We start from the raw sequence: 171,602 nt of genomic DNA on the forward strand, positions 1-171,602 counted from the left end.
TTCAGCAATCAGAAAATGCATGTAGTCTACGTCAGTGGTCTTGGCAGGAGTCATGATAGTTGTACTGTGGTTTCATAAAGTACAACCTGAGAGTACGTGAGCTTTTCGGTTGAGAGCACACCGCGTAAGTCCTATTAAAAATTAGATTCACTTCCCTCTCTTTATGACTCAAGCATAGAGATTAGATTTTTCTTCAATTATTAGATACATATGTTTTCTAATGTAAAAATTGATATTAATAATAAATAGAATAGTAATTTATAGTATTACTAATTTAAATTTATGTATGAATTTGCTATTTTCCCTCCCTCTCTACACAATAACTGGAGAGCCATTATTTAGCTTGTTGATGTCCCGTTACGGAGAGGCTCTGTGAATCTACCAAAAAAAGAATTCAAATTAAAAACGCTACTGATCATACTTACCCCGATTGTTTTGGTCAGCATGTTGCTTGCTGTCGGTCTTGGACCGGTAAGCGTTAGTCCTGCCACAACGATCAATGTTATATTCAGTCAGTTTCCGATTCTCCAAAATCTTGTCAGCGGCAACTACACCCAACTCGATTACAACATTGTTTGGGGGCTTCGTCTCCCGCGAGTGCTTCTTGGTTTTATCGTTGGGGCTTCACTTGCTGTTTGCGGAGTTGCTATGCAGGCCCTTGTTCGCAATAAATTAGCAGATCCTTTCGTTCTCGGGGTATCTTCTGGAGCCTCCGCCTCGGCCACTTTTTTTATGGTAACTGGGACATTTGCCTTCCTTGGTACATATGCACTTTCATTCAACGCATTTTTAGGAGCCGCAGCATCTATCATTCTTGTTTATTGGCTTTCTCGAGTGAAAGGGCGCATCAACATTCCAACTCTCCTTCTTTCTGGGGTTGCTATAGCCATGATTTTGGATGCCGTAACAAAAACCATCGCTCTCAGTGCGCCAAATGCACTTGCCGTACACAATCTCGATTTTTGGATGACAGGGTCTCTGGCTGGTGCAAAATGGGGGTATCTCACCATGCCCCTTGTAGTAATGCTTCTCTGTTTGTTCTACCTCACGATCCACTACCGGACCCTGAACCTTCTTCTCCTCGGAGACAATACTGCAGGCACGCTCGGTGTTACTGTGGGACGAACACAAAAAATGCTGGTCCTCATCTCCTCTCTTCTTGCCGGCGTTACAATCGCCGTTAGCGGCTCAATTGGCTTTGTTGGATTAATGATCCCTCATATCAGCCGGATGCTTGTGGGAAGCGATCACAAAAAAGTCCTGCCGTTATGTGTACTCCTTGGCGGGTTCCTTGTTGTTTGGACAGATGTAGCTGCTCGCCTCATCATTGCCCCTGAAGAACTGCCCGTAGGGATACTCACGGCAATCATCGGAGGTCCCTGTTTTATCGCTCTACTCAAAAGCAAAGCAGGAAAGGCGATATGATGACCAACAAATTAGACGTACAACATCTGTCATATGCCTATTATGATCAGGATGTTATCTCCGACATTGACTTATATGTTGCAGAAAACGAGTTCGTCGGGGTTGTTGGTCCGAATGGATGCGGAAAATCGACCATTCTTAAAAACATTTACGGTGCACTACATACGAATCGCGGCAGGATCCTGCTGGACAATGAACCCATCTCCCGCATGAATTCAAAACAAATCGCCCGAAAAATGGCAGTTGTAGGTCAGGAAAATGAATTTGACTTCGACTTCAGTGTGAATGAAATGGTGGCGATGGGCCGATCCCCGCACAAAAAACTGTTCGATCCTGATACAAAAGAGGACGAAGACATCATCATGGGAGCACTGAAACGGGTAGGCATGTTGTCTATGATTGACAGAAAATACTCCACTCTCTCTGGTGGAGAGAAGCAGCGTGTTCTCATTGCCCGAGCCATTGCTCAACAGACGGATTTCTTCATTTTGGATGAACCGACCAATCATTTGGATATCAGTTTTCAGCTGCAGGTTTGTGAAATAGTCCGGGGTCTTGGCGTTACGGTTCTGACAGCCATGCATGATCTGAATCTTGCGGCTCTCTTCTGTGACCGGATTTATGTTATCAAAGAGCATGAGGTGTATCGTTTTGGCACAGTGGAGGAAATCCTGACTCCGGAACTTATCAAAGAGGTATTTGGTGTAACAGCCGATGTCAAAATCCACCCAGTTACAAAAAAACCAAATATTATTTTTATTCCGAATCTGCCGTGAATGAGGTAGTATTCCCAGGCATTGTCACACAAATTTATAAATTAATATTACTGGGTAAATATTTAAATGTAATTAATAATCATATATTATGTTGTAAATTAATTTTTGGTATGATAAAATGATGAGAAAATTAAGTTTATTTACTGTCGCCCTCCTCTTATTGGTAGTTATATTTGGCGCGGGTTGTGTTGGAAGTAATAATCAGGATGCTGATGAAAGTGATTATACACCAGTTACTGTGGAAAACTTTGGCAGAACTATTACAATTACCGAAAAACCGACCGCAGTCGCGGTTGCGGGTCCCAACTGCGCAGAGGTGTTTGTTGCGTTGGGTCTGACCGATATTGTTATAGGTAAATCCTGTGATAATCACTGTCTTGGTCCGCTGCCGGAATATGCTGATGGATACAACAGTATTCCTGAACTGACCCATGGATATCCAACCCTCGAAGCTGTTGTAACGAGCGGGTGTGATTTCCTGTATGCGATTGACTGGGTGTTTGAAGGAGACTTCACTGTAGAAGCTCTGGAGCAGTACGGTATCACCGTGTATGTTTGTGAAGCAACGGATTATGAAGGTGTTTGGAAGGAAATCAGAGAACTTGGTGAAATCTTCGAGGTTGAAGATGCAGCAGATTCCTTTATTGCTTCAGAAAAGGCAAGAATTGCTGCTGTAGAAAAAACTGTTGCGGGTCAAGACACACTGAAAGTATTCATTTATGATTCAGATACCGGAAGCGGTGTTTACACTGCCGGTGCTCCAAATATTGAAACTACGTTTATAGAAACCGCAGGTGGTGTGAACATCTTTGATGATTTGAACAAAGCATGGGTTGGGGTTTCGTATGAAGAAATACTTGCAAGGGACCCAGATGTTATCATTATCCACGATTATGAAGAGGCAACCTACGAAGAAAACGTTGAGGCTCTGATTCATGATCCGATCTTATCTCAACTTGATGCTGTGAAGAACAAACGCTTTGTACGGCTATCTCTTGAATCGGCTCTACCGGGTTCAAGAACCGCATATTCTATTGAAGTAATTGCAAAAGGAATGTTCCCGGAATTATTCTAAGATTTGGGTGATACCCTTATCTTCTTTTTTTTGTATTGGCATTCTTGTGATTTATGTATAACGGACGTTTTCTCTTCTCGTGAACGTTAGGTAAAGTCTGTGGAAATGATGCTTAGAGAAAGTCATTTCCGTAATGCTGGTTTTGATCAAAAACCGTTTTCATCATTTTTCTGCAATCACAACATCATCATACAGACATCTGGTCATTTCTTAAGACATAGTATTGGTGTAGTTATTCGGATCCTCCCCAATACTCCCTACAAAACAAATCTCAAGATGGAGGTTCATTTCAAGGTTGTATTCACACTCTTCTATCTATATGAGATATATCTATACTTTACATTAATATCGTTACAAAACTCATGCATGTAGGATGTGAAAGTCTGAGACTTTCTTGCCGCCGCACGGCCCGGATACGCGCAAATTAGTTATAATGGATGAATCAGTTTATGAAAATTCTCTTAATTCATTCAGATAACACCGAGTTTGAGGCCCTCGCCAAAACGAAGGTGGCGGAGGAATCCTGAAAGTACTTGGTCAACGTCAGAGCAAGATCCGAGCTGAATAGGTTGTTTAAGATAACTATGTCTCTCGATGAATTTGTTGCCGAGGTCAGGGTAGAAGTAGAGTCCATGCCGAACCGTCCGATCTACCCAACAAAACGCATGGACATACGCGCATAATATTATTGATTATCCCTTGCATTCAAGGTGGGCTTCACTTCGCTTCTTCACCGTTTTCAGATATATGATCCTAACCAGTATTCTCCGGCAGTATCTTCTGATGATCCTCGCGAGCATAGCTGTTTTTCTGGATTACCTGGATACGAGTATCGTCTCAATTGCTTTGCCCACAATATCTTTTGAGCTTGGGGTGGGATCCTTTACGGCTTCCTGGGTGATGACATCGTATCTTCTTGCCCTCGGGAGCACACTTCTTCTCTTTGGGAAACTTGCTGACAGAACCGGACGCGAGCGTGAGATTTTCACCGCTGGATTTGTTTTGTTTACGTGTGCCTCCCTTCTCTGTGGTATCTCAGATAATATTGGCATGCTGATTGGTTTCCGTGTTTTCCAGGGAGTTGCCGCCGCAATGATGGTTTCTACGGCGACCATGCTGATCACAACGCGCCTGCCGGAAGGTATTCGGGGTATTGGTATGGGGATCATTGCGACATCAGGGGGTGTTGCTCTGGCCTTGGGTCCCGGAATCGGCGGTGTCGTGACCGAGTTCATCAGCTGGCACTGGATCTTCTTCATCAATATCCCTGTTGGAATTGTAGGGGTCTTTCTCGCTCTTTTCCTGATCCCAAAGTCGGAGGTACGATCGTGTGCAAAGGACCCATTCGATATTTCCGGCGCTATCCTTTTGGCAGTTACTCTTGTTTCGCTTCTCACAGGTCTTGAACTTGGCGTTTCCAGCGGGTGGACACTCCCTGCGATTCTGCTTCTGATGATAACACCTGTTGCCGGTTTTCTCTTTATTCGGCGGGAACTCTCGCATCCCGATCCTGTTCTTTCAGCGAAGCTTCTCTTAAACAGAACTGTCATGTGGGCGTCTCTCTCGACACTGCTGGTAACGCTCGTCTATCTGGGTGTTGTTTATCTGATGCCCTTTTATCTGACTGGGTCATACCAGATGTCCGTAGCATCGGCAGGGTTCGTGATGCTTCTTGCGCCGGTTTCGATGGCGTTCATTGGAATTCCTGCGGGTTCTCTCACGGGAAAATTTGGATGCATGCATCTCTGCAATACTGCTGCCGTAATTATGGCAGCCGGTCTTCTGATTCTTGTGTTCAGTGTCATCCTTACCAGTCTGCCGTTGCTGTTTGCCGGACTTCTTTTGCTTGGGCTTGGCATGGGACTGAATGAAGGGCCAAGCATGCAGAGAATCACTATTCACAGTCCCCGGGAGATGCAGGGGTCTTCGGGTGGTCTGATATTTACGGTAATGAATATCGGATGCATTCTTGGAGTGGCAGTGTTTTCGGTCGCGGCATCACTGGGGTCCGGGAGCGGTGAAGTGTATACTGATCAGGGTGTGGCTATTGCCTGTATTGTGGGTTTGACGGCAACGGTTTTTGCATATGCTGCCTCCCGTCTTGCACGTGACCAAATTCGCTGTTGATCTGTTTTTTTTTAATAAAAAACCCCGTATGTGGGCAATTTCAACGCATAAACTCCCATTATACATACCTTTATTACCTCAGGGGGAAATCAATAAATTAAACCCTTTGGAGGAAAAAAACATGTCAGAACTCTACAAAAAGATGATTACTGAGGCAATGGCTGCACAGCATGCCGATGTCGAAGTGCTTAAAGAAAGACGTGGAAAGCATTTCACGCTCAAAGACGCCCGCCCCTATGTTGAGGCGGTTGCAAAGATGACCGTCGGTCCAAAACAGAGCGCTTCTGTCATCAATCTGCACAAAGACTCAGTGAAGACGCATTTTGACGTTCTCTCTGGTCTGACCAGACATGTCAGGCCCGAAGACGATCCTTTTGTTGAACATTATCAGACGCCTGTCGTTCTTGAGATCCTTCGGGACCAGGATGCAAAGTTTGCAAAAAGTCTGGAGATCTTTGCTGACTCGATCAAAACCCATGAGGCGATCATCGGTAAAGAGGCCGCACGCTGTTATGCAGGTTTCTACGGTCCCACCTGTGTTGTTGACTTTGCTCTGATGCCGGGCTCAACAAGCAATGTCGTCAATCAGATCCTCACAAAAACCGAGATGCCGATCGCTCACAAGCAGGCGATCCTTGCCGCAAAATCATGGGGAATGAACACCTCATATGGTATTGGCGATCTCTTTGCAAAACGTATTGAAGCCGGCGACTCTCTTGCCGAAGCCTCGAGAAAAGAGGTCCGTCAGCTTCAGGATCTCTACCGGAATCCGGTAGATGCTCAGGCGAAACTCATGCAAAAAGCAGGTATGAAATCCTTCTCCGCAAGGAGATATATGGAGAACTACCGTAAAGGCATGGAAAAAACCGTGAAAGCGGCCATCGATGACGGGGTCCATTATGGAAATATCGCCACGATCCCTGCATACTGTGTAGGTGATGTGTCCCACCACATTTCCCAGTCAACATTCAACATGTGCAAGGATGATGTGATCATGGCAACTATCGAGGCGGTCACAAATGTCATCGAAAAGACACTTCTTGCCGCGATTCCAAGCATCAAAACACCCTACCAGCTTCTGAATGTGGCAACCGGTGCTTCTGCTGCGGCAACTGAGTATATTCTGGAGCTTGATGCATTCAATGCTCCAATGATCGTGGATCTTCTGACGAAGAGATATCACAACCTTGTAATGATCAATCCGACCAGGGGGGCAGCTGCCGAACTGCACAACTGTGATTTCATGGATATGATCTACCGCGGATGGAAGATCCTTGATAAAGCCCAGAGAGTTAAGAATGGATCAGGTAAACCGCTCGTACCCAAAATTGATGGAATCCCCATCGATCTCTCACCAATCCATGAGAACGAAGTGCTCATGAACCCCCAGCGCTATGCATATCCGGCATGCGCCATCACCGTTCGTGCCTCTGCTCTTATGCGGCTTGCTGACTATCCGTGTCTTCTGACGAGTGAACCGATTACAGCAACAATGATGACCAACATCATTGCGCTCGACAAAAAGACCGTGGCAGCCCCGGTGCGTTCCTGTAAGAGTTGTGCAACAGCATGTCTTGTCGGAGCTCGGCACCAGTACTGCCAGTACCGAGAGGCTGTCTAGATGAAATGTTACGTGTGTGAGCATGAGGGGGTCGACCGGGATGCAACCGGCGTCTGTATCGTATGCGGCATGGGTCTTTGCACGAAACATATGGTTCGTTCCGATGTTGAGACCTGGGAGGGGGGGTACCCCTTCCCGGCAAAGAAACTGAAGCATCCGATCCCCCGGATACTTTGTCCTGAGTGCAGCAAAGCTTGGAATGGAGAAAAGTAATGGATCTCATTAAGCGTTCTCTCGCAGAACTCGTCGGCACGATGATCCTTGTGTTCATTGGCTGTGGGTCCGTCGTGATGATGCTGATGCTTGCTGCAGGTACGACTACGTCGACCTCATTCGACATAGGAATCGGAGCTCTTGGCGGAATGGGTGACTGGTTAGGTATCAGTGCTGCATTCGGTCTGGCTGTCGCAACAGTAATCTATGCACTTGGAACCGTGTCGGGTGCTCATATCAACCCTGCGGTGAGCATAGCTCTCTGCGCGATCCGGAAGTTCCCGGTGAAGGACACGATCGTATATGTCATTGCCCAATGTATCGGCGCAGCTATTGGCGCAGCGTTGTTGTTCCTTATTATCGGACCAGAATCGCTCAGTGTTGGCGGACTCGGAGCAACTGCCCCGTTCCCCGGGATCTCTCTCTGGCAAGCTCTCCTGGCAGAAATAGTTGGGACGTTTATCCTCATGCTCGTGATCATGGGTGTTGCCGTTAACAAGAAAGCACCTGCAGGGTTTGCCGGTCTTGCAATCGGTGCGGCCGTCACTGCCGTCATCGTCGCAACCGGGAACATTTCAGGCGGCTCGATCAACCCGGCAAGATCCTTTGGTCCTGATTTTATGAGACTGATCTTATCCGGATCTGATGCCCTCTGGACGACATACCCGATCTATATAGCCGGTCCTATTATCGGCGCCGTACTCGCAGCGTTCTTCTATGAGTTCGTTGCGGGAAAACCTGAGTAATCAGGAATACAATCCTATTTTTTAATATGTTCTGTGAAAGCTGCAGTCGCTGGCTAAAAAAAGGGTTATGACCGTTCGCCGTAGATCCTTTTGATCTCGTGCGCCTCGGCGGTTTTGTCTTTTCTGGTAATGATATTTCCTTTCCGAAGTTTGATTCTTGTCACGCGGAACTGTCTGCCGCCAACGGATGTGATGTGATCAACTGTATAGACTTTGTTCCCTTCGACATTCTCGTAAAGCGGGATCGTTATGGCGCCTTTGTTCAGTGAAGCACGAATGATGACCTGATCGACAAGTCTGGCCCAGAGTACTTCTATTTTTTCCGCAGGCAGTTTTTGTCTGCGTGCATTATTTTCCTCGATTGAGGTGACCTCAACACTGAAAGAATCTTCACCCACCTCCGCAACCAGATAATCACCGACCGTGATGGTGTCTCCTTCAATCAGATCGATCGTTCCGGTGTGTGAATCATTTCCATAGCTTACTACGGCCTTTACGGTCAAAACCCGTGGTTCTTTCAAAGTGACCCGCATTACATGTCCGCAGACGGTACATTTTACAACTGCTTCCGGGGGCTCTTTCAGAATCTCAAAGTCTGTTTCCTCGCCGCAGACCGGACAGTCGAGTAGTATGATATCGTTATCCATACCTCATATGTTGTATTTTCAAGGAGATAAGCACACCCTCAAATTGAAAAGACATAACCCGTTTTTCTCTTACACATGTTATATCTGAGTTCACAGACAACACGTATTCAAGCGCATGTCAGTAACCGAAATCATCCACTGTCGCGGACATAAAAATGTATTGGGGCTTCACAAGAGCACGTTTGAGATCACCAAAGAGACTGAACTCTCGCCAAACGGTGATTGTATAATTGCCGTTGGAGCTGACAAGGGAGCAGTCGATTTATCTCCCGAATTCCGTAAGGCAGTCGCGGATGACACGGCGGTCCTTCGCACAACGCTCACCTGCGGGGAACTTTCCGTAACGATTCTCTCCCAGGGCGCATCCGGCATAACGCTGACTCATCCTACGGATATAGTATGGAGGAGAAGCACCTTCGTCTGTCCGAGGACCATTGCCGTCTACAGTGATCACACCGCGTCGCTTCTCCCCCGCGAGCTTGTGGCTGCGTTACAGCGCGGGGCCGAACTTACTGTGACTCTGACGATTGAGGAACTTCAGTGATCGTCAGCTCTGCTTTTTGTAAAAATGTTTCGCATTTCTGGATGAGTGTCATTCCTCTCTGGTGAAGTTTCACTGCCTCCTCGATCGGGGTGTTTGGATCATCAAGCTGTTTTGCGATTTCACGCAGTTCGGCGATCATCTCTTCGTACGTTGGTTCGGTTTCTTTTTTGGTCATTTGATACTCTCCACGACCGATGTAATTTCTCCATCGGCAAGTTTCAGGTTGAGCCGGTCATCTTTGGCGATCTTTTTCACGGAACGGACAACTGCGCCGTCTTTCCACACGAGAGCATATCCTCGTTCAAGCGGTTTGTAAGGATCACGTCCGAGGATGATCTCCTTCTGCGCAAGAAACGCGAGACGTGCATTCGTGATCCTGTTTTGTGCACCTTTCTGCATCATCACTGACCATGCTCTGCATGCCTCCCGTTCAACATCGATTCTTCTGAGAGCTGCTCTTCTGATTCGCTCTTCGAGTTCAGCTGTCTGCTGGTGCATGAGATCCAGTTTTCGGGTCAGGCGGGTAGGATCTACTCTGATCTTCATCTCGGCAACGTTTTTCTGTTCTGCTGAAAGAAGCCAGACCATTCTGTCATGGATGGATCTTCGGTCCTTTTCAAGTTTTTCGAGAAGCACTGAATGGTCAGGGACTACGGTCTCGGCTGCCGCTGAAGGGGTCGGAACTCGTCGGTCTGCGGCAAAATCTGAGAGGGTCGTGTCGGTTTCATGCCCGACCGCGCTGATGATCGGAACAGTTGAGCTCCGGATCGCGGTGACTACATCCGGATGGTTGAAGACGAACAGATCTTCAAAACTCCCGCCGCCTCTAGCGATGATGATCACATCTGCTTTATCCTGCAGAGACTGGATCGCAGACACGATGCCCTTCTCTGCTCCGTCACCTTGAACAGATGTACCTGCGAGCAGGATCGGCAGAGGAAACCGTCTGCCGATAACATTTATGATGTCCTGCAGGACCGATCCGGTTTTTGAGGTAACGATCCCGATGTTTCTTGGAAAAAGCGGCGGGTCACGAATTTCTGCCTGCGGCCTCGGGATGATCCCTTTTGCCTCCAGCTCTTTTCTCCACTGTTCTTTCAGAAGGTAAAGTCCTGCTTTTCCAAAAAGCGCTGGTTCCATTTTCTTGATGATGAACTGGAGTCTTCCCCCTGCCGGATAAAAATCAACCAGACCTGTTGCTTGGATAAGCATGCCGTCTTTCACAGAAAATGGGAGATTTTTGACCGAATATTTCCACATCACGCAGGATATGGATGCTGGATTATCCCCTTGTTCAGTTAGTGAGAAGTATAGATGCCCGGACGCATTCGGACGATATCCGGTGATCTCTCCTCTGACAACGATATCGGTGAGAAGCGGGCAGTCAACAACTTCACGTATCCGCTTTGCAAGTTCAGATACGCTAAGGGTGGTGTCTGAAGCTCCTAGCGTTGAGTTTTCCGTAATCGGAGTAAGAAGCGAGGACTCTGACTCCTCGTTACCAAACGCAAGCGTCTTTTGCTGAGCTATCCGCTTCTTTCCTGCCATATACGATACATTTAGTTGCTGACATGAGAAATATAACGGTCAATGATCCGACTCGCCGCGTCTTCTATGTTCTTTCATGAATATGAACCTCAGGAAATTTTTGCCGCAGTAGAGATAGCCGGAGCCGATACAATTGAGTTCTGGATGGAAACTCCGACTTTCTGGATGCGAGGGGCGAACGTCTCAGAACTTATCGAGTTGTTGGATCTCTACCCTGCCTTTGCGAAGATCGCGATGCATGCCCCGGTATTCGAACTGAATCCCTGCTCATTTAATGCAAAGGTTGCGGACCTGACAGCAGAATACACGCTAGCCTGTATGGATATTCTGGAGCAGCTTGGCGGAGGTGTTCTCACCATCCATCCCGGAAAGCGGACATCCAAACGTCCCATCAGCCCGATCGACAAAGAACGGTTTGTTCATTATATTGATAGAGTGGGTAATGCCGCTGTCGGCAGCTCAGTCACCGTTGCTCTTGAAAATATGCCGCCCGCGGTGAATGCCCACATGGTCACGGCAAAGGAGATCCGTACTGTTCTGGATGAGTATGCCTGGCTCTCATTCACGTGGGATTATGCTCATGCATGCCTGACAGGTGATCCGTTTTCCTTCCCCCGGGAATGCGGCGAGCGAATCGTGAATATTCATACAAGTAAGGGTGACCGGAAGTCAATGCACTCGCCGCTTGCCGGAACACCAGAAGCGACCGAACTCAGAAACGTTCTTTCAGAGATAGGATATGGAGGTCTGATGACTTTCGAACTTGAAGACCTGAGCCTTGAACCGCATGATAATAATCTCTGTCCTTGTCCCTTGTCCTATGAGAAAAAGACCGCGATCCTCGCTCGTGAAGTTGAAGAGTTTTCCCGATGCCGATGTATTTAAGAAAACATACGTATAAATTAATATAGAGATTTTAACCAATGGCTGTTCCCAGACATAAAAATAGATCTGCCGCATATGCGGCGTGGACGTTATGGTAGTTTATACGAATATCATCATTTTTATCATCTTGCTGATCTGTTCGGCCTTTTTTTCGGCCTCTGAGGTTGCCCTTGTGGGTATTAGCCGTGCAAAGGTTCGTGCACTTTCCGACACCGGTAAACGGGGAAAACGGCTTGAAAAATTAAAAAATAAGCCGGATCATTTCCTAATTACGATCCTGATCGGTAATAATATCGCAAACGTCGGGGCTGCTGCTCTTGCGACTGCCGTTGCCTTGGAGTTTTTCCAGAACAACGGGGTTGCGATCGCGACTGGAGTTGTAACTCTCCTGCTGCTGGTATTTGGTGAGATCGGTCCAAAGACCTATGCCAACCGTCAGCTGGAACGTGTTGCACTGTTTGTTGCAACACCAATCTATTTCCTAACGAAGCTCCTATCACCGTTCTTCTATATTTATGACCGGTTCCGGAAGAAGAACACTTCTCCGTCAGTGACTGAAGAGGAGATCCGTGAATGGATCGATGTTGGAGAGATGGAAGGAGCAATCGAAGAGGAAGAGAAGGAGATGATCTACTCTGTTCTCCGGTTCAATGATACAACGGCAAAAGAGATCATGACGCCGAGACCTGATGTTGCGGTGATCGAGGATACTGTGACCCTTGAAGAAGCTGTTTCACATTTCAGGGAAACCGGTTTTTCACGTGTACCGGTGTATCATGACAAGACTGACAACATCGTCGGAACCCTCAACTTCAAGGATCTCTTTAATGCCTACTCGACAGATAACCGCAAAGCCTCTGTCAAGACCCTGATGCTTGATGTCTACTGCGTGCCTGAATCAAAGAAGATCGATGTTCTTCTTCGCGAACTTCAGGTGCGGCGTGTCCATATGGCGATCATCCTGGATGAGTTTGGGGGATTTTCTGGTGTTGTGACGTTCGAAGACATTCTTGAGGAGCTCGTTGGCGATATCATGGATGAATCCGACGGCGATGAAGTCTCAGATATTATTCCGATCGGTGAAGGTCTGTATATGATCGACGCGCAGGTCCGTGTTGCCCAGTTAAATGACCGGTTTGATATTTCCCTCCCAGAGGATCCGGGAAATTATGAAACGATCGGCGGTCTGGTCTTCTCTCAACTGGGTCATATCCCCCGTCTCGGAGAGTCGATCCCGCTTCCCCGGAAAAACATCACGCTTGTTGTAACCAAGATGCGGGGAAGGCAGATCCTGAAGGTCAAAATGATCCTTCCTCCTCCGGAATATGATGATCAGGATATAAGCGGGGAGTAACCCCGTTACTTTTTTAGATCCCTGCGTAGAGTTTTTTCCACTTTTCAACGATCCGGTAGCTGGGATTTGCTTTCAGGATAAGGTCCCGAATCACCTGCGGATCATCTGGCAGATGATACGTGCACACAGAGATCTTTGGTCCCTGTTTTGCAAGAGTCTCTTGTGCTCCGACGAGCATCCGGCGTTCAGATCCTTCTATGTCTGCTTTAATGAAATCCACGGTCAGGGAGTTTTCTGCACAAAAAGCATCTATGGTGGTGACAGGTACCGTTTCCTGTCTGCCTTTCTGATCGAAGATCATGGATGAGCCGACCAGTGTATCTGTGAGGACTGTAAATGTGGCGTTACCAGCCGTATCACCGACTGCGTAAGGAATGATTTTCACCTGATTAGCGAGATCCTGATTGAGTTCAAGTGTTTTCTGGAGAATGCCTCTCGCTTCACGGATCGGCTCGAATGCATAGACCTCGGCCCCTTTGGATGCTGCAAGGATGGAAAACACTCCAAGATTTGCCCCGCAGTCAAATACCACATCCCCAGTATCGATCCTGACGTCTCCCCATTCGTAGGGTCCTTCATCGGTGTAATGATATCTCCCAAGCAGAGCAGGATAGAGAATATCTCCGATCTCCATCGCGTAATATGCCTCTTCGCGGGTCGGATGTGTCTCGTGGGAAAGGACAGGCAGCCGGATCCCGCCGATTTCAAGACAGTCTTTCGATTTTATATAATATCTATCGAAGATTTTCCGATATTGATTTCGGTAAAAATCTTCTGTTCTGCTGTTTTTCGTCAGTTGATAGCGTAGACGGTCAAAAAACGGAACCTCATGCATCGTCGGGTATCACTTTCTTGTTTGCTGCTTCACGTTTGACGATCCGGAAACTGGCAATAGAGCCGATCATGATATTTGAGTAATACAGGATCATTCGCAGGAGGACAACAAAGAGTCCAACAACTGAACTTGGGATGATGAGGGAGTAAAATCCTGCGTAGGCGAGTTCCGCAATACCAGCTGCTCCCGGGGTTAACGGGACCATCATTATGACTGCGATGATCAGCTGGAACACGATCGACAAAAGCACATTCGGCGGATATCCAAGTCCCATGAGAATGATCGATGCAACCGAATACTCGCAGGCCCACAGACAAAATGTCAGTATAAATCCAATAAACAGTCCCCACTTAGCTTTTCCGGCAAAGAGCTTGAACGTGTTATAGAATTGATCGACTCCGTCATTGATCTGTTCGGTTATTTTCTCGATCTTTTCGGGGTTCATTTTCTTCATAAACAGCCCCCCGATCTTCAGCGAGAGCTTTTTGATGAGGGCCGGTTTTCGCATTACTGCGACCAGAATTATCAGAAGTCCGGTAAAAAATGCCGTCCCGCACCAGGCTGCGATGATCAGACCTTCCGGGATCTCTCCGTTATTGTATACAAAGGAGAAGAGTCCCATGGCCAAGATCACTCCGAGGACCATGAGGACAGCTTCCATGAGTCTTTCGATCAAGACCACTGCCGTTGCGTCCGCCACCGGCATATTTGCCTTGTAAAGCTCGTGGATCCTGACCGGCTCTCCACCAATTTGTGAGGGAGTGATGGCCGCAACCAGTTGTCCTGCACATACCATATTGAGGGAGTGACCAAACGGTACTTTGTATCCCAGAGATCGGCACATAACCACGATCCTGGCGGCCCAAAAACACATGGCAAGCATGTGTATCATGAATGCAAGAAGCAGATATAATGGATTTAACTGCTGAATAGCAATGATAGTATCTTCGTTGAATGTCAGAAGTACGACTATCAGAAGAACCGCGAGCGACAACCCGATTGAGATCCAGAGAAATTTTTTCTGCTTTGCATCCATGCTATTCAATAAACGTTGATTGCTGAGAATTTATATTTAGAGGTTTACCGGCTCATCTTTCTGAGTTTTTGACTCGCGGCGGACGATTATCATGCTTGCGATGAATCCAATGACGATATTGAAGTAATACATGATAAGCCGCCACAAGAGAACAAACACACCTATTAGAGAAGTTGGGATAATCAGGGCGTAGAATCCTGCCATGGATACTTCAGCAATTCCTACTCCGCCGGGTGTGAGAGGGATCATCATGATCACGGTAATGAGGATCATGAAGATGAACGAGAGAATGTAGTTTGGCGGCAGACCGAGCCCGACCATCAGAACGGAGGCGATCACAAATTCGTTGATCCAGTAGAGGGCACTGAACACGAGCCCGTAGAACATTCCTGTTTTTGATTTACCAGTGAAGTGTCGAAGTGTCGCATAGAATTTTTCCATGTGCATGTCGATTTTTCTCTGATATTCTTGAATGACATCCGGTGATTTTTTCCGGCCAAGCAGGTGAAGCAGTTTGTTTACAACTCTGTTTGACCATGCATGGTTTTTGGCAATGATCAGGAATAGGATGAGAAGGCCTGCGAAGACTCCGGCTCCAATGTACGCAACGATCATGTATGCTTCCGGGAAGTTGAGGTCGGCAAAAAACATTCCAAGAAGAAACACGCCAATTACCGTCCCCCCTGCAAGCACGATTGCATCGAATACTCGCTCCATGATTACTACTGCAGTAGCTTCTCCACCGGGAACATGTACTTTGGTGAGTTCATAGACTCTGACCGGTTCACCGCCGATCTGGGAGGGGGTAACTGACGCAAGGAACATATTGGAACAGACGAGATTGAATGAATGGATAAACGGCACTTTATAGCCGAGCGATCTGCACATGAGTTTGATGCGTAGCGCCCAGAAGCCAAGGGAGATTATATGCATGCCAAATGCAAGGAGAATGATCCACGGATTGCATTTCTCTAGTTCAATAAGTGTGGTGGTGTCAATGGTGAGGATCAACATCACAAAAAGAACGACAAAACTGATACCCAGAGAAATAAACAGCCATCTCTTTTGTGATTTATCCATAGTTACCCCAGAATGATGACTACTAGTTGAACCGAATCTGATATATGTTTTGTAGTTGATAGAGGGTCGGAGACCCGAGATCATGAGCAAGGCAGAATGCCTTGCGAAAGGGAGAGGTGCAAAGCCCCGAATCCTTGAGCAAGGTAGAATAACTTGCGACTTGATGAGGGCCGAAGTCTCACTTCCGATTCAACGATATTAGTGTAGCTGAGAATCAGGTTTCGATCCCGTACTCTTTCAAAGCAATCAAAGATCTCAGGGTTACCCACTTGGAGGGCTCTCCCTTTTTCTCAATTGAGATAAGAGTTCTGCCGTTGAAAGTATTTTCCAGTTTCCAAGTTCCATTATCCAGACGCTTCTTTTTTAGTATATCAACGGCATCCTGCAGCCTTGAATCACGAATTCCTAGTTCATGAAAAATAACGAGCAGTTCCAGAATGTCGGTCTGATACATGAGAGGGAATCCGAATTTCAGCCACCCGGGTTTGGCAACTTCCTGAAGATTGTGACTCTTTTTATAGAGATGGTGTATCAGGAAATACTCCGTCAACTTTTCAATAGTCTCATTGATTTCAATGGTTCGCTGGTCATTTGGGATAGCAGTTAACCCCTTCAGTGTTTTGGCAACCCCCATATGGCACGAATGAGCTCCGAAGCACATTTTCCGTCGGTCATACAGCTCTCCTTTCGGCGGCTGAAGGATGCCGTCATCTGCCCGCTGATACGTCGTGATCCATTGGATGGCCTGCGTGACTCTCGGGTCGTTTTGATAACCCAGCTTCACGAGGCTGAACATCATATTTCCGGTAAGGCACGGGATCACGCCGCCGGGCAGTCCAGTCCCGGTCTTTTCACTCGTATCATAGGAAAATCCGCCGTGCACCGGCTCCTGGGAATGACGGAGTATGAACTCGCACGCCCGTCTGATTCCCGGATCATCGGGATTCGCACCCAGTTCCGCCAGAATCAGCAGGGTCCAGGATGTCCCTTGGTATTTGTCCCGGTAAAATCGCAGAGGATCCCCCCATGAACCGTCTCCATTCTGCCTTGCCATGATTTTTGGGACGACCCCCTCCGTCATGATGGACAGCCGAGCTTCTTTCACTTCTGGGTCATCCTGGTCTCTTCCCATGAGGGATGTGAGCGTAAAATAACGAATAGATGGATCTTCCTTTTCAAGAAGCCAGTTCAGAACATCCGGGTCAATACTCTCTTTCATAATGATCTCACGTCCAAAGCATTTTTTTATCCAATCCCAAAAAAGACAACATTGCGGTTTGACCTCTTATTATCTGAACAGTCTCCTACCTCATGAAACTTTTCCTCAGATATGGTCTTGTCGTACCTTAAGGCGATATTTATTCAGACATGCAGATATAATACATATATACTCTATGCGTATTCTGTTACTTGATCCCCGTTTTGGTGCTGCCGGCGATATGATCCTCGGAGCACTTCTCAGCATCGGGGCAGACAAAGATTTTGTCCTTCGCTCGGTTGCGACAGTGTCGACACCTGACATAACCGAAGTAAATCGTGCGGGAATCCCGGCAACATATATCAGAACCAACACCGGGAAATCCGCTCGGAACCTTCAGGAGATTCTTGCAATTATTTCTGAATCAGATGCCCCTGAAAAGGCTAAACATGTTGCAAAGATGGTATTTTCCCGAATACAGGTCGCGGAGTCAAAGGTACACCGGACAGAACATGTCCATTTTCATGAAGTAGGGGCCGACGACGCAATATCAGATATCCTCGGCTCGGTCACCGCGCTTTTATCCTTACAGGTGGACGGCGTACATATTCTCCCGGTATCTGTCGGATCTGGGACACTGAAATGTTCGCACGGGATCATGCCGGTTCCGGCGCCGGCCACGGCCGAGATCCTCAAAGCATCTGATCTGTCAATATCACTCGGTTCGTTTGAAGGCGAACTTTGCACGCCAACCGGTGCAGCGCTGCTTGCAACCTTTCAGGAAATTTTTGGGACGAAAATTCATACCGGCAAACTGATTTCTTCAGGGTCCGGTGCAGGGACGCGCGACCCTTCAGATCATCCGAATGTTCTTTTGGCCTATATTATTGAGACCGAAGACGAAGGATCCTATGTTGATGTGCTGGAAACAAATGTTGACGACATCTCAGGAGAGCTTATTGCTTCGGTTCTTTCGACCATGATGAATGAAGGGGCACGCGATGCTTCAGTTATTCCGATCATCATGAAAAAGGGCAGACCCGGCCATCTTATCAGAGTCATCTCTCTCCCAGCTGACTCAGCGCGTCTTGCAAAGATCCTTGCACGCGAGACAGGCAGTCTTGGAATCCGGTGTATTCCTATGATCCACCGGTTTATTGCTGACCGGACGATATCAACTGAACATATTGTGATCAACGATGCAGTATACTCTGTTGATGTCAAGCATGCTTCGATGGACGGTATCATTTACTCTCGGAAAGCTGAGTTTGAAGATCTACAGCGTATCGCTGTTTCGGCCGGGATCCCTGTCAAAGACGTCAAACGTGTCGTTGAGGAGGATGCATGGAAGACGCCGTAAAAAAAATATCGACCGGAGCCGCCGGACTTGACACTCTTCTCGGCGGCGGCATAGAATCTCGTATGATCACCCAGTTCTATGGAGAGGCCGGTTCGGGAAAGAGTACTCTTTGTCTGATGGCAGCGGTTGAGGTCCTTCGAAAAGGTGCAGGGGTCGTATATATTGATTCAGAAGGATTTTCGATCGAACGATTCTCACAGATCGCCGGTGACTCGACTGATGAGTTTGCGAAACATCTGTATGTGTTTGAGCCTTCGACCTTTGCTGAACAGGGTCTGATGATTTCTGAGTGCGAACGGCTGATCAAATCCGGTACAGCGGGAATGATCATACTTGATTCAGCAACTGCTCTCTACCGTGTGGAGCAGATGAATACCAAGGACGCTCTTTCGATGCTTTCACGCCAGATGATGGTCCTTCTCGGCATTGCAAAAAGGTATGATATTCCGGTCGTTATAACGAATCAGGTATTCATGGATATCGATCATCATCGACTGAGCGGGCTTGGGGGTACAGCGTTATCACACATCTCAAAGGCGATAATACGGGTGGAAAAACACGAGGGTTTCAGGCGTGCGGTCGTTTTCAAGCACAGATCCCAGGCTGAAGGAAAATCGTGGGAGTTTGTTCTCACCGGGACAGGAGTAAGGGATCGCTAATCCCTTACCGAAAATTGTGTAAAAATGAATTAAACTTTTTTTTATTTTAGGATTCTGAGTCGAGTATAGCACAGACGTTTTCGGTCGTTTCTCTGATGAGTTTTACTGATTTCGCAAACATCCGCTCCTCTTCTTCTGAAAACTTTACGCCAATCGGAAATACACCGCCCCGGGTGATCCGTGCCGGCACGCTTACGCATACGCCTTCATGACCAAACACCTCGCGGCGGATCTGGGTCGCGATGGTGAGCATCCTGTTCTCATCCTCGACGATTGTTCTGACCAGTGTTGCGATCGCATCGCCTGGTCCGTAAACCGTTGCTCCCTTTGCCTCAATAATGTATGAGCCACTTGACTTCACCCTCTCAATGATCTCTTCCCGTGGAAGTTTTGCGACCCCTAGGAGATTATCGATCTGGATACCGCCGATCGTCGTTGCAGACCACATGGGGACCATAGTATCTCCGTGTTCACCAATTATTCTCGTATGTACTTCGCTGACGTGTACATTGAAAAATTCTGCGAGACATGCCTTGAGCCGCATCGAGTCAAGATGTGTTCCAAGACCAAATACCCTGTGCGGCATCATTCCGGAGTATTTCAGGGCGACCGTGGTCATGATATCTACGGGGTTTGTCACCACCAGCAAAATCGCCTCCGGTGCCATACGACCTACCTGTTCGGCATACAGTTTCACAATCCGTGCATTCTCAAGAGCCAGATCCAGACGGGTCTGTGTAGCTTTTCTTGGAACGCCGGACGTAAGAACGATTATATCCGATCCACGAAGCTCTTTTGGGGTCGTGCCAAACGTCACACGGGTATTCGTCCCCCGTGCTGCAAAAGAGTCCATCATGTCATGAGCGAGGCCGTCAAGATAGGTCTCGTTACCTGGCCTGCCATACAGGCACATCTCCTGTACATGCGGAAACTGCGATACTGCGTGTGCTACATATGAGCCAACCTGACCTGTTGCACCGATAATCGTCACTTTTGCCATAAGAACCCTTAAAAGATAATTGGGACACGTTCTCGGTAGGAAGCACATATCCAACTTCTGTTACACATCCCTTCTCCGCCCCGCAACCCTGCGGGCGCCATGCGTTTACGGTGAGGTCTGCTCCCTTCCGGGCCTGAACCGGTGCCCACAACAATGAGAAAATACATCCCTCCGGATGTATCCATCACATCCGCTGACCTCGCAGGACAAGGTATCAACGTTGGAACATGTAACATTGGAAGGACTGACACAGCCGTCCTCAAACTTCGTCCCCTGCGTATTGGCAGTTTCAGGTTACAGGTGACGCCAAGCCACCCGGACTAGTCCCAATATATATGGGATGCCCGGAGAATAAAATGATGTAGGGTATGGAACGGGGAATTTCGGTCCTGTGACAACTACTTTGTCGGGATGATGAATTATTGGGTGAATGGACGCATTTTCAATATATTCCGAATACGTCATTTAATGAATTGGTCTACCCGCGATGGAAATCAATTCGTGATATTCTGCGCGAATCCGGAATAATGTAAGATTGTGTGAGACATACGGACTGATCCGCCCTGCCGCTCAAAAAAATAGCTCTACAATTTTGCCTAAAATGCAAACACATGGGCCCGGAGGGGTTCGAACCCACGACCACCCGGTTATGAGCCGGGCGCTCCACCACTAAGCTACAGGCCCGCAGAGAGAAGTACGTAAAACGGGTGTATGGATTTCTCCATGCGCCCTCAAAATTTGTTCCCTTGCAGAAGAACATATCATATTTGGTATGCTGATAGATAAAGGTGTTTGTTGATATCGGGAAAAGTACGGAATATCTATTTCAATAAAAAAATATAGAAAAAACAAAAAGAAACGCCGCCAACAGGACTCGAACCTGTGACATGCTGGTTAACAGCCAGCCACTCTACCAACTGAGTTATGGCGGCACATTTGTGTTGCCTAATTACATGGGCGGGTCATTGTATTAAAGATTATGATTTTAGCGTCTTTTTTTCCTGGTGCAAAGACGCGAGATGTTTTATAAGGATTTCCAGTTCCTGATCAAAGTTTGTCAGCATCTCAAAGGCTTTGGGCGTGGCAACAGCCCCGGAAGGCGTCGCTTTGACATACTGCATTTGTTCTAAAACCCGCAGAGAATACCGTATTCTGTGCTGCGGCTGGCTGAGTTCTTCGGTGAGTTTCATAATGCCGATCGGACCCTGACGTGCAACAACACGCATAACGGACAGGTGGCGTTCGAGTAGTTCTACTTCTCCATTGATTTTGCTGAGCATTATTACTCCACTTTTTTGTTGGTTTCTTCCTCTTCGCGCATCTCTGCTTCGAGTTCTGCGCGAATTTGAGCACGATATTCATCCTGTTCTTTCTGCATCTGGGCAATACGTTCTTCTTTGGTAGTTCCGTGAATCTCAAGCCAAGCTTTGGTGGCGCGGTATTTAGGAATAAATACTGCAAGACTGATTATGGAAATTACGATGCAGATGATTACAATCGGTATTCTGACCCAGAGGGAGGTCGGGACGATAAAGAATACTACAATTGCCGCAGCTATTGCAAATATCAGAATGTTTAAGATGATTACGAGGACCGTAAATTTTCCCTTAAACTGAGTCTGTTCAGTGTCATCCATTGTAAGTACATCAGCGTCACAAAGATAAAAACTACATCTCTTTGGAGCGCTAATAATGAGACAATATGAAGCAGATTTTGGATGAATTGGAAAAACATTCATGCGATGCATATGTTGCATATGACTCTTCGGAAAATGCGGATATGCGATATGCTTCGGGATTTCTCGCATCTGATCCATATATATACGTATTTTCGAGAGATGGGGTCGCGACATTAATCGTCTCTTCGATGGAGGAAACCCGTGCGCGCTACGAGTCAACATGTAGCATAGTGACACGCATCTCTGCAGGCCTCCCGGAACTCCTGAAAAAATATCATGATCCAAATCTTGCTACGGCTCATATGATCCGGAATTTTGCCGGTCCGCGCCTTCTTATCCCTCCTTCGATGCCGGTAGGATTTGCTCAAAAACTGACCGAGGTTGCTGAAGTGGTCATTGATTCCGGGACTATCGCAGAAATACGGAGTGTGAAGTCTGAGGACGAGATCGCGAAGATCCGCTATGTTCAGAAAAAAAATGAGATAGCTACTCGTGCAGCTGTCGATGCAATCAGAAAATCGGAACCGGATGAAAGAGGCATTCTGATGCTTGAAGACGCGCCGCTCACTTCGGAAAGGATTCGGGATATCATTCACTTTGCCCTCCGTCCGTTCAACTGTGAGGACATTGATACGATCGTCTCCTGTGGTGAAGCATCATCTATGCCGCATGCGCGGGGGACTGGTCCGCTGTATGCAAACCAGCCTATCGTGATGGATGTGTTCCCCAAGAGTGAGCTAACTGGATATTTTGCTGATATGACAAGGACCGTATCCAAAGGTGCCCCCTCTGATGAGATAATCAGGATGTATGATGCGGTCCAAAAAGCCAAAGAACTGGCCGCATCCATGATCCGTCCCGGCATCACCGGGGCCGCAGTTTATACTGCTGTCGTGGAGTTTTTCAAGGCACAGGGTTACGAAACGGCAGGATCCTCGGGATTCACACATAGTCTTGGTCACGGTGTGGGGCTCGAGATCCACGAAGCGCCGTCCCTTTCCCCGTCGGGGGGAGAACTCAAAGAGGGGCATGTTATCACGCTTGAACCCGGCCTCTATTATCAGGGAATCGGCGGGGTCAGACTTGAGGATATGGGTGTCGTGACAAGTGATGGATTTGACAGCTTTACGTGCTTTGAAGAAAAATTAGTATTATAGAATTATGATCGATAACGAATTGGATACCTACATAGAAGCGGGCCGGGTGGCAAAAACCGTTCTGCACAAATGCGCTGCTGAAATAAAACCGGGTGTTGGTCTTGCGGAAATTTTTGATATGGTCCTTGACGAGATCTTATCGGCCGGTGTGTCTCACTCATTTCCGCCGAATATCTCATTAAATAACTGTGCGGCTCACGACACTGCCTCTCCGGACGAAGAACGGATATTTGCAGAAGGGGATCTGATAAAACTGGATATCGGAACACATATTGATGGATACATCGCGGACACTGCCGTTACGGTAGATCTTGGTGATCATGCTTCATTATGCGAGGCATCACGCGCAGCTCTTGATGCTGCGATCAATGTTGTCGCGCCGGAGGTCGTCGTCAGCGATATCGGCGCAGTCGTCGAAGAAACGATCACATCATTCGGCTACAAGCCGATCATCAACCTGACGGGCCACGCGCTTGCGCGCTATAGCCTTCATCACGGCCTCTCCATCCCCAACACGGGGAGATTCGGCAGCGCTGTTCTGAGGGAAGATATGGTTATTGCCATCGAACCTTTCGCGTCTACCGGCTCAGGTCTGGTCCATGAAGCAGGAAGGGCTGAGATTTATCAGGTCGTCGGCGATACGCCGGTCAGATCACCCGCCGGCAGAAAAATCATGAAAAAGGCGGAAGAGATGCATGGTTTGCCGTTTGCCCGCCGCTGGCTGAATGTTCCCAAAGCGGAACTGGCTCTGCCGACCCTGCTTCGCCAGGGGAACCTCTTCGTATATCACAGTTTATCGGATGTGCCTGAATCATTTGTCTCTCAGTTCGAGCACACGATCATCGTGACCGCAGATGGTGCTCTGGTCACTACCAGATAAAAAAAGGAAAAATATTATTTTGTGAGAGGCAGGTTCCATGAACGTTCGTTCTCAAGAACGAACTCCCACTCTTTTTTGCAAGGACAGGGAATCTCCCATACATCATCTAAGACACTCTTATCGGCCGTAAGAGAATACTCATTGATCGCAGCAACGATTTCTTTATCACATGTTCCGCAGTTGTGCGGTCCGCGTTTGAATCCTCCGCCGACCGGATCGCATGCTACGGGGACATCCGCTTCCCTAAGCACTTTCAGAGCAGACCAGAGATACGGCGGCCTGAATCCTCCTTTCTGCCAGTAGTGTTCCAGTTCCGTTCTACCCTGGATCGTGCAGAGGTTCATCGAAATCATGTCTGCGTAGGGTGCGACCTCGCGAATGGATTTCTCCATGTCCTCTAATGCCTCTTTTTCGGTTAAAAAGAGTGGTTTCATCATCAGATATGCCTTGATGCCGACACCGGCATTATGTGCCGTCTCGGAAGCTTTGATGAAATCGGCAAAGGTGTTTCCTTTGTCGATCGACTTTTCCCGAATGGCATCGTTCGTCGTTTCCAGACCGATCGCGACCGTGAGCGGGTGTGCCTGGCCTTTATCCAGACTCTTCAGGAGACGGGAGAGGGCATCTTCAGTTACATATTCGGATCTTGACTCAGCGATAAGCGGTTTTCCTGCAAAGAATTCGCCGAATCCGTCAAGAACTTCAAGAGGAACCTCATTTTTGTCAAAGACACTGCCTGACGTGAAGATCTTTCCAAGCTGGTATTCTTCGGGAGAGTAACTCTCGTCCATCCAGAGGATCTGTCCTTTCATATGGTCGATGAGTTCATCCTTTGAGCAGGTGTCGCGGTCGTTTTTATATCCGCACATCCTGCACCGGTTCCAGGAGCAGCCTCCGGAAAGGAAGATCCCTGTCAGTGATGAGAGGACCTCACCAAAATATCTGTCCTGTCCTTTCCAGGAAGCAATAGGTTTTCGTGGTTCTGTCATTATTTATCTATCCTGTGTGGTATCTTTGTAGTTCTCAATGAGGCGGAAGTAAATCTCCTCACACTTTTTCAGCTGGTCGATCATTACGCGTTCATTCAGGCCGTGCATGGTGCTGAGATCGCCTGGTCCATACTCGAGAGCACGGAATCCGGCGAGGCGCAGTGCCCTCGCATCGGACGCTGCCCACTGGACCATCGGACGGGAGGCGATCCCGTATACGCCGCTGATGGCTTCGCATGTTTTCTGAACAAGGAACGAATCGGTCGCAGTAATTGATGCGTTTGCCTTGGTCCTCGGGGTAACAACTGCAGATTTCGGGACATGGCTGCAGATCTCGTTCAAGACCTCATCACAGTCACACCCCCACGGGAGCCGCATGTCCATCATGAGGGAACATTTCTGAGCGACGATGTTTACCCGTTCCCCTCCTGAAATGATGCCGGGGTTATACATGATCTGCCGGAAGACCGGGCTGAAATCCGTAGTTGTTCCCTCTCCGGCGATTTGGACCGAGTGCTCAATCAGTTTATCCATCTCTTCGCTCTGCGGATAAACACGTTTGTGCAGTTCTCTCATCCAGGCAAGAAACTCCATTGCCTGGATCACTGCACTGTCGCCGAGAACCGGATACAGAGATGAGTGACCCGGCGTTCCGATAAACTCCACATCGAATCTGCAGACGCCTTTCTGTCCAATCGTCGGAGCATGGGCAGGTGTAGGTTCGGCGATTAAAACATCGCAGGGGTGAATGAGGTTCTTCTCCAAGAGATATCTCGTACCGTATTTCCCCCCGCCCTCTTCATCACAGACGAATGCGAGAGAGATCGGATGTTCTTCTCCGGCATCCTGTTTTCTTGCCATGGCCGAAAGAATAGCGGCGCATCCGCCTTTCATATCGGTAGCCCCCCGTCCGTGCACGTAGGTGTCATCGATCATCCCGGAATAGGGCGCATACTCCCATCCTTCATTCAGAGCAGGTACTACATCTATGTGCCCGCTGAGGAGGAGTCCCCCGGTCTGATCTTTTGATATGACATTATCGTGACCATCCGGTCCGGTCGTTATCGTCCCGGGTATTCCGATCCCTTCCATGATGGAAAGGATATATTCGGCGATCTCGCTTGTGTCGCCGGGTGGATTTTCGCTACGTATCTGTATCAGGTCAGAGCAGAGCTTTGCAACATTCATAGTTATTTCCTTTTGAATTCGGCGAAGAGTTTTCCCAGTGTTCCCTCGGGGTAGATGCTCCTGAGGAATTTGAGTCTAAAGAGATCATCGGCCATGTCATGGAAGAACTGGGGCGGGAGAGGTATCTTTGAGTTTGGATCAAGAACTATTCTGAACCCAAGGTATCCTGAGACTTCTTCCGGATCATAGATAAGTTGCCAGAGAATGGGGGTCTCTTCAAACTGTTCTTTGTGATCGTCCCGGAGCCAGATCATGAATGCGGGGAAGAGAGCATAATCTCCGGTTTTCGTGACATCCACACGATTACGCAGATATTCTGCTGTCATGGTGCATTTTATCGAGTCGGAACTGTATGCAAGTGATGAGAGGGTATAATCCAGGTGGGCGATTGTGTCAATTAAGTAAAAGTACAATACCTGATCCATGTCAGACGGTGTTTCCAGGATCAGGGATTTACGATACAGATACTCGATCTGTTGAGAATAGTCGTTCTTCTCTGGTAACATAGCATTCTTGTTTGGTGTGTAAGACAAAAAGAGTTGGGCTTTGGGAAGTGCCCTCACATAAAGATACGTGTCCGGGACTTGGTATCAGCGTGAAATTTTTCTGATCTGCTCGTCGGAAAGTTTCACCAGGTCGTTTTGCCCGGCAAGATCTGCCACACTTCTGATGGCCTCAAGAAGGTGGACGGATTCTTCAAGAAAACTCAGGATATCGGCCGGGAAAAGGTCGATCCCGTACTCATCGATCAGGTGCCGGTGGATCTCTTTGTGGGTAAGACCCATCTCCCTGAGTTCCAGGATACTGATGACAAACTTTCGTTCCGGACAACCGCAAAGGGGTGAGTCCCGGCATTTACATTCGAGAAAATCCTTAAAAAAACGGAGGACCTGGTCCCGCGCTCCCGGGTCCAGACTATCGATATTCATTGAACCGGTGATCGCTTCCAGATTTGCCGGATGAAAAGCACTTTCGGGTAGACGGTGGCCTGCCGCACGCTGTAATTTTTTTATGTATCGAAACCGTGCCCTACCCGCGATCACGAACTTTCTCCGGCTTCCTCATCAAAGTCTTTGAGAGATTTCAATGCATCGGCGATCCGTTCGACTTCAACGAGCCACTCGTCAAAGAGTGTCGGCTCGTCGGTGTCTTTCACGTATTTTCCGCAGCATGAAGCTCCGTTGATGACGGCAGATCCGATGGAAGAGGCTATGTCGAGTGCCTTCTCCGGATCTTTTGTGACAACTTTCCGCCCTTCTTTGACGAGGTTTTTGATCTCTTCTGCAGGCGGATAGATCGCTTCGAGGTACTTCTGCCCTGCGGCAAAGAGGACTACGAGTGAGACCTGCATCGATCCAACGATTTCTGCGAGTTCTTCCCCTGGGACTCCGGCCATGACGATCTCTTCAACACTGCGGAGTTTTGTTCTTGCATCTTCAAGGGTTATTCTTCCATTCTGACAGAGTCGGATGATCTTCATTACGGCGATGGTAATATCATCAGAGAATCCGTCCAGGATACGGAATCCTTCCGGCATCTCTTCCGACTCCTCGTCACCTGCCCAGTCGGCAGTTTCGAGGGTCTTGAGCCAGTTGTCCCATCTCTCCTGATTGTAGAAGATATAGAAGAGCTTGGGAGCAGATTCCGGCTCACCTGTTTTCTTACTTTTTTTGGCAGCCATGCTTTATTACAAATAGTTCGGTCGAGTGTGGTAATAGAACTTGTGTTTGATTATGGTATTTGGAATGTCTGTATTTCTGTTCCGGAGCTGCCTCTCGCTCGTTCCGTCAGAATAGAGCTGATAAAAAAAGGTTAAAGTTTTTTTCCTGCATCCGGTCCGGGCATGCAGGTGAAAATCTCTTTCACGGTGATCTTGACCAGTTCTTTTCCCGGCAGTCCGGGTTTTTTTGCGTCAAGAAGCTCCTTCATTTTTTTGTGGTCAGGAGTTCCCGATTCCACTGCGGCGGTACCTTTCAGCTGGAAACAGTTGCCGATATCACGGCTCCATACAAGGAGAGAGACCTGGGGATTCTCTTTGATGTTTGCAATGGTTTTGTTCATAAAATTATTTGCAATCCAGACCGTGTCATTTTCCATGACCCAGACCGCGCCCATCGGGGCTGCATTCGGGACACCGGCTTTCGATGCGGTGACCAGATGACATACTCCGACTTTGGCAATCTGTTCTTTAAGTTCTGCAGTAAGTAATGCCATGATGATAAGATGCGTTGTTCTGGTATGTCAATTTTTCCCGAAATTGGTGTGCTGTACCGGGTCCGGGACCCTGATTCGAACTTGACATTTATTATCCATCACCACTCATATATGAGCATGGTTTCTGACGAGCGTAAAAGTCCTTTTGGCTCTCTTGCCGCTTCACACGGCGGCGACCGTGCGGAGTTAATTGGTGCAGTTCTCACTCAGCTTGAGAATGACAATGTACGGTCGGTTCTTCTCCAGTTCTCAGATATGGAGGGAAAACCGAAAAATGTCGCGATTCCGACGAAACAAATGAAGAAAGCCTTAACTGAAGGTATTAGTTTTGACGGTTCTTCTATTCAGGGGTTTGCGCGACTGGAAGAGTCGGATATGGTGCTTCGGCCTGAACCGGAGACATATCAGATCATCCCCTGGTCGGATGAAAAATATCGTGTCGCGAGATTCATCTGCAATGTCTACACGACCCGCGGTGAACCGTTCGCCGGGGATCCGCGTTTTATTCTGCGTCAGCAGCTGGAGAAAGCGGAAAAGCTTGGATATACCTTCAATGTCGGTCCGGAGATGGAGTTTTTCCTCTTTAGAATGGTGAATGGTCATCCGTCGGTGGAACTCCAGGATCGTGGGGGCTACTTCGATCAGACGCCGACCGATCCCGGAGAGGATGTCCGCCGCGATCTTGTTACCTCACTTTCAGAAATGGGATTCAATATTGAGGCAGCTCATCACGAGGTGGCTCCTTCCCAGCACGAGATCGATTTCACCTACGGGAATGCTCTTTCCATGGCCGATAAGGTAGTTACCTTCAAATTCGTCGCAAAAACCCTGGCTCTACAACGCGGTCTTCACGCAACCTTCATGCCGAAACCGATCTACGGTATCAACGGTTCAGGTATGCACGTGAACTGTTCTCTGATGAAGGACGGGGAAAATGCATTTTACGATCCCGAGGGAGAACACCAGCTCTCCGATACTGCCCGTCATTTCATTGCAGGAATTCTCAAACACATCGATGCGATCACTCGTGTCGCAAACCCTACGGTAAACTCATACAAGCGGCTTATCCCCGGATATGAGGCTCCGGTGTATGTTGGTTGGTCCGCAATGAACCGTTCTGCTCTTATCAGAGTTCCTTCGTCCCGAGGAAAAAGTACCCGCGCCGAACTGCGCAGTCCTGATCCGACCTGTAACCCGTATCTGACATTTGCCGTGATGCTTGCAGCAGGTTTAGAGGGTATTACCCAGAAGATCGAACCTCCGGAGAGCGTTGACAAAAATATTTTCAGAATGAGCGCCGCGGAACGTACGGCAGAAGGTATCCGCTGTCTTCCCTGGAGCCTTCATGAGGCAAACACCGCTCTGATGAACGATCCGCTCCTCTGCAGTGTTCTTGGTGAACACGTAGTGGCCCAGATAAACCGCATTGGCGAGATGGAGTGGGCGGATTTCTCCAAGTCTATCACAGACTGGGAGATCAAACGCTACCTTGCGACATACTGATTAATACTCAACACTTTTTTTTACATTTTATCTGCTCACTCAGAATAGTGGTATGACCGCGGTCAAAGTAATGTTACGGTCGGAAAATAAACTGATAATGTATATATTGTTAGCGACCTAACTAATTTGTACATGGATGACAGACTTCCGATAGCGATCTTGATCAAGATCCTTTCAAACTATATTAAACGAAATCTGGACAGTGCTGCTGCTCAGGGGCCTCTGAAAAATATCACCGGCACTCAGATCCAGATAATCGGCTATATTTATCATGAAGCGAAGAGCGATGTTTTTCAAAAGGATATCGAGACAAAATATTCCATCAGACGCTCCACGGCCACAGGGATCCTCCAGCTCATGGAAAAGAACGGGCTCATCACCAGAGAGCCGGTCGACTATGATGCGCGACTCAAAAAAATCGTGCTCACAGAAAAAGCACACACTATCAGTAAGCAGGCAAAACTTAATGTATTCGAACTGGAAAAACGTCTTACCAAAGGGATCTCTACAGAGGAACTGGCCGTTTTCCGTTCCATAATTTGGAAAATGAAAGTCAATCTGGAGGAACAGGTATGAATCATATCATAGAGCGCCTTGTGGGTTCGATCCGCGAGTTTAAAAAAGACAGTCTGCTTACACCTGCGTTTGTCGGACTTGAGGTGGTAATGGAGGTCATCATCCCGTTGATTCTTGCGAGCCTCATCGACGACGGAATCACCGGAGGCAATATGGGTATCATCCTCCGGCTTGGTCTTGCGTTATTCATATCAGCGATACTCTCGCTCATATTCGGGGTTCTCGCCGGAAAGTTTGCAGCATCCGCATCAGCCGGATTTGCACACAATCTTCGGCATGATATTTTCTATAATGTTCAGAGCTTCTCGTTTGCGAACATCGACAAATTTTCGACGTCAAGTATCGTGACGAGGCTCACCACCGACGTTACCAATGTACAGAATGCTTACCAGATGATCATCCGGGTCGCGGTACGCTGTCCTCTGATGCTGATCCTTTCCTACCTCATGGTGATGTGGATCAATCCCCAACTATCTGTCATCTTCCTTGTGCTGATACCGATCCTCACCGTTGGTATGTATCTTATTATCATCAAGGTCCAGCCCATATTTGAGAAAGTATTCAAAACATTTGACCGGCTGAACAAAGTCGTTCAGGAAAATCTCAGAGGTATCCGGGTCGTAAAATCCTACGTCCGTGATGAATATGAGGTGGAAAAGTTCAAAGGCGTTTCAAAAGATATCTACGGATACTTTTCACATGCTGAAAAACTTCTTGCGTTTGTCAGCCCTCTTATGCAGTTCATAGTGTATGCGGCGATCCTTCTTGTCTCGTGGTTTGGGGCCCAGTTTATCGTTGCTGGGACTTTGACCACGGGTGAACTGGTCAGTCTGTTTGCCTACACCATGCAGATCCTGATGAGTCTGATGATGCTTGCCATGGTTTTCGTCATGATCACCATGTCCCGTGCATCTGCAAGAAGAATCGTTGAGGTCCTTGACGAACAGAGTGATCTGAAAAATCCGGAAGATCCGGTGTTCCTCGTTAAAAACGGAGATATAAGCTTCCGTGATGTCGACTTCAGTTACTCCACCGATGCTGAACGGACATGTCTTCAGAAGATCAATCTGGAGATAAAATCGGGCGAGACCATCGGAATCCTCGGCGGGACGGGCAGTTCCAAGACGACTCTGGTCCAGTTGATCCCGCGGCTCTATGATGTGACCGGCGGTTCTGTTCTTGTGGGGGGGGTTGATGTCAGAGATTATGATATAACTACTCTTCGTGATCAGGTCGCTGTAGTTCTGCAGAAGAACGTGCTCTTCTCAGGAACCATCAAAGATAATCTCAGATGGGGTAATCCGGATGCATCGGATGAGGAGCTGGTTCGTGTCAGTAAACTTGCCTGTGCGGATGAATTTATTCAGAAGCTTCCCGAAAAATATGATACCCGAATTGAACAGGGCGGTTCAAATGTATCCGGCGGGCAGAAGCAGAGGTTATGTATCGCCCGTGCTCTGTTGAAGAAACCGAAGATCCTTATTCTGGATGATTCTACGAGCGCTGTCGATACAAAGACGGATGCACATATCCGTCAGGCGCTTATGACAGAGATCCCCGGCACCACGAAAATCATCATCACGCAGAGATTTTCCTCGGTCGTGGATGCAGATAAGATCATCGTGATGGATGGGGGTCATATCAATGCGGTAGGAACACATGCAGAACTTCTGTTAACCAATCCGATCTATCAGGAGGTCTATTCGACACAGCAGAAGGGAGGTGAGACATAATGCCTCCTATGGGTCCGAGTTCGAAAGGTCCGCAGCGTCCCGGGATACCGGTAGTGGGACGCAAACCCAATGATGTGAAAAAGACCTTAAAACGTCTTCTTTCATATCTTCCAGGGACTTATAAGGCCACTCTCGTTGTCGTTGTCATCTGTATCATTTTAAGCACACTTGCAGGAGTCATAGGTTCGCTCTTCCTCGAAGTGCTTATCGATGATTACATCACGCCGCTTATCGGGATGGAAAATCCTGTCTTCACTGCCTTACTGCAGGCGATCCTCTTCATGGGGCTTATCTACCTCTGTGGTGTTCTTTCGACACTTATCTACAGCAGACTCATGGTCATCATTTCCCAGGGTGCCATGAAGCGGATTCGTGATGAGATGTTTGCTCATATGGAGAAGTTACCGATCAAATACTTCGACACTCATCAGTTCGGTGACACGATGAGTCATTACACGAACGATACGGAAACCCTCCATCAGATGCTTTCACAGAGCGTTCCCCAGGTGTTTTCTTCGATAGTGACTATCATTTTAGTGTTCTGCGCAATGGTTTATACGAGCGGTCCCCTGACGATCCTCGTTGTATTTATGGTGATCGTGCTCTTCTTTGTTATGAAAAACATTGGGGGAAGGAGTGCGACCCACTTTGTTCGTCAGCAGAAATCGCTCGGTGAAGTGAACGGGTTTATTGAGGAGATGATCAACGGGCAGAAGGTCATCAAGGTTTTCTGTCATGAAGAGAAGGTCAAAGCAGAGTTTGATGTTATGAACGATCAGCTCTGCGGGCATGCGACGTCTGCCAACAAGTTTGCGAATATTTTCATGCCGGTCGTAGTAAATATCGGAAATATCCAGTATGTTCTTGTGGCGATCGTAGGTGGGGCTTTGGCGATAAGCGGAGTCGGCGGTTTGACGCTTGGCGGGATCGCTGCCTTTTTACAACTGAGTAAGAGTTTTATGATGCCGATCAGTCAGGTGTCCCAGCAGTTGAGTTCGGTCGTTATGGCCTTGGCCGGAGCCGAGCGGATCTTCAAGCTGATGGATGAGCCGGTGGAGGAGGATGCCGGAGATGTTACGCTCGTCAATGCACGGTATGAGGGAACTGTCCTTACCGAGGCGCCGGCATATACGGGCATCTGGGCTTGGAAGGAAATCAAAGATGGAGCTCCGGTGTATACAAAACTTGAGGGGGATGTTCAACTTCGCGATGTGAGTTTCGGCTATACGCCGGACAAGAATGTCCTGCATGATGTGTCCGTGTATGCACGGCCGGGTCAGAAGGTGGCGTTTGTCGGGGCTACGGGCGCCGGGAAAACGACGATCACCAATCTGATCAACCGGTTTTATGATGTGCAGGAAGGCGAGATCTTCTATGACGGCATCAATGTGAAGAAGATCAAAAAAGCTGATCTGAGACGTTCGCTTGGTATCGTATTACAGGATACGAATCTGTTTACGGGGACAGTCCGGGAAAACATCAGGTACGGGAAGCTGGATGCGACGGATGAAGAGGTGTATGCGGCGGCACGTCTTTCGAACGCACATGATTTTATCTCCCGGCTGCCGGAAGGGTATGATACGGTCCTTGAAGGAGATGGGGGCAGCCTGTCCCAGGGTCAACGGCAGCTTTTATCTATTGCGCGGGCTGCGGTGGCAAATCCCCCGGTGATGATCATGGATGAGGCAACATCGAGTATCGATACGCGAACCGAGGCAATTGTCCAGGCAGGTATGGATTCCCTTATGAAAGGAAGAACCGTCTTTGTTATTGCGCACCGTCTTTCGACGGTGCATAATGCAGATGTTATAATGGTCCTTGAGTCAGGAAAGATCATCGAACGCGGCAGTCATGAGGAGCTGATCTCCGAAAAGGGAAAGTATTATCAGTTGTATACTGGTGCGTTCGAACTGGAATAAGTATTTTTTTATTTTTTGAAAAACGAAGATCTCCTGAAAAAAAAGATGCCCCTTCCCTCCTCATAATAGGGAAGGGGCGGCACGGTCCGAGTAAAAGTTGAAACTACACGACATTATTTTCGATCTGAACGGGAAAACGCTAAAACCGCTGCAGATCGATCGGACAGGGGGCCAACCATCCCCTTCTGCCCTCACTATCCTGATTTGATTCTGAATGATATTAACCCCTAACCGCGCGGTGCGATAATGCCCCGGTTTTTTGCGGATACGGGGTGCTCAGTGAGTGATGAGGGGGTGCAAATGTGAAGCTTGATTATCCGTCGGGAGGTATGACCGGGTGCGGATGGATGAGGAAAAAGCACCGAGAACCATTAAGCTGCGCTTTTCCCTTTGACTCGGGCTTTTTTCCCGCGGGTATCATATTGATGACGTCAACAAAATGATGAGATACGGCTCATTTTGCTGATTCACACGAAATCTTGGCTTTTTCAATAACCTGCTCAAAATTTCTCCATTCAGCATACCCAAGAAGATCCTTCAGATCACGCCCATACCAGAACTCGACTCCATCCATCTCATGCACAAAATCCTCAAAATTCCTATGCAGTCGGGCAATCACCTCAGTCTTCATACACACATACCCCCGCTTCGAACTCTTCGGAAAATCCGAAGAGTTGAAACTCCGCATAAAATATTATCGGTACGCATCTAGGCCTCCATTCGCATTTGAATCATGATTCTTGCATTTTAACAGCGTATTTAGCACCTCTTCCAACTCATCCTCATCCTGCGCAGTTTCCCTCTCCAGCTCCCGTACCTCGACATCCACCCCCAGCTCTGACAGAAACCCTGCCGAGCTCTTCTCCGTTTTTGCGAGATCTCCCTCAAGAACCCTGACCAACGCTTTCAGATAGGTCACTTCATCGAGCAGGCTCCTGGAGCGCAGGGACCTTTCTTCTAATATCTCACCTTCCTTCATCAGATCAAGCTGGATTTTCCGGATCTCTTTCCCGTTTGCATAGAGCCAGCCTGAATATACATTTTTTTTGAAAAAGAGCGGCTTTGGTTGTTTCAGAAGTGTTGGGGGAATATCATTCATCATATCTGACTTCCTGTCCGGGCATCTCCGAACGTGTAATCAATCTATGATTTAACGCAATATAAACCCCCACCCGCGCGATGGCGGGTTGGCGACGAAGTCGACGACCTCAGCCGAGCAAATCTCTGATTTGCGAAGCGATAATGCCTCGACTTTTGGTGGAAATGGGGTGCTCATTGAGTGAGAAGGTCATTTTCTGCATAAGATTTTTGCCGTGTTTTTTTCTTCATGTGCGAGAAAAAAGCAGCGGATATTCTGGCGTTATCTGAAGAACGGATGTTTTTGTCAGTGCGTTTTTACGGGTTGCAAGAAATAAAAGAGATATTTTGGAATAAGCCCATTCAAACTCTGAGTAAAGGCAATTTCCCGATTCATTAATAGGTGCCTTTTCTTCCCATTATCGAGCAGACATCCATTTTGAGTTGCATATTGAACAACGATAATGATTGATTATAAAGGCAACAGGGATGAGTTTATGATCCTTGTTCCAACATGCAGCACAGTATTTAATATGCTGAGGGTCGTTTTTCAGGGTGATATATGGATCTTGATGGAATTCAATATCCTCTTTCAGGATATTAATCTCTTCCAATTCATAAATTCGTGTTTTATAAGATCTATTTTCATCCTTTAATCTGTCAATTTCATCCTGCATTTCAGACATCATGCTGCGAAGCTCCATCATTTTATCATAGAGTTCAGCATTATTCGCCGTCTGAGCCAGTTTTAATGTATCTTTGAATATTCCATACCATGCCATTTCAGTTCACCTTAGATTATTCCTTATCAGGGCATATGGGTTTCCCATTGATGGTCACCGTGATGGGTTCTCCAGGTTCTTCAACAACCGTAGAGGTAAACAGATCATCATAGGTCTCAAAGTATTTGTCTGTTTCAATGCTATAGTCCCTAAGAATATCCAAGCTCCGGCAAAGTGATTCCGCAGAACATCTCATCTGCCTACATCGAATATCTTCTGGAAAATCTGCTTCTCTTATGGAAATAATTGCATAGTGTTCATCAATCTCCCTGAGGATTTCAGTACTAGGACCAACTTTTTCCCAAGACCCGTATCTTTGATCCAATTCAGACTTATAATCTGCAATAATCTTTTCAACTGCAGCAAGACTTTCATCCGAGACAGAACATGATTCATCCAGGGGTTCGCTGAGTAACTTTTCTCTGACATATCCATACTGTGCAAAAATATCGATCATTTTTCTCTCCCGATGAGCGTCAATATATTCTTTAAATTTTACATCCAATGCCTCTGAAATATTATTCAGCCCTTTTATTACCTCTTCGTGTTGTTTATCCAGATTCATCATAACATCAACCTCAGTGATTTCCCCACGTATCTCATTGTTCCATGTCACATACTTAAACGAAGACTTCGACAAACCGTCACGTGCTAGTTGAAAATACGTGTAATCATCGGGTTTTTTCTTACCCTGATCTCTTTTAGTAGGATGTCCCACCACATCATTTCTCATCTCGCGAATTGAGTGCAAACCTGGAAAATCGGTAGAGAGATTTATATTTGGCAATTCCAATGCGGCGTTGGCATTCAATAAAGCATCCTTCTGAACAAATAATGCTTGTAATAGCCCATAAATAGCGAGAAACTTTCCTCTCACATCCTCCGGAAACTCGCTTTCTCGGAAATACTGTATCATCTCCTCAGTATCCTGGAAAGTACCCAGAGAAACACAGAGCATGTTCCAGTTGTATTTTTTTTGATAAATGAGATTATAGGTTTCAGTCCTCGTAATATGATCTCTAATTCGCCGGATAGTTGTAACAAAATCTGAAATCATTATTTGCTCATCTCCGCACATTCATCAGCACTCCCTAACTTGTTATACAAACTCTCATCTGAATGCTTTTTCACATCATTTTTAAAGTCATCTAGGGTTACATCCTTAATAATATACGGAGCACATGTCCAAGGTACATGAGAAACTATTTCGCATCTTTCCATTCCATTTTCGGTTATTATCTTGCATTTTGATATGCCGTCTTTATCAATAATCTCAGTAAACCCGTATATTTCTTTCAGAACTGAGGCTTTAAACCACTGTCCTGCAAGATTCCGATAATAGGTTGTAATTACAATCTTTGGATGCGGTGTGTTACAACGTATTTCTGCTTTTATAATATTCCCCGATTCATCAAATACTATTCCAAGTCTCTTACATAGGGGTGAAGATCGTTTTACAGTAAAATCGAGACGCAAATCAAGTTTACCGTCTTTCATAAGATAGAGAGCTGAATCGCGATATGAACTTGATTTCATTATCACGGTATCCTCACCATCTGTTTTTGGGATTTCAATATAACCAAATAAAAATACAAATAGTGCCGGTTCGTTCGATATATTGACCCAGTTACAAAGAACCTGCAAGTGTCCAATCAATAACTTTGAGAGATCAAGATTCCTTACTATATTTATTGAAGTAATTGAAGGAATAACTAAGGGTTGTTTATCCAGTTGAATCTGTTTTGATAATAACTTCGTTTGTTCTTTAGCCTGTTCCAATGATTTCTCCGAAGCCTTTGCCATAGAGTGGGTAAATATTACATAGCTAATTGTCACACCAACTAAAATCACCGAAGCAAAAAACGAAAGAACGCCGGAATACGTATTTGCCCACTCCCAAAACCCTCCGGCATTGACCATCCCACTTGCTCCAAGCCCAAAGATAAATCCAACTGCGGCGAACACAAGGATCAGCACGCCGATCATCCAATTGGACTTAATTCTCTTACCAGCATTCCCGCTCTCTTCACTCATTCCCATTTCACACCCCGGAATATTCCGAGCTCGTCTCCAAACGAACCATAACAACGACCTCCTCACGCTCTGACGACATGCTCAAACATTCAGCATACGCCGGACTCTCCTCCAAAACCACATCCTCCGGTGACTTCTCCGAATACTTCTCCAGATATGCACTGCAGTCATACCGTTTCTTCAAAATAGTAGAATCAAGCAGATCAAAAATATGGCATGCCTTCTCATGGGAAATAATACCCTCCTTCATCATCATACCGACAACATCCGGAATCGGAACACGCTGCCAGCCCTCTCGCTCCATCTCAGAAATCATCTTCTTATCCTCCGTGATGAGGGGAAGGCCCGTATCCCTGCAGAGGATCAGCAGACCCGCATCACAGATACCCAGACCCTTTCGTTTTGTCATCAGGGAAATCGCATCCGACATCTGCGTGTCAGATAAAACCATCGTCTCCAGACCGTGACCTGCCACCTCATCCCATGACGGTCGCTTCATTTCAATCTCCTTGATCAAATCAAGAGTAAAGGACTTACCCACATTCCCGAAAAACTCCTCTTGGAGTGAAAGATCCAAAAAGTACGTGAGTCCGTTCATATCAACTAAAACCTGATCGAACAGACTCATGCAGCCTCCCCGGACAGACTCGTAAAGGAGATCTGTTCCCCAAGAAGCTCACGCCCCTTACTTGTCGAAATAATCCCCTCGGAAACTGCCCGGCGAACCAGAAGCTCCATTCTTTTCGGCTCCTCCGTATGTAAATACGCCTCGCCGTTCGAACGGACACTCCATCTCTTCTCCCTGTCAGCCTTCATGAGCTTCTTCTTCGTCTTCTCATCAATGATATTGAGCGACTCCATCCTAACCAGAAGAGCGAAAACACTCATCCCATACTTCTCCCGAAGCAAAAGCAGCTCCTCCTTCGTGAAATCCGTTCGATGAACGCCCGTATCCTTCATAAGCATCTGCTTTGGCGCCAGCAATGCAGCAGCAAACCTGTTTGCCGCCGCCTCGGCATTACACCATCCGCGATTCACAAAATAATGCCCGAGTTCATGTGCCAGAGAAAACCGCTGACGTTCCTTTGGGGCATTCTTTCTCAATACGATCACCGGACCTATACTCTCATTTGGAAATGTCACAGCTTCGAAATTATCCGGTCCATCCACGAGCATGATCTTAAACCCGTTATCCTCAGCAGTAGACATCAGATTATCAATTGGATCCAGACCAAGTTCCCACTCTTTACGGACCTCAAATGTGAGGGCTTCAATATCCTCATGAAAGAAGTTAACATCCCATTTGAGATGAGCATAATCCACCTCGACAGAGGGAATATCCATGATTGCCATGATTTCCAGATACTTTTCCAGAAGTTCCTGAGTCCGTGCTATGATCTGTTTTTCTTCCTTCTTCGGCAGTTTTTCCTTAGGATCCGCAAGCCTGAACTGGGGCGTCGATGCCAAAACGACCGAAGTCTCACGGAAGAAATAATCGATATCGACATCCAGAACACGGCTCAGTGAAATCAGCGTACTGGACGAAGGACTGATTTTCCCAGCCTCATATTTGGAAATGGTCATTTTTTCTACCGAAACACGTTCGCCGAGCTGCTCCTGGGTCAGCCTGGCAAGTTTTCTTGCTTGTTTCAACCTTTCACCAAACATACTATCTTACCAAATTGTGGTTTACTAAAATCTATTTTTTAATAAATTTGTAACCTAATATATTCATACGCAGCTCCACTATATAAAGATATTTGAGATGGATAAAAATCATAAATTATGTCTGGAAATCAGTATTAACTGGACAAAAAATGATCAAAAAATGCAAATATTCATTCCATCAAAATACCGCCGATACTTCAAACTAAATATCTTATGAAGCATCACAGCAATCTGAGGATGGGATTTTGTGCGGAGTTCTCCAAAAAAATCTATGAGGGTAATGATTGCTTAGGACACGGACAAAAAATCACAAAAGCCGTCTACACAGCTCCTTCTGGATCTCTGGATCCTGCAGCATCAAAAGCATCTTTGCCTTCTCCGCATCGATCCCCATGTCTCTCCGTGCAAGATCCGCAAAGCGGATCTTCACCGCAGAGTTTACGAACGCCGCCGCGTATGATGCGATCATCGCAGAAATTACCGGCGTGGAAAACCCCCTCAGCCTTGCCGAAGTCGAGCTCGGAAAGCAGACCTACAAGACCTATGTCGGCTACTTCGATCCCTCCACCAACGAGATGAACGGCAAGGTCCAGGTCACGGCCTACAGCAGAGCTGAATACGCAGCCGCGATCACCGCCCTCACCGGCAGTGCGGATCTCAAGACCGCATTCGGGAACGGCGGTACGGCAGAGACCTCCGAGATCGGTACCGAAGCAACGTGGAACGTCCGCATTTCCGCAAAGCTCGGGACCGATACTTTCCAGATCAGTCTCAACCGGGAGTCGATGACCGTCTCCGGCTATGCCGACGACGCCACCCTTGCAGCGGTCGATGCCTGGGCAGACACCAAGCCTGCCCTGAACTAACGGGAGGCTGAGATGCAGATCTCCAGCCGGCTTAGGAAGCTGATCCTTGTGTTCCTCGGGTTTCTCATTATGCTTTTTGGGAAACTCGTCGAGGAGGTGGGGACCTTTAGGTCCCTCAGCCGAGCAAACCAAAGGTTTGCGAGGTTCCTCGCAGGGCAGAGATGACCTCCCTTGTGGATATCATGTTATTTCCGTCTTAGGGCTGGAGGTTTTTCCTCTCCATCCCTGAGAGGAATTTTTCTTCTTTTTTCTGCACGTATTCCATACAAGAAATCAGTTTACACCCACACATAAGAGAGTATAGTTATCACTGCATCCTAAATTAGAGGATTTCCCACCGCGTCGGGCTCCGCGCCGAAGTTGCCCTTCCGCACCCCAAAAATAACCAAAAAAATCTTTTTATCTTTACGGGAACTGGCTGGAGGCAAAGTAGACAAAACTCGCTTGAATCAGTTTGAATTTGCAAGCTATTCTGGGGTGCGGGGGCGCAACTTCGGCGCGGAGCGGCCCGCGGTGGAGATATCCTATTTTTGGATTCAGGAAAAAGAATTTTTTTGTACGGATGAATACACACACCAGTAGATTTCCGCCTCCTGATTTCAGAAAATATATGTTTCCGTGGCATTTTGGGTAATGATAATCATGAAGAAGGGACTATTCATTCTATTATGGATGAGAAACCTGAAGGGTGGAATCAGGAGCTGTATGAAAAGCTGAGTTCTGATTTTCTGATTGAGTGTGTAGAGTATAACAGGATAGGCGAATGGAATGATCTGTACCTGGAATATCTGGAATCGGAATGGAACAGGTTGTATCCTGAGAAGAGGGGGGATCCGATAGATATTTTGGAGTTGGTGGATACATTTTCTGGATTAATAAGACCTGATTTTGTAAAGAAAGATTTTCGAGAGGCAATATCCCGCGGCGTTCGTTTCACTAAAGAACGTTTGGATTTGACAGAGGTCCCGGAGTTACATCTGGAGGGAGCAGACTTCAGTGTAGCACATATGGAGGGGGCATACTTTAGTGAGGTACGACTGGAGGGGGCAATCTTTTTTGAGGCACATCTGGAGGGAGCAGTCTTCGGTTTAGGACATCTGGAGGGAGCAGTCTTCATGAGGGCACATTTGGAGAGGGCAGTCTTCACTGGGATACTGATGGAGAGGGCAAAGTTTATGTGGGCACATATGGAGGGGGCAGATTTCTTTGGGGTACATATGGATGGAGCAGCGATGAAGGAGGCACAGATGGAAGGGGCAAACTTCCAGGAGGCACATCTGGAGGGGGCAGACTTCCAGATGGCACAGATGGAAAGAGCCAGGTTGGATAATGCACACTTAAATGGAGCAGATTTTAAGAGTTCATATCTTCAAGGAGCAAATCTATCATGGGCTATTGTCAATGAGAATACTTCATTTCAGAACATACGAATTGATGATGCAACCGGATCTCTGCTTTCGAGAATCGTAAATTGCAAAAATGAAAATGGGGATTCAATATTGTGTAAATTGAAGAAAATCTGGAGAGAGAAAAAAGGAACGGATTTTAGTAATGTCGCATTAGGTACATGCCGAATAGATACGCTTACAAAAACTAGGATTGAAAAAAATATTCGAGTTTATAGATGGAATGATTGGTATAAAAATCATGTATTTTTACAAATCATAATGCGCCCATTCTGGTTCCTGACAGACTATGGGTCATCTACCAAAAGGCCAATTTTTGCATTTATTTTGTGGAATACAATTTTCTCAATAATATATTTTTTATGGCTTGGGAGTGATTTTCAGGAATTAATGACCTTGCATCTAAGTCCAATTTGGGAAAATATTGGAGGTAATATTGTTATATTTCTTACTGATTGGATGAAATCTAATCTTATGATTATTAGTCTGACTGATATGGCCACCACAAAGATTGAACCATTGACACTATTCTTTGTCTTCCTTCATGTTTTCGTAGGGTATTTCATCCTTGCTGCATTAATCGCTAGATTCAGCATCATGTTTCAGAATCTTAGTCCTAATGAAAAATAAAAAAATACTCCAGAATTTCCATTAACCCCTCACATTTTTGGATTTTCTTCTCTATTATTCTTGATCAGTGTAATTTCACGTGAAATCATTTTTTGGAATTTCCAGTCGGTTTTTTCTCAGGTATCTGCATTTATCCTATCTCTGTAATCAGCCATGTACTCCTGCAAAAAAGAGAATATTATTCTAAATTCAAAAACAAGATTCCCCACCGCGGGCCTTCCCTTGCCGGATCGCAAACCTTCGGGTTGCTCCGCTAAGGTCGGCCGCTTTCAGCGTCCACCTCGCAATCACCAATCTTCGACTTGCTCAAGGATTACGTTGCTTCGCTCCCCTCGCAAGTCACCTTCCCGCACCCCTATCCAAAAAATAGATAGAATACAAAACTTCGCATTCATACTAACATACTAAAGAACTGTAAAAAACAAGTGCGAAGGAAGGGATTCGAACCCCAGAACTCCTACGAGACCAGCCCCTGAAGCTGGCGCCTTTAACCTGGCTTGGCTACCTTCGCAAGTAATCTGACTCCTTTGCATTCACAAAGGGATCATTGCACAAACGTGCTTTTACATATTTGATGTTCTGCTAAATATACATGCGGTTTTATTCGCGTGAGACCGGTCAGCCACCCGCAAAAAAATGTATTCAGCCAGACCACGCGCTGGCGGCATCTGGATATTATTGTTCGCCGTTTCCTTCATTTTCAAAGCGCTTCATCTCACGCTCACGCAGCTCGCCCCGTCTGATTTTTCCGGAGAATGACTTCGGCAGCTCAGGAATGAACTCGATAAGTCGCGGATATTTATACGGAGCGGTCGTCCGCTTCACATACTCCTGGATCTCTTTTGCGAGTTTATCAGTAGGCTGGAACCCATCGTGCAGCACGATGAACGCCTTGATAACCATGCCGCGGATCTCATCCGGTGAGCCGACAACGGCGCTTTCTTTGACTGCAGGGTGCTCAAGGAGGGTCGATTCCACCTCGAACGGCGAGATACGATAGCCGGAACTCTTGATCACATCATCGTTTCTGCCGACGAACCAGAAGTATCCGTCCTCATCCAGACGTGCCTTATCTCCGGTGTAGTACCAGCCGTTCACGAACATTGCGGCGTTTTCTTCTGGATTATTCAGATACTCCTTGATCAGTCCAACAGGTCTTGGATCCAGTGAGACCGCGATCTTTCCGATATCTCCCTGCACTACTTCATGTCCGTCATCGTCCTGAAGCTGGATATGCCAGCCAGGAACTGGTTTCCCCATCGATCCCTGCTTCACTTCCATTCCGGGCAGTGTTGCGATACAGCAGCAGGTCTCGGTCTGTCCGTATCCTTCACGGATCGTGAGGCCCGTTCCTTCGCGCCAGATCCGGATGACCTCCGGGTTCAGCGGTTCGCCTGCACTTGTACATGTTCTGAGTTCGGAGAACGAGAACTTCTTCAGATCGGCGATGATCAGCATTCGGTAGATCGTCGGCGGAGCACAGAATGAAGTGATACCATATCGTTCGATGAGCGGAAGAAGTTCGGTCGCGTGGAATTTCGTGCGGTAATCGTACACGAAAATACATGCACCGCAGATCCACTGGCCGTAAATCTTACCCCAGCCGCATTTTGCCCAGCCGGTATCCGAGACCGTGAAGTGGACATCATGCTCCGTCAGATCGTGCCAGAACTTTGCCGTCACCGTCTGTCCAAGCGGGTGAGCGTAGTCATGCAGCACCATCTTCGGGTCTTTTGTAGTCCCTGACGTGAAGTAGATGAGCATCGGGTCGGTCGAAAGGACCTTGCGGCCGGTCGAACTGACCAGTTTTGTTGAGACCCGTGCCGGATATTTGAGCTCGTTCTGGTAGCCTATCCAAGGATTGGGGATCTTTTCTCCGGGTTTATCATCAACGATCATGCGAAGCTGAAGGTGGGGACATTGGGTCGCGACCTCATCCACCTTTGCCATATTTTCGCTGTCGGTGATGACCATTTTAAAGCCGCCTACCTTCATGCGGTAGGCGATATCCTTGACAGTAAGCATGTGGGGTGACGGGCTGAAAACAGCGCCGAGTTTCATGATACCAAGGACCAATATCCACCACTCCGGAACACGCGGGAGCATGAGAAGAACACGGTCACCTTTCTGGATGCCGAACTTCATCAGGATATTTGCCGCCTCGTTTGAGTGGATCATCATGTCCCAGAAGGTGAACTTTTTCTCCTCACCGTCCTGGTTCGTCCATATCATTGCAAGATGGTTGCGGTCACGTTTTGCCCAGGCGTCAATGACGTCGAACGCAAAATTGTAATGTTTCGGGACGTCGATGGAGAAGGTCTTGTAGGTTTCCTCGTAGTCTCCGATGTTGCCGTTAGCTTCTGTCATAAAGAATTCTGCTTACGTATAAGCGCTATTCAATAATTAATTATCTGTGATAATCGGTTATTACGCAGTAAAATACGGACTTCGTTTTTTCACTGCAGCTCCGATCGCCGCTTTGAGTTCATCCCCGTGGAGTCCCCTGATGGAAACTTCATTTCCTGTTTTTAAGAGGCAGGGTTTCAAAAGCCCGTCGGATGTTACGCGAAGCCGGTTGCAGTTTGCACAAAATTCCGGATTGTGCATAGGTCGAACGACCTCGACCAAAGCCCCGTCCACCAGATATTTTCTCCGGTGGTGCATGTGCCTGGTCGTTACCTGGGATGAGTGCTTGGCGAACTCTTTCTCAAGATTCGCAACCTGTTCGGCATTTCCGTGCGTCACCGGATCCATGTCGTCAGTCCATCCGTTAATGTCCATCAGCTCGATGATCTGTAAAATAAGATTTTTCCCGCGTGCACGAACATATGCCAGGAAGTCGTCGATCTCATGATCGTTCATGCCTTTCAGGACGACCATATTCAGTTTTACCGGTGTGAGGCCTGCCGCGAGTGCCGCATCGATCCCGTCAAGAACATTTTTCAGACGATCTTTTCCGGTGATTTTCTTGTAGGTCTCACGATTCATGGAATCCAGACTCACATTCACGCGTGAGAGACCTGCTGCTTTCAGCTGTGGGGCAAGTTCTGCCAGATGTGTGCCGTTTGTAGTTAGAGACGACTCGATATTGGGGGGAATAGATCGGATGATGTCCAGAAGATCAGGACGGAGAAGAGGTTCTCCTCCGGTGAGTTTTATCGTCCTTACCCCGAGCTCGACAAAAACGTTGATCAATTCTGAGATCTCCTCTTTGGTCATCTGGGAAGTATGTTCATCTCTCGTACATCCATTATCCCCCTCCCCCTCCCGATGGCAGTAAATACACCGCAGATCGCAGGCACTGGTCAGTGCTATCCTTACGTTCGATATTTTTCTATTGTAGGTGTCGGTGAGAATATCACTCGCGGTTCTTTCTGTCGTCATTGGCTTCCCCTATGAAGTTCTTTGCAATGATGTAGCATTCGGTACTTCCCCTGCGAGAGGCTGTCGAAAGGATCACTTTGACAGAGTAGAACTTCTCCTTAACGAGGAGAAGAAGATCGTTGAACTCGGAGCCCTGGAAGGATTTCATGACCAGATTTCCACCCTGCTTCAGGAGAGTGCTGGCTAAGTTGAGGGCTTCCTCATTCAGAGCCATGACCCGTGCCTGATCATAGGCTTTTGCTCCTGAAAGGTTGGGGGATGCATCACATACCACCACATTCACGAGCGGCATTGCCTCTCTGACTTTTGCCTGGATAGCCGGATCGGTAAAATCTCCGGTGATGGTTATGACATTTTCCAGTGAAACGATGGGGTTTAAATCGACACCGCAGAGCTGTCCTTCGGTCATCGTTTTCAAAACCTGAAGCCAGCTTCCTGGTGCCGCGCCAAGATCCACCACATTATCCGTTGTCCGAATTACATTGAATCGTTCATTGATATCTATCAGTTTATATGCAGAGCGGGCCCTGTATCCATCCCGCATGGCTTTTCTATATACATTATCTTTTGTCCATTGTGATCCCATGTGTTTTCCTCCCAACTTAACGTATATCTTATATGAGCGCGGATATAATTATACTATTAAAGTTTGTCACGCTGGTATAAGAGAGTGTGTCAAGGGGTTATACTAATGTTAAAAGCAACCATCGAAGCAGATATTTTCCGGGAGACCATCGATGCAGTCTCAGCACTGGTAAACGAATGCCGTCTTCACGTTGACGAGAAGGGAATCAGAACGATCACGGTGGATACCTCCAACGTGGCAATGGTTTCTTTAGAGCTCTCTGCATCGGCGTTTATAACATTCGCGGCAGAACCATGTGAAATTGGTCTTGATATAGAAAAAATCAGATCGATGATGTCCATGATAGGAAAGACGGACATCGTCTCTCTTGAACTTGATGACTCAGGCAAAAAACTCAAAATCAGTTTCGGCGGATATGAATATTCAATAACCCTGCTCGATACAAAGACTATCAGAAAAGATCCAAACGCGCCGAATCTGAACCTTCCTGCAACCTTCGAGGTTCCGGGTGTCATGTTTTATGATGCGATCAAGGCATCCGCGATGGTTTCCGATAAGATCTCCCTCTCGGTTTCCGCCGAATCGTGTATATTTACGCTGAATGCAGACGGTGATTCCGACAGGATCAAACGTGAGCTCGTGGGCGATGATATTCATTATATTACCTGTGCCGATGCAAAATCCCTCTTCTCCCTGGACTATCTGAAGGATATGGGTAAATCCATCAGTCATGCCGACAAGGTCCAGATCCGTCTCGGAAATGATCATCCGGTCCAGTTCTCCTTCGTCTATGCCGGCGGCAAAGGAAGTGTCGGCTATCTGCTTGCTCCGAGGATCGAGGCAGAATAACCGTTATGCGCACGTCCGTTGAAAAGCGCGATCTGGCTCACTATCCTTTTTTACCTGAAGCTCAGGGATTGCTTGCATCCCGCGGAATCAAAGTCGCCGGACTTTCCGACTCAAAGCTCGGCTGTTCATACCTGGATCGTGCAGCGGAACGGATAATTATCGCACTCGACGGAAAAATCGTATATCCTGAATCAGAAGATGATGTGGTTTCTGATATCATAACATATGTTCTCGCCCGGGTGCTCGTTTCCTGTGCGAAAGATAAACGAACGATCGAACGGCTCTGTAAGATGGAGGCTGCCCGGGTCTACGCATATTTTCATATCGAGGAAAATGAACTTCTGAAAAAACGGGTGTGTGAAGAGCTGAGTCTCGAGACCGGTGACGGTTTTCTCCCGGTGATCCGGTATGTGGAACTTGCATCCCGTGTGCGTGATGCGAAGTGGCGGCTGATAAACCGCGAGGTGGAAAAGGGTCGGGTGTCTGTTTCTTCCGAGGAGATGGATGTTTTGATCGCCGAAAGAATACGAACGATCCTCTCATCCGGTCTGCCGCTCGACATTCCTGAATCGATCGCGAAGGAGTATCTCCCGTGGAGCGATAAGATCCTCGCGGCCGTCCAGGAAAGGACCCTCGTCGAGTTCGGGGCGATCGATGAGTCGGCATATCCTCCCTGCATCCAGGCTTTGATCTCTGCTGCATCTGCCGGCGTCAACCTTACGCATTCGGGCCGTTTTTCTATGACGGCGTTTCTGCATAATGTGGGGATGAATGGTGAGCAGGTTGCGGGGATCTTTGCGCGAAGTCCGGATTATAATCCGGATATGACGAATTATCAGGTCGATCATATTCTCACAAATGAATACACGACACCTTCCTGCGCGACAATGCTGACGCACGGGATATGTGTGAATAAGGATCGGCTCTGCGAGTCGGTTTCCCACCCGCTGAATTATTACCGCTCCAAAAAGAAGATGATGGAAAAAATGCGGATGAGAGATGAGGCGATGGCGAAAAAAACAGAGGGTGCTGCGGCCGGAAACGCGGCTCCCGATCCTGCTGAACCATGAAGACACTTGGTATTTATAGCTACACAAAGCATATCTTTTCCATATGAAATTCGGGACTCTCGCAGATATTGAGACACGCGGAAAAACTGTTCTTGTCCGCGTGGATTTCAACTCCCCAATAGATCCTTCCTCCAATACCATCCTGGACGACAAACGATTCCGTGAACACATTCCTACGCTGCAGGCACTTGAAGATGCCCGTGTTGTGGTCCTCGCACATCAGAGCAGGCCCGGCAAAAAGGATTTTACCACGCTTGCCGCTCATGCGGATAAACTGGAGCGGCTTCTCGGGATGCCGGTCACCTATGTGGATGATATCTTTGGAACCTGTGCGAAGCGTGCGGTTCGTGATGCTCACCCTGGGGATGTTGTTCTGCTGGAAAATGTCCGATTCTCTGCAGAGGAAAATCTAAATCTGAAACCCGAAGATGGAGCAAAGACCCATCTTGTGAAAAAACTTGCCTCGATGGCGGATCTCTTTGTGTACGATGCGTTTGGAACGGCACATCGGTCCCAGCCGACAACCACCGGCCTTTCATATGCTATGAAGACAGTCGCCGGTCTCCTGATGGAGAAAGAGGTCTCGATGCTTTCAAAAGTGTTCACCTCGGCACCAAAACCGGTGACGTTTGTTCTGGGCGGAACGAAGGTGGATGATTCCATCGCGGTTGCCGGAAATGTTCTCGCGAATAAGACCGCAGACAGAGTTGCTATTATTGGGGTGGTGGCAAATGTGTTTTATCTCGCGAAGGGTATCGATATCGGTGAGCCGTCAAGGAATCTGATCCATACTCTCGGATATGACGGGGAAGTTGCCAAGGCGAAAAGCATTCTGGAATCCTATCCCGACAAGATCCTTCTGCCGGAATATGTGGCGGTGAAAGAGAATGATGAGCGTAAGGAGTATCCTATTCGCATGATCCCAAAGGACTGTCCTATTCTCGATATGGGTAATGATTCGATCGTGCAGTTCTCAAAGGAGTTAAAAAATTCCGGGTCGATCGTGTTCAACGGTCCGGCTGGTGTGTTTGAAGAGGCAAAGTTTGCTTCAGGTACTTTTGAACTTCTGCGTGCTGCGGCAAATGTGAATTTCTCTGTATGCGGCGGCGGACACACGGCAGCGGTTATCGAGCAGCTGGGTCTCGCTTCTCAGTATTCTCATTTATCTACGGGCGGGGGTGCCTGTATCGAGTTTTTGACAGGAAAGAAACTTCCCGCGATCGCGGCACTGGAAGAGTCCTGGAAGAAGTTTGGGAACTGATCCTCTCTCTTTTTTTTGGAATTATGTATGCATGCAGAAATTTCTCTGCAGGATCATCTTCTGATGTGATCATTCCCTGATGGTGATCACGGTCGTCTGTTCGGCTAATTTGGTATTATTTACATCGAATATTTTCAGGGTGACATTGATCGCGGTTTTGTTTGCCGTATTAGGATAGAACGTTGAGAAATTTCCCTCATACGTCTCCCCGCTTGCAAAATATGCGGTACTACCCACACGGAACTCGGTATCACAGGTGATCGCAACTGAACTGGCTCCTTCTTTTGGATCGTTCAGATTAACCTGCAGGGCGGGGCGGTATTGCCCGTCGACGATAATATATCTCCCCTCGATATCCTCTCTCCAGATAGTGGTGGACAGTATCCCAATCAGGGGTATGTGATGCGTTGAATCTCCGGTTCCCTGCAGAGATTCACCTCCTATCTTGTAATTTCTCACATATTCCCCAAGTTGGCCCGGTTGTTCGCTGACGTAGAGCTGGACGGCTTTCTGCACGGTCGTCTTGGATTTTCCGTCGATGTAATATGCAGTATAGGTGATCACGAATGTCTGTGATGTTCCGTTGAATGCCTCGGGCGGGTAGGTATAACTGTAATCATCCGCCGGGTTGGACAATACTTGTATGTCCACGCCCGAATAGCCAAGATCAAGCGTCCAGTACGAGATGTTCAAGATATTTTTGTAGGGAGTCGTGTCCGTCAGATAAAGCTTGTTTGGTTTCCAGTACGCATAATCTGCCATAAGGAACAGCTTTTCAGTAGCAACTTCCCGAATCTTTTGCCCGTCAGCCCAAAGATCCATGATTTTGGTAAAAAGCACCTGTTTTGCTCCATCGGCAAATTCGCCGGTTACCGTGACAAGGTAACTCCCTTTTGGAAAGCTGTCGTCGAATTCGATAGGGATGGTCTCTCCCACATAAAATGCATTCGAAATCTTCGTTGGTGTTCCGATGCTGACTCCATCCGGCGTGTTGACCGAAACGATCAGATCTTTCAACACCGTCCCGTCCCCGACATGCCACACGTGCAGGACAAGGGGATTTGTGGCATTGTCCGTCGCTTCTGCTGTGATATATGCATGTTTAGGCTCGGTCAGGTCGTCGGCAAATCCGAAAAAAATCAGGGCAGTTCCTCCTATCAGAACTACTGTGAGAAAGATGAGCAGTATCACACCGATTATCGGGGATATTCCGGCTTCTGGTTTTGATATCATGCAGAATATTCCTGGAGATAATAATTATCTAATTAGATTCTTCTTTTTCAAACATAAAAAGGGTTTCTGCGTGCAGAACAGCTTTTTCGGGTCTGTTGTGTCTCTGCTTCACTTTTGTCGGACAGACTCCGATCAGATTCTCATCCGGTGCATCAGACCTATATGTTCTCACGACCAACGTCTATGTATTATGGTGCAGTCATACGAAGATATGTTAAAGACCGCGTATTCCGGGATGGGCGAGCCGACGGAGACGGGTGAACGGTTTGTTATGCCGAAGCCTAAGATCTATATTGAGGGTAAAACAACCGTTCTTGAGAATTTTGCTGAGATCTTGAGTTCACTGAATCGTGATAAGGATCACTTCATGAAGTTCATTTTAGGTGAACTTGGTACGGCCGGTAAGATCGATGGAAACCGCGCGGTGTTCAATGGAAAGTTCGAGCAGGCACAGTTTGATGCGATCGTTGATACCTATGTCGGCGATTATGTCATCTGTTCTGAATGCGGCAGACCTGATACGAAACTCGTCAAAGACGACCGTGTTCAGATGCTCCTCTGTGAGGCATGCGGGTCGAAGAGACCTATCCGTAAGCGGAAAGCAAAGACAGAGGTACAGGGTCCCGCCATTGAGGAAGGAAAGGAACTTGAGGTCCATATCGAGTCCATCAGTAAGAAAGGCGATGGTGTTGCAAGGATCGGCAAATATATTCTATATGTGGCCGGAACAAAGGCAGGGCAGAATGTCAAGGTCCGGATCACCCGTATCTCCGGTCAGGTTGCCTTCACTCAGAAAATCCTCTAATCTTTTTTTTTAATTGATCTACCCCACAATTATATAGTGTTGCCGAGCGAATCTATAAGGGAATGAAGCTGAAGATTATCGAGCTTGAGAAGGATAAAATACGGATCACTTTGGAAGGTGAGGGGCACACCATGGTCAACGCATTGGTTGATGAGATCCTTGCAGATCCTGAAGTGGACGTTGCGACCTATGTGATCAAATACCAGTTCTCTGATCCGGAACTACTTGTTACGATGAAGCCCGGATCTGCGAAGGAACCACTCGCCGTCATCCGTGATGCTGCTCAGCATATGATCGATCGTTGCGACGCCCTCCTTGGCTGTCTGAAAAACTAATACTTTTTCTCTCTTCTCCTCAGAGTGATAGGCGAAGTATTATAATGATCTAAACCCTACTTAATAGAGCACTCAGTTTAGTGGAGCAGTATCTAGCATATTGCGAGTGTCGATCTGCATAGTATCTGTAATGGATTTTGTGCAGCCTTCTGAAAAGTCGGAAGGAAAGATGCGGAGTTCTCTGTAGACGTAGCCAAGCCTGGTATGGCGCAGGTTTGCTAAACCTGTGTCCCCCTGGGACTCGAGGGTTCAAATCCCTCCGTCTGCGCTTAACATACGCAACACACACACCTATTGTGTGTTCCAAATTTAGACTAAACTCTCTAAAAGAGAGGCGAAACAATGGTTGAAGAGTCAGAATTAAAATATTTTGTGCGGATCATTAACACTGATCTGGACGGTACCCAGCCTGTTCAGCTTGCGCTGACTGGCATTAAGGGCATCGGCCTCCATGCCGCACTTGTCATTGCCCGCCGAGCCGGCGTTGATATCCATGCTACCATGGGTCTCTTAGGCAATGATGATGTGGCCGCGATTGAAGAGCAGGTGAAAGCATATCCTGCCTCAGTGCCAAAATGGATGGTCAACCGCCCGGTAGATGTGTATTCGGGAGAACCGAAGCACCTCTACGGCAGCGACCTTACCCTTTCGAAGGAAGATGATATCAACCTCATGAAGAAGATGCGGTGCTACCGCGGTATTCGTCATGAGAGTGGTCTCAAAGTCCACGGACAGCGTACGAAAGCCACCGGCAGATTTGGAAAGATCGTTGGTGTCACCAAGAGGCGGAACTAATTCGGTGATTTAAATGGGATACCCAGGAAAGAACACCAAACAATACTCTTCCCCGAAGCGTCGCTTCGAGAAGTCGCGTATTGAATCAGAACGCACCCTTGCGATCACCTACGGTCTGCGTAACAAACGTGAGATCTGGAGAGCCACTGAAGTCCTCAGAAAGCACAGAGGCGGCGCTCGTGAAGTTCTTGCAATGACTTCCTCTATCGGTAGCGAAGCACCAAAGACTATTGCCCGCCGTGACGAACTCGTTGCCACGCTCCAGCGTTATGGAATTATTGGTCCAGACGCAGCAATGGATAACATTCTGTCTTTAAAAGTTGAAGATGTCCTTGAGCGCCGTCTTCAGACGATCGTCTACCGCAAAGGTCTTGCACGCAGCCCGAAACAGGCACGTCAGCTTATCACTCACGGACACATTGCTATCAATGGTCAGCGTGTAAGCGTTCCAAGCTACATGGTTACAATCGCAGAAGAAGCAGGAATTATGTATTACGCAACCTCCAGTCTTGAAGACGAAGCCAACGGCGAACGTCAGCGTATCATGAATCAGAGGGCATAATCATGGCAGAAGCAACTGAAAAATGGGGTATTGCCCACATCTTTGCCTCGTTTAACAACACTATTATCACCGTAACCGATCTTTCTGGTGCAGAAACCATCAGCAAGTCCAGCGGTGGAATGGTTGTTAAGCAGGCCCGCAATGAGTCCTCGCCCTATGCAGCAATGCAGATGGCAATCAACATTGCTCAGGCAGCCAAAGATAAAGGTATCACCGGACTCCACATCCGCGTTCGCGCTCCCGGAAACGGAAGACAGCGGTCGCCAGGACCCGGTGCCCAGGCTGCAATCCGTGCACTTTCACGTGCAGGTATGCGCATCGGCAGAATCGAAGACGTAACTCCGGTACCACACGACAGCATTCGTGCCAAAGGTGGAAGAAGAGGCAGGAGAGTCTGAATGGATCTGGTATTCAGCAGGCTCGATGACTCTGTCGCACGTTTTACTATTCACGGAGCGACCCCTGCATTCGCTAACGCACTTCGTCGCTCGATGATCGGTGAGGTGCCAACCCTCGCCATCGAAGATATCCGCATCTATGACAATACCAGTGTTCTCTTTGATGAGATGCTGGCACACAGACTTGGTCTCATCCCCATTAAGACCGATCTTTCGCAGTATGTTCCAAAAAGTGAATGTTCCTGCGGCGGCGCGGGATGTCCACACTGCACAGTAATGTTTACTCTGAGTGTTGAAGGTCCGAAGATGGTCACCTCCGGCGACTTAATCTCCATGGACGAAAACACCATTCCGGTCCATAACAACATCCCGATCATCAAACTTTGGGAAAATCAGAAAGTCGTACTGGAAGCAGTTGCGGAAGTAAACTACGGAAAAGAGCATGCCAAATGGCAGCCGACTCTTGCCTGCGGTTACTCCGAGTACCCGGTCATCACCATCAAAGATACCTGTGACGGTTGTGGAAAATGTGTTTCTGAATGTCCCCGTGACGTTCTGGAACTCACGAAAGATACCGTCAGCATCCGTGTTGTAAACGGCGAAAGCAAGGAAAAAGACTGTTCGTTATGCCGTCTCTGTGAGACTGCATGTATGGACAGCGGCATTGGTGAAGACCCGGCTATTATAATTAGTGCAGACAGCACGAAGTTCATCTTCGTTGTTGAAAGCGACGGGTCATTGCCGGTGAAAGAGATCATTGAAAGAGCACTGCTGCATATCAAATCACGATCTTCAGATCTGATTGAAGCATTACAGGAGGGACTGTAAATGAATAAAACTAACCCACGTCTCGAATCCTTAATCATGATGCTTAAACGTGCATCCCGGGAGAACGAGGCAAACATCTGGCGTGAGATTGCCGGTCGTCTTAATACGTCCAGCAAGAATCAGGCAGAAGTGAACGTCGGTAAAATCAACCGCTATGCAAACGAGAATGAGATCATCCTGGTCCCGGGCAAAGTGCTCGCAGCAGGCGTGATTGGTACGTCAGTATCAGTTGCAGCTCTCAACTTCTCCGATGCAGCCCGCGAGAAAATAACTGAAGCAAAAGGCACCTGCATGACAATCGAAGAGCTTGTTGCAGCAAATCCGAAAGGAAGCCGTGTAAGGATTCTGAGGTGAGATGAGTATGGTAACAGTTATTGATGGAGAAAATCTCCTTCTTGGAAGACTTTCCAGTATTGTTGCAACCCGCATCCTTGCCGGTGAAGAGATTGCAATCATCAATGCCGAGAAGGTCATCGTATCCGGTGCCCGTGCAATGATCTTAAACGAATACCAGGTAACTCGTGTTCGCGGATCCGTTGAAGGAGGTCCATTCTTCCCAAGACGCCCGGATCACCTTGTAAAACGCACTATCCGTGGAATGATCCCCTACAAGACCCGGCCGGGAGCAGCAGCTTTCCGCCGTGTCAAAACCTACGTCGGTGTTCCGTATGAATTCAAAGGCGTAGAGGCAGAAGTTCTGGAAGACGCACACCGGAAACGGTTAAGCGGCGCCAGATACATATCTGTTGGTGAGATCAGCAAAAACCTTGGAGCAAAATTCTAAACAGGTGATCTAAGATGAAAATTATTAACACCAGTGGAAAAAGAAAGACTGCAATTGCCCGCGCCACCCTTCGTGAGGGAAAAGGCAGAGTTAGAATCAACTCTGTTCCTCTTGAAGTTTACGGCAACGAGATCATCCGTATGAAGATCTTCGAGGCACTTGCTCTTGCACCAGGATCCATCGACAACGTCGATGTTGATATTGATGTCTCCGGCGGAGGCGTCATGGGACAGGCAGAGGCAATCCGCACGGCACTTGGCCGCGGTATCCTTTCCTGGACCAATGACCCGAAGATCAAGGAAGTGTACCTCTCTTACGACAGAACACTCCTGGTCAACGACTCCCGTCAGAAGGAAGCGAAAAAGCCTCATGGACGCGGTGCTCGTGCACGGTTCCAGAAGTCTTATCGTTAAGGCACAGCATACAGAATATATGCGGGGATATCCCCACATATCAACAATTTAATAAGGACGTAAAGATAACTTATGATACCAGTTCGATGTTTCACCTGTGGAAAAGTAATTTCTACTGTATGGGAAGAATATCAACAGAGAAAAGCTGCAGGCGAGGATCCGAAAGAGATTCTTGATTCACTCGGGTTAGACCGTTACTGCTGCAGAAGAATGCTTATCTCTCACAAAGAGACTGTTGATGAGTTGTATCCGTACACGTGAGACATGAATGAATTGCGGGGTCGTAGGGTAGCCTGGACCATCCTATTACGTTCGGGACGTAGTGACCTGAGTTCGAATCTCAGCGACCCCATTTTTCCATTCTTTCTTATTTATGGATGTGATTTTCTATGAAATATACTCGTTATGAACGTGCCCGTATCGTCGGGGCGCGTGCTTTACAGATTTCTATGGGAGCTCCGGTTCTTGTAAAAACTGCAAAGATTGATCCTCTTGACATTGCGTTAGAGGAATTCGACGCTGATCGGGTCCCAATAACGGTGAAACGCCAGTTCGGTGACCGATCAGAGGTGCTGTAAGTATGACCGAAATTGCTGAGATCTTTCTTCGCACTATTCTCGACTCTCGCGGTAATCCAACCGTCGAAGCCGAGATATCCACTATTTCCGGCGGCTTTGGCCGCGCCTGTGCTCCGAGCGGAGCTTCAACAGGTATTTATGAAGCAAAAGTCCGTCCATGTGATGAGGCTGTTTTTGAAGCCAGGGAACACCTGATCCCTAAGCTTATCGAACTTGACTCGGCAGACCAGCGCGGATTTGATGAGACCCTTCACGAGATCGACGGAACGTCTGATCTTTCCGGGATCGGCGCCAACATCGCCGTTGCTCTTTCACTTGCCAATGCAAAAGCCGCTGCAAGTTCCCTCAACATGGAACTTTATCAGTATCTTGGCGGTGCGTTCGTATCTCAGACCCCGCTCCCGTTAGGCAATGTTATCGGCGGAGGCGCTCACGCAGTTGACGCAACCGATATCCAGGAGTTTCTGATCATACCGACCGGCGCATCTTCTGCAGCCGAGGCCGTATTTACGAATGCACTCGTTCACAAACGTATCAAAGAGATCCTTATTGCGCGCGGTAAGGGATGCGGCAAGGGTGATGAAGGGGCATGGGCTCCGCACATCACTGACCTTGAAGCCTTTGAAATCGTGAACGAAGCTACCACCAAAGTCTTTGACGAGACCAACATTGAAGTCCGCATGGGTCTTGATGTTGCCGCCTCAGAGATGTGGGATGCTGCAAGCGGGAGATATGTCTATAAGAATGCAAAGCTAACTACTGAGGAGCAGATTGCATACATTGCAGACCTGACCGAAAAATACGACCTGCTTTATGTCGAAGACCCGATCCAGGAAGAAGATTTCGAAGGGTTTGCACGTATCACCGAGGAAGTTTCCGGCCGTGATACCCTTATCTGCGGCGACGATCTGTTCGTGACGAATGTTCTCCGTCTGGAAGAAGGTATCAGAAATGATGCCTGTAACTGTGTTCTGATCAAACCAAATCAGATCGGTACCCTTTCCGACACATTTGAAACGATCAGTCTCGCCCGTGATTACGGGTATGAAACGGTCATGAGCCACCGATCCGGTGAAACGACCGACAATACCATCGCACATCTCGCAACAGCATTCGGCTGCTGCTTTATGAAGAGCGGTGTTGTCGGCGGAGAGCGCATTGCTAAATTAAATGAACTTATAAGAATTGAGGAGCATTTCTAAAATGACCGACAATGAACTTGGAATTGAATTAAACGAACCATTAGTATCTGTAGAAGAATATCTTGCCGCCGGTGTCCACATTGGAACCCAGCAGAAAGACAACGACATGAAAGACTTCATCTACCGTGTCAGAGCTGACGGTCTCTATATTATCGATATCAGAAAGACCGATGAGCGCATCAAACAGGTAGCAAAGTTCCTTGCACGCTACGAGCCTGCAAAAATCTTCGTCGTTACTTCCCGTCAGTACGGTCAGTACCCGGCACAGAAGTTCGCAGATACGATCGGTGCACTCTCCCACGTTGGCAGATTCATCCCCGGAACCTTAACCAACCCGAAACTCCCGAAATATGTTGAACCCTCAGTCGTCATCGTTACCGATCCGATCGGAGATGCTCAGGTTATCACCGAGGCAGTCCAGTCAGGTATGCCGGTCATTGCACTTTGTGATATCAACAACCGCACCAACAATGTTGATCTCGTTATCCCGACCAACAACAAAGGACGCAAAGCACTCTCTATGGTTTACTTCCTGTTGACCAAAGAGTTCCTCAGACAGAAAGGCATTGTCTCAGCCATGACGGTTGAAGACTTTGAGTCTGAGTTCTAACGCTGACAAAAGCCGAAGGCGACACTCAGCAAACAATAGAAAATCCCCCCCCTTTTTTTAGTGAACACATATTCGGATATGACATGATCTGTCACTGAGTGATAAGAAGACATTTAAAGAAATATCCCCTTACATAATGTAATCTCGATAATAATGTTTGACCAAGATAATATATCTCATTTATTGGACATCCTTGGAAACCGGAACCGCCGGCGGATCCTTGATCTTCTCCGGCAGAAACCCTGTTTCGTCACGGAAATATCCGATCGCCTGGTCATCAACCCGAAAGCCGTCATAGAACACCTTGCCATCATGCAGAAGGAGGCGGTCATCTCCAGTTATCAGGATGACAAACGGCGAAAATACTACTATCTCGTGAATGATTTCACTCTCTCGGTCCAGGTCACGAAATCCGAGCAGCCTCCTCAGACCGTCTCTCCCGAAAAAGGCGAGGTCCTCCCCCTTTCCGATAAGATCTGTATGATCCGCCGACTCCTTGACTCCAGGGAAAAACTCATTGAACACCTTGAAGCTGTCGAGAAGGATATCGATGAGATGATGAGTGATGTGATCGTGAACGGGAGAACAGTATTTCAGAACAACATCGAGGCCGAGCTTCTTCTCGCTTTGGTGTATGCCCCTCTAACGCCGATCGAACTCTCCGATACCAGCGGCCGAAGCATTCCTGAAGTGACTGCTGCCTTGCGCTCTCTTGCATCCAAAGGATATGTTCACTCGGAAGCGGGGAGATATACGCTGTGCGGGATCACGCATCATGCGCTTGAGACCACCGAACTCACCTCCTAATAAGAAATCTCTATAACCCTGCAAACAAAATACTACTGAGATGCGGTAATGGTCTAATGGCATGACAGGGGCTTCCCAAGCCTCTAATCCGGGTTCGATCCCCGGTTATCGCATTCGATTTTTATGATGCCTCATCACGCAATCAGCCTCATCGCCGAAAATCAAAAAGGTATTCTCAGAGATATCGGTTCGGTCTGTGCTGAACACAATGCGAACATCACTTCCATCCAGCAGGAAATACTTACCCGGGGGCCTGACAAAGGATGTGCATGGGCCGATATCGAGATCGAAGGGGGCGATGAAATCAATGCTGTTCTTTCAGAGCTTCGACTCGTTTCCGGGATTCGTGAGGTCGTTCTTCACGACACGTTTGGGGAAATATTTGGAAAGCGTGTCATCATCATCGGCGGAGGCGCCCAGGTCGCCCAGGTCGCAATGGGTGCCGTGAACGAGGCTGATCGGCATAATATTCGCGGAGAACGCATTTCTGTCGACACGATCCCGCTTGTCGGGGAGGAGAATCTGGCACGTGCCGTTGAAGCAGTCGGCCGCCTCCCCCGCGCCTCGATCCTTGTTCTTGCCGGCTCATTGATGGGCGGCGAGATAACCACGGCAATTAAATCCATCCAAGCAGACGGCATCCCGGTGATTTGCCTGAAAATGGCAGGGAGTGCCTCGGATGCTGCTGATCTGGTCGTTACCGATCCGATCCAGGCCGGGGTCATGGCCGTTATGCATATCAGCACTATCGGGGTATTTGATATTGAAAAAGTAAAGGGGAAAGAGTTCTGATGATAACACCAACAGAAGAAACCAGAATAGAAAAAGCCGTCCGTGTTTTATTCCGCGACGGACTTGTCGTATATCCTACAGAAACGGTCTATGGACTCGGTGCAGATGCTTTATCGGAGACTGCGGTCCTCAAAGTATATGAAGCGAAACAACGGCTTCTTGGAAAACCGATCTCGGTCGCCGTTTCCGATATCGATATGATTTATGGCATTGCCGATGTCAGTCCGTTTGCGGAACGGTTCATCAGCAAATTTCTCCCGGGTCCGATCACGATCGTTCTGCCGGTGAAAAACTGTATGCCGGGCGACTTGTCCGGGGGGACAGGCACGATCGGTATCCGGTATCCTGATCACACCCTCGCTCTTGAACTGATATCCATGTTCGACTGTCCGATTACCGCGACCTCGGCAAACATCTCCGGTGAAGTCTCGCCGATCACGGTAGATCAGGTCAACGTTCCCCATGATTATCTGCTTGACGGCGGTCTCCTCCGCGGCATTCCAAGTACGGTCGTTAACCTTGACACAAGGAAAATCGAACGTCCCGGCGCAATGCTGGATGAGATCGCTCATTTCTTTATAGAAAACGCGAAATGAAAAAAACATACTCAGTATCCGGCATGACCTGTTCGGCCTGCTCTCTTCATGTTGAGAAGGCCGCAAAAAGTGTGGAAGGCGTGAGATCCGCCTCAGTGAACCTTCTGGAAAATCGTCTGGTCGTCGAGTCGGACGATATTTCAGATGATCAGATCAGACAGGCCGTACGCGCAGCCGGATATGATCTGGTTATGGGCGATCCCCCCCGGGAAGGATCTCTTCTTCGCCCGATGAAGATCCGGCTCATCATCTCTTTTGCTTTTCTTATTCCGCTTATGTATCTCTCTATGGGGCATATGTGGGGTTTCCCTCTCCTTCAATGGACCCATGATCCGGCAAACGCCGGGATATTTGCCCTTCTCCAGCTTGCACTGACCATTCCGATTGTCATCGCGAACAACAAATACTACACATCCGGCATCCCGGCACTCTTCCGCCGTGCGCCGAACATGGACTCTCTGGTTGCTATCGGCTCGCTTGCGGCGCTTACGTATGGGGTCTATGCTATCTATGCTATTTTCTCAGCTCTTTCGATAGGTGATCTCTCCGCAGCCAGTATGTGGTCTATGGATCTCTACTTTGAATCAGCTGCGATGATTTTGTCACTCGTTACGATCGGTAAGTTTCTTGAGGCGAGATCAAAAGGAAAAACCACTGAGGCGGTCAGAAAACTTATCGACCTTGCTCCAAAAACTGCAACGGTTCTTCGTGACGGGGTTGAGGTCATCATCCCTGCCGAACAGGTGGCAGTCGGCGACGTAATCGTGGTCAGACCGGGAGCAGGCATCCCGGTCGATGGTACGATAACGGAAGGTTCTGCGCCGATCGATATGTCGGCATTGACCGGCGAAAGTATCCCTGTCATAAAAAATCCGGGAGATATGGTCTCCGCAGGAACGATCTCTCTTGGCAGTTTTACGTTCCGGGCGGAAAAGGTCGGCGAGGACACGACACTCGCCGCGATCGTTGAACTCGTCCAGAATGCCAATTCATCAAAAGCCCCCATCGGAAAAATCGCCGACAAAGTGAGCGGGATATTTGTCCCACTGGTCATGACCATCGCCGTTCTTTCGGGAGCGGTCTGGTTGCTTCTCGGCGAGCCGTTTACCTTTGCTCTTTCCATTGCGATATCGGTCCTTGTCATCTCCTGTCCATGCGCTCTCGGCCTTGCCACACCGGTAGCGATCATGGTTGCGACCGGGAAAGCGGCTTCTCTTGGCATTCTGATAAAATCTGCAGAATCTCTCGAGACGGCAGGTCGTGCCGACACGATCCTTCTGGATAAGACGGGAACGGTCACGATAGGAAAACCCGAGGTCACCGAGGTCATCACGCTTTCCGGGACCAGAGATGATCTTCTCTCGGTCGCCGCTTCGGTCGAATCCGCATCAGAACACCCTCTCTCGAAAGCGGTCATCACTTATGCTGAGGAGAATGGAATCACCTTTGTCAAAACTCAGGAGTTCACCGCGGTCCCGGGTCGGGGCGTCTCTGCTTCGATAAATGGGAAGATCTGTTATGCCGGAAATGCCGCTTTCATGGAAGAGAACGGGATCCCGCTCACTCCTGTCAGCGTCACCGGCACCCCGCTCTACTTCGCGAGCGGAAATGAACTGCTCGGCGTCATCTCCGTTGCCGACAAGATCCGTCCAACCTCCAAAGCTGCCGTTGCCGGACTGCAGGCTCTTGGTCTGGATGTCGTCTTACTGACCGGAGATACCCATACGGTAGCTGATTCTATTGCCCGGCAGCTGTCGATCGAGAACGTGATCGCTGAAGTTATGCCGGCGGAAAAAGAAGGTCAGGTCAGAACTCTGCAGGAGGCGGGTCATCATGTCATCATGGTCGGGGACGGAATCAATGACTCACCCTCTCTTGCGAGGGCCGATGTCGGTATCGCGATCGGAGCGGGTTCCGACATCGCTTTAGAATCCGCCGATTTCGTTTTAATGAAAAGTGATCCCTGGGACATCGTCTCGGCGATCCGTCTGAGCCGCGCCACGCTTCGAAACATTAAGGAGAATCTCTTCTGGGCATTCATCTACAACACGATCGGCATCCCTCTCGCAGCCGGTGTTTTCTTTGTGCCGTTCGGCTGGAAACTCTCTCCCGGGTTTGCCGCTCTTGCGATGAGTCTGTCTTCCGTATGTGTGGTATTAAATGCTCTAAGGCTCAGATTTTTTACATCCGAGATCCCACCTACTTCTAAAGAGGAAACCATGAAAAAAGTACTTACTATTGACGGTATGATGTGTAACCACTGCAAAATGAATGTTGAAAAAGCTCTCTCCGGAATCCCGGGAGTTGTTTCCGCGGTGGTGGATCTCAATGCCAAAACCGCTACGGTGGAACTTTCCGGGAATGTTTCCGATGAAGAGTTTACTCGGGTGATTTCCGAGTCAGGTTATACGATTCTGTCTATTAACTGATAAAATCCCCAAAAATATTTACGTTTCTATTATATGTTCCAGAGCAAATAATACTATTAGATTTTTTTACCGCTTGATCGGAGGATAATTTTTTGACATTAGACTACTCTGAAGAAAATAAACGTTCGCTGTATGAAGGACTTCTTTATGGTTTCAACCGGGCGGGTGAGAGTTCACCTGCAGTTGCATATTATGGAAGACACATTTCATTCAAACAGTTCATGGATGAAGTCCATGCGATTTCAGCGGCCCTGGTAAAACACGGTGTAAAAAAAGGAGATCATGTCACCATTTTCCTCCCGAACATTCCTCAGGGAGTTCTCGCTATCTATGCTGTCAACCGGATCGGCGCAATATGCAATATGGTCCATCCCTTATCCCCTCAGGAAGATATCGACTCCGCCCTCAAACTCACAGAGAGCAAAGTAGTTCTCGCCTGTGAGATCAACGAGGGTCTCCTTTCCGGGAAAAATATCGAGGTCATCCGCTGCAGAACCTCAGGATACTTCCCGTCAAATCTGAAAGGATTTGTTCTGGACAAAGGATTCCGGTTTGTCATGCGCAAATATCCGAAAGTGCAGAACGTCGCGAAGATCACTCTTTGGAACGATCTCCTTGCTGAAGGAAAGAAGCTGATCAAATCAGGTTTCACGCTCCCCGCAGATGATGTGAAGCCGGATGATACCGCGGTGATAATGTACACCGGCGGAACGACGGGTGATTCAAAGGGTGTCATGCTCTCGAATTATGCGGTAAATTTCATCTCTATCCAGCTTCTGATCGACATAGGTGACGGCAAAACCGATGTGGGTGACGGATTTCTTGCGATCCTCCCGATATTCCACGCCTTTGGTCTGGCCGTATCCGTTCATGCGCCGCTTATCTCCGGAATGAAAACCGTTCTTGTACCCAGATTCGATCCGAAAGGATGTGCCCAGCAGATATTTTCCGAGGATGTTCTTTTCCTTCCGGGCGTGCCGGCACTTTTCGAACGCATGTATCCCTACTTTGAAGATAAAGATCTCTCGAGGATGAAACTCATGGTCAGCGGAGGTGACCGCGTCTCCGAAGAACTGGCAAATAAGTATAATGTTCTTTTGAAGAAGTCCCATGCTGATATCCTTTTCAGGACCGGTTATGGTCTGACAGAGGCCTGCGGTGCCTGTTCCCTTGTTGGAAACGAGTATGATAAACTTCCGACGGGCTGCGTCGGGACCCCGGTCACCGGAACAAGAGTATGTGTGGTAAAACCCGGTACGACCGAGGTCGTACCTGACGGCGAGGAAGGCGAACTTTGTTTCATTGGTCCCTCGGTTATGAAGGGATATTACAAGAACGAAGAAGCCACAAAGGACATGCTTCGTCTCCACGATGATGGAATCGTCTGGCTCCACACCGGCGATCTCGTTGTGATCAGAAAGGATGGGAACATCTGTTTCCGTTCCCGGTTTAAGAGGCTCGTGAAGGTGAATGGGTATAATGTCTATCCGACACTCATCGAGGAAGCGATGCAGGGCCACCCTGATATCAAACAGGTCTGCGCCGTTGCAACTCCCTGGAAGCTGGACCGGAAGATCAAACTGTATGTTGTTCCGGAAAAGCCGCTCGGCTCCTTTGATGCGGCAGAAGAGGAGAAGATCTTGATCGATTATGCCAAAGAGCAGATGAACCGCTGGAGTGTCCCGGTCAAAGTGGAATTCGTTTCTGAACTTCCCATGACGAAGTTTAACAAGGTGGATTACCGTCTTTTGGAAAAACAGGAACTTTCACGGGCAAACGAAAAAAAGCAGGCTGAGTAATATCATGTCACGTCCTGTATATAGAAACGATGCAAAAACGGAACTGGAGTATTCGGATGAGACAAAACAGTCCCTGTATTCCATGTTCAACTATGGTGTGGAACATGCCGGCCGTGAGGCTGTGGCCATTCAATATTTCGATAACAGGGTCTCATACGGGGAACTGTATGACCTTGTCCAAACCTGTGCCGCAGGCTTTCTTGAGCACGGCGTAAAAAAAGGAGACTTTGTCACCCTTTTTCTCCCGAATATCCCGCAGTGCGTAATTGCAGTTTACGCTCTTAACAGAATTGGTGCAATATGCAATATGGTCCACCCTCTCTCACCCTTATCTGAGCTGGAGAACGCGATCAACCTCACGGACAGTAAACTCATCCTCACCTTTGAGCTGAACGAAGGTCTTGCAGCCGGCATGGATGTCGATATCATCCGGTGCAGGACACCCGGCTACTTCCCCGCGGGTCTCAAAGGATTTGTGATGAAGACCGTGTACACCCACTCTGTCCGGAAATCAGCGAAGGCATCGGCACGGGTCACCGAGTGGACGGATCTTCTCGCAGAAGGTGAAAAGAGGCTTCTCTCAAAGCCGCTCCCTCCCTCTGATGTGAAAGCAGACGACACGGCAGTCATCATGTACACCGGGGGAACGACCGGACCCGCGAAAGGCGTCATGATCTCGAACTGGTCGGTGAATTATGTCACGACGCGTCTTCTTCTGGAGAACGTCACGCACACCGCCCATATAGGGGACGGATTTCTCGCGATCCTTCCGCTGTTCCATGCATTTGGTCTTGCTGTCTGTATCCAGGCCCCGCTTTCGTCAGGGATGCGGGTCATGCTTTCTCCCCGTTTCAATGATAAAGAGTGCAGTAAACTTCTCCTGAAGGAGAAGGTCGCCTATGTGATCGGCGTGCCCGCCATGTATGAGCGGATGTATCCCCATCTGAAAGGACACGACCTTTCCTTCATGAAACATGTGGTCTGCGGAGGCGACTGGGTGAGTCATGATCTCGCATACCGGTATAATGATATTTTAGGTAAGGACAAGGGCGGTGCGGAGTTCCGTCCAGGCTACGGTCTTACCGAAGCCTGCGGAACGTGTTCTCTTACCCGAAATCAGTATCATGCTTTTCCCGAAGGGTGTGTGGGGATCCCAGTCGAAGGAACGGACATATGCCTTGTGAAACCTGGGACCTGTGAGCCTGTTCCTGAGGGTGAAGAAGGAGAGCTGTGCATCCTGAGTCCTTCGCTGATGAAAGGGTATTATAAAAATTCGGAGGCGACGAGTGACGTTCTCAAACTCCATCCGGACGGAAACATTTGGCTCCATACCGGCGATATATTCGCCATCGGCGAAGAGGGCAATCTCTGTTTCAGATCACGTATCAAGCGTCTGGTTAAAGTGAACGGATATAATGTCTATCCTCCTCTGATCGAGGCGGCGTTCGAGGGCTGTCCGATCGTGGCAAAAGCTTGTGCAGTCGGATTTAAGTGGCGGGATGACCGGCGGATCAAACTCTTTGTGACGCTTAAGCGGAAGATGGATCATGCTGAAGCAGAAAAGCAGATCCTTGCCTATGCAAACGAGCACCTGAATCACTGGAGTGTTCCAAAGGCGGTCGTCATTCTTGACGAGATGCCGATGACAAAAATGAATAAACTCGACTATATGGCTCTGCAGGACAGAGAATAATTTCCCCCTTTTTTTTACGTAACTGGTCTGTCAGCGTTTCACAGGGAAATCCATTACCCTCTCTATGGAGGTACTCCTGCCGATAAAAAATCACTCTCGTTTGTGAGCGTATTTTTATATGACCGCCAGCTATAATATGCTACCATCCATATAATAATGGTTCATGTCAACCCGCATATATAGAAATGATTCCATCACCAAACTCGAGTATACGGATGAGACGAAGAGATCTCTCTATACCATGCTCACCTACGGTGGAACCCATGCAGGACCCGAAGCGACCGCTATTCAATATTATAATAATCATATAAGCTATCCAAGTCTGATGGACCAGGTACATGCCTGTGCTGCAGGATTTATCCTTCACGGAGTGAAGAAAGGCGATTTTGTCACGATCTTTCTCCCCAATATCCCCCAGAGTGTGATCGCAGCTTATGCAATAAACAGAATAGGTGCGATCTGCAACCTTGTTCATCCGTTGTCAACCGGGGATGAACTGCGTTATGCGGTGGAGCTTACCGAATCAAAGGTCGTTTTGACCTTCGAACTCAACGAAGAGCACTGTTCCGATCTCAATGTAGAGGTCATCCGCTGTAAAACTCCGGCATACTTCCCTTCAGGCATAAAAGGGCGGATCATGAAAACGGTTTACAACCACACGGTTCGTCATGCCAAAAAAACCACTGGAAAAGCAAGTGAATGGGATGCGCTTCTTGCTGAAGGCCGCGAGTCCCTGAAAACCACGCCTCTCCCGCCGCACGATGTACGGGCCGAGGACACTGCCGTTATCATGTACACCGGAGGAACGACCGGTCCCTCGAAAGGTGTGATGCTTTCCAATTCCGCCGAAAATTATCTGGCAACCGAGCTCATCTCTGACTATGTTCAAGGCAATCCTCACATCGGCGACGGGTTCCTTGCCGTCCTTCCGATCTTCCATGCGTTTGGTTTGACCGTCTGTATCCATACGCCGCTTGCATCAGGAATGCGGGTCCTTCTTTGTCCAAAATTCGATGCAAAAGAGTGCGCGGGTCTCATCGTCAAAGAAAAGATGGCATTTCTCTGCGGTGTTCCTGCGATGTATGAACGGATGTATCCGTATCTCAAAGGTAAGGATCTCTCCTGCGTCAAGCATCTGGTCTGCGGGGGAGACCGGGTCACCCTCGATCTCGCCTACCGGTATAACGATATTCTTGGCAGAGAACACGGCGGTGCAGAGTTCCGTCCCGGCTATGGTCTGACCGAAGCCGGAGGGGCCTGCGTCATTACTGATGTTCATTATGCCTCATTATATGAGGGCGGCGTCGGTGTTCCGTTCAAAGGAACCGAGATCTGCGTTGTCGTGCCCGGCACTACTGATGTCCTGCCAAACACCGAAGAAGGAGAGCTGTGTATGATCGGACCGGCCGTCATGACCGGATACTACAAAAATCCGGAAGAGACAGCTGCCGTTCTCCGTAAGCATGCAGACGGCCGTGTCTGGCTCCACACCGGGGACATCGTCTCTATCGGTGAAGGGGACAACATCAATTTCCGGTGCAGGTATAAGCGGCTGGTCAAAGTTAACGGCTACAATGTCTATCCGCTCATGATCGAGGCTGTCATGGAAAAATGCCCCGTCATCTCCCAGTCGTGCGCCATGGGGATCCCATGGAAGGCCGACACACGAATCAAACTCTATGTCACTCTTTCGAAAAAGATGGATCCTGAGGCTGCAATAAAAGACATCATCGCCTTTGCGAAAGCGAATCTGAATCACTGGAGTGTTCCTGTCTCGATTTCGATCCTGGATAAAATGCCTCTTACCAAAATGAATAAAACAGATTATAAAGCACTCGAAAAACACGAGTAACTTTTTTTTTCAAAATTTTATAAAAAAAATTATTTTATAATTGAAGCTTTAATAGCAGTCAGTCCTGCCGCAGTCAGGTATGCAACAAAAATCAGGAACGCCGCTACATAGCCGTATGCCGCCGGAAGGACATGCGGAAGAGCGAGAAGCAGTATGGCAAATAAAATAATTGCCGAGATGCCGATAATCACATCGAGTATCCAATCTTTCATATAAGTACATTGTGCGTCGTGACTCTTATCCCTTTTCATATCTAATATATAGGCATGGAAAAAACCGAGGCACTCATACTCCTCAAACAACACATCACCTCCCCCTCACTTTTGGGTCACTGTCTCTCGACTGCGGCCGTAATGAAAGGTTTGGCAACTGAGTTGGGAGAAGACGCTGTCCTTTGGGAAACAATAGGCATCCTTCACGATATCGACTTTGAAGAAATACACGAAGATATGGAAAAGCACGGGATCATCGGATATGAGATCCTCTGGCTCGCAGGCGTCGGGGACGAGATTGCTCTCCCGATAAAGCGTCATAATCACATGATATTCGGTTCAGACTACACAACGCCTGTCGAGATATGTCTTCAGGTCGCTGACAGCGTGTCCGGTCTGATCGTCGCCTGCGCACATGTCAAAGGGGGAAATATCACTGACGTGTCGGTGAAGACGGTCACGAAGAAATACAAGACCCCTTCGTTCGCTGCAGGATGCGACAGAAAGAGGATCGCGCTTGGCGATGCCCTCATACCGAGGGAACGGATGTATGAGATCGCCATCAATGAGATCACCGCAATAAAAGACGAACTGGGGCTGAACTAATGTCTGCTCAAGCTCAGTCATCTGTTCTTCGCGAGCTCCAGAAAGCCCACGGAAAAATCCTCGATGTCTCGCGCTATATCATTCCGAGAGATGACCTTGCGATCGCCTATGCGACGGTCAATTCTACCGACCAGAAAGGTGTGGCGATCGCCCGGGGAACGAGTGTCGGTTTCGGTGTTGATGAGCCGATCGTTCGGACCCTTCTTACGGTCCGGCGCTTTGACCCAAGCATTCGTTCCGCTGCATGCATCCGGTATGAAGATGATATCCTTCAAACCACGATCGAAACACTGCGGGACGTTGAAGTGTATGACCCGGAAAAGTATCCGGTAGGCATTTCGACTATGGACTGGGGTATTGCTTCTATCTGCAGAAAAGGTGTCCCGCTTGCTATCGCCTGTGCTGAATCCTCCCGCGGACCCGGCAGGATATACCTTCTTGGGACCACTCCGGATGAAGTCGCAAACAGAATACTTATCATATCTCAACGTCTTACATATATAGACATCTGAGGAATACTCATGGGAATCAAGCCAAGTTATATCAAATCAATGGGCATCGCCCTTCTCGAACAGCACGGAAAAAGCTTCAATGGCAACTTTGATGACAACAAGAGAGTTGTTTCTGAAATTACCACTATTGAGAGCAAAATGATCCGTAACCGGGTCGCAGGTTACGTTACCCGCAAGGTTAACACCACTCCCGTACGCCGGTAACTTTTCCGGCTCAATATCTTTTTCCAACGTCTTTTCGTTATTTTATGTACTTATTGGTCTAGAGATCCGCAGGATCCCTGCACTGAAAAACAGATACGCTTTCGTCTAAAAAAAAGTTGAGAGAAATGGATCGTTCAGGGTCCGGGCAACTATAGTATATTCCTGAATTTTCAGAGCTGGAAAACATCTCCGTGCCCCGGGCAGATCGTCCACCGTCTTCCCTGCATCATTTCATATGCCGCATAACGCTCTGCTGCCGCTTTTTTCGAATCTTCGTTCACACTGCCGCCGGCAAGAATAGCAGGGTATCGATTGCTTCTCAGCTGTTCGGGCGTGAAGCCATCCGGATTTATCAGAATATCGCCGGTGAAGATGAGACCAAGATCATTTTCGAGAAAGATCATCGAACCTTCCACGTGACCGCCATAACCTTCGTAGATCGAAAAGGTGAGGCCTGCTGCTTTCAGGTCGCCGATATGTGAGAGAGGGAGCGAGTGATCGGGTTTGACCGAGTCCAGGAGGCTGATGTTTGCTAAAGATGGTGTTGTATATTTGGTCAGCATCACCACCATCTCGTAAAACGGAGCACGAGTCGGATTCTTGACCCGGTAGTTTGGAACGCCGGTCTTTTCCCGCGTGAAGTTCTCCAGACTGGTTGCATTCAGATACACGCAGTCAAAAAGATCCATCGCTCCCATATGGTCCATATCGATGTGGGTGATAAGAAGTTCGGTTTTCTTCTCGGGAAATTTGGGGTAGAGCGAGAGGACCGTCTGCTTCAGCTCTTCAGCATAACAGGGAAAACCGCTGTCGATCACCAGAAATCCTGCAGGTGTTTCCAGGATGTAGGTGTTGCTTCCGCAGGGCGGTTCGATCCTTGTGACCTGAACATCCCCGATCGCCTGTTTTGAGATTTTGGGAGTGTAGCCTGTTCCTTTGCTTTTTGCTATGAGATCTGCATACCCGCTGATAGCAGAGATTATTTTTTCCGGCTCCTCTTTACTGTGAGACTGGAGAATACCATCGGCACAATTGAGAAAATGGTCTCTCTCTTCGTCTGTAAAGGAAAACATTTTGGCTATTTTATCAGCTTTGTCGGGGGGGAACAGATTATTCATTGTTTACAGTAAAGGGACGGGAGATAATATGAATATTATTATCGGAAAAAAAGGGTTGTTCGAAGGTCAAATACAGGTGTATCCGCCATCAACAAGAGTGATCGTCCCGGCGGTATAACCTGCCTCATCGCCTTTGGGAACTCGCGTCCGACCATAAAGCATAAAGACGGCTGGAAAATACCATCTTTCCTCGCAAAAATGATCATCCTATCTCGGATGAACAGAAGTATATCATCAGATAAAAAACAGTCAAAAAAGAATAAAGAGATTCGGGTTAGAGAATTCCGGATATCTCCGGTGATCCCTGAGGTTCTCCCGTTTCTCCAGACATAAGCCGGATTATGTTTCAGCTGCCTTTAAGGCGGCTGCAATCGCGGCTCTTGCTGCAGACTTTCCCTTTGATCTTTTCATACGGAACAGTTCTTCACGTTCCATTTCGTCGAGCCGCATCTTGATAAAGTTGCGGGCATCGATCAACTCCGGAATCACCTTGTATTCCAGGGCATTCACACGGCGCTTTGTACTTTCGATCTCGTCTAAGAGGCGCTTCATAGTCGTCTCAAGTTCGGCGGAGAGAATGATACACTCCACTAACTCCTCGAATGCGTCAGCAGCCTCATCGATCGCGGCGGACGTTCCAAGAACGCCGTAACCGCGGTTTGTGAGAGACTTCTTAACACTCTGGGCCTCGATCTTGGGTACAACAACTCCCATAATGTTCTTGCTTTTGAGGTTGATCACCGGGTTTTCAGATGCTGAAAACGCCGCTGATTTCACTCCGATACTTCCATCCACAGTTTCTGCGATTGCAATCATTTTCTGTGCACGTTCGTATTTTTCGGCAAGTTGATTTTTGAGATCTTTAGCTTCCGCTAATACCTTGAAGAATTCAAGGATAAGTCCGTCGCGCTTCATTTTCAGAAGCTTATGTCCCCGCTCCGAGAGTTTGATACGCTTTTTAAGGGCGATCAGCTCGGATCTGGTAGGCTTCACGTTCAGCGCCATGACTTAATCACTTCCTGTAGTTCGAGTGGTACTTCTTGATCAGGTCACGGTCGATACGCTTCTCAAGTTCGCTCTCCGGGAGCTGGGTGAACATACCCCATCCGACATCGAGTGTCTGGGCAATGGTTCTGTCCTCGTCAGATCCCTGACGAACGAACTTATTCTCGAATGCATCGGCGAACTCTAAGAATTTCTGGTCGCGCTCTGAGAGTGCGTCTTTTCCGACAATGGCCACTAGGCCGCGGAGATCGACACCTTCTGCGTAACCGGAATACATCATATCAGAGACCTTCTTGTGATCGTCACGGGTCATGCCTTTACCGATACCGAGGTTCATCAGACGTGACAGAGACGGCAGAACGTTAATTGGCGGGTAGATACCTTTACGGTGTAACTCCGGGGAAATAACGATCTGTCCTTCCGTAATATATCCGGTAAGATCGGGGATCGGGTGGGTGATATCATCACCGGGCATCGTCAGGATCGGAATCTGGGTAACAGATCCTTTCAGACCTTTGATGATACCTGCACGCTCGTAGAGAGATGCAAGATCGGTATACATGTAACCTGGATATCCACGGCGACCCGGAACTTCTTCGCGGGCTGCTCCGATCTGACGAAGTGCTTCACAGTAGTTCGTCATATCGGTCAGGATAACCAGCACGTGGTAACCAAGCTCGTATGCAAGGTACTCTGCGGTGGTGAGTGCAAGACGCGGGGTGACCGTACGCTCGACAGCGGGGTCATCTGCAAGGTTCAGGAAAACGACTGCACGCTCAAGTGCACCGGTCCTCTCGAAGTCTGCCATGAAGTAGTTTGCTTCTTCACGGGTGATACCCATTGCAGCAAATACTACAGCGAACTCGTCGGTGGATCCGGGAACTTTTGCCTGACGGGCGATCTGCAGAGCGATCTCGTTGTGCGGTAAACCGGCAGACGAGAAGATCGGCAGTTTCTGACCACGAACAAGGGTGTTCGTTCCGTCGATGGTGGAGATACCGGTCTGAATGAAATCTCTCGGTGTTCCACGTGCATACGGATTGATTGCTGCTCCGTTGATGTCAAGACGTTTGTCGGGGATGATAGCTGGTCCGCCGTCGATGGGTTTTCCACCGCCGGAAAGGATACGTCCGAGCATGGTCTTTGAGACCGGCATCTTGAACGTTTCACCAAGGAAACGGACACCGGTATCACGACCAAGACCGGTCGTGCTCTCATAACACTGAACAACGACTAAATCGTCGGAGGTATCAAGAACCTGACCACGTTTCATCGTGCCGTCGGCAAGAACAAGGCTGACCTGCTCTTCGTAGCTGACTGGTTCTGTCTTCTGAACAAAGAGCAGAGGTCCGGCAACTTTAGAGACTGTCTTATATTCTTTCATGTTTATGCCCTCAGTGCCTTGAATTCAGCTTCCATGCCTGCGTAGATCTTGTCGAGGACCGGTTTGTAGTCCTTAGTGAACTTGACCTGCGGCATTTCGTTCTTTGATTTGATCGTAAGGATCTGTGACGGCGGGACGCCGGCAGCCTGTGCGGCATATGCAAGGTCCGCATAGGTTCTGATCATCTTGAACATATCAAGCTGTTTCGGCAGATCGCAGTAGGTGTCGACCGGGTCGAAACCGTTCTGCTGAAGGAACAGTTCACGAATCATTCTGGCGACTTCGATAGTGATCTGCTCGGTTTCCGGTAATGCATCGGATCCGACCAGCTGCACAATCTCGAGCAGTTCGGCTTCCTTCTGGAGAACTTCCATGAACCAGCCACGGAGTTTGTTCCATTCGGGTGAGACCTTCTCGTCGTAGTAATCATTCAGCTGAGCCATGTACAAGGAGTACGACTGCAGCCAGTTGATTGCCGGGAAGTGCCGGCGGCGGGAGAGGTTTGCATCAAGTGCCCAGAAGACTTTGACGATACGAAGTGTGTTCTGCGTAACCGGTTCGGAGAAATCTCCACCGGCAGGGGACACTGCACCGATAACGGAAACAGAGCCTGATCCTCCTGCGAGGGGCTGGACAAGTCCTGCACGCTCGTAGAATTCGGAGAGTCTGGACGACAGGTATGCCGGGTATCCTTCTTCTCCGGGCATCTCTTCAAGACGGGAACAGATTTCACGCATTGCTTCTGCCCACCGGGAGGTGGAATCTGCCATTAATGCAACGTCGTAGCCCATATCACGGAAGTACTCTGCAAGAGTAATACCGGTGTATACGGATGCTTCACGGGCTGCCACAGGCATGTTGGAAGTGTTTGCGATGAGAATCGTTCTCTCCATAAGGGAGTTTCCGGTTTTCGGGTCCTGGAGTTCAGGGAACTCAGTCAGAACTTCGGTCATTTCGTTACCGCGTTCACCGCAGCCGATGTAGACCACGATCTCAGCGTCGGACCATTTTGCCAGCTGCTGCTGGGTAACGGTTTTTCCGGATCCGAATGGTCCGGGGATTGCTGCAGTTCCGCCTTTTGCGATCGGGAAGAGTCCGTCAAGGATTCTCTGTCCGGTCAGGAGAGGGATGCTCGGGCTGTGTTTTTCCACGTAAGGACGCGGGACACGGACCGGCCATTTCTGCATCATGGGGAAGGATTCGCCGGAGTCGAGTTCAATGACGATCTCATCAACGGTGAAATCTCCTGCATTGATCTTGGTGACCTTGCCGCCCTTTGCGAGTGGCGGTGCCATGACCTTGTGCACGATACTGCGGGTTTCCTGAACTTCACCGATGATCTGACCGGGAGCTACTGTGTCCCCGACATGGACGACCGGTTTGAAGGTCCATTTCTTCTCGTGATCCAGTCCTGGTGCGGTAACACCGCGTGCAATGAAGTTACCCATCTTCTGGATGAGCACTTCGAGCGGACGCTGGATACCGTCGTAGATACTGGTCAAGAGACCCGGGCCAAGCTCGACTGCGAGCGAAAGACCGGTGTTTGTGACGGGTTCACCCGGGCGAATGCCCGTGGTAGATTCATAGACCTGAATAACGGTGTCTGCACCGTCGATCTTGATGACCTCTCCCATCAGTTCCTCGTTTCCGACCTTGACGACATCATACATATGTGCATCAAGATTAACTGCAGTGACGACTGGTCCTGCAATTCTTTTGAGTATTCCTGGCTTGCTATTTACTTCCACAAATCAACACCCACCGAACGTTTTATACGCTCCCTCAGGGAGAGACCTGCCTCCTGCCCACCGATCGTCACGATGGTCGGTTTGACAGAATTTTCAATGATTACCTGCAGGCGACGCGGGATCTGGTCAAGGTCCGTGCTTTGCAGCACAAGTATTCCGACATTTGCATCATCAAGTACCTTTGTAATGGTCTCGGCAAGTTTTTCGGGATTTTCGGCAGAGTAGGTCTTTTTGATACCAGCGAGCTGGAACCCTAAGACGAACTCCTTCTTTCCAATTACTGCGATTTCCATTTACATCACCAGGTACTTTTCGAGAATCTCTGCACTAAGGCCTGCTTCTTTTCCACGGGCAATGGCACGGAGATTGGATACTTCGTACTTCTTTCTTTCGAGATACACCAGAAGCGGCGAGATTGAGAACGGATTCCGTTTCGAAACTTTATCCATCTGATTGAGCTGTGCTGCAATCAGGGCGCTTTCGATCGAATAAATCGGTTTCTTTTCACGCATTGATTCAAGTGCATCAAGGAGCACGGTGACTTTGATCTTCTTTTTCAGCGAATCGACGACTTCATCGGTGCTTTCAACACTGCTGAGTCTTTCGAGCTCTTCAGGTTTGAAGGAACCGCCGGGGATCCAGATGTTCTGCTGGGCTGCGTTGTCGCCGCCCTGTGCACGCATTCTGAAAACACTGGTGATGTTTTTGATGTCGATTTCGAACATGACATATTTCAGGAACGGACGTCCGCCCTTCATTCCGCCACGTGCTGCTTTGATCAGCGTTGCATAATAGTACTTGTACAACTCGTTTTCGAGTTTCCCAAATGAATGGGTCTCGAGTGCTTCGCTGAGTCCTTCGCTGAGGATCGCGGAAAGCTGCTTTATCGGCAGCTGTTCGACGATACGGTCAACTGACGACTCGGCGACAAGCCGGTCCAGTGTTGGTGCATCGAGTGCACCGGCCGGGACAAGTACTGCACGGATCTTCCCATCGGAAAATCCGAGTTCTTTACCTCGCAGGATACTCAGAATGTTCTGTATATCCCACTTGTGCAGGTAATCACGGGTAAATCCTTTCATCTCTCCGGGAGCCAGAGCGATAACGCGCTGATACTCCTTTGCAAGGTTCCAGGACATGGCGTTTTCAATGAGATCCACACCTTTAAAGGATGCAGAGAGTTCATCGATTTCGCGTTTATACTCCAATTCCTCGATGAGTCTTGTGAACTCAGGGAGACCCATGTTCAGCATGCGAAGATATTCTTCCCGGGGGATGAGCTTCGCTTTGCGGACCCGCATGCGGGTTGAGACATAGATATAGGGAGCAATTCCGCTCATTACCTCAGTCATTGTTTACCTCATCCGAACAATATCTCCGATGCATTTTTCAGACTTGATTCCCAGACTTCACCCATAAAGGTCTGGTATGAGAAGTCAAGTGTGAGCTGACCATCGGTACTTTGTACAACGACACCGCCTGCGATGTCGGTGATTCCTCCAAACGTAAATCCGCTCAGGGTTTTTAAACTGCTTAATGCCTCTTTTGCAGATTTTTCGTCGCGTGCGTTTGTGAAAACGACACCGACTTTGATCTGCTTGGCAGACTCTTTTAAGAGTTCGCGTACAGCTTTTGCATGTACGTCTGCCGGAAGATTAGCGATTTCCTCGGCGGCACTGCTGTAGACCTTGTCAAGAAGTTCCTTTTGTGCGTTTAAGAAATCACGTTTCACGACCAAATTGGCGCTGGCGACTTCACGGATCATCATCCGTTCGGTCTGGATATCAGCGTCTTTTTCGGCGGCGAGACGGATCTCGTTTGCACGGAGGTTTGCTTCGTTGACGATCTCTTTAGCTTGTGCCTCAGCTGCGGCTTTTAAGCCGGCAGCTTCGCGGTCACCCTTTGCTTTGATTTCGTCTACTACTACCTCAAGTCCCATATCAGACTGCTCCGCTTAGACGAAGATCAAGAGCAGTGCGATAACGAGACCGAAGATAACGACGGTTTCCGGAAGAACGGTGAAGAGTAATGCAAGACCGAACATTCCACGGTCTTCTGCGGTTGCGCCGACTGCGGCTGCTCCGATACCCATTTCACCGATACCGGTACCGACACCGGCGAGACCTACTGCGAGACCTGCACCGATTGCGGTGTATCCAGATGCCAATGCTGTTGCTGCTTCTACTGTCATAGATTCGATTGCCATTTTTTTATTCCTCAGAGAATTTTCGTTTAAGTCCAAAGGGCTTGTATATGATTCCTCCGCCCTGGTAGAATTTGGTAAAGAATTCGACATAGTGTAAACGAATCGGGTGTATAGCCCCACCAAGAATACCAAGAGCGACGTTGAGTGCGTGACCTAATATGAGAATTATGACACCCACGATAATCAATAGTACACCAACAACATCGAGGTTCATCGTGGCCGGAGTGATGAATAAATCAAAGGCCATGAAGTTAACCACCATTGCGATCGCCACGGATGAAAGACCAACTGCAGCAAGACGGCAGAAGGACAGCATGTGGGAAAGCGTGTTTGTTGGGAGTTCCATCAGGTCAAGTGGGTTCTCTAATGCGACGAACACACAACCAACGATGATCATAATTGCACCTATTATTCCAGCAATGGTCGGGATTCCGACGAAAGTGGGAAGGGCAAAGGGGAACTGGCAGTATTCGTTTAAGTCAACCACACTGAAGATAAGTACCAGGATGCCCCACAGGATTAAGTTCCAGCCAAACTGGGCCAGGATTGCTTTTGTCCGGTGGCTTCCTGGGTGATCCATTCTGTAGTGGTTGATCATTCCGAAGAAACGGCCAACACTGATGTAAATTACACCAAGAATAACTGATATTATCAGCAGTTCGATGACTTGGGGCATCGCATGTTCCATGCCGGCACCTATTGGAAGGTGGCGGGAGAAAATGATCGAGTGCCAGGGGAGACTCATTCCAAAGACTTCACTATAGAGAAGTCCGAAGATGCTCGTTGAAATAGCTGCTCCAAGAATAATGATGAAGGCTTTCATACCCATTTCGCCCATCTTCAGTAAAGTCTTACGAAGGACGAGGGCAAGAACCAGGTATAAAAGACCGTATCCCAGATCTCCGACAATGAATCCAAAGAGTAAGGGGAACATGATCGCAAGGATGATGGTCGGGTCCAGCTCTTTGTATTTTGGACGGGAGTACAGGTCCATAAATAATTCTGCGGGCTTTGCAAATGATGGATTGTTATATTCCACCGGGATCGCTGTATCCTCAACTTCTGAGGAGTCAACGACTACATAAACGCGTTCACCAGTTGCCTGGTTAAGTGCCGCGGTGACTTTCTCCACTGTGTCGGCCGGGATCCAGCCGTCAATGACGAATGCTTCGTCAGTGGTTGCAAATCGAAGCGGTGCTTCGGCACGTTCCACATCGCATGACAGTACTTCGTCGCAAGCGGCGAGTAAGTCTGCGTATTTTGCTTTGAGTTCAACGATCTTCGCGGTACAGTCTTCACGGACCTGTGTCTCTTTGTTCAGTTCGACAGTGTATTTCTCCACTGCAGCCTGAACGGTGCCGGATTCATCCGGCAGGGAAACACTCTGGAAACCTGTATCGGCCAGTTGTTTTTCAACGTCTGCGGCATTTTTGCTCTCAACAAAGACGACTATGAAGTTTCCGTCTTTTCCTGCCTGATAATGTTTTTCATGCGGGACAGAGATGTCAAGGTCATGTTCTATGGACCCTGCAAAAACCGTCAGATTCTCGTAACCCCGGTAGAGATCTAGCTCAAGGGGCACGAGGGAAAATGGTTTAAGTTCGTTGATACGCAGTTCACATTCCCTGATACGGGACTCTGCATTCGATCGCTTTACCGTGAGACTGCTCACTTCTTCATCGATTTTCGGAAGTTCGCTATCTATTGCTGCTCGAATCGTTTCTGCAGGACGTTTCTGGACTGTGCTTTGCGTAGCTGGGGCAGTCTGGAATACGCTCTCAATTGAACGTATTTTCAGCAGGTCATTCGAGAGATCGCCGGCGTTTCCAAAAGGAACGCCGATCTTAACTCCTTCAAAACCTTCTTTACCCTGTTCTACAAAATCGGTGATGTGGAAAATCTGGTGACGATATAATTCGGTCACAACTGACGCCATTTGCTCTTTGCTCGCGGCAATTAACAAATGGGTCATCGGTCTAGGCTGAAACATGCAGTTTCTCCTTGAACCGCTCTACGAATAGCGAAGTTGCCTGCGGGAGCTTTTTGCTTCCTGCGTTGATCAGGTTATCGGCGTCTGCCTTCCCCTGAGTAACGATAGCGGCATGCTTTGCTGTTGATACATTCCGTGCATCTAAAAGTCTCTGCTTTTTGTAATCCTCGGCAATGGTAACTGCCTTGGCAATCAGGTTGTCAGCTTCGAGTTTTGCGTTTGCAAGTGTCTGCTCGGCGGCACTCTCTGCTGCAGTGATTGTGGATTTACTTTTTGCTTCGGTTTCTTTAATGCTTTTCAGAACCTCAGTTTTCATCCAACCCTCCTCTCACGGCATATATTATTTGGTAACGTATATGTTTATACTTACGTTATTTACCTCGCGCTTCCCTCTGTTTCCCCTCTCATATACGGAGAGCAGACACGTACATCAGAAAAAAAGGACGACCGGTTTCATGAAAGGGTTTTGGGTTTTCCTTTGTGGAAACAATATCTACAAATAGATTGCCCTCCGAAAGTTTACTATGAATACACCGGGGAGAAAAACCGTTTCAGTTTTGATTTTAGCTCTTTTAGTTGTTGCATCCATTCTGACGGCCGGGTGTGTGGGTCTGGTGAATCCGACCCCGAATGAGATAATGATCCGCGGGAATGTCATCTCGGTCGACCCGACGTATGTCGACGGGGCGTTTATCTGGAAGCTTCTGCTGGATCCAAACGGCTATGAGCCGGAGATGATCGCTGCAGTGGACGGATATCTGATTCCGGCAAATCCGGTTATCGAGCTTGGGGCGGGTATCGGAGCACTTACGGCATACATGAACGATAAGCTGACGATGTCGGTGAATCAGGTGTCGGTCGAGCCGAATCCCTATCTGATTCCGTCGTTAGAGAATACAAAACAGGCAAACAGTCTTGGCGTGACGTTTGTGCAGAAGGCGATCGGGTATGGGTCGGATACGGTCGCGATCTCGGTGACTTCTGATATCACGAACAACCGTATCGTACGGTCGGACGGCGTGCTCGTAAAATCCGTGGATGTGGAGACGACCACTGTTAAGAAGCTTGCTGAAAATGCGGGTTTTTCATCGAATATAACGCTCGTGATGAATATTGTCGGGTATGAGCATTCCGTTGTTCAGTATGAGGCTTTGTTCCTGAATCAGAATGTGAGCACAGTGATCGCGGCTGTGTATACCGACGGGAAGAACACGCCGGATTCGTTTTCGGAAAAGATGAAGCTGATCGGGTTTACGGAAAAGAGCCGGCAGGCTACGGTCGATAACGGATATATGGTGATGGTGTTCACGAAATAAAAAAAGGGTGGGGGTTACCCCACGACCATATTATTTTCTTCGGCAATTTCGATAAACGAATCTGCCAGATATTCTGCCTGTGCAGTTGTCAGTCCATAGGTGTTGAACTTCCACTGTTTGGTGACACCCGGCATTATGCCGGTGATCCCCCGTTTGTTTAAGGCACTCGAGAGGAAGAAGCCGCGTTTTTTATGGGTTTGTGCGACTATGTCGAATGATCCCGCTGTGTCCATTCGGGTAAGGGTGTGTTTTCTCGGATATTCCGAGGCAACTTTTGTTCCTTCGATGGAAAGCAAGGCGTCGGTAACGATCTTGTGGTTTTTCAGTTCCTCGTCGAAGTGGTTGACCCGCTCTTTCACCCGCGGGAATGAGGCGATCAGACTGACTGCCGGGTCGCCCATGAGCGAACAACCGAGGATCCCGACCTGTTTGATGCCGAATTTTCTTCCGGTCAGATTACCCTGGATCTTGGTTGTGCGAAGCACGATCTCTGCATACTCATCGGTGGTCGCAAGGACGCCGGACGGGGCGGGTGCCGCCATACTTTTGTGCCCGGATCCGACGACGAAATCGACGCCGAGTTTTTTGCCGTTTACCGGCAGGACCCCGACGGTGTAAACTCCATTGTAGAGGATCGGGATATCATACTGGTGAGCTACTTTTGCAATGTTTTCGACTTCATGCATGTTTCCATACATAAAATCGACCGCATCGACAAATACCAGTTTAGGGGCATATCCGAATTCGCGTATGGCGTTTTCGATCGATTCCGCAGCTGCGTCGGCGGTGATGTGGTGATCGGGGGTCGGTTTGATTTCCCGGACGACGCCGTTCACGACCTCGACGGATAAATACGCAGTGTAATGCCCCATCCCGGTCATGATGACCGGCTCGCCTTTTCCGACGAGTGCTCCGGTCACCTCCTGGAATGCCCGCCGTGCTCCCGGAACGAGTTGGATCTGGTCCATGCCGAGCCATGCGGCTGCTTCGGTGTGGAAGTCCGCGATCGGCGGTTTAGTTACATAGTCCAGGCGGAAGGGTTTATGACAGTTGTCACAGACGGAGTAGCCGTCTCCCCATGCGATGACGGCTTTCATCGCCTCCGGGGTGAGTCTGCCGGCTGCCTGGATCGGATCAAGGTTGATCGAGGATTCTTCAACAGCACGTGTCTCTATCTGCCCGGCGCATTTCATAGAAGTTCACCTTCGAGGATCTCAAGTTGTTTTCTGATGTTTTCGACGGTTTTTTTCGTGCGTTCCTTCTGTTCATCGTTGAGATGATGCAAAGGTGAGGTCTCCCGCAGGGTGACCCGTATGTCGGTCAAATTAAAGAGACCGGTGAATACTGCATCTATCGCTTTTTGTGACATTTTTCATGGAGTATCTGCATTTTTCCCCGCACAGATACGATGCGGTTTTTTCAGAAGGGATAAGCCAGGTGCCTGAATTGAACAGGCGTAGAACTGCTCTGCAGGCAGTCGCGTTACCACTCCGCCAACCTGGCATTTCTACAATTCACAGTGTGATGTTCACAGTGTGAATAATACATATGCGGTTTTTGTATTTAAAATTATCGGGAATTCTGCCGGGCAAAAAGTGTTTTTCGGAGCATCGCGACCGATTTCCGGGCCGCACGCGTAGGGGTCCCCTTGTCGGTCTTTATGATAATTTACATATTCTAAAAAAAAAGAAACGACGCACCGGTCGGGATTTGAACCCGAGTCATAGGCTCCGGAGGCCCATAGGATATCCTGACTACCCTATCGATGCAACTGCGATAGATTGAACGCCTTAGTATATTGCACTTGAGAGTATTTATACCTGGGGTGAAAGGATCGTTTTCAGATCATCAACACTCGTAGCAATGATATCCGCCCCCGCGTTTTCCAGCTCCTCTTTTGTGCCGTAGCCGAACAATACGCCGATCGAATCGATGCTAGCGTATTTCGCGCCGAGCATGTCGTGCATCCTGTCCCCGATCATGACAGTGTGTTCGAGATCGGTTATGCTGCAGCGGCCCAGAACCGAGAGGATGATCTCGCCTTTGTACGTTATCGTGTTGGCCAGATCGCTGCCGGCAATGCAGGTAAAATATTTCGCGATCCCGAAGTGTTCGAGCACGGTCTCTGCAAACTGCTCGACCTTTGCTGTTGCGACCATCAGGGTTTTGCCGTTCTCTTTAAGGGACTTCAGCAGGTCTTCGATCCCCGGAAAGACGCTGTTTTCGATGATGCCTTTTTCCCGGTAGTATTCGCGGTAATAGTCGACGGCGATCTTCGCTTCATCGCGGGAAAGACCGTAGAACTCCTGAAATGATTCGATGAGGGGCGGCCCGATGAACTTGAGCAGCTCGCTCCTGTCCGGTACCGGGATGCCGTATTTTTCGAGCGCATAGATGACGGAGTTGGTTATGCCGAGGGCGGGGTCGGTGAGTGTTCCGTCCAGATCAAAAATAATATTGGTGTAGGTTTTCATACCCGGGATCGTTATTTTTTCTGTTGATACTGATGCCAGATCCTGCATGCTCCTTCGTGGGAGACCATGCACGGACCGACGGGGACCCGCGGGGTGCAGGCTTTGCCGAAGAGTTTGCAGTCCGAGGGGTCGGCGAGACCTCGAAGGACCCGATCACAGATGCAGCCGTCCTTTTTGGTGATCTTTTCATAGACCAGGTCGAACTTTTTCTGGGCATCGAATGCTTCGAACTCGGGCTTCAAAACAAGACCCGAATCAGGAATGACCGGGAACCCGCGCCACTCGACGTCGGAGGGAGTGAACACGTCTTTCATCAGTTTCTGCGCTTTGACGTTTCCTTCGTAGGTCACGACGCGGGGGTAGGCGTTTTCGACTTTTGCCTCGCCGTTTTTGATCTGCTCGGCAAGCATCAGAAGGCTGAGGAGGATGTCTTCGGGTTCGAATCCGGCGACGACCTGCGGGGCTTTGAACTGTTCATATTCATGGTATCCCATGACGGCGCAGACATGGCCCGGGAGAATGAATCCGTGGAGGTCTGCTTCGCCCTGTTCCATGAGCCATTTCATTGCGGGAGGGACGAGCCTGTGAGAGACGAGGATGCTGATGTTCTCGGGCGGATTCGTGATGAGGGTCGCGGCGACGGTCGGGACGGTGGTTTCGAATCCAACAGAGATGAAGACGACTTCCTTTTCCGGGTTCTGGCGTGCGATCTCGACAGCTTTCGTTATCCCCTGGACGATGCGGACGTCGCCTTTGACGTGTTCGAGGGAGGTCTTGGATCCGGGGACCCGAAGGAGGTCTCCGTAGGTGCAGACGATGCAGCCCCGCTCGGCAAGTTCGCATGCAGCATCTATCTCTCCCTGAGGGGTGATGCAGACCGGGCAGCCGGGTCCCATCACGATCTTCATTTGGGGAGGAAGGACGGATCGTACGCCGTATTTTGCGATGGCGGCTTCATGGGTGCCGCAGACGTGCATGATCCTGATGTCTGTATCCACTACCTCGGAGAGTTTTTTTGCAATATCCGTGCCGAGCGTCATATGTATGTATATTGCACGTCACTCCACATAATCACACCTCTTTTTACTGAGAGAGGCGGGATGTCCGCTGGGGCGGCCTCAGCTGAGGCGGATCGACGGCTCAGCCGGCGATCTTAGCCGAGCAAGGCTTTGCCTTGCGACCAAGTCGCTAGACTTGCGAGTGGGGGGAGGAGCCCGACGCGGTGAGGAATCCTGTTCTTTAATCAATAGATGGGGGAGCTATTTTCCATTCGCCTGTAACTCTTTTATTTTCTGGATGAGTTGTTGTTTGAGATCGTTATCATCATCCCACCGGATGGTATTTCTCTGGGCAATATCAAAATGGAGAGGATCTATTTCTTTATCGTACCATGATCTTTTGCATGTCTGGATAACAGGGATTTCAAGCCCGTCTGCGTATCCGGTTTCGTAATATACGCCGTGATTTCTGTATGTTAAGTCTGAGATGACAAAACGTGCATTTAGAATTCCCTCTCTAATCGTCTGCGGGATCCAGCCGTCACCGGCTTTTTCATTGACCGTGAATGCTTTCAGTTTACCGCATTTCCGACAGGCGGGTTTGATTGCATTTTCTAATGCCGAGTCGAGATCAGGACTGTTAAATTTCATTGCAACAAAGACGTTTTTATTAGTGATGTTGAGTTTCCGTATGTTTCGTTCCAGGTGTTTTCTGAGATTTGGATGAATGAGAATTTCAGCAAGGTATGTTCCGGTGAAATCCGTTTTATCATCTATGATGACCTCTATAAACTGAGTTCCGCGGACCATCGTATATCTGAAATCAGCTCCTTCAATATAGGAATGATTGAATCTGGCACCATCCAAACGTGCCAAATAGAAAACTGCGTCTTCAAGTTTTGAGGAAAGGAAATCAGCTCCATCCAGACGTGCCAAATTAAAATTCGCTCTTTCAAGATTAGAATTATTGAATATAGCACCTTTCAGTTGTGCGTTATAAAACTCTGTATCCTGAAGATATGCATCGGATAAATTAGCGTCCGTAAGATCTGCATTATTAAATTCGGTGTTCTCGAGATGTGCATGAGAGAAATGGGTGCCCTTGAGATGTGCTTCCAGAAATTTGGAGCCCTGAAGATGTGCATTACGGAAAAAGGCTCCCTCAAGATTTGAATACATGAAATTAGCTTTCTCAATAAGTGCCTCGCTAAAATCAGTTCCGATGAGAGTTGCGTTAGAAAGATTAGCTCCTGAAAGATCTGCCTTAAAGAACGTAGCTCTCTCAATATGGACCTGATAAAAATGGGCGCCCTTGAGATGTGCAAATAAGAATTTTGCTTCGTCAAGACATCCATTGATGAAACAGGTTCCTTCAAGATGTGCACCCCTAAAATCAGCGTCCTCAAGATGTGCACCCGTAAAATCAGTACCCTCAAGATGTGCACCAATAAAATTGGCTCCATCTTGAATTACATTGGTAAAATCTCGATATGTAAAATCTGGTCGTATAATATCAGAATCACGATCAAACAATTTCCCAATTTTTTCTGGATCATATTCCTTATCTGGAAAAATCCTCACCCATTCAGATCTCAGATATTCCTCATACCCCTGATTCCACTCATCTATCCTTTTATTTTTAGCACACTCGATCAAAAAATCAAAACTCAGCTTATCATACAGTTCTTTCTTCGACCCATCCGGTCTTTCATCCACATCCACCATAATATCATAGAATAGTCCTTCCCTCATGATTATTATACCTCAGAACCTGCTCAAGATGAGAATGGAATATCGGCAGAGTGAGACTTTAAATGAGACCATAAATGAGACTATAAATGAATGTCGCGATTATTCGTGGTGGGATTTCTCATGCATCCACACCCGGAAAACATCCTTTTCTGTATGGATTCCCCGTGAAAAAAGAAGAGTCTATGGACTCAGATTCTGGAACATGATCGCCATTCTGGTGACTAAAGCTGCGAGAATCGTATATCCAAAAATTACCTGAATAAAGATAATGAATACGGGAAAAAGCGAAAGGGTCGTTAGATCGATGCCCAATATGCCAAAGGGAACCAGGGTCGTCTGCATGTACGCTAAGAGGAGGTCATTTCCAGAGGAAAGGATCGTTCCGTGCAGGAGATCTGCATCACGAAGTGCGAGATAGAACATCGTGAAGATAAAATTCGAAAACAAAAAGGTAAACACAATATCACGGGTACTACTGCCATAATCGGAAATTTTCCAGAATACTTTCGCCGGTATCACGAGCATTTTATTATCTTTATACCATTCTTCCCAGCGAATCTCACGGATGTTTCGTTCGAGCTGTGTTCTAAGTCCCGGAACAATGCGGGCTGATGAGAGAGACGTTCCGGTGAAATCGGTTTTTTTATCTATGGTGTTGTTGGTAAACAGAGTATCCCCGTTCACTGTGGCCATAATGAATTTTCCTCCCTGAAGATATGCACCTGAGAAATCGGCGCCATCAAGATGCGCAGTTGTGAAATAAGTTCCATTTAGATGGGCATTCCAGAAATAAGCTCCTTCAAGATGGGTATTTATGAAACTAGCTCTATCCAAATTTGAAAATAAAAAACAGGTACCATCAAGATGCGCAGTTTTGAAATCGATTTCCTCAAGATTTGAATGTAATAAACGGGCTCTTTCTAGATGCGCATATGAGAAATTAGCTCCTTTAAAATTTGCACAGGATAAATTGGCTCCTTCAAGATGTATCCCTGAGAAATTGGCTCTCTCCAGAATTGCATTTTTCAAATTTTTATTTGGAAAATCAAGTCTTACAAAATCAGAACCATTATCAAACAATTTTCCCTTATTTTTCGGATCATATTCCTCATTCGGAAATAACCTCTGCCATTCTGATTTCAGATATTTCTCATACTCCTGATTCCATTCTCCAATCTTGTTATTCTGAGCACACTCAACAAGATATTCAAAACTCAGCTTATCATACAGTTCTTTATTCCACCCATCCGGTCTTTCATCCACATCCACCATAATATCATAGATTAGTCCCTCCCTCATGATTATTATACCTCAGAACCTGCTCAAGATGAAAACAGGAATCGGGAGAGTGTGGACACATGAGATATCCCACCGCGAATAATCGCGAATCTCCGCGAATCGCATTTTTCCTGTTCCGCCCTCTTGACCTTCGGTCGCGTCACTACGCTCCGCCTAATCGGCTCCGCGTGGTCGTGACGGCGGAACGAAAAATGCTGGAAAACCCGCGTCGCGGGTTTTCTCTTCATCAGAGATATCTTTTTATTACCTGAAAATAGAAGAGGAATTCATGGATACTGGTGTGGATAATCTTGATATTCTCTATCCGGAAGAGGTTCGAAAAATTATCGGCTGTGCGATGACCGTGTACAATACGCTCGGGATCGGCTTTCTGGAGGGCGTGTATCATGACGCTTTGGAGGTGGAACTCGGTTTGCAGGGCATTCCTTTTGAACACAAGAAACACCTGGATGTATTCTACAAAGGAGTGAAACTCCCCGGTTTCTTTGAGGCAGATATTGTCTGCTATGGAAAAATCATCCTTGAATTAAAAGCGATATCCCGATTGACTGAAATTGATGACGCACAACTGATCAACTATCTGAAAGCTACCGGAATCCAGGTGGGTATTCTGATGAACTTTGGGAAGAAAGGCAAACTCGACTGGAAACGGTTTGTCTACACGAACGATCTTTACTTCAAAAAGGAGAATGTACCATAATAAACAGAAGAAAACCCGCGACGCGGGTTTTCCAGCATTTTCCACGCTGGCGTTCCGGCCACGCGGAGCCGATTAGGCGCAGCGTAGGAACGCGGCCGAGGAGTGAAACGACGAGGTCAAGAAGACAGCGTAAGGAAAATGCGATTCGCGGAGATTCGCGATTATTCGCGGTGGGAATTCTCATGTTTCCACACTTATCCCGTACACGAAAACGAAGTACACCCAAAAAAACGAAACCCAACTTACCCGCAGTTGATGACCTCATCCTCGGTCACTACATAATCCATCCGGGCATCGTACTCCTCCGTCGGAATACATTCCGCCTCCTGACAGGCATACGCCATCCCGATCCGGGGGATAGCCGGATTCGCTTCAAAAAAGCGGTCATAGTATCCCGCACCGTAGCCGAGCCGGTGCCCTTTTCGGTCGAAACCGACCATCGGCACGAGGACCGCGTCGATCGAGGATGCCGGGGCGGGTCGTTCTTTCGTCAGGGGTTCCGGGACCTTGAATGTGCCCGGTTCCAGCTGATCCATCGACGTGAGATACGAGAGCCGGAGCGTATGGGTCTCCTTCTCGATGATCGGGACGAGCACGGTCTTTCCTTCTTCCAGAAGGCAGTTGATGATCACCATCGACTCGACCTCCGGATCCTTCGCCACGTAGGCAAGGATCGTCTGATAGGGTTTCAGGAGTTCCTGCAGCCGGCAGGTGATATAGTATCCCTTCTCCCGCCGGTCGCCTAAAGACAGAGCTTCGCGTCGTTCCTTAAGTATAGTGCGAAGCTCTGCTTTTGTGGTCATTTCCTGTTCGTTTTCCGCACGCGGACGGCAACGCCGCGGTTCGAGCGTTTCATCTCGTCCGCGCCCATCGTGGTTTTGCCGGTCGCCTGATAGCCTTCGCCGCCGACGAACACCTCGTCGCCTTCACGGATATTCGGGTCGCAGTCGGCGATTCCCGGCGCAAGGATATCTCCCTGCGGGACGAAGCCGTCCGAGATCCAGACCCGGTATCCGTTGATGTGCTTCCAGCCTTCGTGGGTCGGGCGGAGCAGACCCGTCTCCGGGTCGATCGAGAAGAGCTGGGTCTTCTTATCGTAGATCTTCTGGTTCGGGTACCGGCCTTTCGGGAGCCAGCCTTTCGTGTCGACGAGTTCGCCGAACTGCCAGAGAAGCGTGCCGCGGATCGGATCCGTCCGGCGTTTTCTGCTTGCGCGAAGCGTGTCGTTCAGGGCACGGAGCGAGTCCTGGGAGAGCGGTTTATCGTCATTACAGGTGAACTCGAGTTCCACGCCGGCAGCCTGTGCGGCGGTCTTCGCGACCTCTTTTGCCCCGCCTTCCAGATGGCAGATGACTCTGTCATACCGGTGCTTCGTGAGGTAGGCGGTAAGGTATTCGACCAGGATCGCGGACTCTTCCTTGTCCCAGTATCCGGTCACCGGCACATCATAGTGGCCTGCCGGATAGATGAGTTCGAGTTCGCGGGGGACGACGCCTAAGGGCGAGGTCACGATCACTTCATGGGCACGGCCGTCAACCACGCGGGAGAACAGCTGATGGGATCTCGAGAGCGAGTAGGGTTTTCGTGCGGCGCACGGAAGAAGGACGCAGACATCGGTTCTTGATGGAACGAACCGGTTGATGACCCTGTCTTCGAAGAAAGCGATCTCGGCACGGGTCATCGACTCGGAGGAGTTTGCGAGGAACCGGGAGGAGCGGACGACCGGAAGGTTTGTGGCAAAGCCCGGTCTCCTGTCGACGTGTCTGAGAAGAGAGACCTGCTCGGCGTGGAGTCTGCAGCGCATCTCCATGAATTCGCGGAGCTGACCCTGTTCGATCCAGACCCTCGCAAGAGCGATCTCCTTTTCGAGAGCAAGACGGTTGTGGAGTTTCAGGTCGCCGGCTTTGCAGCCCGGGCAGTCGCAGATGCCTTTTTCCATATAGGAGGCATCGAACTCGCCTTCGGGCGTGCAGAACTTTTTCTGCACGGTCGCAAGATCGACCGCGGTGTAGTCGAAGAGGTCGAAGCCGAGATAGATCAGCGAAGCTGCGTTCGAGGGAAGACCGCATGCGGGGGCATAGCGTGCGGCGTCCGGGGGACAGACCGCGAGCAGTTTTTCCATGTAGTCCGCATGGCGGCGTGCGTCGGAGATGACCGTGTTCCAGTTGCTGAACAGGAGCACGCTTCCCTCGACTGACTCGCTCTGCGGGTGAACGGCGGTCGGCTCTTCGCCTGCGACGAAGTATTTTTCAAACTCGGATTTGCCCGCGGACGGCGGGAGGTTTGAAAACCCGCGTTCTTTGAGCGAGGGGAAGATCGATTCGGTATCGAGCACCGCGGGCGTGCTGATGTTTTCCTCGTCGGAGAGTTTCAGGTTCCCGATCCGGGCGTTTCCGTCGCGTTTTCGTGCATCGAACAGACTCATGTGATGACCTCGGCAGCGGGGAACTCGGTTCTGAAAAGTTCCGCCCATTTCTCGGTCGTAGAGATGGTGACTTTGGTGTCGGGGTTTGTGGCGAGCAGTCCTTTGAGGCCCTTGATCCCGTACTTCATCATCTCTTCGTCCCATGCGGGAACTTCGGCGGGTCCTGCGGGGAAGGTCTCGGCAAGTTCGTAGGGCAGGGGGCCGAACGGGGGCTTGAACTCGATGACCTCTTCATAGATCCGCGGTACTGGTCCGCCGGCTGCAATGAGGGAGACGTCCGCGAGTTTCACGCGGGGGATCATCTCATGGTAGTTTGCGACCTCGGTCCGGCGGCAGGATTCGCTGCCCCGGTAGAAGAACCGGCGTTTGCTGGCTCTGTCGAGGTGTTCGATCTCGTCGACCCGTTCGAGGAGTCTCCGGTAACCGTCGAGCAGTTTCGGGTGTCCTCTGCAGCGTTCGTCGACGAGTTCCCAGAGTGTTCCGTCCTGGATGGCGGCACGGATCCTCGAGATCTCGGCCATGGTGACGGCGAGGTTGTGGTAGGCGAGGAGCTTTTGTTTGTCTGGGGATTTTTTCAGCTCTTCGACGGTATGACTGCGGCAGACGGGGCAGGCGCACGGCAGTTCGCTCATCTCGTCGAGTTTGAGCGTTCCGTAGGTGGTGATATAGCGTCCTTCTTTTGCGTAAAGCGCGTAGGCGGCTGAGTCGAAGACATCGCATCCGAGCGCTGCGGCGAGGGCGAACATGGAGGGGTGGCCGGCACCGAAGAGGTGGACACATGCCCCGGGGTTGAGTCCCTTTTTCGCGGCGATGATGACGTCGACGAGTTCGCGGTATCGGTAGCTTTCCATGAGGGGGACGACGGCGCCGATCGGGCAGTAGGCAAAGCCCATGTCCGAGACGGTTTTCCCGGCATATTCACGGAGGTCTTCAAAGACGGCTCCCTGGACAGGACCTGAAAGGGGGGCGTCGGGACCGAAGATCTCTTTTGCCTCTTTCATTCTGGCGTTCGTGATCTCCATCTGGGCGATGACCTCTTCCCTGTCGGTGTCGGGGTGGGTGGGGATATCGAGCGGGACCCAGATGTCGCTGCCGATGTCTCTTTGGAAGGAGAGGGTCTGTTCATTCGTGATATCAACACTGCCGTAGACGGACATCTGGAAGGATCCGGAGTCGGTCATGATCAGGCCGTCGAAGTCGAGGACTTCGTGGAGACCTTTTTTGAGGGCGGGCGCTCTGAAATCTTCGCTTTTGGAGAAGATGTAGGCGTTTGTGATGATGCCTTCGACGCCCATCTTTTTCATTTCGGAGGGCGGGATTATCTGAAGGTGAGGGTTGACGACCGGGAGGAGTGCGGGGGTTTTTATGACTTTGTCGCCGGCTTTGAGTTTGCCGACGCGGCCTGCTATGTCTTTATGGATGACTTCGAATGTTATTGCCATGGGTTATTCCTTGAATATCTGTCCTTCAAAGGTAAGAATATTGCATGATGCGCTTGTCCATGCGTCAGGGTGGAGACCGGCTTTGTTGCAGGTCTCGCGGAGGAACTCTACGGGCCCCCATCTGTATTCGACGGCGACCTGGGGAAGGAGGAGACCGGTGTGTCCGTTCATTTCTGCGATGAGCCCGTGGCGGCCGACGATGACGGCGGCGGGGCGGCGTTCGGGGGCGCATTCGAGAAGGGTGGGCTGCGTGAGGATCGTGACTTCGACGCTGATCTCGCTGAGTTCTCCTTCGTTTACGGGGTAGAATCGGGGATCGTCGACTGCGGCATGTACTGCTGCTTCTTTAATCGCTTCGCCTAATGCCATGACAGGAAAAGGAAAGCCGATGCATCCTCTGAGGTCGCCGAATTTGGTGAGGGTGACGAAGATGCCTCGTTTTTCTGTGAAGATTTCGGTGAGCTCCGGTTCTCCATGGGGGGTTTTTCCGGTTACTGCGGACTCAGCGTAGAGTCGTGCGAGTTGAAGGGCAAGCTGGCCTTCGGTCTGACTGAGAAGATGCATAATCATGTAGGTATTGGGTGTCAAAGGTGATGAACTAAGTGGCGAGCCGTCCCGTAGGGGCGGCTTCAGCTGAGCAAGTTTTCGAAGGAAACTTGCGAATGCGGGTTGGATGCGAGCGAAGTGAAGCAGACGACCCGGAGGGGTGACCTTAGCTGAGGCGGGTTGGACGCTGAAAGCGGACGACCTCAGCGGAGCAAATCTTTGATTTGCGACCAAGTCGATAGATTTGCGAGCGCGGGTCACTTCACCGCGAATTATATTGAAAAGGATTTGGCTGGGTGTGGATACATGAGAAAAAACCAACCGCGAATCGGCGCGAATCTCGCCCTTCGGGCTCTCAGAATCGGATTTGCTTCTCCTCACTTGAACCCGGCGGGTCTTATCGTCCCGCCGGTTCATCCCTCATCGGGAGCGTTCGGGCAAATCCTGTCGCCGCTCCAGCGGCTCCTGTGAGGAATATTCAGAGTGTTTATTTATATGGGAGAGATATAGGGAGATTACCATTGGGTGGCTTTGAAAAGAAAAGATCCGCTCCCACCCAGCCGACCTTTTTCTTTTCGTGTTTTTGTGTGCTTTTCGATTTCGCGTATTGGCTTCTTTTGTATGGTACAATTCACGCAAGGCAAAGCCTTGCTCTGCTAAGGTCGTCCGCTTTCAGCGTCCAACCCGCTCATCACACGAAATGCACGAAATTCACACAAAAACACGAAAAAGAAAAAGATGAGATGGGTGGCCCTCTGAAGTACCCTCCCCCGTCCCTCGCAAGTCTATCGACTTGCTCAGCTGAGGTCGTCCGCTTTCAGCGTCCAACCCGCCCCCACACCAAAAAGCACCAAAATCAACGAAATTCACGAAAAGGGGGACAGGGGCGGAGGATTGGGAGAAATTGGGTGGCTTTGAAAAGAAAAGACCCGCTCTCACCCAGCCGATCTTTTTCTTTTTCGCGTTTTACCTCTATGAACGCAATTCTCTCTCCAAAAAATAACTCGAAGAAATCATTAATATACGATACTCTCCTAATAAATGATTAGGGCAGCGTTTCCTTATAGGAATCGTCTGTCTCGTCAGCCCACGAAGATCTTGATGCGATTTTCATGGGCTGAACTTCCTTTCCTTTCGTATTCCGGGAAAATCGTCCCGCCTTTCTGTAGTGTTCTGTTTTGAGCGGGCCGACCCGTAGGGGCGGCCTTAGCTGAGGCGGATTGACGGCGCAGCCGGCGATCTTAGCGGAGCAAGTTTTCGAAGGAAACTTGCGAGCGCGGGTTGGATGCGAGCGAAGCGAAGCAGACGACCCGTAGGGTACACCTATTCCGGATCTTTTTCTTTTCGTGTTTTGGTGTGCTTTTCGATTTGGTGTTATGGATCATGAACGCAATGCCGTATACAAAAAGTAACTCAAAGAAACCATTGATATACGATACTATCCTTATAGATTATTAGGGCAGCATTTCCTACCAGGAAGCGTCTGTCTCGTCAGTCCATCGGGAATCCTAATCCTATTCACTATGGGCTGATCTTCGTTTCATTAAGTATTCCGGGAAAATCGTCCCGCCTTTCTGTAGTGTTCTGTTTTGAGCGGGCCGACCCGTAGGGGCGGGCTCAGCCGATCTTTTTCTTTTAGTGTTTTGGTGTGCTTTTTGGTTTCGTGTACGGGATTCTTTTTTGATGAGCGCATCCATCACACGAAATGCACGAAAAACACACAAAAACACGAAAAAGAAAAAGATGAGAAAGGGTGGCCCTCTGAAGTGCCCTCCCCCGTCCCCCACACGAAATATACGAACTCGCAAATCAAAGATTTGCTCGGCTGAGGTCGTCGACTTCGTCGCCAACCCGCCAACGAAATTCACGAAAAGGGGGACAGGGGTGGAAGAATGGGGGGACTGGTAAGCTCAGAGAAAAAAGGAGCAGGCCGCCCCGATCCTCCCACCCAGCCGTGATGCCCGCGCTAACCCCTCCGAGCGAGGGTGATGATGACGATGCCAATAAAAATGATCACGCCGAAGAAGAGCATCATGATGATGAGTCCGGTGTCGGAGTCGACGATCTGACCGTTCGATGCGGTACTGCTTATTGTTTCGAAGAATGTAAGGGGAGCCATCGTATGGTTGACTTTTGTGTGAGGAGATTTAAGAGTGTTGGCGGGTCGGACCGAAGGGGCGGGCTCAGGTGAGGCGGGTTGGTTGCGAGCGAAGCGAAGCAGCCGACCTCAGCGGAGCAAATCTCTGATTTGCGACCAAGTCGTCCGCTTTCAGCGTCCAACCCGCCCACCCGCAGCCGGTTTTCCCTCAATTTTCGTAACCTATCTCTCTGAGAGAGTGCGGGGTTTTTGCCCAATCCCGAGGCATTATCGCACCGCGCGGTTAGGGGTATAAATATCCATGATTCAAATTTTATTAGTGAGGACAGGAGATTTTGCTGAATTACTCCTGCCCGAATGATACGCCCTGGTCTCGATGATACGGATCGAGTTGGGCGGGCCAATGCTTTTTTTCTAAGACCCCTCCTCGTTGTGCTGGCGAGGTGGGGGCTGCTTTTCTGGATTGGTATGGGAGGTGTGGTATCTTATTATTGGGAAGATATGAGAAGAGATCATTTTTTCGTTTCTCGTTATCTCTATGCGAAAACACTATTTTTGTCCTCTCCAGTGAAATTATAATCCCCTGCGGCTATGGAAGTTAATATGATAAGCAATACTGGTATTATTTAACAAAAGTTTGGTTCATATCTTGAAAATCATACTATTTACCATGTAAGTCCCAACTAAGAAAATGTACCTCGCTGATGTTCTAGACGTTATTTTCATATGTATAACTATGAATAACTCCTCAATTTTACATAAGCATATTTATATCCAGAGGATGTATTTATTTAAATATTCATTTTCCCGAATAGGTACTCGGAAATTGCATTATTGAGGTGATAAATGTGGGCGACGTACTAAAAACAATCGCAGAAAAAACAAATGGTGAAAGATATCAATCCAAAAAATACAGCCATGATGCAAGACCTCGTGCTGGTATCGAATATGATGTTGGAGATCCTATTTTCTGGAAACAAAGTGGTGAAACTGAGAAACACACTACGTCCATCAATCTTAAAAATATGGCTGATGGGATTGCAATAAATAATGAACCCTCTATTTTCAAATATTTCCTTGACGGATCTCGTCGGACCTACAAGGTGGATGACATTTCGTATGATAACAAAGTATATCCCATTATTGCCGGCCAGATTGGTATAGGGTGTTGTGTTAGAAACAACAAACGTCTGAAAAAAGAAGAGTTTTGGCGTCGTCTAGTTATTGTTTTGCCGGAAGCTGCAAGCAATGATTCATGGGGTCCTGAAAATTTTTTCAACGAGGTATTAGGTGAAGTAAACAAATCGCCGAAAATGATGGTATTAAAGGGGAAATTTAACATTCAGTTTGATAATATCCTCTATTATCGTTGGGAAAAAGATGTGAAATTGGAAGATAAAGCAATTGCATCTGTTCAAATGAAGATGTTAGATCTGGAAAAGGATCTGGTGGCAGAATTAGTTGAGAAAAATAAATTACATCAAGATAGTTATCTAATAAAAGATGGGTCTTTGGAATATAAGATGGTTAAATCTGGTGGAAAAAATGGTAGAAATGATCTAACAAGTCAAAAAATACGTAATAATTATAGATATGTTGTAGGGGTTTCAAAGTCATTTGACCCTACCAAAGCTCAAACAAAATCCGGAACTAACTCGGATGTCATTGCCAAGCTAAAACCATTTGAACGGACACCTGCTTTCCTGTATTCGTCGGAAATGTCTGGGGCCTCATTTATCATTTGGTATCTCAGATTACATGATTCCAAATATACTGATAATGTATTTGACGGTGTTGTCAAAGTGGAGATGGTTGTCTTAGGTTCTGATGAAGAAGTGAAACCAAAGGATTCAGATGAGATTGATATTATCTCTGCCCATCTGTTAAATGAACGAAATCCTGTTTGTTATGGAAAAGATGATAGATGGGCAAATCATATTTATCCGATTTATTTAACTGAATCATTTGTGAAAAGCAAATATCTGAGTGCTGATTTATTTATGGAATTATTTTAGAGGTGTATTATGAGAGTAATTGGAAGAGTAGTAGCAACGGAGAAAATACCAACAACAATGGATTCTTTCTGTTTTTGGACTGAAGAAAATCTTATTTTAAACCCGTTTGATGTTGTAGTTGTTGATCATATCAACAATAGTCAGACATTTGCAGTAATTGAGGAAATATCACATATAACTGATTCGGCAAGTTTCCTCTCAAACTATATCTCGAGTGATTTTGGAGATGTTAATGTCACTGAGGTAACTCATAGAATTGGCATGAACTATGTCAAAGCCAATGTTGTGGGAAATGATAAAAACATCTTCATCCCAGTACAAAATAATTCCCTAGTCCACCTCGCATCAAAAGACCAGATTTCTATGGCACTCGGTCTTGATGAGATAAATAACCCATTAGTTTGTGGCTATCTTGAGATGTATGAAAACGTGGATGGAAGTGAAAGGGTCACACTTCCCGTAAATATTGATTCTGCCTTCCTCATTGGTCCTGAAGGTGCCCATCTAAATATCTCTGGAATATCTGGTCTTGCGGCCAAAACTTCCTATGCTATGTTTTTAATGAAAGCCATACAGGATAAGCAGATGAGAGGTGACCTTGATGATAATGTTGCTTTTGTCTTTTTCAATGTGAAAGGGAAAGATCTGCTTGGAATTAACGAACCCAATCCTGAAAATGACCAAAATACAGATGCTCTCTATAATATGTTGGGGATTACTCCAGAACCATTCAAGGAAGTACACTACCTTTATCCTTTCTTTAATGAAAGGACATCAAACAGCTATGTGGGTTCCGAAACATACAATCGCCAGAAAAAACTTGGAATAGCATCAAAATATAAATTTACCTATGAAGAGGACAAAGATAGTCTCGATCTGCTCTTCTCTAACATCGACGATTCATCACAAACTATGGAGTCAATTTTGAACTATATTACGACGGACCATAGTTTTGGAAATCTTACATCGTGGAGTCAGTTTATTGAGGAAATTGAGAAAAAATCCCAAGCTGGAAGTTCCACTGGTAGCAAAGAAATTACTGTTAATAGTTGGAGGAAGTTCACTCGCCTTATTAAAAAATCAATCAATAGGAATGAATTATTCTCAGTAAAAATCAGTGTGAATGAGGGTGAAATTCGTCTTTCTGATAAGATCAAAAAATTGGAGAAAAATCAGGTTTATGTCGTTGATATTGCCAAATTAAACTCTGAGATGCAAGCATTTGTTTTTGGCAATGTCATAAGAGAGATTTATGATCTCCAGCTTGAAGAAGTTTGTGACAATGAAAAACACCCATCTAAGATTATTGTTTTTGTTGATGAATTGAACAAGTTTGCCTCAACAGACACACCAAAAAATTCCCCAATCTTACGACAGATTCTTGATATTGCAGAAAGAGGGCGCTCTCTTGGTGTCATCCTCTTTGGTGCGGAACAGTTCAAAAGTGCGGTCCATGATCGTGTCTCTGGAAATTGTTCTACATTTGCTTACGGAAGAACAAATGCAATTGAACTGGGAAAAACAGGATACAAATATATCCCACCAGTTTATAGAAGTATGATGACTAGACTGAAACAAGGGGAATATATCATACAAAATCCGGTATTCAAATCTATGTTGAATATCAAATTCCCGAAACCAATTTATAAACAATTCAAATGAGGGGGCTACAATATGGTATTTGATGGAAATGTGAAATTTGGAAAGAATGTTATTGAGAATCTTACCACAGGAATGTATGAAGACTCGAAGATTATCTATCGAGAATACATTCAAAATGCCGCTGATTCCATTGACAAAGCATTGAGAGATGGACTATATGAAGAAGATGATGAACCTAGTATAGAGATAGACATATTCCCAGATGAACGTTTGATTAAAATCACGGATAACGCCTATGGGATTAAAGCACAGGACATTGTAAAGACCTTAATTGATGTTGCTGATTCAGAAAAAGTTAAAGGAGTTGACAAAGGATTTCGTGGGATTGGAAGATTGGGTGGACTGGGATATTGTAAACTCCTTAAGTTCATCACAACGTACCCTGATGAAAACATTCAAACAACCGTAATATATGATGGGGAATTACTCCAAAAATATCTCAATGATTTCTCCATTAAGATGGATGCAGAAGAAATTCTCCAGAAAATTATAACGGTTCAAAGTGATTCATGTTCTGCTGCTTCACATTACTTTATTGTAGAACTACATGGAGTAAGGAAGGATAATGATGAGTTACTTGATCCAAACAAAATAACACGTTATGTTTCTGAAGTTGCGCCATTAGATTATGCAAATAAATTTTATTTGAGATCAAAAATATATGAATATTTGGAAGAGAATGATCTGAAATTAACTGATTACAGGGTCACTGTGGATGGGTTCGATGTATTACGTGACTACACCACAAAATTGTATGAAAAAGATTCTGGAGCCGATGACACTAAGAAACAATATGACGAAATTACGCACCTTGAATTTGAAGATTTCAGAGATAATGATGGGAGATTAATTGCCTGGATGTGGTTTGGGATATCCAGATTTGATAGACAGATTCCAATCAAATATAATCCAATGGCTGGTCTTAAACTTCTAAAAGAAAATATTCAAATCGACAATGGAGCAAAGATATCACGTTTCTTTAAAGAACCCCGCGGTAATCTATACTTTATCGGGGAAATACACGCTGTCGACAAAGATTTAATTCCAAATGGTAGACGTGATTATTTTGAAGAAACGCCAACTCGAGTAATATTTGAAGCCAAGTTAGAAGCCTTCATCAATGATACATTATACCAGTTATATCGTGAGGCAAGTGTTGTAAAATCCATTTATCAGAGTTCTATGAAAGTTCAGGAACTCAAGGAAGAATACGAACAAAAATCTCAAACCGGTTTTATTAATGAAACTGAACAAAAAGTTCTCATCGATGAGATTAAATCAAAAGAAGATAAATGGGTAAAAGATCGCGAAAAAGTCGAGAAGATAAAAGACAAAGCAAAAGATAATCCAATTCTTACTCAAGTAATTAATAACATCGAAAAGAAATATGATAATGAAGTTACCATATCTAAACCCTCTGAAAAAGGATTAAATGATAAAAAAATCGACAAACCTGCGAAAAAAGATCCTGAAAAACAAGAGAAAACTGTATTATTGACGGATAAATTAACTAATTTAAGTCAAAATGAACGGAAACTGGTTGAAAGAATATATTCCGTAATCTCCAAAGTCTTAGATCCTGAAAAAAGTCAGAAATTAATCCATAAAATTCAATCAGAACTTCAAAAATAATGAATCGGCGTATTCTCCTCATCGAACCTAATTACAAGAATAAGTACCCACCTTTAGGTTTGATGAAAATCTCCACATATCATAAGCGGTTATCTGATGAGGTTACATTCTACAAGGGGGAGTATATTGATTTTGTTCTTGAAACAATTTACTCTAAACTTTTGGATAAACTTACGTTTATTGATTCAACAGTTTTATGGGGTGAAAAAAAATACATTTTTCTACGTTTTCTAAAGAAGGGAACAAAAGATGATTTTCAGTATCTCTGTAAGTTAAGTGATGATATTTTCGTTTCTTCCAATTTAGAGTATTATAGAAACTATTTCAAGAACAAAAAATATTTGCAAGATCCTGAGTGGGATAGAATTTACATAACGACACTATTTACTTTCCATTGGAAGATTACCATTGAAACAATTAATCAATTCAAACAATTGTGTAAAGATCCAACCCAAGTAATCGTGGGGGGTATTGCCGCATCTCTTCTTCCCGATGAAATAAAAAAAGAAACAGGAATTTATCCCGTTGTGGGATTACTAAATAAACCAGGACAGTTGGACAAAGATAATGATATCATCATCGATGAACTCCCTCTTGACTATTCAATACTCTATGAGATAGAGTATGAATATCCTGAAAATGATGGATATTATGGGTATATGACACGTGGCTGTGTCAACAAATGTGCTTTCTGCGCGGTTCCCACGTTGGAGCCAACGTATAGAGATTACATTGGAATAAAGGAACAAATTGAAAACGCAAACAGACATTTTGGAGAGAAAAGACACTTGTTATTATTAGATAACAATGTTCTTGCTTCCAAGAAGTTCAATCAAATTATTGATGAAATAAAATCATGTGGATTTACTAAAGGTGCCACCTATCTCGCCCCAAATGAATATGATCTCGCAATAAATGGGTTGAGACAGGGATACAATGATGCTGGATATATTAAAGAAATCATTCGTATTTATCAGAAATTAATTAAAAAATGCCCTGCAGATCACCAAAGAGAGATGTATTCCAAGTTAAGTAAACATAATCTTCTCAGCAATAATACTGCGAAAAAGGAGGAAATTCTTGGACTTGATGAATATTTCAGAACATTGTCTCCCAGGTTATCTTCCACGAGGACAAAGAGACTTCGCTATGTCGATTTTAATCAGGGGGTTGATGCTAGGTTAATGACGGACGAGAATGTGAAGAAACTTTCCGAAATCCCTATCCGTCCCCTTAGGATCGCTTTTGATTCATGGAGTGATAGAAAGTACTATGAAAATGGGGTGCGGTTGGCAGCAAAAAATGGGATAATGCATTTATCAAATTATTTGCTTTATAATTTTACGGATAAACCACTTGATCTCTATTATCGGTTAAAATTGAATGTTGATCTATGTGAGGAATTGGGAACCCAGATTTATTCATTTCCCATGAAATATCATCCAATCAAAGATCCAGAATATTTCAAAAATCGTACATACATAGGGAGGTATTGGAATAGAAAATTCATCCGATCAGTTCAATCAGTCTTGAACGCAACAAAGGGTAAAATTAGTTCCGGCAGGGAGTTCTTTGAAGAAGCCTTTGGTCATGATGCTAAGGAGTTTGAAGAAATAATGTATATGCCAGAAACATTGGTAATTTATCGGCATTACTATCGGGATAATGGTGTTACAGATGAATGGAGGGAGGCTTTCAATAGTTTATCCCCAATGAAATTAAGTGAAGCAAAAAAACTTATTGAGCAGAATAATTTCAACGATATCTCATCAATAACACGAGATCAAGAGCTCTTGGATCTTCTGAATTATTACACTCTCGAATACAACGAGAGTAAATAATTTGTGTTTAACTATTCCAACGGTCTCTTTCTGCTTTTTCATCATATCTTGCACGAATAGCTTTTCTAAGGAGATTTGCTGGTGATAGAAAAATTTTCTCATTCTCGGTTTCTCCAATTTCCTGAACAAGTATCATGTCGTATGTGACATCATCTAAGAAAGAAATCGGTATTGATAAATAATGATTATATTGTTTATTATTTGAATAATATTCCAGATCCCAGATTACAAAGGTCTTTTTATCTGCAATATATCCACAGAGTAATATATCAATATCTGAGGGGAGGGAAATAGCTGATAAATTACATAGATCATAAGACATAGTTTCGGGTGAAAAGATCAAGTCTACAATACACACCTTCATTACTGGAGGATAGGGAGAATGCATTTCTAATATAATATGGTGCTTATCTTTTACTGTGAAAGAGCGTGTTGTTCGCGTACTTGTAAAGGCATTAATGAATATCTTTTGCGTCTCTGTAAATTGATTAATGAGTGAAGTTTCTTCTGATTTTTCTTTTGTGATTTGGGCATTGTAAGACTTAAAAGTGTTCATCTCCCCTTTGGATACTGTTTCATATTGTGATATTATGATTCTTTCATCTATTTTAGTATGGTATGCATTCTCTCCTCCGTCTGCACTATAAGGTTCTAATCCCCCCTCTTTCCTCCTGAATAACTCAGATTCTTTAGTTAATACCTCATTAGGATCACACGGGAATCCTACAACCATTTCAACGATTGTATGAAGATCATTAAATACCGCATTAAATGATCCGAGCTTCCACAAAGATTTGGATATTGATGTTAAATATCCTTCAAAGATGAGCTTCTGTTTTTGTTTAAGAGCATCATGTGTTGCTAAAGTACGCAAACTATTGTTGAAGGTAGATCCCTGTAATAAGAAATACCGTCCATTTGCTTTTTTAACTTTAGCAGATGCATCTCCTGATTTAATCACAAGCAACTCTCCCTCAAGAGATATTGAGTAATTTGATATCAGAGAAGAACTATTGTCGTTGGCTGAATCAGCAGTGAGACTCTGTTTTCCCTCATCATGTCCCATGTCTGTAGTCATAGGGGGATTCTCAAATCCAACATCCAGGTTGATTTTTTCAGATTCTCCATCTCTAATAATAGGGAGTTCATCTTCACGAGAGAGAGATTCCAATATTGTCTCTTTTGGGAGACTAATATTTTCCTCACCCATCCCTACCCTATCACCAACGATTTCCGGTGATTGCATAACAACAGAAGACTGCAGACTTGACTTATCAAACGAAAATTTCCACACGGATTCTGCGGGTAAAACATCAAAAGTAGGACAATCCTCCCATCTACATCCTAGAATCATTTCCAGAGCCAAAGAAAGAGAAGGGAACGTACAATTATTTGTCAAACGTAATATCGTCGAATCAAATGGACTGAGAGCTAACTGCTGAATATTTTTTAGGGAATTACGTGTTGTCAAAACTTTATCTGAAAGACCAAGCTCCTGGCTTAGGAGAGTGGATTGAGTTTCGATAGTGTATCCCAAAAAATTCTTCTTAATGAGAGAGACTGCATTCGGGGCAGAAATAGAAAGGGTATCCTTATCTTTGATGATCTTTACTTCAAACTCAATCACTTCTCTCGCTTCCTCAACTACGTCAGAACTCTCCGAATTTTCTATTGAAAATAGTAGATGAAATCCATCTTCCACATAATACGCAGGCATGGATGTCTGCACTTTCTTTATGGATTTCCCAGGACTATCTATTCCACTCTCATCTGAAGACTCGCTCCGATCCACATATAGCTCCGCATAAATCTCATCCGGAACCGGCTTCTCCAACTTCCAGATGATATTCATCGGTTTTGAACCCTCATGTTTCACATACGAAACCTTCCCAAGAAAAACATAAGGGACAGACTTCCCCTCCTTCATCTTTTGCTCACGAACAAACAAAAGAACCTGAGTTCCCATTTCTGCATGATTGATATATCTTTGACCAACAGAGGAGGTATCCGGGGTTGAGTTTTGAGATTGCCAATGGAACTGTTCTTTATCAATAAAATAATCCTCGTAAGTCGTAGTTGAGGAATATTCATCCTCTGTCTTTTTCAGAGTGACAAAGAACAGATCCGTCTTTTTATCTGGAAGATAGATCACTCCTTCACGCATTGCAGGACGTTTTGACCAATTCCAGTAATCAAACGCAGCTAAGATCTCATTGCGAGAATAGCGAGAATACAAATCCAACACGCAGTCATAACCAAGATCTATTTTGTTCTTGAGTGGTTTCTGTTCAGTATATTGTATAGACAAATAATCGAGAAATTCTTTATATCCCTCAGTGTGCTCCCGAAGAGCTTGCACAAAGTCCATTGGATCTTTAAACCCAATTTCGTCTGGCGTATCTTGATAGAGGGAGTAATAGAACATATTCAGCATCGTGAAGTCATCTTCAAACAATGGATCGTTGTCAGCACGAAGCAGATGATATAAAAACGAAATATAGGCAGGAGATGAGACGTATGATAGCCTTTTCAAAGCTTTGCATAAATGCTCATCATTCATCACTCCCGCCATATAATTTGATTAGTCTGTTTTATTATGATATAAGGGTTGTTTTACTGATGATTCCCCAAAAATTAAAAAAAAACCATAATCCACACTTCATTCACACCCACATATAACCGAGGTCTCTCTCTAATCTCAAAGACTGGCATCCCTCAGCTTCCAACTGTTATTTCTCTCCCTCGTTTTGTGATGATCAATGAAAGAACTATTTCCCTCACAGGAGGCGCTGGGGCGCCGACAGGATTTGCCCGAACGCTCCCGATGAAGGGATGAGCAAGACAGCGTAGCTGGCTTGCGAAAGTGAGGAAAAGCAAATCCGATTCTGGGAGCCCGAAGGGCGGGATTCGCGCCGATTCGCGGTTGGTTTTTTCTCATGCTTCCACACCCGACCTTACCCCTCTAGAACTTTAGCTTCAATATCCCCCATCTCTCCGCCCCTGTCCCCCTTTTCGTGAATTTCGTTGAGTTTGGTGCTTTTTGGTGTTGGGGGACGGGGGAGGGTACTAAATGGAGACCGTCCAACGAACTTTTCTCTTTTTCGTGTTTTCGTCATGTTTTCGTGAATTTCGTGTGATGAATTGTACAACCCCAAAGAATCCAATACACCGAACCGACTTACATCCACCCCCCCCAAAAAAACCCAATCGTATAAACCTGCGGGCAGTTTATCTTTCTCTTTTTCACACAAAACATTCTCGTCCAAATTCCTTCTCTCCCCATGTGACGCCTTCTATTATAAAAACCCATATTAGATCGTAATACGTCAAAACAAACCTTAAAATATCCTCAGATCCAATAAAAAGTAGACAAAGTTCGCAAAAGGAAAAAACAATCAGCGCGGTCCGGCATACGAGTCCTGCGGGACGGTTAGCTATTTTAGGGTACGATTCGCAGCCAAATAAGTCGTCTTCCTCTGCCCACGGGCCAAACTGAAAATTTTTTCCCTTACCGAACTGATCACAAACCTTGCGGGTTCGTGACACAACGGAACTCAGGCTCTCCTAGCGGATGATCCTGAAAAATCGTACAGGCACCCATCCGGGACAGATTACCCCAGATAAGAAAAAAAAACCAGTATTATGTCAACATTGCAGAATGTACCACCCGTAACGACAGTCAGACTCAACACCGCCATCAAATCAGACCGCGTAAGATACCATGAATCACTCTCCGTAAAAATTCCCACATACGGCAGACAGGGACTCGACACCGCAGCAGAAGAACAGGGACTCACCCTCTCGGAACTCACCCGCAGCATCGTCGACGAATACCTCGAAGAATACTTCAGAAACAAAAAACTCTGAAGACATATCCCCTCCTTTTTTTCTAACCGCATCACCCGGGACAAAGTTCATCCGTTTCGAAGCGTCCCAAACACCCCTCCCGGATCCCTGCATCACCCTTTCACTCGCAAACTGCTGAGAATCCAGTTTGTATGATAATATGTTATAATATGTTATGTTATATTATGTTATATTATGATATAACACCCAAAAACACAGTATTTTATCTAAAAACATCCAACAACTATGTGAGGAAAACACCTCAGGAAGTGAACCAAACAACCAACAAAAATGAAAACGTGTCTGCCCGATTCTGACTTTGAGCGAAAGAACAGGAACAGACACTATTCTATTAGACCTTTGGACTATTCAAAGTATTGAGCGTGATCAGATACCTGCCGGATGATTTCATACTTCATCCTTCATCCTTCATACTTCATCCTTCACTCTTGATTCTGGAAAAAAAGATACACCGGAAAATTTTCAGCCACACTCTCTGCCAGAGAGACGTGATGCCAAAATACTCTTGTGTTATTTCTTTCTTTCTAAAAGTATATATAGTTAACTAACGGTCTCGAAAAAAGCCAAAGAAAAAAAATCACGGGGTCATCCTCCTCCCGAAATCATACGTGAAGTATGAAGTATGAAGGATGACGGATGAAGGATGACATTCCCGGAAAAATTACAGCAATGAGACAAAACGCATATCTCAACATCACACCCGAGGAGTTTGAAACCCTCGACAGCATCGCAAAAAACCTCGGCTTCGTCAGCCGCACCGACCTCTTCACCGCCTGTGCCCATCTCCTCATCTACGGAGAAGCCACCGACGGCGAACCCTCTCTCGACCGCATCACTGAGCGGGAACTCCAAAACCTCCACGGACTCAACCAGAAGTTCCTCCTCCAGATGCAGACCTTCATCCAGATCCTCGACGACATCGCCCTCCCCGTCATCGCCATGCGGGGCATCGGGGTCGCCATAAACAATCTCGGACACGACTTCAAGATCCTCATGCTCGAACGCTGCGGCATGGTCCCCGAAGACGCGGACATCCGCGACTGGCTCAAGATCTACCAAAACACCCGCCGGGCGAAGATCATCGAATACCGGACAAAACAGTTCCAGAACATCATCACCCGGGAGGAAGACGAATGAAGCATACTGCCAACAACAAAAAACACAACCACAACACCAACAACCAAAATACCAACAACCACGACAACCAAAACACCAGCCACACCGACACCTACACCAACGACGACGTCTCCATCACCTGTATCGCCGTCGGCACACAAGGCCAAATGATCACCACCCTCTGGATGGTCCGGATCAAAAAAACCGGCTCCGCCTACCTCTACAGCCCTGCAGAGATCGGCGAAATCATCCACAAATACGGAGGCAAAGGCTTCAAACTGGCCGTCTTCCGTGAGGCGGTGGGCACGGTCGAGATCTGGGAGATACACATCCCGAAAAAGGTGATCCAATGACTGCACCCCGGCTACTTCCCGGCATCCGGCTCCAGGACCTCGTCGTCATGACCAAGCTCACATCCCGGGACTGGACCCTCGACCCTGCCAAAGGCGAGTTCATCTCGACCCGGACCGGAAAACCCATCCGGTTCCACACAAACGACGGCGGCTACCAGGTGGTCTCCGTCCGATTCCGGGGACGCCGGGTCATGGTATTGCGGCACCGTGCCGTCTACATCGCCGGAGCCTGCCGGACCTACAGTGATCTCCCGACCGACTTCGATCTCCAGGTCGACCACATAAATGGCGACCTCACCGACTGCCGGTTCGAAAACCTCCGGCTCATCACCGCACGGGAAAACAATCGTCCCCGGTCCGGGTATATGCTCAGGTTTTTCAGCAGTGACGAGGTCGCCAGGCTTCGGGAGAGGTATGCCGCGGGTGTTTCGCCGCAGGAAATGGCCGAGGAGTACGGGGTCACGCGGGGCACGGTCTGGCGGCTCGTGACCCGCCGCACCTATAAGGAGGTGCCGTGATGGACGAGTCTACGCTCACCCCGGTCGCCGCCCCGCTCACGTCGCTTCCGCTTACCCCGGCAGCTCTGGAGATCCTGCTTCTCGAGTGGTGGCCGGCGTCTGAAGACGTTTTCGCCGCGGCGTACCGGTATCAGGAGTTCCTCTACTGTATGAAGGAACTCCGGCTGCTGTTCGAAGCCCGGCATAAGGAGCTGATCGCGGCGATCCGGAGCGTTGGACTCGCGTTAGCGGAGTTCCTCCTCGATATCCCGACAGACGATGTCGTGAATACGGATCTGCTGAAGGACGAACTGCCCGATGTCTATGACGATCTGGTGTTCATCCAGGCGTCGGATGCGAAGCGGTTCATCGGTCTGAAGGCGCTGTATGCGATCTCGGTCGAGACGGCGGGCCGTGACCGGGTGGCGAAGGTCGAGCGGGTGAATCTGCAGGATCTGAAGAAGGCTCTGCCGGCAAACGAGGCGGCGAGGTATGTGAAGAAGGAGCCGCATGAGAGTCTTACGAAGGTGGTGCGGGCCGCGGAATGATGTGGTATGAGCGGGGACCTTTAGGTCCCTTAGCTGAGGCGGGTCGGACGCAAAGCGGACGACATCAGCCGAGCAAGTTTTCGAAGGAAACTTGCGAGCAAACCGAAGGTTTGCGACTGCATACCGGGGATGAAGAGGGGGTTCACCCCCGATGAAGCAATGGTATGAGTATCCGGAATTGCGGGACAAAGAGACGCTTCTTTGGATGCTGCGGAAAGGGATGACACGGGAGGAGATCGCGGAAGTGGTCGGGTGTCCCGAGTCGGCTGTGCGTACCGCGGAGAAGCGGCATACACTTCGAAAGCCCGTGATCATTATGTCTGAGGAGCTTCGGCGAAAGCTGGAACTCTAGGGCTTCATTTTTTTGGCGGGTTGGATGCGAAGCGGAGCGAAGCAGACGACCTTAGCGGAGGCGGAGTGAGCCGACAGGCTCGCTCTTAGCTGAGCAAGTCGATAGACTTGTGAGCAAACCGAAGATTTGCGATGGTGGGTTGCGACGATGTATATTGAAAAGGAGTGGGGATGAGTGGGGATAAGTATAAGATAGTAAACTACTAATTTCATTATATTAGTAGTTGGTAGATTAGTATATGGCTGATGAAAAGAGTGCTGACCGCGATATTCTCATTAAAACTGTAAGCAAACAGCTCACCGGTCTGAAAGGTATACTGCCACTTGAGAAGATGGGTGAATATTATACAAAAAAGGAGTTAAAGTACCGGGTACCGAAGGATCAATGGGAAGAGAACTGGGAGCTTTTAAAACTGACACGGGTATTGTTCTGCAATCATCTGCCGTATAAACCGCTGGATATCACCTATGTTCTTACGCCGGAAATCTCGCGGGAACTGCATGTGTGTGACCAGAATCTCTCTACAGTTTTTTCACAGGGTAGCAAGTCTCTGGAGTCTGCAACGGAATATATTATAGAGGCTTTGTCTGATGAAGCGATCGCTTCGAGTAAGTTAGAAGGGGCTGTTACTACGGAGCTTGTAGCAAAGAATATGCTCCGAAAAAATATTCCTCCAAAGAATAAGGATGAGCAGATGATCGTGAACAATCATCTGGCGATGCAGTTTATCCGGGGCAAGATGGATGATATGCTGACCCCTGAGTTTATCCGGGAGGTTCAGGGTATCGTGACGAAGGATACTCTACGGGATGAGGGTCAGTCAGGGGTTTTCAGGAATGTAAATGATGTGTATGTAAAAGATAAAGTGACCCACGAAGTGATTTATTACCCCCCGAATGCCGAGGAGATCGAGCCGATGATTGCCGCATTGTGCGATTTTGTGAATCATGACAGGAATTATCCAAATGATGGGGATTCATTTGTCCATCCGATTATCGTGGGTATTGCGCTGCATTTTCTGATCGGCTACATCCATCCGTTTTATGATGGTAACGGGAGAACTGCCCGAACGCTCTTTTACTGGTATGTGTTGTCAAGGAAGTATGAGGTGTTTGCATATATTCCGATTTCGAAAATCATTCAGCAGGCACCGGCAAAATACCGGGATGCGTATCTGGCAACGGAGGAGGATGATCTTGATCTGACGTATTTCATTTTGTATAATATCCGGTGCATCAGAAAGGCACGGGAGGCATTGATCCGTCACCTGAAGCTTGAGAGTAGCAGAAAGAGTAATGCAGAGAAGGCAATTTCTGTGTTGTCGGATGTGAGCAAGCGGCAGGCAGCCATCCTTACCTATATGGTTGAGTATAAGACAGAAGAATTTGGCATTAAGGAGATCGCAGACCGGTTTTCGGTGACGTATCAGACGGCAAGGACGGATATGATGCATCTGGCGGATTCGAAGTATCTGAGTGTAAAGAAGAAAGGGAGGGCTTTTTTTTATTCAGTGCGGCCTGAGTGGTTACAAAAAATCGACTAATTTTTTTTGAATTACTAATGAATTACTAATTTGTGTAAATTTAGTAATTGGATACTTTTTACTTATATGCACTGAATGAGAAGGAGGAGGCAGAAGGCCAACTACTAATGAATTACTAATTTGTGTAAATTTAGTAATTGGATACTTTTCACTCATATGCGCTGAATGAGAAGGAGGAGGCAGAAGGCCAACTACTAATAAATTACTAATTTGTGTAAATTTAGTAATTGGATACATTTTACTCATATGCACTGATTGAGAAGGAGGAGGCAGAAGACCAACTACTAATGAATTACTAAGTTGTGTAAATTTAGTAATTGGATATATTTTACTCATATGCACTGACTGAGGAGGAGGAGGCAGAAGGCCAACTACTAATGAATTACTAAGTTGTGTAAATTTAGTAATTGGATACATTTTACTCATATGAACTGAATGGAGGGGAGGGGGGAGGGGGTAATTACTAATGAATTACTAAGTTGTGTAAATTTAGTAGTAAGCCTCATTTCCCCTTATCTGGTGTTTGGGCACATATGCGGCATATTTCCAATTACTAATCTATTACTAATATCTGTTAAATTAGTAATTGGACCTACCTTCTTCCTGACCACCAAAAAATAGGAACGACACCCCCTCCACATACCCCCATATAAACCTACCTTTTTTGGTAAAAATCAACAAAAACTTTACCGCTATCCATCCACCTGACCCATAATTGTATAGAGGTTGGACGGGGCCCCAACTGATCTCGGGAAAGAAAAAACCATGACAGCTGATTTCATTCAGACAGCAATCTCGAAGTCCGCAAAGCGGACTTTCACCGCAGAGTTTACGAACGCCGCCGCGTATGATGCGATCATCGCAGAAATTACGGGCGAAGACAATCCCCTCAGCCTTGCCGAGGTCGAACTCGGTAAGCAGACCTACAAGACCTATGTCGGGTACTTTGACCCGAACACCTCCGAGATGAACGGCAAGGTCCAGGTCACAGCCTACACTCGTGCCGAGTATTCGGCAGCAATCACCGCCCTTACCGGCAGTGCGGATCTCAAGACCGCATTCGGGAACGGCGGTACCGCGGAGACCTCCGAGATCGGTACCGAAGCCACCTGGAATGTCCGCATTTCCGCAAAGCTCGGGACCGACACCTTCCAGATCAGCCTGAATCGGGAGTCGATGACCGTCTCCGGCTATGCCGACGACGCTACCATCGCCGCGGTCGATGCCTGGGCAGACACGAAGCCGGCCCTGAACTGAGGGAGACTGGAGATGCAGATCTCCAGCCGCCTTCGGAAGCTGATCCTTGTGTTCCTCGGGTTTCTCATTATGCTTTTTGGGAAGCTTGTGGAGGAGGCGGGGACCTTTAGGTCCCTCAGCCGAGCAAAGTGAAGCTTTGCGAGTGGGCGGGGACCTTTAGGTCCCTTAGCCGAGGCGGACCGGTCCATAGGACCGGTCTTAGCTGAGCAAATCTCTGATTTGCGACCAAGGCTTTGCCTTGCGAGCAGGTCCCCTCGGACCTGCTTTTTTCAACTGCAGTTAATACTACCAGTTCGATTTTTTTTCCATCTCCGCAGACTGCGCTCACCATCACGAAAGTCACGGATCGACCACTCATTTCAGTATTACGAATTATAAAAAGTGTATTATTTATATTGTACAATAATTAATATCATAACACCAATTGGGCGATACCCCAATACTCCCGGTGGAAAATGACACTCAAACACAATCTCTTTCTCGAAAAACTCCTCAAAAACATCCTCCTATTCGTGGGGGCCATGTTCCTCCTCTCTATTATCGTCTTCGTCTTCTCCCGCCTTGCACCGGGTGACCCCCTTCAGGCATTCTACGGCGACGCAATAGAATCCATGACCACCTCTGAATTAGAGGCTGCACGGGTATACCTGGGGCTTGATGGTTCCATCTTCTCTCAATATATATCCTGGATCACGCATGCATTATCCGGAAACTTTGGCATCTCTCTGCAGTACAAGATACCTGCCATGGATGTGATAGCACCTCTGATTGGCAACACCCTCATTCTGGGTCTCACCGCCTACCTTCTTGTATTCGCGCTTGCCATCCTCCTTGCTATTGCCTGTGCCCTCCACGAAGACACCTTCTTCGACCGGCTCGTTTGCAAAATTGGTACGATAACCTACTTCATCCCTGCCTTCTGGCTGGGTCTTGTCCTCGTTCTCATATTCAGTGTCAACCTCGGCTGGTTCCCTTCGAGCGGTGCATATGATTACGGCATGTCAGGCAACATTCTCAACCGGATCTGGCATCTTATCCTTCCATTGACGGTAATGATCGTGACTCACATCTGGTATTACGCATACATGATCCGAAATAAACTCCTGGACGAAAACAGGAAAGACTATGTTCTTCTCGCCAAAGCGAAAGGTCTTACAAAACGTGCCATCGTCTGGAAACACTCTCTGCGAAACGTTGCCCCCACAATCATCAATCTCATGGCGATCTCTGTCCCGCATGTACTTGGCGGGACCTACATCGCAGAAGCCGTCTTCAATTATCCGGGTATCGGAAATATGTCCGTCATAGCTGCCAAATGTCATGACTACAACCTTCTGATGTTACTGGTACTCATAACCGGGGCACTCGTCATCATAACCAGCATCGTTGCCTATACGATCAACGAAGTCATTGATCCCAGAATGAAAGATGCGGGAGGATCAACATGGGAGAATTAGATTCCTCCCTGTTCGAGATCGTCGGTCCGGATTACCGGACCTGGGAACAACCCGAGCAAAAACCTTCGCTCCTCTTTAAACTCAAACAACTTCCCTGGATCCCGATCGTCATCCTCTCCGCAATCGTTCTCGGATGTATCTTTGCAAACTTTATCAGCAACCATGATCCCTCGATGTATTATCTCAACCACCTCAATGAAGCCCCGAACAGTGAATTCTATTTCGGAACGGACTCGCTTGGCCGGGATATCTACTCTCTCATCTGGTACGGCGGCCGGACCTCACTTCTCGTCGGTCTTCTAGGAACGGCTATGATCACGATACTCGGCATCACCTACGGATGTGTTAACGGTACTGCAGGAACATCCGGCGATATGATCATGCAGCGTTTCGTAGAACTTTTTCACAGCATCCCGACCATTCTTCTGGCGATACTGCTGATAGCCATTATGGGAACACAGAATATCCTTACCATTTCCGTCGTTATCGCAATAACCGGCTGGTTTGCTCTTGCGAGAATCGTCAGGAGTGAAGTCAGGCAGATACGCAATAACGAATACGTCCTCGCCGCAAAGTCGATGGGGTCGAGTTTCGGGCATCTTGTCAGGGTCCATCTGATCCCGAATATCATTCCCGCGATCATGTTCGTCGTCGTATCCAGCATAAGTGCCTGTATCACCATGGAAGCTACCTTAAGTTTCCTTGGTCTCGGTCTTCCCCTTGATATCCTCTCGTGGGGCAGTATGCTCTCACTTGCCAACAGGGCGCTCCTCCTCAATACCTGGTGGGTCATCATCATTCCTGGACTGTTTCTGGTCGTGACCCTCTCCTGTATTACGACGATCGCCAATTGTTTCCGGAAAGAAACAAACAAACGACCCAACAGATTATAACTCCCAAAATATTACTTTTTTATAAATATGTAATATTTATATCATATAGAATACAGATTAGTAACGTCTATTACATATTAATTTTAAAATTCGTATGATCTGAAGATGTCTGCGATGAAAGATCGGATGTGTGTATAGGAAAAATCACGAGTATTATCTCGCTTATGGAAAAATCAACTATGACTAACAAACGTACTGTGGCTATTTTTGCACTCTGTATCTGTGCGGCATTGCTCCTGACTTTTTGTGCAGGATGTACAAACACTTCTGATTCGGGCAATACAGACATGAGTAATACGCTCGTGTATGCCGGAGAATCCGAAGACACGATCAACCCGCTTTTGAACAACCATGAGGAACTTCCCGATCTCATCTTTTCCGGACTGATGAAGTATTCCGGGGATGGAACGCCGGTCGTAGATTTAGCCGAGAGTTATACCTATGACCCGAATACCATGGTCTATACCTTCCACCTCAGAAAAGGGGTGACCTGGCATGACGGCGAGCCGTTCACCGCTGATGATGTTGTATTCACCTATGACACCTTAGTGAATAATGAGAGGCTTTCTGCAAGTATAACCAGCAACTATCAGGATATCGAGAGCATAACTGCGCCGGATGACTACACGGTTGTCATAAAGATGAAGGACTTCAATGCGGCGATGCCCGGGTACTTCACGATCGGCATCATCCCGAAACATCTTCTGGAAGGAAAAGACATCAACACCGACACGTTCAACCAGAACCCTGTCGGTACTGGAAGATATAAATTCGTTGAATGGGATACTGCCGGCGGTATGATCGTTCTTGAGAAGAACACGGCGTATTATGGTAAGATCCCTAACATTGATCGGGTCATCTACAAGACCGTCTCGGTTGAGAGCACCAAAGCAACGATGCTTATGACCGGAGAGGCAGATCTTGCCTGGCTGAATGCAAACTACGCAAAAACCTTTAGAAACAATGATAAATATAAGAACATCGATTTCAAGACCGCGGATTATCGCGGGATGTCTATGGACATGGCCACCGATTTCTGGCAGAAAAACGGTGATTCTATCGGTGTTCTCAACTATGCGATCGACAAGGACGCAGTAGTAAAGAGCGTGCTTGACGGCAGAGGATTCGCGGCATACAGTCCGATCCAGTGCAATGAATATGGAGGAAACACGGCGGCAGATATCTACTCCTACGATCTGACGAAGTTTGCCGACGAGATGGCAAAACTCGGCTGGGTCAAAGGAAGCGACGGTATCTACGAGCGGAACGGTGAAAAGTTCCACTTCACGATCCAGACCCGTGAATATGAAGAAGAGCGTGTCGATATCGCCAACCTCTGTTCCCAGATGCTGAAAGAAGCAGGCGTCGATATGGAAGTCGTTCTTGTTACGAGATTCGACTGGAAGCTTGGATACAACGGTTTCCTCGCCGGATACGCAGCACAGTTCGATCCGGATATGAGCTATTCGAATTATGTGACTGGTGCATCCGGGAACACAATGTCCTACTCCAATCCTCAAGTAGACGCACTGCTTGAAGCCGGACGTCATGAAACCGATGACGCGAAACGTCACACGATCTATGGAGATTTTGAGGTCGCATACGCGGAGGATCCGGGTATCGTTCTTGTATCGTACCTTGACGGAAATTATGTGAGCATCAATGGATTATCCGGTCTTGACACAACAAGAGTTCTCGGTCACCACGCAGTTGGTGTGATGTGGAATATTGAGAATTGGACACTCAACAAATAATTTTTTTATGGATCCGCTTTTACAACTCGAAAACCTGTCGGTGAGTTTTACTACCCCTGATGGGAAAGTCCAGGCCGTGAGAGACGTCAGTCTGGAACTAAACAAGGGCGAGATTCTAGCTATTGTTGGAGAGTCCGGATGCGGAAAGACCGTGATGTGCCAGTCGGTGATGAAACTCCTGCCGAAAAATGCGATCATTGAATCTGGAAAGATCATTGCAGACGGTACGGATATCACGGATTTCAGCGAGAAAAAAATGCGGAAACTCCGGGGGACTCTCTTATCGATGGTCTTCCAGGATCCGATGACGACGCTGAATCCGACAATGCCGATCGGAAAACAGATCACCGAGGCTATCCTTAAGCACCGAAAGGTGAGTAAGGAAGAGGCAAAACAACGGGCCATCGCCCTCTTAGAGCTTATCGGGATCGATAATCCGGTTGAGAGATATTCCCTTCAGCCGCATTTCTTTTCAGGAGGTATGCGGCAGAGGTGCGTTCTTGCTATAGCTCTTGCTTCGGAACCGAAGATCCTTTTTGCCGATGAACCGACAACTTCGCTCGATGTTACGGTCCAGGCGAAGATTTTGGATCTCCTGCTCGACATCCGGGACAAGACCGGGATCTCGATCGTGTTCATCAGTCATGATCTTGGCGTGGTCGCACGTATCGCGGACCGTGTTGCGGTCATGTATGCAGGAAAGATCGTAGAGATCGGGACTGCCGAAGAGGTCTTTTATGATCCCCGTCATCCCTATACCTGGGGTTTGATGCGGGCACTTCCATCTCTTGCAAAGGAGGGGCAGCCCCTCCGTCCCATCCCCGGCATGCCGCCGCTGATGGTGAATCCTCCTCCGGGAGATGCCTTTGCAATCCGGAATGAGTATGCAATGAAGATCGATTATGATATGATGCCCCCGCTGATTGCGGTTTCGCCAACGCATTCTGCCGCCACGTGGCTGCTCGATGAACGGGCCCCAGAGGTCACTCCGCCGATCTCTCTCAAATCCGAGCGTGCCGCATGACTGATGATCCGATTCTTGAAGTCCGCGATCTTACCCAGTATTTCCGGATAAACCGGCAGTTGACCATCAAAGCAGTTGACGGAATAAGTTTTTCCGTGAATGAGGGAGAGGTATTCGGCATTGTGGGTGAGACGGGCTCGGGAAAATCCACGGTTGCCCGTACGTTAATGGGTGTGAATCGGCTAACGAGCGGCGAGATCTTTTTCAAAGGGAATAAGATCTCCGATAAGGATGTGTTCCGGCAGAACAAATCGGATCTGCAGAAGAATATGCAGATCATTTTTCAGGATTCCGCAGCGGCCTTGAATCCCCATATGACTGTTGAACAGATCATTGCCGAGCCTATGACAATCAATAAGGTCATGAAAAGTACTGAGGAGCTTGATGCCCGTATCAAAGAGACGCTGGAAAACGTCGAGCTTTCCGAGCATTACCGAACGAAGTACCCGGGAGAGCTTTCCGGAGGGCAGCGGCAGCGGGTCGCGATCGCACGGGGAATTGCGATCCGGCCCGATCTTATCATTGCAGATGAACCGATTGCATCGCTCGATATCTCCATTCAGGCCCAGATCGTGACACTGTTCCAGCATCTGCAGAAGGAACATCAGTTCACGTTCATTTTCATTGCACACGATCTTTCTCTTATCCGGTTTATCAGTGACAGGACGGCAGTTATGCTGAAGGGAAAGATCGTGGAGATGGCAGAGACGAAAGACCTGTTTGAACATCCGCTTCATCCGTATACAAAGGCACTTCTCTCATCGATACCGGTGCCGGATCCGGATTTTGAACGGAAGAAAAAATCTCTTGAGTATGATACCTCCTCGTTTACCGGAGAGGGAACATTTTCAGAGGTTTCGAAAGGACATTTCCTTTTGGATGGGTAATTGATTATTATGGAAGAAAGTAAACTCAAAGCAGATATCGCGGAAAATTGGAATGCAGAGTCAATGTATTATGATTCCCATGTTTCTCACGGTATAGCAACGGAAGAAGAGAAGCGTCTCTGGATGGAGGCGTTCAACGCAGTTTTACCAAAGAACGACAACCTCCGTATTCTCGATGTAGGGTGCGGGACGGGCGCGATGGGTCTTATTCTCTCGGAGATGGGACACGAGGTGTCCGGCATCGATCTTTCGGAAGGGATGATGGGGGTCGGCCGCAGGAAAGCCGCGGAGCATGATCTTTCCATGACCTTTACCGAGGGGGATGCGGAGTACCCGCCGTTTTCGGATGATACGTTCGATGTCGTGGTCAATCGTCATCTTCTCTGGACCCTTCCTCATCCGGCGACGGCTCTTGAAAACTGGTTCCGCATCACAAAGCCGGGAGGTGTGGTGCTGGTGATCGACGGGGTCTGGGATGACGGATCGTCTATCACGAAAGCCCGCAGGAAGGTGAGTGATATGCTCGCACACAGTCTTGAGGCGCATCCGCACGGAAAACGAAGTTACAGCGAGGAGGTTCGTGCCGCTCTGCCGCATAAAGGCGGCGTCTCTCCTGATGTTGTGCGGACGTATTTTGCAGAGACGGGTTTAGAAGAGGTTGCATGTCTGGATCTGAAACAGATCACGGAGAATCAGTGCAGGCAGCTTCCGTGGTATCGCAAGATCATGAAAATGAGTTCTTATTATCTGATAGCAGGGAGTAAACCGATCTGTGTTGAAGAAGAGGGCGTGCAACAGACATAAACTCCTCTTTTGCATTCCCATTCCCATGGATTTATAGACCAGCACCTCCTTCATTTTATCATATGACACAGGATATTGAGACCATCCTCCGTACCGAAGGCATCGAAACCGCGATCACCTGCGGCAAAGCACACATGATCGCTGAAAAATACCAGATACCTTTAACCGAGATCGGCAGCTGCTGTATCAAAAACAACATCAAGATCTCTCAGTGCATGCTCGGCTGCTTCAAATAATTTTCCGGATCCGCACCGGCTGCATACGTGCGGCAGCATCCAGCGACGTATTCTGGATCAGATCGCTGCTCTGTGCATCCACATAATGTGACGGCATAAACACCGTTTTTTCGAGGATCTCATCCGTGATCCTGGCAGTTCCGCAGAGGATCTTATCTTTGGTTTCGATCTCCACCTCGTCACCCTCCGCGATCCCGAGTTCTTGTGCATCCTCCGGGTGGATCTCGATCCAGTTCGCCGTCTGCGTACTGCTCCGGGTCATCTTCCCGGTATCCCAGTGGAAGATGCACCTCCCCATCGAAAACAGAAACGGAAACTCAGGCGTCGTATTTTCGCAGGTCCGCGCCCACTCCGCAGGAATGAACCGGGCTTTCCCGTTTGCTGTCGCAAACCGTTCGGCATACAGCTGCTCACTTCCTGCTTCAGTGACGGGCCACTGCATACCTTCCGGCCGCCCGACTTCGTCGTATGTCATTCCTGCATAGATCGGGGTCATCCGCACGATCTCGGCAAATATCTCTCCGTATGTTTTCCAGGGAAACTGCTCTGCATACCCCATCTTTTCTGCAAGAAGCGCGAGGATCTTCCAATCCTGCTTTGCCTCCCCCACGCCGTCCTGAGCTTTCTGCAGCCGCTGGACCCGGCGTTCCGTATTCGTCTGGGTCCCGTCCCTTTCTGCAAAACAGACCGCCGGAAATACGACATCGGCAAACTCCGCGGTTTCGTTCAGAAAAATATCCTGGACGACCACGAACTCAAGATGGGAAAACGTCTCCCGGGACTCCGCCAGGTCGGGGCCGGAAAGCACGGGATTCTCGCCGAGAACATACATGGCTTTGATCTCGCCCGTGTTCTTCTGCAGACGATCCATCATTTCCGTACTGTCCAGTCCGCGGATCGGTCCGGCGATCCCCTCAGAAAACTTCCATTCCTGGGAAAACGCCGCATGGACTTTTGGATCATCGACCCGCTGATAGCCGGTAAAGTATTCGGGGAGGATCCCCATATCACAGGCTCCCTGGATGTTGTTCTGCCCCCGAAGGGGCGACATGCCGGCTCCTTTCTTTCCAACGTTTCCAGTCAGAAGCTGGAGATCTGCTATTGTCTGGATAACATCGTCACCCGCGCCAAATTTGGTGACGCCTGTAGAATAGATGATGGAACATCCTTTTGCCGAAGAGATCCATTCTGCGGCCTGGAGGATCGCCTCGGGACTGACCCCTGTTGCCTTGGATACCTGGTCAAGACCGTATGCCGGCTGCATGATCCGGTCATAAAACGCCGCATACCCTTCGGTCCGTGCCGCGATGAACCCGGCATCTTCCCAGCCGTTTGTGCAGATTACCTGCATGATCCCGTTCAGGAGGGCGACATCCGAACCATGGTAAAACTGTATGGCCAGATCAGCGGTCGAGCCGGTGAATGTTTTTCGCGGGTCTGCGCAGATGTATTTTGCGCCGTTCTGCTGTGCCGTGATGATCGCCCGCCCTATGAGGGGGAACTGACGGAACACGTTTGAACCGAGCACGAGGATACAGTCCGATCCGGCTATGTCCGCAATACTGTTTGTCATCGCAGGATAGCCGAACGAGTCGATGAGCGGCTGGACGGTCGATGTGTGGGACAAGCGTTCGCAGTGGTCGATGTTGTTGGTTTTTAAGACGCCGCGTGCGAACTTCATCATGACATAGTTGTCTTCGTTGGATACGCGTGGGGAGGAGAGGACACCGAGTTCCGAAGGAAGGTAGGTTTTCAGATGGTCCGCAGTGTAGGCGAGAGCTTCTTCCCAAGAGACCGTTTCGAGGGTCCCGTTCTTTCTGATCATCGGACGGGTGAGACGGTCCGGGGAATTGACGAATTCGGCGGAGGAGAGACCGCGGGCACAGAGTTTTCCGGCGTTTACCGGTGACCGGGGATAGGGATGCACGCCCCGTACTTGTCCGTTGACTACGGCTAGCGAGAGGCTGCATCCTGTTCCGCAGTAGGGACAGATGGTTCTGACCAGACGAACATCCATGTTATTATGATAATATGTGCGGAGGATTGATATTATTCTTTATACGTCATGACGAAATCGGGTAGATGTGTTCTTCCCGTTAGGTGACCGGCAGCCTCGCCTCTGCCGGCCCGGGATCATTGCGGGATCGTGCATCGCCGTTGTTTTCAGGATAAAGAATTCCTGAAGCAAAACTTTTTTTGCAGAAAATCTGCAGTAATGTTCCTAGTATCCGCCCCCTGTCCCCCCTTTTCGTTTTTTCGTCGTTTTTTTTGTGTATTTTGTGTATTTTGTGTGCTGAATGGTACTATCCAAAGAATCCCGCACAAAAAATCTGGTCCAAAAAGCGACCTATTCCCATCCCATTTTTACCGGTTTTGTCCTGCTCAACCCTAATCAAAAATTGAGTCAAACCTGCCAAAATTCCTATCGAACTCTCTATTTTCGATTGAATGGAACGTTTCTCTCTTCATCTCTGAAGAAATGAAATCATTTCAATTTTGAATCAATAATGAAAGTTAGATGTCAATTCCATGTCTTTTAATAGCTCGTTCTCTTTTAAATCCGGGAGGTAGGGGTTTATACCTTTTATCGTTTGCATCATATTCGTGGGATTGAAAGTTGGCTAGGGATTCAATATCCAGTTCTCCAACAATGAGAGTACTATTTTTCCCACCGCCGATCTGACCAAGATTCCTTTTTTCATGTCTTGATGGTTGTATTATTCGCGAACAACCAAATTCAGAAGTATTTGAATAAACTACATAGCAATGCAGATCTCGGGTAACTGATTCAAGAATATCCATAAAATATGAGACATCTTTGTTCCATGAACAGGCAATCAGAAAATCTAATTCAGACCGGAAAATTGCCCGATGCTGAATATCTGCTAATTCAAAACAGTTGTACACAGTAAACTGTGTTCCTCTCCATTCGTAAAGATGATATATTGCATTTTCAAAACAGGGAATATCATATCCATTCTTATTGAGGTCACGAATTTCTTCTGGGGCATAATGATTTTTGATTCTCAGAGATACACAACAGGACTTATACATATCTTTAACTTCGAAGGGAAGAAGCGCAGCAGTTAGATTATAAGCCAGTGGCTTGTTTTTACACATATCTTCTCCTTCGGGAGAGGGGAGACAAATGTGTTCTATCCCAAATACCAATCCAATCTGATGTTCACGGGTCCACATCGTTAAACTAGGTAACCATTGGGCGGGAATAGCACACTCAGGAAATACTACGAGATTACATTTTTCCTTTACAGCTGTATTCAGAATCTGAGATATCTCCAGCCATTTCTCCAGAGACAGATTATGCTCTTTTGTTGTCTCATAATTACTCGATATATCAGCATAGGGTAACTTCAGATTAACAATTCCAACACGAAGCTTTGTTAATATATCTGCATTGGAAGTGATGGTGATTTTTGTAGGATGCACATCAGATGTGATTTTGAAATTTCTTTGATGCAGAGGTTCAATATTAATATTTATCTTATCTTCATCTATTTTCGCCATCCATTGATAAACATCAGATTGTTTCTTTATTGCATCCTTTAGATATCCTAAGAGTTTGACTGGGTCACTATCTTTTATTTCATCTGAATCCTCTCTAGAGGTCAACCTCCCTTTTGTTTTCAAATCTTTTAGAGCATAGAATAACTGCAGTTCATGAATGTGAATGAAACGCGGCGTATTTTTTATTTTCACTTCATCAAGTTCGAGTGAGTTTGTAAACCCGGAATAGAATACATCAATGTTACAGAGATCACCGGAATAATCTTTAACATAATTCAGGAGAGGATAGGACACATGATGATGACGAAGCATATTTGCCTCCCTGAAACACTGGGAAAAATCATATATCCGAGTTGCTGTTGGTATTTCATCACTTACTGTTCTAGAATATGGACAATATTTATCAAAACTATCCTCAGATAGTAATGCTAAGGCTGAAGCTAACGCTAGCTCTTCGTATTTTATTAAATCCTTCTTGACACGATACTCGAATTTATTATCCAGAGAATATTGTAAATATGAAATATTCTTTTTAATATCATAATAGATATCTTTCAATCCCTCGGGTTTTTGTGATAAAATAAATAATGTGAAGAGTTTCTCCCATGAACGAATGTAGCTAAGATAGTTTTTCCCACGTAAATCCTGGAGAAGTGTCTTAATAAACTCCTCACTATATTCGAGAGGTTTGCCGCAGATTTTTAAATGTGACAACTGTTTAGCAAGTAAAATCGAAAATGCAGCCTGATTAATAGTTAATCTCTCAATATTTCTCAGTTTATTCGTTCCACTCTCCTCATAGACAAGATGATATAAGTCTGTATCACAAAGATCATTTATTGGAACCTCAGGGAGATACGTGAACACTTGAGAATTATCTTCGATAGCTTTTGTAAATAATTTCAGAAGAGCCGTTGAATGATGTGAATCTATCTGAAATATCTTTATTTTTTCATTTTGTACAATTATTCTTTTTTTAGGGACACCCTGAATTTTTATGTAATATTGGGGACCCTGAGCATTTGATTGAGTTTTTGGGTATTTTGCAAGAATCCCTCTATCTACAAAATATTTTTTGATAACAGTCTCTAAATCAGAATTTATTATTCGTTTTGGCTGTTCATCATTGGAATATTGCGGTTGCGATATGACCAGAATAGAATCGTCGACATACCGACCATAATATCTTGGCTTTAAATCATCCAGTATTTTTTTGTCAAAATCTTTGAGATACCAGTTTGCAAAAATCTGAGATGATGGTAATCCAATTGGGAGAATTTTCTTTTGACCATTCTTACCCTTGTCCCATGTATCTTCAGAGAAAATGCTTTGATGTGTTTTCTTTGCCTGTTCTTTGATTAAATCCGTTGATTTAATGTGAATTTTTTCAAGAATTATATTCAAATGTTCCCATAATGTTTGTTTCTCAAGATTATTACTCGAATTGAATTTATTATTAAGACTATCTAATATTTTCTTAAAATCAATGTCAATTGAGTAAAAATAATTTGCAAAGTCAAGAGAGAAGATAAGTGTATTTTCATGATTACTTACTGCTTCCTTTGCACTTTTCATTGCATTGGATCTCCAGTCATTATATTGATTGATGTATTTTTTGAACAAATGTGAACTATTGTCCTTATCTTTTTTCGATATCACCAAATCATGTATTCGATTTGCATAACAACAATCCCCCAATTCCTGATCCAAGAATACACCTATCTCAGTAATCCACCATACATCCAGTATCAATAGTGGAACTGGGATGTCAAAGAAATAATTTACGCCATCAATAACATATTTAGGTGACGAACTTACATTTGATACTGTACGTTTGGAGGGTAATTTGGACTCCTTATTATCAAAATCGACTGATTTTGGAAGTATATGACAAAAAATTTTATTTATCCAACCATTAATAATCGTATTAATCTCTTCAAAATCCGATGGAATTCCAGATAATGCCATTAAAACAAGTATTATCTCTTTTTTCTCCTCTTGCCCATTCAGTTCAAAGCGTGCAAGTGTTTCCTGAGAACATAAATCAGGAGTGTAGTATATCGTTTGTTTCAGTTTTTTGTATAGGCGATTATAAAGTTCTGGAATATAATTATCGGCATTTTTCGTAGACACAATATAAATAATCTATGCTATTCCAATATAAATCCGATGCACAGACATATGATATTCTACAAATTTCTCTCTTTTATAACATCTGGTAATCTGGTGGAGGAATTGAATTCCTGAGGATAATATACAATACCTGGCAGTTTCTCTCCAATATAACCATATTTAGGATGATATCCAAATAAATTCACATAGTCTGCCAAATCATCTTTTTCGAGGTTCATTTCATAGAATACAGCACAAAGTGCCATTACATCATCCATTGCCTGATGTGTATTTTCTACATCATCTATATTATAATATAAAATAGCATCACTAAGCTTATGCGGGTAGGGAAATCTATCTTTAAACACAGTTAATGTGTCAATTACTCCACATTTTTGTGGAAATGAATAACCATACCGATTAAACATATTCCGTAGGAATGAGAGATCAAACTGTGCATTGTGACTGACGAATAGTATTGGACCCGGAATCCGCAACATCAATGCAAAACGACGAGCAACTTCGCTTTCCGGTAATCCTTTCATTGATAAAAATTCCCGTGTCAATCCAGTAATCTTCTCCACCTCCGGTTCAATCTCTACGTCATCTGGAAGTTGAACATATGCATCCATTGAAAAATCAACACCATCCGATCCGATACAAAGGGCTGCCAATTCTGTAATTCTATCTAACTCGGGATTGCGATTTGTTGTTTCCACATCAAGTACAATCATGTGTGAATATATCTTGGCTAAACTGGTTGGAATAGAAAATATCAATGATGAAACCATGGATGTACCTAGCATTCAATTGGGTGTGTTAGCATTAAGTTTCTTGCTAAACGCGGATAATCATTTCTTTTCCTACTTAGTAATGAAAGAAGATGGAGCATCTCACCCCTGGTCCCGAAAACCTAACTTTTCTCAAAATAATAAACCCCAGCCATTCATTAATATACAACAATCACGTATTATTGATCTAATGAAAAAACTGGCAATTCTTTTCCTGATTCTTCTTGCGATCGTTTTTGCAAGCGGATGCACGAGTACTGCAGATACTTCTGATCCGGTGATCGGCACATGGATCAGTAACAGCAATGCGGCGGATGTCTTCGTCCTCAATGCCGACGGAACCGGAACCGACACGTATGAGAGCCAAAACACCACGAAAGTCTACAATGTGACCTGGGTCTATGACGGAGACTACTACCTGCTGGACTATCCGGACACGTGTACACTTTCCGCAGATGGAAAGACCCTGATCATGGATTACGGCACTGTTTTCAGCGGGGACGGTCTTGTCGGTACCTGGACCACAGAGGAAACAGAGATCATCTCTCCCGGCTTCACCGGACGCGAGTATTACTACGTCTTCGACAACCACACAGGTATTTACTACCAGAAATGTATTGAGGATCCTAACTACTCAATGATGAACGGCTTCTCGTGGAAGCAGCAGAATGACGGATCATACGTGTTCTATAACTATACCCCGGGCTATATCTTCGAGCTCTCGGAGGATGACACGGTCCAGACCTTCTTCGGGGACGGTCTGCATTATACCGGGAACGGTCTTGTCGGCGCCTGGAACCGCACCGAACCGTTAGTCCTGTCTGACGGAACCATCATGCATGCAGAGCGTGTCATGAATGCCGACGGATCGGCGAAGCTTTCCTGGTATTATCAGAATGGCACGTTTTCCCACGCGTATGACCAGTATTGGGAACAGATCGACGACTATTATGTCGTTGTGGTTCCGAACTTCCTGCGTGGAGAACTTGATCTGAATGATGACGGGTCTATGACATTTTACTACCTGGAAGCGCCGGGAATAGTTTACCATAAACAGTAAACTCAATTTCTCTCTCTTTTTATCTGCTGCTTATTCTGGAAAATCTGCACGAACTGTTCTGCTCAAAAGTGGTGCGGGAAATGTGCATTTTTTGTATAAATTCAGAAAAATACTGGCGTATTTTAAATTTTTTCACCAGATATATTTATCGTAGATAATGGCTATTATCTTCTATGAATAAAAGTGTGTGTTTTTTAGTGATATTACTGCTATTCGCGGTATCTTTTTCAGCTGGTTGTGTTTCAACATCTTCTCACGAAGCAACTCCCAATCCAACATCTACACAAACGCTCGTCCCTCTCGTGGATAATACGCCGGTTTCGTCAGTAACAAATACTGCTACTGCAGCCCCAACAAAAACATCCACTCCTATTGTAACAAGTACACCCACTCCTACTAAGATCGTTACATCGACAACGATTTATTATGTGAACAAGGAATCAGAGATAGTACATAAAGCCGGCTGTTCATATATCAAGGATATTTCCAATTACTTTACAGTGACAGACCCATCAGGATATCAAAAGTGTAGCAGGTGCTGGTAAATTTTTTTCGTCAATTGCAATAACTCCTTATTCTGAATCCAAAAATAAGATTCCCCGCCGCGGGCCGCTCCCCGCCGCGGGCCGCTCCGCGCCGAAGTCGCGGCCCCGCACCCCGAAATCGCATCAGAAAAATGTGAATACTCCCTCTCCCCGAAAATACTAGGATCATCATCCCGTGTTTGGTGTTCGTTCGATTTGGATTCCGAATGTTGATCTCATGATCTCAGCATCAACTGTTTTTTTCACCAAAGTGATATCAGAAAGGTGTTGAACCGCCCGAAAGCCGCTCCCCAGACTCTCTCAATAGATCCGTCCAAACTGCATTTTTGCTTTCTGCGTATATTCACGCACAAATGCAGTCTTACTTTCAGTATATCCATCCCGTTCATGTTCATAACGTTTCCAAAGGGATAACTTCAATTTTTCATATTTTTTTGCAATCCCAGGATGTCCATTGAGATAATCCCTGAAGTATAATTCGTCATTGTCACCGTACTTTTTCAGATGTACATGAAACACTTTTTCAGCAAATCCATTCGGCGTATATCCCTTATTAAAATCGAGATGGATTTCATTCTGCGCCATACACGTATAGCCGTTACGTAAAAGCAGATTTTTTATTTCATCAAATTCACTCAGGTCGGCCTCCATCAAAATATCAATGATAGGTTTCGCCCATATCCCCTCAATTGAGGTACTGCCGATATGATGTATTTTCACAGTATCCGGCAGGACAAGCATGAGATGGTCTTTTTCTTCCCGATACTGGTCCGCCCAGCAGACCTGGTGCTCTATCAACTGGATCGGAAACAGTTCCCATAATTCTTCCAGCGTCATCTCTGACATAGATTTACTCATAGAAGTGCTTCCTTTCAAATTTCTGTGTGTCTATCAGCATACTGCGTATTCAGGGCAAGCTCATTGAGAGCGTTAACGACTGTTGCTCCCTTTCGTTTGGTTTCGCAGCATTCCGCATTTATTCTCTGGTAAATACTCAAACTGATGCTTATGGTAGAGCTGATCAGCGGGGCTGTTTGCGATTAGGCAAATGTAGCTGTCCTCATGCGTGTTCTCTTCGAAGTAACGGTCGATAGCCTGCATGATCTGCTCTGCATACCCTCTCCGCTGATATTCCCTGTCTACCATAATATCACTCACAACGTACGTTATCCCGCCATCCCCGACTACCCTGCCGAATCCGATCAGTTTTTCTTTATCATACATCGATATAGTGAGCAGGGAATTCTTCAAAGCGATTCTGCTTCTCTCTACATCTTTATTATCCATTCCGGACCGCAGCCGAAGGCTTACATAATCTTCGGCAGCGGGGACTTCATACATAAGCTGCATACTCATCTGTTATCTCCCATATATTCCTGATTTATGATATCGATCGCATTATAGATTATCGGGATGCATAAAGAAACGTATCTCGCCCGTACCCTATTCATTCATAATTCCTCATACCCAATATGTACCCGCGTGAGAGGGAGCACACGGCTGACGGTGGTCAATTCGAGACCGCTGAGGAAAGTCCTCCCACCGCTCAGGTACACAGCCGTACGCAAGTACGGGTGGCGAGAGTCACAGCTCTGGAACAGAAACGACACGTCCTCTTCTGAGCAATGAAACAGCAGTTGAAGCTGTTGAGCGTCGAGGTTGAGGGACCGATGGAACGGCGAATCTCTGTGGGTGCAAGTTGAAACAGGGTCGCTACGGGTTTCCTGACCCAATGATCCGGGTACAACGCTTAGCCGAATGCCGTAAAAACAGGAGGAGGCTTATCACTCCGACTCACGCATCTTCTTCTTTTGGTCCATTTCCGGTATCACTAAATAGCTGCGGCGCCGATTAAAGTCTGATTAAACATGGGCGGGAATTTTGAGTGTACACAGTGCGGGCTTTGCTGTCTTGGTATCGGGGAGATCGTCAGAATGGACAAACAGCTCTCCCAGTACGGGTTTGTCGTAAAAAACGAAGTCGTCCGGGAGATGCGCCAGGCACTCATCACACCCGAATACCGGGAGTTGTTTGATAACGATCACTCCGTCCAGGAGGAAAACAGAGCGGCCTGCTTTTTTGTCCGGCGAAAACCCGACGGCAAATATGTCTGCACCATCCATCCGTACCGTCTTTTCATTTGCAAAGATTATCACTGCTGTGCCGCAAGGATCTGGAAAGGCGGCGAAGAGGCAGCACGGGTGAAAGGCCGCGTATCGCTCGTCTCAAAGGACGAGGAACTGAAAGAGATATGGCGGGAAAAAGTTCAGAAACATCCCGATCCGTCTCCTGAATACATCGAGTCCGTGATGGGGGAACACGGCTATTCTATTCTGTTCTATGACGGTGAATGAGATCCCCGTAACCGCCGGTGTTCTGATCTGTACCGACGGCAGACCGGTCGAACCCGAAAGATGCAGGATGTGCATGCATTCCCGCTACTTCGTGATCGACGGAAAACAGGAAAAATCGCCCGCTCTTGCCTTCTGTCAGGTAGAACGGGTCACAAAGATACCGGATATTCCCCGCTCAACAGCGGTCGGCTGTGCGGAAAAACGGGGAGACGGATTCCACAACGTCTCGAATATTTTCTCGTAAGGGGGCTCAGACGCCGGCAGGCTTTACGCCCGTGATCTTTTCGATCTCGGCGCATGACTTATTCAGATCATCCATATAACAGCCGACCGACTCCTTGAATCCCGAGTACCCGTACACCGATTTCAGCGCGAGGGATAGAGCCTGTTCGCCGTTCTCCTGATAGATGCGTTTGAGGAAATAAATGATCATCTGGTCTCCTCCTGACCGTTTGAAGATCATCCCGTGCCGCATGTGGACATACATCCCGAAAAAGACTTTGTTCGCCTCAGGCGTCTGCTCTATTATACCTGCAAGCTTTTCTGCAGCTTGATTCGGTGAGATCTCTTCCCGGTAGACAAGTCTGGATACCAGATATATTTTTTCCAGATCATCCTCTTTCCACATGAAATTATCAGCAGCCATTACATGTATGTAGTGGGTGACCCCGGATATATCTTTTGACTCTCGATTCGAAATCCCTAAGTATTTCCCGGTATGATGATTATTCAATGCAGACCCTGCTGTCCACCCCGTTCAAAGCTGTTCTCTTTGATATGGACAATACGCTCTTCGATTTCGTGGATGCCATGAAAAACGGCTGCGTGGCGGCCGCCGCTTCGGTCGGCGAAGGGACCGGCGATGAACTTCTGAGTTATTATGTCCGGTGGAAGTATCATTTCGAGGACCACACCAATCTTCAGGACTTTATGCTGGCCCACAACCGTTTCTCGGTCGAGAAATACTTCGAGGCAGTCGGCGCTTTTGATGAAGCAAAAATGAAGAGCCTTGTCTCCTATCCGGGAATCGAGGAGGTCTTAACTGGTCTCAGATCATCAGGATACCGCCTCGCGGTCGTGACGGACGCATTTTCCTACGCCGCCGAACTGCGTCTCGAACATCTCGGACTGAAATCCTATTTTGATGTGATCGTCGGGTATGATACGACAGGCTACAAAAAACCGCATCATGCTCCGTTCGAGTGTGCCCTGGATCTTCTCGGACTCTCGCCGCACGAAGCAGCCTACGTCGGCGATTCGATCCGGCGCGACATCGAACCGGTCCGGTCGCTCGGCATGACTGCCGTCTATGCAAAATACGGGGATCGGAACTTTTTCGACCATCCGTCCCTTGCCTGCCCGCAAAAAGTGCTCGTTGCCGACACGCCGGCAGATATTCTCCGGCTGTTACGACCATAAATATAGTAATGCTTCATTACCAACATGATAAAAACACATGATGCTTGATACCGGTTTTTTAGAACGTATCGCTCCTTATATTGAACCCCTCACGGATGAGGGACGTGCCGAATATATTGCGGAAGGCGAGGAATCAATCAAGATCCGGGAGAAGGAGGGACTCTCTCCCCGGGATTATTTACAGCTGGTCGAAAACATCGGGCTGTATCTTGGCAAGACCACGGGTGCGGGCTTCGATTCCCATTATCAGAAGATCCCGCTCACAAAGGACAAGACCCTCCTTGTGATCCAGCTGCCGGGCGGCGGAAATCTGAACGTATTTCTGACACCTGAGGGCAAAATGATCCTGGATACCGGATACGGCTGCTACTATAAAGACTGCGAGCGGATGCTTAACGCAGTCGGTGCCGGGGATTTTTCCGATGTGAAGTTCGTGGTCTGCACGCACGGCGATGCGGATCACTGCGGAGCGTCCGGCTATTTCCCGGTCACGCCGGTGATGCATCCGGTCACAAAAGAGCTGCTTGAAAGCGGCACGCGGGGCTATGCATCGCCCAACGGCCGCGAGATCCTGGAGAAGTTCTATACGACGACGATCAACACCTACTCCCGCATGAATATCCCGGAAACGGTCAGATACTGTAAGACCGAGCCGGTCAGAAAACACGGGCTTTTCCCGGTCATCGACGAGTTCGAGTTTGCCGGAATGAGGTTCGAAGTGTGGGCAAGTCTCGGCGGCCATATCGCGGGTCAGATCTTTTTGTATGAACCGGACGAGGGGCTGCTTTTCACGAGTGACGCTCTGCTGAATTTTGCGACGCTGACAAAAGCCCGTGCGGACTACAGTTCGATCGCCGATTCGATGATCGGGTCGGTGAATGTGAACAGTGATATCGCACGAACCGAGCGGCGGGAACTCATGCGGATCACAAAAGAACTCGACGACGAACTGAAAAAATCCGGCAGACGTCTCCTGATCTGCTGCGGTCACGGGGCAGTGTCAATTCTGGATGAGAAAGGCATGCTCTCACCTTACAGTGAACCGCTCTACTACTCGGCAGGATCCTGCTGATAATCTCTCTTTTTTCCGATTCGATCTTTATACGGTTTTTTTGTAGAAAATTATGCAGAGATATTTCCGTAAATGAAGGTCAGGGACGGTTCCCGGATAATGTAAAACATTTTATACTATTACAACTTACTATTAGTAAGCGAGTCTAAACGGCCCGCGAGATAGACGTCGGCAAGTTCGACTGCCTGCCGATCCCGGGATGCGTACAAGCGTTCCGAAACCAACAGAATTCACCACCTGGTTGGTCAGATCCACAATAACACACCACCAAAAATCTTTTCATACAAGCAAGGGATGAAACCAACCCGCGAAAGTACCCCATGCTTTCGCTTGGCACAGCCTATATGGTTGTGCCATTCCTCCTAAACCAGTTTTGATACCTGTTTTTACGATTTTCACTCTATTTTCTCAGCGAACAATACCATCATAGATGCGATGGAATCCCGGTCGCCGATAACTACTGCGGTATCTCCTTCGTTCAGGATCGTATCTCCGTCCGGGGATACTACTGCGTCCACTTTCCCCGCACACCGGACGGCAATGACCGAGACACCGTAATTCTTACGAAGCTGGACATCGGAGATCCGCTTGCCTGCGATCTTTGACCCTTTCTCGACCCTGATCTGTTCGACCCGTGATTTATTTTTGGACAGCATCTCATTCGCCTGCTTTGCCCGCATCCTGACGATCTCGAATTTCCCGCCTTTTGTATTTAGTTTGAGATTTGAATTGATCGGCATCTCGATATATTTGTCGTAGATCTCGTTTCTTGCCTGTTTTGCATACAGATCGAAGTCCTGTACCGGCACCTGCTGATTGGAAAGGATCCGATGGAAGATCTGAAGGGCCGCTTCCTTTTCATCCACGATCACTTCATCGGCTCCGAGACGATACAGCTCGGCGGTCTCGGAGATGTACCGCGATCTCGTGATGATCCCGATCTTCGGATTCATTCTGCGTGCGGTCGTGACGATCGCCTTGGTCGTGTCCATCTGCGGGATCGAGACTACGATCGTCTGGGCTTTTTTGATCCCGGCAAATTCCAGGATGCCTTCCCTCGACGCATCGCCGTAGTGGATGTTCTCCCCGAGCTTTTTCTCGGTTGAAACCGTTTCCGGGTTGAGTTCGAGAATAACGTAGGGAATGCTCACTTTTTTCAGTGCTTTTGCCACATAATGGCCGGTAAGTCCGTAACCGACGATGATGACGTGCCCGATCGGGAGTTCATCCTCGACGCTCCCGGCAGGGCTGCTGTATCCGGGTCCCTCCGGAACCGGTGTCGGGAAGAACCGGTCGACGAACTTGGGCGCGATACTGATCATGGTCGGCGTCATGATCATCGTCATGATCGAGACCGCGAGAAATATCTGATACATATTATCGCTCAGAATACCGCTGGAATATCCGGTGGCTCCGAGAACAAAGGAGAACTCTCCTATCTGGGAGAGACCGAATGCCGAGAGAAGTGCGACACCTGTTGCCATCCCAATCACCTTGACGGAGATAAAGCTCACCACGAGTTTTGCAATGATCAATGCGGCGGCAAGTATGAGGAGGAAAGGCAGATGCTGGGCGAGGAACGTAAGGTTCAGCAGCATGCCGATGGAGACGAAGAAGAAACTGGTCAGGAGATCCCTGATCGGCATGATCTGTCCGATGACCTCATGACTGTAATCCGATTCGGAGATGGCAACTCCAGCAAGGAACGCTCCGAGCGCGAGAGACACGCCGTTTAAGGACATGAGCCAGGCGATCCCGAGACAAATGGTCACGATCGAGATGATAAAGAGTTCACTGCTCCGAGTGAGGGCGACCCTTTGCAGAAATTTCGGGACGAGATAGATGGCAGCGATCAGGATGATGCCGAGCATTCCAAGACCGACCACGAAGTTCAGCACGGTTCCAAGGAGATTGGTCTCTTCGGGACCGGCAAGGATTGGTGCGAGCATCATCATCGGAACGACCGCGAGATCCTGGAAGATCAGGATGCCGAGAGCGATCTTTCCGTGTTTGGTCGCCATCTGCCCTTTTGTCTGATAGATATTCAAAACGATGGCCGTTGACGATGTCGAGACCATCATTCCAAGGAATATAGCGGTGTTGGAGGGGAGTCCTGCGAGCTGCAGGGCAGCCCAGATGAGGACTGTCGTGATGATCATCTGCATACCGCCGCCGATCAGGACGACCTTTTTCATGGAGAGGAGGTTTTTGAGCGAGATCTCAAGACCGATGGTGAACATCAAAAGAATGACACCGAGTTCTGCGAGAATGGCGACCTGCTCTTCGGTGATCAGATGGAGACCGAAGGGGCCGACGATGATTCCTGTTATAAAATACCCGATAATGAACGGGATATGGATCTTTTTGCTGATAAATAACACGCCGATCGAGCATGCGAGCACGATCACCACCGCCAGTAAAATACCCATTTGAACGACCATATCCATGTCCTATTGTATGTAGCAGAATAATACTCCGTGATCAGTAAAAAATGTAGCTATACATTGGCAGGATATTCCCTTTCATTGTGTGATCCGGAATATGTTGAAATGATTTTCGTATGCCGCATCCCGGTCTTTTGAGGAAAAATTTTTTAACATTTGAAATGAGGATATGTACTGCTTACCTATGCCGGATACGTTTCTTTCCACCTACCTGAATACCGCGATAAAAAAGCTGATCAAAGATGTCCTGAAGGGAACGCTTTCGAACAGGAAGGAGACGGCGTTTCTGTTATCGCAGGCACGTCAGCAGCGGGAGAATGCGAAGAAGCGGGGTGCACATCCGAATATGCCGGTGTTTCTTATCGCGAGTATCACGTCGTCGTGCAATCTTCACTGTGTGGGCTGCTATGCGAGAGCGACGGGTATGTGCGGCGATGCGCCGGGAGGAGCGGAACCGCTGACCGTTCCCGAGTGGGAGAATATTTTCGGTCAGGCAGAGGAGCTCGGGGTCTCGTTTATCCTTCTCGCGGGAGGGGAACCTCTTCTCCGCCGCGATCTGATCGGGGCGGCGGCAGGGCACGCATCGATCATCTTCCCGATATTTACGAACGGGACGCTGATCGATGCAGAGTATACGAAGCTTTTCGATGATAACCGGAATCTCGTCCCGGTCATCAGCATCGAAGGGGGCATCGAGGAGACGGATGCCCGCCGGGGTTCGGGGACGTATACCTCGATCCTTGCGTCGATGGGTCGCCTCCGTGCTGAAAAGATCCTGTTTGGCGTTTCGGTGACGATCACGACGGAGAATCTTGCCGAGGTGACGTCGGCTGCGTTCCTGGATCTGCTGCGGGACCAGGGATGCAGGCTCGTGTTCTATATCGAGTATACGGCGATCGATCACGGCTCAAAGGAGATGGAACTGGACGCGGTGATGCGTGAGGAGCTGGAGGGGAAACTGACAACGATCAAGTCGGCGTATCCGGGGATGGTGTTTATTTCGTTCCCGGGAGACGAGAAGCATATGGGGGGGTGTCTTGCGGGCGGGAGAGGATTTTTCCATATCAATCCGTACGGTTCGGCAGAGCCGTGCCCGTTTTCGCCGTATTCAGACCGGAATCTCCGGAACGTTTCTCTGCTGGATGCGGTGAACTCGCCGTTTTTTGCAAGGCTGATCGATGCGGGTCTCGTGGGCGGGGAGCATGACGGCGGCTGTGCTTTGTTCGAGCACGAGGCGGAAGTCATCGCCCTCATGAATAAGGAGTGATCCGGTTACTGGAAACTACTGGAGGCTGCAGGAGGAGCAGCTTCCGTGCAGGTTCCGCTCGGTGAGCTGGCCGACCTGCAGTTCGAGGTCCCTGACCCGTTCCATGAGGTCGGCATAGTCACGCTCGAGTTCTTCGAGGCGTTTTTCCATGTTTTCTGCTGATGTCATGTATAGGAGGTTGGTGTGATCGGTTTTATAGGTTGGGTAGCGGGCTGTCCCGTAGGGGCGGCCTCAGCGGAGCAAACCGAAGGTTTGCGACTGGGGGAGGCGGGTCGGATGCTGAAAGCAGACGACCTCAGCCGAGGCGGGATGAGCCAAAGGCTCATCCTTAGGCTGAGCAAGGCTTTGCCTTGCGACCAAATCTTTGATTTACGACTGGGGGAGGCGTGCTGTCCTGTAGGCTCATTCTTAGCTGAGCAAGGCTTTGCCTTGCGAGTAGGCGGGGAGGGGTTTTCGTTTTTTCCACATTTTGTCGGTGAAGACAAGGATGACTGCCAGAATGAGGAGGAGCACATTAAATATGTCGGCGGCATTGCCGGTCTGTGCCGGAAGGATCTGGGGGAATGCGTCGATGGATGCATGGAATAGAACAAGTATTAGGAGACTTCCTCCGCTGCGGTTATAAAGCCAAGTTATGATGAGGACGCCGGGAAGGAACCAGACAAACCTGGCTATGATATCGGTCATGTCGAAGGGATAGAATCCGGTGAAGTAGAGAGGGATATGCCAGAGCTGCCAGAAAAATCCGAGGATGATACTCACAACGATCGGGTTGAAGAGGAATTGGAGTTTCGGCAGTGCGAATCCTCTCCATCCGGGTTCTTCCTGCAGGGGTCCGCCGATGAGGAGGATCGTGAAAAAGAGGATCACGGCGGAGAGCGGCTGGATGCTCTCTATCCCTGAGATGTATGTTGAGAAGGACTGCCCGCTGTACAGCAGGTCGATCACGCTGCTGAGGATGACGAGCACCGGCCATACTCCGAGAGCGAAGAGATACCATACTGGTTTTACTCTCCACTGTCCGAGTGAACCCATGAGGTCCCGGACACCTTCGGTGCGGGAGAAGATCCGGGTGATGACGACGGCGGAGAGAGTGGCAAGGATACTGCAGAGGATAAGGAAGACCGGGTCCGCGAGACTGCCGCTGAGCATGGGCCAGAAAAGAGCGAACGGCAGGATGATACAGAAGAGGACGGCGAACCGGAGAATGTTTTTCCATCGCGGGATGGCGGTTTGTGCGGGTTTCAGGAGTTTGGAGAGGAGTACGGCGCTGAGTGCCGGACCGAATGCACCTATGACGCAGATGAGCATCATATATGCAGGTGTATTGAGCGGGATGACGAGAGGAATGCTCCAGATGATCCAAGAACAGGCGAAGGCGATCAGGAAAAAAGCGATGATCGGGTGTTTTTTGATGGTTTCTTTGTAGGGATACACGTATTTTGTCCTTTATACGTTCATTGGTAGAAGGGTTGATGTGATGATATTTAAGGATTACTATGTGCGGCAGGATATCTCAGAGATTTCCTGGATTTTTTTCTGAGAATAATGCAGATAATCGAAGTGTTTTTTTGAGGATTCATATTGACGATCCGTGTTTCGAGGTTGAAATGAGTATTTCCGTTCGGTCTTTGTTGAGTTGCCTCTTCGCGAGAAGGGAAAAAGAAGGGTTATGTTTATTTGAGGATGGGGTGGGGGCGGCTCGCGGTGGAGAGATCATATTTTCGAGGTTTATGGGAGGTTATGGATCCTCATCCACACGTGAATATTCGGCCTTTAAACAAATCGTGTGGGTTTCATCACATAATTCGTGGAAATAATGTGATGTACATCACATTATTTTTAGAATGACTGGATACAGTTCAGCGATGAGAACAAGCGTATTCTTCGAGTTTTTTTAGCCAGCTGTCAAAGTGAGGGCACTTTTCTCGTATTACCTCGAGTCCAATATTCTCTGCAATAGGAATTCCGTGATAGATTTTCTGGTATTGAGTCCCGTAGATTTCCTTAAGGTGAACTGATGGGCCTTTATTTGTGTCTATTTTTTCCGGTTCGCCAAATTTATGGAGAACAGTTTTTAGTTTACTCAATGTTGATGGTGTAGCGTTTTGGAGGTTTCTGTTTATGGTATCAACGCTGGAGAAAAGAAGGGCTTCAAATTCGTGAAGCTGAATGTAGGGGATGAAGTCGGGAGAGAGTTCATCCAGATCCTCTTTGAGTTTTTGTTCGAGGAACAAAACTTTTTCTTCTGCATTTTTCCGGGATTCTGCTTCGTCTTTTCCCGGAAAATCAGAGGGCAGCTGATAGAGATCTATCATCGTGGTGATGAGACATGGCGCATGCCCTCTTAGTCTAATGGTGTTTTTGCGGAATTGTGCGTAGGTGGAGAGTCCCCCGAAATGGGTTGCATCGGTCTGGTTGGTCTGGACTTTGACGATGAAGCCAAGGGAGGTTAGATAGGATATGAGGACTCTGTCGACAAAGCGTTTCTCTGTGTCTCCTTCTACGTGGATTTTGAGGAGCATGATGATTACGGGTTACCGCCCATGATGTTTTTGCGCCAGATCTCACCGAGTGTGTAATCTTTTAACCAGTCTTTGAGTTCTTCTGTATCCGGTCTGGTGATTTTTGTTTCTCCGTGTTCTTTTTCAGCGATGAGGATGTCGTCAGGGGTGAAGCAGTTCACAAGCTGAACGGATTGTGTGGATATGAGCAGTTGGGAGTTGGCAGAGGCGAGTTTGATGAGTTCTGCAAGGATCTCGATCGCTTCCGGGTGGAGTCCAAGTTCGGGTTCGTCGATGATGATGAATTTCGGGGGGTTGGGCTGCAAGAGGAGGGTGGAGAGAGCAATGAATCTCAGTGTCCCGTCGGAGAGAGCGGAGAGGGGGAAGTCGTAATGTTCTGCATATCTATCGTTCCAGAGAAGTCTGACGTTTTCTCCCGTTTTCTGGAAGATAAAGTCTTTGAAGTCGGGAAAGGCAAACCTGATGGCAGTGATGATGCTTTCGTAGTTTTTGGGATAATTATTTTTGATTTCGTAGAGGAATGCTGCGAGGTTGTCTCCATCGGGATGGAGGTATCTGGTCTGATATATGTCAGAGACCCGTTTTAAGGGAGAGGTGTTTCCCGTGTCCTGGAAATGGTAGATGATGAAGTGGGTTTGGAATTGCTCAAGTTTTTCTTTGAGATCAGATAATTTATCGTATTCAGCAATATCTGAACGGACAATGTTATCTCCGGCAAGGTGAAATTTGATATCCGGGTTGTTGCTGATTATGACGTTGTCATCCTTTCCCGCCGTCAGGAAATAGTAAAACTGATATCGATCTTCGATCCCGATCTTGATCATTACCTGATCTGTGATTTTAGTCCCGTAGTGGAAGTTTTGGTTTGCCCCGCCGTTTTTTTCGATGTAATGCCGAAGGTGTTGGCGGTCGTCGGATGCTGCATCCAAAAGCTCGAAGGCAGAGAGGAAACTGCTTTTCCCGGATCCGTTTGCGCCTAAGAGGATGTTTATTTTTCCTAGGGTGACCTCGACGTCTTTGATGGATTTCCAGCCTTTGATGGATATTTTATTGATAGGAAGAGGTTCCCTTGTAGGTTCCCTTGTAGGTTCCATTGTACGTTGTGTTTTTGTGCTGTAGGGTATTAAAGGTATTTTTGGAATAATTACTGAATCTCATGTAGGTTTTTTCTCTAAGAATATCCTAAATAGACATCATGTATCTTTCCCGGGTTATTATCCAGAATTATCGTTCTATTGATTTTCTTAATCTTGAATTTTCGAAGGGTAAGAATGTTATTGTGGGTAAGAACAATTCGGGTAAAAGCAATATTATTTCTGCAATAAATCTTCTTTTAGGGGAACCATCTCCAGCTTACGAAAAGTCGTCCAACATAAAGATGAACGATTTCTGTAAGGGAAATATTGATCACCCAATACACATCTGCTGTGAAGTAAAACGTGATGATGGTGACATTTTTGACATCGAATCGATGAAAAAAGAATGTAATAGATTCTTTATAAACATTGACAAAGTTCAATTAGATATCACCTCACCAAACAGTGAAGATAAATCATCGATTGATAAATTTGACCAAGAACTCGGGAATATTCTTACCACCGATTTTGATGAAATAGAATATACATCACGTGGCGGAACAAAGGAATTTATCAAATCTGATGATTTCAACAATGCATATGAACAAGAATTTATCGGAGGCGGATATGGAGATAGAAAAAACGCAATCACATCATTTCTCTATATTTTTCAAGCATTTGTTGATTCAGAGAAGCGTATTCATAAAAAACTGTGGTTAATATATCAAAGAAATAACATCAACCAATGGACAATAACTAGTGCATCCCGCCTGAGAAACTCCATTCTTCAAAGTGCCATTATCCCCTCTTTCCGAGATCCTTACAAACAATTAAGGATTGCTGATTATACGTGGTATGGAAAATTACTGAAATATTCTACTGAAAAAGGGGATTTAACTGAGTTTGCAGAAGCATGTAATCATGTAAAAAATGCATCAAATAAACTCTTCTCTGAGTTGACTGAGGATTTACTAAAAGAAACTCTCAACATCGCTTATCCGGAAACGATTCTGAGTGTTCAGTGCAGTCCACAAAATATTGATGCGTATAAGATGGCTCTTCTGTATGTTGATGATGGGTTCAACAGTTTGCTGACTGAGAAAGGGTCTGGAATACAGAGTATGGTTATAATTGGACTTTTCAGTTATTATGTGAAAAAGATAGTCGTTTCCGGGTCTGCTCTTCTTGTGGTTGAGGAGCCTGAACTATACCTTCATCCGCATGCCCGACGTGTTCTTGCTAAACGTTTGAACAATTTTGCTGAGGGGAGTAAGGATCAGGTTATTGTTACAACACACTCACAAGAATTGTTGGATATTACCTCACCCAACACGCATATTATCCGGATTCACAAAGGAACTGATAAGATAACCCGGGCGTATAATGTTGGGTTTTCAGATGCTAAATCTCTGAAAATTATTTTAAGACAAGACAATTCAGAAGTGTTTTTTGCAGATAAAGTTATTTTGGTGGAAGGTACTGAACAATACGTCCTACGTGAAATTGCAAAATGTTATGGTGAATCTTATTATTCGAATCCTGATTGGTTAGATGAGAAAAACATCTCTATTATAGAAGTTGGCGGCAAAAAACAGTTCCTTGCATATACAAGTGTCCTTTCCAAACTCCATGTTGACTGGTATGTTATGGCTGATTTTGATTTCCTTTGTGATGGTATTACAGATTTTCTCCGAGGGCAGTTCGGTGAGGCAAAAGCAAAGACGTTGATAGATAAAGTAAATGGTATAATGGGTAGAAAGGGCACTCAAATTGAGGTGAAAAATCTAAAAAATATTGCTGAAATACGTGATGAATCTATTCAAAAAAGTGTATTAGATTTCATTGAAGAGCTTCAATCATTGAATATATTTATCTTGAAAGGAGATTTAGAGGCATATTTTACTGATGATGCGAAAAAGGCTTTAAATCTTGATAAACATCCAAAACAGTATAGGAAAGGCGAATCCGTTATTGATTTGATATTTAATGTTCTTTCAGTTGAGATGCCAATTTACAAGTTGATTCAGTGTGCGGATATAGTACCTTTGTTCGATGCTTTGAAGAAATGTCTGGAATCTCCTGCCTCCAAAAATTAGGATTCTCCACCGCGAGCCGCTCCGCGCCGGAGTCGCGGCTCCGCACCCCGAATCAGAAAAGAGAGACATGTTTCCTATAAGAAAAACCGGCACGCCGGTTTTTCCTTAGCATTTTTCCAGACGGCGTGCGATTCCTGCGTAGGCGATCAGCCGGAGCAGAGCACGAAGACGCAAGAAAAATGCGATTCGCGAAAATTCGCGAAAATTCGCGGAGATTCGCGGTAAAATAATCTCATGCGTCCACACCCAACCAAACACGAAATCTGTGAAAGAGAGCGAAAAGAGAAAACCTTTTTCCTGAATCCAAAATCAAGACCTGCCGTCCCTCTCCTCTCAACCCCTCCTTCCCGTCAAAAGTTCCTTATCCCCAAAAACCAATACTCAATAGATAATGGCAGCAACTACCGATCCCCCGTTCACCATCACCAACACCATGATCGAACGGGTCGGAGAAATCAGCCGGCGTATCGGGACACTCACCGTCGGAATCAATATGAGCAGGAATCCCCGTCTCCACCACGCCAACCGGATCCTCTCTATCCATTCTTCCCTTGCCATCGAAAACAATACCCTCACTCTTGAACAGGTAACCGATATCATCCAGGGGAAGCATGTTCTGGGACCTCCTAGTGAGATACGGGAAGTCAAAAACGCTTTTCAGGCATATGAACTCCTTCCCTCCCTGGATCCCTACTCTGTAGATGACTTTCTGCACGCTCACCAACTCATGACGGCAGACCTCATCAATGATGCCGGCAGGTTTCGGACTAAAGGCGTCGGCGTATTCTCCGGGGATACTGTTGTCCACATGGCTCCTCCCGCCTCGCTCGTCCCACAACTCATCAGCAGCCTCTTTGCCTGGGCAAAATCTTCAGACGTTCACCCCCTCATAAAAAGCTGTGTCTTCCATTTCGAGCTGGAATTCATCCACCCGTTCATCGATGGAAACGGCCGCATGGGAAGGTTATGGCAGACGCTCATTCTTTCCAAATGGGAACCGCTCTTTGCCTGGATCCCGATCGAATCCCTCATTCACGAATCACGTCAGCAGTATTACGATGCTCTGGGAGAATCCGGCAAAAATGGGAATTCAACATATTTTGTCGAGTTCATGCTTTCGGTCATCAGCAATGCGCTGAACATGTATGAAACGGATGTCAACAAGCCGCGTGTCCGGTTAAGTGAAAAAGAACAAACCATTCTCAACCTCATCAAAGGAAACAGCCGGATAACCATTGCCGAAATAGTGGAAATAACCGGATATCCGCGAAGCACGGTTACCAGAATCATCAAAAATATGTTGGACAATGGGATAATCGAGCGTGTTGGTCCCAAAAAGAACGGATACTGGATGCCGCTTCCCAATTACTGATTTTCATTTATAGTCCCATTTATGGTCTCATTCTTCCCCTAGGGGTGGTCTTAGCCGAGCAAGGCTTTGATTTGCGACCAAGTCGATAGACTTGCGAGTAGGCGGGGTGCGGAGTCGCGGTGGAGATATTTTATTTGGATTCAGAAGAAGTTGTTCTCTATCCTCTTTTTTTCGCCGATTCGCGGTTGGTTTTTATCATGTGTCCAAAAATAGGATATCCCACCGCGAGCCGCTCCGCGCCGGATCGCAAGTCTAACGACTTGCTTAGCTGAGGTCGTCCGCTTCGCGTCCAACCCGCAGTCACTCCCCCGCACCCCATTCAGGTAAGAGGGAGCCGCTGGGGCGGCGACAGGATTTGCCCGAACGTTCCCGATGAGGGATGAACCGGCGGGACGATAAGACCCGCCGAGTTCAAGTGAGGAATAGCAAATCCGATTCTGAGAGCCCGAAGGGCGGGATTCGCGCCGATTCGCGGTTGGTTTTTCTCATGCGTCCACGCTCATCCAATGCATGAAATCGACGTAAACATTCACATACAAACAAAACTCTTCTCCTGAATCAAAAAATAGGATTCCCCGCCGCGTCGGGCTCCGCGCCGGAGTCGCCCTCCCGCCCCCATTATCAGGATAATATCTGTATATCTGCCCTCATCCACCCCCTGTTCCCCTTTTCGTGCATTTCGTTGATTTTAGATAATTTGGTGTGGGGAACGGGGGAGGGTACTACATGGAGATTGTCCAACGAACTTTTCTCTTTTTCGTGTTTTCGTCCTTTTTTCGTGCATTTCGTGTGATGGCGGGTTGGACGCTGAAAGCGGCCGAACTCAGCGGAGCAAATCTTTGATTTGCGACCAAGTCGATAGACTTGCGAAAAATGTACCACGAAAAGAATCCCGCACAAATAATCAAAACACACCCAAAAAATCTCTATATCTAAAAAAATGTTAATGGATCTATTCCAGAAATCAGTGAATGGAAAGACCCGAAAGAACTCCTTCAAGGAATCCTTTCCGGGAACCTCCGCCTCACTTCACCAGGACGAGCAATTCCCCATTCTCGATAGCGACATCAGTATGGTTTACCATCTGTGCCGCCGCGATCGAATAGGACCGGGATTTCTCCGCAAGTGCGTCTCCTTCCACATCCACATCAACATCCACGCACACCGTCTTGATCCCGATAAGCTCATCCGAATACCGCGTGATCTCGAACGTTCTAAACTGCTGCGGGAAATCCCTCAGCGATGACGTCTCCACGACCCAGAATCCGTACTCCGGATGCTCCGGATCCGGCGACTCGATCGGCATGATCGTATTCCGGTGGTTATGTCCTGCGACCCACATCAGCAGATTCGAATACTTCTGCAGCTCGGTGATCAGTTCCTCTTGAGAAACCTCGGAGTAGGTACTCCAGCCCGAAGGTGAACCCACCTCCATCGTCGCGATCGGGATATGTGCCGCGATGATCATCAGAACACCTTCATCCTGTCCTTTCTGCAGCTCGGCCTTCAGCCAGGCGAACCGCTCTTCATCAAGTGAACCGCGGCCGTGTGCCCAGATATCGCCGAGCGTTGAACCGTTCACGGTCGTGTCATCCAGCATGATGATCCTGATACCCTCGACCGGGTCGAACGTATAGCATGCAAAGTCGTCCGCGATCATCTCTTCCGTATAGCCGTGACCATAGGGAAGGGAACTCGAGTTCAAAAATTCCTGCATGAACCCGATCCGGGTTCCATTCTCCGCAAGAGCATGACGGTTGGGATCTGCGATCACTTTAGGAGCTGACGCAAATCCTGAAGCATTGCCAATACCTATGATGGCGCCGTTCGGGTCCGATCCATTAAAGACACCCATATAATAGCCGGTAAGCGACGGGTCTCCGGTCGCGAGCACATCAAGCCGCATATTCGCAACCGTATCGCCGCGATACATCTGGCTTATGTTTTCATCGATCGCGAACACGCCCGTAAAGAACTGATCGTGATTCCCGATCGTCTGATACCAGGGCACATCCAGACCTTCTGCCGTAAACGTCTTCTGATAATCGAGATTCTCCTTCCCTGCATTTCCTCCCGAGGTTGGATCGATCGTTTTTCCGTCAAGAACATCAATGAACCAGCGCATTTCATTGTACTGATCATTGTTCGCCGCATCGCCAAGGGACAGAACAAGATCCAGCTTGTTCTCTTTGTTTATGTTGTTGATCGTCTTCACTGCGGCATCCAGCACCTGGGTCGAATACATCGAGACCGGTGAATATGCCGAAGGGAAGGGACTGAGATAGCCAAGAGCGATCACCTGTTGCGGTGACTCCTCATCCGTGATGTGGATATCCGAGATCGTTGCAAACGAAAGAAGCGTTGTGCCCTCGCCCGTCGGAGTCACTCCGCCTGTGATGTCATCTCTCACGGTCATCGGCACGCCGTCACCGTACGTCCATTCGCCAAACCCGTTGTAATGGTAAATACTGAGATTTGCCGGCGTGATGGTCTGATTCGCTCCCGGACTGACCGGGACCACGGTTAGTTCTGTCGTATTGGATGAGACTGTCTGATTTACACAGCCGCTGGAAAATACCAGCAGCACCGCAAAAATTACGAGTATTACTACCAAAATTCTGGACATAGTTTATCCTATTTGGATGTATGCGGTATAAAAAGATGTCTTATAAAAAAGAATTAAAAGATCGTGTCCAGCCTTCTTCCGATGTGGGGCACGAAATCCTTCTTTCGTGAAACGACTCCCGGAAGATGCATGGGTTTTCTCTCCCAGTGCATGGCAAGCATCGTCGCATCATCCGCTGCCGCAAACATATCCGATCCCATCTCCGAGACACTGGTATATAATGCAAGATAAATGTCCGGTGCATGCGGCTGTCGGAGTTTTGCCTCCAGTGCCGCAAAGATCGCCTCCTCATTGGTCTTCGCATACACATATGACGGCACGAGGACCTGGGAAATGATCACTCGTTTTCCCGACAGATTGTACTCCTTTGTGTCGCGTTCGAGCAGTTCGTCCTGCGAGACCCCGGAAAGGGACATCCCTTCCGCGATCAGTTCGTTGGCGTAGGCGATCGGATCGACACCTGCGATCTCGGACAGGAATTTTACCGCATCCTCGTCCTGCCGCGTCGTCGTCGACATCTTCAGACCGAGCGTATCGGAAAGGATCCCTGAGAGGAGGATCCCTGCCACCTCCTTTTTGGGTTTGATACCCGCTTCCATAAACCGTCTCGTTACGATTGTCGAGGTTGAACCGACCGGTTCCATATCGAAGCGGATCGGGCGAAGGGTCGCCATCGCTCCGAGCCGGTGGTGATCGATGATCTCGATGATGTCTGCGGTTTCGATCCCCTCGACCGCCTGACTGTACTCGTTGTGATCGACCAGGATCACCGACTTTGCCACGTCCTCCATCAGCGAGTTCCGGGAGATCGTGCCGAGCAGTTTTCCGTTCTCGTCCACGACACAGGCCGTCCGGTACTTCGAGTTCGAGACGATCTGTTTGACATATTCCATCGTATCGGCGATGCGGACGGTCGGCACGTCTTTTGTCATGATCGACTCGGCGGGCAGGGTCAGGTGGATCATCTTCGCGACCCCGAACGCGTCGACTTCGGTCGAGATGACCGTAACGCCTTTCTCTGCGGCCGAGGCAAGAAGCCGCTCGCCGACCGGGGCAGAATCGGCGATGATCAGTGCCGCGATCCCTGCCGAGGTCAGTGCGAGCTGGGTCGGTTCGTCGTCTCCGACGATGGCGATATCCTTTTTCGTGATGCGGGAGAGGATCACGTGCAGGGCGTCGATCGAAATATACACGGCTCCTTCAAGGACCGTATGATTCTTCACCCGCACCGTTCCGTGCAGGATCCGTGCAAGCGTGTCCACGCTCACCGGCGAAACGGCGAGCGTCTCCATCTTCGTGTTCGAGACATACGCTCTGGCAAGGCCGTGCTCGCTCACGAGACCGATCAGGTTCCCGTTCGGATCCGTGATCGGCAGATTCCGCAGATCGTTTTTGTCCATCAGTTCGATCACGTCGATCGTCGGCGTTTCCGCGTTCGCGCTTTCCGGATGGGTGAACGGGATATCCGCCACCGACGGCTCGACACTAAGGACAAGGGCAGGTCCTTCGACATCGAATTTTGCGAGAGCATACTTCGACTCGGCGTTCAGGTCGCCGCATCGTGCAGCGATATAGGTGTCCGCACCATCCCTATTGAGAAATGCGGCATAACCGATGGCACTGCAGATACTGTCCGTATCCGGGTGCCGGTGACCTAATACATATATGGATTTCAACTCTTCCCAACTCCCGACGATATATGCCTATATTTGGGTGGAAGATTAGATAGAACTTTTTGCCTGCCGAATCTGAAGGCACGCAAATAATTAAGACATTTCCCCCCGTATCTATTTGGCATCATGCACAAGGAAGAATTACTTGAGCTTCACCAAATATTTTTTGACATAAAGGTCTACTACGAGTCATTAAATCCAGATCTGAAGTTTCCCCAATACAATGCACTGAAAATCACCCCGGATATGGTCAACCGGAGTAAACTCGAGCACAAATATGCAATATTCATTCTCGGCTCCGAGATTGCATCTGCCATGAAAGAGATCGAGACCATCTCTTCGCGCGGTATCCCGACCCGCATGAAAGAGCTTGCCGACCGCACGCTCAAGGAAATGGAATCCGAAAAAGAACAGTAAAAAAAAGGCGGGGATCCCCCTCAACTATTTTAGCTTCTTGTAAATTCGATTCCGATCACGGTGCAGGTTTTCTCATTACTGTTCATAACAAGCGTGTTCTGCTGGGAAAATCCTGAAGCGGCGATCGCAAAGAACATCTTATAATTGAGATTGGTTGATTTGGTCCAGGTGAAATCAGATGGAAGCTCTGTTCCCATACTTTTCACGGTGACTTCTCCGGTACCGTCTTCGTTGAAGACCATCGTGTAATACTCGGTGTATCCGGCATTGGTGGTCTGTCCGTCCCATGTTCCGAAGATCGGATCGAGTGCTCCGGGAGTCTCGGGGCCGGTAATGTCTGACGTTGTTATACAGCCTGCCGTGATGAGGCACAGGAAAATGATTCCCGTGATCAGGGATATAAAAAGAGTTTTATTCATACCAGAAATAGAGTCCGGTATTATATAATCATTTCCTGCCTTCTCGGTCCTGACGTATCAGATAGTCAGCGAGAAGTTTCGGGATGGGTGCCGTCATGCAGTGCCAGTTCGGGGTGCCGTTCACTTCGAGGACGGTATACCCGCCGTCTTCGAGCGGGAGGAGGTCGACCCCGCAGTAGTCGATCCCGACCGCACGTGCCGCTTCTTCTGCAGCCTCGGCCATATCTTTCGGGATCTCGACTGCCTGTCCGCATCCTCCCTGGTGGATGTTGTGGGTAAGATGTGCGGATTCGCGTTTGATCGCTCCGACCGCTTCATTGTCGATGACGAAGATCCGGTAGTCACGGTCGTTTTTCACATACTCCTGCACATAATACGGCGGTTCTTCTTTGATCTCGTCGACGGAGTTGAACAGATAGATCCCGTTTCCATCATAGCCGTAGACCGGTTTATAGACCGCTTTTCCGCCGTGTGCGTCGAGAAATTTCTGGACCTTTTCTTTGCTGTTCGTGAAGCATGTCGCCGGGCTTGGCGCTCCGGAGCGGAGTATTTTTGCGGTCGTCGTAACTTTGCTTGCGCAGATCGCGATAGCCTCCGGGGAGTTGATCACATGATTTTCCAGTTCAAGGGCTTTGAGGAGTTCGAACTGGACCCCGTCCTGTTTTATCCCGCAGGCCCAGATGGTCTCGCCAAAAACCGGGAGATCGAACGGATCGACGGCGGCAAGGTCAAGAGTAACAAACGGGACGCCCCGCCGTTTGAGTTCGGCCTGGACCATGCCGGTGGAGTTGTCGGTCGGTGTATCAGTCGGTTTCGGGATAATATGAATCATTAATTTGTGTTTGCTTTGGCGATGTAATAAGTCTGCCGTGATAGTGCTGACCTCTTCAAAAGTAACGTCCTGGGTGAAAAATATGAAAAATATTTGCGGATGGATGCGAATGATCCTTGTCCCTTATTCCCGGTTTCTTGTAATGGATTCTTTTAGCAGAGAGGAGGAATATCCGTAATAGATGAGCTGCTCGGATCGTTCATATGTTCCGAAATTAAGATATTTCCACCGCGGGACGCTCCGCGCCGGAGTCGCGTCCCCGCACCCCATTATCAGGGGGTAGAATGCCCATCTCTCTCATCCGCCCCTGTCCCCCTTTTCGTGAATTTCGTTGATTTGCGGGTCGGACGCTGAAAGCGGACGACCTTAGCAGAGCAAGTCTATAGACTTGCGAAGATGCGCCCATCAAAAAGAATCCCGTACACGAAACCGAAGTATGACCAAAAAGGTCAGCATCGAAAAATCCCTGACTGGAAAGATTCATATCGGGATTATTAGATCAAACAAATGTGCGTTGGAAAAATTATAAAAAAAATTATGAATACATTCCGTCCGGCAGGGATGTGAGCTTCTGTGTTCGTCCCAGCTTGACTGCCTCGATCGCTTTCGTGAAGTCGTCGCCGCTGATCTTGGTCTTTTTGTTCCTGACGGCATTCATCCCGGCCTCGACGCAGATCGCCATAAGCTCCGAGCCGTTCATATTCGGGGTGTCTTTGGCGATCTTTTCGAGCGAGACACTCTTGTCCAGATGCATCTTCCGTGTGTGGATCGCAAGGATCGTCCTCCGTCCTTCCTCGTCCGGGAGCGGGAACTCGATGATTCTATCGAATCTTCCCGGTCGGAGCAGGGCCTGATCCAGGATATCTATCCTGTTCGTAGCCGCGATGATCTTCACATTGCCGCGGGTATTGAATCCGTCCAGCTCGGACAAAAGCTGCATCAGGGTCCGGTTCACCTCGTGATCTCCGGCAGAGTAGGCATCGGTACTTCGGGAACCGCCGATCGCATCGATCTCGTCGATGAAGATGATCGCCGGCGCCTTGTCCCGTGCAAGGGCAAAGAGTTCCCTCACGAGCCGTGCGCCTTCACCGATGTATTTCTGGACAAGTTCGGATCCGACAACCCGGATGAATACGGCGTTCGTTTCATGGGAAACTGCTTTTGCAAGCAGGGTTTTTCCGGTCCCGGGCGGGCCGACGAGGAGAACGCCTTTCGGCGGCTCGATGCCCACCTTCTCGAACAACTCCGGATTGAGGAGCGGGAGTTCCACTGCTTCGCGTAAGAGGGTCTTCTGGGTTTCCAGTCCGCCGATATCCGTGTAGCTGACGTTCGGCGCTGTTTCGACCTCCATGCTGGAGATGAGCGTATCGTATTTATTCGGGAGGACCTCGACAAGCACGAACGACTGGGGATGCAGAGCACACTGCCGCCCTGCGATAAGATCTGCCGGGTCGACGGTCTCAGCGACCTTTGACAGGAACTGCGGACCGGTGGTGCTCCTGACGATGACCCTGTCTTCGGATGCGAGCGCTTCGATCGTTCCTATCACGAGCGGAGGCGTGCGGTATTGTTCAAGCTCGCCTTTGATCTTTTTTGCCTCGCGTTTGAACTGATCCCGTTCAGATTCCGTTGCCGCGGCCTGGAGTCTCAGCTGTCTGACCGTTTCCCGTAACTCATAATTGCGGCCTTCGAGGGCAATGTTGGTTTTTCTGAGTTGTGCAAGTTCCTCTGACGAAATAACCGGTTCTACGGACATGGTCGGCTTGACCACATCCTGATTGTCATCCTGCCCTGATTCAGTCATAAGAATGCCCTATGATTGGTATATCTGATGAATTCAGTAAAGTAGCTTTCGGAATAAGACCATGGCGGTTCCGGCAGTTTTTGAAAATACCGTGTTCTCAGTTTCTGTCATTCAAAGACCTCACTTCTTGCCGGATAGGAAAAGGGTTAATGTATGCGAGGGGAAATATAGATGAGCGAGAATATCATGCAGACAGAATATTGTGAGTTATGCGGGGTAGCACTGTCAAAGAAAGGCAGATTGGTGCAGATCGAGGGAGCAAAGCCGATGAGAGTTTGCGACAAGTGTGCGAAACTCGGGACCGAAGTCCAGGCTCCCCGTGCTCCAGTCATGTCGTTTGGCCGCCCGGTTATTACGACAAAGGCCCCTGCTCAGTCTCGCGGAGCTCAGCAGGCGAACCGCAAGCGGGATATGTTCGATTACATCGAGGGCGATATCGTTGAGGATTACCCCCAGCGGATCGCAGCGGCAAGGCTCGCCAAGGGCTTTACCCAGAAGGATCTTGCATTCGTATTGAAGATGCAGGAAGGCGATATCAAAAAGTTCGAGCGCGGCGACCGTGCCCCGACAGAGGACGAACGCAAGAAGCTTGAGAAGGAACTTGAGATCGTTCTTCTTGATTCGCAGGACGATGACGACAAGCTTCAGGCGGGTGGCGTCGCATCGACGACTCTCGGCGATGTTCTTCAGGTGAAGAGGAAATAATGTCGTCCCCGCTTATTCTTGTAAACTTCAAATCATACCGTGAAGGGGCAGGTAATGCGGCAGGACAGATAGGTTCGGCCGCAGAACTTGTTATGCAGGAGTCAGGGGTGACTATCGGTGTTGCTCCGCAGTTTGTGGAGCTTCACCCGTTTTGCAAGCATTACGAGATCCCGGTGTATGCCCAGCATATCGATGCGGTGGAAGGAGCTTTCACCGGCAGGATCCCTGCGTTCACAGTGAGAGCGGCGGGCTGTGTGGGTTCGCTGATCAATCACTCGGAAAGGAGACTCACGATCGCCGAGATCGAGGCATGCGTGGAAGCGGCCAAGTTCAACCATCTTGAGTCGGTGGTCTGCACAAATAATGTGGCAGTTTCTGCAGCAGCAGCGGCATTTTTGCCGACCTATGTGGCGATCGAGCCGCCTGAACTGATCGGATCAGGGATCTCGGTCACGAAGGCGGATCCGGATATCATCAAAAACTCGGTTGCTGCAGTGAAACGCATCAGTCCGGATGTGAAAGTTCTCTGCGGTGCCGGGATCCAGTCGGGCGAATGCGTGAAGACAGCCATCGATTTTGGAGCAGACGGCGTTCTGCTTGCGTCAAGCGTAGTGAAGGCAAAAGATCCGGAAGCAGTGCTCCGCGATCTGGTGTCTTTGCTGTAATACCCAAAAAAATAAGTTATAATCTCTTTCTTTTTTTTAATAGGACTTATGCGGTGTGCTCTCAATCAAAAAGTTGACGTACATGTAAGATGTACTTTGATTTCGCGGTTGGTTTTTCTTTTGTGTCCACATCCGACCTTGCCCCTCAAGAATTGGATTCACACCAACACCGCGTAAGTCCCATTTTAATTGTTCTCTCTATACTTCTTTCCAACTGAAATTCTCTTTCCCTGCCCCGATCTCGAAATGACATTTGACGATCCCGATATCGAATTTGGAAAAGAATGCGGCAAGCGGTTTTGCTGAAACAGTGTTTCCGCTTTGTGTTATGATGAATTTCTGCTGATTGATCGCTGTTGGAGCAAGCATTGCTGCCTCCATGCCGTTTTTGAACCAGTCTGCCATCTCGCCTTCTACTTTGCAGAGCTGCATCATGTCCTTTGATCTATGCGGTTTGCCCGATGTATTCCCATAGCCGAGCGCAATGACGAGCTGGATCTTTTCGCCTTTGTTCAGTACGCAGGGTGCTTTCGATTTGCTGTAGGTCATCCCGACCCAGCAGGTGTTGAGCCCGAGCTGCTGTGCTTTCATTACGAGTTTCTCGCCGTAATATCCGCACGGTTCATCGGTCCCGGCTTTGCCTATGAGGGCGATGTAGTTTTTACAGTTTTCAAACTTCCCGTAGTGTGCCCGCATGCCGCCGAATGCATCGGGCTCATCGAGACACAGCTGGATATTCAGTCCGCTTTCCCGATTGCATTCATCTACCGTATCTTGAAGGGAAGATTTTATTTCACCTTCGATCATTTTGTCTGTAAAGCTGCGTACCGAATGACGTGCTTTGATCGCTTCGAGTAAATCCATTGTATTTTCCACTGCATCCATCTTCATTTTCTTTGCAGAAACGTTTTTTTGCGTTATCTACTGACGTTCGGCGTTTCGTTAAACGTTATTTGGCATTTATATGATAATTAATGTATAGTTCCCGGACTTCAAATCGTGATTACGTCTATTTTTCGGGGGTATTTAGCGGGGTTTTGTGAGGTCGGGAGTCGGGATCTTCGTCAACTCAACGGCTCGGCCCACCTCGCAAGTCTCCTGCAGAGACTTGCTCAGTTAAGGGCACTACGTGCCCCACAATTCCAAACCATCATACCCTTTCAAGAACAACATATCATCAATATGGTCTCTCCGAAAACACTCACTCCTGCAATGGAACAGGTCAAAACATTCAAGGAAAAATATCCTGACTGTATCCTTTTCATGCGGATGGGTGATTTTTACGAGACATTCTTCGAAGACGCTGAGATCTGTGCCCGCGAACTCGACATAGTCCAGACCTCCCGATCCAAAGACCCCGACGGGATCCCGATCCCCCTTGCCGGTATACCTTACCATGCACTCGACCTCTACCTTCCACGGATGATCCGCAAAGGATACAAGGTCGCCATCTGCGAACAGGTCGAGGATCCGAAACTCGCAAAAGGCGTCGTGAAACGGGACGTCGTTCGGGTCGTCACCCCCGGAACCGCGATCGATGCCGACGTCATTCCCGGCTCGACCGCCCACTACCTCACGGCGCTCTGTCCCGACGCGAAAAAAACCGTAATCGGGCTTTCATTTCTCGATATAACCACGGGTGAGTTCTTCGTTCGCGAGATCCCCTTCGAATCCGGATTCTCTGCACTCGCCACCGAAATAGAACAGTACAACCCGCTCGAGATCCTCGTCCCGCAGGGGATCCCCACGGACCTCATCTCCTTCCTCGCCTCCACCTGCCGGGTCCTCACCCCGGGACGCTCAGGCATCTTCACCGACGGCGTCGCCGAACTCACCGCCTCGTTTGGTGTCTCTTCCCTCGAAGGATTCGACATCAGCTCGCCTGAGTGCACGAACGCCGCGGGGGCAGCTCTCCGCTACGCAAAGGAAACGCAGAAGACCGATCTGCCCCACATCCACGGATTCTCCCGGAAATACTCGAACGACGCGATGATCCTGGACGCGATCACGCTTCGAAACCTCGAGATCCTCAACCCTCTCCGCGGCGACCGGAACGACACGACCCTCTTCGGCTTTCTCAACCGGACCAAGACCCCGATGGGGAGCCGTGTTCTAAGAAGCACCATCACCCGGCCTTTGACCTCGCCGGAAAAGATCGACCACCGTCTCGACGCGGTCGAGTTCTTCACCCAAAGACCCGTCCTCCTCTCCGGGGTCCGAAGCATCCTCTCCAGATTCACCGACATCGAGCGGATCGCCGGCAGGATCGCCTATGGGAACGCTTCGCCCCGCGACCTTCTCGCCCTTGCGGGAAGCTTGGCCGCCATCCCAGGACTCACTGCCGAACTCTGCGGCGCAGAAGGACTCCTCAAAGAAGAGCTTGAACAGATCCCCTCATTCACTGGCGTCGCCGAACTGATCCTTTCCGCGATTGTGGACGAGCCGCCTCTCGTCTACAAAAACGGCAATGTCATGAGGGAAGGGTACGACCGGGACCTTGACAAGATCAGAAATATCGTCACGAACGGTCGCGACTGGATCGCCGAACTCCAGCAGACCGAACGGGAACGCACCGGGATCCGTTCGCTCAAGATCGCCTACAACAACGTGTTTGGCTACTACATCGAGATCACGAAAGCGAACCTCCATCTCGTCCCCGATAACTACGAACGAAAACAGACCACCGCAAACGGCGAGCGGTTCACGATCCCCGCACTCCGCGAACGCGAAGCAATGATAGCACAGGCGGATGACCGCGTTCTCGCTCTCGAGATATCGCTCTTCGAATCCCTTCTTACGCATCTCGCCGACTTCGTCCCCGCACTTCAGCAGGCGTCCCGCTCTATAGGGACGATCGACATGATCGCCGCGTTCGCCGACCTTTCGCTCACCGGCGCCTACGTCCGCCCCGAACTCGTGGTCGGGACCGATCTTCTTATCCGGGACGGCCGTCACCCGATTGTCGAGAACACCGTTCCAGGCGGCTATGTGCCAAACGACACCGATATGAGTTCGATCGAACAGCAGATCCTCATCCTCACCGGCGCAAACATGGCAGGTAAATCCACCTACATGCGGAGCGTTGCTCTCATCTGCATCATGGCGCAGACAGGCTGTTTCGTTCCGGCACGCTTTGCGAGAGTCGGGATCGTCGACCGGGTCTTTACCCGGGTCGGGGCATCCGACGACCTTGCCGGCGGGCAGAGTACGTTCATGGTCGAGATGCTGGAACTCGCAAACATCCTCAACAACGCGACCGACAAAAGCCTCATCCTCTTAGACGAGATCGGCAGAGGAACGAGCACCGTCGACGGGTATGCGATCGCGAGATCGGTCCTCGAGTATCTGCACGGGAAAGGGGCGGCTGGTCCCCGCACGCTCTTTGCGACCCATTTCCATCAGCTGATCGGGATGGAGTCCGAGCTGAGGCGTGTAAGGAACTACCACTTCGCCGTGAAAGAGGATCAGCACGACATCACGTTCCTTCGAAAACTCATCCCCGGAGCGACTGATAGAAGCTACGGTATCCATGTCGCCAAGATCGCCGGCGTCCCGAAAAAAGTCCTGGTCCGTGCATCCGAACTCCTCAGAGAGGCGCTTTCCGAGGATGCTTCCTCCGGCGGGAAAAAATACTATACACAGATGCTCCTTATGGATGCCGAGGAGCCGGTCCCGTCCGCCGTCGAGGGACGGATCCGTGAAGCCGATCCGAACATGATGACCCCGATGGAGGCTCTTATGTTCATCAACGAACTCAAAGCAATGCTGGAGAAGAAATGAGCCGGGTAAAAATCCTCGATGAGGAGACGATCAGCCATATCGCGGCGGGCGAAGTGGTCGAGCGTGCCGCCTCGGTCGTGAAAGAACTCGTGGAAAATGCCGTCGACGCGGATGCCCGTTCGATCAGGATCGGGATCTCGGCGGATAAGACCGGGATCACCCGGATCTCCGTCACGGACGACGGGGTCGGGATGGACTTCGACGACGCTCTTCTGGCATTCCGCCAGCATGCGACAAGCAAGATATCCCGCCCCGAAGATCTTGACGGGATCACCACGCTCGGGTTCCGGGGCGAGGCTCTCGCAAGTATCGCGGCGATCTCGAAGGTGACGTTCACGACAAAAGAACGCGGCTCCTCCTCTCCCGAAGCGACCCGCATCGTGATCCACGGCGGGACGCTGATCTCTCACGCCGCCGTCGGCGCTCCGGAAGGAACGAGTATGATCGTCGAGGGTCTCTTTTACAATACTCCCGCCCGACGCAAGTTCCAGAAGACCACGCCAACTGAGCTGTCCCACGTGTATGATATGGTCGAGAGGATCGCTCTCTCGAATCGAAACATCTCCTTCGTCCTTCTTTACAACGGAAAAGAACGGTTCCAGACTTTTGGGACCGGTTCGTATCCTGACGTCATCGCTGCGGTGTTCGGCTCCTCCTTTTCAAAAGAGCTGACCCCGGTCTCCGGGAAATTCGGCCCCGTTCAGATCGACGGCTGGATCACCCGCCCGGGGTCTGAGATGAAGACGACCCAGACGCGGTTTTATCTCTCGATAAACGGCAGGCAGGTGACGTCCCGGCAGCTGCAGTGGGCGATCCGCGAAGGATACGGCACCCTTCTTCCAAAGGGCATGTATCCGGCGGCATTTCTCGATATCACCCTCGATCCCCGGGACGTTGATGTGAATGTGCATCCGACAAAGCGGGAGGTCCGCCTTTCCCGCGAGAGGGAAGTGATGCGGTTCATCCAGGATGCGATCTATCAGTCGCTGCATGAAGAGCGGGTCTTTTCTCCCGCGGCGAGCTCTGCGCCGGATCACAAACCTTCGGTCTGTTCAAGGCTCACGTCGTTTTCACTCCCCTCGTCATCCCCCGCCCGCGAGATCGTCACGACCCTGCCGGCTGATATCGTCGGCGAACCGATGCCTGCATATGCCGGAAAACGGGAGGCGAGGTCGGCACCTCTCAAGCAGACGGAGAAGCAGCTTCGGCGGACCGATACCGGGGATATGCCGGAAACGAATGTGTCCGTTCCCGAAGTCCTCGGTCAGATCGGCGATACCTACATCCTTGCAAAGAACGAAGTCGGCGATCTGATCGTCGTCGACCAGCATGCGGCACACGAGCGGATCATGTATGATCAGCTGGTTGCCCGCTCATCGTCGGCAGAGGCGGGTCAGGAGCTCATCGTTCCGCTCCCGATCACGCTTTCGAAAAAGGAGATCGCCGCTCTGCCTGATCTGCTGGATGTCCTCGCCGCTGCCGGCTATGTTCTGGAACCGTTTGGGAAAGACGTCTGGATGGTCCGTTCGGTCCCGGTCATCTCGGCGACGCTCGGTGACCCGGAGGTCATTCACGCTATCCTGGCAGCGGCTTTGGACGGGGTAGGCAGCACCGACGAGGTCCTTGACCGGGTGCTGAAGACCGCCGCGTGCCGTGCTGTCGTGAAGGGGAACACGCTGCTTACGGTAGAACAGATGCAGCGTCTCTTACGCCAGCTTATGGCGACAAAATCCCCGTATACCTGCCCGCACGGACGACCGACAACGATCGTTCTTTCGAAATCAAGACTGGCGGGCATGTTCCTGAGAACGTGATTTTAATAAAGAGTAGTACGCTTCATATGAGCCACTTATTTTTCAAAATATAGTGCCAACATTCCAGTTCTTTTTTTTGATTTAGGGGTGCGGGTGGGCGACTTCGGCGCGGAGCCCGACGCGGTGGAAATATCCTTTTTCCATGATTTAGTAGAACTGTCAAGGTAGTTCAATGACGGTGGAATATTAACATAGGACTTATGCAGTGGGCTTTCTCATGCTTCCACACCCAGCCATATACTTCCCGAATTGTATCCTCACAATCATCACATATTTCCTATCTGAATCCTTCAGTCCAGATGAACTACTTGGAAAGCCCAAATGGGCAAAGCCCATTTGAGGCGGCACGCAAGCCTTTGGCTTGCACGCAACGTATAGGGTCCTCAGCAAATAGGATAACCCACCGCGGGCCGCTCCGCGCCGGAGTCGCGGCCCCGCACCCCAAATCAAGAAAAGGGATTGTTCATCTATTTTTGCAGAAAAAAGACATGCAAGATAAGAAAAACCCGCATGCAAGTGAGCGAAGTGAAACGGAGAGCAAACCGAAGGTTTGCGAACGGGTTTTTCCCTTAGCATTTTTCAAGAGAGGGTGCGATTCTGCGTAGGCGAAGCCCAAATGGGCTATGCCCATTTGAGGCGGCACGCAAATCTTCGATTTGCACGCATCAGCCGGAGCAGAGCACCCGAACGCAAGGAAAATGCGATTCGCGTTAATTCGCGGAGATTCGCGGTTTTTTAATATCATGCTCCCACATCCAGCCATACCCTTCCTGAATTAGATTCACACCAACACCGCGTAAGTCCTATTCAAATAAGAATTGTGAGCAAAAAAAAAGTTTATCGGGCTATGCTGCTTTTCGCAGCCCCGATCATTTGTTTTCAGCTTGCGGCAGGCGCTTCTTCGCTGTCGATTCTCAGCTTCTTCGTCTTCCATCCTCCGCGCGTGTAGAAGAACAGGTCGAAACAGAACATCACGACCGTTCCGCAGACGACTGCATACCAGATATACTGTATCGAATACCCGCTGAGCGCAAAGAATGCTGCAAGACCTACCTGCACGATCAGCTGACCTGCAATGGCCGAGTACATCCCCGGGCGCGTCATGCCGGCACCGTTCATCGCAAATCCCATTGTCATAGCTATTGCTACGAGGAAGTAGGACAGCGGAACGATCTGCATAAACATGGTCCCGTCCGCGAGCGATTCGCCCGTCGCTCCAAAGAACTTCAGGAACTCCGTTGCAAAGATCAGATAGAGCGCCGCGACACCAATCATGAACACCGCATTGATTCCTGCGGCATATTTGACCGCCGTTACTGCCCGTTCAACTTTCCCGGCTCCGAGATTCTGACCAACCATCACGGCGACTCCCGTACACAGTCCCATCACGATGATCAGCCCCATCATATCCAGACGCAGACAGATACCATATGCCGCGACCGCGGCCGTCCCGTAAACTGCTATGATCGTTGTCATCGAAAGGAACGCCACGCTTCTGATACCGCTCTGGATAGCCGAGGGTATCGCGACCACCGCGATATCTATGATAAGCTTCGGCTCGAACGTGAACTTCTTCGGGAACCTGATCGGATTGTCTTTTCTCGACGGCAGAAGATACATCACGCCGATCAAAAGGAGTGCTCCAATTGCCCGCGAGATAAGGGATGCATAGGCAGAGCCCGCGATCCCGAATGCCGGAATGGCGCCAAGACCCTGGATCAGCGTAGGATTGAGGAAAATGTTCACCACATTGACCCCAAGCATCACATACATAGGTGTCCTTGAATCTCCTGTGCTCTGGAAAACCGTCGTCAGCGTGATCAAAATGACCATCACAAACAGACCCATAAGCATCGGTGTAAGGAATCTCGATCCTTCTGCCGCGACCTCGGGATAGGCTCCCATCAGCAGAAGCAGATTCTCTGAAAAGAACATACCTATCACTGCCAGGATCGCTGAAAATGCGAGTGCCAGATACAGGGAATGCAGCAGGATAACCTGGATACGTTCATACTTCTCCGAGCCGTATGCCCTTGATACGAAGGCCGCCGTGGCCGTCACAATACCGAAAATCACCGTGGTGAGGACCATGAGAACCATGATACTCATCGTACCGCCCGCGATGGACACATCCCCCAGCTTGCCGATGAAATACATGTCCACGACCTCCAGCACGCTCTGAAGAAGATTGCTGATAATGATTGGCAGTGCCACTATAAACAGGGCTTTACCGACCGGTCCTTCAGTAAGGAAATTGCTGGAATTATTCATCGTCACAATATCATACTTAAGTGATCGGAACGGTAATAAAACTTCACGGCAATCTGCATAAATGGGTAGATACCTGTATTTGTAACTATATTGTGCGTTAAAAAAAAGAATTACTGGGATTCAGAAAGGTTCGTATCATCATGCTTCTCCGGGTCCTTATTATCGACATTATCTGTTAAAAACGACGCGACGTTCCGGTCCTCACGCCCGAGATAGATCATAGCGACCGTAAGTCCGAGGATAACGATCGTGGTTCCGATGATATCGATAAACGTCAGATCGGTTACCAGAAGTCTTCTGACCATGGTCGTGACGCCCGCTATCAGAATCGGTCTGACAAGTACGCGCCCTGCACGCACATAGGACTGTACCATATCGATAAGGGTCGCGATAACGATGATCAAAAGGATACCCTGAAGCACATTCGTCAGAGCGTACTGCGTGGGGTCAGCCAGAGCCAGACTGATCATCTTCAGGGTCTCAATCGTTCCAATAAGGGCGGTAATTATCAAAAGAACTGCAATAAGGACGTAAATTGCAATCGTCACCAGACTGCAGCCTTTTACCAGATATCGCTGGGTCCGTGGAAACATATCCATATCTGCCATGTTAAGTATAATACAGTTCAATTTCCAAGTCAATAAAACAATTCCCAAGAAGAACCGGAACCAGTTGGATCAAATCGACACCTCTAAATCTGGAAAAGTAGTAGTTTATTAGCGCAGTCACTTAGATGGGACTCAACGGGCAAGTAAATAAGAAATTACTGCTCCAATATACTCTTAGATTCATTCCGTAAGGGATTGGAAATGGAAGTGTAAAAGCGACATATTTATATGTTTATATGTCATTCTATTACCGCTGTTTCCTAGATGAAACGCAAGGGCCAGTAGATCAGCCAGGCAGATCGTCGGACTTTTAATCCGCAGGTCGGGGGTTCAACTCCCTCCTAGCCCGCTTCACGCCTTCGGGTTTTTTGATAAGGAACATGTTTATAGCATGTCTTATCTCATTTTATTCGATGCGTGTATATCATCCATTACCACACCACCGGCGAATGTTTTCCCATTGGGCCATTCACAAGCCAAAGAACCAGACTTTTAAAAATTGAATCAGCTACCTGACATAATCAGCAGCAAGACACCGTATTCACACGAATCTGATTAGGAGCTACATGACAAGACTCAATGTATTACTGCATGAGATGGTCCCGGACCATCAAATCATGACCGACGAAGACGTAAAAGCTCTTCTCGTAACCTTCGACATCTTGGAAGATCACCTTCCGAAAATCTATCATGATGACCCGGCTGTAAAAGCCTGCGGCGCAAAACCAGGAAACGTCATTACGATCGTAAGAAAGAGCCAGACTGCAGGCGAAGCCACGTCCTACCGCCTCGTAGTAAGAAGGCCGAAAAAATAATCGGAGGAAGAGATCATGATTGATAGAAGTGTATTATCAGGCGCGTACTTTTCCCAGGAACATGTTGCCCGCCACCAGCTGGATTCGTATAACAATTTTGTCCAGTTTAACCTCCAGAAAGTCGTAGACGAACAGAGAGTCGTCGAGACTGAAATCGTTAACAGAGGAAAGAACCAGGAGGCCGTATGGGTCGAACTTGGTAAGATCCGTGTTGAAAAGCCGATCGTCAGAGAAGCAGACGGATCGCAGAGCAAACTCTATCCGGCCGAAGCACGCTTAAGAAACCTTTCCTATGCAGCACCGATGATCCTTGAGATGACCCTTCACCAGGGTGATAAGGTCTATCCGGTCCAGGAGACCACCATCGGTCAGCTTCCTGTAATGATCGGCAGCCAGGTCTGCAACCTTTGCGGTCTTTCCCAGCAGGAGAGGACCGAACAGGGCGAGGATCCGAGCGACCCCGGAGGATACTTCATTGTTAACGGAACCGAGCGCGTCTTAATGACACTCGAAGATCTTGCAAGCAACAAGATCATGACCGAGTTCACCGAAAGATACAACGAACAGATCCATGTATCCAAAGTGTTCTCCCAGTTCCGCGGCTATCGCGCTCTTGTAGTCGTCGAGAAAAATAAAAAGAATCTCCTTGACGTCTCCTTCCCGAGCGTTGCCGGTCACCTGCGGTTTGCAGATCTGATGCGCGCCCTTGGACTTGAATCTGATGAAGATATCGTATCTGCGGTTTCCCTTTCGGAAGATGTCCTTACCTACATGATGCAGAACCTCGAAGAGAGCGAATGCGCCACCGTCGAAGAAGGTGTCATGTATGTCGGTAAGAAACTTGCACCGAACCAGACAAAGGATTACCAGAGAAAACGCGCAGAGTTCGTTTTAGACAGCTACCTTCTCCCGCACTTAAACTACTCCATTCCGAGTACCTTGAAACCTGGAGAGGAAGGCTACGAAGTGTATGCGAAAGACGTCCGTATCGCGAAAGCAGAGTTCCTCGGCAGGATGGCAGAGGCATGTTTCGATCTCGCTCTCAATAAAAGGAGAATCGACGACAAAGATCACTACTCCAACAAACGCCTGAAACTTGCAGGTGATTTGATGGAAGATCTGTTCCGTATTTCGTTAAACAGACTCACCCGTGATGTCAAGTACCAGCTTGAACGCGCGAGCATGAGACACAGAGAACTTGCTATCGGTACGGTCGTCCGTGCAGATGTCCTGACCGAACGCCTTATCCACCCGCTTGCAACAGGTAACTGGGTCGGCGGAAGGACCGGTGTATCCCAGCTTATGGACCGTGTCGACCACATGTCGGTCATCTCCCACCTTAGAAGAGTTATCTCCCCTCTGTCCAGATCCCAGCCTCACTTCGAAGCTCGTGATCTGCACCCAACCCAGTGGGGACGTATCTGTCCGTCCGAAACTCCGGAAGGACCGAACTGTGGTTTAGTGAAAAACTTTGCCCAGCTTGTTGAGATCAGCAAAGGAACCGACGAGGAAGAGATCCTTCGCGTGATCCGGGGTATGAAGATCCAGCCAATCAGGAGCGAATAAAATGGAAAAGAAAATGGCACGTGTATTCGTGGACGGCGCTTTGATTGGAAAAGTCGATGATGCCGCAGGATTCACCAAAAACTTCAGACATATGCGCAGATCAGGGCATGTCTCAACTGAAGTCAATATTTCATACAAAGATTACAGTAATGAGATCGTTATCAATACCGACCGCGGACGGGCCCGCCGCCCCCTGATCGTTGTGGAAAACGGCATCCCCGCAGTCACCCCCGAAGATATCGAGATCGTCAGATCCGGTGCAGAAGATTTCATGGCTCTGGTTTCTCAGGGCAAAATAGAATTCATTGATGCTGAAGAGGAGGATGACCTCTTCATCGCTGTACAGGAAGAAGACCTGACCACCGAACACACTCACCTTGAGATCGATCCGTCCCTTATCCTCGGTATCGGAGCAGCACACGTTCCGTTCCCGGAGCACAACGCATCGCCGCGTGTTACGATGGGTGCAGGTATGATCAAGCAGGCATTAGGATTTGCCCAGGCAAACATGAAGCTGAGACCCGATACCCGCGGTCATATGCTCCACTACGCCCAGGTCCCGATGGTGCACACTCAGGCTGCCGAGCTTATCGGTTCCGACAACCGCCCGCAGGGTCAGAACTTCTGTGTGGCTATCATCTCCTACGAAGGATACAATATTGAAGATGCACTCATCTTCAACAAAGCCTCAGTCGAGCGCGGAGTAGGCCGTTCCCACTTCTTCAGAACCTATGAAGGAGAGGAACGCAGGTACCCCGGAGGACAGGTCGACAGGATCGAAATGCCCGAAGAGGATGTTCAGGGTTCCCATGGAATTGGATCCTATGCAAACCTCGATATCGACGGTATCATCAATCCGGAGACCGTTGTCAATGAGAAGGACGTTCTCATCGGCAAGACCTCCCCGCCGCGTTTCCTTGAGGAACCGACCGGAGAACTCATCGCCGTTGAAAAACGCCGCGACACCTCCATCACTATGAGAAGTAACGAGACCGGTATCGTTGACACTGTCATCATCACTGAGTCCGAAAACTCCTCCCGCCTTGTCAAAGTCAGAACACGTGACCTTCGTATTCCGGAGATCGGCGACAAGTTCGCATCCCGTCACGGTCAGAAAGGTGTTTGCGGTCTTATCACTCCGCAGGAAAACATGCCTTTCACCGCAGCCGGTATCGCGCCTGACCTCGTCATCAACCCGCACGCAGTTCCTTCACGTATGACCATCGGTCATATGCTTGAGATGATCGGTGGTAAAACCGGCTCTCTCGAAGGGTCCCGTGTCAACGCGACCTCGTTCAGAAAGACCCAGGTCGAGAAGATCTTCGACTCATCCTTCGCCCAGAATCGTTTGTTAAACGACAAAGAGATCGGCAAAGATGTGAAGTCCAGCAAACTGACCCGTGAGCAGGTCATGAGACACCAGCTCGCAGAAGCAGGATTCGCCCACAACGGCCGTGAGGTCATGTACGATGGAATCACCGGTCGCAGATTCCAGGCTGATATCTATATGGGTGTCATCTACTACCAGAAACTCTACCACATGGTATCTACTAAGATGCATGCAAGGTCCAGAGGTCCGGTCCAGGTCCTTACCCGACAGCCGACCGAAGGACGTGCCCGTGAAGGAGGTCTTCGTTTCGGTGAAATGGAACGTGATGTGATGATCGGTCACGGTGCCGCAATGGCACTCAAAGAGCGTCTCCTTGACGAGTCCGATGCAGTGAAGCAGTACGTCTGCGCACGCTGCGGAATGGTTGCAATGTATGATGCTAAGCAGAAGATGACCCGTTGTCTCGCCTGCGGTGCAGAAACTGATATTTACGAAGTCGAAATGAGTTATGCATTCAAACTTCTCCTTGACGAGATGAAGAGTATGGGTATAGCTCCCAGACTGAGACTGGAGGATATGGTATGACCTCGCCAAAGAGGATCGGCAAGATCGAGTTCGGTATCCTTTCACCGAAAGCAATTCGTGACATGAGTGTCTGTAAGGTCATCTGGCCCGACACCTATGACGATGACGGATTCCCCTACCCGAAAGGTCTCATGGATCCGAGTCTCGGTGTTATCGACCCCGGACTCCGCTGCAAGACATGCGGTCAGAAACAGGGTGACTGTCCCGGTCACTTTGGTCATATCGACCTTGCGAAACCAGTTATCCACGTAGGATACACCCGTCTGATCAGAAAACTTCTCCGTGTCACCTGTCGTGACTGCGGTCGGCTTCTTCTTGATAAAGAAGAGATCGCCGCCTTCTCAGCACTTGAAGACGACCCCTACTCAGCCGAGACCATCGGTGAGAAGGATATCAAGAAGGAACGTATCTGCCCCTATTGCGGTGATCAGCAGTTCAAGATCAACTTCGAAAAACCGACCTCGTTCGTTGAGATCGTCACCGAAATGGGTGAAGACGGTAAAGTCCACAAGTCAGAACGCAAACTGACCTCAGCCGACATCCGTGAACGCCTCGAAAAGATCCCGGACGATGATCTCCGTCTTCTCGGCATCGACCCCGATGTAGCAAGACCCGAATGGACCGTACTTACTGTCCTTCCGGTCCCGCCGGTAACCGTCCGCCCGTCCATTATCCTTGAGAACGGTCAGAGATCTGAGGATGATCTGACCCACAAGCTTGTGGATATCATCAGGATCAACCAGCGGTTCAAGGAAAACCAGGATGCTGGTGCTCCGCAGCTCATTATCGAAGATCTGTGGGAGTTACTTCAGTATCACGTTACCACCTACCTCGACAATGAAGTCGCAGGATGCCCGCCGGCAAGACACCGGTCCGGCAGACCGCTCAAGACACTCTCCCAGCGTCTGAAAGGGAAAGACGGCCGTTTCCGCGGATCCTTATCCGGTAAACGTGTCAACTTCTCTGCCCGTACCGTCATCTCACCGGATCCGAACCTTTCGATCGGTGAAGTCGGTATCCCGCTTGCGATCGCAAACGAGATGTCCGTTCCTGTAAGGGTGACCAAACAGAACCTTGAGGATATGCGTGTTCTGATCAGAATCGGTCCAAACAGACCTACCCTCCGTGATCCCTGCGGTGCGAACTATATCAACAGACCTGACGGCCGCCGTATCAGACTGATCTCCGGTGAAGAAGGCAACTGTGATACCGTCGCAGAAATGATCGAACCAGGATGGAAGATCGACAGACAGCTGCGTGACGGAGATATCGTTCTCTTCAACCGTCAGCCTTCTCTGCACCGTATGTCTATCATGTCCCACCACATCAAAGTCATGAACGGCAGGACCTTCCGCCTTAACCCGGCAGTATGTCCCCCGTACAACGCAGACTTTGATGGGGATGAAATGAACCTGCATGTTCCTCAGACCGAGGAAGCACGTGCTGAAGCGGAACTTCTCGTTGCCGTTCAGGAAAACATTCTCTCCCCGCGTTTCGGCGGTCCGATCATCGGCGGTCTTCACGACCACATCTCCGGTATCTTCCTGCTGACAAACCAGCTGAAGTGGCATACGAAATCCGAGTACCTCTATCTCCTGAAATACACCGACATGGAACATCTTCCAGAGCCGGGCAAGGTTGAGAACGGTATTCCCTACTGGAGCAACAAACAGGTCTTCTCCGAGATCCTGCCGAAGGATATCAACATGTTCTACAAAGCAACATGTTGCCGGAACTGTGACCCTTGTACCAAAAATACCTTCTGCCCGAACGATGCCTTTGTCAGGATCGTCGACGGAGAACTCCTTACCGGAACCATCGACAAAAAGTCTGTCGGAGCAATGGATGGAGCAATTCTGAACAGGGTCATCCGTCTTCACGGTAACCAGCGTGCAAAAGAGTACATCGACGACCTGACGAAACTCTCGATCCGTGCGATCATGCTTTACGGATTCTCGTATGGTATCAACGATACCGACCTCGGTAAAGAAGAGTACAAACAGATCCGTGACGTGCTCGATACTGCAGAACGTGATGTCGCAAACCGTATCAATATCTTTGAACAGGGACACTTAGAGCCAATGCCCGGAAGAACTCCTGAAGAGACCCTTGAAATGCAAGTCATGAAAGAACTGGGTAAAGCCCGAGACCGGACTGGTGATATCGCATCCCGTCACTTAGGTTTCGAAAACTCAGCTGTGGTCATGGCCGTTTCCGGAGCTCGCGGTTCGATGCTGAACATCGCACAGATGGCCGGTTGTATCGGTCAGCAGGCAGTGCGTGGTGAGCGTATCGTTCGTGGATATGAAGATCGTACCCTTCCTCACTTCAAACGCAGTGACAAAGGTGCCGATGCACACGGATTCGTTCGCAACTCGTACAAGTCCGGTCTCAGCCCGACCGAGTTCTTCTTCCACGCAATCGGTGGTCGTGAAGGTCTTGTGGATACTGCAGTTCGTACATCCCAGTCCGGTTACCTCCAGCGCCGTATGGTCAACGCTCTTCAGGATCTGAAGGTCGCGTATGACGGTACTGTCCGCAGTACCGGTGGTAAGATCATTCAGTTCGTCTATGGTGAAGATGGTACCGATCCGGCAAAGTCCGCATCCGGTCTGCCGGTCGATGTGAAAGGTATTGCCGAATCCGTTCTTAAGGAGGAGATCTAAAATGGTTCCAAGCAAAGATGAGATCGAGGATGATTTCGAGACATTCGAGGATGTTATCGAAGAAATACCCGTAAAGACCTCAAAGAAATCCCTGATGGAAAAGGTCGAAGAAGTCCTTGATACTGATTCGACCCCGGAGACCCAGGACGAGTCTGCAGAAAAGAAACCGCGGGCAAAGAAAGCAAAGAAGATCGAAGAGGTCGTTGAAGAGCCTGAATCTGCAATCGCAGTAGAACTTCACACCTGGAATCTTCCAAAAACACTCTTCCAGCAGGTCAAAACCTGGCTTGAAGGCAAATCCGAAGAGGAGCTTGAGGCCATCAATCTCGTCAGCCTGAAGTCCCGCGTCCGCAGGCTTGTTGATGAAAACATGCCTGTCTCCACTACCACGGAACTCACGAAGATCCTCACCTCAAAGCATGATGCCGGCAAGGAAGTATCCGACGAGAACTTCGAGAACATCGTTACCAGGATCAATTCCGAGTATGAACGTACCCGTGTTCAGCCCTGTGAAGCGGTAGGTATCAATGCCGCCCACTCCATCGGTGAACCAGGTACCCAGATGACGATGCGTACCTTCCACTACGCAGGTGTGGCTGAAATCAACGTTACCCTCGGTCTGCCGCGTCTTATCGAAATCATGGACGCCAGAAAAGAGCCGTCAACGCCGACCATGACCATCTTCTTAGATAAGGAATACCGCGAGAGCCGTGATAAGGCTCGTGAGGTTTCCTGGAAGATCGAAGCAGCTCCCCTTCACGAGTTCGGCGATATCGAAACCGATATCGCAGAGATGTGCGTTCTTGTTCAGATCAACAAAGAGGTCTGCAAGAAGCGTAAGATCCCTGTATCCGAAGTTCTTGCCCGTGCTCCGCAGAAGATCAAAGATAAGCGTCACTACCGTGACTTTGAAGTTGAGATCAACGAAGCGGACGGTGTCTTAAAGTTCCTCCCGAAAAACGAGGACTCATACCAGAACCTGTTCCAGCTCGCAGAACATGTCCGTCAGGTCATTGTTCAGGGTATCGATGATATCAAGAGGGTCGTCGTTCGAAAGGAAAACGACGAGTACATCCTCCATACCGAAGGATCCAACATGAAAGATGTCTTCGAGATCGACGGTGTGGACTGTACGAGGACCCGTACAAACAACATCTCCGAGATCGCAAGCACACTCGGTGTTGAAGCTGCCCGCTCAGCTATCATCTTCGAAGCATTCTCCACCCTGAAAGAACAGGGTATCGCGGTCGATCTCCGCCACATCATGCTTGTCGCAGACATCATGTGCATGGACGGAGAAGTCAAACAGATCGGTCGTCACGGAATTGCCGGAGAGAAGGAATCTGTCCTTTCCCGTGCAAGTTTCGAAGTCACGGTCAACCACCTGCTCGATGCGGCGGTTGCTCATGAATTCGATGAACTTTCCGGAGTTACGGAAAACGTCATCGTCGGTCAGCCGATTCTTCTCGGTACCGGTGATGTCAAACTGATGGTCCGCCGCGTGGCACCTCAGTAATCTTTTTTTTTATCATGGTTATTCCAGAACTCTTATCTCCTGCGGGTTCGCCCGATGCTTTGAAAGCTGCCGTATTTGCCGGATGCGATGCTGTATATCTCGGCGGGAAACTCTTCGGAGCACGCCAGTATGCGACCAACTTTTCGAATGATGAACTGAAAAACGCAGTTTTGTTCGCTCATCAGTACGGTGTCAAAGTGTATGTGACCGTCAACACGCTCGCTTACGATGATGATATGCCGGTGATCGCCGAGTATCTCCGGTTCCTCTCCGATATTGGCGTCGACGCGATCCTGGTTCAGGATGTCGGCGTCCTCTCTCTTGCCCGCGAGGTCGTACCTGATCTCCCGCTTCATGCAAGCACGCAGATGACGATCCATAACGCAGCCGGTGTCCGGTTCGCCGCCGAGCACGGGATCTCGCGTGTGGTCCTCGCCCGCGAGCTTTCGATCGAAGATGTAAAGCTGATCGCCGAAGTAGCAAAAGAAGTCGGCGTCGAGCTGGAGATCTTTGTTCACGGAGCGATCTGCTACGCATATTCAGGACAGTGTCTTTTCTCCTCGGTTATCGGCGGAAGGAGCGGGAACCAGGGGGGCTGCGCTCAGCCGTGCAGAAAACCCTATTCCCTGCTCGCAGACGGCGAGCCCATTCCTACGCAGGGCGATTACCTTCTGTCGCCGCGTGATCTCTGTCTGTATCCGTATCTCGAAGAGATCTGCAGGTCAGGTGTTGCCTCGATAAAGATCGAAGGCAGGATGAAGACCCCTGAGTATGTCGGGATCGTCACTGATGCTTACCGCCATGGACTGGACACTATCGCTGAAGGCAGAGAGTTCATCCCCGAGAATGAGACGATGGAAGACCTCGCCTTTGCGTTCAACCGCGGGTTTACGAAAGGATATCTTTTCGGAGACAAGTGGGGCACGTTCATCAATGCAAAAAAGCCGGATAACCGCGGTGTCTTTGCAGGATTTGTTTCCGGACTCGATGAGTCCCGCGGCAAGGTGATCGTCAAGATCGAAGGTCCGGTCCCTGATACAGGTGACGGGCTTGTGTTCAAGATCGCCGGCCGGGAAAGCGGTTTCGCTCTGAATAAAGAACCCTATATCTTCCCGGAAGGGGACGCCTACAAGATCCCTGCTCCGGAGGATGTCGTTCTCGGCAGTGAACTCTGGATCACCCGCCGGATGAAGACCGAACGAAAAGCTGCCGCGATCCTTGCAAAAGCATCAGGAGGACGGATCCCTCTCGACATCGTTGTTTCGCTCGACAAAGCAGGCAGGCTCACCGTCTCCTCTGATTCGACCGAGGTCAAAACCGAGATGCCGATGCTTGAGGCTTTGAACAAGCCCGTCTCAAAGGAGTCGGTCGAGACCCAGATAAGAAAGACCGGCGGCACACCGTTTTACGTCAGAAACCTTTCGATGAAGTATGACGGAACGATGTTTCTCCCGATGAGCGTCATCACTGATCTTCGCCGGAGATTTTTGGATGAAGCAGCGCTCGCACGGAAATCGGTCCGAACTACCCGCCCGTATCAGGAGAAAGGCTCTGCGGTCCCTGAGCGAACGATCCCGATCGTCCAGATCTATACTGATACGGTCGTCGGGGCAAAGACCGCCCACTCTTCCGGTGCTGGTCAGGTCGTGTACGAAGGTGTCGAGGAGATCTATGATCTCCCGGTCATCTACAAGCTGCCGAGGATCGTTCAGGAACATGAGGTCGCCGAGGCATTTTCCAAGATCCCTGCAAGTGCGGCCGGCGTGATGGTCGACGGTGTCGGTGCTGCCGAGCTGATCAAGGGCGTTCCAAAATACGGAGGCTCAGGTCTGAACATCACGAATGCCCGTTCAGCAATGACCTACGGGAAGAGCTGCCGTCAGGTCTGCCTCTCTCCGGAACTTTCCGGGAAACAGATCAGAACCCTGATGGAGCAGCTTTCCGCCTATGCTCATCCGCCGAAAACCGAGGTGATCGTTCAGGGCAGTCTTGAGGTGATGATCACCGAGAACTGTATTCCGGCAACTGCGCAAGGGTGCAGGAGCTGCAATCAGTCCTGGGCGCTGAAAGATAAAACAAATCGGATATTCAGAGTCAGGACCGATTCGCAGTGCAGAGGTCATATCCTGAACTCCTCCGAGACCTGTCTGATCGAGTATGTAGGAAAACTCGCGGCAGCCGGTGTTTCGGTCATCTCGATCGATGCCCGCGGCCGGAGTCCTGAGTATATCCGCCGTATGACAGCGATCTACTCCGCGGTCGCTTCTGGTGACGGGGATCCAAAAGAACTGAAAGAACAGATAAAAGATATCGCCTCAGGCGGCATCACGGCAGGGCATTACCTGCGTGGTGTTGTCAGAGAATAATTTTCTCTCCCCTTTTTTTGGTTCATTGATTTCCGACAGTTTTTTTCTTCTTCGAACAGCTGGCTTTTATCTTAATACGTAATGCTGGATGTAGTGAGAGATTGCAGTGAGTAAATTATATTGAATTAATATTGTTATTATGTACACGAAAAATATTTATTTGAATAAAGATGAATATTGCATGTCGATAACCTGTCGTCAATGATGTCTGGAAGAGAGCTGTTTCCAAAGCGGGCATCATGAATTCAGGGATGTCGTACACATATGTTCTCGGTGGATTTTCGTATCAGCTTTGGAAGGTTGAAAGCGTGTGATCGTTATCACCAATGTGATCAACACCAAGGTAAATGATTTTTATCCGATTACAAATTCGAGATTAAGGGGGGACTTCTCTCCTCTTTCGCATAGATAGACCTTGCGGGATGGTAGTTCTACACCAGCGACTTCCCGCGTATTTTTTTCTTGTTCCTTATGATGCATGTATGTTTGTCTGTTTTTCTCGAAAAAACTCCTGTTATGTATATTAAATTTATTTAACTTATTCAAAATATAAGTAATAATATATTTATGCTGATACTAACGAATATTGATGGTCGATAACCTGTCATTCGTGGCGCGTCTGTTATAGAGTCAGCTAGTGCGGGCAATTTGGCCATATTCCCGCATGTCCATAAAATGGTTTCAGACGAATGGAACGTTTGTTCTATCTAAAAAGTATTTTTCTATTTGAGGGATTCCCACATGGTATTGAGTACAATGTATCCTAAATATTCCACGAGAAAAGAGGGCAAGACTGTTATCATGGAGCAGAAACTCCTGAGTAAAGTATCCCGTCTTCTCTTAGATACCGCACGTTGTGTCGGTTGTGGTATCTGTGTTGACGCATGTCCAAAGGAAGCTATTTCTTTAGGCATGGTCGGTGCATCCATCCGCGGTGCAGCCTGCGGCGAGGCACCAATTTCTGTTGATCCTGCAATATGTTCATACTGCGGTGTTTGCACGATTCTGTGTCCGTTTGATGCACTTCTCGTAGAAGTTGACGGTGAATTGAGCCTCCCGATCCTGGAGCAGGAAGGTTTCCCCGAGTATGACTTTACTGCTGAAATCAGCGAGGAGAAGTGTGTCCGCTGTACATCCTGTCATGAGGCCTGCCCGCATGATGCAATTGTCCGAAACGTGCCCGTTTATGAAGGCGAAGTTGAGGGCGGCGTGCAGCGTCAGACCGCGCTTGGCGGTGATGTCGTTTTTGTTGTTGATGCTGACAAATGTACTATTTGCGGTATCTGCGGTACATTATGTCCGGCACTCACGGTTGCCAGAGATCCGTTCTATCCCGGTACGATGAAGCCGACCGGTGAGGTTCTCTGGGAGGAGGAGTTATGTAACGCCTGTCAGATATGTGTGAATGCCTGTCCGGCGAAAGCACTTTCCGTAGAACGTGCAGTACCTGATGAGCAGAAGCTTCCGGGCTTCGTCTCGATCGACAAATCCGAGTGCATCACCTGCACCTGGTGTAAACAGGTCTGCCCAAGCGAGGCCGTCACCATCACGAAATTCTTTGAAGGCGAACTTATTGTTGATGCCACGAAGTGTCCCGGTGGATGTTCCACCTGTGTCGATGTA

At 48.2% G+C, this 171,602-nt stretch carries 159 protein-coding genes, 9 tRNA genes and 2 other RNA genes; 93 read left to right on the forward strand and 77 right to left on the reverse strand.

Annotated features, from left to right (window positions below):
• Positions 1 to 444: 444 nt before the first annotated feature.
• The 7 genes from Q7J08_RS00545 to Q7J08_RS00575 all read left to right on the forward strand — a co-directional run bounded on the left by Q7J08_RS00545 (position 445) and on the right by Q7J08_RS00575 (position 7,983).
• Entirely contained in the window at positions 445 to 1,425 is a 981-nt protein-coding gene (locus Q7J08_RS00545) for an iron ABC transporter permease (RefSeq protein WP_304909748.1), read from the forward strand.
• On the forward strand, positions 1,422 to 2,201 hold the full coding sequence (locus tag Q7J08_RS00550) for an ABC transporter ATP-binding protein (RefSeq protein WP_304909749.1): 780 nt from the start codon (positions 1,422 to 1,424) through the stop codon (positions 2,199 to 2,201). The genes Q7J08_RS00545 and Q7J08_RS00550 overlap by 4 nt, the downstream gene beginning before the upstream one ends.
• A 118-nt stretch (positions 2,202 to 2,319) precedes the next feature.
• Positions 2,320 to 3,276, forward strand: coding sequence for an ABC transporter substrate-binding protein (locus Q7J08_RS00555; RefSeq protein WP_304909750.1), 957 nt, complete (start codon positions 2,320 to 2,322; stop codon positions 3,274 to 3,276).
• 747 nt (positions 3,277 to 4,023) lie between these two features.
• Complete coding sequence (locus tag Q7J08_RS00560; RefSeq protein ID WP_304909751.1) at positions 4,024 to 5,403, forward strand: MFS transporter; 1,380 nt, start codon at positions 4,024 to 4,026, stop codon at positions 5,401 to 5,403.
• A gap of 121 nt (positions 5,404 to 5,524) precedes the next feature.
• Positions 5,525 to 7,024, forward strand: coding sequence for a DUF2193 domain-containing protein (locus tag Q7J08_RS00565; protein WP_304909752.1), 1,500 nt, complete (start codon positions 5,525 to 5,527; stop codon positions 7,022 to 7,024).
• Positions 7,025 to 7,237, forward strand: coding sequence for a DUF2180 family protein (locus tag Q7J08_RS00570; RefSeq protein WP_304909753.1), 213 nt, complete (start codon positions 7,025 to 7,027; stop codon positions 7,235 to 7,237).
• Positions 7,237 to 7,983 (forward strand): MIP/aquaporin family protein, encoded by a 747-nt coding sequence (locus Q7J08_RS00575; protein WP_304909754.1) that lies wholly within the window; start codon positions 7,237 to 7,239, stop codon positions 7,981 to 7,983. The genes Q7J08_RS00570 and Q7J08_RS00575 overlap by 1 nt, the downstream gene beginning before the upstream one ends.
• A 65-nt stretch (positions 7,984 to 8,048) precedes the next feature.
• On the opposite strand, the gene Q7J08_RS00580 is transcribed toward Q7J08_RS00575, so the two are convergent.
• Positions 8,049 to 8,630 carry an HVO_0476 family zinc finger protein gene (locus Q7J08_RS00580; RefSeq protein ID WP_304909755.1) on the reverse strand — a complete coding sequence of 194 codons (582 nt, stop codon included), beginning with the start codon at positions 8,628 to 8,630 and terminating at the stop codon, positions 8,049 to 8,051.
• A 115-nt stretch (positions 8,631 to 8,745) separates the two neighbouring features.
• Between Q7J08_RS00580 and Q7J08_RS00585 the strand changes: the two genes are divergently transcribed.
• Positions 8,746 to 9,174 carry a DUF371 domain-containing protein gene (locus tag Q7J08_RS00585; RefSeq protein WP_304909756.1) on the forward strand — a complete coding sequence of 143 codons (429 nt, stop codon included), beginning with the start codon at positions 8,746 to 8,748 and terminating at the stop codon, positions 9,172 to 9,174.
• On the opposite strand, the gene xseB is transcribed toward Q7J08_RS00585, so the two are convergent.
• Both xseB and xseA read right to left on the reverse strand, forming a co-directional pair.
• Positions 9,140 to 9,349 (reverse strand): exodeoxyribonuclease VII small subunit, encoded by a 210-nt coding sequence (xseB, locus tag Q7J08_RS00590; RefSeq protein ID WP_304909757.1) that lies wholly within the window; start codon positions 9,347 to 9,349, stop codon positions 9,140 to 9,142. The two genes, Q7J08_RS00585 and xseB, sit on opposite strands and share 35 nt — an antisense overlap.
• The gene (gene xseA / locus Q7J08_RS00595) at positions 9,346 to 10,722 is read right to left on the reverse strand and encodes an exodeoxyribonuclease VII large subunit (protein ID WP_304909758.1); all 1,377 of its coding nucleotides are present in this window, start codon (positions 10,720 to 10,722) and stop codon (positions 9,346 to 9,348) included. Before xseA ends, xseB begins: the two co-directional genes overlap by 4 nt.
• 42 nt (positions 10,723 to 10,764) lie before the next feature.
• On the opposite strand from xseA, the gene Q7J08_RS00600 reads away from it, so the two are divergent.
• Together Q7J08_RS00600 and Q7J08_RS00605 are read left to right on the forward strand one after the other, a co-directional pair.
• A complete protein-coding gene (locus tag Q7J08_RS00600; RefSeq protein ID WP_304909759.1) occupies positions 10,765 to 11,607 on the forward strand; it encodes a sugar phosphate isomerase/epimerase in 843 nt (280 codons plus the stop codon).
• A 91-nt stretch (positions 11,608 to 11,698) separates the two neighbouring features.
• Positions 11,699 to 12,961: a hemolysin family protein gene (locus Q7J08_RS00605; protein ID WP_304909760.1), complete on the forward strand. Its 1,263-nt coding sequence runs from the start codon at positions 11,699 to 11,701 to the stop codon at positions 12,959 to 12,961.
• A gap of 13 nt (positions 12,962 to 12,974) precedes the next feature.
• Here the strand turns inward: Q7J08_RS00605 and Q7J08_RS00610 are convergent, their stop codons facing one another.
• From Q7J08_RS00610 to Q7J08_RS00625, 4 genes are all read right to left on the reverse strand, one after another.
• Positions 12,975 to 13,796 carry an FkbM family methyltransferase gene (locus Q7J08_RS00610; protein WP_304909761.1) on the reverse strand — a complete coding sequence of 274 codons (822 nt, stop codon included), beginning with the start codon at positions 13,794 to 13,796 and terminating at the stop codon, positions 12,975 to 12,977.
• On the reverse strand, positions 13,789 to 14,832 hold the full coding sequence (locus tag Q7J08_RS00615) for a flippase-like domain-containing protein (RefSeq protein WP_304909762.1): 1,044 nt from the start codon (positions 14,830 to 14,832) through the stop codon (positions 13,789 to 13,791). Before Q7J08_RS00615 ends, Q7J08_RS00610 begins: the two co-directional genes overlap by 8 nt.
• A 36-nt stretch (positions 14,833 to 14,868) precedes the next feature.
• Positions 14,869 to 15,912: a flippase-like domain-containing protein gene (locus Q7J08_RS00620; protein WP_304909763.1), complete on the reverse strand. Its 1,044-nt coding sequence runs from the start codon at positions 15,910 to 15,912 to the stop codon at positions 14,869 to 14,871.
• A 214-nt stretch (positions 15,913 to 16,126) separates the two neighbouring features.
• Entirely contained in the window at positions 16,127 to 17,131 is a 1,005-nt protein-coding gene (locus Q7J08_RS00625) for a nitrogen fixation protein NifH (protein WP_304909764.1), read from the reverse strand.
• Positions 17,132 to 17,306: 175 nt separating this feature from the next.
• Between Q7J08_RS00625 and larC the strand changes: the two genes are divergently transcribed.
• Entirely contained in the window at positions 17,307 to 18,470 is a 1,164-nt protein-coding gene (gene larC, locus Q7J08_RS00630) for a nickel pincer cofactor biosynthesis protein LarC (protein ID WP_304909765.1), read from the forward strand.
• Positions 18,455 to 19,129, forward strand: a complete 675-nt coding sequence (gene radB, locus Q7J08_RS00635) for a DNA repair and recombination protein RadB (protein ID WP_304909766.1) — start codon at positions 18,455 to 18,457, stop codon at positions 19,127 to 19,129. Before larC ends, radB begins: the two co-directional genes overlap by 16 nt.
• A 46-nt stretch (positions 19,130 to 19,175) precedes the next feature.
• Here the strand turns inward: radB and Q7J08_RS00640 are convergent, their stop codons facing one another.
• From Q7J08_RS00640 to Q7J08_RS00665, 6 genes are all read right to left on the reverse strand, one after another.
• Positions 19,176 to 20,129, reverse strand: coding sequence for a malate dehydrogenase (locus Q7J08_RS00640; protein WP_304909767.1), 954 nt, complete (start codon positions 20,127 to 20,129; stop codon positions 19,176 to 19,178).
• 18 nt (positions 20,130 to 20,147) lie between these two features.
• An RNA gene (ffs, locus tag Q7J08_RS00645) (signal recognition particle sRNA) lies at positions 20,148 to 20,460 on the reverse strand.
• A 281-nt stretch (positions 20,461 to 20,741) separates the two neighbouring features.
• Positions 20,742 to 20,813 (reverse strand) — tRNA-Ile (locus tag Q7J08_RS00650).
• A 175-nt stretch (positions 20,814 to 20,988) separates the two neighbouring features.
• Positions 20,989 to 21,061: transfer RNA gene (locus Q7J08_RS00655), tRNA-Asn, on the reverse strand.
• 45 nt (positions 21,062 to 21,106) lie between these two features.
• Positions 21,107 to 21,409 (reverse strand): hypothetical protein, encoded by a 303-nt coding sequence (locus Q7J08_RS00660; protein ID WP_304909768.1) that lies wholly within the window; start codon positions 21,407 to 21,409, stop codon positions 21,107 to 21,109.
• A gap of 2 nt (positions 21,410 to 21,411) precedes the next feature.
• Positions 21,412 to 21,765 carry a hypothetical protein gene (locus Q7J08_RS00665; RefSeq protein ID WP_304909769.1) on the reverse strand — a complete coding sequence of 118 codons (354 nt, stop codon included), beginning with the start codon at positions 21,763 to 21,765 and terminating at the stop codon, positions 21,412 to 21,414.
• Positions 21,766 to 21,830: 65 nt separating this feature from the next.
• Between Q7J08_RS00665 and Q7J08_RS00670 the strand changes: the two genes are divergently transcribed.
• On the forward strand, positions 21,831 to 22,964 hold the full coding sequence (locus Q7J08_RS00670; RefSeq protein WP_304909770.1) for a Xaa-Pro peptidase family protein: 1,134 nt from the start codon (positions 21,831 to 21,833) through the stop codon (positions 22,962 to 22,964).
• A gap of 4 nt (positions 22,965 to 22,968) precedes the next feature.
• Positions 22,969 to 23,844 carry a type II methionyl aminopeptidase gene (gene map / locus Q7J08_RS00675; RefSeq protein WP_304909771.1) on the forward strand — a complete coding sequence of 292 codons (876 nt, stop codon included), beginning with the start codon at positions 22,969 to 22,971 and terminating at the stop codon, positions 23,842 to 23,844.
• 14 nt (positions 23,845 to 23,858) lie between these two features.
• On the opposite strand, the gene Q7J08_RS00680 is transcribed toward map, so the two are convergent.
• The 6 genes from Q7J08_RS00680 to Q7J08_RS00705 form a co-directional block, all read right to left on the reverse strand.
• Positions 23,859 to 24,833 carry an archaeosine biosynthesis radical SAM protein RaSEA gene (locus Q7J08_RS00680; RefSeq protein ID WP_304909772.1) on the reverse strand — a complete coding sequence of 325 codons (975 nt, stop codon included), beginning with the start codon at positions 24,831 to 24,833 and terminating at the stop codon, positions 23,859 to 23,861.
• Positions 24,834 to 24,836: 3 nt separating this feature from the next.
• Positions 24,837 to 26,021, reverse strand: coding sequence for a M20 family metallopeptidase (locus tag Q7J08_RS00685; protein WP_304909773.1), 1,185 nt, complete (start codon positions 26,019 to 26,021; stop codon positions 24,837 to 24,839).
• Positions 26,022 to 26,023: 2 nt separating this feature from the next.
• Entirely contained in the window at positions 26,024 to 26,527 is a 504-nt protein-coding gene (locus Q7J08_RS00690; RefSeq protein WP_304909774.1) for a hypothetical protein, read from the reverse strand.
• A gap of 84 nt (positions 26,528 to 26,611) precedes the next feature.
• Entirely contained in the window at positions 26,612 to 27,064 is a 453-nt protein-coding gene (locus Q7J08_RS00695) for a DUF5814 domain-containing protein (RefSeq protein WP_304909775.1), read from the reverse strand.
• Positions 27,061 to 27,702: a DUF2150 family protein gene (locus tag Q7J08_RS00700; protein ID WP_304909776.1), complete on the reverse strand. Its 642-nt coding sequence runs from the start codon at positions 27,700 to 27,702 to the stop codon at positions 27,061 to 27,063. The genes Q7J08_RS00695 and Q7J08_RS00700 overlap by 4 nt, the downstream gene beginning before the upstream one ends.
• Positions 27,703 to 27,833: 131 nt before the next feature.
• The gene (locus tag Q7J08_RS00705; RefSeq protein WP_304909777.1) at positions 27,834 to 28,235 is read right to left on the reverse strand and encodes a pyridoxamine 5'-phosphate oxidase family protein; all 402 of its coding nucleotides are present in this window, start codon (positions 28,233 to 28,235) and stop codon (positions 27,834 to 27,836) included.
• A gap of 117 nt (positions 28,236 to 28,352) precedes the next feature.
• Here Q7J08_RS00705 and glnA point away from each other — a divergent pair, with 117 nt between their 5' ends.
• The 4 genes from glnA to Q7J08_RS00725 all read left to right on the forward strand — a co-directional run bounded on the left by glnA (position 28,353) and on the right by Q7J08_RS00725 (position 33,966).
• Complete coding sequence (glnA, locus tag Q7J08_RS00710) at positions 28,353 to 29,738, forward strand: type I glutamate--ammonia ligase (RefSeq protein ID WP_304909778.1); 1,386 nt, start codon at positions 28,353 to 28,355, stop codon at positions 29,736 to 29,738.
• 132 nt (positions 29,739 to 29,870) lie between these two features.
• On the forward strand, positions 29,871 to 30,314 hold the full coding sequence (locus tag Q7J08_RS00715) for a MarR family winged helix-turn-helix transcriptional regulator (protein WP_304909779.1): 444 nt from the start codon (positions 29,871 to 29,873) through the stop codon (positions 30,312 to 30,314).
• On the forward strand, positions 30,311 to 32,047 hold the full coding sequence (locus Q7J08_RS00720; RefSeq protein ID WP_304909780.1) for an ABC transporter ATP-binding protein: 1,737 nt from the start codon (positions 30,311 to 30,313) through the stop codon (positions 32,045 to 32,047). The genes Q7J08_RS00715 and Q7J08_RS00720 overlap by 4 nt, the downstream gene beginning before the upstream one ends.
• A gap of 53 nt (positions 32,048 to 32,100) precedes the next feature.
• Entirely contained in the window at positions 32,101 to 33,966 is a 1,866-nt protein-coding gene (locus tag Q7J08_RS00725) for an ABC transporter ATP-binding protein (protein WP_304909781.1), read from the forward strand.
• Between the two features lie 454 nt (positions 33,967 to 34,420).
• Here Q7J08_RS00725 and Q7J08_RS00730 read toward each other — a convergent pair whose 3' ends face one another.
• The 7 genes from Q7J08_RS00730 to Q7J08_RS00760 all read right to left on the reverse strand — a co-directional run bounded on the left by Q7J08_RS00730 (position 34,421) and on the right by Q7J08_RS00760 (position 39,527).
• Complete coding sequence (locus Q7J08_RS00730; protein WP_304909782.1) at positions 34,421 to 34,597, reverse strand: hypothetical protein; 177 nt, start codon at positions 34,595 to 34,597, stop codon at positions 34,421 to 34,423.
• A gap of 63 nt (positions 34,598 to 34,660) precedes the next feature.
• Positions 34,661 to 35,068: a hypothetical protein gene (locus tag Q7J08_RS00735; protein ID WP_304909783.1), complete on the reverse strand. Its 408-nt coding sequence runs from the start codon at positions 35,066 to 35,068 to the stop codon at positions 34,661 to 34,663.
• Between the two features lie 394 nt (positions 35,069 to 35,462).
• On the reverse strand, positions 35,463 to 35,825 hold the full coding sequence (locus Q7J08_RS00740; protein ID WP_304909784.1) for a hypothetical protein: 363 nt from the start codon (positions 35,823 to 35,825) through the stop codon (positions 35,463 to 35,465).
• Positions 35,826 to 35,841: 16 nt separating this feature from the next.
• On the reverse strand, positions 35,842 to 36,903 hold the full coding sequence (locus tag Q7J08_RS00745) for a hypothetical protein (protein ID WP_304909785.1): 1,062 nt from the start codon (positions 36,901 to 36,903) through the stop codon (positions 35,842 to 35,844).
• A complete protein-coding gene (locus Q7J08_RS00750; RefSeq protein WP_304909786.1) occupies positions 36,882 to 37,865 on the reverse strand; it encodes a hypothetical protein in 984 nt (327 codons plus the stop codon). Before Q7J08_RS00750 ends, Q7J08_RS00745 begins: the two co-directional genes overlap by 22 nt.
• Before the next feature lies 1 nt (position 37,866).
• On the reverse strand, positions 37,867 to 38,487 hold the full coding sequence (locus Q7J08_RS00755; RefSeq protein ID WP_304909787.1) for a hypothetical protein: 621 nt from the start codon (positions 38,485 to 38,487) through the stop codon (positions 37,867 to 37,869).
• On the reverse strand, positions 38,484 to 39,527 hold the full coding sequence (locus tag Q7J08_RS00760; RefSeq protein WP_304909788.1) for an XRE family transcriptional regulator: 1,044 nt from the start codon (positions 39,525 to 39,527) through the stop codon (positions 38,484 to 38,486). Before Q7J08_RS00760 ends, Q7J08_RS00755 begins: the two co-directional genes overlap by 4 nt.
• A 392-nt stretch (positions 39,528 to 39,919) precedes the next feature.
• Between Q7J08_RS00760 and Q7J08_RS00765 the strand changes: the two genes are divergently transcribed.
• Positions 39,920 to 40,393, forward strand: a complete 474-nt coding sequence (locus Q7J08_RS00765) for a glycerol permease (RefSeq protein WP_304909789.1) — start codon at positions 39,920 to 39,922, stop codon at positions 40,391 to 40,393.
• A 668-nt stretch (positions 40,394 to 41,061) separates the two neighbouring features.
• Positions 41,062 to 42,429 (forward strand): pentapeptide repeat-containing protein, encoded by a 1,368-nt coding sequence (locus Q7J08_RS00770; protein ID WP_304909790.1) that lies wholly within the window; start codon positions 41,062 to 41,064, stop codon positions 42,427 to 42,429.
• A gap of 426 nt (positions 42,430 to 42,855) precedes the next feature.
• Here Q7J08_RS00770 and Q7J08_RS00775 read toward each other — a convergent pair.
• The 4 genes from Q7J08_RS00775 to Q7J08_RS00790 form a co-directional block, all read right to left on the reverse strand.
• Positions 42,856 to 42,940, reverse strand: a tRNA-Leu gene (locus Q7J08_RS00775).
• A gap of 164 nt (positions 42,941 to 43,104) precedes the next feature.
• On the reverse strand, positions 43,105 to 44,796 hold the full coding sequence (locus tag Q7J08_RS00780) for an AMP-binding protein (RefSeq protein ID WP_304909791.1): 1,692 nt from the start codon (positions 44,794 to 44,796) through the stop codon (positions 43,105 to 43,107).
• A 60-nt stretch (positions 44,797 to 44,856) separates the two neighbouring features.
• Positions 44,857 to 45,813, reverse strand: a complete 957-nt coding sequence (gene moaA / locus Q7J08_RS00785) for a GTP 3',8-cyclase MoaA (protein WP_304909792.1) — start codon at positions 45,811 to 45,813, stop codon at positions 44,857 to 44,859.
• The gene (locus Q7J08_RS00790) at positions 45,788 to 46,399 is read right to left on the reverse strand and encodes an RlmE family RNA methyltransferase (protein ID WP_304909793.1); all 612 of its coding nucleotides are present in this window, start codon (positions 46,397 to 46,399) and stop codon (positions 45,788 to 45,790) included. Before Q7J08_RS00790 ends, moaA begins: the two co-directional genes overlap by 26 nt.
• 105 nt (positions 46,400 to 46,504) lie before the next feature.
• Here Q7J08_RS00790 and Q7J08_RS00795 point away from each other — a divergent pair, with 105 nt between their 5' ends.
• The 3 genes from Q7J08_RS00795 to Q7J08_RS00805 are packed head-to-tail and all read left to right on the forward strand — an operon-like array spanning position 46,505 to position 49,579.
• Entirely contained in the window at positions 46,505 to 47,248 is a 744-nt protein-coding gene (locus tag Q7J08_RS00795; protein ID WP_304909794.1) for a DNA polymerase sliding clamp, read from the forward strand.
• A gap of 5 nt (positions 47,249 to 47,253) precedes the next feature.
• Positions 47,254 to 48,318: a DNA primase regulatory subunit PriL gene (gene priL / locus Q7J08_RS00800; RefSeq protein WP_304909795.1), complete on the forward strand. Its 1,065-nt coding sequence runs from the start codon at positions 47,254 to 47,256 to the stop codon at positions 48,316 to 48,318.
• A 43-nt stretch (positions 48,319 to 48,361) separates the two neighbouring features.
• Positions 48,362 to 49,579: a phosphoglycerate kinase gene (locus Q7J08_RS00805; protein WP_304909796.1), complete on the forward strand. Its 1,218-nt coding sequence runs from the start codon at positions 48,362 to 48,364 to the stop codon at positions 49,577 to 49,579.
• 69 nt (positions 49,580 to 49,648) lie between these two features.
• On the opposite strand, the gene Q7J08_RS00810 is transcribed toward Q7J08_RS00805, so the two are convergent.
• Positions 49,649 to 50,812, reverse strand: coding sequence for a type IV pilin N-terminal domain-containing protein (locus tag Q7J08_RS00810; RefSeq protein ID WP_304909797.1), 1,164 nt, complete (start codon positions 50,810 to 50,812; stop codon positions 49,649 to 49,651).
• Positions 50,813 to 51,002: 190 nt separating this feature from the next.
• Here Q7J08_RS00810 and Q7J08_RS00815 point away from each other — a divergent pair, with 190 nt between their 5' ends.
• The 23 genes from Q7J08_RS00815 (at position 51,003) to Q7J08_RS00925 (ending at position 68,090) form a co-directional block, all read left to right on the forward strand.
• A complete protein-coding gene (locus Q7J08_RS00815; RefSeq protein WP_304909798.1) occupies positions 51,003 to 51,617 on the forward strand; it encodes a translation initiation factor IF-2 subunit beta in 615 nt (204 codons plus the stop codon).
• 62 nt (positions 51,618 to 51,679) lie between these two features.
• Entirely contained in the window at positions 51,680 to 51,952 is a 273-nt protein-coding gene (locus tag Q7J08_RS00820) for a DNA-directed RNA polymerase subunit L (RefSeq protein ID WP_304909799.1), read from the forward strand.
• 183 nt (positions 51,953 to 52,135) lie between these two features.
• Positions 52,136 to 52,220: transfer RNA gene (locus tag Q7J08_RS00825), tRNA-Ser, on the forward strand.
• A gap of 74 nt (positions 52,221 to 52,294) precedes the next feature.
• Positions 52,295 to 52,747 carry a 30S ribosomal protein S13 gene (locus tag Q7J08_RS00830; protein WP_304909800.1) on the forward strand — a complete coding sequence of 151 codons (453 nt, stop codon included), beginning with the start codon at positions 52,295 to 52,297 and terminating at the stop codon, positions 52,745 to 52,747.
• A gap of 13 nt (positions 52,748 to 52,760) precedes the next feature.
• The gene (locus Q7J08_RS00835; protein ID WP_304909801.1) at positions 52,761 to 53,309 is read left to right on the forward strand and encodes a 30S ribosomal protein S4; all 549 of its coding nucleotides are present in this window, start codon (positions 52,761 to 52,763) and stop codon (positions 53,307 to 53,309) included.
• 2 nt (positions 53,310 to 53,311) lie between these two features.
• Complete coding sequence (locus Q7J08_RS00840) at positions 53,312 to 53,707, forward strand: 30S ribosomal protein S11 (RefSeq protein ID WP_304909802.1); 396 nt, start codon at positions 53,312 to 53,314, stop codon at positions 53,705 to 53,707.
• Entirely contained in the window at positions 53,708 to 54,535 is an 828-nt protein-coding gene (locus tag Q7J08_RS00845; RefSeq protein ID WP_304909803.1) for a DNA-directed RNA polymerase subunit D, read from the forward strand.
• Entirely contained in the window at positions 54,536 to 54,889 is a 354-nt protein-coding gene (locus Q7J08_RS00850) for a 50S ribosomal protein L18e (RefSeq protein WP_011833615.1), read from the forward strand.
• A gap of 7 nt (positions 54,890 to 54,896) precedes the next feature.
• Positions 54,897 to 55,319, forward strand: coding sequence for a 50S ribosomal protein L13 (locus Q7J08_RS00855; protein WP_304909804.1), 423 nt, complete (start codon positions 54,897 to 54,899; stop codon positions 55,317 to 55,319).
• Between the two features lie 14 nt (positions 55,320 to 55,333).
• Positions 55,334 to 55,732 carry a 30S ribosomal protein S9 gene (locus Q7J08_RS00860; protein WP_304909805.1) on the forward strand — a complete coding sequence of 133 codons (399 nt, stop codon included), beginning with the start codon at positions 55,334 to 55,336 and terminating at the stop codon, positions 55,730 to 55,732.
• A gap of 72 nt (positions 55,733 to 55,804) precedes the next feature.
• Positions 55,805 to 55,993 (forward strand): DNA-directed RNA polymerase subunit N, encoded by a 189-nt coding sequence (locus tag Q7J08_RS00865; protein ID WP_081406697.1) that lies wholly within the window; start codon positions 55,805 to 55,807, stop codon positions 55,991 to 55,993.
• 16 nt (positions 55,994 to 56,009) lie between these two features.
• A tRNA-Pro gene (locus Q7J08_RS00870) sits at positions 56,010 to 56,084 on the forward strand.
• Between the two features lie 37 nt (positions 56,085 to 56,121).
• Entirely contained in the window at positions 56,122 to 56,310 is a 189-nt protein-coding gene (locus Q7J08_RS00875) for a DNA-directed RNA polymerase subunit K (protein WP_304909806.1), read from the forward strand.
• Between the two features lie 2 nt (positions 56,311 to 56,312).
• A complete protein-coding gene (gene eno / locus Q7J08_RS00880) occupies positions 56,313 to 57,512 on the forward strand; it encodes a phosphopyruvate hydratase (protein WP_304909807.1) in 1,200 nt (399 codons plus the stop codon).
• A gap of 1 nt (position 57,513) precedes the next feature.
• Positions 57,514 to 58,122, forward strand: a complete 609-nt coding sequence (gene rpsB / locus Q7J08_RS00885; protein WP_042699835.1) for a 30S ribosomal protein S2 — start codon at positions 57,514 to 57,516, stop codon at positions 58,120 to 58,122.
• Positions 58,123 to 58,305: 183 nt separating this feature from the next.
• Entirely contained in the window at positions 58,306 to 58,929 is a 624-nt protein-coding gene (locus Q7J08_RS00890; protein ID WP_304909808.1) for an ArsR family transcriptional regulator, read from the forward strand.
• Between the two features lie 42 nt (positions 58,930 to 58,971).
• Positions 58,972 to 59,042 (forward strand) — tRNA-Gly (locus Q7J08_RS00895).
• Between the two features lie 10 nt (positions 59,043 to 59,052).
• Positions 59,053 to 59,721, forward strand: coding sequence for a DUF5612 domain-containing protein (locus Q7J08_RS00900; protein WP_304909809.1), 669 nt, complete (start codon positions 59,053 to 59,055; stop codon positions 59,719 to 59,721).
• Positions 59,721 to 60,317 carry an L-threonylcarbamoyladenylate synthase gene (locus tag Q7J08_RS00905; protein ID WP_304909810.1) on the forward strand — a complete coding sequence of 199 codons (597 nt, stop codon included), beginning with the start codon at positions 59,721 to 59,723 and terminating at the stop codon, positions 60,315 to 60,317. The genes Q7J08_RS00900 and Q7J08_RS00905 overlap by 1 nt, the downstream gene beginning before the upstream one ends.
• Positions 60,314 to 62,746 (forward strand): heavy metal translocating P-type ATPase, encoded by a 2,433-nt coding sequence (locus Q7J08_RS00910; RefSeq protein ID WP_304909811.1) that lies wholly within the window; start codon positions 60,314 to 60,316, stop codon positions 62,744 to 62,746. Before Q7J08_RS00905 ends, Q7J08_RS00910 begins: the two co-directional genes overlap by 4 nt.
• Positions 62,747 to 62,838: 92 nt before the next feature.
• Positions 62,839 to 64,545 carry a class I adenylate-forming enzyme family protein gene (locus Q7J08_RS00915; RefSeq protein WP_304909812.1) on the forward strand — a complete coding sequence of 569 codons (1,707 nt, stop codon included), beginning with the start codon at positions 62,839 to 62,841 and terminating at the stop codon, positions 64,543 to 64,545.
• 4 nt (positions 64,546 to 64,549) lie between these two features.
• A complete protein-coding gene (locus tag Q7J08_RS00920; RefSeq protein WP_304909813.1) occupies positions 64,550 to 66,238 on the forward strand; it encodes a class I adenylate-forming enzyme family protein in 1,689 nt (562 codons plus the stop codon).
• 163 nt (positions 66,239 to 66,401) lie between these two features.
• A complete protein-coding gene (locus Q7J08_RS00925) occupies positions 66,402 to 68,090 on the forward strand; it encodes a class I adenylate-forming enzyme family protein (protein WP_304909814.1) in 1,689 nt (562 codons plus the stop codon).
• 29 nt (positions 68,091 to 68,119) lie between these two features.
• On the opposite strand, the gene Q7J08_RS00930 is transcribed toward Q7J08_RS00925, so the two are convergent.
• Positions 68,120 to 68,302: a hypothetical protein gene (locus Q7J08_RS00930; protein ID WP_304909815.1), complete on the reverse strand. Its 183-nt coding sequence runs from the start codon at positions 68,300 to 68,302 to the stop codon at positions 68,120 to 68,122.
• Between the two features lie 54 nt (positions 68,303 to 68,356).
• Between Q7J08_RS00930 and Q7J08_RS00935 the strand changes: the two genes are divergently transcribed.
• From Q7J08_RS00935 to Q7J08_RS00945, 3 genes are read left to right on the forward strand one after another with little or no spacing between them, the layout of a single operon-like run.
• On the forward strand, positions 68,357 to 68,908 hold the full coding sequence (locus tag Q7J08_RS00935; protein WP_304909816.1) for an HDIG domain-containing metalloprotein: 552 nt from the start codon (positions 68,357 to 68,359) through the stop codon (positions 68,906 to 68,908).
• Entirely contained in the window at positions 68,908 to 69,420 is a 513-nt protein-coding gene (locus tag Q7J08_RS00940; protein ID WP_304909817.1) for a thiamine-phosphate synthase family protein, read from the forward strand. Before Q7J08_RS00935 ends, Q7J08_RS00940 begins: the two co-directional genes overlap by 1 nt.
• Before the next feature lie 9 nt (positions 69,421 to 69,429).
• Positions 69,430 to 69,624 (forward strand): 30S ribosomal protein S17e, encoded by a 195-nt coding sequence (locus Q7J08_RS00945; RefSeq protein WP_304909818.1) that lies wholly within the window; start codon positions 69,430 to 69,432, stop codon positions 69,622 to 69,624.
• A gap of 170 nt (positions 69,625 to 69,794) precedes the next feature.
• Here Q7J08_RS00945 and Q7J08_RS00950 read toward each other — a convergent pair whose 3' ends face one another.
• The 10 genes from Q7J08_RS00950 to Q7J08_RS00995 form a co-directional block, all read right to left on the reverse strand.
• Entirely contained in the window at positions 69,795 to 70,697 is a 903-nt protein-coding gene (locus Q7J08_RS00950; RefSeq protein WP_304909819.1) for an MBL fold metallo-hydrolase, read from the reverse strand.
• 384 nt (positions 70,698 to 71,081) lie between these two features.
• Positions 71,082 to 71,747 (reverse strand): V-type ATP synthase subunit D, encoded by a 666-nt coding sequence (locus Q7J08_RS00955; protein WP_304909820.1) that lies wholly within the window; start codon positions 71,745 to 71,747, stop codon positions 71,082 to 71,084.
• A gap of 7 nt (positions 71,748 to 71,754) precedes the next feature.
• Complete coding sequence (locus Q7J08_RS00960; RefSeq protein ID WP_304909821.1) at positions 71,755 to 73,131, reverse strand: V-type ATP synthase subunit B; 1,377 nt, start codon at positions 73,129 to 73,131, stop codon at positions 71,755 to 71,757.
• Between the two features lie 2 nt (positions 73,132 to 73,133).
• Positions 73,134 to 74,879: a V-type ATP synthase subunit A gene (locus tag Q7J08_RS00965; RefSeq protein ID WP_304909822.1), complete on the reverse strand. Its 1,746-nt coding sequence runs from the start codon at positions 74,877 to 74,879 to the stop codon at positions 73,134 to 73,136.
• Positions 74,870 to 75,172 carry a V-type ATP synthase subunit F gene (locus tag Q7J08_RS00970; protein ID WP_304909823.1) on the reverse strand — a complete coding sequence of 101 codons (303 nt, stop codon included), beginning with the start codon at positions 75,170 to 75,172 and terminating at the stop codon, positions 74,870 to 74,872. Before Q7J08_RS00970 ends, Q7J08_RS00965 begins: the two co-directional genes overlap by 10 nt.
• Positions 75,173 to 76,231 (reverse strand): V-type ATP synthase subunit C, encoded by a 1,059-nt coding sequence (locus Q7J08_RS00975; protein ID WP_304909824.1) that lies wholly within the window; start codon positions 76,229 to 76,231, stop codon positions 75,173 to 75,175.
• A gap of 8 nt (positions 76,232 to 76,239) precedes the next feature.
• Positions 76,240 to 76,818: a V-type ATP synthase subunit E family protein gene (locus Q7J08_RS00980; protein ID WP_304909825.1), complete on the reverse strand. Its 579-nt coding sequence runs from the start codon at positions 76,816 to 76,818 to the stop codon at positions 76,240 to 76,242.
• 15 nt (positions 76,819 to 76,833) lie between these two features.
• The gene (locus tag Q7J08_RS00985) at positions 76,834 to 77,085 is read right to left on the reverse strand and encodes a hypothetical protein (protein ID WP_011833590.1); all 252 of its coding nucleotides are present in this window, start codon (positions 77,083 to 77,085) and stop codon (positions 76,834 to 76,836) included.
• Positions 77,086 to 77,089: 4 nt separating this feature from the next.
• Positions 77,090 to 79,075: a V-type ATP synthase subunit I gene (locus tag Q7J08_RS00990; RefSeq protein WP_304909826.1), complete on the reverse strand. Its 1,986-nt coding sequence runs from the start codon at positions 79,073 to 79,075 to the stop codon at positions 77,090 to 77,092.
• Positions 79,062 to 79,391 carry an ATPase gene (locus tag Q7J08_RS00995; RefSeq protein WP_304909827.1) on the reverse strand — a complete coding sequence of 110 codons (330 nt, stop codon included), beginning with the start codon at positions 79,389 to 79,391 and terminating at the stop codon, positions 79,062 to 79,064. Before Q7J08_RS00995 ends, Q7J08_RS00990 begins: the two co-directional genes overlap by 14 nt.
• 208 nt (positions 79,392 to 79,599) lie before the next feature.
• Here Q7J08_RS00995 and Q7J08_RS01000 point away from each other — a divergent pair, with 208 nt between their 5' ends.
• Complete coding sequence (locus tag Q7J08_RS01000; RefSeq protein WP_304909828.1) at positions 79,600 to 80,391, forward strand: FkbM family methyltransferase; 792 nt, start codon at positions 79,600 to 79,602, stop codon at positions 80,389 to 80,391.
• 14 nt (positions 80,392 to 80,405) lie between these two features.
• Here the strand turns inward: Q7J08_RS01000 and Q7J08_RS01005 are convergent, their stop codons facing one another.
• From Q7J08_RS01005 to Q7J08_RS01040, 8 genes are all read right to left on the reverse strand, one after another.
• Positions 80,406 to 81,584, reverse strand: a complete 1,179-nt coding sequence (locus Q7J08_RS01005; RefSeq protein ID WP_304909829.1) for an aminotransferase class V-fold PLP-dependent enzyme — start codon at positions 81,582 to 81,584, stop codon at positions 80,406 to 80,408.
• Positions 81,581 to 81,760, reverse strand: a complete 180-nt coding sequence (locus tag Q7J08_RS01010; RefSeq protein WP_167816318.1) for a hypothetical protein — start codon at positions 81,758 to 81,760, stop codon at positions 81,581 to 81,583. Before Q7J08_RS01010 ends, Q7J08_RS01005 begins: the two co-directional genes overlap by 4 nt.
• 62 nt (positions 81,761 to 81,822) lie before the next feature.
• A tRNA-Cys gene (locus tag Q7J08_RS01015) sits at positions 81,823 to 81,894 on the reverse strand.
• A 192-nt stretch (positions 81,895 to 82,086) separates the two neighbouring features.
• Positions 82,087 to 82,160, reverse strand: a tRNA-Arg gene (locus Q7J08_RS01020).
• Between the two features lie 45 nt (positions 82,161 to 82,205).
• Positions 82,206 to 82,913 carry an HAD family hydrolase gene (locus tag Q7J08_RS01025; RefSeq protein ID WP_304909830.1) on the reverse strand — a complete coding sequence of 236 codons (708 nt, stop codon included), beginning with the start codon at positions 82,911 to 82,913 and terminating at the stop codon, positions 82,206 to 82,208.
• Entirely contained in the window at positions 82,877 to 83,905 is a 1,029-nt protein-coding gene (gene hypD, locus Q7J08_RS01030; protein WP_304909831.1) for a hydrogenase formation protein HypD, read from the reverse strand. The genes Q7J08_RS01025 and hypD overlap by 37 nt, the downstream gene beginning before the upstream one ends.
• A gap of 219 nt (positions 83,906 to 84,124) precedes the next feature.
• Positions 84,125 to 85,615, reverse strand: coding sequence for a pentapeptide repeat-containing protein (locus Q7J08_RS01035; protein ID WP_304909832.1), 1,491 nt, complete (start codon positions 85,613 to 85,615; stop codon positions 84,125 to 84,127).
• Between the two features lie 180 nt (positions 85,616 to 85,795).
• Positions 85,796 to 86,914: a pentapeptide repeat-containing protein gene (locus Q7J08_RS01040; RefSeq protein ID WP_304909833.1), complete on the reverse strand. Its 1,119-nt coding sequence runs from the start codon at positions 86,912 to 86,914 to the stop codon at positions 85,796 to 85,798.
• Positions 86,915 to 87,182: 268 nt separating this feature from the next.
• Between Q7J08_RS01040 and Q7J08_RS01045 the strand changes: the two genes are divergently transcribed.
• A complete protein-coding gene (locus Q7J08_RS01045; RefSeq protein ID WP_304909834.1) occupies positions 87,183 to 87,614 on the forward strand; it encodes a GxxExxY protein in 432 nt (143 codons plus the stop codon).
• A gap of 242 nt (positions 87,615 to 87,856) precedes the next feature.
• On the opposite strand, the gene Q7J08_RS01050 is transcribed toward Q7J08_RS01045, so the two are convergent.
• From Q7J08_RS01050 to Q7J08_RS01065, 4 genes are read right to left on the reverse strand one after another with little or no spacing between them, the layout of a single operon-like run.
• Entirely contained in the window at positions 87,857 to 88,417 is a 561-nt protein-coding gene (locus Q7J08_RS01050) for a 5-formyltetrahydrofolate cyclo-ligase (protein WP_304909835.1), read from the reverse strand.
• A complete protein-coding gene (gene arcS / locus Q7J08_RS01055; protein ID WP_304909836.1) occupies positions 88,414 to 90,039 on the reverse strand; it encodes an archaeosine synthase subunit alpha in 1,626 nt (541 codons plus the stop codon). Before arcS ends, Q7J08_RS01050 begins: the two co-directional genes overlap by 4 nt.
• On the reverse strand, positions 90,036 to 91,481 hold the full coding sequence (gene tgtA / locus Q7J08_RS01060) for a tRNA guanosine(15) transglycosylase TgtA (RefSeq protein ID WP_304909837.1): 1,446 nt from the start codon (positions 91,479 to 91,481) through the stop codon (positions 90,036 to 90,038). The genes arcS and tgtA overlap by 4 nt, the downstream gene beginning before the upstream one ends.
• Before the next feature lie 3 nt (positions 91,482 to 91,484).
• Complete coding sequence (locus Q7J08_RS01065) at positions 91,485 to 92,045, reverse strand: TIGR00296 family protein (RefSeq protein ID WP_370651225.1); 561 nt, start codon at positions 92,043 to 92,045, stop codon at positions 91,485 to 91,487.
• Positions 92,046 to 92,333: 288 nt separating this feature from the next.
• Between Q7J08_RS01065 and Q7J08_RS01070 the strand changes: the two genes are divergently transcribed.
• Positions 92,334 to 92,498, forward strand: a complete 165-nt coding sequence (locus Q7J08_RS01070) for a hypothetical protein (protein WP_304909839.1) — start codon at positions 92,334 to 92,336, stop codon at positions 92,496 to 92,498.
• Positions 92,499 to 93,993: 1,495 nt separating this feature from the next.
• On the opposite strand, the gene Q7J08_RS01075 is transcribed toward Q7J08_RS01070, so the two are convergent.
• Positions 93,994 to 94,146 (reverse strand): hypothetical protein, encoded by a 153-nt coding sequence (locus tag Q7J08_RS01075; RefSeq protein ID WP_304909840.1) that lies wholly within the window; start codon positions 94,144 to 94,146, stop codon positions 93,994 to 93,996.
• An 827-nt stretch (positions 94,147 to 94,973) separates the two neighbouring features.
• Between Q7J08_RS01075 and Q7J08_RS01080 the strand changes: the two genes are divergently transcribed.
• The 4 genes from Q7J08_RS01080 (at position 94,974) to Q7J08_RS01095 (ending at position 101,275) form a co-directional block, all read left to right on the forward strand.
• A complete protein-coding gene (locus tag Q7J08_RS01080; protein WP_304909841.1) occupies positions 94,974 to 96,140 on the forward strand; it encodes a hypothetical protein in 1,167 nt (388 codons plus the stop codon).
• A gap of 9 nt (positions 96,141 to 96,149) precedes the next feature.
• Entirely contained in the window at positions 96,150 to 97,802 is a 1,653-nt protein-coding gene (locus tag Q7J08_RS01085) for an ATP-binding protein (protein ID WP_304909842.1), read from the forward strand.
• 12 nt (positions 97,803 to 97,814) lie between these two features.
• Complete coding sequence (locus Q7J08_RS01090; protein WP_304909843.1) at positions 97,815 to 99,434, forward strand: ATP-binding protein; 1,620 nt, start codon at positions 97,815 to 97,817, stop codon at positions 99,432 to 99,434.
• A gap of 62 nt (positions 99,435 to 99,496) precedes the next feature.
• Entirely contained in the window at positions 99,497 to 101,275 is a 1,779-nt protein-coding gene (locus Q7J08_RS01095) for a hypothetical protein (protein WP_304909844.1), read from the forward strand.
• 7 nt (positions 101,276 to 101,282) lie between these two features.
• Here Q7J08_RS01095 and Q7J08_RS01100 read toward each other — a convergent pair whose 3' ends face one another.
• Together Q7J08_RS01100 and Q7J08_RS01105 are read right to left on the reverse strand one after the other, a co-directional pair.
• The gene (locus Q7J08_RS01100; protein ID WP_304909845.1) at positions 101,283 to 103,835 is read right to left on the reverse strand and encodes a DUF3427 domain-containing protein; all 2,553 of its coding nucleotides are present in this window, start codon (positions 103,833 to 103,835) and stop codon (positions 101,283 to 101,285) included.
• 394 nt (positions 103,836 to 104,229) lie between these two features.
• Entirely contained in the window at positions 104,230 to 104,541 is a 312-nt protein-coding gene (locus Q7J08_RS01105; protein WP_304909846.1) for a hypothetical protein, read from the reverse strand.
• Positions 104,542 to 104,917: 376 nt separating this feature from the next.
• On the opposite strand from Q7J08_RS01105, the gene Q7J08_RS01110 reads away from it, so the two are divergent.
• The 7 genes from Q7J08_RS01110 to Q7J08_RS01140 all read left to right on the forward strand — a co-directional run bounded on the left by Q7J08_RS01110 (position 104,918) and on the right by Q7J08_RS01140 (position 109,551).
• The gene (locus Q7J08_RS01110) at positions 104,918 to 105,142 is read left to right on the forward strand and encodes a hypothetical protein (protein ID WP_304909847.1); all 225 of its coding nucleotides are present in this window, start codon (positions 104,918 to 104,920) and stop codon (positions 105,140 to 105,142) included.
• A 669-nt stretch (positions 105,143 to 105,811) separates the two neighbouring features.
• Positions 105,812 to 106,279, forward strand: a complete 468-nt coding sequence (locus tag Q7J08_RS01115) for a hypothetical protein (protein ID WP_304909848.1) — start codon at positions 105,812 to 105,814, stop codon at positions 106,277 to 106,279.
• Entirely contained in the window at positions 106,276 to 106,611 is a 336-nt protein-coding gene (locus Q7J08_RS01120; protein WP_304909849.1) for a hypothetical protein, read from the forward strand. The genes Q7J08_RS01115 and Q7J08_RS01120 overlap by 4 nt, the downstream gene beginning before the upstream one ends.
• Positions 106,608 to 107,129, forward strand: a complete 522-nt coding sequence (locus Q7J08_RS01125) for an HNH endonuclease (RefSeq protein ID WP_304909850.1) — start codon at positions 106,608 to 106,610, stop codon at positions 107,127 to 107,129. Before Q7J08_RS01120 ends, Q7J08_RS01125 begins: the two co-directional genes overlap by 4 nt.
• Positions 107,129 to 107,656 (forward strand): hypothetical protein, encoded by a 528-nt coding sequence (locus tag Q7J08_RS01130; RefSeq protein WP_304909851.1) that lies wholly within the window; start codon positions 107,129 to 107,131, stop codon positions 107,654 to 107,656. The genes Q7J08_RS01125 and Q7J08_RS01130 overlap by 1 nt, the downstream gene beginning before the upstream one ends.
• Before the next feature lie 151 nt (positions 107,657 to 107,807).
• Complete coding sequence (locus Q7J08_RS01135) at positions 107,808 to 108,008, forward strand: hypothetical protein (RefSeq protein WP_304909852.1); 201 nt, start codon at positions 107,808 to 107,810, stop codon at positions 108,006 to 108,008.
• 238 nt (positions 108,009 to 108,246) lie between these two features.
• Positions 108,247 to 109,551, forward strand: a complete 1,305-nt coding sequence (locus tag Q7J08_RS01140; protein WP_304909853.1) for a Fic family protein — start codon at positions 108,247 to 108,249, stop codon at positions 109,549 to 109,551.
• On the opposite strand, the gene Q7J08_RS01145 is transcribed toward Q7J08_RS01140, so the two are convergent.
• Positions 109,534 to 109,968 carry a hypothetical protein gene (locus tag Q7J08_RS01145; RefSeq protein ID WP_304909854.1) on the reverse strand — a complete coding sequence of 145 codons (435 nt, stop codon included), beginning with the start codon at positions 109,966 to 109,968 and terminating at the stop codon, positions 109,534 to 109,536. The genes Q7J08_RS01140 and Q7J08_RS01145 overlap by 18 nt on opposite strands.
• A gap of 348 nt (positions 109,969 to 110,316) precedes the next feature.
• Between Q7J08_RS01145 and Q7J08_RS01150 the strand changes: the two genes are divergently transcribed.
• The 8 genes from Q7J08_RS01150 (at position 110,317) to Q7J08_RS01185 (ending at position 117,863) form a co-directional block, all read left to right on the forward strand.
• Positions 110,317 to 110,808, forward strand: coding sequence for a glycerol permease (locus Q7J08_RS01150; protein WP_304909855.1), 492 nt, complete (start codon positions 110,317 to 110,319; stop codon positions 110,806 to 110,808).
• Between the two features lie 455 nt (positions 110,809 to 111,263).
• A complete protein-coding gene (locus Q7J08_RS01155; RefSeq protein WP_304909856.1) occupies positions 111,264 to 112,265 on the forward strand; it encodes an ABC transporter permease in 1,002 nt (333 codons plus the stop codon).
• On the forward strand, positions 112,253 to 113,158 hold the full coding sequence (locus Q7J08_RS01160) for an ABC transporter permease (RefSeq protein ID WP_304909857.1): 906 nt from the start codon (positions 112,253 to 112,255) through the stop codon (positions 113,156 to 113,158). The genes Q7J08_RS01155 and Q7J08_RS01160 overlap by 13 nt, the downstream gene beginning before the upstream one ends.
• A 179-nt stretch (positions 113,159 to 113,337) precedes the next feature.
• A complete protein-coding gene (locus Q7J08_RS01165; protein ID WP_304909858.1) occupies positions 113,338 to 114,912 on the forward strand; it encodes an ABC transporter substrate-binding protein in 1,575 nt (524 codons plus the stop codon).
• A 7-nt stretch (positions 114,913 to 114,919) separates the two neighbouring features.
• On the forward strand, positions 114,920 to 115,936 hold the full coding sequence (locus Q7J08_RS01170) for an ABC transporter ATP-binding protein (protein ID WP_304909859.1): 1,017 nt from the start codon (positions 114,920 to 114,922) through the stop codon (positions 115,934 to 115,936).
• Entirely contained in the window at positions 115,933 to 116,823 is an 891-nt protein-coding gene (locus Q7J08_RS01175; protein ID WP_304909860.1) for an ATP-binding cassette domain-containing protein, read from the forward strand. Before Q7J08_RS01170 ends, Q7J08_RS01175 begins: the two co-directional genes overlap by 4 nt.
• Before the next feature lie 9 nt (positions 116,824 to 116,832).
• A complete protein-coding gene (locus Q7J08_RS01180; protein ID WP_304909861.1) occupies positions 116,833 to 117,627 on the forward strand; it encodes a class I SAM-dependent methyltransferase in 795 nt (264 codons plus the stop codon).
• 62 nt (positions 117,628 to 117,689) lie between these two features.
• Positions 117,690 to 117,863 (forward strand): hypothetical protein, encoded by a 174-nt coding sequence (locus Q7J08_RS01185; RefSeq protein WP_304909862.1) that lies wholly within the window; start codon positions 117,690 to 117,692, stop codon positions 117,861 to 117,863.
• On the opposite strand, the gene fdhF is transcribed toward Q7J08_RS01185, so the two are convergent.
• From fdhF to Q7J08_RS01200, 3 genes are all read right to left on the reverse strand, one after another.
• Complete coding sequence (fdhF, locus tag Q7J08_RS01190) at positions 117,856 to 119,880, reverse strand: formate dehydrogenase subunit alpha (RefSeq protein WP_304909863.1); 2,025 nt, start codon at positions 119,878 to 119,880, stop codon at positions 117,856 to 117,858. The two genes, Q7J08_RS01185 and fdhF, sit on opposite strands and share 8 nt — an antisense overlap.
• A 497-nt stretch (positions 119,881 to 120,377) precedes the next feature.
• Complete coding sequence (locus Q7J08_RS01195; protein ID WP_304909864.1) at positions 120,378 to 123,521, reverse strand: hypothetical protein; 3,144 nt, start codon at positions 123,519 to 123,521, stop codon at positions 120,378 to 120,380.
• 56 nt (positions 123,522 to 123,577) lie between these two features.
• Positions 123,578 to 124,291: a 3'-5' exonuclease gene (locus Q7J08_RS01200; RefSeq protein ID WP_304909865.1), complete on the reverse strand. Its 714-nt coding sequence runs from the start codon at positions 124,289 to 124,291 to the stop codon at positions 123,578 to 123,580.
• A gap of 190 nt (positions 124,292 to 124,481) precedes the next feature.
• On the opposite strand from Q7J08_RS01200, the gene Q7J08_RS01205 reads away from it, so the two are divergent.
• Positions 124,482 to 125,351, forward strand: a complete 870-nt coding sequence (locus Q7J08_RS01205; protein ID WP_304909866.1) for a hypothetical protein — start codon at positions 124,482 to 124,484, stop codon at positions 125,349 to 125,351.
• A gap of 845 nt (positions 125,352 to 126,196) precedes the next feature.
• Here Q7J08_RS01205 and Q7J08_RS01210 read toward each other — a convergent pair.
• Together Q7J08_RS01210 and Q7J08_RS01215 are read right to left on the reverse strand one after the other, a co-directional pair.
• Complete coding sequence (locus Q7J08_RS01210) at positions 126,197 to 126,772, reverse strand: GrpB family protein (RefSeq protein ID WP_304909867.1); 576 nt, start codon at positions 126,770 to 126,772, stop codon at positions 126,197 to 126,199.
• A gap of 54 nt (positions 126,773 to 126,826) precedes the next feature.
• Positions 126,827 to 127,252 carry a GNAT family N-acetyltransferase gene (locus Q7J08_RS01215; protein ID WP_304909868.1) on the reverse strand — a complete coding sequence of 142 codons (426 nt, stop codon included), beginning with the start codon at positions 127,250 to 127,252 and terminating at the stop codon, positions 126,827 to 126,829.
• Between the two features lie 128 nt (positions 127,253 to 127,380).
• On the opposite strand from Q7J08_RS01215, the gene rnpB reads away from it, so the two are divergent.
• The 3 genes from rnpB (at position 127,381) to Q7J08_RS01230 (ending at position 128,494) form a co-directional block, all read left to right on the forward strand.
• An RNA gene (gene rnpB / locus Q7J08_RS01220) (RNase P RNA component) lies at positions 127,381 to 127,692 on the forward strand.
• 72 nt (positions 127,693 to 127,764) lie between these two features.
• Entirely contained in the window at positions 127,765 to 128,250 is a 486-nt protein-coding gene (locus Q7J08_RS01225) for a YkgJ family cysteine cluster protein (RefSeq protein WP_304909869.1), read from the forward strand.
• Positions 128,237 to 128,494: a hypothetical protein gene (locus Q7J08_RS01230; protein WP_304909870.1), complete on the forward strand. Its 258-nt coding sequence runs from the start codon at positions 128,237 to 128,239 to the stop codon at positions 128,492 to 128,494. Before Q7J08_RS01225 ends, Q7J08_RS01230 begins: the two co-directional genes overlap by 14 nt.
• A 6-nt stretch (positions 128,495 to 128,500) precedes the next feature.
• Here the strand turns inward: Q7J08_RS01230 and Q7J08_RS01235 are convergent, their stop codons facing one another.
• Entirely contained in the window at positions 128,501 to 128,896 is a 396-nt protein-coding gene (locus Q7J08_RS01235; RefSeq protein ID WP_304909871.1) for a hypothetical protein, read from the reverse strand.
• An 86-nt stretch (positions 128,897 to 128,982) separates the two neighbouring features.
• On the opposite strand from Q7J08_RS01235, the gene Q7J08_RS01240 reads away from it, so the two are divergent.
• Together Q7J08_RS01240 and Q7J08_RS01245 are read left to right on the forward strand one after the other, a co-directional pair.
• On the forward strand, positions 128,983 to 129,669 hold the full coding sequence (locus tag Q7J08_RS01240) for an HAD family hydrolase (RefSeq protein WP_304909872.1): 687 nt from the start codon (positions 128,983 to 128,985) through the stop codon (positions 129,667 to 129,669).
• A gap of 37 nt (positions 129,670 to 129,706) precedes the next feature.
• Positions 129,707 to 130,741: an MBL fold metallo-hydrolase gene (locus Q7J08_RS01245; protein WP_304909873.1), complete on the forward strand. Its 1,035-nt coding sequence runs from the start codon at positions 129,707 to 129,709 to the stop codon at positions 130,739 to 130,741.
• Positions 130,742 to 131,136: 395 nt separating this feature from the next.
• Here the strand turns inward: Q7J08_RS01245 and Q7J08_RS01250 are convergent, their stop codons facing one another.
• The gene (locus Q7J08_RS01250; protein ID WP_304909874.1) at positions 131,137 to 133,182 is read right to left on the reverse strand and encodes a cation:proton antiporter; all 2,046 of its coding nucleotides are present in this window, start codon (positions 133,180 to 133,182) and stop codon (positions 131,137 to 131,139) included.
• A gap of 187 nt (positions 133,183 to 133,369) precedes the next feature.
• On the opposite strand from Q7J08_RS01250, the gene Q7J08_RS01255 reads away from it, so the two are divergent.
• Positions 133,370 to 134,452, forward strand: a complete 1,083-nt coding sequence (locus Q7J08_RS01255) for a radical SAM protein (RefSeq protein ID WP_304909875.1) — start codon at positions 133,370 to 133,372, stop codon at positions 134,450 to 134,452.
• A gap of 15 nt (positions 134,453 to 134,467) precedes the next feature.
• On the opposite strand, the gene Q7J08_RS01260 is transcribed toward Q7J08_RS01255, so the two are convergent.
• From Q7J08_RS01260 to Q7J08_RS01275, 4 genes are all read right to left on the reverse strand, one after another.
• Positions 134,468 to 134,620, reverse strand: coding sequence for a hypothetical protein (locus Q7J08_RS01260; RefSeq protein WP_304909876.1), 153 nt, complete (start codon positions 134,618 to 134,620; stop codon positions 134,468 to 134,470).
• Between the two features lie 240 nt (positions 134,621 to 134,860).
• Entirely contained in the window at positions 134,861 to 135,889 is a 1,029-nt protein-coding gene (locus tag Q7J08_RS01265; protein WP_304909877.1) for a type II CAAX endopeptidase family protein, read from the reverse strand.
• 425 nt (positions 135,890 to 136,314) lie between these two features.
• Complete coding sequence (locus Q7J08_RS01270) at positions 136,315 to 136,977, reverse strand: DUF4276 family protein (RefSeq protein WP_304909878.1); 663 nt, start codon at positions 136,975 to 136,977, stop codon at positions 136,315 to 136,317.
• A gap of 5 nt (positions 136,978 to 136,982) precedes the next feature.
• Complete coding sequence (locus Q7J08_RS01275; RefSeq protein WP_304909879.1) at positions 136,983 to 138,071, reverse strand: AAA family ATPase; 1,089 nt, start codon at positions 138,069 to 138,071, stop codon at positions 136,983 to 136,985.
• 101 nt (positions 138,072 to 138,172) lie between these two features.
• Between Q7J08_RS01275 and Q7J08_RS01280 the strand changes: the two genes are divergently transcribed.
• Together Q7J08_RS01280 and Q7J08_RS01285 are read left to right on the forward strand one after the other, a co-directional pair.
• Entirely contained in the window at positions 138,173 to 140,149 is a 1,977-nt protein-coding gene (locus tag Q7J08_RS01280) for an ATP-dependent endonuclease (RefSeq protein ID WP_304909880.1), read from the forward strand.
• A 391-nt stretch (positions 140,150 to 140,540) separates the two neighbouring features.
• Positions 140,541 to 141,521, forward strand: a complete 981-nt coding sequence (locus Q7J08_RS01285; RefSeq protein WP_304909881.1) for a Fic family protein — start codon at positions 140,541 to 140,543, stop codon at positions 141,519 to 141,521.
• 1,024 nt (positions 141,522 to 142,545) lie between these two features.
• On the opposite strand, the gene Q7J08_RS01290 is transcribed toward Q7J08_RS01285, so the two are convergent.
• Positions 142,546 to 144,147 carry a TIGR03768 family metallophosphoesterase gene (locus Q7J08_RS01290; RefSeq protein ID WP_304909882.1) on the reverse strand — a complete coding sequence of 534 codons (1,602 nt, stop codon included), beginning with the start codon at positions 144,145 to 144,147 and terminating at the stop codon, positions 142,546 to 142,548.
• A 53-nt stretch (positions 144,148 to 144,200) separates the two neighbouring features.
• Entirely contained in the window at positions 144,201 to 145,823 is a 1,623-nt protein-coding gene (locus Q7J08_RS01295; protein ID WP_304909883.1) for a putative manganese-dependent inorganic diphosphatase, read from the reverse strand.
• Positions 145,824 to 145,946: 123 nt separating this feature from the next.
• Here Q7J08_RS01295 and Q7J08_RS01300 point away from each other — a divergent pair, with 123 nt between their 5' ends.
• Positions 145,947 to 146,237 (forward strand): UPF0058 family protein, encoded by a 291-nt coding sequence (locus Q7J08_RS01300; RefSeq protein ID WP_304909884.1) that lies wholly within the window; start codon positions 145,947 to 145,949, stop codon positions 146,235 to 146,237.
• 29 nt (positions 146,238 to 146,266) lie between these two features.
• Here the strand turns inward: Q7J08_RS01300 and Q7J08_RS01305 are convergent, their stop codons facing one another.
• The 3 genes from Q7J08_RS01305 to Q7J08_RS01315 form a co-directional block, all read right to left on the reverse strand.
• The gene (locus tag Q7J08_RS01305) at positions 146,267 to 146,656 is read right to left on the reverse strand and encodes a hypothetical protein (protein ID WP_304909885.1); all 390 of its coding nucleotides are present in this window, start codon (positions 146,654 to 146,656) and stop codon (positions 146,267 to 146,269) included.
• A gap of 28 nt (positions 146,657 to 146,684) precedes the next feature.
• Positions 146,685 to 147,488, reverse strand: a complete 804-nt coding sequence (locus tag Q7J08_RS01310; RefSeq protein WP_304909886.1) for a RimK family alpha-L-glutamate ligase — start codon at positions 147,486 to 147,488, stop codon at positions 146,685 to 146,687.
• 535 nt (positions 147,489 to 148,023) lie between these two features.
• Entirely contained in the window at positions 148,024 to 149,292 is a 1,269-nt protein-coding gene (locus Q7J08_RS01315; protein WP_304909887.1) for a proteasome-activating nucleotidase, read from the reverse strand.
• 171 nt (positions 149,293 to 149,463) lie between these two features.
• On the opposite strand from Q7J08_RS01315, the gene Q7J08_RS01320 reads away from it, so the two are divergent.
• Positions 149,464 to 149,997 (forward strand): multiprotein bridging factor aMBF1, encoded by a 534-nt coding sequence (locus Q7J08_RS01320; protein WP_304909888.1) that lies wholly within the window; start codon positions 149,464 to 149,466, stop codon positions 149,995 to 149,997.
• Positions 149,997 to 150,662 carry a triose-phosphate isomerase gene (tpiA, locus tag Q7J08_RS01325; protein WP_304909889.1) on the forward strand — a complete coding sequence of 222 codons (666 nt, stop codon included), beginning with the start codon at positions 149,997 to 149,999 and terminating at the stop codon, positions 150,660 to 150,662. Before Q7J08_RS01320 ends, tpiA begins: the two co-directional genes overlap by 1 nt.
• Before the next feature lie 198 nt (positions 150,663 to 150,860).
• Here the strand turns inward: tpiA and Q7J08_RS01330 are convergent, their stop codons facing one another.
• Positions 150,861 to 151,553 carry a nitroreductase family protein gene (locus Q7J08_RS01330; protein ID WP_304909890.1) on the reverse strand — a complete coding sequence of 231 codons (693 nt, stop codon included), beginning with the start codon at positions 151,551 to 151,553 and terminating at the stop codon, positions 150,861 to 150,863.
• A gap of 291 nt (positions 151,554 to 151,844) precedes the next feature.
• On the opposite strand from Q7J08_RS01330, the gene mutS reads away from it, so the two are divergent.
• On the forward strand, positions 151,845 to 154,442 hold the full coding sequence (mutS, locus tag Q7J08_RS01335; RefSeq protein WP_304909891.1) for a DNA mismatch repair protein MutS: 2,598 nt from the start codon (positions 151,845 to 151,847) through the stop codon (positions 154,440 to 154,442).
• On the forward strand, positions 154,439 to 156,256 hold the full coding sequence (mutL, locus tag Q7J08_RS01340; RefSeq protein WP_304909892.1) for a DNA mismatch repair endonuclease MutL: 1,818 nt from the start codon (positions 154,439 to 154,441) through the stop codon (positions 156,254 to 156,256). The genes mutS and mutL overlap by 4 nt, the downstream gene beginning before the upstream one ends.
• An 879-nt stretch (positions 156,257 to 157,135) precedes the next feature.
• Here mutL and Q7J08_RS01345 read toward each other — a convergent pair.
• Both Q7J08_RS01345 and Q7J08_RS01350 read right to left on the reverse strand, forming a co-directional pair.
• The gene (locus Q7J08_RS01345; protein WP_304909900.1) at positions 157,136 to 158,527 is read right to left on the reverse strand and encodes an MATE family efflux transporter; all 1,392 of its coding nucleotides are present in this window, start codon (positions 158,525 to 158,527) and stop codon (positions 157,136 to 157,138) included.
• Between the two features lie 110 nt (positions 158,528 to 158,637).
• On the reverse strand, positions 158,638 to 159,135 hold the full coding sequence (locus Q7J08_RS01350) for a phosphate-starvation-inducible PsiE family protein (RefSeq protein ID WP_304909893.1): 498 nt from the start codon (positions 159,133 to 159,135) through the stop codon (positions 158,638 to 158,640).
• A gap of 275 nt (positions 159,136 to 159,410) precedes the next feature.
• Here Q7J08_RS01350 and Q7J08_RS01355 point away from each other — a divergent pair.
• From Q7J08_RS01355 to Q7J08_RS01390, 8 genes are all read left to right on the forward strand, one after another.
• Positions 159,411 to 159,484 (forward strand) — tRNA-Lys (locus tag Q7J08_RS01355).
• 217 nt (positions 159,485 to 159,701) lie between these two features.
• On the forward strand, positions 159,702 to 159,950 hold the full coding sequence (locus Q7J08_RS01360; RefSeq protein ID WP_304909894.1) for a DNA-directed RNA polymerase subunit H: 249 nt from the start codon (positions 159,702 to 159,704) through the stop codon (positions 159,948 to 159,950).
• 15 nt (positions 159,951 to 159,965) lie between these two features.
• The gene (locus tag Q7J08_RS01365) at positions 159,966 to 161,516 is read left to right on the forward strand and encodes a DNA-directed RNA polymerase subunit B'' (RefSeq protein ID WP_304909895.1); all 1,551 of its coding nucleotides are present in this window, start codon (positions 159,966 to 159,968) and stop codon (positions 161,514 to 161,516) included.
• Position 161,517: 1 nt separating this feature from the next.
• On the forward strand, positions 161,518 to 163,431 hold the full coding sequence (locus Q7J08_RS01370; protein ID WP_304909896.1) for a DNA-directed RNA polymerase subunit B': 1,914 nt from the start codon (positions 161,518 to 161,520) through the stop codon (positions 163,429 to 163,431).
• Positions 163,428 to 166,097, forward strand: coding sequence for a DNA-directed RNA polymerase subunit A' (locus tag Q7J08_RS01375; RefSeq protein ID WP_304909897.1), 2,670 nt, complete (start codon positions 163,428 to 163,430; stop codon positions 166,095 to 166,097). Before Q7J08_RS01370 ends, Q7J08_RS01375 begins: the two co-directional genes overlap by 4 nt.
• A 370-nt stretch (positions 166,098 to 166,467) precedes the next feature.
• Positions 166,468 to 167,613 carry a DNA-directed RNA polymerase subunit A'' gene (gene rpoA2, locus Q7J08_RS01380; RefSeq protein WP_304909901.1) on the forward strand — a complete coding sequence of 382 codons (1,146 nt, stop codon included), beginning with the start codon at positions 166,468 to 166,470 and terminating at the stop codon, positions 167,611 to 167,613.
• 14 nt (positions 167,614 to 167,627) lie between these two features.
• Positions 167,628 to 169,979 (forward strand): DUF3656 domain-containing protein, encoded by a 2,352-nt coding sequence (locus tag Q7J08_RS01385; protein ID WP_304909898.1) that lies wholly within the window; start codon positions 167,628 to 167,630, stop codon positions 169,977 to 169,979.
• Between the two features lie 801 nt (positions 169,980 to 170,780).
• Positions 170,781 to 171,602: 4Fe-4S binding protein (locus Q7J08_RS01390; RefSeq protein WP_304909899.1), on the forward strand; the 822-nt coding region annotated here is incomplete at its 3' end.

Origin of the sequence: Methanocorpusculum sp. (assembly GCF_030655665.1) — an archaeon.
GTDB lineage: Archaea > Halobacteriota > Methanomicrobia > Methanomicrobiales > Methanocorpusculaceae > Methanocorpusculum.

Bases quoted from the DNA above. Each gene is read 5' to 3' on its own strand.
- Q7J08_RS00545 (WP_304909748.1), top strand. From the start codon at position 445: ATGTTGCTTGCTGTCGGTCTTGGACCGGTAAGCGTTAGTCCTGCCACA.
- Q7J08_RS00550 (WP_304909749.1), top strand. From the start codon at position 1,422: ATGATGACCAACAAATTAGACGTACAACATCTGTCATATGCCTATTAT.
- Q7J08_RS00555 (WP_304909750.1), top strand. From the start codon at position 2,320: ATGATGAGAAAATTAAGTTTATTTACTGTCGCCCTCCTCTTATTGGTA.
- Q7J08_RS00560 (WP_304909751.1), top strand. From the start codon at position 4,024: ATGATCCTAACCAGTATTCTCCGGCAGTATCTTCTGATGATCCTCGCG.
- Q7J08_RS00565 (WP_304909752.1), top strand. From the start codon at position 5,525: ATGTCAGAACTCTACAAAAAGATGATTACTGAGGCAATGGCTGCACAG.
- Q7J08_RS00570 (WP_304909753.1), top strand. From the start codon at position 7,025: ATGAAATGTTACGTGTGTGAGCATGAGGGGGTCGACCGGGATGCAACC.
- Q7J08_RS00575 (WP_304909754.1), top strand. From the start codon at position 7,237: ATGGATCTCATTAAGCGTTCTCTCGCAGAACTCGTCGGCACGATGATC.
- Q7J08_RS00580 (WP_304909755.1), bottom strand. From the start codon at position 8,630: ATGGATAACGATATCATACTACTCGACTGTCCGGTCTGCGGCGAGGAA.
- Q7J08_RS00585 (WP_304909756.1), top strand. From the start codon at position 8,746: ATGTCAGTAACCGAAATCATCCACTGTCGCGGACATAAAAATGTATTG.
- xseB (WP_304909757.1), bottom strand. From the start codon at position 9,349: ATGACCAAAAAAGAAACCGAACCAACGTACGAAGAGATGATCGCCGAA.
- xseA (WP_304909758.1), bottom strand. From the start codon at position 10,722: ATGGCAGGAAAGAAGCGGATAGCTCAGCAAAAGACGCTTGCGTTTGGT.
- Q7J08_RS00600 (WP_304909759.1), top strand. From the start codon at position 10,765: ATGATCCGACTCGCCGCGTCTTCTATGTTCTTTCATGAATATGAACCT.
- Q7J08_RS00605 (WP_304909760.1), top strand. From the start codon at position 11,699: ATGGTAGTTTATACGAATATCATCATTTTTATCATCTTGCTGATCTGT.
- Q7J08_RS00610 (WP_304909761.1), bottom strand. From the start codon at position 13,796: ATGCATGAGGTTCCGTTTTTTGACCGTCTACGCTATCAACTGACGAAA.
- Q7J08_RS00615 (WP_304909762.1), bottom strand. From the start codon at position 14,832: ATGGATGCAAAGCAGAAAAAATTTCTCTGGATCTCAATCGGGTTGTCG.
- Q7J08_RS00620 (WP_304909763.1), bottom strand. From the start codon at position 15,912: ATGGATAAATCACAAAAGAGATGGCTGTTTATTTCTCTGGGTATCAGT.
- Q7J08_RS00625 (WP_304909764.1), bottom strand. From the start codon at position 17,131: ATGAAAGAGAGTATTGACCCGGATGTTCTGAACTGGCTTCTTGAAAAG.
- larC (WP_304909765.1), top strand. From the start codon at position 17,307: ATGCGTATTCTGTTACTTGATCCCCGTTTTGGTGCTGCCGGCGATATG.
- radB (WP_304909766.1), top strand. From the start codon at position 18,455: ATGGAAGACGCCGTAAAAAAAATATCGACCGGAGCCGCCGGACTTGAC.
- Q7J08_RS00640 (WP_304909767.1), bottom strand. From the start codon at position 20,129: ATGGCAAAAGTGACGATTATCGGTGCAACAGGTCAGGTTGGCTCATAT.
- Q7J08_RS00660 (WP_304909768.1), bottom strand. From the start codon at position 21,409: ATGCTCAGCAAAATCAATGGAGAAGTAGAACTACTCGAACGCCACCTG.
- Q7J08_RS00665 (WP_304909769.1), bottom strand. From the start codon at position 21,765: ATGGATGACACTGAACAGACTCAGTTTAAGGGAAAATTTACGGTCCTC.
- Q7J08_RS00670 (WP_304909770.1), top strand. From the start codon at position 21,831: ATGAAGCAGATTTTGGATGAATTGGAAAAACATTCATGCGATGCATAT.
- map (WP_304909771.1), top strand. From the start codon at position 22,969: ATGATCGATAACGAATTGGATACCTACATAGAAGCGGGCCGGGTGGCA.
- Q7J08_RS00680 (WP_304909772.1), bottom strand. From the start codon at position 24,833: ATGACAGAACCACGAAAACCTATTGCTTCCTGGAAAGGACAGGACAGA.
- Q7J08_RS00685 (WP_304909773.1), bottom strand. From the start codon at position 26,021: ATGAATGTTGCAAAGCTCTGCTCTGACCTGATACAGATACGTAGCGAA.
- Q7J08_RS00690 (WP_304909774.1), bottom strand. From the start codon at position 26,527: ATGTTACCAGAGAAGAACGACTATTCTCAACAGATCGAGTATCTGTAT.
- Q7J08_RS00700 (WP_304909776.1), bottom strand. From the start codon at position 27,702: ATGGCTGCCAAAAAAAGTAAGAAAACAGGTGAGCCGGAATCTGCTCCC.
- Q7J08_RS00705 (WP_304909777.1), bottom strand. From the start codon at position 28,235: ATGGCATTACTTACTGCAGAACTTAAAGAACAGATTGCCAAAGTCGGA.
- glnA (WP_304909778.1), top strand. From the start codon at position 28,353: ATGGTTTCTGACGAGCGTAAAAGTCCTTTTGGCTCTCTTGCCGCTTCA.
- Q7J08_RS00715 (WP_304909779.1), top strand. From the start codon at position 29,871: ATGGATGACAGACTTCCGATAGCGATCTTGATCAAGATCCTTTCAAAC.
- Q7J08_RS00720 (WP_304909780.1), top strand. From the start codon at position 30,311: ATGAATCATATCATAGAGCGCCTTGTGGGTTCGATCCGCGAGTTTAAA.
- Q7J08_RS00730 (WP_304909782.1), bottom strand. From the start codon at position 34,597: ATGAAGACTGAGGTGATTGCCCGACTGCATAGGAATTTTGAGGATTTT.
- Q7J08_RS00735 (WP_304909783.1), bottom strand. From the start codon at position 35,068: ATGATGAATGATATTCCCCCAACACTTCTGAAACAACCAAAGCCGCTC.
- Q7J08_RS00740 (WP_304909784.1), bottom strand. From the start codon at position 35,825: ATGGCATGGTATGGAATATTCAAAGATACATTAAAACTGGCTCAGACG.
- Q7J08_RS00745 (WP_304909785.1), bottom strand. From the start codon at position 36,903: ATGTGCGGAGATGAGCAAATAATGATTTCAGATTTTGTTACAACTATC.
- Q7J08_RS00750 (WP_304909786.1), bottom strand. From the start codon at position 37,865: ATGGGAATGAGTGAAGAGAGCGGGAATGCTGGTAAGAGAATTAAGTCC.
- Q7J08_RS00755 (WP_304909787.1), bottom strand. From the start codon at position 38,487: ATGAGTCTGTTCGATCAGGTTTTAGTTGATATGAACGGACTCACGTAC.
- Q7J08_RS00760 (WP_304909788.1), bottom strand. From the start codon at position 39,527: ATGTTTGGTGAAAGGTTGAAACAAGCAAGAAAACTTGCCAGGCTGACC.
- Q7J08_RS00765 (WP_304909789.1), top strand. From the start codon at position 39,920: ATGTCTCTCCGTGCAAGATCCGCAAAGCGGATCTTCACCGCAGAGTTT.
- Q7J08_RS00770 (WP_304909790.1), top strand. From the start codon at position 41,062: ATGGATGAGAAACCTGAAGGGTGGAATCAGGAGCTGTATGAAAAGCTG.
- Q7J08_RS00780 (WP_304909791.1), bottom strand. From the start codon at position 44,796: ATGACAGAAGCTAACGGCAACATCGGAGACTACGAGGAAACCTACAAG.
- moaA (WP_304909792.1), bottom strand. From the start codon at position 45,813: ATGACGACAGAAAGAACCGCGAGTGATATTCTCACCGACACCTACAAT.
- Q7J08_RS00790 (WP_304909793.1), bottom strand. From the start codon at position 46,399: ATGGGATCACAATGGACAAAAGATAATGTATATAGAAAAGCCATGCGG.
- Q7J08_RS00795 (WP_304909794.1), top strand. From the start codon at position 46,505: ATGTTAAAAGCAACCATCGAAGCAGATATTTTCCGGGAGACCATCGAT.
- priL (WP_304909795.1), top strand. From the start codon at position 47,254: ATGCGCACGTCCGTTGAAAAGCGCGATCTGGCTCACTATCCTTTTTTA.
- Q7J08_RS00805 (WP_304909796.1), top strand. From the start codon at position 48,362: ATGAAATTCGGGACTCTCGCAGATATTGAGACACGCGGAAAAACTGTT.
- Q7J08_RS00810 (WP_304909797.1), bottom strand. From the start codon at position 50,812: ATGATATCAAAACCAGAAGCCGGAATATCCCCGATAATCGGTGTGATA.
- Q7J08_RS00815 (WP_304909798.1), top strand. From the start codon at position 51,003: ATGGTGCAGTCATACGAAGATATGTTAAAGACCGCGTATTCCGGGATG.
- Q7J08_RS00820 (WP_304909799.1), top strand. From the start codon at position 51,680: ATGAAGCTGAAGATTATCGAGCTTGAGAAGGATAAAATACGGATCACT.
- Q7J08_RS00830 (WP_304909800.1), top strand. From the start codon at position 52,295: ATGGTTGAAGAGTCAGAATTAAAATATTTTGTGCGGATCATTAACACT.
- Q7J08_RS00835 (WP_304909801.1), top strand. From the start codon at position 52,761: ATGGGATACCCAGGAAAGAACACCAAACAATACTCTTCCCCGAAGCGT.
- Q7J08_RS00840 (WP_304909802.1), top strand. From the start codon at position 53,312: ATGGCAGAAGCAACTGAAAAATGGGGTATTGCCCACATCTTTGCCTCG.
- Q7J08_RS00845 (WP_304909803.1), top strand. From the start codon at position 53,708: ATGGATCTGGTATTCAGCAGGCTCGATGACTCTGTCGCACGTTTTACT.
- Q7J08_RS00850 (WP_011833615.1), top strand. From the start codon at position 54,536: ATGAATAAAACTAACCCACGTCTCGAATCCTTAATCATGATGCTTAAA.
- Q7J08_RS00855 (WP_304909804.1), top strand. From the start codon at position 54,897: ATGGTAACAGTTATTGATGGAGAAAATCTCCTTCTTGGAAGACTTTCC.
- Q7J08_RS00860 (WP_304909805.1), top strand. From the start codon at position 55,334: ATGAAAATTATTAACACCAGTGGAAAAAGAAAGACTGCAATTGCCCGC.
- Q7J08_RS00865 (WP_081406697.1), top strand. From the start codon at position 55,805: ATGATACCAGTTCGATGTTTCACCTGTGGAAAAGTAATTTCTACTGTA.
- Q7J08_RS00875 (WP_304909806.1), top strand. From the start codon at position 56,122: ATGAAATATACTCGTTATGAACGTGCCCGTATCGTCGGGGCGCGTGCT.
- eno (WP_304909807.1), top strand. From the start codon at position 56,313: ATGACCGAAATTGCTGAGATCTTTCTTCGCACTATTCTCGACTCTCGC.
- rpsB (WP_042699835.1), top strand. From the start codon at position 57,514: ATGACCGACAATGAACTTGGAATTGAATTAAACGAACCATTAGTATCT.
- Q7J08_RS00900 (WP_304909809.1), top strand. From the start codon at position 59,053: ATGATGCCTCATCACGCAATCAGCCTCATCGCCGAAAATCAAAAAGGT.
- Q7J08_RS00905 (WP_304909810.1), top strand. From the start codon at position 59,721: ATGATAACACCAACAGAAGAAACCAGAATAGAAAAAGCCGTCCGTGTT.
- Q7J08_RS00910 (WP_304909811.1), top strand. From the start codon at position 60,314: ATGAAAAAAACATACTCAGTATCCGGCATGACCTGTTCGGCCTGCTCT.
- Q7J08_RS00920 (WP_304909813.1), top strand. From the start codon at position 64,550: ATGTCACGTCCTGTATATAGAAACGATGCAAAAACGGAACTGGAGTAT.
- Q7J08_RS00925 (WP_304909814.1), top strand. From the start codon at position 66,402: ATGTCAACCCGCATATATAGAAATGATTCCATCACCAAACTCGAGTAT.
- Q7J08_RS00930 (WP_304909815.1), bottom strand. From the start codon at position 68,302: ATGAAAGATTGGATACTCGATGTGATTATCGGCATCTCGGCAATTATT.
- Q7J08_RS00935 (WP_304909816.1), top strand. From the start codon at position 68,357: ATGGAAAAAACCGAGGCACTCATACTCCTCAAACAACACATCACCTCC.
- Q7J08_RS00940 (WP_304909817.1), top strand. From the start codon at position 68,908: ATGTCTGCTCAAGCTCAGTCATCTGTTCTTCGCGAGCTCCAGAAAGCC.
- Q7J08_RS00945 (WP_304909818.1), top strand. From the start codon at position 69,430: ATGGGAATCAAGCCAAGTTATATCAAATCAATGGGCATCGCCCTTCTC.
- Q7J08_RS00950 (WP_304909819.1), bottom strand. From the start codon at position 70,697: ATGTTTTCCTTTACAGACGAAGAGAGAGACCATTTTCTCAATTGTGCC.
- Q7J08_RS00955 (WP_304909820.1), bottom strand. From the start codon at position 71,747: ATGGCGCTGAACGTGAAGCCTACCAGATCCGAGCTGATCGCCCTTAAA.
- Q7J08_RS00960 (WP_304909821.1), bottom strand. From the start codon at position 73,131: ATGAAAGAATATAAGACAGTCTCTAAAGTTGCCGGACCTCTGCTCTTT.
- Q7J08_RS00970 (WP_304909823.1), bottom strand. From the start codon at position 75,172: ATGGAAATCGCAGTAATTGGAAAGAAGGAGTTCGTCTTAGGGTTCCAG.
- Q7J08_RS00975 (WP_304909824.1), bottom strand. From the start codon at position 76,231: ATGACTGAGGTAATGAGCGGAATTGCTCCCTATATCTATGTCTCAACC.
- Q7J08_RS00980 (WP_304909825.1), bottom strand. From the start codon at position 76,818: ATGGGACTTGAGGTAGTAGTAGACGAAATCAAAGCAAAGGGTGACCGC.
- Q7J08_RS00985 (WP_011833590.1), bottom strand. From the start codon at position 77,085: ATGGCAATCGAATCTATGACAGTAGAAGCAGCAACAGCATTGGCATCT.
- Q7J08_RS00990 (WP_304909826.1), bottom strand. From the start codon at position 79,075: ATGTTTCAGCCTAGACCGATGACCCATTTGTTAATTGCCGCGAGCAAA.
- Q7J08_RS00995 (WP_304909827.1), bottom strand. From the start codon at position 79,391: ATGAAAACTGAGGTTCTGAAAAGCATTAAAGAAACCGAAGCAAAAAGT.
- Q7J08_RS01000 (WP_304909828.1), top strand. From the start codon at position 79,600: ATGAATACACCGGGGAGAAAAACCGTTTCAGTTTTGATTTTAGCTCTT.
- Q7J08_RS01005 (WP_304909829.1), bottom strand. From the start codon at position 81,584: ATGAAATGCGCCGGGCAGATAGAGACACGTGCTGTTGAAGAATCCTCG.
- Q7J08_RS01010 (WP_167816318.1), bottom strand. From the start codon at position 81,760: ATGTCACAAAAAGCGATAGATGCAGTATTCACCGGTCTCTTTAATTTG.
- Q7J08_RS01025 (WP_304909830.1), bottom strand. From the start codon at position 82,913: ATGCAGGATCTGGCATCAGTATCAACAGAAAAAATAACGATCCCGGGT.
- hypD (WP_304909831.1), bottom strand. From the start codon at position 83,905: ATGACGCTCGGCACGGATATTGCAAAAAAACTCTCCGAGGTAGTGGAT.
- Q7J08_RS01035 (WP_304909832.1), bottom strand. From the start codon at position 85,615: ATGAGGGAAGGACTATTCTATGATATTATGGTGGATGTGGATGAAAGA.
- Q7J08_RS01040 (WP_304909833.1), bottom strand. From the start codon at position 86,914: ATGAGGGAGGGACTAATCTATGATATTATGGTGGATGTGGATGAAAGA.
- Q7J08_RS01045 (WP_304909834.1), top strand. From the start codon at position 87,183: ATGGATACTGGTGTGGATAATCTTGATATTCTCTATCCGGAAGAGGTT.
- Q7J08_RS01050 (WP_304909835.1), bottom strand. From the start codon at position 88,417: ATGACCACAAAAGCAGAGCTTCGCACTATACTTAAGGAACGACGCGAA.
- arcS (WP_304909836.1), bottom strand. From the start codon at position 90,039: ATGAGTCTGTTCGATGCACGAAAACGCGACGGAAACGCCCGGATCGGG.
- tgtA (WP_304909837.1), bottom strand. From the start codon at position 91,481: ATGGCAATAACATTCGAAGTCATCCATAAAGACATAGCAGGCCGCGTC.
- Q7J08_RS01065 (WP_370651225.1), bottom strand. From the start codon at position 92,045: ATGCATCTTCTCAGTCAGACCGAAGGCCAGCTTGCCCTTCAACTCGCA.
- Q7J08_RS01070 (WP_304909839.1), top strand. From the start codon at position 92,334: ATGAGAAAAAACCAACCGCGAATCGGCGCGAATCTCGCCCTTCGGGCT.
- Q7J08_RS01075 (WP_304909840.1), bottom strand. From the start codon at position 94,146: ATGGCTCCCCTTACATTCTTCGAAACAATAAGCAGTACCGCATCGAAC.
- Q7J08_RS01085 (WP_304909842.1), top strand. From the start codon at position 96,150: ATGAGAGTAATTGGAAGAGTAGTAGCAACGGAGAAAATACCAACAACA.
- Q7J08_RS01090 (WP_304909843.1), top strand. From the start codon at position 97,815: ATGGTATTTGATGGAAATGTGAAATTTGGAAAGAATGTTATTGAGAAT.
- Q7J08_RS01095 (WP_304909844.1), top strand. From the start codon at position 99,497: ATGAAAATCTCCACATATCATAAGCGGTTATCTGATGAGGTTACATTC.
- Q7J08_RS01100 (WP_304909845.1), bottom strand. From the start codon at position 103,835: ATGAATGATGAGCATTTATGCAAAGCTTTGAAAAGGCTATCATACGTC.
- Q7J08_RS01110 (WP_304909847.1), top strand. From the start codon at position 104,918: ATGTCAACATTGCAGAATGTACCACCCGTAACGACAGTCAGACTCAAC.
- Q7J08_RS01115 (WP_304909848.1), top strand. From the start codon at position 105,812: ATGAGACAAAACGCATATCTCAACATCACACCCGAGGAGTTTGAAACC.
- Q7J08_RS01120 (WP_304909849.1), top strand. From the start codon at position 106,276: ATGAAGCATACTGCCAACAACAAAAAACACAACCACAACACCAACAAC.
- Q7J08_RS01125 (WP_304909850.1), top strand. From the start codon at position 106,608: ATGACTGCACCCCGGCTACTTCCCGGCATCCGGCTCCAGGACCTCGTC.
- Q7J08_RS01130 (WP_304909851.1), top strand. From the start codon at position 107,129: ATGGACGAGTCTACGCTCACCCCGGTCGCCGCCCCGCTCACGTCGCTT.
- Q7J08_RS01135 (WP_304909852.1), top strand. From the start codon at position 107,808: ATGAAGCAATGGTATGAGTATCCGGAATTGCGGGACAAAGAGACGCTT.
- Q7J08_RS01140 (WP_304909853.1), top strand. From the start codon at position 108,247: ATGGCTGATGAAAAGAGTGCTGACCGCGATATTCTCATTAAAACTGTA.
- Q7J08_RS01145 (WP_304909854.1), bottom strand. From the start codon at position 109,968: ATGTATCCAATTACTAAATTTACACAACTTAGTAATTCATTAGTAGTT.
- Q7J08_RS01150 (WP_304909855.1), top strand. From the start codon at position 110,317: ATGACAGCTGATTTCATTCAGACAGCAATCTCGAAGTCCGCAAAGCGG.
- Q7J08_RS01155 (WP_304909856.1), top strand. From the start codon at position 111,264: ATGACACTCAAACACAATCTCTTTCTCGAAAAACTCCTCAAAAACATC.
- Q7J08_RS01160 (WP_304909857.1), top strand. From the start codon at position 112,253: ATGGGAGAATTAGATTCCTCCCTGTTCGAGATCGTCGGTCCGGATTAC.
- Q7J08_RS01165 (WP_304909858.1), top strand. From the start codon at position 113,338: ATGACTAACAAACGTACTGTGGCTATTTTTGCACTCTGTATCTGTGCG.
- Q7J08_RS01170 (WP_304909859.1), top strand. From the start codon at position 114,920: ATGGATCCGCTTTTACAACTCGAAAACCTGTCGGTGAGTTTTACTACC.
- Q7J08_RS01175 (WP_304909860.1), top strand. From the start codon at position 115,933: ATGACTGATGATCCGATTCTTGAAGTCCGCGATCTTACCCAGTATTTC.
- Q7J08_RS01180 (WP_304909861.1), top strand. From the start codon at position 116,833: ATGGAAGAAAGTAAACTCAAAGCAGATATCGCGGAAAATTGGAATGCA.
- Q7J08_RS01185 (WP_304909862.1), top strand. From the start codon at position 117,690: ATGACACAGGATATTGAGACCATCCTCCGTACCGAAGGCATCGAAACC.
- fdhF (WP_304909863.1), bottom strand. From the start codon at position 119,880: ATGGATGTTCGTCTGGTCAGAACCATCTGTCCCTACTGCGGAACAGGA.
- Q7J08_RS01200 (WP_304909865.1), bottom strand. From the start codon at position 124,291: ATGGTTTCATCATTGATATTTTCTATTCCAACCAGTTTAGCCAAGATA.
- Q7J08_RS01205 (WP_304909866.1), top strand. From the start codon at position 124,482: ATGAAAAAACTGGCAATTCTTTTCCTGATTCTTCTTGCGATCGTTTTT.
- Q7J08_RS01215 (WP_304909868.1), bottom strand. From the start codon at position 127,252: ATGAGTATGCAGCTTATGTATGAAGTCCCCGCTGCCGAAGATTATGTA.
- Q7J08_RS01225 (WP_304909869.1), top strand. From the start codon at position 127,765: ATGGGCGGGAATTTTGAGTGTACACAGTGCGGGCTTTGCTGTCTTGGT.
- Q7J08_RS01230 (WP_304909870.1), top strand. From the start codon at position 128,237: ATGACGGTGAATGAGATCCCCGTAACCGCCGGTGTTCTGATCTGTACC.
- Q7J08_RS01235 (WP_304909871.1), bottom strand. From the start codon at position 128,896: ATGGCTGCTGATAATTTCATGTGGAAAGAGGATGATCTGGAAAAAATA.
- Q7J08_RS01240 (WP_304909872.1), top strand. From the start codon at position 128,983: ATGCAGACCCTGCTGTCCACCCCGTTCAAAGCTGTTCTCTTTGATATG.
- Q7J08_RS01245 (WP_304909873.1), top strand. From the start codon at position 129,707: ATGATGCTTGATACCGGTTTTTTAGAACGTATCGCTCCTTATATTGAA.
- Q7J08_RS01250 (WP_304909874.1), bottom strand. From the start codon at position 133,182: ATGGTCGTTCAAATGGGTATTTTACTGGCGGTGGTGATCGTGCTCGCA.
- Q7J08_RS01255 (WP_304909875.1), top strand. From the start codon at position 133,370: ATGCCGGATACGTTTCTTTCCACCTACCTGAATACCGCGATAAAAAAG.
- Q7J08_RS01260 (WP_304909876.1), bottom strand. From the start codon at position 134,620: ATGACATCAGCAGAAAACATGGAAAAACGCCTCGAAGAACTCGAGCGT.
- Q7J08_RS01270 (WP_304909878.1), bottom strand. From the start codon at position 136,977: ATGCTCCTCAAAATCCACGTAGAAGGAGACACAGAGAAACGCTTTGTC.
- Q7J08_RS01275 (WP_304909879.1), bottom strand. From the start codon at position 138,071: ATGGAACCTACAAGGGAACCTACAAGGGAACCTCTTCCTATCAATAAA.
- Q7J08_RS01280 (WP_304909880.1), top strand. From the start codon at position 138,173: ATGTATCTTTCCCGGGTTATTATCCAGAATTATCGTTCTATTGATTTT.
- Q7J08_RS01285 (WP_304909881.1), top strand. From the start codon at position 140,541: ATGGCAGCAACTACCGATCCCCCGTTCACCATCACCAACACCATGATC.
- Q7J08_RS01290 (WP_304909882.1), bottom strand. From the start codon at position 144,147: ATGTCCAGAATTTTGGTAGTAATACTCGTAATTTTTGCGGTGCTGCTG.
- Q7J08_RS01300 (WP_304909884.1), top strand. From the start codon at position 145,947: ATGCACAAGGAAGAATTACTTGAGCTTCACCAAATATTTTTTGACATA.
- Q7J08_RS01305 (WP_304909885.1), bottom strand. From the start codon at position 146,656: ATGAATAAAACTCTTTTTATATCCCTGATCACGGGAATCATTTTCCTG.
- Q7J08_RS01310 (WP_304909886.1), bottom strand. From the start codon at position 147,488: ATGATTCATATTATCCCGAAACCGACTGATACACCGACCGACAACTCC.
- Q7J08_RS01315 (WP_304909887.1), bottom strand. From the start codon at position 149,292: ATGACTGAATCAGGGCAGGATGACAATCAGGATGTGGTCAAGCCGACC.
- Q7J08_RS01320 (WP_304909888.1), top strand. From the start codon at position 149,464: ATGAGCGAGAATATCATGCAGACAGAATATTGTGAGTTATGCGGGGTA.
- tpiA (WP_304909889.1), top strand. From the start codon at position 149,997: ATGTCGTCCCCGCTTATTCTTGTAAACTTCAAATCATACCGTGAAGGG.
- Q7J08_RS01330 (WP_304909890.1), bottom strand. From the start codon at position 151,553: ATGAAGATGGATGCAGTGGAAAATACAATGGATTTACTCGAAGCGATC.
- mutS (WP_304909891.1), top strand. From the start codon at position 151,845: ATGGTCTCTCCGAAAACACTCACTCCTGCAATGGAACAGGTCAAAACA.
- mutL (WP_304909892.1), top strand. From the start codon at position 154,439: ATGAGCCGGGTAAAAATCCTCGATGAGGAGACGATCAGCCATATCGCG.
- Q7J08_RS01345 (WP_304909900.1), bottom strand. From the start codon at position 158,527: ATGAATAATTCCAGCAATTTCCTTACTGAAGGACCGGTCGGTAAAGCC.
- Q7J08_RS01350 (WP_304909893.1), bottom strand. From the start codon at position 159,135: ATGGCAGATATGGATATGTTTCCACGGACCCAGCGATATCTGGTAAAA.
- Q7J08_RS01360 (WP_304909894.1), top strand. From the start codon at position 159,702: ATGACAAGACTCAATGTATTACTGCATGAGATGGTCCCGGACCATCAA.
- Q7J08_RS01365 (WP_304909895.1), top strand. From the start codon at position 159,966: ATGATTGATAGAAGTGTATTATCAGGCGCGTACTTTTCCCAGGAACAT.
- Q7J08_RS01370 (WP_304909896.1), top strand. From the start codon at position 161,518: ATGGAAAAGAAAATGGCACGTGTATTCGTGGACGGCGCTTTGATTGGA.
- Q7J08_RS01375 (WP_304909897.1), top strand. From the start codon at position 163,428: ATGACCTCGCCAAAGAGGATCGGCAAGATCGAGTTCGGTATCCTTTCA.
- rpoA2 (WP_304909901.1), top strand. From the start codon at position 166,468: ATGCCTGTCTCCACTACCACGGAACTCACGAAGATCCTCACCTCAAAG.
- Q7J08_RS01385 (WP_304909898.1), top strand. From the start codon at position 167,628: ATGGTTATTCCAGAACTCTTATCTCCTGCGGGTTCGCCCGATGCTTTG.